This is a genomic window from Muricomes intestini (assembly GCF_004346165.1).
Taxonomy (GTDB): domain Bacteria; phylum Bacillota; class Clostridia; order Lachnospirales; family Lachnospiraceae; genus Muricomes; species Muricomes intestini.
The window spans coordinates 1-186,518 of record NZ_SLZZ01000004.1 but is presented as its reverse complement, the minus strand read 5'-3'; the positions used below and the strand labels follow the sequence as shown (position 1 = coordinate 186,518).

Sequence of the window (186,518 nt, the reverse complement as noted above, 5' to 3'; positions counted from 1 at the left end):
TCGCCATCTCACACCCCTTACTCTGCCAGCAGAGCAGCAGCAAAATCCTTCATTGTCTTCGCAATCAGTGTCTTCACTTCCTCTTCGGATACACCGGCTGCAGCCTTTTCTTCCTCCGCCGTATTCCCGTGGAGCACAAAGGAGACACCGTCAAACAGGTTCGTCATACGTCCCAGGAATAAGCTTCCCTTTCCGATAATCATGGCCCTTTTAATCCTGCCGGCCTTGATATCCTCGCAGGCAAATCCGATGTAAGGCACACCCGACGGGATATGGCCCTGGGTGGGCGCCCAGCCTGTCAGGCCATGCTCTTTCGTAAAGTTTGCCAGCTCTTTCCGGTCCAGCTCTCCGTTTTTCACCGCCAGCGCCCCAATCATCTTATAGTTTGCCATGGGCACATCCCCTGCACCTGCCGGCTTTGTGATATCCGGGTTCTGCATCTCCGGGGAATATTTATCAATGTCCGGAATCTTAAGTCCCGCTTTCTTGAGGGGCTCCGCTACCAGGCTGCCGATGACCGCCTGGGGGGCAGAACCTGTCCCTACGGTGTGGCGTCCCAGCATCTGCAGGTTGATCTCCGGGCTCGCCCCGTCATTTTCCGAAATGACAACAGCAAAGCCGCCCAGGCAGTCCTCCAGGATCGGAAGGCCTTTTTTGATGTGGTCTTTTCCATTCATGCCCAATTTTGCGGTGCATCCGCCGGAAGTCACCACCACCGTCTTATAAGCACCGGATTTTACCAGGGCAGCCGCTTCAATCATAGCATGGGTGGGCGCCGCACAAAAGCCTCTGGCATCAGAGCCGGAAGCACCGGTAAGCCCTGCAATCTCAGCCGCTGCCTTGGCAAAGTTGCCGCCGCCCCGCTGGTTCATATCCCCGCAGGCTTCCTCAGCGCAGTCAATCACATACTCTACCTCGGATTTCTCAATCCCCGCGTTTTTCACTGCATAGAGAAGGGCCAGGACACTGGAGGCTTTACTCATCAGGTTCTCATGCATCACATGGGCCGAAAGGTTCACGTCAATATCGTGGGCACGCTTCACACAGCCTACCAGTTTCCCTGCAAAGTACAGGCCTTCCGCATGTTCCTCATTCACCAGGTGCTCGATCTCGCTGCTCTGGGCGCCCTCTTCAATCCTCTCCACAATATCCGCTGTGATGATGGGGTTCTCTGCAAACTTAAGTCTATATTCTGCTACAAACTCTTTGTCAAGCTTCACCACCTCGAACATGTCGCTTGCCTGTACGAGGAATAAGAACTCTTCCTCCGGCATGATCTCGCCGTATTTCCCATACCGCTTTGCATCTTCCTTTTTCTTGTCATACCAGGGGAATTCCACTTCTGCCAGCTCATCCGGGTGTACATTTCCAATATAAGTCTGGTTGGGCCAATAGGAAACCGCCTCTTCATAGGACCGCAGGTGCTGCGGCACTTCCTTTAGATATTCAGACTCCGGATTTACGATTCTTTCCGTCGTCTGTGTTGTTCCATTATATAAAACCATATCGGGGGTGTGCACTAATACATAGCCAGCCCCTTTGATTACACTGTTCATTGGTTATCCGCCTTTCTGCGACTCTTTCCACTAGTGTGCTGTCCCATTGACATTTCGCTATTTAGCTGAAAGTCAACGGAACAGTACACTAGAGTAAAAAGGGCCAGCCCCCGGCGGGTGCACAGGACCTGACTCTTTTACATTTTCCTAAAACTTACAGTATTCGTCTCGGATGGAGGTCATTTCCTGGATGATGTCATCCACGTCAAGGACCATCTCCATCATGCTGATCTGTTCGTCATACACTGCTTCATCGAATTCTTCCTTCATTTCTGGTTCACATACGTGATATACACGGAGTCCAAGCTGGACTCCTGTCAATGGACCTGCAAAAGTCGGGTCGCCTGCGGTCACGGTCTCAGCTGCAAGCCCTGCAGCTTCTCCCTCTGCGGCACCCAGGACAACAACGAGGTTCTCCGGGCCGTATTCCTCCGCAAACTCTTTCACTCTCTTCTGGTTCTCCAAATCCATTGCGCCTGCGCTTGTTCAAACGAAGCACTCCGTGGATGAGAATACGATCTCCCCGCCGGCAGTCTTTACACACTCTGCAATGGCAGGTCCCGGTATTCCATCTCGGTCTCCGATAATAATGACCTTTTTGTCTTTCAAAATAGCCATGATTCGTTTCTCCTTTCTGTAAAATACTGTTTATGATAAAGAAATACATTGATGTAGGGGTCAAAAGGTATTTTACCCCCTGATACCTACGGATTGCTCCGCACTTTGTGCTCCCGAAATCCTAAAAGCATTCGAAATCTGCCCTACTCGGGCTTCTTTCTCATGTTTTACGGGTCCCAAAGTCATGCTTTTTCATGCAAGCATGAAACGCATGACCTTTTGACCCTGGTATCATACATTAGATATACTTCTGTATCATTGCTTCAATGCTCTCTGGGGTAGCCTCGTCTTTTACTACCTCGTCAATCTTCTCCCCGCCTTTATAGACCGCCATGACCGGAAGGCCCAGCACCTTCTGCCCAATGGCAAGGCGGCGTGCCTTGGTGGTGTTCAGGGAAGTAAACTTCATCTTGTCACCGTAGCTATCTGCGAACTCATGTACCTTCGGCATCAATGCCTGGCAGGGCACACATCCGTCACCGTAAAAATCTACGAATACATAGCCTTGTGCCTTGAGCACTTCCTCTTCAAAGTTTGTCTTGTCAAGATCTTTCATCTGTTATCTCCTCCTTCTTTTTTGCGATTGAATATTTTGTAATTGTTCAGAGCCAGGTAGATATATTGAGAAACACCCCGTGAAAGCTTGCTTTCTAAGGTGCATTTCTCAATATATCTATTTGGCGGGAGCCAAACAGCGGGAAAACCGTAGGTTTTCAGGCTTGGCCCATTAAGCTCAGGCGAGTTTAGAAATAGTCGGACAGGCTTCTCTCCACCTGCACTGCCGCAATAGCGCCGTCTGCCGATGCAGTGACAACCTGCCGGAGGCTCTTCACCCGCACATCTCCCGCCGCATAAACTCCGGGGATATTGGTGTGCATATCCTCGTCTGTCTTGATATATCCTCTTTCATCCATATGGAGGATCCCTTCAAACACCTTGGTGTTGGGAATCATACCGATAAATCCAAACACCCCGAACATTCCGTCCTCCGGATCCGCGTCTATCTTTCTCGTCTCCCCGGTCTTTACATTCTTCACGGCCATCCCCTGCAGGATGTCATCCCCGTAAAGCTCTTCCACAACGCTGTCCCACATAAAATGCAGCTTTGGATTGGCGAAGGCCTTCTCCTGTATGGACTTTGCGGCGCGCAGCTCATTCCTTCTGTGAATAACCGTCACCTTCCTGGCAAATTTGGTCAGATACATGGCTTCCTCGACGGCAGAATCACCGCCGCCCACTACAAATACTTCCAAGTCTTCAAAAAAGTTCGCGTCACAGGTGGCACAGTAGGAGACTCCTTTTCCAAGATATTCTCTTTCCCCCTTGCACCCGATTGGTCTTGGGTGGGCACCTGTGGCAATAATCACATTTTTGCCCTTGTACTCTTCCTTTTCGCCCTTTAAAACTTTCACTTCGCCTTCCAGGGAAACTTCCTTGATTGTGTCGGAGACACGCTCTGCACCGAATTTTACCGACTGTGCTGTCATCCTCGCAATCAGCTCCGGTCCCGATTCTCCATCTACCATCTGTCCTGGATAGTTCTCAATCTCATCTGTGATAGCAATCTGCCCGCCGTCCTGGCCCTTCTCGATGATCAGCGTGGAGAGGCGGCTCCTGCCTGCGTACAACCCGGCAGATAATCCTGCCGGGCCCCCTCCTAAGATAATTACATCATAAATCTCGCTCATTTTTATGCCCCTTATGCTTTTTCCGCTACTTTTTCTGCGCTTTCTATTGTGTCCATCTTATCCACTTTTATTATTTTTTCTGACTTTAATGCTTTCACCAGTGCAACGCAGGCAAATATCATAATAAATATAAATGGGAAGGCTGCAACAATAGATATTGTCTGAAGCGGTGTCAGTCCCCCGGCAATCAAAAGTCCTACTGCCATTATAGACTGAATAACACCCCATAATATCTTCTTGCCATTTCCCGGGTTCAAATCACCCCCTGATGTCAGTGAAGACAAAACAAAGGTCCCCGAATTGGCTGATGTAATAAAGAATGTGCTCAGCAGCACCAGAGCAACCAATGACAGTACCATACCAAACGGATACTTTTGCATTACAACAAACAATCCTGTCTCCGGAACCGCAGCGACTTCTTTTAACACATCCATAGACAGCCCGCCGGTCTCACCAAGGTGAAGCCCCAGAGTACCCATGATTGCAAACCACGCAATTGAGCCAAGACTTGGCGCTATCACAACACCCATAACAAACTCTCTGATGGTTCTTCCTTTAGAGATTCTTGCTATGAACGTTCCAACAAATGGAGCCCATGCAATCCACCATGCCCAGTAAAATATTCTCCAGCTCTCCACCCATGAATTATCTCCATAGGCACTAATCCCAAAACTGTCCTGGAAGAAATTCCCAATATACTGTCCCAGCCCGTTCATAAGGTTGTTTACCATTTCCAGCCTTGGTCCTACAAGAACCACCGCAATCATCAATGCAAAGGCAATATAGAGATTGGCATCTGATATCATCTTAATACCTTTATCTATACCGGATACTGCCGACCATATATAAATAATTGAAATCACAGCAATAATAATAATCTGAATAAGCAGTGTTGTTGGAACACCAAATAAATAGTTAAGACCACTATTAATCTGAAGTACACCCAATCCCAGAGATGTTACAATACCGGCCACCGTAGCAAATACCGCAAGCACATCTATAATCTTTCCTATTGGCCCTTTCACTCCTTTTTCCCCAATCAATGGTTCAAAAATAACGCTGATGAGGCCTGGTTTTTTCTTGCGGAATTGAAAATATCCCAGTGCCAGCCCGATAATTGCGTATCCGGCCCATGGGTGAACTCCCCAGTGCATGAAGGAAGAGCGCATGGCAAAATCTGCAGCCTCCGGCGTGCCGGGTTCAATGCCCGCTATCGGACTGACATAATGGGAAATAGGTTCCGCAACTCCCCAGAACACAAGACCAACCCCCATGCCGGCTCCAAAGAGCATAGCAAACCAGGATGCTGTCTTGTATTCCGGTCTTGAATCATCCGGCCCCAGCCGGACTTTTCCAAATTTACTAAATGCAATGGCAATAGCAAAAAATACAAAGAAAGTCATTGCAATAAGGTACAGCCAGCCAAAATCCTTGGTCAAAAATCCAAAGACAGCATCGGATACCTTAGAAAAGCTCTGATTTCCAACCACTGCCCAAACGGCAATGGCCCCTGTAATCACCAATGATACATAAAAAACAAAATTATCTGGCTTCTTTTTTTCCATCCTTATGCCCCTTTCTCATCCCTTATGGGATTAAACACGGAATACAGTCTGCTCCTTGATATCGACAGTTAAACTCTCCAAAGCCACTTTTGTTCTGTGATAACGCAATTTCCACTGTTCTTCTTTGGTAGTTGCAGGATCACCAAGGGGATATGGAATAGAAATAGTCGGAACGATTCTATTGGAACCGACCGTTTTTGCTACAGGAATCAGGTTGCACATCTGTACAATCGGGAAACCAGCTCTCTCAATTTCTTTCACCATCGTTGCACCGCAACGAGTACAGGTGCCTCACGTGGAGACCATAATACACGCATCTACATGATCATCTCTCAGATACGGAACCATCTCTTTGGCCATTCTCTCTGCCTCAGCCTGTGTTGTACCTGTTCCGACTGTGGAATAAAAATACGGATGCAGGCTTCCATAGAAGCCTTCTTTTTCTAATACCTTCAGAGCATCTATCGGAGTAATGACATTTGGATTGGCATCAGCGGCGGCCGGGTCAAATCCTGCATGTATGGTCTTATATTCTCCTGCCTTCAGAGCATCTGTATGGGAAATATCGTATCTTCCCCAACGTGTTGCAGATGCTGACTGGATGTGATCCGGATTATCTACCGGTACAATACCTCCCGTGGTCAAAAGAGCAATCCTTGCGGTCTTCAAATCTTTCACCGGAGGTGCTATGGGAACTCTGTCCATCTTAGGAATCGGAAGCTCCGTATCAAAAGGTTCCCCGTTTATCTTCTTGACAAGCATATCAATCATACGCTCAGAGGCCGGCTTTAAGTCCTCGCGCCATACCTGACGGCGGATTCCTCTTGGGAAATATCCTTCTTCCTCAGCACTTCCCACAGGCTCACCATTTAATAGCTTATTTGCAACCTTCACCATTGCAGCTACATCTTTTCTCATCTTGGAAGCGATATTTCCGCCTCGCAATATATACATATCTTTCTTAAACATTTCTGCTCCGGGATTCTCTTCGTTGATAGAAGTTACAACCGAAACGCCGAACTTCTCCTTTACAGCCTTACAGATTGTGCCGCAGGCAACTCCGTAACGCCCTGCCTGGAAAGCTGGTCCTGCAAGGAAAATATCGAATTCTTTGTCTTCCAGCATGCCCAAAATTGTTGCAATAGCCTCGTCTGTATTAGAGCCCATGTAGTTGTCACCACAGATAATCGTATGGGTAACCTCCGCATCCAACAGTTTGTCAAACTGCATTGCCGGTCCAATCAGGCCTTCGTGAATCTGTGGCTCAATTCCGGCCTGATCTTCCCCACCGATCTGTCCAAAAAACTGATTTAAATAAACAATTGCTTTTTTCATTTTCCCACCTCCTAGAATTCCTTCATTGTTTTTGGGGACCATCCACAAACCTGGTCGCCGCAGAACATTGCATTATTTTCCATAACGATGGAGCCGTCTTTTCTGACAGATGGTCCTAAAATCTCGTCATCTGCCCAACCGCCGGAGAGCCCATCCCTTCCCAGAGCTTCCAGTTCGCCAAGAACAGTTTCCATAGGAGGCAATTTAACCATTTCTGAAACATTACCGCAGGACACGATTGCGTCACACTTCTCATCTAAGGTTACAAGCGGCTGTGACTGTCCGTCACGCCCAGTACACTCATTTGTTACCCCCACGGTCTTAACTCCTGCATCCTCCAGAGCCACGATGCATCCTACAAAATCTGCATCAGGATTTCCATAGCCTTCCTCTGCCACTACGGCGGCATCGGCTCCAAGAGTGTTTGCAATCTGTGCAACATAAAGTGCCGATCTTTCCTTTTCTTCCAAAGCAACATTCAAATTTGACATAATGACACCCAAGAAGTTAATAGTCTTCCCGTGTTCTCTGTAAAGTGCCTTGATATTCGGGCAGTTCTGGAAGTCATAGGTTGACCATTTGGAAGAAACAGGCATAAAGCTTCCGGATACAATTGCCCCATCTAAAATCTCGTTGGGATTCATAACAGTAGGTACCATATGATTGGTATCCCAGCCATAAACCAAATCATTGTAGCCCATTGCCTCCATTTGAGACTGAGGCTGCATCACATATACAACGGACGGCAGCTTTTCAATCTCTTCTTTCCGCCTAATCATAGGCTCAGACTCGTAAACTTCAGTGTCCTCCGGTGTCAAATCTTTTATACACGCTCCGATAAACTCTGCAAGCTTATGTCCTGCCCTTCTAAGCGCATCATTCTTTTTCTGCTGTTCATGTTTCTCAAAATCTTCATTAGTATCAGCCACTAACACGATGTTATTTAACTGCCCAAAGTATGTGTACTTCTGGCCCTCACCGCTCATATCTATTAAACCATCCTGGAATCCGCCCCAGTGCTTTCCAACTACCAGTACACTGCAGTTCTTTAAGGCATACGTAACACCCTCCCCGGCCCTGGCCAAATCGCCAATATACCCCGGAAACAAACTTCTTCCATCCAGACGAGTTCTTGGCTCTATTGCTTCCTTTACCGGACACATACGAATCTTGTCCCCCGGTTTTGCAATATAAAGCTCCGCCTCAGTAATCCGCTCGTCTTCACATATAAACTTTAAAGCCTCTTCTTTGTCAATGGTAAGTACACCATCATGAAATGACAGTGCATCTCCAAACACAATATCCTTTACATAGAAATTACCAATTTCCAGTTTCATGTTAACCTCCTTCTTAATTGGCTTGCATTAATGTGTTTTTTCTCCTTTATTCAGTTATTTTATATAGATAAGCGCGCTTATGTTAAATATTATACGATAATTCTATCACAAACATTCCTATTGTCAAGGTTTGTCATATATGTTTTCTATAATATTATAAAATTAGTGAATAATTAACAAAACCTTATTTTTAAATATTATCTTGATTTTTGTCCGGTCGGTGATAAAATGAAATAATGGCATTTGAAATTATTCAATATCGAAAAAATAATAGATGATATAAAGAGGAAAAAGAGTGATTATGAGATTAAAAGAGGCTGAAAATGAAATGTTGAAAAAAGAAAACCGCAGGCGTTTTATCAATGCGGCAAAAGAATTAATGGAATATGAAAACCTTCAGGACATTTCTGTTAGAAAAATTGCACAAAAAGCAGGCTTCCATAATTCTACCACTTACCTGTATTTTAAAAATTTGGATCAGTTAATCATGCTGGCCTCTATGAAATACTTTTGTGACTACAGCCATGCACTGAACATAATAAGTCAGCGAAGCCTCCCGCCTATTGACAACTTTATGCTCATCTGGGCCTGTTTTCTTGATACGGCATTGAAAGAACCTTTCATATTTTACAACTTTTTCTTTGGAAAAAACAGTGATAATCTGTATGATATTATAAAGATGTATTATGATCTTTTTCCCGAGGAACGCGAACAGTTTTCAAAAGACATCGAAGCAATGTACTTTGGTAAAGATTTCACAGAGCGCTGCCTGTTTATACTGCGTCCCCTCATTTCGGAAGGCACCTCGGTAACAGAAGAAAACTTATACATGTTGAATGAAATAAGTGTAGGCTACTGCAAATATAAATTAGAACTTAAATGCCAAGATCCCAGTCTGGACTCTGAGAAGATAAAAGAAGAAACTCTCTCTGCGTTCTCGTATCTGTTTGGATTATAAGAATTGTAAATTCAATTTATGTGACTTTCTAAGGGGCAGTTCAATATCTTTGAACTGCCCCAATCATTTCTAATTGATTATATTTCCCGGGCGCGGACTTATCCCTCTACGTATTCTCTCATCCCCTGGAATATCAGCCACACCGAGGCCGCACCGGCATCTTGATACCCGATTGCCCTTTCCATTAGGGATTTGGCGCGTCCGAATTTCGCCACATATTTCTTTGTGTCTTCTACTCCCTGCCCGGCGGCTTCTTCCGCTGCCCTCAGCATTTCCAGAAGTCCTTTATCACAGTTTGCTTCCAGCGCCTCTACTGCAGGAGTCAGTGCATCCACCATTGTTTTATCTCCGACTTCCGCCTTTCCCCGTTCCTGGATGGCTGCAAGGCTCTTGCGCTCCATCTTTGCCAAATCTTCCGGTGTGAGCACTCCCTTTTCTTCCATGTCTTTCGCCCCTGCAAGATAAAGGCTTCCAAAAATCACCCCTGATGCGCCGCCCATAGACATCAGCATGGCTTTGCCGGCTGCCTCGAACACTGCATAGACATTCTGTTCCCCTTTCATCTGCTGCAGCCTTTCTTTGGCTTTTTTCATTCCGCCCGCCATTCCTATGCCATGATCACCGTCGCCTATAGCGCTGTCTATCTCTGTCAGATATGACTTCTTTGCTCTTACTTTGTCAGCTATATATATAAGCATCTCACGGGCATCTTCTGCAGTCAGTTCTGTCAGAGGCCCTTTCTTTTCCCTGGATACACATGGTTCTTCCGTATCTTGAGACACTGAATCTGCAGAACATGTTTCCTCCTGATATTTCTCCTCACATTCCTCTTTTATCTCCCGAGAACTTTCTGTTAATTCTCCTTTTGCATAATAAGGACTGTAGCAGGGCATGTCATAATATTGCTTCAGTTCTTCATCCAATTGAAATAATGTGATGGAAAACCCACCCATCTCCTGGCTTGTGCAATAATTATTCAAATCCGCATCGTATACTCTTATTTTGTCTTTGTCCAGCAGCTCCTTCACTTTACGGTAAACAATTGCAAGCTCCGTAATGGTGGTAGCTCCCAATCCATTTACTAATACACACACTTCATCTCCAGCTTTGAGAGCCGTATCCTCCTTAATCTGTCCATACATTTTCTCTGCCAGAACATCAGCCGGCTGCCACTTTGTACGGAGTACCCCTCTTTCTCCATGCAGGCCCATTCCATACTCTATCTCATTTTCTCCCAGCTCAAAAATAGGCTTCTCCACTCCCGGAAGCTGGGCAGGAGCCGTGGCTACCCCTATACTCTTCGTGTTGTCCCGTGCCTTCTTTGTTATCCTTGTAGCTTCCTCAAGGCTTAAGCCTGCATCACATGCCGCTCCGGCAGTCTTCACAACAAAAACGTCACCCGCAATGCCCCGCCGGTCCTCGACTCTATCCGGAGGGGCACTGGCGACATCATCACGCACACGTACATGAGCAGTTTCGATACCCTCATCCCGGAGCATTTCCTCCCCCATATCAAAATTCAAGTTATCCCCCGCGTAGCAGCCATATACAAATAGAACTCCCTGTCCATCCTCCACAGCCTTAGCTGTCTCATATATGGTATTCGGGTCGGGGGATGCAAACACATTTCCGCAGGCCGCAGCATCTGCCAGGCCTTTCCCCACAAAACCGGAGAACATAGGCTCATGCCCGCTGCCCCCGCCAATGACAAGGGCTACCTTTCCCCGCCTTTTCTGTCTCAAAAGCACACCGTTCACATCCGGATGCTTCCGGTAATACCTGCTGTAGGCGCTGATATAGCCCTCCAGCATCTCTTTTACCACATTGTCTGCATGATTGATTATTTTTTTCATAGTCTGCTCTCCTATTCGACATTCCTATGCCTGTGGGACATTTTTTCAAAACTCAACTCAGGTGTCTCACTAACAATCATCATAACAATCATATCAAATATAATCAACAGACATTGCTCAAATAAATTCCCCATAGGCTGAAAAGAGGGCACAACATCATCAGTCCCTCTGTACACTGCTGCCGGAACAAAAAACACCTTATCTGCAACATTCTTTGCAGTATTTCCGCTTGGTGACCCTGTCACAGTATAGATCATGGCACCTGCCTCTTTTGCGCGTTCACATATATAATTAATATGTCCTATTCTGCCATCTCCCAAAGTTGCAATTAATAAATCACCTTCACCGATAGAAGGAGTCGTATCATCCCATATCCAATGGATTTCTTTGCCCATATGCATCAGTCTCATCGCAAATGCTCTTGTCGCCATACCTTCACGGCCTACGCCAATAAGAAAGATGCGGTTATGGTTTTTTACTTCATTAATAAACTCACGCATTCCATCCTGGTCTATTTTTTCGAATACTTGCCTATGTTCCTCCAGAATCCTTTTATACATTTCCTGATATTTCACTTTCCAAGCCTCCCCCTAAAATAATTCTTTATGAAGATAATCCATGGTTTTCTTCATTCCTTCATATACCGTATCATCGTCTTCTTCAAATATCGTGACTACTTCCAGATATTGTGGAACCTGCTCCAAGCCTGCACGCTCCGTTGCACTTTTGATTAATTCTGGAGTTACAATGCCTTCTTTTGTAAAATCCCAGTGTCTGTCCCATTGTCCATCTGTCTGCTGAAGATGTATAGAGCCAATGTATGGTGCGCATTTTCTAAACCACAAATCAATATCTGCCTCTTCTTTCAGCAGAGGCTTATATAGTGCATGTCCCCAGTCAATCAAAAGTTTCACTGGAATATCTGTTCCTTTCAAATCCTCCATCATCTTTACCGATACATCCGGACTGTGAGGAAACTCCGTAATTAAGGGAGTTGCCTCAATATGGATCTCGTCTAAGCCTTTTGTTTTTCCATATTCAGCAAGCTTTTTCAGATAATCCAACATTTCATTATAAAGTTCCCTCCGCCGCACCGGATTTTTTGCGTCATCATAAGACATTCCGCCCACAGGAGTTCCCATTATTTTAGCTCCCATCTCCATGGTAAGGTCAATTGCTCTTTTAAAAAATATGAATGCCACATCTCTCTGCGTTTTAGAAGGTGCAAGAAGATGTGCATAAGAATAAGAAGCAATCCCCCCAAATGTCGCATCTATCTGTACGCCTGCCGCCTCAAAGGCATCCCGATACTGCTTCACCATAACATCTCTCTGCTCTTTCGGCCACCACGGATCAATCAGGTCCCATGTAAACTGTACATGTTCAACCCCAAATTCATTTTTACATATACTTGCTAATTTCTCAGGCTTCAGCCAGCGCTTTACCGCAAATGATAAATTCAATCCTAACTTCATAAGACACTTTTCCTTTCTACTAATTAATAATTAACCGAGTTTAATCTTTCTCTGTTTTCTTTCCTGCATAATTTCGGAAATGGAGCTAAATGAAATTGCAATAACTACAACAATACCACTTACGGCAGACTGCCAGTATACATTTACACCAAACAATACAATCATATTTTGAATGATGCTGATAATTGCTGCGCCAATTAAAGCTCCTGCCGGATTTCCAATCCCACCTGTCAGAGAGACCCCGCCAATAACCGAAGCTGCAATGGAGTTCATCGGCCAGTTCTCACCTATTGCTGACTGAGAAGAACCAAGCCTCGCAACATAGAGGATGCCTGCTAAAGAGGAGATAAAGCCGACAATCGAATAAATCATAACTCTAATCTTGTCCACCTTGATTCCAAGAATTTTTGCAGCTTCCCTGCTATTTCCAATTGCATAAATATAGCGTCCGGTTTTTGTTTTCTTAATCATAAACAAAATAAAGATTAATACTATTATACAAAATATGAATGGAAAGGGAATGGGACCGAGGTTCCCTTTTCCTAAGATATAGATGTCTTCCGGAATACCTGTTATAGCCTTCCCTTTCGTAAGTACAAGATTAATACCTCCGTAGACACCCTGCATGCCAATGGTTGCAACCATAGAATTTAGCCTTAACTTTGTAATAATCATGCCATTAATAAATCCAAATAAAATTCCCAGACACAGTGCAATTGCAAGTGAAAGCCACGGATTAATGCTATAATTGACCATCATCATACCTGCAAGAATGCCGCACAAAGACGCAATTTTTCCAACAGACAAGTCCAATTCTCCGATTAGCAACAGCAGAGACTGCGCAATACCAATCATGCCGATAAAGGCTAAGTCCCTGATTAACGACTGAAGATTGTATATATCCAAAAAGTATGGTGAAGCTATACTTGCAATAACAATCATTAATAGCAGTACAACCCCTATAGCAGTCATATTACTTTTTTTCAACGCACTAACAAAGGCGTTGTTTGTATTCGTTTTTTCTTTACCCATAGTAAACGTCTCCTCTTTATTTAAGAATTCACGCCAATAATAGCACTCAAGATTACTTCCTTATCCTCTTGGGAATCATACTCTCCCACTTTTTTACCTTCGTATAACGCAATAATTCGATTGGAACACTTTTTAATCTCTTCCATTTCCGACGAAATTAGAATAATACCAATGCCCTTTTCCTCAGCCAGTTCTTTCATAAGACGGTAAATCTCAGCCTTTGTTCCAACATCAATCCCTTTTGTGGGTTCATCAAACACAAGGACCTTGGGGTCACAGCACATGGAACGGCCGATTATAACCTTCTGCTGATTTCCGCCGCTCAAAAACTGTATCGCTTTATCTGCATCAGGAGTTTTTATATCATAAGTATTAATGACTTTCCTTGCAATATCACTTTCCTTTTTTTTGGAAATGCTTATTCCATTCTTTAATTCATCCAGCACAGATACAGATATATTTTCCTTGATGGAAAGAACCGGAAGAATTCCCTGTTTCTTTCTTTCCTCAGGCAAATAAATCAATCCATGTTTTACAGAAAAATTTGTATCTCCAAGTTTCCATTGTTCGCCGTCCAGCTTCACCTCACCTGAATATATAGGCAAATACCCAAAAATTGCCTGCATAAGTTCACTTCTCCCAGCACCGACCAAACCTGAGAACCCAAGAATTTCACCTTTCTTCAGAGTAAAACTCACATTTGTAAACCTTTCGCCAGTCAGGTTATTTACTTCAAGCAGTACTTCATCCGACACCTTTGAAGAACGAAATATCTGTTTCTGGTTCAGCTCCCGCCCGGTCATCTTCTTAATTACCCAGGGAATATCTATTTCTTCAAGTTTTGCATATGCAACTTTTTTCCCGTTTCTAAATACAGTCAAAACATCACCCAACGCAAAGATTTCTTCCAATTTATGGGAAATAAAAATAACTGCTTTATTTTCCTCTTTAACTCTTTTAATAATTTCAAATAAAACCTGTGTATCACTGGTTGTTAAACTGGTTGTAGGCTCATCTAACATTAAAATTTCATATTCTTTATGTACCGTTGCTCTAGCAATTTGAAGCAGTTGCTGAGAAGATACAGATATGTCTTTCACCAGTTCATCCGGTTTTACCGGAATTCTAAACTTTTTTAATAAAGGAACCGCTTTTTTTTCTAGTTCTTTTTGATTTACTATTCCTTTGATCCCTGATTTTTTATACGGCAAAAACAAATTTTCTGCTACAGACATATCGCCAAATAAGTCTATTTCCTGCGGCACATAAGCCACTTTGTCAAACAGAGCTTTGTTTTTTGTTGCATCGTCACCATTTATAAGGACTTCACCTTCTTCCGGCTCATATACACCTGTCAGACATTTAATCAATGTGCTTTTACCGGCTCCGTTTTCCCCTATAATACAATGAATTTCGCTCGGTTCAAAGGATACATCTACCGAATCCAGGGCCACGACACCTGGAAATAATTTTGTAATATTATGCGCCTCTAACATCTTCATAGACATGCTCCTTTTTGATAAAAAGAAGGCCTGTGACTTGGATGCATCCAGTCACAAGCCCCCCGTTTTTCATCTTATTAATTGTCATTCACTTACCATTTCAATCCACTTGTCGATATTTTCCTGGTCAATATATGCGATACCTGTATCAATCGTCTGTGGAATATCGATCCCAATAGAAGACTGCCACAGCATTAATACCGACATAGACCCCTGCATCTGAGGAATTGTAGAAGACGTAGCTGCTATAGTTCCACTCTTAACATAATCAAGGATTTCCAGGAGATTATCCTGTGCTACAAATTTAACTTGATCTTTTTTTCCAGCTTCTTCAATTGCCGCTGCCACACCAGAACCACAGGCATCACAATTTAAGTAACCTTTTAGGTCAGGATTTGCTGCTAACACAGATGCCGCTTGAGACTGTGCCTCTTCCACGTTATCATTGTCAATGCCGCCTTCAATAACCTCAATACCCGGATATTTTGCCAATGCATCCAAATGTGCCTGATATCTTTCCGCATGGTTCGGAGCTGACGGAGCCCCCTGCATAACTGCAACTTTTCCCTTTTCTCCGATTAATTCAGCCAATTTGTCTGCCGCAACCGTTGCCTGTTCTGCAAAATCATTGCCAACACTTGTAAGACCACTGCCTTCTGGCGATGGCGCGTCAAAGAGGATTATCGGTATTCCTTGCTCCTGAATTTCTTCAATTACTGCTTTGCTTCCCTCATAGTCCACCGGATCTAATGCTATACCATCCGGCTTTGTCGCTGCTGCCTGCTCAAGAGTTGAATTCTGTTCTGCCACATCTGCCTTCTGTGGTGCCCGGTAATCAATCTTAACTTTTACACCCAACTGACCAGACAAAGTATCTGCCTGTTTCTGTGCGCCCTTATTTACTTCATCAAACCATGCATGTACAGTTTTCGGGACAATAACAAACGTCAGATCTTCTCCCTTTTTAGCCACTGTAGTTTCAGACTTTGCAGAAGAATTGCCTGAACCTTTGGAAGCCTCACCTGAATTACATCCTACTGTTAACGCAGTCACCATTCCCACAGCCAACAGCAATGCCAAAATTTTCTTTTTCATAACGCTGTTCCTCCTTTTTTATCTGTTTGTTTTTTGATATCTTTATTATACATGGAGAAACTTTTGATTCCAATGCGATGAAATTTAGAATAGGTATGAAAACTTTAAGACTTCATTCAATGCTAATAATCTGATCTGATATATCTTCAATATATTCCCCTCTTGACTTAATAATAATAATTACAGCCCCCCTACTTGCAAACTTTTTGATATATGATTTAACAATAGACACACCATAAACATCACATTGTTGAAATGGCTCAAAAAGTACAAGAACTTTAGGGTTATAAATATACCACCTCTCTAATGTTATACTTATCAAATCATTAACCTCCAAGTTTCTCACCACTGCTCCCGGCCTTACCAGTATATTTTTCATATTCTGCTTAATCATTTTTCTCATCTTGCCAGAAGCTATAATATATTCAAAGGAAGAGATTTTTCTAATTGAAGGAAGCAACAGATTTTCTCCCGGAGACATACCTGCAAGCACTTCTTCTTTGCTCCCCATATGCATTACTGACACCACCTTTCGGCGAACAAATTCTCCAGAATCTGCTCTCTCATACCTCTTTGAATCTAAAAGGCAGTATGTATTCCCCCCAAGTTCTCTTCCCGAAAAAATTCTGAAAAGCCGCTCTCTCTCTTTTCCGTCCACTGTCAGAAAAGTGACCACTTCTCCCCTACTGAATGTAAAATCAATTTTTCTTCCTCCCTTCAATTCCAGACTTCTAATTTCATATATCGGATTTTTATTTTCAATCTGCCCAGGGGTGTAACTGTCCAGACTTTTCTTTTTGAAGTTAATCCCAGATTCAAGAAGAAACTTTTCCAGGTGTGAGCTGCTTTCTATATATTCCTTTTTGCACTTTTTTACAATACGCTCTTTTTTGAAAATAATATATTTTTCTGACAAAATTGATAAAACAGTCTCCGAATAGCTATTTACAATGACTGCCATTTTCCCCGTAACCACCTTTTTCATTATCTTTCCAAATTCTCTGATAGACCCTGGGCTCATTCCTTCAAATTCATCTTCAATAATTATTACTTTTGCGTTATGCCTGCAAGCCTTTATAAGGTCAACGATTCTTTTTTCTATTTCTGTAAGTTCCCGTATCCGCCGGGATACATCAAATGGGATTCCAGATTTTTCAAAAAACTCAGCTGCCTCTTCCTGCAAAATTCGCTTATTCCACATCATTTGTATCCAGTGGCTGCCCACCAGTCCTATATACTCTGCCACAGTCCAGTTATCAATAACATAGTTGGAAGCTTTGATGTGATACACCTTCTTTTTCAATATCGTATTATCAGTGACTCTTCTTCCATGTAAATAAACATGGTATTTTCCTATATTCTCCTGAATATCTCCACTCAATAGTCTGACCAGCAAGTCTTTTCCAGAATACGTTAGCCCACAAAAGCCAACTATTTCGCCTTCCATAATGCAAAAAGAAACATTTTCCAGCTTTTTGGCTGGGGCGCTGAAATTTAAATTATTAACTCTTAACATTTCCTTTTTCATCTTGCCAATTCACACTCCTCTCGTAAGCAGTCGGAATAGTAATCTCCACATCTGTCCCCATCCCTGCCGTACTATATACATTTACTCCATATTCCTCCCCAAACAGAAGTTGAATTCTCTTGTGAATATTCGGAAGTGCAATCCCTGTATTTCTCTGTTTATTGGAGTTTCCCTCCTCAAGCTGCATATCCGGTGACTGAATCCTTTCATTCAGCATTTTTAATTCATGGCCACTGATTCCTTTTCCGTTATCTGAAATTGTAATAATTAGATTACTGTCTGTAACAATCACTTCAATCGTTACCTTTCCACCCTCCAGCTTTTCCTCCAGCCCATGAAAAATTGCATTTTCTATTACTGGCTGTATAATAAGTCTTGGAATCAGAAAATCGTACGCAGCCTCATCTTCTTCATCAATAATGACTTCCAGTGAAAATCGATTATTGAATCTATATCTCTGGATCAACATATAATTATTAATATTCGCCAGTTCATCTCTTAAGGTAACAAGATTTCCCTTTTGACTTATGCTATAACGAAAAAAAGCTCCCAGTGCTTCCACCATCTTTGCTATTTCATAATTATCATCCATCAACGCCTGCCCACGTATGGTTTCCAGCGTATTGTAAAGAAAATGCGGGTTAATTTGACTCTGCAGTGCTGTAAGTTCTGTCTGTTTATCAAAAACTTTAGCCGAGTTTTGTCTTGTTCTTTGAGATGCAAATTTGTCCACAAGATATTTCACTTGTTTCATATATGGTATATTCTCTATAATTTTATTTAGTTCTTCTTCTGTATTTTCCTCTTTGGTCAGGAATTCCAAACTTTCCGCAAACTTTTGAATAGGTACTGCAACAGCAAGAATTAGATATATTACAACACTCAGTTGGATCAATCCCAGCAAAAGTAAAAATGGCCGAAAACCTATATTTTTTTCTGCTGCTCCAAACAATAATACTGCAAATACAATTTCACATATAATTACAGTTCTCAATTTTTTAATCAGATTCATATTCCCTCCTAAGAATGCAGTTTGCGGTATAAAACCGGCTTTACCCCCACTGTCTTAGTAAAAATCTGGCTGAAATACCGAGAATCCCTATATCCTACGCTCTCACCTACAGCAGCAATAGTCTCATTTGTACTGCAAAGCATTTCTTTTGCTTTTTCCAGACGCACATTTACAAGATATGCGCTAAAATTAATCCCTGTCTCCTTTTTAAAAAGTACACTAAAATATACGGGATTAAGTCCCACAATGTCCGCAATATCCTCCAGCACAATCTTCTCGCCATAATGTTGATTTATGTACTGCCTGGCCTGTCGGACAGGTTTTGCCGATTCCGCCTCAATGGCCTCACGGCTCATATCTAAATAGTTTCCTAGTTCTATTTTTAAAAGATTTTTGAGTTGGGGAATAGAATAACAATGTTGGCAGTTTCCCTGAAGCCTCCTTCTGACCTGCCGTAATTCTTCCTGATGCATATCGATGCGTTCAAAAAACATCTCTATCAATTCATCTGCTACCCTATAGCACATAGAAAAGTCCATATCATCGCACAGCATAAAATTACTGTATATTTGATTAATACACTGTTCAAGGTTTTCTCGTGAGTAAGACTCTATACTTGACCAAAAGTTCTCACGGTACTTTTCCACACAATCCTTCCCCTGTTCACCATTATCTCCCGTTTTCAATCCTGTATATATCAGCCTTCCAGTTCCTGCTTTTATGCGGTTTTCCACTGCACGCCAGGACTCCTTCATAGAAAAACGGATTTCTCCAAATTCTGTTTTTTCTCTTCCAACGCCTATGGTCACTTCATATAGTTCAAACCCGATCAGATATTCTTTAATCTCGGACAATATATCATTAATGCTATTCTTTACCAGTTTTCTCTGACTATAGTTATAGTTAAAAAGGCAATAAAGGTGAAGATTCTCCTTTTCACAAATCAGCACCTCTTCTGTCACACCTTTCAGGATTTTCTCTACAATTGCAATCACTCTTTCTACTGTCAATCTATCCTGTTTTTTATCACTTTTATTATAATCTACATAATCCAACTTAATATCAATTCCTCTGTAAATGTCTCCGGTCAAAGGAATCCCTGCATTTTCTAACTCCAAGTCCTCATCTTGCTCAATAATATTTTTCAGAAAATCACGTTTTATAATTTGTTTACTTTCGGACACCTTTTTCTGCATTTCTCTTTTTTCTATTGATTTGTTTTCCAACATATCCAACTCATCATAAATTTTCTTCAGTACTGTATTAAGTTCATTTTCATTAATTGGTTTCAGTAGGTAATCATCTACACCATACTGAAGTGCACGATGCGCGTATTCAAATTCCTTATAGCCACTGACCACAATAAACTTAACCTTCTCGCTAATATCTCTTGTCATACAGATTAGATCAAGTCCGTTGATCTTGGGCATACGGATATCTGTGATGACAATATCGGGTATCTCTTCTTTTATAACATGCAATGCTGTTTCACCGTTATCCATCACATCTATACATTCCATATCTAATTCATTCCATTTGATTAACTTTTTGATTAGCATACCTATTCTAAGCTCATCATCAACAATCAAAACGCGCCATCTTTTCTCCTTCATTCTTCTGCACCCTCTATTCGACAATATCTGTTCGTAAAAAACCTGTTCCACTTTAATCTTTATATATGATGTAGGGGTCAAAAGGTATTTTGCCCCCTGATACCTACGGATTGCTCCGCACTTTGTGCTCCCGCAATCCTAAAAACATTCGAAATCCGCCCTACTCGGGCTTCTTTCTCATGTTTTGCGGGTCCCAAAGTCATGCTTTTTCATGCAAGCATGAAACGCATGACCTTTTGACCCTGGTATCTATATATTATAATAGTTATTGATTTCATACGCAATACAAGGTGTACTTGAGTTTCCACGCGGAAACTCGCTTATGCTCAATCAGCTAAAGTTCTATAGAAAAGAAGCTGAGCGCCAGTTAATTTTAATCAACTAGTGCAACAGCTCCTTCACTTTACAGTAAACAGTTGGGCACCCGCAATGCCACGCTGCTCCTCACTCTATCCCGATTTTCTATATTCTACCGCTTATCAGCTAATTATTTCAAGTATTCATCGACATTATCCTTTGTAATCAAAACGAAAGGTATCATAACCTCTTTTTCTGTCTCTTCACCTTTAAGCGCTTTCTTGATTAAGTCGATAGCACCTTCAACCTGAGCAGGGCCATCCTGGAGAACTGTTGCACCCATCTCCCCGTCCTTAACCATTTGCAATGGATTCTCGTTTCCATCCACCCCGACGCAGACAATATCAGACCTTCCTGCATCGTTACAAGCTTTCTGAGCCGCAGAGGACATATCATCATTGTCACAAATAATCGCCTTCAAATCGTCTCCATACTGATTCATCATATCCGTTGCTACATTAGCCGCTTTATCCGCTTGCCATTCACACGGGAAATCTCCAACAGATTCAAACTTATCATTATCCTTCATCAGATTTTCGATACCTTCTCCACGCTGGATTTGAGCTGAATTTCCAATAACACCCTGACAATGTGCATATTTGCCTCCATCCGACACATTATCAATAACCCATTGAGCCAGCATTTCACCTGCTTTCACGTCATCAGGTCCGACATAGGCCATCGCTACATCGTCTGTACTGTCTGTCTTTGAATTGACAACAATAACCTTGATACCGGCATCAGTCAGCTTTGTAACAGCAGCATCCGAAGAACTTGCCTCTGCCGGTAAAATAATTACATAATCACAGTTTTTTGCAATGCATTCGTCGGCACGGTCAATCTGCTTGTTTGCATCGGTCTCCCCGTCCAGGATCCCTGTCCAGTCATCAATTGTCCCGTCTTTTTTCAAGGCATCAAATGTTTTTTTTGCATAATCATTAATCGGTGCATGGAATGGGTCAACAATGTTTTTAGAGATGTATCCGCACATAATTTTCCCATCTCCATTCACATCCCCCACAACTTCTGAAGTCTCACCTTTGCTGCTTTTTCCGCCTTCTTCCTTCTTGTCACTTCCGCCACACCCTGTAGCCATTACAACTACTAGCGCCGCACAAAGTAACACACTCAACATTTTTCTTTTCATATACTTCTCCTCCATTTGGAATTAATTTATAATCCGAGGGTTTCACTCTTACCCTCAAAATTATCCGTAGTCTGGACAACCCCTTAATTTGTCTTTTTATTCATGACCATGTCAAGGAGTACCGCTCCTATAATAACAGCGCCCTTCGTCATGGATTGATAGTATGAATCAATGCCTATCAGGTTCATACCATTATAAATAAATCCAATAATAAAAATACCCATCAGTACGCCAGGGATAGTGGCAACTCCCCCCGCAAATGAGGTTCCGCCAAGTACACAGGCGGCAACTGCGTCTGTTTCATAACCTATGCCGATATTAGATTGAGCAGAAGCAGTCTTTGCTGTAAAGATAACCCCTGCAATGCCGGCCAGGAAACCAGAAATAGCATAAACTGCAGTTTTTGTCTTTATAACACTGACACCTGAAGCAATGGCTGCATTCATATTGTCACCCACTGCAAATATGTATCTTCCCAATTTTGTCCAGTGAAGCAGCAGATACATCAAAACAGTCACCAGTATCAACACCAGAATTGGAAAAGGAACCGCTGCTATTTTTGTAGAATAAATCCTTTTAAAGGCGGCATCCGTAATTGGAATTGCCTGTCCGCCGCTGATAAGCTGTGCAAGCCCCCGGATAATCAACTGCGTTGACAAGGTTACAACAAAAGGAAACATATTAAATTTCGAAATTAAAAGCCCATTTATGACTCCCCATAGAGTAGAAACCAGTACTGCAGCCAGAATTGCCAGTGGAATGCTCCAGCCTTTATTAGAAATCAACTGGCCCAGAATGCAGCTTACAAGTGCAAGCTGGGCACCTACAGAAAGATCTATACCTTCTGTTGTAATCGCAAGACACATACCATATGCAATCATCGCATTGATAGATACCTGTGTCGCAACATTAATCATATTACTTGCACTTCTAAACGACGGCTCCATAAAAGAAATAAATACCATCATCAGCACTAAGATTACTCCAATTCCGTATTTGCCCATAAACATGCGGAACTTATCGCCATCCATTCCCAAAATCTTTTCCTTCTCCTTTGCCATGACACATCCTCCTACATCCCGCCAAATGCTTTTGCTAGAATTTTCTCTTGATCTGTTTCTCCGCTTAGAATCTCTTCTCTAAGAACCTCTCCCCTGATCTTGCCTTCATGATAAACAAGTATCCTGTCACTCATTCCCATAATTTCCGGCAATTCAGAGGAGATCATGATAACCGCCAATCCTTTTGCAGCAAATTGACACATCAAATTATGGATCTCAGATTTGGCTCCTACATCCACACCTCGTGTGGGCTCATCCAAAATCAAAACCTTTGGATTTGCAAGGAGCCATTTTGCCAAAACAGTTTTCTGCTGATTGCCGCCGCTGAGGGAGAAGGCATCATGTTCAATACTGGCTGCCTTTAGTTTAAGTAAATTACCCATATTTAGACAATTTTTCTCCTCTTTCTTCTTATTCAGCAACATACCTTTCTGCATGATGGGCAATGTTGGGAGTGCTATATTTTCTCTGATTGAACGGTGAAGGGCAAGACCAAAGTTTTTTCTGTCCTCATTTACCATGCATATTCCCTGCTTAATTGCCTGGCCTGGCTTTTTTATCTTAATTTCTCTGCCTTCCAGGTACAGCTTTCCTTCAGTAATAGGATCCATACCAAAAATCGCTCTCATTGTCTCGCTTCGCCCGGAGCCAACCAGGCCTGAAATTCCGAGGATCTCTCCTTTTCTCACCTCAAAGCTGATATCATCAAAGCCCTTTCCACTAAGCCCTTCTACTTTAAATACAACTTCTCCAATTTCACATTCTACCTTCGGAAACACATTTTCTACTTTTCGGCCAACCATCATTGAAATTAATCCATCTCTGTCCGCAGCTTCCATGGATCGTGCCCCTACATAGGTACCATCACGAAATACAGATACATAATCACAAATTTCAAAAATTTCTTCCATACGGTGCGAGATATAGATAATCGCCACACCCTTTTCTTTCAGTTCCCTGATAATACTGAACAAATGTGCTGTCTCTTCACTATCCAGCGAAGATGTTGGTTCATCCATAATAATCAGTCTTGAGTTATAGGACACGGCCTTAATAATCTCTACCATCTGCATCTGTGCCAGGGTCAATTCCTTCATTAAGGTCTTTGAATTATATGGAAAATTAAATTTTTTTAAAATTTCATCCGCGCGTTTATTCTGCGCCCTTTTATCGAGAAGAATTCCCTTTGTATTTTCCCGTTTCAGAAAAATACTCTCCGCAATCGTCAAATGCGGCTCTGGGTTGAGTTCCTGATGAATCATGGAAATGCCTGCATTCAGTGCTTCTGTAGGCCCTTTCGCCGAATAGGGTTTCCCTTCAAATAGAATCTCTCCTTTATCCTGCTGATGCAGCCCAATAATACATTTCATTAATGTAGACTTTCCAGCCCCATTCTCTCCAAGAAGGGCATGCACCTCGCCCTGTCTGACAAGAAGTTCCACATTACACAGCGCCTGAGTACCGCCAAATGCTTTAGAAATCCCATGACATTCCAACACATATTTCTCTTGTTCGTCCGCTTTATATGTCAAATGTCTCACCTCACTTTTCTGTTTTTTCATACAATGACATAAAAAGTTATTTAACAAAGCACATCTGCATCCCTGCCACAAATGTATCTCCCAATCCTATGGTATACTTCGGTTTTTCCATATAGCGGGAGGGAACCAGTATTGCGGTGTGTTTAGGCTTCATCTTACTAATCTCCTCTGCAAACTCCAGTCCTGCCGGGCTTAAGTTTACCCCCAATGTTTCCCTGCACTCTGCCTGTGTACCATAGTGCCCGATTCTCGCTCTTGTCGCAGACATCAAGTTCCCCATAGTAAGTCCCATTTCCAAATCAATTTCCTCCATCTGTGCCCCATAATACAGGGCATAGTCCTTACTGTGCATTACAATTCCCTTTACCGGATAAAGTTCCAGAAGGTAGTCAAGAGCAGATAGTACCGATTCGATGTCGTTTTTATCCAGCTCATATTCCTTTTTCTTTGCCAGGTCAACAAGTTCCTCCTCGTTCATTCCCATGACATCTATATAACCAGATAGTACGGAATATAGATAATCTCTAATTCTGGCACTAATATAATGTGCGCTTTCAAAATATATCTTTAAGTCAGGGTTCCTGGCTTTCAATATCCGGTAATGTCTCTCAAGCTGTTCCAGCCTTTCCTTTAAGACATCCACATTCACAATAGCATTGAATCCTGAAATGTTATAAGAAAACATGCTTTCTGCGTTCTTCTCCAAATATTTCAAGAACTCTTCACGTACAGGCATCACTTTGTGCACCTGGTCATAATCCATAATCAGCCGGTTAGACAGTACAACTTCATATTCTTTTCCTCTCACCTTAAGAATATCGCCTTTCGGGTACTGCATAACTAAATGAATCAGTGACTCCTCATTTGATACACAGTTTCTGAGAGGTACTCTTTTTTCATTCTTTGTCGATTCCAGTCCCTCATATGTCATCCATTTTATTACTTCTTCTGACTGATCTGTAATATGTATCAGAGCCGGTACACCCATGGCTCCAAGTGCTGCCGCCCCCTGAGCACACGTGCCGCCCAGCCCATATTGGATTTCAAAATAATCTTTTAACTTTTCAATCACTTCTCCATTTGTAATTTCCACTTCTCCGCCATACCCATGAATTGCATAGTAACAGACGATTCTCGCGAAATCCTCCATATTATCTATGGTTTCTTCTTCCACAAAGGAGGGTTCCTCTTCCAAATGCTGTTCCAACAATTTGTTAAAGCCGCCTGCCTCCCATTTTATAATGGCATCGAGATTGCTGGTATAAGCGAATACTAACCTGCTGTCCGTTTCACGGCACCTGTCAATTATTCCAGGCACCTCGAGAAGATACTCTAAATATTTATCCCGATAAGCCATCTCTCTCCTCCGGTCTTATAATTTATATTCACTCAGTAGTAATTCAACATCATCATATGGTTCATCTTTCTTTTCATTCTCCGTATTTTCCTCAAAGGTGTCATAATGTTGAAGGATATATAAAAGCGCATCACTGATTGCAATTTCCAGAAGATGTGAATCCGGCTGGAGAACAGATGCTTTTGGTTTTTTTTCTACAACCTGAATGATGCAGTCTGCATATTCAGATAATTGAGTGTGTCTCTCCGCCGAAATCACAACGGTATGCATATTTTTCTTTTTCGCAAGCTCAATTGCCTGCAGAACCTGCTTTGAAGCGCCGGATCTGGAAATCGCAATAATCGTATCGTCACAGGTTCCGAGACTCACATGATTCAAAAAATGTTCCGGTATCATGGAGTAAGAGCATGGAATCCCGAATCTTTCCAGGCGGAATCCAAGATCCAGTGCAATGGGAGTTGTATTTCCTGTTGCTACAACGAATACCATCCTGCTCTTTTTGACAATTCCTATTACTTTTATCAGTAATCTAATGTCTATGGACTCTTTCAGTTCTGCAACTCTGGCAGCACTATACTCAAATAACCGCTGAGATGAATCTAACATTTCATTTTCATCATAGGAAACACTGCTTTTGCCTAAGTCGTTAGACATCAGAAGACGCATTTGATAATACCCCTGATAGCCTACGTGCTTGCACATTCTCACCACCGTGGCTTCACTGCTCCCACTTTTTTGAGCAAGCTCGGAAATATTTAACATAATCGCTTCTTCCGGATTATTTAGTATATATTCCGCCGCTTTTTTCTCAGCCGAAAACAAACTTTTAAAATTACTCTTTATGCTTTCAAGTACTGTGTCACTTCGTTCAGTCATCAAATTGTCTTCCTTTCTCATCCAGCAGCGATTTTTTCTATAGTATTATAACAATGATGTAGGGGTCAAAAGGTATTTTGCCCCCTGATACCTACGGATTGCTCCGCACTTTGCGCTCTCGCAATCCTAAAAACATTCGAAATTCGCCCTATTCGGGCTACTTTCTCATGTTTTTCGGGTCCCAAAGTCATGCTTTTTCATGCAAGCATGAAACGCACGACCTTTTGACCCTGGTATCATAACATTTCATTTAGTGAGTAATGTTTCACTTTGTCATCATCATTAAATAGCTTTACTTTATGCTCTACAACTTCCCCCATCGCTTTTACACTAGCTGGGTACAGATCAAAAGGTTCTCTGATTCTTGGATCCTGCAGTGTTTTTCTCAATTCCTGATAAAACGCATCTTTAATGTCAGAGGAAATGTTAATCTTGTTAATACCACGTTTTACCGCCTCTGCAATTTCCGAATCTTTATTTCCGGAACCTCCATGAAGTACCAGCGGAACAGATACTTTGCTTTTGATTTCAGATAACAGTTCCTGTTTCAATTCCGGTTTCATGCCCGCCGGATAAATTCCATGTGCGGTTCCTATTGCAACAGCAAGTGTATCACATCCCGTTTCTTCAACAAAGCGTACCGCATCCTCTGGTTTTGTATAAATAATATCATCGGTTCCCCCTTCTGTGTCCCCGTCCGTAGTCCCGATTGTCCCAAGCTCCCCCTCAACAGAAACTCCTAATGGATGAGCCAGCTCGCACACCCTTTTCGTAATTGCAATATTTTCTTCAAAAGGCAGGGAGGATGCATCAATCATAACGGAAGTGAACCCGGCTCTGATTGCTCTTACAATGGGTCCCCATTCACTGTGGTCCAGATGAATGCAAACAGGAAGCAATGACCTTGCAGCCCTGTCTATGCACATCTTAAGAAAGCTGTCCCCCTGGAACTCAAGTTCTGATGGATGGATTGCAAGAATTACCGGTGCCTTTAGTTTTTCACATTTATCCATGACACCATTTAATATCTGACCGGTACCAATATTAAATGCGGGCACCGCAAAGTTATGCTGGTTGGCTATTGCTAATAAATCCTTCATATTAAGTAACATATGTCTTTCCTCCTGGTTTCTCACAATTGATAAGTTTCTGTTTCTTTTCTATATCCGTATATTATCCCACAGGAAAGTTATTGTCAATATTTTATGAAAAAATTTTTTATATAATTATCTAATTTTTATAAATTTAAGTATTTATTTTTTTATTATATTGTGATATTATATATAAAAATCAAATCTATCAATATTTATATGAAATATTTTTTCATAATGTCATAATACCAGGGTCCCAAAGTCATGCTTTTTCATGCAAGCATGAAACGCATGACCTTTTGACCCTGGTATCATATCATTCATTAAAGGAGGTTTTCAATTATGAGTAATGTACGAAAAGTATTTGAGCGAGGCAAAGGTGTCCTTCATTTGATGCCAACATGGGTTCCGCGTGGCTTCAATGAGCCCGGAAAGCGTCTCCGTCTTCATCCAGATGACTATTTTGCATTAGGGATGGAGCGGGGCGGCATTTGCGAAAGATGGCTTGGTTCCCTGGCAAAGGCTCTCAATGGGCCCAAAACCGGGAAGACGGAAGGCATGAGTTATGTTCTCGAAGACGCTGCCGTTAAAAGCACACGTCTATTTAAAGACTATGTAGATGAGCTTGGGTCTGATTTAATTGGCGAACAGCTGATGGAAAATTACGGAACATGGCCGACATTTGCCAAATTATACGATTATGATAAGCCTCTCTTTCACCATCTACATCTGACAGAAGAAATGGCAAATAAAATTGGTATGCACGGGAAACCGGAAGCCTACTATTTTCCTATCCAATATAACAGCGCATATCTTGGAAGATTTCCGCTTACATATTTTGGATTTGATCCTTCCACAACAAAAGAGCAGGTTATGGACTGTCTAAAGAATTATGATTTAAAAGACACACGGATTACGGAACTGTCCCGTGCCTATCGTATTCAGCTTGGAACCGGCTGGTATACACCTGCCGGGGTCATCCATGCACCCGCTTCTCTGGTTACCTTTGAGCCGCAATGGAATAGTGATGTCAACACCATTATGGAAAATGTTACAATGGGTGAAGTAAACCCCCACCATATGTTAACAGATTGCGCTCCTGAGGATGAGAGAGACAATCTAGAGGCAATCTTCAACCAGATAGACTGGGAAGAAAGCACGAGACCCGACTACAAAGAAACTTATTTCCGTGTCCCGAAAGTAAAATCCGAGACAACAGAAGCCATTGAAAAGTGGGTTGCCTATGCAAATGAATGGGTTGCCGCAAAAGAAGTGACCATTATGCCAGGACAGACATACACGCTGACCGATCAGGCCTGCTACTGTGCAATTGTTGTTCAGGGCCATGGAACTTTCGGTGGCTTCGAATGCGAAGCTCCTGAACTTGTCCACTATGGTGATATTACCGGTGATGAATACTTCGTTTCTGAAACATCGGCAAAAAAAGGAATTAAAATTAAAAATACCAGCAGCTATCAGCCGCTGGTCCTTTTGCAGAACTTCGCGAACAATAACCCCGAAGTGCCTGCTTCTATATAGTCAATTTTATTGTTTTGCAAAACTCATAGAAAAAAGAGTCGGGCTTGTCAGACTCTCATGCCGGAGCGCGGTCGCTTTAGCGTCCTATTTCCTCTTGCGCACAGTGCCCAGCCCCCGGAGGATTTTTATATAATAGGAAACTTCGTTTCCTATTATATAAAAATCAGGTATATTCCCAGTTCCAAAGCCAGAGAATACCCGCTTTTTATAATTCAGCTTTTATACTACCTCTTATTATCATATTCTATAAATGCATCTACCTTAGGCTGTGAAGCACATCCCTCTTCAAATTCATTGGTCAAAAATGCATCTATCAGTTCTTCTCTCAGCTTATTGCCTGTAGTAAATGCTCCAAAACATGCAATATTTGCATCATTGCTGAGCCTTGCTCTTTTTGCTGAATATATATCAGAAATCAGTGCCGCATATGCCCCTTTTACCTTATTTGCCGATATAGACACCCCAATACCTGTACCGCAGATCAAAACCCCACGGTCATATTTCTTAGCTGCCACTGCCTCTGCAACGTCAACTGCCACATTCGCATAAATTGGATCGTCACTTCCAAAATCTGTGATCTCACCATATCCTTTGCTTTCCATAAATTTTATCAGTTCTTCTTTTGCTTTCTGTGCATTTGGGTCACAGCCAATCGCAATTTTCATCTTAAACTCCTCCTATTATTTTTTATTTCCGCGAGCAACGAGCCAAGCAGAAATGCTTGCATTTCCATTTGGCGACTGCCGCGAGGGTCAAATATCCCGTCAGCTTGCTGCAGGATTTTTGACTTTATATACCCTTCATTCTATTTATATTTTAACATTTTACTGCCATTTTGTCCACTTTCTTGCTTCTATTGATTGTGTTTCTCTTATACGTCCTTTATAATAAAATGATACCAGAGTCAAAAGGTCATGCGTTTCATGCTTGCATGAAAAAGCATGACTTTGGGACCCGCAAAACATGAGAAAGCAGCCCGAGCAGGGCGGATTTCGAATGTTTTTAGGATTGCGGGAGCACAAAGTGCGGAGCAATCCGTAGATATCAGGGGGCAAAAGGTGTTAAAGATTAGTAGTAAAGGAGATTAGTCATGCAGAAAAAATTATATTTTGGAAGTAACCTGAAAATGTATAAGAACATTCAGGACACTGTTACATATCTACAGGATTTAGTATCGTACACAAAGGATATTAGCCGCGAAGAAATAGAGCTATTTATTATTCCTTCCTATACTTCATTAGAAAGCGCCACAAAAAATATAGAGCAGAGTTATATTAAAATTGGTGCCCAAAATATGTGTTGGGAGGACGAAGGACAGTTTACCGGTGAAATTTCTCCCCTCATGCTAAAAGAATTAGGTATTAGCCTTGTTATGATTGGTCATTCCGAGAGAAGACATGTGTTCGGAGAAACAGACTCCGAAGAAAATAAAAAGGTTAAGGCTGCCCTGAATCATGGCTTTACAACACTTCTATGTATTGGTGAGACTGCCGGTGAAAAGGATTTTGGCATAAGCACAGAAGTTCTCCGTACACAGTTAAAGATAGGCTTTCATGACGTGCCTGCCTCACAGACCAAAAATATATGGGTTGCCTATGAGCCAGTATGGTCTATCGGCGTAAATGGGACACCGGCTTCTGCAGATTATGCGGAAAGTATGCATAAAGAAATTAAAAAAGCACTGTTGGAAATTTTCGGCGATGCCGGAAAGGATATCCCTGTGTTATATGGCGGGAGCGTAAATCCCGGAAACGCAGACGAATTAATTATTCAGCCATCTATTGACGGATTGTTCACAGGAAGGGCTGCATGGCAGGCAGATAAATTTAATACCCTGATCCGAAATGCAAAAGCTACATATGAAGAGAACAGCCGTCTCTGATTCCTGTGATTTGTTTTGCAATCATTCAATACAACAACAGGCAGGCGAATTGGCCGCCTGCCTGCTGCTGCATCTTTTTATACAAATCCTTTATTGCTGCGGGGTCTTTGACTTCTCTTCTGTATCCACCGCCCAGCGATCCAGACGCTTCATGAATTTTGCATCTTCTGAAACCACCTTTACCGGCTTCTTATAATCAATAGACATAAGCCCCAGCACAGATTTTCCGTCTGCAATCTGGTTGTCTTCAGTGTGCACACCTATGTCCCTAGGCGATGAGCATGCCAAGTGCATGAAATCTCTTAAATCATTGGACGTATATAACATAATATCCCGGGTCATCTTACCGCCTCCTTCTGAATTCGACATAAGTATATCACCTCCTCCCTTAAATTACAATTATCATTTCCCTATATGTCAATCCTTTACGTAACTCCAGCACTTTAAAGCTTCACTCAGTTCTTCTTTTTCTCTGGCTGCCTCTGCAAAATCCTGCCCTTCCATTACAATCTCTATGGCCTGCCGCATTGCTCTGGCTCCGGCTTTTGCCCCCCGGGGATGTCCTTGGACCGCTCCGCCGGCTGCCAGCACAATATCTTTTCCTGCTTCTCTTACATACTTTTCCACCATGCCCGGATGAACACCGCCTCCGATTGATGGCATAGACGGCTTCAGTTCATACCAAGGCAACGTCAGTTGTGAAATAGTCTGTATATATTTTTGATACTGGAGCGGATAACCGCCATAAGGTGTATTTATCATTACAATATCGGCGCCTGCCAATCTTGCCAGTTTTCCGGCTGCAAGTGGAGAAGACATTCCACTGGCGGTTCCTTCATAATACATCCCTGTACCTGCCCCATGTCCCAGGACAGGCACCCGCGACACCTCCGCCACTTGCTTTAAAACACTATATCCCACAGCAGCAAAATTTAGCATTATTCCGTCTGCTCCGGCATCTTCTGCACGTTTTACATTATCCAGGATTTCTCCTGCCCCACTTGTAACATTCACAAAATACAATGCTTTTTTCCCTGTTTTCTCATAAGCGGCTTGTGCCGCTTGTTTATATCTTTTTACTCTGTTCCAGGGCTTGCTGTAGGCAGGATTGCCAAACAGTTCATCATCTTTGATGAAGTCTACCCCTCCCAGAGCAGTTTCATAGAATATCTTCGCCCCTTCTTCCGGTGTTAGCCCGGTGCAAGGTTTAATCATGTTTAACAGAAGAGGCCGTTCGCTAACCCCGGTAAGTTTCCGTATCCCCCCACTCCCATACTGCGGGCCCGAAAAATTCTCAACATAATCCGCCGGAAATTCAATATCCAGAAGTTTAACCTGTGCGGAGGTTGATGCATCATTACCCAAAAGCGATGTAAGAAGAAGAGGAAAATCACCCCCAAAATTTACTGAGGGATAGGCAATTTGAATGATATACTCGCGGTCCTCAGTATCAACTTGCGTGGACAGATCAAGCGCAGGTACGTCAAACACGCTCACCACCTTTCCCATATATTTCTCCCGGATTTCCTCCGTAATTCCCGGAATCGGTATCCATGTTCCAATAGTCTGCCCTACAGCAAGGGCAGATGCCTTTTTTAATATATCAGCCCCTTTATTCAATTTGATATAATATGATGCAATCACAAAAGCCTTATTCCGGATATTTTCCGGAAGCGCATACATTACTGAATCCATAACTTCTCCTTCCTCTATAAATAGAGCCTGAATACCGCTTGTATCCAGGCTCCTTACCTATTCTTTACCATCAGACCTCTTCATGGAAATATGCGTCTGAATTGTAGGGGATATTCTCTGCCCTCTTCTCCAGGTTCTCTCTCAGCAGACCATAAATCAAATCACTGTTTCGCTTCTCCAAAGCATCCAAATAACCCTGATGCTCCATGATCATGCGTTCCCTTGACTCTCTGTTATTTAAAAGTGCCTGTCCGTATATCAGTTTGAAGAATGATAAATTATCCCACAAGGACTCAATCATAGTGCATACCCTGCCAAGTTCACTGGCTTTATAAATAGCGAAATGATACAGTCTGTTCTGCTGATAGACATCAATCGCATCCGGCTTATCCTGTGAAGCAATTTCCTTGTATTCCTCATGGATTTTGCGAAGATTCTCAATTTTTTTGTCTGTAATCTTCTCACAGGCATATTTTGCTGCCACGGGTTCAAGAGCTGTCCTGGCAATATAAATCTGCCGTACGTCTTCTTTTGTCAATGTCACCAGCCTTGTTCCCGCATAGGGGACAGATTCTGCCAGTCCCATCTTCTCCAGATTACTGAGTGCCTCTCTTATAGGCATTCTGCTGACTCCAAGCTGATTGGCAAGCTCTTCTGTGTTCAGCTTATCGCCCATAAGAAGCTTTCCGCTCATGATCCACTCCATCAATTTATCCAGAACAAGAGCCGGCAGCTTATTGTGCTGCAGCGTCTCGTTATTCAAGTCATTCATTGTAATTCGTGCACTTGTTCTCATATGGTCCCCACCTAAGGTAATATTTTACAAGCCAAGCTTTGAAACGGTTGTCTTCAAAATTGCCACTTGTGCGGTTTCCTCAATTAATTCCGCTGCATGTTCTGCATGAATTGCGTCCTTCCCAACTGCCACAATTCCATGATCTACCAGTAAAAAACCTGGCAACTCCGGATACTCGCTATATATTTTTTCAATAAAAGGAAAATATTCTTTTCCAACTACTGCTGCCGGAATATCCAATGTAGGGTAATCTGTGCATACCTTCAATTTTGCATGCCATGTCGTTCTGACCAGCGCTTTTCCTGTAGAGGCCCATGCAATTGAATATGGCGAATGAACATGCACAACCGAGTTCACCTTTGGGCAAATTCTGTATAGCAAACCGTGCAGTAAAGCTTCTCTTGTAGGTTTTCCTTTCCCTTCTATTAAATTCCCATCAAAATCAGTAATGACAAAACCTTCCGGTGTGCTGTCGGCAAAGGAGCTGCCGCTCGCCTTCACAAGCATCTGGTCTTTCCCCGGAATCCGGGCACTTACGTTCCCGCCACTACCTGTTTGTATGCCTCTAGTATAAGCTCTTTTACAAGCTATGACAAGTTCCTCTGCTATCTTTTTAACATCCTCTGTCATACCTTCTACACCTTTCTGTAACTATTCTACTATAACACCTCGTTCGTGCAATTCATCCATCATATATTGTGCTGCCTGGATTCCCCACTCCTTTGTATCTAGATTTCCCGGTATTGTAATAATCTGAATCTTGTCATTTTTTATCTCTTTTATCCTCTGGATAATAATATGATCTACTTCTGGATTATACAATTCTTCGCCTGCCCGGGTATTATGCCGCATACCATCTGTGGGAAGAAGAAGTTTCACCGGGTAGTCAACTTTTTCCAGTCTTTTGGCAAAGTCTTCTGCTATGCTTTCGGCTTCTTCATAAAGCAGCTTAATGTGAGCCGTTGTCGCATTGTGATACATATAGACCCTCTCTTCCATATGGGGCGGGAATTCTTCTACAGCAAAATCACAAAAATCCAGGCCGCCTACACTGACGACAAGAGGAATCCTCTTCTGAACCCCTTTTACCAATCTATATCTTGCACCCTCCCCAAAGGAAAAGCCGCCTTTAAAATATCCCTGGGCAATTTCATGTGTAGTCAAATCCAAAATACCGTCAATAAGGCCATCCTCTGCCATCTGTTCCATGACCGCCCCACCGGTGCCTGTAGCGTGAAATCCAATGACTTCCACTCCCTGACGCTCCAACTCCTGCACAGCCCCACAAGCTCCAGTATTGGTAATTCCCATCAGAGTTACGCCTATCACCGGCCTGGTCTTTTTTTGCAGCACCTGTCCTGCATATTTTACCATCCCTACACAACAGGCACAGGCATTATCGAGAATTTTCCTGGTAACGATATTTATCCCGGTAAAATCACAAATGGAGGGAATCACTACAATATCCCTATCACCCACTACATCCTGAAACATTCTTCGCCCGGATGCCACTGTAGTTGCCATTACTTTGGGAAAACCAATGGGCAGTCTTTTCATGGCATTGGTTGCCATCAAGGTATTCTGAAGCCCTCCCGCTGAAAGAACCCCCTGGATTTTTCCCTCCCAGAAAAGATGTTCTATAAATGCGGCACAGGCATCCATCATAAAGCTGATTTTCTCCCCTTTGGTTTTCCGTTCAAGTTCTGCCCAGTTCGTACCAAAAGACTCTGTTACTTTCTCCCGGGATATGTCATACCCGAAAGAAGGAGCTGAACCTGTAGCCACATCAACCACAATTGCGTCTACACCTTGTGCTGTAATGCGCTCCCGCATATATGTGATTTCCCTGTATTTTGTGTCACAACTGCCAATTATAGCTATTGTCTTCATAAGTTTCTCATTCTTTCAGTCCGAGGACGGGGAGACGCCCTTCATTCCACTGTGCGTAAGACTCACAATAATCCAGCAGACCTTTGTCATGAGCAAGGAGCAGATGCGCATGGGGATCCACACCCGCTTCTTCACAGCGCCTTACGGTATCCCTGATTGTGTTCCATGATGCAACAATGTCCACAAAGCGTCCCGGAGGGCAAATATCATAATGCAGTGCATCTGCCATCTCCTGAGGCACATCAATGTTGCCCATCACAAACACAGAATCTCCCACACAATAGTAAGGGCCGTTTTCTGTTTCTACCACCACTGTCATATGCCCCGGACAATGCCCAAAGCTCTCAAATACACTGATGCCTGGGAGAATTTTACACTCTCCTTCCACAGTCTCAAATCGTTCTTTTACATCCGGCTGGTCAAATGGTGCAACAATCTTGTCACCATCTTTTGCAATAATAGAACGCTCATAACTCTTATAGTGAAGCGGTACAGGATTGTGTGCATACTCCCATTCTGTTTTGTTGCAAATGAAGCGCGCTTTTGTAAATTTTTCTATGTAAAATACATGGTCCCAGTGAAGATGTGTAAAGATTACCATGTCTACATCAGAAGGTTTGTACCCCACCTGGGCAAGCTTGGATTCAATATCATCCACCCCCTGGGTCTGCCAGGAGCCTTTGTGGTGATACTTATTTGCGCGCTCCGTCCACGCCATACCTGTGTCAACCAGAATCAGCTGTTCCCCGCCTTCAATCAGAAATGTAAAATCCGGGAGCGGAACTGCTTCCTCCGGCAAGCCTTTCAAAAATGGCTTACATGAAAAGTGGAAATGGTATTCCAGTGGTTTTGTCGGAATAAATCCTGTGTTAAGCGGTCTTATTATAAATCCCATAATAAAAATCCTCTCTTTCTTTTAATATGTACTTTCTATATCTTAAAATTGCCGTTATCCGGCAATTTTAATGCATATTCTAAATAGCGCTTCTCTCCTGTCTCCTCTTTGAATAAGTATCAAACAGCACCATGGCAATGATGACAATACCCACCACCAGCCCCTGCGCAAAGGAGGAGATTCCTTTCAAATTCATTACATTTACGATGATCGTCAGAATAAGTGAACCTATGACCGTCCCCACAACGCCACCTTCGCCGCCAAGCATAGATGTACCTCCGATTACTACTGCAGCTACCGTCTGAAGCCCATAGCTGTCTCCCATTGCCGCATCTGCCGCATTCAGCCTGGCTGTAATCAACATTCCCGCAAGGCCTGCACACATACTGCACATCGTAAAACTAGAAATCACGATTTTCTTCACCGGTACCGCCGAATATTTCGCCGCAAGCGGATTAGAGCCATATGCATATACCTGGCGTCCAAAGGTCGTTCTCTGGAGCAGCACATAAATAATAACTACAACAATCAGCGCTATAATCACCAGGTTTGGAACTGTTCCTGTATATCCAACTCCGATTCTTGTAAAATTTTTGGGCAAGTCATAGATGACTGCTCCCTGCATAACAATGATCGCCAGACCTCCAAGCACCCAATTGGTGCCGTAAGTTGCGATAAAACTAGGAAGGATCCCTGCCAGAAGCCCGTTTATAATCCCTACAATCATACTGATCAAAATCCCAATCCCAAATGCTGCCAAGATAGGGACATCTGCTTTTAAAAGCTGTGCGCAGATGCACCCGACAAATCCTGCCGTAGCTCCCACTGATAAATCCATACCGCCTGTGAGCAGCACCGCAGTGAGTCCTGCACTGAGAACAAGAAGTACGCTGGCCTGCCTGAAAATAGTTATCAAATTGTCCACTGTGCGGAAGTTCGGAGCTATAATCGCTGAAAGGATAATCAGTACAATTAGTCCCACCAAGCTGTAAAATACTTTTGAACTCTTTATATCTTCAAATAACCTTTTTGCTTTCATGTCCATGTCCCTCCTATTCCTTTGCACGGATACGGACAACCGCATCAATGATAATCGCCGCCAGAACAATAGAGCCAATAATCGCATTTTGAAATATGGACTGCACTCCTATCACATTCAGGCCATTCTTGATAATTTGAATCAACAGTACACCAAAAATTGTTCCTGTCACACCGCCCTTCCCTTCTCTTAACGATGTTCCTCCGAGAAGTGTCGCGGCCACTGCCTGGAATTCCCATCCGTTTGCTACAATAGGCTGGCCCGACTCTACCCGGCAAAGTGTAATAATTCCTGCTATACCGGCAATCATACCGGCAAATGCGTATGTTTTTATTAAATTGGCCGCAGGGTTAATTCCTGCCAGCGCAAGTGCCTCCCTGTTTCCGCCCAATCCATAAATATTTGTACCGAACTTTGTTTTACGGAGTACAATCCATACAACCGCAAATACAATGACTGCCACCCATACCATAAGAGGGATGAACAAAATTGTTGTCTCCGTCACGATCCGGTATGTAAAGCTGGAAAAATAGATAGAGGACCCTGCGGTCAAAAGCAGTGAAATACTGTTAACTATATTCTGTGTCCCGTAAGTAGCAATAAATGGAGGAATATTGCCCTTTGCTACGATCAAGCCATTCACCGCGCCAATCAATACCGTGCAACAGACAGAAATCAACATTGCCACTTCTAACATAATTCCCCGCTGTGCTAAAAATACGGTGAGCACTGTTACAAAGCTGACCTGTGCCCCCAAAGAAAGATCTGTTCCCTGAGTCAAAACAATACAAGTTTGCCCAAATGCCACAATCATCAAAGGAGTCGATTGAATCAGCACATTCCTGAAATTGGAAAATGACAAGTAATGCGGCTCCATAAAACTAAATATTGCGATGATGATAATCAGCATATAGGCTACAGGAGGCACCTTCTTTATCCTCTGCTTAAAATTACTCGTCTGCATCCACGGTACCTCCTGCTCCCAACATCATTCTTGCGCCGATAGTTTCAGAGTTAAAATCTCCTGTGCCGCGCTCTATTTCATCCACTATCCTGCCTTCATGCATAATGTAAATCCTGTCACTCATTCCTATGACCTCTGGAAGTTCCGAAGAGATCATGATAATAGCTTTTCCTTCTGCTGCCAGACGATCCATCAGCCCGTAGATCTCCATTTTGGCTGCGACATCAATTCCTCTTGTCGGCTCATCGAAAATCAAAATGTCCGGATTAAAACTCAGCCACTTAGCAAGAACCACTTTTTGTTGATTGCCGCCGGAAAGATATTTACAGGCTTTATTCACACTTGTCGTAGCTATCCTTAACTGTTTTTTGTAGTCAAGAGCCGTCTCTTTTATTCTTTTGTTTGAAAGAAAAAACCTGGGGAACATCTTTTTCAGGCTCACCGCCACAATATTAAGTGCAATGGATTCATCCAGGGCAAGTCCCTGGCGTTTTCTATCCTCACTCACCAGTCCGATTCCAAGCTTTGTCGCGTTCCGAGGAGTCCTGGGCAAGACATTCTTTCCTTTTACAAAAACTTTTCCCGACTTAATCGATTCAATTCCATAAAGCAGCTCTGCCGTCTCTGTGCGCCCTGCACCTACCAGCCCTGCAATCCCCACAATCTCGCCTCTTCTTACGCAAATACTTACGTCTTTTACCTTTCCCTTATAATCACACAGTCCCTCAGTGGAAAGTGCCGTCTCACTATGCTCGTTGGGTGTGCGTACATAGACCCGGGATACATCCCGCCCGACCATCATGTTTACCAGTTCTGCATTGGAACACTCATCAATACCTACTGTTTTAATTTTCACGCCGTCCCTCAGGATGGTGATTCTATCTCCGATCAGAGGAAACTCCTGCATGCGGTGTGACACATAAATAATTCCAATTCCTTCTTTTTTCAACCGATGTATCTGGTCAAATAAGGAGTCCACCTCACGTTCAGATAAAGTTGCCGTCGGTTCATCAAATACCATAATCCTGGGCTTAAAAGAAAGTGCCTTTGCAATCTCAACCATCTGCTGTTCCGCCACACTTAAGTCCTTCACATGACACTTCACATCGATATATTCACAGTTCAGTGATTTCATCAATTCCTGAGCTTCCTTCTCCATTTCCTTATGGTCGAGCAGCCCCATCTTAGTCCGATATTCTCTGTTCAAAAAGATGTTCTGCGCCACACTAATATGAGGTACCAATGTAAATTCCTGATATACAGCGACAATTCCTCTCTCCAGCGCCTCCTTGGTCCCATTAAACTTCACGGCCTTTCCGTCAAAAGTAATCTCACCTTCTTCTGCTTTATAGGCCCCAAGAATCACTTTTGCCAGAGTACTTTTTCCCGCACCATTTTCTCCTACCAGAATATGCACTTCACCTTCCCGCAGATCAAAGTCTACATCATCCAGAGCTTTCATGCCGGGGAACAGCTTTGTGATATGCTTTGCTGTCAATATTGTTCTACCCATCTTTTCACCACACCCACTTCTTTCAACGCATTTATGAGCTGTTTCTTACTGAATTACTTTCCACCATGCAATATTCTCTTTATAATTTTCTACGGTATCAGCCATAATCAAAGGATCATTTGCTGCCGATGGAAAAGGAATAAACTTGCCTTCCGGCTCGGTTTTGTCATTCAGATTACGGACTGCATATGCGCATGCTATATACCCTGACCCGTAAGGGTCCGTGTTATATGTAGCAAACATATCTCCTGATTCCACTGCACTTGTGGCATCTGTGCTGCCATCAAAACCAGCCACCAGTACGTCTGTTTTTCCTGCTGCTTTCAAAGCCTGGACAGCACCCAGGGCACTCTCATCATTCATACCTATAATTCCCTGGACATCCGTATATTTCTGGAGCAGGTTCTCTGTGACAGACATACCTTCGGTTCTCTTAAAATTAGCTGTCTGGGAAGCAACCACTTCAATGTCCGGGTATTCGGCAAAAGCTTCCTTGATACCATCCAGCCGCTCAATTGCGTTTGCTGCTCCCGGAGGCCCCTCGAGAATAATAATATTTCCTTTGCCATTCAGCGCCTCCGCCATCTTTGTGGCAATCGTCCCGCCGGTTTCTTTGTAGTCTACTCCTGTTCTTAAGAAGGTATCTTCAGATGCAGGCGTTCCAATTGTAATCACTATAATTCCTGCTTCCTCCGCCTTCCTGACACCGGGCATAATTCCGTTAGAATCTGCACAGTGTACAATAATGACATCCATTTCCTTTTGGATCATATCTTCCATAATCTTTACTTGTTCCTCCACACTGTCTGCGGTGGACGGCGCCTGTGTAACTGCTTCAAATCCCATATCTTTCCCAGCTTTCTTTATCCCTTCCGCCTGGGCCACCATGTATGGGTTGGTTGTATTCTTTGCGATATAACCAATCTTATATTCTTCATTTGCCTTTACATCCGAGGTGATCTGTGCTCCGATGCCTGCTGCAGGAAGTTTATCCGTCTCCACAGAAGTGGCAGACTCTCTCGTCTTCGTATCCGTGGAAGACTTCTCTGTCTTATCTTTAGTTTCTGTACCGGTATTTGCTGTCTCCTGGGTAGGAGTGCTGCATCCTGCAAGAGTCGTACAGACCATCGCTGCGGTCAACAAAAGGGTTACTAGCATCTTCTTTTTCATTTTCATTTTCTTCCTCCTTCAATTTTCCCGATATATTTTGGATATCGGATATTGGATACAATATTGTTTTCTCAAATATAGCACTAACCGTTTTTAATGTCAATAATAAATAATATTTTTTTATTATGTTAAGTGTTTTTGTCTACTTTGTATATTATCGCCTTATATTTCTGTCACTTATCACAATTGTCTACTTTTTGTCAAACCGTAATTTTCACCAATATATTCATTAAAACCATAACTGCCTCGTATTCACTGCACGATTTCAGCCAAAAATTCTCGTATACAAATGAAAAAACCGCAGCCCTTGATTTCTCAAGAGCTGCGGAATGCATTTTACTTTATTAAATTTATCAGTCAATGATTAATCAAGAATCTTAGCAACCTTTCCTGAGCCAACTGTACGTCCACCCTCACGGATAGCGAATCCAAGACCCTCTTCCATGGCTACCGGGTGAATTAGTTCAACTGTCATCTCTACGTTATCTCCAGGCATGCACATTTCAACGCCTTCCGGCAGATCACAAACACCTGTTACGTCTGTTGTTCTGAAGTAAAACTGCGGTCTGTAGTTATTAAAGAACGGTGTATGACGTCCGCCTTCATCTTTTGTCAGTACATAAACCTGAGCTGTGAATTTCTTATGGCATTTTACTGTGCCTGGTTTAATCAGAACCTGGCCTCTTTCGATTTCAGTTCTCTGAACACCACGAAGCAGTGCACCGATGTTATCACCAGCCTGAGCTTCATCAAGAAGTTTGCGGAACATCTCGATACCTGTTACGACAGTCTTCTTACTTTCTTCATGGATACCGATGATTTCAACTTCATCAGATACATGCAGTGTACCACGCTCTACTCTACCTGTGGCAACTGTACCACGTCCTGTGATAGAGAACACATCCTCTACAGGCATCAGGAACGGCTTATCTGTGTCACGCTGTGGATCTGGAATCCATGTGTCAACAGCGTCCATAAGTTCCATGATCTTGTCTCCCCATTCTCCTGAAGGATCTTCAAGAGCTTTCAGAGCTGAACCCTGGATAATCGGAGTGTCATCTCCTGGGAACTCATATTCGTTCAGAAGTTCACGAATTTCCATCTCTACTAATTCAAGGAGTTCTTCATCGTCTACCATATCACATTTATTCATAAATACAACGATGTAGGGTACACCTACCTGACGGGACAGAAGAATATGCTCCTTTGTCTGAGCCATAACACCGTCAGTAGCAGCTACAACAAGGATAGCTCCATCCATCTGTGCAGCACCTGTGATCATGTTCTTTACATAGTCAGCGTGTCCCGGGCAGTCAACATGTGCATAGTGGCGCTTCTCTGTCTCATACTCAACGTGAGAAGTAGAAATTGTGATACCACGTTCCCTCTCCTCCGGAGCTTTGTCAATGTGATCAAAATCAACTGCTGCATTTCCTGCTACTCTCTGAGAAAGTGTCTTAGTAATAGCAGCTGTTAATGTTGTTTTACCATGGTCAACATGGCCAATGGTACCAATATTAGCATGTGGTTTTGTTCTTTCAAATTTAGCTTTTGCCATTTCGAATAATCCTCCTTAATATATCGCCTATTTCCAGGCATTTTTATTGGTTTTCTCTTTTACTCGGCTATCTCTGATTATATTTCATAATCCCAGGTTTTTCAAGCCTTTTTCATACATTTAAGCATTTTTATTGGACAATACTTTTTCCTGTACAGACTTTGGCACCGGCTCATAGCTCTCGAAGAACATAGAGTAGTTTCCACGCCCCTGAGTTCTGGAGCGCAAGTCCGTAGCATACCCGAACATTTCAGACAACGGTACAAACGCACGGACAATTTTACCGCCGCCGAGATCATCCATTCCTTCAATACGTCCGCGGCGTGAGTTAATATCGCCGATAACATCTCCCATATATTCCTCAGGCATAGTTACCTCTACCTTCATGATAGGCTCAAGAAGTACGGGAGAGGATTTCTTCATTGCATCCTTAAATGCAAGAGATCCTGCAATATGGAATGCCATCTCACTGGAATCGACTTCATGGTAAGAACCATCATATACGGTAGCATGGACACCGACAACAGGGAATCCGCCGAGAATACCGGCTTTCATAGCTTCTTCGATACCCTGTCCTACAGCAGGAATGTATTCCTTTGGAATAGAACCGCCTACTACCGCAGAATCGAATTTGTATGTTTCTTCTCCATTGACGTCCATTGGCTCAAACTTAACCTTACAGTGTCCGTACTGTCCACGTCCGCCTGACTGTTTTGCATACTTGCTGTCAACATCTACAGGCTTTGTAAAAGACTCTTTATAGGCAACCTGAGGTGCACCTACGTTGGCCTCTACCTTAAACTCACGCAACAGTCTGTCGACAATAATCTCCAAATGAAGCTCACCCATACCGGCAATGATTGTCTGTCCTGTCTCCTGATCTGTGTGTGCGCGGAATGTTGGATCTTCTTCTGCAAGCTTTGCAAGGGACTCTCCTAACTTACCCTGAGATGCTTTTGTCTTAGGCTCAATAGCAAGCTCAATAACAGGTTCCGGGAATTCCATGGACTCCAGTATAACCGGGTGCTGCTCATCACAGATTGTATCACCTGTTGTTGTAAATTTAAATCCGATAGCTGCCGCAATGTCTCCTGAATATACCTTATCCAGTTCCTGTCTCTTATTTGCATGCATCTGAAGGATACGCCCAACACGCTCTTTCTTGCCTTTTGTTGCATTTAGTACATAAGAACCTGCGTTCATAGTGCCTGAATATACTCTAAAGAAAGCAAGCTTACCTACGAATGGGTCTGTCATGATTTTAAATGCCAGAGCTGAAAATGGTTCTTCATCAGAAGAATGTCTAACCACTTCATTTCCATCCATATCTGTACCATCAATCGGTGGAATATCAGTCGGAGCCGGCATATATTCAATAACTGCATCCAACAATTTCTGGACACCTTTGTTTCTATATGCAGTACCACAGCATACAGGAATAGCTTTGCATTCACATGTGGCTTTTCTCAAAACTTTCTTGAGGTCTTCCACAGCCGGTTCATTGCCTTCAAGATACTCCAGCATTAAATCATCATCCAGCTCACAAATTTTCTCAATCAACTCTGTGCGGTAAAGTTCTGCATCATCTTTCATATCTTCTGGAATCTCTGTAACGGAAATATCATCTCCCTTTTCATCATTGTAAATGTAAGCCTGCATTTCCATCAAATCGATGATTCCTTTAAAATTGTCTTCCTTACCGATTGGCAGCTGAAGACAAATAGTATTCTTTCCAAGCCTGGTTCTAATCTGGTCTACTGCATTGTAAAAATCAGCGCCCAAGATATCCATCTTGTTGATAAATGCCATTCTTGGTACATTGTATGTGTCAGCCTGACGCCAAACATTTTCTGACTGAGGCTCAACACCACTCTTTGCACAGAACACGCCGATGGCGCCGTCCAATACACGGAGTGAACGTTCAACTTCTACAGTAAAGTCAACGTGCCCTGGTGTGTCGATAATATTGATACGGTGTTCCAGAGCACCCGGCTTTGGCTTCGTATTCTCTTCCAAAGTCCAGTGACATGTCGTAGCTGCTGAGGTAATTGTAATACCCCTTTCCTGCTCCTGCTCCATCCAGTCCATGGTAGCAGTGCCTTCATGGGTATCACCAATCTTATAGTTAATACCAGTATAATACAGGATGCGCTCTGTCAATGTCGTTTTGCCGGCATCGATATGAGCCATAATACCAATATTTCTGGTTCTCTCTAGTGGATATTCTCTTCCAGCCAAGATTTTTTCCTCCTAATTAAAAGCGGTAGTGAGCAAATGCTTTATTTGCCTCTGCCATCTTGTGCATATCTTCTTTCTTCTTCACTGATGCACCTGTATTGTTCGCTGCATCAAGAATTTCATTAGCAAGCCTTTCCTCCATTGTCTTTTCCCCTCTGTTGCGGGAATACAATGTAAGCCAGCGAAGTGCAAGAGCCTGTCTTCTCTCTGCTCTTACTTCAATCGGCACCTGGTAAGTAGCTCCGCCAATACGTCTTGCCTTAACTTCCAATACCGGCATAATGTTGTTCATAGCTTCCTCAAATACTTCCACTGCCGGCTTCTCTGCCTTTGCTTCAACTCTTTCAAATGCTTTGTATACAATCCTCTGTGCTACACCTTTCTTACCATCCAACATAATATTATTGATAAGCTTGGTGACAACTTTATTGTTGTATATTGGGTCCGCTAATACATCTCTTTTTTGAGTATGTCCTTTACGTGGCACGGTCCTTCCCTCCTTAATCATTACTTCCGGTCTCTGCCGGGATTAATTCATCGGTACTCACATGTGTCTCTCTATGGAAATCGCGCTTCATGTGCTCGCGGCCGCAGGACTATTCTATAGAAACCCCGGATAAACAGGGTTCACTTAATCCGCAACCTATACTTATTGAACTACTAATGTTCAATAAGATGTACTTATTGAACTGCTAATACTCAATAAGATGTACTTATTGAACTGCTAATGTTCAATAAGGTACGATATCATAGTTCTGTTTGTGATACGATTTAACTATTTAGTTACTGTTTGCTAAGGTGGATTTATTTAGCATCCTTTGGTCTCTTAGCGCCGTATTTGGAACGAGCCTGCCTTCTCTTGGCAACACCTGCTGTGTCAAGTGTACCTCTGACGATATGGTATCTTGTACCTGGCAGATCCTTAACTCTTCCTCCACGAATCAGAACAACGCTATGTTCCTGAAGATTGTGTCCTTCGCCTGGAATGTAGCTTGTCACTTCGATTCCGTTGGAAAGACGAACTCTGGCGATCTTTCTCAGAGCTGAGTTAGGCTTCTTAGGGGTAGCGGTCTTAACTGCTGTACACACGCCTCTTTTCTGTGGTGCTGATACGTCTGTAGCACGCTTCTGAAGAGAATTGTATCCTTTCTGAAGTGCCGGTGAGCCCGATTTCCTTTCAGAAGTCTCACGTCCCTTTCTAACTAATTGGTTAAATGTTGGCATTCTTTTCACCTCCTATGATTCTTTCGTCTTCTCCCGTCTGTACGGGAAATGGTTGCAGATAATAATTATTATCTTGATTTGTGCACTAAAAACAGCGTATCTTTTGTGCACGCTAAATTAGTTTATTACGTTTTTATAGGAAAGTCAAGGGTTTTTACTGAAAAACTGCATCTGTGTGCCCTGACGTTAAAGTCCCAGCTCATCTGATATTGCGCGCATCTCTTCCAGCGCAATGTCTATAAACTCATCAAGGCTCATACCTGTAAACTCAATCGCTTCCATGTAATCTCTGTTCGCACCTGACGCAAACCGCAGTTCATTAAATCTTTTATTTACTGATTTATGCTTTACACTTGCAATCTTTTTGTCTGGATATATCTGGGCAATTGCTTTTAAGAATCCGCTCATAGGATCTGCGGCAAGAACAGCATACTGCAAAGTTGTCGATGCTTTAACGCCGGAAGCCGGATTGTGGGCACAAATCGCATGAAACAGCTCCTGATCATCAATCCCTTCCTTTTTTAATATTTCCACAGATGTCGGTCCATGAACCTCCGGATGTTCCTGCCATTCACAGTGTTCCTCATCCAGATCATGGAGAAGTCCCACAATTCCCCAGCGCTCCACCTGATCCGGTGCCAGCTTCTTCGCAAGGCCCCGCATGATTGCCTCGACTGCCATAGAATGCTGTAAATACCTTTCACCCTTCATATATTTATGAAGGATACTATATGCCTCATCTCTTGTCATTTCACTGTCTCCTTTCATCTTCAAAGGGGTCTGACCCTTTTGAAAAAAGAAGCAGACCCCTTGACCCTTTGCATCGCTTTTAGTATGATTTGCCCCAGTAAACCATGTGTTTTGCAGGCTTCCCGCAGTATATGCAGACATCGGAAAGATGTTCTTCCTCCGCAGGAATACACCTGGAGGATGCGCCTCCTGTATTATACTTAATTTCACCTTCGCACTCTTCATCTCCGCACCACATCGCCTTGATAAATCCTCTTTTTTTCTTGAACTTCTCAACCATCTCTTCCATGGTCACAGCGGTATCAATATGCGAATCCAGAAATGCCTTTGCCTTGTCAAACATATCGTTTTGGATTGTCTCCAATATGTCAGCCAGCTTTGCTGCAATCTCATCCATGGAAACCACCAGTTTTTCTCTGGTATCCCGGCGTACAACTACTACCTGATTCTTCTCAATATCCTTGGGCCCAATCTCAATTCTGGCAGGGATACCCAGTTTCTCCTGCTCACTGAATTTCCAGCCGGGGCTCTTTTCTGAATCGTCAATATTTACCCTATACCCCGCTGCTTTCAACGCACTTAAAAGTTCATCTGCTTTGTCCAACACACCTTCCTTATGCTGTGCAACAGGAATAATCCTTGTCTGTATAGGTGCAATTCTTGGGGGGAGAACTAGCCCGCTGTCATCGCCATGCACCATAATAATCGCGCCGATTGTTCTCGTAGAAAACCCCCAAGATGTCTCATAAACACTGTGCAGTTCGTTGTTTTTATCGGCATATTTAATGTCGAATGCATCTGGGAATCCACTTCCGAAGTAATGGCTGGTTCCCGATTGCAAAGCCTTTCCGTCATACATCATAGCTTCTACTGTATAGGTTTCCTCTGCACCTGCAAACTTTTCGCTTTCTGTCTTGCGTCCGACAACCAGAGGCACTGCCAGATCTTCTTCAAGGCAGTCTTTATACACGTTTAGCATCATTAATGTCCGCTCCCGGGCCTCTTCTTCAGTAGCATGGATTGTGTGTCCCTCCTGCCATAAGAATTCACGGGAACGCAGAAATGGTCTTGTTGTCTTCTCCCAGCGCAGTACAGAATTCCACTGGTTCCAGATTTTGGGCAGATCCCTGTAAGACTGTACGGTCTTGCTCCATAAATCACAGAACAAAGTTTCAGAAGTAGGGCGGATGCAGAGTCTTTCCTGCAGTCTTTCCATGCCTCCGCGGGTTACCCACGCAACTTCCGGTGCAAACCCATCAATATGCTCTGACTCTTTCTGAAGCAGCGACTCTGGTATTAAAAGAGGAAGATATACATTCTGCACTCCCGTGTCTTTAAAACGCTTGTCAAGACTGGCCTGAATGTTCTCCCATATTGCATAGCCGTTCGGCAGATAATTCATGCAGCCTTTTACACTTGAATAATCACACAACTCCGCTTCCCGTACCACATCAGTGTACCACTGTGCAAAATCTTCGTCTCTTGATGTGATTGACTCAACTAATTTCTTTTCCTTTGCCATAAATATGTCTCCTTTTCTCCAGGGCCCTTGCCCCGTCTTCTACTATGGAGTAACAGTTCAGCCACGCGAATTTTCAACAGTGTAGGCAGGAGAAAGCTTGCTTTCGTATGCATATCCTGTCGAAAATTCATATGGCTAAACTGTTACAATATTGGGAAAGAATTTCTGTATAACAAAAAACACCGAAACCTTCTTTCCCTCCAAAAGGGACCGAAAACTTCGGCGGTACCACCCTAATTAACTGTACCCTACAGTTCACTCTTTCACCGTTAACGCCGGTTCTACGCTGTGCTTTCACACAGAAGCTCCCGGGCCGGTTCTATACACTCCGCGCAGAAACCTCCCACCTGATGGTTTCCTCTCTGTGCCGCTTCCTATATATACTAATTCCGATCACTGCTTGCGATAACTGTGATTCTACCCGAAAAGCAGCCATTTGTCAAGGAATTATATTTGCTATTCAAGACTATTTCATTCTAATTAGTTACATTTTTCCACTTTTAAAAGTTAATATCCTTTAGCATTTATAAATTATACTTCAGGCTCCCTGAGACTTCTGTAAAGATAACTCCTAATGCATACGCCCCCGCATCGGGATGTCCAAGACTTCTTTTCCCTACCACCCCAGCTCTCCCCATCCGAGCCGCGAACCCTGCTGTTTTTTCAGCTCCTTCCACTGCAGCGGCAGCCCCTTTTTCCAACATCTCCTTAACAGAACTCCCACTGTCAGAACTTGCGTTCAAACTGTCGACACATGGCACAAGTGCATCAATCAATGTTTTATCGCCCACAACAGCACCTCTGCCAAAGGAACGCTCGCCCGTTTTCTGGATGCCCACAACAGCAGCCTGCATCATGGCAGCAAATTCAGATGTATCTAAACTCACCCTATCACCTGCCTGAAATCCGGCAGCACGGAATGCGGAACCCCAGATTGGCCCGGATGCCCCTCCACAATATTCCATAATTACAAGAGAGCATGCCTTTAAGAATTCTCCAATTGTTTCCGCTTCTTCGGTAAGTATCATGTCCCACTCGCGTTTTAACTGAAGAAATCCTTTTGCGACGCTCATTCCAAAATCTCCATCTCCGGCAAAAGAATCCAGTTCACAAAAAGCAACTTCATTTTTCAAGATATACTCCGCCATCTCTGCAACCATGTACTTAATATTATTCAAGCTAATTCGGTTTTCTTTCACCTCTCCCCAGGATGATTCTCTTGTAAATTCTTCCGGGACATTTTCATTCTCTCCAGTGCTGACAGAGCGGTACATAATCGGCGGCACTGGCCCGTCTACGCGAAAAGCTAAGGCTTCCGAAGGCATGTCTAAATACTTTTTTAGTGTGCCGTCAAGTTTCATAACCGATACTGAGGCCCCCAGCATATCAATACTAGTCATAAAGTTTCCAGCAAAACTTCTGTATACATTCACTTTTCTTTGATCTAAGCATTTCAGCAAAGCATCAGAAAATATATAAAGCTCCTGCAGCGGTGTGCTTCCAAAACCATTTACTAATAATACAACTTCATTCTCTTTTTCTACATCCAAATCTTTCAGTATTGCATTCAGCATGCGTTCAGCCATTTTATCGGCAGAAACAATGTTCTCCCGCCTAATACCTGGCTCCCCATGGATGCCTACCCCATATTCCATTTCATCTTCCCCGATATTAAATGTCGGGCTTCCCTTTGCCGGGACAGTACAGGAACTATAGGCGAATCCAAGACTTCTGACTGCATCTGCCGCAGACTGTGCCGCCTGTTTTACCTCTTCCAGACTGCAGCCATTTTCTGCCGCTGCACCTGCAATTTTATGTACCAGTACAGTTCCTGCAACTCCGCGCCTGCCCACTGTATATAGGCTGTCTGAAACAGCAATATCGTCAGAGACCTTTACATAATCGACATCAATTCCCTCTTCCGCTGCCAGTGCCGCCCCATTTTTAAAATTCATAACATCCCCACTGTAATTTTTAATAATTAAGAGTGTACCTTTTTTGCTTTTCGTTTCCTTAATCGCCTGATATACCTGTATCTGTGAGGGAGATGCAAATACATCACCGCAAACTGCCGCATCCAGCATCCCCCGGCCTACGTAACCTGCGTGAGCCGGTTCATGGCCACTGCCGCCTCCACTGATCAGGCTTACCTTGTCAGGATTCAAATCTTTTCTTTGTATCATTTTATATTTAGGATAAAAAACAACATCCGGATTTGTCATTGCAATCCCGTTGCACATTTCACTTACAACAGTTTCCGGTCGGTTTATTAGTTTCTTCATTACATGCCCCCCCTTCTCGAATTGCTTCAAACATAATATCTACTTTTCTAAATTTTTACCATACTCTAGAGCTAAAATCATATCCATTTCCAAAAATTTTGATGGATTCCTCCACAGCTTTTTTCATTGCTTTTTTTGCTATATCAAGAAGTTCATGGAAAAACAGTGGTTCTTCACTCTTATTCATTTCCGCGAGCATAGCTGGCTGAGCAGCGGTAGAAAGCTTTGTATAAGCATTAATCTTACGTATCCCATAGGGAATTGCCTGCTTAATCTGCCCGACCTCAACACCGGATGAGCCGTGCATAACCAGCGAGCAATCTGTTGCATCATTTAACTCTTTTAGTAATTCAAAATCCAGCATCGGCTGCATAATTTTCATATTATGCACCGTACCAAAAGAAACAGTCATAGCATCAGCTCCTGTAGCCTCCACAAATTCCTTTAGCTCATCCGGTTTGGAAAAATACTCTCTAATATCAAGATCCGGGTGATCCGCCAATTCATATACCGATGGCATTTTCCCGCACATTGCTTCTACGGAAATATCCACACTGTGACAGAAATCCACACATTTTTTTACCATCTCCACATTTTCTTCGAACGGGAGCATGGAAAAGTCCGCCATAACCGATGTATATCCGGCACGTATTGCTCTCATAATATATTCCAGGCTTTGCCCATGATCCAGATGCAGACACACAGGAACCTTTGCACATTTCGCCATATCTGCCATAATAGGTCCGTATTTTTCAATATCTCCATATTGTCTCCAGGACTCTACCTGACCAACCATCACCGGAGCATTCATCTCTTCTGCGGCTTCTATAACCGCTTCCGCGAAGGGCATAGTTGGCGCAGTGAACATCCCCACTGCATAATTATTCTTTTTTGCATCCTCCATTAAAGTGTTCATATTTACTAGCATCTATAATACCTCCTGTTTTTAATTTTTAATCCTCTTTTGATTTTCTGATGACATCAATAATGACCGCCAAAAGAATAATTATACCTTTGCACACATACTGCCAAAACGAATTTACTCCCATAAGATTCAATCCATTTTGAAGCACTCCAATAATCAGAATACCGAGTATAGTACCTCCCACAGTCCCCACTCCGCCTGACATGCTGGTCCCGCCGATGACAACTGCGGAAATAGCGTCCAATTCAAAGCCGTTCCCCAACATGGCTGCCGCCGAGCCAAGTCGTGCCGTCCAGAGTACACCGCAAAAAGCGCACGCCACTCCACTGAACACATAAGGAAGCGCATTAAAAAGCTTCACATTAATTCCTGAATACTGTGCTGCCTGTCTGTTGCCGCCAATAGCATAAATATAATAGCCGAATTTCGTCTTATTCAGTAAAACCCAAGTAATTAGAAGAAATGCCGCCGCATAAATAATAATAACCGAAACGCCGCCCAGATTTGCCATTGCTATCTGGGAAAACCCATCATTTCTAACCCGTATAGAAATCCCTCCGGAAATAACTTGAGTCAATCCCCGGCCGATACATTGTGTTGCAAGTGTTGCTATAAAAGCAGGAACTCTAAAGTAAGCAATACTTATGCCGTTGATGGCTCCAATAGCAACCCCAACGAGAAGACTTACTATTACTGCTGCACCCACCGGCATTTCAAAATTTGTAATCAATGCCGCCGATACAACTCCTGCCAGACCGACGGTAGAACCCACAGAAATATCAATCTCCCCAAGTAAAATTGCAAGCAGCATGGCACAGCTTATAATTACATTTACTGAATTAGATTTTAAAAGATTTAGCAGGTTTGTACCCGAAAACAGCCTTGGTGTAATCATCCCGATAATAATTACCAATGCAGCCAAGCCAATCAGGGAACCCAGATTTCTTCTGAAATAATTCACAAAACAATTTGATGTAGATACATTCTTTTCCTTCTGCATCTATCTTTCCTCCTTTTAAACTGTACCTTTGGCAGCTTTTGTCGTAGTCGAAAAAGTCATGATTTTTTCCTGGGAAAACTCTTCTGCCGAAAGTTCACCGGTAACATGCCCTTCACTCATCACATAAGTTCTGTCGCACATATTGATAATCTCTGGTAAGTCGGAAGACACAATAATAATGGCTGCACCTTCTGCTGCCAAGTCATTAATAATGGAATAAATCTCTGCTTTTGAACCCACATCAATTCCTCTGGTCGGCTCGTCAAGAATAATTACCTTCGGATTGATTGCCAGCCATTTTCCAAGTACTACCTTCTGTTGGTTACCGCCACTTAAACGCCCTGCTTTCTGCTGCGGCGATGTTATTTTTATAGAAAATTTTGATACATATTCCTGCACCAGTTCTTTCCATGCAGATTTTTTTACATGTATCCCTTTTACCAGATTTCTAACATTAGCAAGGCCTATATTAAATTCTACATCGTTTAATAGGACAAGACCCTCACCACGCCTGTCCTCCGGTACATAAGCAATTCCCGCCTCCATCGCATCTCTGGGACTATTAATGTGGATTTCCTTTCCTTCCATCAATATCTGTCCGCTATCATGTCCAAGACCTCCGAAAACAGCCTTCATAACCTCTGTCCTCCCGGCCCCTACAAGTCCCGAAAAGCCTATAATCTCCCCATAACTCACCCTAAAATTAATGTCATGAAACAGTTTCTTATTTTCCAGGTGCCTGACCTCAAGAGCTACCTCCCGGATTTCATTTTTTGTCCTCACATAATATTTATCCAGAATCCTTCCGACCATCATATTAATAAGCTCTTCCCTTTTCGCCTCTGCTATAGGCACTGTGTTGATTACTTTTCCATCACGGAGCACCATTATCCTATCCGAGATCTTGAACAGTTCATCCAGCCGATGGGATATGTATATAATACCCACTCCTCTGGCCCTCAACTTTTCAATGATATGGAATAATATCTCTGTTTCACTCTCTGACAGTGAAGAGGTCGGCTCATCCATTACCACAATTTTAGCATTGGCGGAAACAGCCTTTACAATTTCTACCTGTTGCTGAAGCCCAAGGGAAAGCTCACATACTAGAGAGTTCGGATCCAGGTCAATCCCGAATTCTTTCATAATTTTCTCGGATTCTGCCGCCATTTTCTTGTAGTCTAAAGTTCCAACTGATGTTCTTGGTTCTCTTCCAAGAAATATATTTGCCGCAATCGTCCTGTGGGGAACCAATACAATTTCCTGATGTATAATACGGACACCGTTTTCCTGAGCAGCAGCTGCAGTATTAATACGCTTTTTTTCGCCATTGATATAGATTTCTCCCGAGTCAGATGAATAGATGCCTCCTAATATCTTTATCAAAGTAGATTTACCGGCGCCGTTTTCTCCCAATAATGAAAGGATTTCCCCTTCGTAAAGATTAAGATTAATATCCACAAGTACTTTGTTAGTACCAAAAGCTTTTGATATTCCTTTCATCTCTAAAAGACAATTCTTTTTCATTTTTACCTCCCGGTCCATCATAAAATATCTCCTAAGTTACCCCGGTGCATATTTATGTATAAAGCGACCAGTCTTAAACACACATTGCGTCCAAAACTGGTCTGTTACTATCTGTCAGCTCTGCACTTATGCTGGATCTTCATCATCTACTGCCAACTGTCGATATCATAATCATCGATATTATCCTTCGTAACGCTGAACGCCTTAATCTTAGTGAAGAAATCAAAATCTTTATCTGCCTCTTTGCCATTAATTAATTCATAGCAACGTTCCGCGCTGGTAGAACCTACTGATAAAGGTGATTGCCCAGAGGATTGAACCTGTTTACCGTCTTTAATTGCCTGTTTTCCAATCGGAGCAGCATCTTTTCCAAGAATGGCAATCTCTCCGCTCTTTCCGGCTTCTTCCACAGCCTGGATAGCCCCTTGTGCAGATGTATCGTTAATGCAATAGATTACATCAATGTCATCGTGTGCCTGAAGTGCGTCTGTTACAGCATCAAATGTCACGTCCGATGCACCTCCGCCTTCGACCACCTGAACTTCCTTATACTTGTCCGGATCAGCTGCTTTTTCCTTAATTCCCTCCCAGAAGCCTTCTACGTTCAATACACATGCTTCTGCCGTCTGTAGATGTGCTATCAGGATATTTGCTCCATCTGGATAGTTTTCTGCCACCCATTCTCCGGATAGCTGCCCAAGTCCTTCGTTATCAGATGCCACAATTGCATCGACCACATCATAGTCATCTTCAGAGACGACTGCATCTGCATTTACCACATATACACCGGCATCCTGCAGGGTCTGACATACATTTCTTGCACCTGAAAAGTCATATGGGATATATACCAGTGCCTGGATTCCCATACTAATCATGTCATCAATCTGTTTGCTCTGTGTTGTCGGGTCATTCTGTGGATCATAATAGATTAACTCCATGCCCAATTCGTCACATTTACTTTGCAGACCGTCCAAAATCGCAGAAAAATATTCATTTGTCATTGTATATGGAGAATATCCAATTTTAATTTTCCCGCTGTCTTTCGTGTTAGTTTTTTCCGCTGCACTTTTCTCTGTTGAATCCTCCTTTTTGTCATTCCCGGAGCTCCCGCAACCAGCCATCGATAACACCATTGCGGCTGCCAGCAATACGCTTAACATTTTTTTCTTCATGCTTGTTCCTCCCTTTTAATATTGTTTTATTTTGTTTTTTTATGTTTTTATTGTAGAACATTTTAGAACCTTTTTCAATATGGCATATATCACAAAGTGCCGGATTGTTTTTAGTGCAAATCTCCTAATTCGTTTTATATATCATTGCTTTTCTGCATATTTTATATGGTTTATTGTTTTTTTAAGTTTACAATAATTGCTTTATAATATATAATGTAAGTACATAAATTAACATTTTCAAACATTCTATAATATGAAAGGTGGTATCTCAATGGCATATGCAGGAATTGATATAGGAACAAGCGGATGCAAAATGACTATTTACAATCGAAAAGGTGAAATTTTATCTTCCTCTGGCAGAACCTATCAGGAAACAGGGGATGACGGATATAGAGAACTGGATGCAAATATGGTATGGGCTTACACAAAAGAAGTTATTCGGGAAGCGTCCGGTAATTCTCCCGAGCCTGTACAGTGTATAGCTGTTGCCTCCTTGGGGGAATCAATCATTTGTTTGGATGAAAACAACACTGTGCTTGCAAATTCTATGCTCACAGGGGACAAGCGCGGGATAGATGAGTGCAGCATCATTGAAAAAAAGTTCTCCAAAGAAGAAGTTATGGATATTACAGGTCTTCCTTTAAGCGAAATGTATGCCCTCCCCAAATTTATATGGCTGCAGAACAATTCCGCTGTTTTTAAAAATACCAGACATATCTTTTTCTATGAAGATTACATAGGATATTTGCTCACTGGCAAACGTATGGTCAGCTTCTCCTTGGCAGCACGAAGCATGGCATTCGATATCCGCACAAAGCAATGGTCCCAAAGGCTCCTTACATTGGCAGGCCTTGATAGAGCTTTGTTTTCTGCTCCGGTTCTCTCCGGAACTATCCTCGGTCCCGTACTCCCTGACATAGCGGAGGAACTGGGACTGCCGCCCGGAACACTCATCGCCGCAGGAGGACACGATCAAGGATGTGCCGGTCTTGGAAGCGGCATGACGACTTTCGCAGAGGGGGAAGATGGGCAGGGAACCTGTGAAGTCATGCAATTTATTCTTCCAAAACTAACGTCGTCTCCCTACATGATAGAAAAAGGAATCCCGTGCGCTCCATATGTACTGCCTGATATTTTTCTCGCCCAAATTGAATTGACAACCTGCGGTATCCTTATGAACTGGTTCAAGGATAACATATTTGCAAATATCCGCGACTTCTGCGGTACCTCTGGCATAGATTTCTTTTCTTACATGGATACTCTGGCTGCTGAGAGACACCCGGGCAGTATAATGCTTCTGCCTTCTTTTGGCTCCTGCGGCAATCCAGATATATGTTATGATGCCGTTGGTACTATTTGTGGTCTTACTATCCATACACAACCCATAGAACTCTATCAGGCCGTCAAAGAAGGAATGGCTTATCAAATGTTTATGGCTTATGAAACCCTGTCTGAATTGAATATAAATCCGGACGTAATACGGGTCACCGGAGGGGGTGCTGCCTCAGATTACACCCTTCAACTACGGGCTGACATATTTAACATTCCCATGGAAGTAATTAACAGTACACAGGCAGGAACACTGGGAGCTGCCATCCTCGCTGCTTCTGCTGTTCAGCTAAATATGAAGATTACAGATATAGTCAAAGATATGGTACAGGTCAAAAAATGTTTCAAGCCAAGAAGCCAATACCACCGGCTTTATATGGAACGCTATGACTCATACAAGCAACTATATAATGATGTAGGGGTCAAAAGGTATTTTGCCCCCTGATACCTACGGATTGCTCCGCACTTTGTACTCCCGCAATCCTAAAAACATTCGAAATCCGCCCTGCTCGGGCTACTTTCTCATGTTTTGCGGGTCCCAAAGTCATGCTTTTTCATGCAAGCATGAAACGCATGACCCTTTGACCCTGGTATCATATAATATATTGACAAACTTTACCAATAAATCTATCATTAAAAGATAAGTAACTATAAAACAAAGAAAATTGAGGTATGCCATGCTCAAAGAAAAAAGGCTTCAAAAAATTCAGAATCTCCTGATTGCCAATGGCTCTATCGAAACCAGCCAGCTAAGCCGGACTTTCGCTGTAACAGAGATGACCATACGCAGGGATCTTGAAACACTAATTAAGGAAAATCCTAAAATAGTCCGTACGCATGGGGGTGCCATGCTGTCCAATTCAGGAGAGCAGGTAGAACTTCCATATGAACAGAGAATGTCAGCTAACAGTGAGCTTAAATATGATATAGCGCAGACAGCCCTTTCATTCATCAGACATGGTCAAGTGCTTTTTATTGACTCAGGAACCACAACTCTCCATCTGGCAAGGCAGATTACCAATGAATTCAATAATACTGTCATAACAAACGGAATCAATATCGCTACAGAACTCCTTACCCGCGACTGGGTTAACGTAATTCTAATTGGTGGTGACCTTCGTAAGAATACTCGCTCTACGAGAGGGCCTCTGGCCGAGGAACAGATGCGCAATTTTAAGGTGGATGTTGCCTTTCTCGGAGCGAATGCCATTGGAAGCAATGGCAATATTTATCTTGCAAACACTTCTGAGATTGGTTTCAAGAAAAGTGTACTTGCTGCTGCTAAAGAGGTATACGTACTTGCCGATTCAAATAAATTCAATAAGTTTAATTTAATTTCTTGTGCCAATGGACGGGATGTAACAGGAATTATAACGGATTGTAATCTTCCTCATGAAACTATAGAAACGCTGGAAGAACTTGATGTACACTTAATTACTGCAACAAAATAGTGATTTGGCAATAGCAATTTGATGCAAGATGAGAGAGGCGGTCCCCAAGGGGAGATTACCTCTCTCGTCTTATTTATTCAATATTTCATTTCCACTAAAGGTTATTTACCCCTGAACCTGAAGAAGTTTCTGCTTTAGGTCACTTTCCAGACGAATCATTTCTTTTTCTGCCTCCTGCCGCTTCTGACGTCCCTCCTGCTGGATATGCAGCACTTCATCCAACGTAGATATAAGAGATTCATTGGTTGACTTAAGAGTTTCAATGTCCACAATGCCTCTTTCAGATTCTTTGGCAGTCTCAATTGTTGCCACCTTCAGTTTCTCTGCATTTTTCTTCAGCAGCTCATTGGTCATGTCCGTCACCTCTCGCTGCGCGGCCGCTGCCTGTGCAGAGTGCTCCACACCGAGGGCAAGAACCATCTGGCTCTTCCAAAGCGGTATTGTATTTACAACTGTAGACTGTATCTTCTCTACCATTAATGTATCATTTCCCTGGACCAGCCGGATTTGCGGTGCTGTTTGTATGGAAATGGTTCTGGTCAGCTCTAGATCATGTATCTTCTTCTCAAATCTTCCGCACATAGAGTCCAGGTCTCTGGCTGCCTGTGCATCCTCCGGCAAACTGCTCTGCTGTGCCTTTGCAAGAAGCTCGGGCAGCTTTGTACTTCTGATTTCCTGCAGCTTTTTCTTTCCTGCTAATATATACATGGACAGTTCTTTAAAATAAGTGAGATTCATCTCATACATCTTGTCCAATATGGCAATATCCTTCAATAGCTGTACCTGGTGATTTTCAAGCACCTTACATATCTGATTAATATTTGTCTCTGCCTTGGCATACTTGGCCTTCATTGCGGAAATCTTATTTGAGGTCCTCTTAAATATACCCAAAAATCCTTTTTCGTCTTCTTCGTCAAAACTTTTAAGTTCCTGGACAACACCTGACAGGAGGGCTCCGGCCTCTCCGAGATCTTTTGTTCTCACATTTTCAAGAGCCTTCTCGGAAAAATCCGCCATCTTCTTCTGCGTCCCCGCTCCATACTGCAAAATCACTGCGGAATTAGTTAAATCAATCTGACTGGCAAAGGTATCCACAGCCTGTTTCTCTGCTTCTGATAGAATACTGTCGTCAAAGGAAACCTCCTCCCGGGCGGCAGGCGTAACAACCTGCTTTTCTTCCTGAAAAGGTTCCAGGGTCAATGTGGGGACCGCTTCAAATCCCTCAAATTCACTGCTCATATTTCTACCCTCCATATTCATTACATTATCGTCCGGAGAGCAAGCTTGTACGTGCAATTTGTGAACATTTCTGCCCTCCTGGATAGTATCTAAAAGTCTTCTTTTGTAAGCCCTTCCTGTGCCAGCATTGTGTTGAGCACAGATATATCAGCCGATACATTCCATGCAGTGTCCCTGAATAAGCTGTCCAGAAGCTTTTCAAACGCCACATTCAATGTATCCAGTGTTTTTTCAATTTCTTTTTTTGATGAAATAATATTGTCCCCCTGCACCGGCTGTGCATCCAGCTCCTCGTATGCTTCCAGAAGTTTTACCGTAGTCGGCAGGTAATACTCCATCAGCCTTCTGATATCGGAAATACTTTCAGGGCTCTGTTCTACCCGGTCAAAAATTTTATCCACCAGTGTCTCTATGCGATATATTTTAGCAGAAATTTCTTCCCCGGGAATAGCATCATTACATTCACGGATCTTCTTTATATACTCATCTCCGGCACAAATAATTTCCCGTACCTGCGGATCCATATCCTTTTGCTCCTGAGTCTGATGCTCTTTTGCAAGCCTTTCCTCGCTCTGTTGTTTTTCTAGGTTTTGCATCAGTTCGGTATACTGATCATACGCTCTATTACTTACGATAAGGCAGGTCTTCTGTCGATCCATATGTCCCTGAAGAAACCAGCCCTTTCGTATCATTTTCTCAATATCTTGTACAACATATTTTTGAGACTTTTGTAATCTCCCGGCCAAATTCTTTATCTCACAGTATTCTTTTCCTTCAAGCTCCTGAATATAACTCCTAAATCTTTTTATTCTTCCCAAAAGAGCTGTGCCGGCACCTCCCAAAATCATGCTTCCGGCAAAAAAGACTGCCAATATCCCTGCCAGCACTTTAAAGCCTGTTCCAAAATACACGTTAGTGAGCGCCGTGGCAATTAAGGTAAACAATAACATCAAGAACGTTCCGATTCCCACAGTATATCCTACTACAGACATAGCAATCCCGCCGGCTTTTGCCCCCGCTGTTCCGACAAACAGGCTGAGATTTTTCTGCACAGCGGCCGATTGCTGCACAGCACTGTATTGCCGCCTCCCAGCTTCTCTTCTATCCTCCTGCGCTCCATACCTATGAGAATTTTGGGACTGTTCCCAGCTATATCTATCTCGCTTGCGCGGTCCCCGATATCTATATCTGCCTCTGCCGGCCCATTTCCCAGCGCCTGACAATCCTTTTCCCAAGCCGTCCACAGCACTGTTCATAGCGCTGTTAATGGTATTTGTAATTGTCTGATTGAGCCTGTTAAAGTCCTGCGAGTCTATTGCATCCTGCACTGTTCTGCGGATATCTTCTCCAAATCTTTCCCAATCCTGATTCATCTTCTTTCCACCTGCCTTGCCAAAAAGCTTGACCTCTCGTTTCTTTTATATGATAATGATACCAGGGTCAAAAGGTCATGCGTTTCATGCTTGCATGAAAAAGCATGACTTTGGGACCCCTACATCATGATAATCAGTGTAGTTAGATTTTCCTGAAAAGTCAAGAAAATACCTCTAAAGGAGTAAAGAAAATGACCCCCGATATTTTATTCGAAGACCAGGACATTATTGTGTGCCATAAACCGGCCGGTATTCCTACGCAGAGCAGACGTATGGGAACCCCTGATATGATAAGTATCCTGATGAACCATATCAATAAAAACAGTCCTAAAAAGGGACAGCCTTATCTGGCTGTTATCCATCGTCTCGACCAGCCGGTAGGAGGTCTTCTTGTATTTGCCAAGACTCCTGCCGCAGCGCGAAAACTAAATAAACAGCTGACAGAATATGGTTTCGGCAAGCATTACCGTGCCCTCCTTCAAGGAATTCCTGCTTCCCCGGAAGGCGATTTGGAGGATTACCTGATAAAGGATGGAAGAGCCAATGTCTCCCACATATGTTCGAGCAATACCCCCGGTGCCCAAAAAGCCCGCCTTCACTACTTGATTATAGAAACCATGCCGCCCTATGCACTGGCAGATATCATCTTAGAAACGGGACGGCACCACCAAATCCGAGTACAGATGGCGAATCTGGGGACTCCCATTGCCGGTGATAAGAAATACGGCAGCACTCAAGCTTTATCCCCTTCAGACTCTGCTAGTATACCTTTAACCTTCAGATCTCTCCAGTTGTTTGCCTGCCGTTTGACATTTCATCATCCGAGGACAGATGAACTAATGGATTTTCGCCTTGATACACCTATAAACTCTCTGGAAAATTCACTTTAACTGCACAAGCAAGAAGCTGCTGCAGCTTCATGTGAGCTGCAGCAGCTTTATAGCCCAGTGTACTGACTTAATTACGTTTGTTCAGACATTGATTCTGGTCCTTCCTCAACTGATTCCGAATACTTCTCTAAAATTGTCGACTGAATACGCTCTCTGGTTCCCGAATTAATCGGATGCGCAATATCTCTGTATTCACCGTCAAGTGCTTTCTTGCTTGGCATTGCGATAAACAGTCCTTTCTCTCCCTCAATTACCTTAATGTCATGAACTACGAACTCATCATCAATTGTGATAGAAACAACTGCCTTTAATTTGCCTTCCTTTGCTACTCTGCGCACGCGCACGTCTGTAATCTGCATAATGTTCAAGTCTCCCTTCCCTTGTAAGGTTATAATGCATACCGCTCATTTTTCTCAACTACCACTTTCACACCATCTTCGCCCATATATCTTGTGTTCGCTCTTATTGTGTCACGGCTCTCGATGATACAGTTCTCAATATAAGTGTTATCCCCGAGGTAAACATCATTCAATATAATAGAATTCCTGATGGCACAATTATTGCCCACAAACACCTTTTTAAACAATATGGAATTCTCCACCGTTCCGTTAATAATACTTCCGCTTCCGATAAGGCTGTTCTTCACGGCTGCCCCCGGATTATATTTAGCCGGCGGAAGGTCGCTCACCTTGGACTTCACCATGGGCAGCTCCTTAAAGAAATAGCTGCGCACTTCCGGTTTCAAAAAATCCATATTTGTCTGATAATATGAATCTACAGTTGTGATATTGTTCCAGTAGCTGTTTATCTTATAACCGTATATCTTCTTCAAATTCTTATAGCGAATCAGAATATCGGTTACAAAATCATGTCTTTCCTCTTCCGCACAGTGCTCAATAAGATCTATTAACTGTCTTCTTCTAATAACATAAATACCTGCAGAAATCGTCTGGGAATGAGCCACCATAGGTTTTTCCTCAAAGGCTTCAATCCTTGCAGACTCATTCATCCGTACCGTTCCAAATCTTGTTGCATCTTCTCCCAGTGCCAGATCCTTGCACACTACAGTTATATCTGCTTTTTTAGCAATATGATATTCCAGAACCTTATTGTAATCAAGCTTGTACACCGCATCTCCGGATGTAATAATCACATAAGGTTCATGACACCTTTTCAGGAAGTCAAGGTTCTGGTAAATAGCATCTGCCGTTCCTCTGTACCAGTAGCCATTCTCTGCGGTGATTGTGGGAGTAAATATGTAAAGCCCGCCCTGTTTTCTGCCAAAGTCCCACCATTTGGAAGAATTCAGATGTTCATTGACAGATCTTGCATTGTACTGTGTCAGCACAGCAACTTTCTGTATGTGTGAATTTGACATGTTGCTCAGCGTAAAATCAATAGCCCTGTAGCTAGACGCTATGGGCATTGCCGCCGTTGCACGCCTGGATGTTAACTCCTGCATCTTCTTACTGTTTCCGCCAGCCAGAATGATCCCTACTGCTCTCATATCCGTTCACCTGCCTTTATTAATGTCTCACCGCCTCCAAGCATTCCATTATTATAGTCCTCCGCCGATGTAACCCCACTGATAGCAGTATTCTTACCAATCTGCACACCGGACGGTATAACAGAATTCTCTCCAATGGTCACAAGCCCGCCGCCATATACGCCAGGTTTCTCCTTATTCAGAACTTCACCTCCGGCACCAATTATCACATTGTCCCCAATCTCTGTGTCTTCAGCAATAATTGCCTTATCAATGACACAGTTCTTCCCAATTGTGACATCTCTCATAAGTATAGAATCCCTGATAATGCTTCCCTCACCGATAATCACACCTCCGCCCAGCACTGAATTATGAACCTCTCCGTAAATTTCAGAGCCGTTGCTTATAATACACCTGTCAATGACCGCTTGCTCTGAAATGTATTGGGGAGGAATGTTGGCACTGTTGGTGTAAATCTTCCAGAACTCTTCATACAAGTTGAATTCCGGAATAATATCAATCAGTTCCATGTTTGCTTCCCAATATGAGTTTAATGTCCCCACATCTTTCCAATACCCGTTATATTCGTATGCGAACAATCTCTTGCCATTTTCATGACAAAATGGGATGATATGCTTTCCAAAATCACAGTTTGGCTGCTCTGAAAGCTTCACCAGAGCCTCCTTAAGCACAGACCAGTTAAATATGTATATTCCCATAGACGCCAAGTTGCTGCTTGGATTCTCCGGTTTCTCCTCAAACTCTTTAATTCTGCTTTCCTCATCTGTAACGACAATACCAAAACGACCCGCCTCTTCCATCGGCACCGGCATGGCTGCAATCGTGACATCCGCCTTATTTGCCTTATGGAAATCCAACATTACCTCGTAGTCCATCTTGTAAATATGATCCCCTGAAAGAATCAGCACATAATCAGGATTATAAGTTTCCATGTAATTCAGATTCTGGTAAACGGCATTTGCCGTACCTGTATACCATTCGCTGCTTGCACTTTTCTCGTACGGCGGCAAAATTGTTACACCTCCTACATTCCTGTCCAAATCCCACGGAATGCCGATTCCGATATGAGTATTTAACCGTAACGGCTGGTATTGCGTCAGTACACCTACAGTGTCCACTCCCGAATTAATACAATTGCTAAGTGGAAAATCAATGATGCGGTACTTTCCGCCAAAGGCGACCGCGGGCTTGGCCACTTTTGCGGTAAGGACTCCTAATCTGCTGCCTTGTCCACCTGCCAGCAGCATAGCAATCATCTCTTTTTTAATCATGTCGTCACCTCATTTCTAGTTGGTTAGATTTATTATAACATACCTTTTCTCTTTTGTGCACGTTTTTTACAATTTATAGGCGTAATATTTTCTCTTTTTATTTGTTTTGCACAAAAAGAACTCCTTTAAAAATTCCCCATATATAGTATAATATAAATAGCGGTTAAAATTTATGACAAAAGCTTTGAATTTAGGAAGGAACAATTCTATGTATAAAATTAATTTTGAAAAACCAATCCATATTCATTTTATAGGCATTGGGGGCATCAGTATGAGCGGACTTGCAGAAATCCTGCTTGAAGAAGGCTTCACGGTCTCCGGCTCTGACTCTAGAAAATCTCCGCTCACCTGTCAGCTTGAGCGTAAGGGGGCGCAGATTTTCTACGGACAGAAGGCTTCCAATATTATAGATGGTATTCGTTGTGTAGTATATACAGCGGCAATCAGCAGGGATAATCCTGAACTGATTGAAGCCGTTGCCCGAAAGATTCCTATGCTCACACGGGCTGAGCTTCTTGGACAGCTCATGAAGAATTACGATACTCCCATTGCAGTGTCAGGCACACACGGCAAGACAACTACCACCTCCATGATTTCTCACATTCTTCTGGAGGGAGACCTTGATCCCACCATATCTGTCGGCGGCATCCTGCAGGCTATTGGGGGCAATATACATGTGGGAAATTCTGGAACCTTTATTACAGAAGCCTGCGAATATACAAACAGTTTTCTAAGTTTTAACCCGAAAATCAGTATCATACTCAATATAGAGGAAGACCATCTAGATTTCTTTAAGGATTTAGAAGACATCCGCCAGTCTTTCCACCAGTTTGCATCGCTGCTCCCCTCCGACGGCACTCTTGTCATAAACGCAGATATTCAGAACTATCGAGAAATCTGCCAGGGACTTAAGTGCGGTGTCATTACCTATGGGAAATCTTCCTTGGCCGATTACAGAGCACAAAATATCAGTTATGATGATAAAGGCAGAGTTTCCTTCGATTTGATCCGGAGAGGTAAAGAGGGCGAACATGTGGTTCTCTCTGTTACCGGCGATCACAATGTATCAAACGCTCTTGCTTCAATCGCTGTAGCAGAGCTTTTAAGTATTCCTATGGATACAATTTTGAAAGGGCTGGTTTCTTTCTCGGGGACAGACCGCCGTTTCGAATATAAAGGTACATTAAACGGCACCGCTATTGTAGATGATTATGCACATCACCCGACGGAGATTGCAGCCACACTAAAGGCGGCACAGCATTATCCGCACAACAAGCTGTGGTGTGTTTTCCAGCCTCATACCTATACCAGGACAAAGGCATTCTTCCATGAATTTGCTGAATCGCTCTCCCATGCAGACCATGTTGTCCTTGCTGATATTTATGCAGCAAGGGAGACAGATACACTGGGGATTTCTTCAAAAGATTTGGCAGAAGAAATTCAGAAAGTAGGGACAGACTCACATTATTTTTCCAGCTTTGAGAAAATTGAGAATTTCCTCAAAAAAAACTGCAAGCCAGGTGATTTGTTGATAACTATGGGGGCCGGAAATGTTGTAAACATTGGGGAAGAGCTTTTAAAATAGAACTTATCCACATTTTCCACACACAGTTATCTACAAAAAACCTTGTTTTACCTGCCAAAAAGGCCTTTTTACCTGGGCAATAAGATGCTATAATACCTTTACATATGGGAAGGGTGGAAAAGCATGATTATGAAAACACTAACATTAAAAAATAAGTTTCAGACAAATGCCACATTAGTCGCCAATGACTTCATTGACAATTATATGATACAGGCAAATGGTGAGTTTGTAAAAGTATACCTGTTCCTTCTGAGGCATTTGGATGATCCTTGTTCATCCCTGACGATTCCGATGATCGCCGACTGCCTGAACAACACGGAAAAGGATATCTCAAGAGCCTTCAGATACTGGGAATCTGAGGGACTTTTAACTCTGGATAAAGACGAGGAAGGAAGGATTACCGGGATTGAGCTGGAAAGGGCAGCTTCCATCGCCACAACGAAAGGGACAATTCCAAAGGCCACACCGCCTCCCGGATCTGCGGCAGATGTTCCTCAAAAAGATTTGGCATCCCCGGTTATGCCGGCTGTGGATCATCGCACTACTATACCGTTGACTTCTTACAAAGCTCAGAAGGAGCTCAAATCTCTTCTGTTTATCGCGGAGCAGTATCTGGGGAAGACATTGTCCCGGACAGATGTGGACATTATTACATATTTTTATCAGGGCCTCAAAATGTCAGCAGATTTAATAGAATATCTGATAGAATCCTGTGTGGAGAACGGACACAAAAGTATCCATTATATCCAGAAGGTTGCTCTGTCCTGGTCCGACAGCAACATTACCTCTGTAGAACAGGCCCGTCAGTCCTCTTTGGCATATAATAAAAACTGCTACACAGTTCTGAATGCCTTCGGTATCAAGAACAGAGGACCCGCAGCCGCCGAGCTTGACTTTATTAAAAAGTGGACAGAAGAACTTGGGTTTTCTCTGGATATCATACAGGAAGCATGCAGGCGCACTATTACAGCCACACATCAGCCCAGTTTTGAATATGCAGACACTATCCTTACAAAGTGGAGTGTGAGCCAGGTGCACCATTTGCAGGATATTGCCGCCCTAGATGCGGCTTTCCAAAAGGAAAAGTCATCCCAGAAAGCTGCCGGCGGCAAACAGAAGCCCGCCACAAAGAATCTCAATAATTTTGAGAGACGAGCCTACGATATGGAGTCTCTGGAAGAGCAACTATTAAACAGTAATTAAAAGGAGCACAGCTGTGGGACTTAAAACATCACAATATCAGACTATTATGCGCGGTTACGAGCAAAAACAGCTCCATAGCCGTGATATCTTGCAAAGCCGCTATGAAGAAGTCTGCAGGAAGCTGCCAGAATTTAAAGCTTTAGACAATTCTATATCTGTTCTCTCCGTTCAGTATGGGAAAAAACTGCTGGGCGGAGATGAGAGAGCCATAGATTCTCTGAAAGAGGAACTGGCAACTTTAAGAAACAGCAAACAGGAGCTGCTTGATTTAGGTGGATTCCCTGGAGATTATCTTGAACCCGTCTACGAATGTAAAGACTGCCATGATACCGGCTATATCGGTAATCAAAAGTGCCATTGTTTTAAGAAGTCAGTCATTGGCCTTCTTTACGAGCAGTCTAATCTAAAGGGTGTTCTCAGGCAGGAGAACTTTGACACTTTTTCTCTTGACTATTATTCCGCCAATTATGTTGACAGCAGGACGGGGCGCTCCTCCTTGCAGGTAATACAAGATGCCCTCCTGGTCTGCCACAATTTCGTTGATGCCTTTAAAGCCGACTTTCAGAATCTGTTTTTGTACGGAGATGTGGGTGTCGGGAAAACTTTTCTGTCTAATTGCATCGCAAAGGAACTGATGGACATGGAATTTTCTGTCCTTTATTTCTCGGCTTCAAAATTTTTTTCTATTTTGGCAAAAAGTACCTTTGACAAAAATGATGTTGATGCGCAGAATATGTATGAATATATTTTCGACTGTGATTTGCTGATTATAGACGATCTGGGAACGGAATTTACCAATTCATTCATTGCATCACAGTTTTTTACCTGCATTAATGAGAGGCTTCTCAGCCGCAAATCTACCATTATATCGACCAATCTTTCACTGGATACTCTTGCAGACTTATATACAGAACGTACATTTTCCAGAATAACAAGTAATTACACCATGCTGAGGCTGATTGGCGATGATATAAGAATTAAAAAGAAATTAAAAAACAGGGAGGAACAATCATGTTACACCGCACAGAAAGAACTCTAGAAAATATTCCGGTAGGCGCTTTAGGCCTCATCCCAGTTGTTGGCTGTGAGGAGCTTGGCAGCAAGGTCAATGACTACCTGGTAAAGTGGAGAAAAGAAAGTGCACATGAACACAAAGATGATGTAGCATTCTCCGGTTATGAGAGAGATACTTATATTATAGATGCCAAAGTTCCAAGATTTGGCTCGGGGGAAGCAAAAGGTATTATCAATGAGTCTGTACGGGGGAAAGATATCTACCTTATGGTTGATGTATGCAACTATAAGGTCTCCTATTCCCTGACCGGCAATGTAAACCATATGTCCCCGGATGACCACTTTCAGAATCTAAAACGCGTGATTGCCGCTATAGGTGGAAAGTGCCGCCGAATCAACGTCATCATGCCTTTCCTGTATGAAAGCCGCCAGCACAAGAGAAACGGCAGAGAATCTCTGGACTGTGCCCTTGCCCTTCAGGAGCTGGTACGCATGGGTGCGGATAACATTATTACCTTTGACGCACATGATCCTAGGGTGCAGAACGCAATTCCTCTCAACGGCTTTGAGACGGTTCCGTCCACATACCAGTTTATTAAAGGATTGCTCCGCCACGTAAAGGACTTGCAGCTGGACTGTGAGCACATGATGGTCATCAGCCCCGATGAGGGCGGTACGAACAGGGCAATTTACCTTGCCAATGTTCTTGGTCTTGATATGGGCATGTTCTACAAACGCCGGGATTACACCAGAATTGTAAACGGACGCAACCCCATTGTTGCCCATGAATTTCTCGGAAGCCCTGTAGAGGGTAAGGATGTCATTATTATTGACGATATGATTTCCTCAGGAGACAGTATAATCGAGGTGGCCACCGAACTAAAGCGCCGTAAGGCAAAGAGGATTTTTGCCGCTGCGACTTTTGGATTATTTACAAACGGATTGGACAAGTTTGATAAGGCTTATGAAGATGGAATTATTACAGGGGTACTTGCGACAAATTTAATCTATCAGTCACCGTCACTCCTCTCCAGACCATACTATATCAGTTGTGATATGAGCAAATACATCGCTCTTCTAATTGACACGCTGAACCATGATGGTTCAATCAGCACACTGCTTAGTCCAAGTGAACGTATCCAAAATGTACTGCATAAATATAAAAACGGAGCCAAAATATAAAAGGGGACTAATCCTTTTGACAAAATCAGGGCAGGAGTTGATCATACCGTAAACTCCTGCCCTTTTTATGTGTACAAATAATTAAGCCTCTTCCGGCACAATAATCAAATCTTTGGTAAAGTGGTTTAGAACTTCGCATCCATCTTCTGTTATAAGTACAAGATCTTCAATACGAACACCGATTCCCTCGTCAGCAAGGTAAATTCCCGGCTCTACGGAGAAACACTGTCCCGGTTTAATGATATCCGTGTTTACAGAAGATACATCTCCAAACTCATGATCCTCCAGTCCGATTGAGTGCCCTGTCCTGTGGGTAAAGTACTCCCCAAATCCCTTTTCTGTGATGTAGTCACGTGCCGCAGCATCAACGTCACACATCCTGTTGCCAGGCTTTGCGGCGGCTATGCCCCTTCTGTTTGCCTCTACAACAATGTCATAGATTTCCCTTGCCCTGTCAGATACTTCCCCGATAAATACGGTTCTGGTCAAATCTGATGCATAGTGATCTTTAAATCCTCCGATATCAAGGATTACACAGTCTCCACGTTTACCTTTGGAATCATCTGTTACATGGTGAGGATCTGCTGCACCCTTAGCATAAGCTGTAATTGGATCGAAAGATACATCCTCACACCCGAGCTCTTTATAAATCTCACGGATCTTTGCATTCAACTCTTTTTCGGTGAGGCCCTTTCCTACCCAAGGAATCAGTCTTTCTACTGCGATATCATTCAGCCTGGAAGATTCTCTCATCAGCGCCTGTTCTTTCTCATCCTTAATCATTCTGATGTAGTCAATAATCATAGAGCCATTTAAGAATTTGCTTCCGGCGCCCAATTCCTGCAGTCTAAGCAAAAATCTAGCCGGCCATATTTTGTCGATACCGATAGGTTTATCTTTTTCCACAAATTTTGAAAGAATCTCAACGCCATCCTGTATATCATTATAATATACCAGTTCCACTCCAAGATCCTTCTCCTGTGGGAATAACTCATTAATCATCAGCTTATGGCTCCCATTCACATTCAAATAGAGCGCCAGCAGTCTCTCTCCCGGAATAATCATCTTTCCTGTCAGCCAAAAAATAGTCAAAGGATCCGCAATAATCATCTGCGGCATGTCCTGCTCCTTCATCGCTTCCAGTATTCTGTTCAATTTACCTGTGTCCATCAATAATCCTCCTTTTTTGCACTTTATGTGCAACTTTTATAAACATACCACAGTAATTGTAAGACTATTCATACAAACTGTCAATCCATTTCTCCAAAAAGGCCTCATAGTTACTGTTTGCAGGCTGGCCTGTGAACAGTAACGCCCCATAAGGACCCGCCGTCCGGGCAGTTCCTTACAGGGTGTGTTTTTGTTTTTATTTCGCTACAGGAATAGGGTCTTCTGTTGTTTCTGCGGTTTGTTCCTCCTCCTGGACCATTTCGTCCGGATCCAATTCTTCATCAAAGTCAATTTCATCATCTTCGTCAAGCTCAGTGCTTAATTTTACATCTCTGTACCGTTTCATACCTGTACCGGCAGGAATGTGTTTACCAATGATAACATTTTCCTTAAGCCCTACCAGATGATCCACTTTTCCTTTGATTGCAGCCTCCGTGAGTACTTTAGTCGTTTCCTGGAAGGAAGCTGCCGACAAGAATGAATCTGTTGCAAGTGATGCTTTCGTGATACCCAACATAATCTGCTCGCCTACTGCAGGCTCTTTATCCTCTGCCTCAAGCTGTTCATTGATCTCGGAAAATTCCAGTACATCCACCATAGTTCCCGGCAGGAATTCGGAATCTCCCTTTTCCTCAACCCGGACTTTCTTAAGCATCTGACGGACAATAACCTCAATATGCTTATCGTTGATCTCAACACCCTGCAGACGGTATACACGCTGTACTTCCTGGATCATATAATCCTGAACAGCACGGAGCCCCTTAATCTTCAAGATGTCATGGGGATTTACACTTCCTTCTGTCAGCTCATCTCCGGCCTCTAGTTGTGCTCCGTCCTGTACCTTGATGCGGGAGCCATAAGGAATCAGGTAAGCTTTAGATTCTCCTGTCTCATCGTTTGACACAATAATTTCACGTTTCTTCTTTGTATCGCTGATTGTTGCAGTACCTGCAAATTCGGTAATAATAGCAAGACCTTTCGGTTTTCTTGCCTCAAAAAGTTCCTCCACACGGGGAAGGCCCTGTGTAATATCATCACCGGCAACACCGCCCGTGTGGAAAGTACGCATAGTCAACTGTGTACCTGGTTCACCGATAGATTGTGCCGCAATAATACCGACAGCTTCACCTACCTGAACAGCTTCACCGGTTGCCATGTTTGCACCATAGCACTTGGAGCATACACCATTCTTACATTTACATGTGAGCATAGTACGGATTTTTATCTTTGTCGGTGTATTACCCTTTTCATCCACACCTTTTTTCATAACCAGCTCAGCACGCCTGGGAGTGATCATATGGTTGGCTTTCACAAGCACCTGACCGTCTTTATCTTTGATATCCTCAGCCGAGAAACGTCCTGTGATTCGTTCCTGAAGACTTTCAATTTCTTCATTGCCGTCCATAAATGCCTTAACATACATTCCCGGAATTTCTTTTTCCTCTTCCTGGCAGTCACTGTCATGGATAATCAACTCCTGTGACACGTCAACCAGACGTCTGGTGAGATATCCTGAATCAGCCGTACGAAGAGCCGTATCGGAAAGTCCCTTGCGGGCTCCGTGGGCTGACATAAAATATTCCAGTACATCCAGACCTTCACGGAAGTTAGACTTAATGGGCAGCTCAATCGTACGTCCCGTAGTGTCGGCCATCAGACCCCGCATGCCTGCAAGCTGTTTAATCTGCTTATCGGAACCACGGGCACCTGAGTCAGCCATCATGAAGATATTATTGTATTCATCCAGGCCTGAAAGCAGCGCCTCTGTAAGCTTATCGTCAGTTGCTTTCCAGGTTTCAACAACCTCTTTATACCGCTCTTCTTCCGTAATCAGGCCACGCTTGTAATTCTTTGTAATCTTATCTACTGTATCCTGAGCGTCCTCAATCATCTGAGGTTTCTCGGGTGGCACGGTCATGTCAGAAATAGACACTGTCATGGCTGCCTTCGTTGAAAATTTGTAACCGATAGCTTTTACATTATCCAGCACTTCTGCCGTCTGTGTCGCTCCGTGGGTATTAATAACCTTCTCCAAAATCTGTTTTAGCTGCTTTTTGCCCACATGGAAATCTATTTCCAGCAAAAGAGCATTCTCTTCCAACTCCCGGTCTACAAATCCAAGATCCTGAGGAATAATCTCATTAAACAAAAGTCTTCCCAGCGTAGCATCAATAACTCCTGCTTTTTCACTTCCATCCGGCATTGTCTTTGACACGCGGACCTTAATCATGGAGTGAAGAGTAATATATCCGTTCTCATAGGCGAGAATTGCCTCATTAATATTCTTAAAAGACATTCCCTCGCCCTTTGAGCCCGGCCTTAGCTGTGTCAAATAGTAGATACCGAGTACCATATCCTGTGAAGGAACGGCAACCGGGCCACCATCAGAAGGCTTCAACAGATTATTTGGTGAAAGCAGCAGAAATCTGCACTCTGCCTGCGCCTCTACAGACAGCGGCACATGGACAGCCATCTGGTCTCCGTCAAAGTCAGCATTGTATGCGGTACACACCAGGGGATGCAGCTTGATAGCCTTTCCCTCGACAAGAATGGGCTCAAAGGCCTGAATGCCCAGCCTGTGCAGTGTAGGGGCACGGTTTAACATAACCGGATGTTCCTTGATTACTTCTTCAAGTACATCCCATACCTCTGGCTGAAGTCTCTCTACCATTTTCTTTGCATTTTTAATATTGTGGGCTGTTCCGTTTGCTACCAGTTCTTTCATAACAAAAGGTTTAAACAGCTCAATTGCCATCTCTTTTGGCAGACCGCACTGATAAATTTTCAGCTCCGGTCCGACCACAATAACAGAACGCCCCGAATAATCGACACGTTTTCCAAGCAGATTCTGGCGGAAACGTCCGGACTTTCCTTTCAGCATGTCGGAAAGAGACTTCAAAGCTCTGTTACCCGGGCCTGTTACCGGACGGCCCCGGCGCCCGTTGTCAATCAGGGCATCTACAGCCTCCTGCAGCATGCGCTTTTCATTGCGGACGATAATATCCGGCGCACCCAGCTCCAGCAGTCTCTTAAGGCGATTGTTTCTATTAATAATTCTTCTATATAAATCATTTAAGTCAGATGTGGCAAAGCGCCCGCCATCCAGCTGTACCATGGGCCGAAGGTCCGGTGGGATGACCGGAATAGCCGTCAGAATCATCCATTCCGGCTTGTTCCCGGACTCACGGAAAGCTTCCACAACCTCCAGACGTTTCACAATTCTTGCACGTTTCTGTCCTGTAGCATTGGCAAGTCCCGCCTGCAGCTCTGCATATTCCTTCTCCAGATCAATTGCCTGCAAAAGCTCCTGGATGGCTTCCGCACCCATCCCTACACGGAAAGCGCCATAGCCCCATTTTTCCTTTTCTTCCTGATATTCAGCTTCAGATAAAACCTGCTTATACTGCAGACTGGTTTCACCTTTGTCAAGTACAATATAGGAAGCAAAATACAGTACTCTCTCCAGTGTTCTCGGCGAAATGTCCAGAATCAATCCCATACGGCTTGGAATCCCTTTAAAATACCAGATATGAGATACCGGGGCAGCCAGGGCAATATGACCCATTCGCTCACGGCGCACAGATGCTTTAGTCACTTCAACACCACATCTGTCGCAGATTACACCTTTATATCGAATCTTCTTATACTTTCCGCAATGGCATTCCCAGTCCTTGCTTGGTCCAAAAATCTTTTCGCAAAAAAGTCCATCTTTTTCAGGTTTCAGTGTTCTATAGTTAATGGTCTCAGGCTTTGTAACCTCTCCTCTCGACCACTCCAGGATTTTTTCCGGTGAAGCCAGACCGATTTTGATTGCATCAAAAGTTAGCGGCTGAAATTGTTGTTCATTATTACTTGCTGGCATATATGGCTCCTCCTATTCTTCTTCATCCATAAAATCATCAAAGTCGGCTTCGTCATTCTCCTCCTCGGAATCCTCCTCTTCAGGTTCCACATTTTCAAGTTCTTCTCCAACAAACTCCTGTTCCGTAAATCCGTGGTGTCCATAGGACTCATTCTCATTACGATATCTTCTGTCTCCTTCAATAATAGAATGAAGATCTGTCTCACCGTAATCTGCCGTTTCCATAATCTCGACTTCTGTATTGTCATCACGCAGCACCCGCACATCCAGTGCCAGTGACTGAAGTTCTTTCAAAAGGACCTTAAACGATTCTGGAATACCCGGTTCAGGAATATTCTCCCCTTTGATAATTGCTTCATAAGTTTTCACACGTCCTACAACATCGTCGGACTTCACAGTCAGAATCTCCTGCAGAGTATAGGATGCGCCGTAGGCCTCCAGGGCCCAAACCTCCATCTCTCCGAAACGCTGTCCGCCGAACTGGGCTTTACCGCCCAGAGGCTGCTGTGTAACAAGTGAGTAGGGACCGGTAGAACGTGCATGGATCTTATCATCTACCAGATGATGGAGTTTCAGGTAGTGCATGTGTCCAATGGTAACCGGACTGTCGAAAAACTCTCCCGTACGGCCGTCACGCAGACGCACCTTTCCATCACGTGAAAGCGGAACACCTTTCCAAAGCTTCCGGTTCTCTCTGTTGTCAGACAAATATTGTAAAACCTCCGGAAGCAGCTCATCACCATGCTTCTTCTCAAATTCTTCCCATTCCAGGTTGACATAATCATTTGCCAGCTCCAGAGTATCCATAATATCAATTTCATTTGCCCCATCGAAGACCGGGGTGGAGATGTTAAAGCCAAGTGCCTTTGCTGCAAGGCTCAGGTGAATTTCCAATACCTGTCCTATATTCATACGGGAAGGTACACCCAATGGGTTCAGCACGATATCCAGAGGGCGTCCGTTCGGAAGATAAGGCATATCCTCGACCGGAAGCACGCGGGAAACAACACCCTTATTGCCGTGACGCCCGGCCATCTTATCACCCACTGAAATCTTTCTCTTCTGGGCAATATAAATGCGGACTGCCTGATTTACTCCGGGGGAAAGTTCATCGCCGTTCTCCCTTGTAAATACCTTTGCATCAACAATAATACCATATTCGCCATGGGGTACTTTCAGGGAAGTATCCCTTACTTCACGTGCTTTCTCGCCAAAAATTGCCCGCAGCAGTCTTTCTTCCGCCGTCAGCTCTGTCTCTCCCTTAGGAGTTACTTTTCCAACCAGGATATCTCCTGCACGGACTTCCGCACCAATGCGGATAATCCCTCTTTCATCAAGGTCTTTGAGCGCGTCATCCCCGACTCCCGGAATATCTCTTGTGATTTCTTCCGGTCCAAGCTTTGTATCACGGGCTTCGGCCTCATATTCTTCAATGTGGACAGAAGTATAGACATCATCCTGCACCAGTCTTTCACTTAACAGAACGGCATCCTCGTAATTATAACCTTCCCATGTCATGAAGCCAATCAACGGGTTCTTTCCAAGTGCCATCTCGCCGTTGGAAGTAGACGGACCGTCTGCGATTACTTGTCCCTCCTCCACACGCTCTCCCTTATCCACGATCGGCCTCTGATTATAGCAGTTACTCTGATTACTCCTCAGGAACTTTGTTAACTTATAAGTTTTCTTCGTTCCATCATCGTGACGGATTGTAATATCTGTAGATGTAGAACGCTCAACCACACCTGCCTTTTCCGATACAATGCACACGCCGGAGTCGACAGCTGATTTTACTTCCATACCTGTTCCTACAACCGGTGCTTCTGTAGTGAGCAGCGGCACTGCCTGGCGCTGCATATTAGAGCCCATCAGGGCCCGGTTGGCATCGTCATTTTCCAGGAAAGGAATCAGGGCGGTTGCTACAGAGAACACCATCTTAGGAGAAACGTCCATGAAATCAAACTTGCTTCTCTCATATTCCTGTGTCTCTTCACGGTAGCGGCCGGAAACATTTTTTCGGCGGAAATGTCCTTCATCGTCCAGAGGCTCATTCGCCTGCGCAACGTGATAGTTATCCTCTTCGTCCGCAGTCATGTAGACAACTTCTTCTGTGACAATTGGATTTTCCGGCTCAGTCTTATCTACCTTACGGTATGGTGCTTCTATGAAACCATACTCATTAATTCTTGCATAGCAGGCAAGCGAATTGATCAGACCGATATTGGGACCTTCGGGGGTCTCAATAGGACACATTCTTCCGTAATGGGAGTAGTGAACGTCACGTACCTCAAAGCCGGCACGGTCTCTGGAAAGACCCCCCGGCCCCAATGCGGAAAGACGTCTTTTGTGAGTCAGTTCACCCAATGGGTTATTCTGATCCATAAACTGAGACAGCTGGGAAGAACCGAAAAATTCTTTCACTGCTGCTGTCACAGGCTTAATGTTAATCAGTGACTGAGGAGAAATACCCTCCTGATCCTGTGTTGTCATTCTTTCACGGACAACTCTTTCCAGTCTGGACAAACCGATTCTGTACTGATTCTGGAGAAGTTCTCCCACTGCACGGATACGTCTGTTGCCCAGATGGTCAATGTCATCATCATTGCCGATTCCATACTCAAGATGGATGTTATAATTGATGGAACCAAGGATATCTTCCTTTGTAATATGCTTTGGAATCAAATCATGGATATCTCTGTGGATCAAGTGCTTCAGTTCTTCAATATCCCCGGCACTCTCCTCCAAAAGTCCTTCCAGTACCGGATAGTATACCTGTTCCGTCACTCCGACTTCTTTCGGGTCAATATCAACAATTGCCTGCAAATCTACCATCATATTAGAGAGAATCTTAATATTGCGGGACTCTTCTTCACCCTCCACCCAGACATACGGTGCCGCAGAATTTTGGATATCATCTGCCAATTCCCTGGTGATAACTGTGCCTTTTTCTGCAATCACTTCACCTGTCAGAGGGCTGACAACGGTTTCTGCCACTCTCTGTCCCCGGATACGGTTTCGAAACGCCAGTTTCTTGTTGAACTTATAGCGTCCAACCTTTGCCAGATCATAGCGCCTTGGGTCAAAAAACATGCTTGTAATCAGGCTCTCCGCACTGTCCACTGCAAGCGGCTCGCCCGGCCTTATCTTCTTGTATAACTCTAGCAAGCCTTCATGATAGCTTTCGGCTGTATCTTTACTAAAGCTTGCAAGGATCTTAGGTTCCTCACCAAATAAATCAATAATTTCTGCATTGGTTCCGATTCCCAGTGCACGGATTAACACGGTAATCGGCACCTTCCTCGTTCTATCTACACGTACATAAAAAACGTCATTGGAGTCTGTTTCGTATTCCAGCCATGCACCGCGGTTTGGGATGACTGTTGCTGAATAAAGTTCTTTTCCGAGCTTATCGTGGGTAATTCCATAATAGATTCCCGGCGAGCGGACCAGTTGGCTTACAATAACACGTTCGGCACCGTTGATCACGAAGGTACCGGTTTTCGTCATAAGCGGAAGGTCTCCCATAAATATTTCATGTTCGTTTATCTCATCATTGTCCTTGTTGTAAAGTCTGACCCTTACCTTCAAAGGCGCTGCGTATGTTGCATCACGCTCTTTGCACTCTTCGATTGTGTATTTCATATCACTCTCGCAGAGTGTAAAATCGACAAATTCCAGACTTAAATGACCGCTGAAGTCGGAGATCGGGGAAATATCGTCAAACACCTCTTTCAGTCCTTCATCCAGAAACCACTGGTATGAGTCTTTCTGGACTTCGATAAGATTCGGCATCTCTAATACTTCTTTTTGTCTGGAATAGCTCATGCGTAAGCTTTTTCCGTTTGTGATGGGACGAATTCTGTTTTTCTCCATTGACGTTTCACTCCTCATATATTTTTTTGCGGGCTTACGAGTCGCCCTACAATAGTTCCAGTAAATAAGGAAAGAGCCCTGTGACAGTAAACTGTTACTACAATGGCACACCTTTCCATAATAGCGCATTTTCTACTATATCACATAGCTCTTTCCTCTGTCAACATATTTTTCACTAATATGAAAAAAACCTCTTGACATCTCACAATTTCTGTGGTAGGAACAAATTCATTTGGCTTATGGGCCTGTTTTAAACTCCCCGGTCCACAGGATATACACTCTTTGTTCTTCAACCTTCCAGCAATCACCGCCGTGTCAGTATAGCCGGGGAAAGCACTGACTTTTGGCACTTTCCCTACAGCTTCCTCAAAGGCCTTTTTCAATTCCCCCAGAAGTACCGACTCCGGGTGAGTTTCCACCCACGGCCGGTCACCGGTAATTCTGTAACTGCCCTTTACTCCCGGCACCTGCTGCCGCCCTTCCTCTATTGCCGCCTTCAGAATCTCTTCAGCCTGTTTCGTATCCATGGGCGGTACCAGCCTCATGTCAATTGTCACTTGGCAGCTATCCGGTACTACATAGGGGCTGTACCCTCCCTGGATCTGCCCAAAAGTGACCGTTGAACGCCCCAGCTCGGGATGTACCGGGCAATGGGCAAATTTTCTTCTTATATATGTGAGCATTTCCGCCATTCCTGCTATGGCATCGGCACCTTTTTCCGGCATACTGGCATGGGCGGTAACACCCTGCGCACTTAGCTCAAACCAAGTACGTCCTTTGTGAGACATCTGAATCTGCCCATCCGTGGGCTCTGTATCCATAATCCAGTCCCTTTCCGTCACCCAGCCATCGGCAATGACCTTCTCCACGCCCCTCATATCACCTTCCTCATCCACAGTTCCTATAAACATAAGGGAATGTCTCAGCTTAATGTCACCCCTTTTTATCTGTTCCGCAGTTTCTGCAAATACACTGAGGGCACTTGCAAGTCCTGATTTCATATCGCAGGCTCCCCGGCCCACAAGTCTGCCGTCCGTTACGTTCCCTTCAAAGGCTTTTACGTCCCAGCCGTTTCCTTTTACAACAGTATCCATATGGCAGATGAATATAAGAGCCGGATGCTTCACTTCACCTTCCAGAATTGCCCGTACATTAAACCGTCCCGGAACCACTAAAGATTTCTCCGGTTTTACGCCGGCTTCCTCAAGATACTGACAGATAAACTCTCCGACGCACCCCTCATAAGTTCCCGGATTTGTACTTTCTATCCTGACCAGCCGGGCAGCCAAGTCGACTGCATCCCGCATGCTGCACCCCCTTTTCCCGCAAAGGGGTCTGACCCTTTTGCAGTCCATTTTCAGAATATTCTCATTTTATAACTGTTCAGGACCAAATATTTTCATTGTCCGTAGTAGGCGTTTGCTCCATGTTTCCTGTAATAATGCTTGTCCTGCAGCTCCTGCGGGGCCGGCTGAACCTGTGGGTTTATCCACTCGCATCTTGCCGCCATTTTTGCCACTTCTTCCAGAACTACTGCGTTGTGCACCGCATTGTGTGCATCTGTCCCCCAGGTAAACGGCCCATGATTCTTACAAAGCACTGCCGGCATAGAAATGTAATCTTTATCTTTGAAATAATCCACGATTAATACACCTGTATTTTTCTCGTATGCTTCATCAATCTCTGCTTTGGTCAGATTCCTGACACATGGAATTTCTCCATACATATAATCGGCATGGGTTGTGCCGTAACATGGAATTCCTCTGCCCGCCTGAGCCCAGCTTGTTGCCCACTCGGAATGAGTGTGTACAATTCCCCCTATATCAGAAAATGCCTTATATAGCTCCAAGTGCGTGGGAGTATCAGAAGATGGGTTATAATTTCCTTCCAGCTTGTTTCCTTCCAAATCCATAACTACCATATCTCCCGGAGTAAGCTTATCATACTCCACACCACTCGGCTTGATTACAAAAAGTCCTGTTTCTCTGTCAATGCCGCTGACATTCCCCCATGTAAATGTAACCAACCCGTGTTTTGGCAGCAACATATTTGCCTCATATACTTCTTTTTTCAGCTGTTCCAGCATGTTTTCTTCTCCTTCCAAAAGAGGCTGACCCCTTTGCAATCCTTTTAATGTAGGTTTTCCACTGCACACCTCTCGATCGCCATGCCCTTTTTAAACCGATCAATGAATGTCTCGAAACCTTCCACATCTTTTGCATCGGGTTCTATGCAGCTGCCCTCATCACCGCCAAATACTTTTTCAGACAGGTAATGTGCCAATGTCTCGCCTTCTTCCTTTTGAGCCATATAGGCTGCAAGCAAGGCGATGCCCCATGCGCCGCCTTCTCCGGCAGTTTCCATGACAGACACGGGTGCGTTCATTGCTGCTGCCATAAGCCGCTGGCCGACACCTTTTGTCTTAAACAGGCCTCCGTGCCCAAGTATTTTATCGATCTGAATATGTTCATCCTTTGTCAATATATCCATCCCAACCTTTAATGCCCCCAGCGCACCCAGAAGATGGGCCCTCATAAAGTTGGCAAGGTTAAGTTTGCTATCAGGTGTACGTACAAATAGTGGACGTCCCTCATCCAGGTCCAGCATATTTTCGCCTGAATAATATCCATAAGACAAAAGCCCTCCGCACTCGGCATCACCCTCCAATGCCTTATTATACAGCACCGAGAACAGTTGATTCATGTCCACCTTCATGCCAAATGTCTCGGCAAATTCTTTGAACAGCCCCACCCAGGCATTTAAGTCCGATGTGCAGTTGTTAGCATGAGCCATGGCAACCAACTCTCCCGAGGGCGTTGTCACCATATCAATCTCCGTATAAACCTTTGAAAGTTCCTTTTCTAACACAATCATGGCAAATATTGAGGTTCCTGCGGATACATTTCCCGTCCTGACTGCAACGCTATTGGTAGCTGCCATTCCGGTTCCTGCATCTCCCTCCGGAGGGCAAACGGGAATTCCTGCTTCCAGCTCTCCTGACGGATCGAGCAGTTTTGCACCCTCTTCTGTCAGGCAGCCGGCATCTTGGCCTGCCGTAAGCACTGTAGGAAGTAAGTCTTTAATCTTCCAGGAATATCCTTTTTCCGAGACAAGCTCATCAAACTGCTCCAACATCCTGCCATTGAAATCCTTTTTTTCAGTATCAATAGGAAACATTCCTGCTGCATCACCGATTCCCAGCACCTTCCGGTCTGTCAGCTGCCAGTGGATATAGCCTGACAATGTAGTAAAAAAGTCCACGTCCCCTACGTGTTCTTCCCCGTTCAAAATTGCCTGGTATAGATGAGCTATACTCCATCTCTGGGGCACATTATACTGGAATAATTCTGTCAGTATCCCTGCTGCTTCCCCTGTAATCGTATTTCTCCATGTGCGGAAAGGTACAAGCAGTTTTCCTTCCTTGTCAAATGCCAGATATCCATGCATCATTGCACTGAATCCAAGAGCCTTCGTCCGTTTCAGGGAAACACCATATTTTTCTTTTACTTCATCTGCCATATTGCGGTAACTATTCTGAAGTCCCACACTGACATCCTCCAGATTATAAGTCCAAATTCCATTATCATAGCTGTTCTCCCACTCATGGCTGCCCGATGCTATAGGAGTAAAGTCTGTACCTATCAAAACAGACTTAATCCGTGTTGATCCTAATTCAATACCAAGTGTTGTTCGTCCTTCTACAATATCATTCTTTATGCTGTTTAGATTACTCATCTCATTTTCCTCCGCTTTAAATGTTTAGTATTCGAACTGCTTGCACTAATAAGTTCCCACTACTGTGGATTTTAACAGATTTGTATTGCCCGACTTGCCAAGAGGCACCCCGGCGGTCAAGACTACCACCTCCCCATTTTTCACATAACCCTTTTTCTCTGCTGCTTCTGTAGCATGTAAAAATAAAACTTCCATACTGTACTCTTCCCGAATCATCACAGGCTGTACTCCCCACGACATATTCATCTGGCGGTAAGTATGCACATCCGGTGTGCAGCCCACAATCATGCAGGCCGGGCGGTACCTTGAGACCATGCGGGCCGTGCGCCCGGATTTGCTCACTGTAATGATAGCCTGTGCCCCCAAATCCCGGGCAGTCATACAGGTCGCATGGGATATGGCCGTTGTCATATCCGTGCGGTTCTCTCCACAGCGCTGGCTGAAAATCTCATCATAGTCAATGTCACTCTCTGTCCGCACCGCAATTCTCACCATAGTCTTCAAAGCTTCCACCGGATATTTTCCAGCTGCGGTCTCCCCTGACAACATAATTCCGCTGGTCCCCTGGTAAATAGCGTTTGACACATCGGTAGTCTCAGCTCGCGTAGGCCGCGGATTCTTAATCATGGAATCCAGCATCTGTGTAGCGGTAATAACCTGTTTGCCTGCTTCATAAACCTTGCGGATAATGTCCTTCTGGATGATGGGTACTTCTTCCAGTGGTATCTCCACCCCCATGTCCCCTCTGGCTATCATAATTCCATCAGCGGCCTCAATAATGCTGTCAATATTGTCCACGCCCTGCTGGTTTTCAATCTTGGCAATAATATTGATGCATGAGCCGCCGTTCTCGTCCAGAATCTTTCTGATTGCGTTCACATCATCTGCGCACCGTGTAAATGAAGCTGCAATAAAGTCAAAATCCTCCTGTATTCCAAACAGAATATCATCCTCGTCCTTCTGACTGATAAATGGAATATTCACTTCAATCCCCGGGAGATTTATCCCTTTGTGGTCAGATATCTCTCCTCCGTTTGTAACCCGGCAGTGCACATTTCCATTCTCTATTTCCTCCACCTGCAATCCGACAAGTCCGTCATCAATTAAAATGGTATCCCCGGGCTTTACATCCTTGTATAGTTCCTTATAAGTAACGGATACCATATCTTTTGTTCCCTCCACATCCTCGGATGTCAAAAGAAATGCCTGCCCCTCCTCAAGCTGTACAGGTCCCGCTTTAAAGGCAGCAACCCGTATCTCCGGCCCCTTCGTATCGAGCAGGGCCCCTATAGGCTTGTCCAGCCGATGCCGTATTTCTTTCAGGTTGTCCAAACGCTTTTTTTGTTCCTCATATGTTCCGTGCGAAAAGTTGAATCTGGCTATATTCATGCCTTCCATAACCAGTTGTTCTAACACACCGTCCTTGTCCGTAGACGGGCCAAGAGTACAAATAATTTTTGTTTTTCGCATATAATGCCATCCTTCCATTCAGATATGTAAATTATAGGGCCCAAAGCCCAGGTTGTCAATCCTCCCCGGCCATACAGAGTCAAATGGAAATTCAAGCATTTCCGCTTGGCTCGTTGCTCGCGGGAATCAAGCTGATGGCTGAACTGTTGTTATCTCAAGAAGAAAGGGACCGCCGCTTCATAACTACTTCAGTTATCACGCAACAGTCCCAATGTGTTTTCTTGTGCACAAACTTCAGATTATTTCAGGTTAACTTCTGCTCCTTCTCCTTCAAGTTTAGCTTTGATTTCTTCAGCTTCTGCCTTGGATGCACCCTCTTTAACTACCTTCGGAGCTCCGTCAACTAAGTCTTTAGCTTCTTTCAATCCAAGTCCTGTGATCTCACGAACAGCTTTGATTACTTTAACCTTAGAAGATCCTGCAGCTACTAACTCTACGTCAAACTCATCTTTCTCTTCTGCTGCCGCTGCGCCTTCTCCTGCTGCTGCAACTACAACGCCTGCCGCTGCAGATACACCAAATTCTTCTTCACAAGCTTTTACTAATTCATTTAACTCTAATACTGATAACTCTTTGATTGCTTCAATCATTTCAGCTGTTGTCAATTTAGCCATTTTTATGTCCTCCATTTTAAATTATTTTGTAACTGTTGAGAACCAAGCAGATATATTTAAGAGTACTCCGTGAAAGCTCGCTTTCTAAGATTCTAGATATACCTATTTGGTGAGAGCCAAACAGCAAGGAAACCGCAGGTTTTCGAGCTTGGTTCTGAATAGTAGTTACATGATTTTATTTAGTTTCTTTCTTGAATCTACCGGACACTGCCGGAATTCTTTTCCCGGATTATTCAGCCGGTACCTCTGCTGTTTCAGAAGGAACTTCTACTGCCGCTTCTTCTGCAGGAGCTGTCTGAGCATCTGCTGCGCCGTCCTGTTCTGCAATCTGCTTGATAACACGAGCAAAATTGGTAATTGGTGACTGAATACTTCCAAGAAATTTGGAAAGTAGTTCTTCTCTTGAAGGAATCTTAGACAGCTCCGTCAGACCTGAGATGTCATAAACATTTCCCTCAACCACGCCGCCCTTTAACTCAAGTGCTGCTGCATCTTTTGCAAATTTACAGAGAATCCGTGCGGGTGCTGTTGCGTCGTCTTTGGAAACGGCCATAGCACTTGGTCCCTCCAGGTACTCCTGAAGTCCCTCGAACTCAGTTCCTTCAAAAGCTCTCTTCATCATAGTGTTTTTATATACTTTATAAGTCACACCTGCTTCTCTGAGCTGTTTACGAAGTTCTGTGTCCTGAGCCACCGTCAATCCCCGATGGTCAACGAGAACGACTGCCTGGGCATCTTTAATCTCTTCTGAAATTGCATTTACAACTGGTTGTTTTAATTCAACTTTTGCCACGTTCTGGTACACCTCCTTATAAGTTTTGCGTGTACTGCCAAAACAAAAAGCCCCTGTGTCCAAAGACACAGAGGCATAAAATTCTCATTAGGAATTTAATCTTCCTCGGCAGGCGTCTTCAACTTATGCCTTTCGGCACCTGCTGTCTTCGGCAGTTAATTGCTTGATTAGAATAACACTTGTTTGGCTTTCTGTCAACCACTTCTTGCTGAAAATTTGCATGGCTGACCGTAATCAAAACAGCAGCATATCTATTTTCAGAAATGCTGCCGTAGTTTAAATTTATCTTAGTATTTCATCAATCCCGGATTTTTAAGCAAGTTTCAATGGGTTAAGCTTTACACCAGGCCCCATTGTAGATGTCAGTGTAACAGTTCTTAAATACTGACCTTTTACAGCTGCCGGTTTTGCTTTGATGATTGCATCAATAAGCGTCTGGAAGTTGTCCGCTAACTGTTCCTCGGTAAAAGATGCTTTACCTACCGGTACATGGATAATATTTGTTTTGTCTAATCTGTACTCAATCTTACCAGCCTTGATGTCATTGATTGCTTTTGTTACATCCATAGTAACTGTTCCAGCTTTCGGGTTCGGCATCAGACCTTTTGGTCCAAGTACACGTCCGAGACGTCCGACAACACCCATCATATCTGGTGTAGCAACTACAACGTCAAAATCAAACCATCCTTCATTCTGAATCTTGGGAATCAGTTCCTCGCCTCCTACATAATCTGCTCCGGCTGCCTGGGCTTCTTCTGCTTTAGCATCCTTTGCAAATACAAGAATACGAACTTTCTTTCCTGTTCCATGGGGCAGCACAACTGCACCACGAACTTGCTGGTCTGCATGACGGCCGTCACATCCTGTCCTGATGTGAACTTCGATCGTCTCGTCAAATTTAGCTGCCGCTGTCTTCTTTACAAGGGCAATTGCTTCCTCTTTCTCATAAAGGCTGCCTTTTTCAATCAGTTTTGCAGCTTCGATATATTTTTTTCCTCGTTTCATTCTAATAACCTCCTTGTGGTATTGGCGGGGTCTAAGCCCCTCCCACTTATTTCAAATTCACTCAATGTATCATCGCATAAGGTATCATTGTATCATCGCGGTCCACCAGGTTCGAAAGTACCCCGCCAAGTGGCCGGATGAGGTTCGCACTAAGCCCCAAAAACCTTGCTAAGTGCTCTACTCCTCGACAGTAACGCCCATGGAACGGCATGTTCCAGCCACCATGCTCATGGCTGACTCTACAGTTGCCGCATTTAAGTCAGGCATCTTTGTCTTTGCGATTTCCTCTAACTGAGCCTTTGTGATTGTGGCAACCTTGTTCTTATTCGGAACACCTGAACCAGATTTGATGTTGCAGGCCTTCTTAATCAGAACTGCTGCCGGCGGTGTCTTTGTCACAAAACTGAAGCTTCTGTCACTGTAAACTGTGATAACAACAGGAATAATCAGATCTCCCTGATCTGCTGTTCTTGCGTTGAACTGCTTTGTGAATTCAACGATATTTACACCGTGCTGTCCAAGTGCAGGACCTACCGGTGGCGCAGGTGTTGCCTTGCCAGCCGGAATCTGTAATTTGATATAACCTTGTACTTTTTTTGCCATTTTTAATTACCTCCTTGTGGTACTTGCGGGATAAAGAATCCCTCCCACGGTTTTTTAATCCATCTTTCTTACTTCTGCGAAACTAAGTTCAACCGGTGTCTCACGGCCAAACAGCTCTACATTGATAGACAAACTCTGTTTCTGCTCGTTCATTGACTGGATGACACCTACAGTGCCTTCCCATGCGCCGCTTAATACGGTCACGGTATCGCCCACTGCAAAGTCAATTATGATGTTCTCCTTCTTGATTCCCAGTCCTTCCATCTCTTCGTCCTCGAGAGGAACCGGCTTAGAACCAGGACCGACAAACCCTGTCACCCCTCTGGTATTACGAACTACATACCATGTGTCATCATTCATGAGCATATGAATCATGACATATCCCGGGAACATCTTTTTCTGACTTGCTTTCTGAACACCATTCTTCAGTTCAATAACTTCCTGCATAGGAACCCTGACTTCCAGAATCTGATCTTCCAGATGACGGTTTTCAATTGCCTTATCAATATTAGCTTTCACTTTGTTCTCATACCCGGAATAGGTATGAACCACATACCATTTTGCCTCTGACATAAAATCACCTTTCTGCTACAGTTGATTATCTCACCAATAGATCAATTCCATACTTCAGTATTGCATCAATTATAGAAATCAATACTCCCAATAATACGGAAACCGAAACGACTGCCGTGGTCTGCTTTGCCAGTGTCTTTTTGTCCGGCCATACGACTTTCTTAAACTCTGCCTTAAGCCCTTTGAACCAGCTCTTCTTCTGAGTCTTTGCTGTTTTCTCACCCATGACATCCACTTCCTTCCAATGGCTACTTCGTTTCCTTGTGCAGTGTGTGTGATTTACAGAATCTACAATACTTCTTAGTCTCCATGCGGTCCGGATGAGCTTTCTTATCCTTGGTCATGTTGTAATTACGATGTTTGCATTCTGTACATTCCAATGTAATCCTTGTGCGCACAACTTCCACCTCGCTTTTTTCTTATTCACTACATGTTACTTGATGGTTGCGAAGCCATCCAAATTTAGGCATAAAAAAAAGACCTACTTCCATTCGCTAGTGAATTGTACCATAACCAAATGGTATTAGTCAAGACAAATGACAGGCAAAAAATATTTTTCAGCAGTTTTTTATCAATTTATTATCAATCTCAGGCAAATGGACGATATAGTAAGTATAATTAAGAGGAGGTAATTGAACGTGGAAATTTCACTATTTATAGGAATTGTTTTGGGCCTTGGCGCTTTGATTGCAGGATTTCTCATGGAAGGGGGAAAACTGGTCAGCCTGATGCTGCTGAGTCCTTTTATTATTGTAGTGGGCGGTACAATAGGCGCAACTATAGCATCTTATCCGCTTAAAGATATCCTGCGGGCATTCAAAACTGCAGGCCAGACCCTTAAGCAGCCAAACTCCAGCAGTACAAAGCAGCTTATCGACAGGATATTAGAAATTTCCAAGACTTTAAGAACAAACGGCATCGTTTCCCTTGACTCTATTGTAAAGGAAGCCGATCTGCAAAAGGAAGAGCTTCTGCTATTAAAGGAAGGGCTGGTCTTGCTCCAGGACGGAAGGGAGACAGAAGATATCCAGTATGTTATGGAATCCGAACTTAACTCTTTTACCAGGCAAAAAGCAGTGGAAGCAGGCGTATTTGAATCAGCCGCAGGTTATTCCCCGACTATGGGAGTCATCGGAACGGTTATGAGTCTTGTAGTAGTCCTTGCTGCAGGATTTGGTGACTCTGCTGAACTGGCACGCAAAATCAGCACCGCATTTATCGCCACATTATATGGAGTATCCTTTGCAAATCTTATCTATCTCCCAATCGCAAATAAGATAAAACTTTATGCAAAAAAGAGCCAGATACAAAGAGAAATTATTATTGACGGTGTGTCCATGATGTCCAAAGGCACGAATGTCAGGAGTATGGAGAATGAACTTGCCATGTATTATCAGGCATTTCCTGATGGTATCAGGCATTATAAAGCAGGCATCGAAAACTAGGAGGAAATGAACTTTGAGAAAAAGAAGAGCAGATGAAGAAGAGAAATCAGGAAATGGTGAGCGGTGGCTTCTTACATATTCAGATTTGATTACTCTTCTGCTGGCCTTATTTATTATTATGTATGGCATGAGTACAGAAAATGCCTCTAAAGTCCAGGCTGTATCCACCGCGCTTTCAGAGGCCTTTAACAGCACAGGGGCCGGTACCGGGGACAGTACAGGCACCGGCAAAGGGGGCGGAGGCGGGACATCTCTTGAAAATGCCGATCCACTGGGAACCATTTATAAACAGCTAAATGGTTATATCGAACAAAATGATTTGGAAGACAACGTAGATTTGGTAAAATCAGACCATGCCATTTCTATTCGTTTAAAGGATAAATTATTGTTTCTGGGTGATTCTACCGTATTGAAACCAGGCAGCGAAGACACCCTGAAAAAGGTGTGTCAGGTTGTAGATCAGGTTTATGGAAATGTACAGCATCTTACGATTACAGGGAATACGGCGGATCTTGGAAACCATGATCCGGAAAATGAGGCAGATTCCTGGCAGCTTTCCGTGGACAGGGCTGTAACAATCCTTGACTTTCTGACAGCCAATGGTCTTGGGCCCGAAAAAATGTCTGTAGAAGGAAATTCACATTATAACCCCGTCGCCGGCAATGATACTGAGGAGGGGCGGGCAGCTAACCGAAGAGTAGAAATCACCATAACAGATGGTGCAAACTAGAATAACGTATCTGTATTCTGTGACTAAATCACTGAATTTTCTTTTCTTCTCCTGTAATGTAAATTATATGAACTTAAACCTGTAATTTCATAAAACGGAGGGTATGATAATGCCAAAAACAGTAATTATCGGCGGTGTGGCCGGAGGCGCAACTGCCGCTGCGAGATTGAGAAGAAAAGATGAGTCTATGGAAATTGTCATGTTTGAAAGAGGAGATTATATTTCTTACGCTAACTGTGGTCTCCCTTATTATATTGGAAATGTGATTCAGAATCGGAATTCACTGCTTTTGCAGACACCTGCTGCCATGAAGGCAAAGTTTAACATCGATGTGCGTACTTCCTGTGAAGTACAAAAAATCAGCAAAGATACGCAGACCTTATGGATTCGGAATCTAAAAACCGGAGATGAATATGAAGAATCTTATGATACTCTGATTATAGCCACCGGCTCTTCACCGTTAAAACCGCCTATACCGGGAATTGATGGCAGGCATATTTATACTCTTTGGACAATTCCTGACACAGATGCTATTAAAGAAGTAGTATCAAAGGAATCGCTCAAAAGAGCCGCGGTTATCGGCGGTGGTTTTATAGGACTGGAGATGGCAGAGAACCTCCGAAAAGCAGGTATCGAAGTGACCATTATAGAAATGCTGGATCAGGTCATGGCTCCCGTAGATTACGAGATGGCACAGCTTCTCCATGAAAATATTAGAGCAAATCAAGTGGAACTGATTTTGAAAGACGGTGTAGACTCTTTCCAGGAAGTTGACAATCATACCGTAATACACCTCAAGAGCGGTAAAATGATCACTGTTGACATGGTGCTTCTCTCCATTGGGGTACGTCCCAACAGTTCCCTTGCCAGGAAAGCTGGTTTAGAGTTAAATGCCAGAGGCGGGATTGTGGTAGATGACTTTTTAAGAACCTCAGACGAACACATTTACGCTGTCGGTGATGTGATTGAGGTAACTCATTATATTTCAGATGACAAAACAATGATTCCCCTTGCAGGACCGGCCAATAAACAGGGACGCATCTGTGCTGACAATATAACTGGAAATCATGTTCCTTATAAGGGTACGATGGGAACCTCTGTAGCGCAAGTATTCGATTTAACCGCCGCCGCTGTAGGATTGAATGAAAAGGCACTTAAGGCTGCCGGAAAGCAAAAAGGCCATGATTACGAGACCGTGCTTATCAGCCAAAAATCCCACGCCGGCTACTATCCCGGAGCCACTCCCATTACCTTAAAGCTAATTTTCGGCCGTGACGGCAGCATATATGGCGCACAGATTATCGGTCAGGATGGAGTGGATAAGCGGATAGACACCATAGCCGTCACAATGCGGCTGAAAGGCACCGTCAATGATTTGGCAGAATTAGAGCTGGCCTATGCACCACCCTATTCCTCTGCAAAAGATCCAGTAAACATGCTGGGTTTCACTGCACAGAACGTACTGGAAGGATTAGTGTCATTTATAGAATATAACGAAATGGATTTCCTGATGGCGGATCAGAGTAAAAAAGATACTTACACGATCCTGGATGTCACCGAGGAAGTGGAACGAATGGTATTCTCCATCCCCGGATCTGTTCATATTCCTCTCGGCAAACTGCGCAGCCGTCTGGGGGAGCTTGACAAAAAACGTCTCATCATCCCCTACTGTTCTATAGGTGTCCGTTCCTATAATGCAGCCCGCATACTTATGCAAAATGGATTCACTCAGGTGAAAGTGCTTTCAGCCGGAACATCATTTTATAAGTCTATGCACAATGACAGCACTTCCCAGACCAAAAAGGAATCGCCAGACCAAGGCGATCCGGTGGAAGGGTCCCTATGCGAGCGTAAAGAAATAAAGATCATAGACTGCTGTGGCTTGCAGTGCCCCGGTCCGATTATGAAAGTACATGAGGAGCTCTCTTCATTAAAACAGGACCAGATATTGCAAGTGTCGGCAACAGATATGGGATTTACAAAGGATATAGATGCCTGGTGCAGACGAACCGGAAATATTCTCCTTAAAACGGAGCGAAAAGGCTGCGAGAACATTGTTTACATTAAAAAAGGACCGGATCACTGCGAATGTGATATATCCCAGACAGAGTCCACTCTTACCCCCGCATCTTCTCAGGGGAAAACATTAATCGTATTCAGTGGAGATTTGGACAAAGTTCTTGCTTCCTTTATTATTGCCAACGGGGCTGCCGCTATGGGGCGGCCGGTCACAATGTTTTTTACCTTCTGGGGGCTGAATGCGCTCCGGAAGGAAACAAAGCAGCATGTTTCCAAAACATTTGTTGAAAAAATGTTTGGGTTTATGATGCCAAGGGGAATAGGTAAACTGAAGCTATCCCAAATGAATATGGGTGGTATGGGTACAAAAATGATGAAAAAGGTCATGAGGGATAAAAACGTAAGTTCTCTGGAAGAATTAATGAAAAAAGCCATGGCGAGCGGCATAAAACTAGTTGCATGTACAATGTCCATGGACGTTATGGGTATTAAAAAAGAAGAACTCATCGACGGCGTAGAATTCGCCGGGGTGACTTCCTATCTCGGAAATGCAGAGGAGGCAAACGTAAATCTTTTTGTATAAGTATACTATTTTGTGAATCAGTTTCAAGTCCTCTTTCAACCAAGTGATAACCGCTCCTGTATATGCCAAAGTTGCTTTTTATTAATGTTCTTTAAATTTGGGGTTGTCGGGAAATAGATAATCTCAAACAGGGAGGGTGTGACCGATGCCGGTCACATCCTCCCTCTCAACTTTATCCCGAAAAAAAAGATGGCTCCACGTTTGCTATTCCTACGACATACTCTGGAAAAGATATGAGCCCCAACTTTGCAGTGTCATTTTCTAAAAAGCTGCAGCTAAATTGACTCTCCATAGAACGGCGGCACAGACGGACTGCCATATGGTTTATTCCTTTTTTCACTCGTACCTGATTTAGATGGCAATTTTCTCCTGTCCACCATGTCACATCTTCTCTTTCTGCTAATTTTTCTCCGTTAAGCCATAGGCAGAATGCATCACTATATCCAATATTCAGGCGGTAAGTCCTTTCCTCCTGCAAATAAAAGCTGCGAACCATATAGACACAGCATGGACCTTGATAATCTACCAGGTTTCCCATAGTGATTAGATCCTCATATGTGTAGACAGCCTCCCCTCCTGGCGGTAACTCTCCTTTTGACAGACTGCCCAGATTCATATAATTCTTTTTTATATCCACAAAAGCATTCAAGTGATAATCCCGAATATGGTCAAGCCGCTCTTCTTCCGTAGCTCCTGTAAACTGTTCCATATAGCTTTGCCCTGGAATGAGCGTCTGGATATCAAGATTATTCTCCCAGAATGGCCCATAGAGCATCCACGGGACAGCTCCGGCAAATCCAATACTGTAATGCAGGGTTTCTTCTCCCCAAAAATCAATATCTACAATATTTGAGTCTTCAATTATCCCACTGCCTTCAGACAGGTGAAAATCAACCGGGAGCTCTAAGGTCTTTTTAGGCTCTAAAGAGAGTGCCTCAGATGCAATACTCGAAACCAATGTATCGCTCTGTATAGTCAAGGTCCCTTTCTTGATACTGCAAGTATCATTGCGGAGAAGGAGGGATACCCTGCCATCACACTTTGGTCCTATTACCGGATTCCCTTCATAATGAACATCTATTGATATACCAGAATCCTTCTCTTCTTTTGGGGCAAGGGGTATAATCGGACAGTTTTCTATTTTTATATTGTTCTGCCCACGGGTGGTATAATGCACGCCAACCCGGCAAATATCCTCCGCTAAATCAGAAATCTTGCTGCTGCGTCTCTTTGCTGAAACACCTAAGCTATATGTCTGATCAGAAAAATCATACCGTTTTCCAAGCTCCCCGGCACCTAGTATCAGTCCCATTACCGCTCCCACTGTAGCTCCGGTACAATCTGTATCATAGCCGCCATTGACAGCCAGCTCAGTTGTCTTAAGTAAGTCTCCCTCCCCCTTCAAAAGAGCCAGAAGTGTGATTCCAATATTCTGGAACACATTTGTACAATCAGGATGCCCATAATACCTCAATATCTTTCTATAGATATCATCATAATCTTCCTTTTCCTCATGCCAGGCCAATACATCCGACACCAATGCATATATACGAAGCTCTTTTGGAATATAAGACAGGCTTTTTCTAATCAGCCGTTCTATATTATTATCAAAAAAGGCTTCTGATTCCAATGCAGCAAGAAAGCATTCCGCCCATACTGAGTTACTTCCGTGATCAAGTACTCCATCCATTCCCGCCAGTTTGACTGCAAGCTCGGGGGTTCCCGGTGCTATGCAGCCCCAAATCTCACTGCGGATGGGGCATCCCATTCCCTCCAGATAATAGGGATTGTTGTATTTCCCTGAAAATGGAGGATGGATATGTCTCCTGTAGTTTCTTTTAAAGACAGCGTATTCACCAGGTGAATATGGACAGTTGGCCAGAAAACTATCTGCCAGACTGTCAGATGTCACCGAGATGCCTTTATTCTCGAGTACATCCAGCCAAAGCACCTGTAAATCCAGATCATCATTTGGAAGTGTCGTATCAGCATCTTCTGCGGTAAAATGAAGATTCAGCCTCTGCTTCATACCTTCATAAGGTGCTCCCGCTGTACCCGATACACATTTTCCAATCATACAGCCATAAACTTTATCAAAATAATTCTCATAGGTAATGGTTCTTTTCATTTAATCTATATGCCTTTCTGCTTATTTTTAAATACACCTATCCTTTGACTGCTCCAGCAGTTAATCCTTCTCTGAAAGTATTCTGGAACATAAGATAAAGAATCAAAACAGGCAATTGCACAATTACCAGTCCGGCAAATAACGCCGGAATATTGGTATACATATCTGCCTGAAATTTAATAGGAATCGTCGATACCATCTGCATAGCTTCTTTTTGCATAAATAATTTGGCATATACAAATTCATTCCAGCAGTTGAGAAAAGTAAACACGCTAATAATGGATGACACCGGCACAGCAAGGGGCAGGTAGATATGCAGAAAGCTAGTCCAAGTAGTACATCCGTCTATCTTTGCTGCCTCCATCAATTCAGCCGAAAGACCATCCATAAAATTTTTTCCTAAAATTAGTGCAATAGGGCTATTAATTGCAACATAAGGAAGAATCAGCGAAAAATAATTATTAACCAGGTTCAAAGAACGAATGATTTTTACCATGGGTACTGCAATAGAAATACCTGGAATCATCATTGCCATAAGAACAATTAAAAAAAGAATATTCTGACCGGGAAATTTCATTTTAGAAAATGCAAATGAAGCCGGCAGGGTTATAGCCAATACAATAAGTACCGTAATGACTGCAACAATTAAACTATTCATGATATTTCTTTCAACCCGTATCTCCGTTAATACAAACAAATAATTTGCAAACCCTTTCTTTTCCAGCGAAGTGACAAACAAGAAACAAAGAGGAAATGCAAAACAAAGCGTAGGTATTGCCATAAGAACAGAGCGCAGTTTTTTTGATTTTCCCATTTTACCTTACCTTTCCTTTCTTTATCTTTTTTCCGCTGACAGTTTTGTCTGAATAAAAGTGACGAGCAGTGCAAAAATAATAATAATTGTAGATACAGCAGAAGCAAATCCCTGTTCATATAAAGTAAACGCCTTGTCATACATATACGTGGAAGGCATCTCAGTCGCATGAAACGGTCCTCCGCCAGTGAGCAGAAACACTAAATCAAAAATTTTAAGTGCACTGATAGCGCTAATAATGGAAAGACTAAAGTGCGTTCCTTTTAACAGCGGCCATACTACCCGTGTTACAGTTTGGATTCTGTTAGCACCATCCACCTTTGCAGCATCAATCAGTTCACTGGGAAATGATGTCAACGATGAAGAGTAGACTGTCATAGCAAATCCTGTACCGCTCCACACTGTAATCCCAATCAGCGTATAAAGTGCCACATTCGGGTCAGCAAACCAGTCAAGCGCAAGCTTATCAAGATGGAGCGCGCGCAAGGTCTCATTAACAATCCCATAATTATAAGCCAGAATATCTGTAAATACGTAGGAAATAACTACCGGCAATAATATAACCGGTATAAAAATAATAGCTCTGTATATGTTAAACATGATATTTTTCCGGCGCATTAAATAAGCCAGAGAAAACCCTATTAACATCTCTAAAACAATTACAAGTACCGCATAAATTGCAAAATTCGCAAAAGCTTTATAAAAAATTTCATCATGAAACATGTCAATATAATCCTGAAACCCAACGAAGTGCATCTCAGGATCAATACCGTTCCACTCAAAAAAGCTAATCCGAATCGTATTGAACAGCGGGTATACCAAAAAAAACGCAAAAAAAAGAAACATAGGCAGTATATAAAAGTAAGCGCTTAAGCTTTTTTTCTTCTTCACACCAGTCACCTCATCAAACTTCAATAATCATATTTATCAGCTTTTTCTTCCATAGAAGAAACTTTACATGGTGCGGGCAATAACAGCCCGCCCCTGTTCTTAATATTTCCTGTTTATTCATTTATCACAGCATCAATCTCTTCTGCCGCATCCTCCGGTGTTATTTTCTCATATGCCAGCTTAGTCAATACTTCATACATCTTCTCAGAGACATTTGGGTCGTTAATGCCTCGGAACTGTAAGGGCTGGTCTGCCATCAATTTATTAACAGTATCCAGGTTCTTTAAGCCATTTTCCGGCAAATCATAGGATGGCTGCGGTGTATTCAAATATCCTGAGGGTGCCATTGTACGCTGACACTCAATAACTGCGCCTTCGTCACATGCCATAAATTTAATCAATTCCCATGCAGCCTCTTTCTCTTTGCTGTTCTTGTTTATTGCGAAACCACCAGATGTAAGAAGCAGATTCGGCTGTTTTCCATCACCATTGAGGTCCGGGAAATAGCTTATTCCCCATTCATTTTTTGCAACACTGTCTTCAATTTCCGGATTGGTGTACATATCCATGTTCCATGCTCCATTTACCCACATCCCTGCAATGCCCTCATCATTGAACTGGTTATAGGTATCCATATATTCTGTCATTGAGAAAGCCGAATCCTGGAAAATTTTTTCCTTGAATAATTTCTGCCACATTTCAAACGCATCCACAAATTCAGAATCCGTAAAAGGAATTTCCTTGTTGTAGGCCTTATACTGCTTGTCCCCTGCGAAATCATTTAGAATTGTCTGAAACGTGTCAATAACAACCCATGAATCTTTTGCACCTATTAGCAAAGGCTGTTTTCCAGCTTCTCGCAGAGTGTCTGAAACTTTTTTCAATTCTTCATAATTTGTCGGAGCTTCCAGGTCTAACGAATCCAGTAGAGTCTTGTTGTACCACATTGTTCCGGCCGGTGCAGTAGGCATAGGCAGTCCATAGGGTACGCCATCAATCGAATTGTCTCCAATTGCGCTGGCAACAAAATCATCTGCCCAGCTTTCTCCCCATTCATCCGTACAATATTGATCCAGTGGTTCAATCTGGCTCTTAAGTTGATTCAGAGCAGTAGGATCGGCAAACATGAATACATCCGGTCCTTCTCCTGAAGCAAACGCTGTCTGCACTGCCGTCATATACTCGCTGGCATTTGCGTGCAAGGTCACCTCAACATTAATCTCCGGGTGCTCCTTATGAAATGCTGTCAAAATACGGTCCATATATTCTTTGGTGGGCGTCCAGGATTCATATGTGATTGTAATCTGATCCTTATCCCCCGACTTTTTGGACTGGCTGTCCGATTCATCTTTACCTTGTTTTCCTCCACACGCAGTCAGGGCCATAACAACTCCCATCGCCATTGCTAAGATACGAAACCTTTTCATTTTATTTTCTCTCCCTTCTCGGTTAAATTACAAGGATTATATCACTTGTTTTTTCCGAAAAATTGCACTCTATCATGAAAACATTACACTGTGTTATCAGGATAGCCAGGCTCATGCAAAGACCGGCTTTACCTATAACGCTTCCTGTATTCCTTTGGCGTCATTCCATACCGTTCTTTAAAAATATTATTGAAGTAATTATGGCTTTGGAAACCCACATCGTAAGCAATATTGTATATTTTTTTATTTCCCTGCCGCAGTAGCACACATGCTTTTTCCAGGCGGAAATCAAGTAAATATAAGCTAAATTTCTGCCCAGCTTCCTTTTTAAACATACTACTGAAATAGGTCTTACTGACACAGACATATTTGGCCACATCATCCAGGCTTATTTCTTTCATATAGTTTTCTCTGATATACTCGATTGCCTTTGCAACTTCTTTTCTCACCCCTCCCTGTGCTGCTTTCTGAGCCGCATCAAAAATGGAATTTATTGCATCCAAAAACCATTTATGATAATCCTCAAATGTTTCCAGGGTCTCCAGTGCCTCATTTACAAAATCTACGTTCTTAAATATGTCTTCAATTTCCAGGTTCATGCGAGAAATCATCTGCATCAAAATATTCAGGAAGATATAAAAAAACTTCTGAAATCGATTGAGCGGCATTGGGGCTGTTCTAATATTTTCTAACAATTCTTCAACTGCAAGCACAGCCTCCTGACGGTTCATCGCCTGGCTGCGCAGCCCATCCAGCAAAAGATTCATCGCCTCTTCATTCTCTTTAAGTACTCCTACTTCCTCATAAAAAATCAAATGAGCACATCCAATATAGAATTTCCTTTCCAGTGCCTCTCTCGCATGAAACCACTGATACTTGACTCTCTTGCCTCCTAATATTTGTTCACTTATCCCTGCAGTAATAGTAACCTGACATTCTCTTGTCAGCCCTGCGACATAATTACTTATAATATTATAAAGTTTTTGTCTTGTTTCCAGCCGTGAACCGGAAGTTCCCCAAAGACCAGCAAAAAAGCATAATATCCAGGCTCAGCACGATAATAATAGGATTTACATTCCTGAATCGGAGTGGTTCTGATTTTTTTCCACACCTTCTTTTCAAGCTCTGCTCCCTGCTCCTTTCCATTCTTCCATATGAAGGCTTTCAAATAATCAATTTCAGCCACACAAACTACAGTAATTTGATTATCAGACGCAAACTGCCGAAAGGCACTCTCCTGTTCTTCACCTGACATTTTGCCTGTAAGAAGTTCTCCAAACTGTTTTGATTTTTCTTCCGAATTATTTATCCCTGAATCAGGCGCATACATCGTAATCGACTTTTCCCGGAGAGTACGGAGTGCTTCCAACAATGTTTTATCATCTATTTTATGTTTTAGCAGATAATCAGCCGCACCAAGCTTCATTGCCTGCCGTACATATTCAAACTCATCATGGCAGCTCAAAATCAATGTCTTTATTTTGAGTCCGCGCCTCTCCATCTCAGCCAGCAGCTCAATGCCATTCATCGAAGGCATCTCGATATCTAAAATCAACATGTCCGGCTTAAGTTCTTCAATAAGTGCTAGTCCGTTTCTCCCTCCGGAAGCCTCGCCCGCCAGCTGAAATTCTCCTTCCGTCTTTTCCAATGTTGCACGTATATACTGACGTACAATGCGGTCATCATCCAGCACAACAATCCGTGTCACCTTTATAGTTCACTCCTTCCTCCCCGCTTAGGGCAAAAGCGGTTTATTCCTAATTTCTTTTTGAGATTTTCTCTCCACGAAACAGTTTAGGGTCTTCAACACAAGGCATTCTGACTATCACTGCAGTTCCTTTCCCCGGCGAACTGATAATAGAAATTCCATAACTTTTGCCAAAGTATAGTTTTATACGCTGGTCAACATTATAAAGACCAACACGATTCATTTTCTGCTTTCCGTCCTCTTTTCTTCCAGAAAATATTTCATCAATACGCTCTTTACTCATGCCAACTCCATTGTCAGTCACCTCAATATGAAGCATCCCTTCCTGCAGCGAAGAATGAACTTCTATGACAGATGAATCATTTTGCTCCTCTATCCCATGTAGAATTGCGTTCTCCACAAGTGTCTGAAGTATCATCTTGGGAACCAGGCATTTTCCCAAACTTTCGGGTTCTATCTTAGTTGAAAATGTAAATATTTTATCAGAACGCATCTGCTGTAATCCTACATAACTGTGCAGCATGTCAATTTCTTCATATAATGTAAGGTATTCATTATGGTTATTAATTGACAGCTCCAACAAATTTGTCAGCCATTGGGTCATCTTTGCTACATCCCGGTTTCCGTCCAGCAGGGCACGGCATTTAATTGAATTTAAAGTGTTATATAGAAAATGTGGTGTAATCTGTGCCCTTAGTGTATCTAGCTCAGACTCGCGGATACGCCGCATCATCATGTTATAGTTATCAAAAAGTGCAGTAATCTCATATTCATTCTTTGAAGATTCAATACTATCTTCCATATTGCTCATAACGTCAATTGCCTCGTTAAGCGGACGTACTAACTGACGGGTGATAGGATGAGACAAAATAATCATAAGAAAGAGAACCAGCACCCCAGACAACAGAATGATAATACCAACCATGCCGGAAGTACGGGTCAGGTTGTCCATCGGTTGATAATGAACAAGAATCCACCCGTTCTTCAGTCCTATGCAATTCAACAAATATTCCGTATCTTTTACCGTCAACTGTATACTTTGTTTCTCCTGCCGGATCTGCTGCTTCGCGGCTTCAGAAACACACTTTTTCTCTTCAAGCTCATCCGGCTGCTTTACAACTGACCTTCCTTTACTGTCAAGAAGTAAAATCCCTGTTCCTTCGATATTCCCAGACGCCCGAAAGCTGGAAGCCATTTTTTCCGTAAGAATTTGCACTTCCAAAAGACCAACAGGTTTTGTAAAATCTTTGGAAAATATTGGTCTTGTATAACTAATAATATCTGTCTTTCCATATGCCTCATCTACTTGCCGGGATGCAAGCCAATATGCCTTTTTTGCTTTCATCCCTTCTTTATAGACTTCCCATTGCTGATAATCTCTGGTTGTCATATATTTTTGCTCTCCAAATGACAGATAATCTCCTTTTTCAGGGTATATCAGCATACTTGAAATGAGTAAATTCGAGCCTAAAGTATTAGCAATCAATCCTTTTTGAAGATTAACTTCACTGATAACTTGCTCATACTCACCCAATTTCCCGGCATTTTCGCAATAATCTACTACCTGCTTACTCAAAAGCAACCTGTTTGCTGGAATTTTCTATAGAATTAATAATTTGGTTGATATTCTCAGAGACAAGAAAGAGTACCTGTTCTGAATGCTTGATAGCTGTTTCCTTCGCATACCGCTGAATAAGGATATATGAAAGCGCACTGAGCACCGTAAAGCTCACTGCCAATATAATACTAAAGGATAAAAGAATTTTCCTTTGTATACTATGAGTCCTAAAACTTATGCCGACACGTTTCATTATTCCCATCATCTGTTTCCTCTAAATATATATTCTGCCCATAATGTCTCTTAAAATCATACGCTAAAAATATCCTTATTACAATAAAGGAAGTCTTATCATCGTAACTAAGTGCAACAACTCCATAGTAGAGTGCACTTTTTCAATTCAGAAAGGCGGCGGATTGAGAGTTGTGGTAACCCGAAGAACTGGGAAAAATGATAAAGGGATGTACAATTTCGGAAACCTCTCTGCGGGAAGCTTTAAAAGATACTGACATTAGTTTGCATTTTGACAGGCTGGAGGAAGATGCATTTATAAAACTGATGTTAGAGCAGCGTCTATTTTGTTAACACCGTCTTCACCGCAGCCTTCCAGCCCTCATATTTTTCTTTCCTCAGGGCTTTCTTCATTTGTGGCTCATATTTCACCCGGTTCATATTTTCGAATATAGTTTCATCCCATATCCCAAGTGCCAGGCCGGCTGCATAAGCCGGCCCGATGCCGGAAAATTCTTCAGAATCCGGCACCTGTACAATGGTGTCTGCGATGTTGCTCTGAAACTGCATCAGATATTTATTCTTGGTAGGGCCTCCGTCCACGCGGAGTTCTCCTACTTTCACTCCCGCATCTTGACTCATAGCTTTGACAATATCAGTAATCTGGTAAGCGATGCACTCCACACCTGCTCTCACTATCTCCGCTCTTTTGGTGGTTCGGTTCATTCCCACAATGGAGGCTGTGGCACGACTGTCCCAGTAAGGAGCCCCCAGACCTGAAAATGCCGGAACCAGATAGAGAAAATCATCCTGAACAGCTTTCTCTGCCAAAGCTTCTGTCTCAACGGGAGACTGAATCAGTTTCAAGTCCTCTTTCAACCATGTGATAACCGCTCCTGTATAGTTCAGGTTTCCCTCCAGCACATAGTTGACCTTTCCTTCCATTCCCCAGGCCAGTGAGGTCACTACTCCATGAGTACTCAAAACCGGTGTCTCACCAACGTTCATCATAATGGAGGAACCAGTACCATAGGTGGCCTTTGTCATGCCGGGTTCAAGGCAGCCCTGACCAAACAGTGAACCGTGAGAATCTCCAAGGACCCCATGAATGGGAACCGTATGTGGCAGCACCCCCTCAAAGTCCGTCTCTCCAAAATCAGAATCTGAATCACAGACCTCCGCCATATTCTTCGGGTCTATTCCAAACAGTCCGCATATTTCCTTATCCCATTTTAAATCAAAAATATTAAATAGCTGTGTTCTGGAGGCGTTAGAATAATCAGTCTTATAAAACTTTCCTCCGGTCAGCTTAAACACCAGCCAGCTATCTATAGTTCCATGGCAGATTTCTCCCCTGTCGGCCTTTTCCTTTGCCCCATCCACGTTCTCCAGAATCCATGCAATTTTGGATGCAGGGAAATAAGGAGACAGATTCATGCCTGTCCTACGGCGGATATTCTCAGCTTCACCCAGCCTTTCCACCCGTTCACAAATATCCGCCGCTCTGGCGCACTGCCACACAATGGCATTTCCCAAAGGTTCTCCTGTCACCCGGTCCCAGGCCAGGGATGTCTCACGCTGATTGCTAATTCCCACTCCTATAATCTTCGTCTTATCAACTTCTTCCGTGAGCCTGGTCACCACATCGATAACATTAGCATAGATTTCACTGGGATTGTGGGATACCCACCCCTGAGTATTCACAATCTGCTCATGGGATCTGTCCATACGCTTAATCAGATGCCCTTTCTCATCAAAAAGCAACGCCTTTGTACCCTGAGTACTCTGGTCAATGCTGATGATATACTGTTCTGCCATATTCTTACTCCTTTATAACTTCTTCTCTCGACGGTATAGAGGCCGCCGCCCCCTGACGGGACACTGCAATTGCAGCTGCTTTTGCCGCCAGCGCCAGTCCTTCCGGCACAGGCACCCCGTCGATAACCGAAGAAATAAAGTATCCGGTAAATGTATCTCCCGCCGCCGTGGTATCCACCGCCTTTACCTTGTAAATCCCCTGACGGTACCGCTCTTCCTTATACTGATAGACAGAGCCTTCTCCGCCCAAAGTCAGCACAACACGGGCCTTGGGATACATGGCTTGCAATTTCTCCAGCATGTTCTCTGCATCATTCTCTCCCGTTATCTGCTCTCCTTCAACTTCGTTGAGCAGGAACATAGATATCTTACTAAAGTCGCAGCTATCCAGTGCGCTGTCATAGGGTGATGGATTCAGAATAATCATCATACCCCGTTCATAAGCCTGGTCTATGATGTAATCCAGCAGATTCACTTCATTTTGAAGCAGGAGGATATCTCTCTTTTCAAAGTTCCCCAGCACCTCATCCACATATTCTCTGGTAATACTCCGATTAGCACCGCCATACAACAGAATGCAGTTCTGCCCCTCTTTGTCCACCTGAATGATGGTGTGGCCGGATTGACCCGGGATTGTACGGATATAATCAGTCTTTATACCGCTTTCTTTACAGGCCTTCAGAAGTAGTTTTCCTTCTCCCCCCACCATCCCGGCATGAAATACAGGTACCCCTGCCCTGGCAAGTGCAATAGACTGGTTCAGCCCCTTTCCCCCACAAAATGTATTCATGCCAAAGGAAGCCAGGGTCTCCCCGGGCTTAACCATATGATCGACAGAGTATACATAGTCCAGATTCAATGATCCAAAATTTAAAACTTTCATGACATTATCCCCCAATATTATTTGTTTTCATTGCGGGCCTGAAGTGCTATTTTAGCCTGCAGATTTCTCTGTACCTGGTCAATAATAACGGCAAGTATAATCACAAGACCTCTGATAATTTTCTGCCAAAACTCTGTTACACCACACATTGTCATCCCATCATTGATGACACCGATAACAAATGCGCCGACAATTGTACCTCCAATTGTACCCACGCCGCCTGCCATGGAGGTTCCGCCAAGTACTGATGCTGCTATAGCATTCATTTCCCATGACTCCCCAGTTTTTGGTGTGGCCGATACCAGCTGGGATGTAGCAATAATACCCACAACAGCTGAGCAAAAACCCGAAAATGCATACACCCATATTTTTACCCTGTCCACCTTGATCCCAGAAAGCTTAGATGCCCTCTCATTTCCCCCGATGGACAATACATGCCATCCAAATGGTGTTTTTTTCAAAATCAGGCCAGCTACAATGGCAATCAAGACAAGAATGACTACGCCTGCAGGAATCGAGGTTCCTGTTATATTTCGCCCAAACACTTCAAAACCAGTATTTCCGAGCCCCTTGTTCCCCGCTAGCTTTGAAAACGTTTTACCGTCAGAACGAATATTTGCAAAGCCTCTCCAGATATACATCGTACCCAAGGTTGCAATAAATGGAGCTACGTTAAATTTCGTAATAATAATTCCGTTCACCATACCCATAAGCGCCCCAATTAAGACTGTGATTAACACAATCATCGGTATACTGAAGTATAATGTCACGCCAAAGACTTTGAGAGTAAGACCTTCCTCAATAAGACCTCCAGCAAGCATTCCGGCAAGCCCCGCTATTGAGCCCACAGATAAGTCAATGCCTCCGGTAATGATAACATATGTCATACCAATTGCCAAAATTCCATATAGAGCCACATGTTTTGCTACAGTCAGGAGTGCCCCTGCACTCAAAAAATTATTTGCTGTAATACTAAAAAATATAAGTAAAATAACTAATACAATAAATGTACGCCCCTTCAAAAGAGTCATTGCCAATCTATTATTTCCTGATCTTTGTTTCGATACCATAATATTTAACTCTCCTTTTCCTCTTTATGATGGCCCTTGTAGGAAGCCAGCACTAATGTATCCTGCTGTATCTCATCACCGTAAAATTCTCCCGTTTTCAAACCATTGGACAATACGATGACCCGATCCGCAATCGACACAATCTCCTGCAGTTCTGAAGAAATAACTATAATAGACAGGCCCTGACTTGCATATTTGTTAATAATATCAAACACCTCTGTCTTTGCACCTATATCTATTCCACGGCTGGGTTCATCCATTAACAGAATTTTAGGATCAGTGAGAATGCCCTTTCCGATAACAACTTTCTGCTGATTCCCACCCGACAAGGAAAGGATAGGCAGCTTTTTATCCGCCACTTTTATATGTATATCTTTAATCTGACTTTCTACTTTTTGTTCTTCCAGCCTATTGTTAAGAAAAGGCCCTTTCTTATAATGCTTCAAGGCTGATAGAGCGCAGTTTTTCTCAATATCAAGCGTCTGTACCAATCCCTGGCTTTGTCTATCCTCGGGAATTAAAGCAAAACCATTATCAATTTGCTGTGATATGGATTTTATATTCAATTTTTCCCCATTCATCAACACTTCTCCGGTGTGTTCCGGATGGAGTCCCATGAGGCATTCAAACACTTCACTTCTTCCGGCTCCCATCAAGCCATAGATTCCCAGTACTTCACCCTTTTTTAGATCAAAATTGAGATGGTCTACAAGATAACCACCCCCTGCTTTAGGCAGGCACAAATCCTTTACCACCAACACATCTTCAATCTTACTCCAATCCACTTCACGGTTTCTTTTAGGGTATGCCTTGGAGCCACCAGTCATCCGATTTACAATCCAAGGGACATCTATATCCTCTACATCCGCATCAGCCACGTATTTTCCATCTCGGAGTATGGTTACATGATCACCGATTTCCATAATCTCCTCCAGCCTGTGTGATATATATACAATAGAAATTCCTTGTGCAGTAAGTTCCCGCATAATTTTAAATAATACCTTTACTTCCTGCTGACTCAAGGAGGAGGTTGGTTCATCCATAATCAGTACTTTCAAGTCATCTTCCACCAGATTTCTGGCAATTTCAATCATCTGCTGTTGCCCGACACGCAGTTCTTCCACTTTTGCCTCTAGATTTAGAGGATGTTCTAATCGCTCCAGAACCTTTCTTGCTCCCTCCATGTGTGCCTTATTGTCCAGGGCAACCCCGCCCTTGGTCTTTTCCTTATTCATATAAATATTCTGATATACATTTAAATTGGGGAACAGACTCAACTCCTGGTGTATAATACCTATCCCGCATTTTCTGGCCTCTGTTGTGTTTTTAAAGTATACCTCATGTTCCTCGATGTACATTGTTCCTTCACTGGGTTGTTCGATTCCTGCAATCATCTTCATCAGGGTAGATTTTCCTGCCCCATTCTCTCCAATAAGCACATTCACTTTTCCCTTGAGCAGGTCAAAGAACACCTCATCAAGCGCCTTTGTGCCGGGGTAAATCTTACTAATCTTTTCTGCATGGAGAAATACATCATCTCTGCATTTGTAGTTTTCACCCATCGTTCATTCTCTCCTTCTTTATTCCCGCGAGCAACGAGCCAAGCGGAAATGCTTGCATTTCCATTTGGCGACTGCCGCGAGGGTCAAATACCCCGCAGCTTGCTGCGCTGCAAGTCTGATGCCCCGTCAGCTTGCTGCGGGGTCTTTGACTTGGCAGCAAATTACTTCACTTCCAGAGTGGCAGGGGTAATCAGCACATCTGTGTTTCCTGCTGATACCGTAAACGCTCCTATAAAAGAAACATTCTTATCCATAAGGGAATCAGGTTTTGCCGGTTCTACGACATCTTTTGCCACCACTTGATTAATACTTTGTGATACTGCCGCCCATTCCTCCTGGTTCTTATAATCGCCAAACTTAATAAAACTTAAGGTGTCACGAATAGAAGACCCCTTGTATACAGGTCCTATCTGGATCTTTATGGTTTCCGGACCTGTATACCCATCCAGCTCCACTGCCATGTAACCTGCCTGAGACTCAGTATTTACTTCTTCAACCTTGCCGGTTCCTTTTACTACATAGCTTAGTTCACCTGAATTACCCATAGAATACTTTCCATATTTATCAGCTAGTGTTGCTAAGTTTCCTTTTGACTCTGTCAAAAGGTCTTTCAAATCCACCGCTGTTTCATTCAATTCCGGAAGAGCCGACGACTCCCATATAGCCGCCACATCATCTCCGGCATTAAAAGCTGTTTCTCCGGTATATTTCCCCTCTTCTCCTATTTTAACGACTTTTACAATTCCACACCCCGTCAGCATAACAGCTGCAGTAAGCGCAACCGCAAGTCCGAGAGTTATCATACGCTTTTTCATAGCGTCCTCCTTCAAGTCCTTTGAGGCAAAGACCGTGTTTTAACAGGGAAGCGTGTTTGACATGCTTCCCTGCCCTTTGTTACAGTTCAATACTCCAATTTTCTGTCAATGTTGGGGTCGAAAGTCATGCTTTTTCATGCAAGCATGAAACGCATGACCTTTTGACCCTGGTATCAAGTTATTCTGTATAGACAAATGCTGATAAATTATCTACATTGTCTGCTGTAATTGCAATACAATCTACCAGCTGTTTTTCATCCAGACCCGTTTTTCCATTTTTCAAGTAATCATCTGCCTGAGTCACTGCCATCTCAGCAATAACTGCAAACTGCTGAAGAGCTGTTCCTGTAGCCTGACCTGACTTAATTAAAGCTGCCGCTTCGTCAGAACCATCCACTCCGATGACCGGAAGGTTCATATTATGAGCTGCAAGCGCTGCACAGACACCCTCCAACATGGTATCATTGCCGCAGACAACACCATTCAAATCTGGATTAGCCTGAATGATTGCTTCCATTTTGTCATACGCTTCTGTCTTTTCCCAGTTAGCTGTCTGCTGAGCAACCATTTCCATATCCGGGTATTGATCGATTACCTCATGGAATGCGGAAGAGCGAACACCTGCATTTGTATCGGATTCTTTTCCTAATAACTCAGCATATTTTCCTTTTTCACCCATTGCCTCTACAAACTTTTCAGCGATTGCTTTTGCACCCTGATAGTTGTTAGCAACGATTTGAGAGATTGCAACGCCTTCTTCATTGATTTCACGGTCAATCAAAAATGTGGGTATTCCGGCATCTCTTGCTTTTTGAACTGCCTCTACTGTTGCATCTGCACCTGCATTATCGCAAATGATTGCCGCTGCTTTATCAGAGATTGCACTGTCAAAAAGCTCTGTCTGCTTGGTCGGGTCATCATCATGAGATACTGTCTTTACATCATATCCAAGTTCCTTGGCCTTTGCAGTTGCTGTATCAGCTTCCGCTTTGAAAGCAGGATTAGATACAGATGGTGTAATAATGTAAATAATATTAGAGCCGCCTCCCTTTAATACCTCCGCGGTATCCTCCGCTTTACTGTCGGCCGCAGCAGAGGTCTCTTTAGCTTTTTTCTCCGATGTGTCTTTTGTTTCCTTGTCGGAGCCACATCCTATTGCCGTAACCGTTACCATGGCAGCCACAAGTGATGTTGCTAAAACCTTTTTGAATCCTTTCATTTTTCGTTCCTCCTCTTATGAGTTATACTATAACAAATTATTTATATTAACAGGCATCTCCTGCTAATATCCTCCTTAACTAATTGCCTCTGCCGCTTTTTTGGCAATTCCTTCTGCATTCAGTCCGTAATAATCAAATACCTCTTTAGAGTTTCCTGTGATTACAGGCTCATCGGGCAGGGACATGTTGAGTACTTTCCTCGGACACTCGCCAGACACCACCTGGCTGACCATAGCTCCGAGTCCCCCAAAGGGTGAGTGTTCCTCCACAGTTATTACCGCTTTCACATTAAGAGCTACTTTAACAATGGTTTCTCTGTCCAATGGTTTTAGGCAATACATATCCACCACCGTAGTACTGATTCCTTGTTTTTTCAAGAGTTCTGCCGCCTCTACAGAAGGTTTTACCATCTCTCCGCAGGCAATAATTGCAACGTCCAGTCCTTCTGTTATCACACTTGCCTTATCCATCTCAAATGGCATGCTGCCTTCTTCGTACACATCCTCCACTGCATTTCTTCCCACACGTATATAAGCCGGCTTTTTATCCTTAAGTAGTTCCCTCGTCAGACATTCGGTCTGCAGCCTGTCGCTGGGAAGATAAACTCTCATGTTCGGAATCGCTGACATAGCCGCAATGTCCTGTGCAGAATGATGACTCATGCCCAGAGCTCCATAGCTGATGCCTCCGCTAATGCCTATCAGTTTCACATTGGTGTCGGAATATGCCACGTCCACCTTGGTTTGCTCATAGCTTCTCGTTGAAAGAAAGCATGCGGGTGACACCGCATAAGGCTTCTTGCCGCACTTTGCCAGGCCTGCCGAAATACTCACCAAGTTCTGCTCTGCGATTCCCGTCTCCACAAATTGCTCAGGGGATTTGTCTGCAAAAGGGGTGAACGAGCCGCTTCCTCTTGAATCGCTGCAAAGTGCCACCACATCTTTATCTGTCCTTGCCGCTTCCATTAATACTTCACATATAACCTGTTTATTTGCTATTTTAGCCACGAATCGCCGCCTCCTTTCCTTTTGCAAGATCTTCCTTAATCTGTACCAATTCTTCGCCGGTTGGAACCTTATGGTGCCAGGCAGCTTTATTTTCCATAACCGGGGAACCTTTTCCCTTGACAGTATTGGCAATCAACACTGTTGGCTTTTCCTTCACTGTCTTTGCTTCTTCAAAAGCCTCCTTTAACTGATCAATATCGTTGCCATCCTTTACATCAATGACATGCCATCCAAAAGAAGCAAATCTCTCATGCAGATCATCCTGTCCCATGACATCTTCTGTGTTTCCGGAAATCTGGAGCCGGTTCCTGTCCACCACCGCACACAGGTTATCCAGTTTATACTGATGAGCAGACATAACACCTTCCCATACGGAGCCTTCTGCCAGTTCCCCGTCACCCATCACCGTGTAAACTCTATAATCACGTTCATCCATCTTGCCTGCCAGGGCCATCCCCACACTGATTGGGAGTCCGTGCCCAAGAGAACCGGAGTTCATTTCAACACCCGGCAGTTTGTTGTTTGGATGCCCAATAAACTTTGAGCCAAATTTACTAAACTGAGCGATAACATCCTTAATATCAAAAAATCCCTTGGCAGCCAAGACCGCGTAGTACGCCTCCACAGAGTGACCCTTACTCATGATAAATTTGTCCCGGTTCGGGTCATCCTTTGTTTCGGGAGCTATATTCATCTGATCAAAATAAATTTCTGTCAATATTTCCATCACGCTCATATCGCCGCCAGTGTGCCCGCCTTTGCCTTCCACAATCATATCGATTACATTTTCTCTTAACTCGTAAGCCAATGCTTTCAGATTTTCCATTATCATTCTCCTCTTAGATACGCTTTTACATCTTCTTCAATGGGGTCGTAAAAATCCGGTTTTACACCAATATATTTACATGCCTCATACAAGACCGGAACTACATCCTTGTGAATGCCCACGCAGTGATGGATATATGGGCCTTCCACAATCTTTGCCTCCAGACGCTTAATATTGTCCACCTCTATCCAAAGGTAAGTGCCCATCCCCTTAGGCCCGTCTACACCCTTCGCGTTGCCCAGAAGAAGAGAGTACTCACCATTGTCTCCGTCGAAACGGCACAGAGTAATATTTCCATGTTTTGCCTCGGCAGTCAGGCTGCCAGGATGGTCAAACGCCAGAGGGTAGGTAAGTCTCGGTTTTTCTTTTGCCACAGAAATAGGCCAAGGGCCACAATGCTGCAGCAGTTCACCATTTTCAATATCCGGATGGCGTATAGTCCAGTCGGCAAAGAACCCTCTTGTCTCATCCATTCCCGCTGCCTCGACCAGCAGCGCCGTGACAGCCCCGTGGATATCCGTCTCGCACACCATCGGGATTCCTTTTTCATTTAAAATGGAGTTGGCAGCACAGGGCATAATCCCCAGTTCCGTCTGCAGTGCATTCCAGCACTGGATAGCGCCTGCATTACATCCGTACCGCTCAAGCAGCTGTTCCATAGCCGTTTCGAGTGCCGCTACATTTTCCACCTGGTTCTCCTGAATCTTCACTTCCATATTTTCATTGATATATGTAATCATTTCCGCCATTTTCCTGCCTTCAGCCTTGACAGCTTTGATTTCTTCCGTCAGCTCAGTCATGGGTATGGGCGCCAGCTGGATATTAAACTTCTCCAAAAGCTCGCCTTCATTGCACATGGTAGTCCAAAAATCAAAGGGCCTGGTCGAAATCTGAAGAATACGGATGTTGCGGAATGTCTTTACTACGTTGCACACTGCAAGGAAATCCTTAATTCCCCTTTTAAATACCGGGTCATTTAGTCTGCAGTTTGTCATATATGTAAATGGAACCTGAAATCTTCGAAGCACCTTCCCGGTTGCAAAAAGACCACACTGTGTATCTCTGAGCCTCACCCCATTCTCATCCGGCCTCTCATCCAACGGCCCCCAGAGCAGTACAGGGACATTCAATTCCTTGGCAAGTCTGGCACATACATACTCTGTGCCAAAATTGCAATGGGGGAGAAATAATCCGTCAACCCCCTCCGCTTTAAATTTAGCTGCTATTTTCTTTACATCATGGTCATCGTAAAGAAGTCCTTCTTTATTGATATCATCGATGTCCACAAAATCAATACCCAACTCTTTCAGCCTGTCGGCCGTCAGCCCCCTGTACTTAATTGCATCCGGCGCACTGAAAATGCTTCTTCTTGTGGGCGCATAACCTAATTTGATAGTTGCCATTTTTCGTCCTCCATTCTTTCTTCGCCTCTTGTTCCGTCTACTTGATATCCCTGACACTTCCTCTTTCAAGAAACTCTGTGCCAACCTGGATTTTTGTCTTTACCATCCTGCCCGGATATTTGATATGATCCATTGCTCTCCTGACTGCCACTTCTCCCATTTCCTGCTTAAACACATGTATTGTCGTCAAGCCCCGACCGGATACTGCCCCAAAATGAATATCATCGAACCCAACAATGGAAACCTGTTCCGGGATTCTAATGCCTTTTTCCTCCAAAGCTCTTATTGCCCCCAGAGCAATGATGTCATTGTCCGCGAAAAATGCCGTGGGGAGCTCCGGTTCTCCTTCCAGATAATACTTCATATCCACATAAGCGGTTTCAATCCGAGTTCCCAGTGTTACTATGTATTCCGGGTTTTTAGGATAATTATGAGCTGCCAGAGTGCGGTAGTAACCATATTCCCGGTACTGGAATGACTTAATTCTGTATCCTCCTCTAAGATAACCAATTTCCTTGTGGCCTTTTTTTATCAGATACTCTATAGCATTGGCGGCAGCATCCGTGTTGTTGATCAGCACTGCGTCGAATGCCATATCCTCGCACCAGCCATCTAGTATAATGAGGTACCCCCTGTAATCCATGAAGAATTTATAATCTTCATCCAGCATCTCGGTGCCAAGGAGAATCACAAGAGAGCTCGTGTCATCTGTCACTTCTCTCAAACGGTCTTCAAAGTCGGAAGCACAGTAATTTAGATGGCTGAATGTAGTTTCATATCCCATGGCCTTTGCCTGCCGTTCAACGCCTTCTATCATAGCGGGAAATATCTGACTGTCATCAATAATCTGTCCATTCTTCCTGTACGTCACAAACCGCAGCTTTGAGATCGTTCTATCCGCCCGATACCCTAGTCTTTCTGCTGCCTGGAATATTTTCTCGGCAGTTTCCCCATTCACACCCCTTTTATGATTCAGAGCATTTGAGACTGTAGCGGGAGAAAAACCCGTAATCTGACTTATTTGTTTTATGCTGATCTTCAATTTTTCACCGCCTCTTAATTCTTCATTTTTATTATAAACATTTATATAAATATTTCAATACTTTTCATTGATATTTTTCCTTAAAAATTGCATTTTATTTACTACTCACAAAATTTCGCCGCTATTTTTGTGCTATTTTTATATTTTATTTGATTTTACATTGATTTTTCATCTTTATTTCTTCTGTTGTTTTTTACTTACTATATAAATATTTATATAAATATTCTATAAGATATTTGGTCCTACTACATCACTTTCACATCACTTGATTATTAAAGGGTTAGTTCAAAAAGATTCTTTCACCACCCCAAAAAACAAAAAATAAGACAGGGGACTGACCAAATCAACCAGTCCCCTGTCCTTATACCTCGCGTACACTGCCTCTCTCTACAAAGTCGGTACAAACCTGTATTTTCATTTTTACCTTTTCCGGCTCCTCCATCGCCAGTGCCAGCTGCCGCACTGCCAGCTCTCCCATCTCCTGCTTATATACATTAATCGTTGTCAGCGGAGGATCAGAAATTGCCCCAAAGCTTATGTTATCAAATCCTATAATAGATACATCCTCCGGAATATTATACCCATACTCTTCCAACGCCCTCATTGCTCCTATGGCAATGGTATCATTATCAGCAAAAAATGCTGTAGGAAGCTCCGGGCTCTTGTCCAGATATCGTTTCATTCCTTCATACGCCGTCTCAATCCTGGTTCCCACGGTAGCGACATATTCCGGTTTTAGGGACATCCCCTCCCGGGATAACACCCTCTGAAGTCCAATTTCCCGGTATTTAAAGGCCTGAATCCGAAAATCTCCCTGAATATAACCTATATCCCGATGCCCTTTATGCAGCAGGTACTCTGCCGCCTTCACCGCAGAATCCGTATTACTTATTAAAACACTGTTAAAAAAATGTCTGTCACTCCAGCCATCCAACAAAATCACTTTATTTTGAGCACAGAGAAACGGTTCAAAATCCTCCTCCATCATCTCTGTTCCTAAGAGAACCACTGCGCTTTCTGTATCCGCCAGAATTTCTTCTATCCGATCCTGATACCCCAGATCGTTGATGTCCACGTGACAGAACACAGTTTCAAATCCCATCTCCTTAGCCTGATGCTCCACTCCTTCTATCACTGCCGGATGAAAAGGGCTGTCATCTATAATCAAGCCATTTCTCCTGAAAATAACAAAACATATCTTCTTAATCTTCTCTTCTGTACGATACCCCAATTCCACAGCTGTTTTCAGAATTTTTTTCGAGGTTTCCCGGTTCACTCCTTTTTTGTGATTCAGTGCATTGGACACTGTGGCAGGGGAAAAACCTGTGAGTTCACTGATTTTCTTGATACTTACCTTCATAAAAATTACTCATCCTTTAGCATGAAATCCCCGCTTCCTATCTGCGGGTTAGATTTTAACTCAATTTATGATACCAGGGTCAAAAGGTCATGCGTTTCATGCTTGCATGAAAAAGCATGACTTTGGGACCCGCAAAACATGAGAAAGTAGCCCGAGCAGGGCGGATTTCGAATGTTTTTAGGATTGCGGGAGCACAAAGTGCGGAGCAATCCGTAGGTATCAGGGGGCACAATACCTTTTGACCCCTACATCAATTTATGATACGAGGGTCAAAAGGTTATGCGTCATGCTTGCATGAAAAAGCATGACTTTGGGACCCCGGTATCATTATATTATATCTCAATCACCTTCAAAAGAAAAGGAAGAAATTATGCATGGAATCTTCATTTCCCGCTTTATTTTCTGATATTTTCAATTCAGAATTGGCGGTTGACATGATTTTTCATATATGTTACCCTTTTACCAGAGCATAAAAAACTCAGTGAATTAATTTTTGCTGAATTTCCAAAAGGAAAACGGGGGAACCATTTCCTGGGGTGAATTGGCTTGTGTCACAGCAGGCTATAGGGCAGTTTCTGACCGAACCCGTCAGCTAACCTCGTAAGCGTGTGAAACAAAATTATATTGAATATTCGTAATTATCTAGATACAAAACAAAATACGTTTTTTTCTTTTGGGCCTTACAGCCCTGTTTGTGTTATCAAAATCCAACATAATTAAATTAAATACGTGCTGTAAACATTTTAAAAATGCTCTCAATTTTAAGCCCGGCACAGGCAGTGAACTTTCTGTGTCAGGATATCAGAAGGGAGATATGTTATGAGTTCTTTCTACTCTAAGAAAAAAAACATAAGAAAAATCAGTCTTATGCTGTTAGCAGCATTACTTGTCCTGTCCATTGCGGGATGTGGCGGCTCAGGAGGCAGCGGAGCATCCGGTAAAACCACACTCGAAAAGGCACAGGAAAAAGGTTCCGTCACTATAGGATTTGCCAACGAAAAGCCTTATGCCTACCAGACGGCCGACGGGAAACTGACCGGTGAAGCGGTTGAGGTCGCCCGCACAGTTCTTAAGAATCTAGGTATCAATGAAATGGAGGGGGTATTAACTGAATTTGGCTCTTTAATTCCCGGACTTCAGGCAAAGCGTTTTGATATGGTTACCGCAGGTATGTTTATTACGCCGGAGCGGGCAAAAGATGTGAGTTTTGCCGACCCTGAATACAGCATAGGTGAAGCAATTGCCGTAAATAAGGGGAATCCTCTGAATCTGCACAGTTATGAAGATGTCGCCGCCCATGAATCTGCGACAGTAGCCGTACCGGGCGGGGCAATTGAATACGATTATCTGATTTCAGTCGGTGTTCCAAAGGACCGGATTGTCACTGTTCCAGACATGCCTGCCGCACTGGCTGCTCTGGAAGCAGGACGGGTGGATGTCATCACGGCTACGGGCCCTTCTTTGCAAAATACGCTGGATGCAGCAAATAACTCCGGTTTTGAAAGAGTAACTGATTTCAAACAGCCCATTGTAGACGGTGAAAGCGCGAAAGGTTATGGCGCTACAGCATTTCGAAATGAAGATACAGATTTTGTTGAGGCCTTTAATAAAGAACTCAAAGAATTACAGGATTCAGGCGAATTACTTGAGATCATCCAGGAATTTGGCTTTACGGAAGAGGAGCTTCCGGGAGATGTAACACTGGAAGAGGTGATTAAGTGATGTATACTCGAAAGGAAAGGGAGTGGAACGCTTGACCACATATGAAATATTTATCTCATTGATCAAAGCCGGCCTGAAGGTTACCATACAGGTTACATTTTTTGCAGCCATACTGGCCTTGGTGCTGGGCTTTATATCCGGTCTGGCGCGAATGTCCAGACACAGAACAATCCGTTTCATTTCAGGTGTATATATAGAAGTATTCCGGGGGACCTCACTGCTGGTTCAGCTCTTTTGGATCTATTTTGCTCTTCCCATGATGGGAATAAGACTTTCGGCACTTACTGCTGGTGTCTTAGCTATAGGGCTAAATTACGGAGCATACTGTTCTGAGGTTGTACGAAGTGCCATACAAAATGTGCCCGTAGGTCAGACAGAAGCCTGCATTGCACTGAATATGACGAAAACTCAGCGCATGGTAAAAGTCATCATACCCCAGGCATTTGTAATGATGCTCCCCAATTTAGGAAATCAGCTAATAGAGCTGCTGAAAAGTACATCCCTTGTTTCAATGATCACATTAACAGACTTAACTTACCAGGCCAACATTTTGAATGCCACTACATTTGAAACCACGAAGGTCTACACAATGCTTCTCGTTATATATTTTATAATTGGACTGCCATTGTCCAAAGGGGTGAAATTATTGGAAGCGAAAGTTTCGGAAGGGAGAGTGTAATATGTGGAACTGGGATTACGCTTTTTCTATACTCCCCCAAATATTGTCGGCTTTAAAAATCACAATAAGTGCAACCTTCGTCGGTTTCATACTTGCTTTGTTTTTAGGACTCATTTTTTCAGTTCTGGTTCGTTCAGACATAAAGATTGTATCTTTGGCAGTGAAAGGAATCATACAGTTTATAAGAAATACGCCGCTTCTGGTACAGCTGTACTTTATTTTCTACGTGTTTCCCAAAATCGGGATATCTCTGAAACCTTTTACCGCGGGCGTTCTGGGGTTGGGAATACACTATAGTACCTATTTATCAGAAGTATTCAGGAGTGGAATTGAGGCTGTCCCTGCGGGACAGTGGGAAGTCGCAAAAGCTTTGAATTTCTCGCATATTCAGGCATGGATAAAAATAATTTTGCCTCAGGTTATTCCTCCCATCATTCCCGTTATAGGCAACTACCTGATTACCATGTTTAAGGAAACGCCCTTATTATCTGCTATAACTCTCGTCGAAATATTGCAGACAGCTAAAATACTTGGGGCCGGCTCTTTCAGGTATCTGGAAGGCTTTACTATTGTAGGAATTATATTTTTCCTATTAAGCTATCCTTCTTCACAACTGATCAAAAAGCTGGAAGTCCGCCTGGGAGCCAAAAACTGATTCACACGGAAAGGAGCGTATTATGACACCAATTGTCAGTTATCAGAATGTCACTAAAACTTATGGAGATCTGGAAGTTTTAAAAGACATAGATTTTAACATTTATCCCGGAGAAAAGGTAGCCCTGATTGGCCCCAGTGGTTCAGGGAAAACCACTTTAGCGCGATTGTTAATGACATTAGAAGAACCTGATTCCGGAATTATAGAAGTCGAAAACAAGAATTTATGGCAGGAAGAAGTGGGCGGAGAGCTTGTGAAGGCAAAAGAAAAGCATCTCCGCGAAATGCGGAAAAGTATAGGTATGGTCTTCCAGCATTTTTATCTATTTCCTCATATGACGGTTCTAAAAAATGTCATGGAAGCTCCCATGACTGTTCTGGGCCTTTCGAAGAAGAAAGCGAGACAGCAGGCAGAGGAAATGCTGGAAAAGGTCGGACTGTCGGATAAGCTGGACGTTTATCCTGCTCAGCTGTCAGGTGGACAAAAACAAAGAGTTGCCATAGCCAGAGCACTGGTTATGAAGCCCAATATTATGCTATTTGATGAACCTACCTCTGCATTGGATCCTGAATTGGTAGGTGAAGTTCTGGATGTAATCAAAGAAATTGCCTTTGAAAGCGACATGACCATGCTGCTGATTACTCACGAAATGGACTTTGCAAAAGAAATTGCAGACAGAGTAGCTTTTTTTAATGAGGGCATTATCGCAGAGCAAGGCGACCCGGAGGAATTGTTTAATAATCCAAAGACACCAAGACTTCAGTCATTTTTATCAAGATTTAATTCATAGAAGTCTTGCACGGACAAAAAGGTAAAGGGGCAGAAATTTCCTTCCTGACTCCTTTACCTGACACAAACAGTATAACGTCAAGTGCATTTTTTGAAAGTTTTGTTTTTTCGGAGATATTTAAGAGTTAGCTGAATACCGGAAAAGAGCTGCCACATAGTCTAGCAATATTTAATCCTTTTATTTATGACGTAATGTAATAACAAAGTTACATTATTATTGACTTACATATTGATTTGTGGTATTTTTATCTTAAAAGAATAAAAAATTATTGTCAGGAGGAAGAGAAGTTATGTCTATGATTGAACACACAACCAGAGCTTTTGGTTCACCCAGCAGGTACATACAAGGAAGGTATGAGCTGAATCACTTGAAAGAGTACACTGACGCTTACGGAAAAAGGGTACTCATCCTGGTAGATTACTTTTTTTATGAAGAATATAAGGTGAAGTTTGAGGACATGTACCGTGAAGGTGAAAGCGGTGTTACGGTCTTAGAGTTTAGCGGTGAAATTACAGCTGATAAAATTGAGCAGATTGCTGAGAGTGTAAAGGAGTTTCAACCGAATGTAGTTGCAGGAATGGGTGGAGGAAAAACCATGGATACCGCAAAAGCTGTAGCCGATATCTTTAAGGCAGCTACAGTCATTATTCCAACAACGGCCTCTACAGATGCACCGGTTATCGGGCTTTCGGTAATTTATACAGATTCTGGAGAACATGTGGGCGCCAGGCATTATGTTAAAAATCCTGATTTAGTTTTGCTGGATACTGACATTATCTGCAAGGCGCCTATTCGCTTTCTTGTAGCCGGTATGGGCGATGCCTTGGCCACTTTCATAGAGACGAGAGCAAATCTGGAATCCCACTCTCCTAACTATGTATGGAAAGGGTACTGCAGTACCATTGCCGTAAAAGCTATTGCAGAGGCATGCCATAAAACAATCTTGACAAAAGGAATCAGCGCCAAATTGGCTGCCGAAAATGGACTTTGTACTATCGACGTGGAAGATGTAATTGAAGCCAACGCCCTGCTAAGCGGCCTGGGTGTGCAGAACTCTAGCTGTGCCGGAGCCCATTCTATTGCAGAAGGAATTACCATACTGCCGCCCTGCACCAAGCTGCTCCACGGAGAAGTTGTAGCATTTGGCATTCTGGTTCAGCTAATAATTGAAGGAAGAGCGGAAGAAGAAATAGAGGAAATTTATGATTTCTATAAAGCAGTTAAACTTCCTGCCACATTCGAAGATCTGGGGATCAAAGACGTTACTAAGGAAGAGATTATGAGTGTGGCAGAAGAATCTCTGAAGTCCTATTGGGATGTTGAGCCCTTCCCGGTATCAGCTCAGATGATTTACGACGGCATAGTTATGGCAGATCGTTTAGGTACATATTATAAAGCAATATAATGATGTAGGGGTCAAAAGGTATTTTGCCCCCTGATACCTACGGATTGCTCCGCACTTTGTGCTCCCGCAATCCTAAAAACATTCGAAATCCGCCCTACTCGGGCTTCTTTCTCATGTTTTACGGGTCCCAAAGTCATGCTTTTTCATGCAAGCATGAAACGCATGACCTTTTGACCCTGGTATCATATAATTTCAGTTTCTCTTAAATATAAGGCCTGGTTTGGCATAGGATTTACATACATCCATTCCAAACCAGGCTTAAAATTATTTGACAATAAAGCTTCTGGATGATCGGTCAGTGTTAATTGCTATAGCTATCAATACGACCACTCCAAATACAACCTTTTGCCAGTATACATTAATACTTACTATATTCATCCCATTCTTAATTATCGAAACAATAAAGACCCCCAATATGGTATTCAAAATATTTCCCGAACCGCCGATCAGAGCCGTACCGCCCAGAACTACCGCTGAAATTACCATCAGCGTAAACGAGTCACCAACTGTAGGGGCACAGCTCTTAGCCTTTGCCATCAAAAAGATTGCTCCCAAAGCAGCACAAAAGCCGTTAACCGCAAAGGCAGTGATTTTAATTCGATCTACAGCTATGCCAGACATGCGGGCTGCACGTTCGTTTGCGCCTATAGCATATATGCCTCTCCCCAGGGACGTCCTGGTAAGAATCACATAATAACCGATTATAATAAGAAATGCAATAACCAGCGGATACCCCAGCGGACCTATAGATATTTTATACCAGTCAATGGTACCCCACAGCTTTTTAGGTATTGATATCGGAGAATTGCTAATTAACAATGCTGCCGAATTCCATATAGACATAAATGCCAGTGAAGCTATAAACGACGGAACCTTCAGCTTAACATGAATGAGTCCGAGTATAATGCCTGCAATCACTGCAAACACAAGTGTGGTTACAAACGTCACCAACATAATAAACCAGTCTGCATAGATTGTATCTTTAAATTTCATAATAAAGCTGACTACCAGTACATTTGAAACAGAACACATAGCGCCAACCGATAAGTCGATGGAACCAATTAAAATGACAGGAGTCATTCCGGCAGCCATAATCATTAGGGGCGCTGTATCACTCAACAAATTGTTGATGTTTGAAGAATTAATAAAACTTTTTTCCATAATAGTAAAAATCAGCACAAGACATATGATAACAGCCATACTGAAATATGTAGCAAAATATGCCTTATTTGTTTTTAGTTTATTCATGCCCTCATCTCCTTCTTATACCATCATGCTGATGATACTCACCTGTGACGGTTTGGCATCCACAGCCGCATCCAATTCACCTGTAACCAATCCATCCCGCATGATCAGTACACGATTAGACATTCCTATGCACTCATCCAAGGTATCGCCCAGAAGAATGACTGATTTCCCTTCGGCGACCATGTCCCGGATCAATCCGTAAATCTCCTCTTTTGCCCCCACATCCACACCGCGGGTGGGATGATTCAATATAACAACATCCGATTCCGAGGCCAGTACGCGCGCAAAAACCACTTTTTGCTGATTCCCTCCTGAAAGCTGTATCACCAGCTCTTCTTTGCCGCTGGTTTTAATTCTGAGCCTGCGGATCCATTCCACGGCTTGCTCCGATACCCGTTTTCTGGATATCATGCCTCTCTTACTTAACCTCCCTGCATTGGAAAGCGCGATATTATCCTCAACAGAAAGCCCCCGTATAACTCCTTCAACCATACGTTCCATAGGAATCATTAAAATCCCATCATTTAACGCCTGATAAGGTGCACTATACTTTGTTTTCCTCCCCTTTACTATCAATTCTCCAAAATCAGGACTCTCATCACCGCAGAAGACAGAGCAGATTTCCTCTTTTCCGGAACCCACAACACCGCAGAAACCAAGGATTTCCCCTTTATGCAGCTGAAAGTTTACGTGTTTAAATTTCCCCCTGCACCCAAGATCCTTTGCTTCCAGTACCACCTCTTCCTTGGGTATAACCTGCTTATCCAAATGATAGTACTCCGAATTGGTTTCATGGCCTACCATCCGCTCGTATAATATGGCCTCCGTAGCGTCAGCCACATTCATGTTTCCTGCATTCTCTCCATCTTTATAGACATATATGCGGTCAGAAATCTCAAGAACTTCGTCCAGGCGATGCGACACAAAAATTACTGAATGCCCTTTTGCAGTCAGCTTCCTTATCTCTTGAAAAAGCCGCTTTACTTCAGTCTCATTTAATACGGAAGTGGGTTCATCCAACAAAATTAAACATTTTCCATCTGTAGAAGCCTCTTTTGTAACATTGACAACTTTTGCAATTTCTACCATCTGTCTGGTGGCAAAATTTAAATCAATTACCTTTTTCCTGGGGTTAATATCTTCACAGCCCACCTCTGACAATACGGCGGCAGCCTCTGCGTACATTTTTTTCCAATTAACAATTCCCATCTGCATAAATTCCTTTTCATGCCCAAAAAAGAGATTCTGCCCTACGGAAAGTGTTGTAATCAGAGATTGCTCCTGATATACCATCCCAATCCCCTCCGCATTAGCTTCCAAAGGATCATGAGGCTGAAATGGCTTTCCCCTCAGATACATTTCTCCTGAGCCCTGAGGCTGTACACCAATAATAATTTTCATTAGTGTTGATTTTCCCGCACCGTTCTCACCGACCAGGCCGACCACTTCTCCCTCATAAACGTCCAGATCTACCTCTTTTAGTGCCTGTGTTCCATGAAAGGACTTCACAATATTTTTAGCACTGAATAATATATTTTTTGACATTTCTATCCCTCCATGCTTTTATTTACTGATTACCGCAGAACCATGTTTAATTGTAAGAATAACCGCCGCAAGAATAATAACCCCCTGAATTCCTGTCTTAATGTTGGGATCAACCCCCATCATTGTCAGCCCATTAATCAATACAGTCATAATCAAGGTTCCCACAACGGTATTCATCACGCCGCCCTTTCCGCCAGTCAATGCAGTTCCGCCGATTACAACAGCAGCCTGGGCGGGAAACATCTGGTCTGTACCAATTGCAATCTGTCCCTGTCCCAGCCTGAGTGCACCAATCACACCTGCCACTCCATAACAAAAGCCTGCCAGAGTAAACACCTTAATCTTAACTTTATTCACATTAATGCCTACGGCTTTAGGTATCGTCTCATCAGTTCCCACCGCATACACATGGCGCCCGAAAGGGGTATATTCTTGTATGTAATAGCACAATACCAGAACAGCTATTGCAATCCAGGTGATCACCGGCACTCCCAAAAATGATGCCTTAGGAATTGCCATCATCAGGGGATCACGGATTGTTGCCGGCTTGCCGCTATAAGACAGCATACCAATTCCAATACAGATATTCATAAAAGCGAAACTAACCATAAAGGAAGGAATTTTAAATTTAACATGGATCACACCTATTAAAAAGCCTACAACAACCGAGCATAAAATTGCCAACAGGAAGCCTAGCACACCTAGATTTACTGTATTCTTTGAATTTGCCACAAAGATGGCGGTCAGTGACCCCACCATTCCCACCGTGCCATCTATAGACAAATCAATGCTCCCTATCATAATTACAAAAGTCAGACCCAGTGCCACAAGAAGGGGTAAAGACCATTGATTTAATATAGACACCAGATTACTCAAGCTTAAGAATGACCTTCCCTTCAATATGCAAAAGACCAGAATCAGTGCCGCCAGTACTCCTACAGGCGCCCACTTCATAAGCTTTTCTTTCCGGTTGTCCGCCTTTACCTTTGCGGCAAACTCTTCCCTTATATCCAGCGCCGCTTGATTCTTTTCTTCCATAACATTTCTCCAATCAATATTTTATGTACCGATGAACCACAAGGGACCGACATTTTGGCCGGTCCCTTCTCCCTGTCATCAGTATATGACTGTTCCGGCATTATTTATCTGCCTTGCAGAACCAGATGTCCGAGAAATCATATTCCGGTACAGAATCAACATATTCTGCCACATAGTCATCAACCGTGTCTTTTGTAACAAGAATCGCAGGTGTTAAAAATGTGCGGTAATCATCCGGCAGTTCATCTGTTGTAATAAGCCCTGTCCACACTGCGTAACAAACAGCCAGGGTATATCCTCCCTGCAGATATCCATTGGATGAAACTGTAGCAATCACGCTGCCATCTTTTACACCTTCCACAATATCAGTATTTGCATCAATGCCTGTCACGCCTACCTTGCCTTTCAATCCTTTTGCATCAAGAGCCTGCAGGGCACCTGTTGCCATATTGTCATTGGCGCACCATACACCTCCTACATCCGGTGTATCATTCAACCATGTTTCAACCAAGGTTAATGCTTCATTGGTTGCCCAGTTTCCAGTGTCCTGATGTGCAACTTCAATATCCGGATATTCCTTCAGTGCATCCTTCAGACCTTCTATACGGCTGTTAGATGCCGTATTTCCCAGCATACCTTCTACTACAAATACCTTGCCTTTCCCGCCCATAGATTCAAATAAGGCCTCAGCAGTAGCTTTCCCATTAGCCACATTATCAGCAGAAGTATGTATTACCCAGTTCGGATCATAGTCCTGAGGATTCACATCATCCGGCTTATTCCATGCCGTACCAAGATAACCGCCTGCATCAGCCATAGCCTCTGCTAATGACGGTGCTATAGCAGATTCATTTGGATCAGCATAGGCAATTGCATCGCCTCCCGCTTTTGCCGCAAACTGCTTCATATTATCAATCTCTACATCATTGGAGCCTCCTGAATCTAAAACCTGCTTTTCATACTTTTGCCCAATGCTGTCCAGATACTCGCAGAACATATCCATCCCGTCAGCAATTGTTGCTATATAAGGATTTTCAAGCCCGCGGATAGAACATGCCACATATAAGGTGGTATCCAGTTTCTCCTGAGGAATCTGAGATGCATCAATCTTGAAATCCGCAATCTCTGCGGCTTTATCGGTATCTCCTGCATTGCCATTATCTGGTGTACCCTCCTTGGTTGCTGCAGCTTCCTTGGCCGGATCTGTAGCACATGCCGTTAATAAACTTACAGCCATAGCCCCTGCCACCAAAACTGCCGTGATTTTTCTTCTCATACTTAAAACCCTCCTTTTTCATGTTTATAATGCTCATCCACAACAATACTTTTTAGTCCATTATGATATTATGTAATTACATTACTAAGTATTTATGTGCTTACTATATTATAATTCAACCGATTCATAAAGTCAACTCGCATCTGGACTGGTTTTGTATGTTTTCACTGTTTTTCCACTTATTTTAATTTATTTTAATAAATTTTGCCCAATTTCTTTTATGTTTTATAGAAATTTGCTGTTCATTTTTGTTAAAGGGCGTATATTTTCATATAAAAAAAGAAGTCTGAAACTCTCTTGTGAGACTTTCCAGACCTCTTTTTTCTTTCCTAAGAGAAAATCACAGTTCTGCTCCCGGAACCTCTAACACACTCATAGTTGCCGGAAGCTCATGTTCGGTATTCCATTTATCACCGCCCACCACACAGTCAAAACACGACACCACTATTTTACCTTCCCAAACGCAGGGTTCTCCTGGTTGATCTAGCTCACCTTGCAGCCCATCACTGTCCGGGCTTTGTGCAATTCTAGTGACATTTCCTTTCTTATCTATTTTTGCAATTGCATTCACAACAAAATCGGCCACATATATATTACCGTTCTGGTCAACAGTCATGCCATCTGTGGAACGCAGCTTTTCCGGATCCTTTGCAAATAGTACATTGCTCTGTATATTTCCATTCTCATCAAACTGGATTTTAAACACTTCCCCATCGCCAAAATTTCCCACATATAAATTCCCTTCCTGATCAAAAACAATTCCATCCACTCCATATTGATCTGCAGGGTTTTTAGTCTCAAAAGAAATAAAAAGATTAGGGTCTTCCAATGTATTATTGATATGAATATTTTCATCATCCAAATGGAACCTATAAACTCCACTCACTAGGTTTCCGCTTTTTGTCTTCGCACTGGCCATAGTGCTCTGTGTCACATACACGTAGCTGCCTTTTATCCGAATCCCATTGGGATGCTCCATTCCCTCCGCGACCACTGTGACCTTTTCTATTATATCACCGTCCATTCGAACCCGCAGAATTCTTCCCTGACAGGACAAAGCCGGCTCTTTGCTCCACCCTTGATTATCCACAATGTACAAGTCCCAGTCAGGCCCAAAGGCTAATCCCATCGCCCTTGCCTCATGGGTCCTTTCGCTCAAGGGCACATCAAACCACTTTCTCACATTCAGGTTTTTGTCAATCATACATATACAGCTGGGCTTTGACATATCTGCAAAATTCGGGCAAGCCAAAATAAGATTTCCATAACGGTCAATTTCCATACCATCGGGCGTAACCGCATATTCTTCTGGCAGTAATGTTAACAATTTTGGTATTTGCATTCAATTACCTCCAAATTACTTGTACACAACAATTCCTTTTTTAAGCACTTTCTTATTCAGTGCTTTATCATAAGCTTCAATTACATCATCAAAAATAAAATAATCGGATATGTAATCTTTCAGGTCAATTTTTCCTTCACGTATCCACTGTATCACCTCGTCATGGGCAATAGCTTCCTCACCTTTGAGCGGGAATTGCTGGAAATTGATTACCCAATTATAGTCTGCCTTGCTGAAATCAATATGCATTTCTTCCTTTCTCGGCACGCCATAGCAGCAGATTTCTCCCCGGTCACAGATAAGCCCCATTGCATCATTTACAACTTCTTCGGAGCCAACCGCATCGACTACATAAGGAACCCCCTTAGGGAACAAGGTGCGAATTTCTTTTGTAATGTCACATTCAGTGCTATTCAGCACTATATCTGCGCCGCCCTCCAGTGCATTTCTTCTTTTAGCTTCGTTTCTTACAACCGCAATTACAGGGCTGGCTCCTACCATTTTACACATTTTGATAAACGTAAGCCCTACGGGACCACAGCCATATATCACAACTGGCTTATCCTTTTGAATCCCGAAGTATTTCACACTGCTCAGCACTTCTCCAAAAGTAATCAGCATAACTGCATCAACAGGGTCAATGTCATCAGGAATAACACACTGTGCTTTTGCAAGATCAGGAACTTCACCCTCTGCAAATGCAGCTGCATCATTGACAACACAGTATTCACTCAAAGCCCCCCATGCCGATTCATAAGGACCCAGATATTCCGGATCAGCATCCAAAAATGGGAGTAACACTTTGTCGCCTGCCTTCAGCCCTTTTACTTCTGAGCCCACTTCGACAACCTCTCCTACATTTTCATGACCAAGCATAACCGGATACATATCTTCTGTGATTCCTTTGAATGCTTTTTTCATCAAATGAACATCTGTTCCACAGATACCGTTTGCGATTGTTTTCGTCAAAGCCTGCTTCGGCCCATATTTCGGCTTTGGAATCTCCTTGACAGACAGCGTCCCCTCCTTGTTTACAATTACTGTTTTCATGTATAGCACCTCCTATTTATTTGCTTTGCTATGCTATGTCAATTTGTTTATACTGCACTCTCCGTCCTGTCTGTAGCAATTTGAAGTAATACAGCCGCTATAATAATACATCCCTTTACAATTTCCTGAGGGTATGCCGGAACACCTTTAAGATTCATGATATTGCTGATCAGTGCAATTGTCAATGCGCCGATCACTGTTTTTATCACACTGCCTTTTCCGCCCGCAAGGCTGGCTCCACCGATAACGCACGCTGCAATCGCATCCAGTTCGCCTCCTTTTCCGAGGGTCGATGCCGCCGTCTGGGTTCTGGATGCAATAAACATACCTGCAATCGAAGCAAGAAGCCCGGAGACCATGTAACAGGAGCATACATATCTTTTTACATTAATACCGGCCAGCTGTACTGCAGTGCTGTTAGAACCACAGGCAATGACAATGCGTCCATAGGATGTATATTGCTGAATAAGTGCCATAATCACAATGATAATTACACATCCTATTACAATTGGATACCCGTAATCCTTACTGGCCATTGCACCGACAGACGGAATATTCGAACACCGCACCGGGGCTCCTTGGGAGACAATCAAAGCTGCACCATTACCAATAGATAAAGTGGCCAGCGTAGTTACGAAACCCTGCATTTTTCCATAGGCCACAAGAATTCCGTTCAGAAGTCCCATGGCAAGCCCTATCAGGACAGCTACAACAAATGCAGCCCCCAACCCCTGCCCGTAATCTCTCATTAATACGTAAGCACAGCAGGAAGACAACGCAGTAACAGCACCCACAGAAAGATCGATCCCTCCGGTTAAGACAACAAACAGCATGCCCAACGCAACAAGAATGGGACCTGACTGCTGAAGACAGATATTCACTAGGTTCACCGGCTCCAAAAATGTACTAGACAGCAGCGCGCAGACAATAAACAGTACCAGAAAAATGACATATGTATTATTGCCTATCAAAAAATCTTTTACATTGAATTTTTTCTTCTTCATAGCTAAACCCCCATTGCCATTTTAATCATTATGTTTTCTGATAACTCGTTCTTTTCCACTTCGCCTGATACCTTTCCATTCCGCATAATTACAACCCGGTCACACATACCGATAATTTCGGGCATTTCTGAAGATATCATAATTACCGCTATCCCTTTTTCCGCAAGAGTATTAATCACTTTATAGATTTCTGTCTTTGCACCCACATCAACGCCACGGGTAGGCTCATCAAAAACAACGCACTTACAGTCCGCAGCAATCCACTTTGCCAATGAAAGCTTTTGCTGATTGCCGCCGGAAAGGCTGTTTGCATTGTCCTCTGTACTTCCGTACTTAGTCTGGATACTTCCAAGAACCTCTTTGACAAATTTCTTTTCTTTCTTGTGTTGAATCCAGCCGTGTCTTGTAACCTTACTCAGACAGGCAAGAGTCGTGTTCATACGAACACTCTGTTCTAACAATAGTCCTTGTTTCTTCCTGTCCTCAGGAAGCAGTCCAAACTTTTCCCTAATTGCAGACTGGGGACTTTTCCAATTGACTTCCTTACCAAAATAATATACCTTCCCTGACTCTTTTTTATCAGCGCCAAAAACCGCTCTCATAGTTTCAGTTCTCCCGGCTCCAACCAGACCATTGAAACCAAGAACCTCCCCCGCTCTCACTTCAAAGCTTACACCCTGTACCATTTTCCCTGCATATAGGTCCTCTACCTTCAGCACAGTCTCACCAATTTTCGCATGGCGCTCCGGAAACATATCCGTCATCTCCCGGCCCACCATCATATTTACCAGCCGCTGCTTATCAAAGCCCCCTGTTTCAACCGTATCTACATACGCACCATCCTTAAGAACTGTAATATGCTGACTTAATCTAAATATCTCTTCCAGACGATGGGATATGTATATAACGCTGACATTCCGTTTCTTAAGCTTATTTATAACTTCAAATAATTTCTCAATTTCCGAAAATGTAAGAACTGCTGTGGGCTCATCGAATACCAGTATCTTTGCATCTCTTGTAAGACATTTGCAGATTTCAACCACCTGCTGGTAAGCGACACTAAGGCTCCCACATTTTGCATTTGGATTAATATCATCAAACCCCAGCTTTTCAAGCTGCGCCCCCGCATCCGCCCGAAGCTTTTTCCAGTTAATAATACCTTTTCCCCCAGAAAGCTTATCAATAAAAATATTCTCTGCAACCGTCAAATCAGGTGCAAGCATAAATTCCTGGTATATAACAGCAATGCCCAAATCTTTAGATTCTTTGGGATTTGTAATTTTAACTTCACCGCCGTCAATAAATATCTGCCCACTATCCCTTTGATATGCACCCGACAATATTTTCATAAGAGTAGATTTGCCCGCGCCGTTTTCGCCAATCAGTGCGTGAATCTCACCCGGTTCAACTTTCAGAGAAACATCCGTGAGAGCTTTTACACCGCCAAAATGCTTTGTAATATTTTTCATTTCAAGTCTGTACTGCCCTTCCATGCACTCACCTCCAAGTTTTCAAGCAAAAAGTCCTCCTCGTGAAAGGAGGACCTCATAGCAGCTTCTAGAAACCATAGTCATAACGCTCATCTACATTATCTTTTGTTATACAGACAGCCTCTGTCATCGTCACTTCCTCATAGCTGTCCGGATCGGAGCCGTCCACCAGGATTTTTTTTGCAATGTCGGTTGCCGTAATGGCCACCTGTACCGGAGAGTTTTCACCTGTACAATAGTATTCACCCGACTTACACGGTGTCGTTCCATTAATATAGTCATAAGCTTCTTTTGCGCCGTCTGCTGCTGCCACATAATGAATACCTGTCAGTCCCGCATCATCGGCCGCCTGCATCCCTCCGAACAACATCTGATCGTTTTCGCCAAACATTGTATTTAATTTGTCTTTTGTCTTAACAACAAGGTCATTGGCATCATTCAGGATATCATTGACGGTCCAGTTTCCCCAGCCTTGTCCGGCAATTGTAAACTTTGCGTCTTCATTGGTATATGAGCCTTTGTTCAGCAGCTGTTCATCAGCTTCCTTGGTCAGTTTCCACGCCTCGTCCTCTGTGATTCCCAATCGTTTCTCCAAAATGCCGCAGATAAGCCCCTGGCGCCTCTGATTTCCTGCAACATTTCCTTTCTCTCCAGATAACATAATTCCATAAATCTCTTCGTCACCCATTGATTCTGCAAAGGACTGCCCGCACAAACGCCCGTTCTGCTCATTATCTGAGTATACCGTTGTTACACAATAGCTTCCGTCATTTACTCCCGAGTCAATATTAATTACCGGGATTCCTGCATCATATGCTGCCTTTTCATCAGCAATTACGTTATCCGGATCAATACAGTCACAGAAAATCAGGTCATAATTCTGAGAAATAAACGTTTCAAAGTTTTCAGACTGCTTTGCCACATCCATATCAGCATTCAATACTACTACGTCACTTGCCTTATCCACCAGCCCTATTTCTGCACACTTTTCCTGAACAGACTTGGCTAGTGTAACAAAGTAAGGACCATCCTGGGTCTTCATGGCTATACCGACTTTCAGCTTATCGCCTGAGCCTTTGTCCTCGCCGGAGGCAGCTGTACTGTCTTCGCTCTTGCTGTCCTTGTCACTTCCGCCACAGCCGACTGCCAGTGTTGCCACCATTGCTGTACACAATAGAATACTCAATAACTTTTTCTTCATAAAACACTTCCTCCTCTTTTTCTTGACTTGCTTCTTTGATGTTATGTTCATATGTTATAACATTACTTTGTTTTTGTCAATATATTTTTATCTCTTTTCTTTCGGTTTTTGTACAAAATAACGTTAATAAAATAACAATATTTTATCTTCATTGTGTATTTTAACCAAAGATGTCGAAATATCAGTTTTTCATATATAAAGAAAAGCGTCCATGTATCACAGTACACAGACACTTTTTTATATGTATTTCTCATATAATAATGATGATACCAGAGTCAAAAGGTCATGTGTTTCATGCTTGCATAAAAAAGCATGACCTTGGGACCCATAAAACATGAGAAAGTGGCCCGAATAGGGCGGATTTCGAATGTTTTTAGGATTGCGGGAGCACAAAGTGCGGAGCAATCCGTAAGTATCAGGAGGCAAAATACCTACGGATTACACTGCTGTGAAACATCCATCCACAACAATGTCCGTTCCCGATGTAAAGGATGCCGAATCCGACAGGAGATAAATAACTGCTCCGCACAGCTCCTCTGGCTTCCCGTATCTCCCATATGGTGTAAGGTCCATCCATCTCTCCTGCCAGTCCGGATTCACATGGCAGGTAAGTTCTGTATACATATAGCCCGGACTGATGCAATTTACACGTATTCCATCCTTGCAGTACTCTACTGCAAGGGATTTCGTCATTTGGATGACAGCTGCCTTAGACGCATTATAAGAAGCCTGCTCCTGGGGCCAGTTAACAATATGACCGGACATAGATGCCGTGTTGCAGATTGCCCCCTTCTTTCCCTTTCCTTTCAAATACCTGGCAAATTCTGATGCCATATAGTATTCACCGTTTAAATTCACATTTATTACTTTAGCCCATTCTTCAGGAGTCACATCATATGCTGATTTATGCAGTACAATGCCTGCATTATTAAACAATAAGTCAAGTCCCTGCATTTCTTCGTCTGCCCTGGTAATCATTTTCTTTACCTGTGCCGAGTCTGTTACATCAATGCTATATGCCGCCGTTTTCTTTCCCGTAGTTTTGTGAATCTCTTCTGCAGTCTCCCGGGCCTTGTCCTCCTGCAAATCGAAAATCGCGATGTCTGCTCCGACTTCTGCCATTCTCGTTGCAACAACTTTCCCGATTCCCTGGGCTCCACCCGTAACAATAACTGTTTTTCCTTCCAGTGAAAATAATTCTTCCAATGTACTCATTTTCTTATCTCCTTTTCTGAAAAATTAATTTCTTTCACGTTTATTTGTTCCTATGTTATAACATAATATCTTTTTTGTCAATGCAGTATTTATATATTGACAGCACTCCAATGTTTCATTATAATGTTGCTATGTAATAACATTATAATTGTGTTTGTATTACTATAACAAATTATGATACCAGGTCAAAAGGCCATGCGTTTCATGCTTGCATAGAAAAGCATGACCTTTTGACCCCAACATCAAATTATGAAAGGAAGGTTTACCAATGTCCAATGTTTATGAGCCGGCCACTACACCGACTATGTATTTCATAGGAGTGACAACAGGGCAGTCCTCCATCATGAAAATTTTTCCAGGGTGGGCAGAAAAGCTCAAATTAAGGAATGCAGTTATTAGAGGGATTGACTTTACTCCCCATTCCTCTGCCAAGGAGTACCGGGAAGCAGTCATGTTTATAAAAAACGATCCTTTTTCTATGGGTGCTCTCGTCACTACACACAAAATTGATTTATTCAACACCTGTAAGGACTTATTTGAATATATAGACCCTTATGCAGAGAAGCTCGGAGAAGTGTCCTCTATATCAAAGAGCGGCGGCAAATTATGCGCCCATGCCAAAGACCCTATTTCCAGCGGACTTGCCCTTGAACATTTCGTACCTCAGAATTACTGGACAAATTATGACGGGGATGTGCTGCTTCTGGGGGCCGGGGGAAGTTCCCTTGCAATGTGTGTATATTTTGCTCAGAAAAAATTTGGTGACAATGTTCCGAAAAAGATTATCATTGCCAACAGAAGTGTTCCCCGGCTGGAATCCGCAAAAGCGATTCTGGATGGGATCCACCCGAATATTCATTTCGAATATATTCATAATCCCACACCGGGAGATAATGACAGGACGTTAGCTTCTTTAAAGCCCCATTCACTGATTGTCAATGCTACCGGACTGGGAAAGGATGGTCCCGGATCCCCTCTTACTGATAACTGTGTTTTTCCAGAAGACAGCCTTGTGTGGGAAATAAATTACCGTGGGGATTTGTTATTCAAGCGTCAGGCAGAGGCTCAGGCCAAAGAAAAACGCCTTTACATCGAAGACGGATGGATTTACTTCATCCACGGATGGACACAAGTGATTGCCGAAGTCTTTCATATTGATATCGGAAGAGACTTACTGGATGCATTGAGTGACATAGCAAAATTATAGGGAGGACAAATTCATGAATAGTTTCAACTGGGATACCAGCTTTTTAGTAGACTTTAACTTACATACCGGTTTTTCAGAAACGGCTCAGGTTACCAAACGACAGCTTTCTCAAATGAAAGACATGTTCAGCGATAAACCCGCTGTTCATAGTATTCTGGAAAAGGATGATCCTGTTATTTACGAGTTTTATGAACTTGGAGCCCCTGAAGAGGCCGGGCATCTTTCTTTCGGAACCACTATTCTTCATCCTGGAATCATTGGAGAGGAATACTATATGACCAAGGGCCATTTCCATACCATTCTGGATACCGCTGAGGTCTATTACACACTGAAAGGGGAAGGGTACATGGTCATGGAAAATCCCGAGGGTGACACTTTAGAGATGCCTCTAAGACCGGGTGAGGCTATTTATGTACCGAAACGCTATGCCCACAGGTCTGTAAATACAGGCAGAGAGCCCCTGATTATGTTCTTTACTTTTGGCGCTGATTCCGGGCATGACTATGGGACAATTGAAACAAAGGGTTATCACAAATTAATTCTTGAAAAGGACGGCAGACCCGCAATTGTAGATAATCCCCATTGGAGATAGGGGGTATGACATATGAAAGAAATTGTGACAGTGACCGGCCCTATTGCACCGGAAGAATTAGGTTTTTGTCAATGCCATGAGCATATTGCAATGAGTAAGGGAAAGTCCTGGTACTTAAACCCTGCTCTTCGTATCGACGATATGGCAAAAAGTCTGGAAGAAGTAAGACGTTACAAATCCTGCGGGGGAGATTCTTTCATCGATGCCCAGCCATGCGGATGTAACCGTATGGCTGAAGAGCTCCGAAAGCTCTCAGTAAAATCTGGCGTACATATTATTGCTTCCACCGGATTTCACAAATTATGTTTCTACCCTGACAGCCACTGGATACATTCCATCTCCGAAGCTGAGCTGGAAAAAGTTTTTGTCCGGGAGCTTACCACAGGAATGTATACAGATGCTGACTGTACATATCCTTCGGTACAGTCCAGCGTAAAGGCCGGGATTATTAAAACCGCCTATGATACAGAGGAATTGAGCCCCCGGTATAAGAAACTATTTCGGGCTGCCGCTTCTGCTTCCCTTAGAACCGAACGAATTATTATGATTCATGTGGAGCAGGACACCAACCCCATTTTACTCCAGGACTTTCTTCTAAATCTTGGAATGCAGCCGGAAAATCTGATGTTCTGTCATATGGACAGGGCCTGCAGAGATATCAGAACCCATAAGGATATCTTAAAAAAAGGCTCCTATCTGGAATTTGACACCATCGGCCGCTTCAAGTACCACAGCGATGAACACGAAATACAGATTATACAATCCCTTGTGGACATAGGATATGCGACACAGCTCTTATATTCTCTGGATACCACCAGTGACAGGCTTATGTCCTACAATCCTGACGCAATCGGACTGAACTACATATTAACCAAATTTAATGCTTCCCTGAAATCTTCCGGAATTTCCGAAGATATTATCCATATGCTATCCGTAGAAAATCCGGCACGTATATTGACACAATAACGACATTTATAGCCTTCATAAGGAGTGAACAAATTATGAGTGAGACAAATTTATTAGCACAAATTGCAGAAAAAAAGATTGTACCTGTCGTCAAATTAGATTACGCAGACCAAGCTCAGCCACTTGGAGAAGCTTTATGTTCAGGTGGGCTTCCTGTAGCTGAAATTACCTTTCGAACAGATGCGGCAGAAGAATCTATCAAAACTATGAAAAAAGAATTCCCTGAAATGACGGTAGGCGCGGGTACAGTAGTGAATGCAGAACAGGCCAAACGTGCAGTGGATGCAGGCGCTGCCTTTCTGGTGTCCCCGGGCATCAGCCGTCCGGTAATAGAATTCGCTCTGGATAATCACCTGCCGGTCTTCCCAGGCATCTGTACTCCTTCTGAGGTAATGATTGCGATGGAGTATGGACTTCCTGTTGTAAAATTTTTCCCGGCCGGACAATACGGCGGGCTAAGCACAATCAAAGCTCTCGCCGCCCCTTTTCCAACTATAAAATTCATGCCTACAGGCGGCATCAACGCCTCCAACATCCTGGACTTTCTTGCTTTTGATAAGGTCATTGCCTGCGGCGGGAGCTGGATGGTAAAAGACAGTTTTATCCGAGAAGGAAATTTTGATGAAATCACCCGTCTGACTGCCGAGGCGGTTGCTTTGGCTCACTAAAACACTGCATATTGAGATATCAGGAGGTATTTATTCTTATGAAAATATTAGTAACGCCAACCTCCCTGCAGCCGGACAAGGGCGGGGAGGTGCTGAAAACCCTGCAGGAATTTTCAGACAATCTTATATTCAATAAATTGGGACGCCCTCTGTCAGAGGACGAATTAATTCCATTGTTGAAAGACTGTGACGGCTATGTAGCCGGCCTGGATTATGTCACAGAAAAAGTCATCCGCTCCTGCCCAAACCTTAAAGTCATATCCCGCTATGGTGCAGGCTATGACCGGGTAGACATTGCCGCTGCCAGGACAAACGGCATTCCGGTAACCAACACCCCCGGTGTAAATGCAGAAGCCGTGGGAGAACTGGCCCTCTCCCTTATGCTCGCTCTGGCCAGGAACATTACATATCTGGATAGAGAAACACGTAGTGGAAAATGGATCCGTTCCACAGGTATAGAATTAAAAGGAAAGACTCTGGGGATTATGGGGCTGGGAGCTATAGGAAAGGTAGTTGCCAGGTGCGCCGCGGGACTGGGAATGACCATTATAGCGTATGACCCCTACATAGATGAGGGCTATTGTTCCAACCATAATATTGGGATCCGTATTTTTGATGAAGTCATAGAAGCGGCCGATGTCATCAGTCTTCACCTCCCCCTTACAGATTCCACCAGGCACCTTATAGACAAAGATGTCATTACCCGGATGAAACCAACTGCCATACTTATCAACACATCCAGGGGAGGAATCATTGACGAAGATGCCGCATGGCATGCATTGAAGGAGGCCCGGCTGGGAGGTTTGGGGCTGGATGCCTTTGAAATAGAGCCACCCACCGATTCTAAATTATTTGAGCTAGACAATGTGGTTGTAACTCCCCATACGGGCGCTCATACGAAAGAAGCCACCGATAATATGGCTCACGCTGCCATTAAAAATCTCATTGATGTCCTAAGCGGAAAAGAATGCCGGTTTATTGTAAATAAATAAGTGCCGTTAAAATGCATGCATTGATGTTGAAAGTCAAATTATACTTGGATTTTATTACAAATTTGATGTATTGAGTATTGACGAATGAAACGATGTCTATTAAAATAGTTTCAAACTTAACACGCTCCTGATTAAGGGAGCAAAATAAAAACCAGGGAAACGGCTCCTATGACGCTGCAGGGAAGTTTGCGTATAGGGCTGGATTCCCTGTATCTGTGAAAGGACAAATTATGTTAAGATTGCGACAAGACACGCTTCTATTCCCCAAGGGGAGAAAAAAAGCCCTGACTTTAAGTTATGATGACGGTATTACACAGGATGAACGCCTGATTACACTTATGAAGCGATATCAGATAAAGGGAACTTTTAACCTGAACCCAGGGCTTATGGGGGACAGGGATCATCTGGTTCAGCCCGGAATTGATGTAAGTCACTACAAGTTTAAAAAAGAGGAAATTTGCAGGATTTATGCTTCACAGGAAATTGCTGTACACTCCATGACTCATCCTGATCTTGCCAGAGTCCCTCAAAATATGGCTGCTTATGAGATTGCAGAGTGCAGAAAAGAATTAGAGGAGCTTATATACACTCCGGTTACAGGCATGGCCTATCCATTTGGCACCTACAATCAGAATGTAAAAGATGCTGCCAAAAGCTGCGGAATCACTTATTCCCGAACGACCTGCAGTACCCATCGCTTTAATTTGCCTTCGGATTTTCTGGAATGGCACCCCACCTGTCATCACACAGAAGGCTGTCTCTTTGATTTATTAGAGGAATTTATTAAACCAGCGGATGACACTTTCCCCCATTCACCCTTACTATTCTATGTTTGGGGGCATTCTTATGAATTTGATGCATATCAACAGTGGAATGATATCGAAAAATTTCTGAAAACCGCCTCTGAAAAAAAAGACGTCTGGTATGCTACAAATGGGGAAATCTGTGAATATATAAATTCTGTGAAGCATCTTGTGTACTCTGCCTCCGGAGATTATATTTATAACCCATCCTGTCTGGATGTCTGGATGCTAATTGACCGCAAAGTATATTGCATAAGGTCCGGACAAACTGTTATAATAGAAACATCTTAGAGAAGGCAGGTACATATATGGCAACGATGTTTGACGTAGCAAAAGCGGCCAACAGAACACACTGACAGGATCTGTGCGTGGGTTCAGACACATCTTGCCACTTTTTTGTAAATACTTTCCAATGCAAAATAATATGCATCAAACGCTTTTTTGACTGGTTCATATGCCTTTACTGTTTCTGGTTTTGGAGTATGTACAGATTCAATATTAATGAACCTGTCGATTGCCGTAAAATCCTTAAAAATGCCGGCTCCAACTCCGCCTATAACAGCTGCACCCATGGAGCTTCCCTCCTCCAGAAGAGAAGGCACCTGTATTTTTGCATTATATACATCTGCCATGATTTGACGCCATATCTCGCCTTTTGCCCCTCCGCCTACAACTGTGATCTCATCAATTCTTAACTGCGTACGTAGAATATCAAGGCAGATAGATAGGTTCATGGTCACACCCTCCAGTACACTTCGCAGCATATCTCCCCGGGTTGTTTCCGGTTTCATTCCAATCCATGCACCTTTTGCATCAGGGTTCCAGCGAGGTGCACGCTCTCCCAAAAGATAAGGAAGAAAAATAGTTCCATTTGCACCTGCCGGGCTTTTTTCAATCAACTCATTCATATATATATAAGGCGATATTCCGGACTCTTTTGCCCTATAAGATTCCATAGTACAGATTGTGTTTTTCAGCCAATTATAGGAACCTCCTGCATACTGCATGGTTCCGTTGGGTGCGTACAATCCCGGAATCACATGGGCCCAGGTCACCGTCCGCATCTGCTCATCAAAAATCGGCTTTTCGGCAGTTGTCGTAATCCATGCCGAAGTTCCCATACAACAGTAAGTCTTCCCTGGGGCAATGGAGCCGCATCCAATGTTTGCAACAACACCGTCGCCGCCTCCCATTACAACCGGAGTGCCTTCTGCGAGTCCGGTTTCTGCTGCAGCCTCAGCCGTAACACCGCCGGCAATAAATGTGGAGGGCTTTATCTCCGGCAATTTATCCGGATTGATATCTGCATATTTCAGTATCTTTTCAGACCATTGAAAGGTGTTTAAATCGAAACATGCCATACTGTTCGCATCCGATGGCTCCGTATAAAATTTCCCCGTCAGTTTCAGTACGATATAGTCTTTTGCATTCAGTACCTTATAAGTCTGTTCATAAATATCAGGTTCATTATCACGTATCCACATTAGCTTTTGAATACCATAGGAGGCGGTATTGCGATGCCCTACAATGTGGTAAAACTCCTGCTGGCTCATATGGGCTTCAATCTGAGCACTCTGCTTCTGCGCTCTCTGATCCGCCCATATGATGGATGGCCTGAGTGGCTTTCTATCTCTATCTACACACAGACACCCCATCATCTGACCGCTGAAACTGACTGCACCGATTTCCTTTGTGTTAATACCTGTCGATGTAATCAGATTCATACTTGTCCTGCAAACGGCATTCCACCAGTCATCCCCATTCTGTTCTACCCATGTATCGTTAAAATAATGAGTATCATAGGGAAATACTTCACTTTTTATTAAGCGGCCATCCTCTGAAAATAATGTAGCTTTATTGCCCGAAGTGCCAAGATCATGTGCCAAGATATATTTCGCCATCCTGCTCTGCTCCTCCTCTATTCCCGCGGGCAACGAGCCAAAGTCAAGCTCACTTGACCTTGGCGACTGCCGCGAGGGTCAAAGACCTCGCAGCTCGCTGCGCCGCAAATTTGATGCCTCGTAGCTTGCTGCGAGGTCTTTGACTTAACTTTTATTCTCCGGGAACACAGTTACTTCAAATTTGTTCCTGTCCCCGCGGTATCTGGATAAGGTATATTCAATAGGCTTGCCGTACGCATTATAGCCGGTGGAAATAAAATACTGTATTGGTTTTCCCCTCTTCATCTGCAAAAGCTTTACATCCTCTGCTTTTGCCTCAATCGCCTCCACTGTTCTCTCAATCCTGAATATCCTCGTTTCCTCTTTCTGAGAAAGGATACTGTATAGCTGCTCTGTATTCAGGTCGTGGGTCAGCAAAAATTCGCATTCCGAAAAAGGGAGGTAGGTTTTGGTCGTTACAATAGGCTCTCCATCCGCCATTCTCTTCCTGTATAGGAAAATGACAGAGTCATTTTCTGCAATCTCCAGCGCCTTGACCACCAAATCTCCTGCTTCCATTCCTTTCATAGTCTTAAGCTCCAGCACTTCTGTGCTAGGTTCCACTCCCATACGATACATCTGATCATTAAAGCTTTCAATCTTGCGGATATACTCTTGAGTAATCTTAGGCTGAGATACAAAAGTCCCCTTGCTTTTTACCCGATACAACCATCCTTCCTGCACCAATTCAGTAATGGCCTGCCTCACTGTAGTCCGGCTAATCTGAAATGTATCACTGATATCCTTTTCCGTCGGAATCATGTCTCCGCTTTTGTAATTGCCCTCTTTAATTTCTGCTAAAATAAGTTCTTTCAGTTGAAAATACAAGGGAATAGGAACCGATTTATTAATTTTTTCTACTTTATCTAACATTACAATGTCCTCCTGCTATTTTTATTATAGTTATTTATGAACATTGTAACATAGAGGCTTTTTCGCCGCAAGAACTTAATGCGTGCTTTGTATAAATATCCTTATGTAATTATATAATAACATAATATCGTAAAAAATCAATAGCTTTTATATTATGATACCAGGGTCAAAAGGTCATGCGTTTCACGCCTGCATGAAAAAGCATGACCTTGGGACCCATAAAACATGAGAAAGTAGCCCGAATAGAGCGGATTTCGAATGTTTTTAGGATTGCGGGAGCACAAAGTGCGTAGCAATCCGTAGGTATCAAGGGTCAAAAGGTTATGCGTTTCATGCTTGCATGAAAAAGCATGACTTTGCGCTTGTAAATCCTTTGCCTCCGTGGTAATATAATGATATTACATTACTATATAGTATCAAATTCTAAAAGGAGAGATGAACAATGAACAAGATGATACAAGCAATTATGACCGCACCGGGAAATATTGTATATCAGGACGTTGATATACCTGAAGTTCAGCCGGAGCAAATCAAGGTTAAAATGAAGCGTATCGGCATCTGTGGTTCTGACATACATGTCAATCATGGAAAGCATCCCTATACCAATTATCCGGTTGTCCAGGGACATGAAGTGTCCGCTGAAGTAGCGGAGGTTGGAAATAAAGTTACAAACTGCAGAGTCGGAGATAAAGTAACCATACAGCCCCAGGTTGTATGTGGAAAATGTTATCCCTGTACTCACGGTATGTATAACGATTGTGAAACCTTAAAAGTCATGGGATTCCAGACAATTGGTATGGCCAGTGAATATTTTGTTGTAGATGCCAAAAAGGCACTTGTTCTCCCAAAAGATATGTCCTGGGATCACGGTGCAATGATCGAGCCTTTAGCTGTAGCCGTACACGCAGTGCGGCGTTATTCAGGAGATATGCACGGTAAAAAGGCTGTTGTTCTTGGAGGCGGACCCATCGGTAATCTGGTAGCCCAGACAGCAAAAGCATTGGGAGCAGAGGTTGTCCTGTTGTCCGAATTAAGTGCTTACCGCCTTGCAACAGCGCAGAAATGTGGTATTACTACAGTGAATCCTAATGAGAGAAATTTACTGGATGCAATTGTTGAGGCTTGTGGAAAGGATCGGGCTGATGTAATTTTTGAATGTATTGGTATCAATCCTACTATGAAGCAGGCTATCGAGTATGCTAGAAAAGGAAGCCATATTATTGTTGTAGGCGTATTTGGCGATCTCGCCACTGTCGATATGGCAGCTGTACAAGATCATGAGCTTTCACTTCTCGGAAGCGCTATGTATCGTGAAGAAGATTACATAAAAGCCATTGACCTTGTAGCTGCCGGCAAAATTGAATTTGAAACCCTGATTACCCACCGGTTCGGATTCAGGGAATTCAAAAAGGGATATGACACAATTGACCAGGAAAAAGATAAGGCGATGAAGGTTATGATTAATATGGAAAAATAGTGTTTCAAACCTCCTTTTTTCTACTGTATACCTGCAGTGTGAGAAAAGGAGGTTTTTAAATTCATATATTTCAGAAGTCCGCGTCGTGGAGCCACAAGTAAGCCTCGTCTTCATTGCGGTCGCTCTGATGCCATGGATTGCCTTCCAGGTGGCGGATCATCCAGCAGGTGTACATCTGATAGCCGGGTGCTGCTGCCTGGGGATGCAGCTTTCCACCGGGAATAGCGGAAAAGCTTTTATCTACACTCTTAAAAACTTCATCGCCGATAAAACTGGCGCCAAAACCTTCCGGCCGGTCAAACATGAAGTAATAGAGTTCCGGCTGAGGATGGCGGTGAGGCAGATAACCGGACCAGTTGCCCCTGTCGTTAAGAACCTCGCCCAGAACCATATTGGAGTAGGGAGCAATATCAATATCAAAAATTGTGTTGACACGGCGTTTGGCTACATTGCCGAACTTACCGACAGCGGAATATTTCCAGGGCGCATCCCCCGGTACGTAAAACTTTGACTCAAAGCTCCTGTCATTTTTCGTACACTGAACAAGGAGCTCTGTCTCGGCCAGTGCCTCTACCTCTACCTCAGTATTTTTGCTGACATGGACACAATAGGGGCCGTCGGTAAAGACATCTTTTCTTTCTCCCGCCTCTTCTTTACCGTCAAAGCGGTAAAGAAGCTTACCCTTTAGCAAAAGAAGGGCCATCTCTTCATCGTTCTTTTTAAACACCCGCTTTTCTCCGGCCTTTAATCGATAGACGCGGACATCCATCAACATTGCTTTATATTCATTATTATAAGTTGATAAAATCATTTCTCCCTGGTCATCAAACTGGGGATAACCAAATAATTTTTCTTCCATCAGACAATTCCTCCTTTTCTAATAGGCTCTTGCTTCTTCTCTGGCCTTCTTAACTTCTTCCCAGGCCTCCACAACACTTTTCTTCCCGGAAACCTGCGCCTGTCCCACATTCCACCAGGATTCATAGCCATCGGTCATAGTTTTTGGAATAACCTTCAAATCAAACAGACATGCAATCTCTTGCTTTTTGGCATCCTCTAAAGCTGCTTTAAGTTCTGCAATAGTCTTGCAAGTATAAGTCTTAAGCCCATAACCTTCGCCAATCTTGGCATAATCAACCGGGATTAAGTCTCCGCACGGCTTTTTGCCGTCAGTATAACGAAATTCGGTTGCCAGACTGCCGATGCCATGAGTCATTTCCAGATTGTTGATACAGCCAAAACCGCAGTTGTCAAAGATTAAAATATTAACCTTTTGCCGCTCCTGCATAATGGTCATAATTTCACTGTGAAGCATCTGGAAGCTGGAGTCGCCAACTACAGCATACACTTCATCATTGGGCTGGGCAAACTTAACCCCCAGGGCAGCCGCCACCTCATATCCCATACAAGAATAGCCATATTCTGCATGATAGCCGCCTCGCTTATCGGTAGTCCACATTCTCTGCAGGCAGCTTGGCAAAGAACCACCCGCCGTAATCAGGGTGGCATTTTCATCAATCACTTCTCTGATGGTATAGAGAGCTGCAGTCTGCGTAATCTTACCATCCGTAAGCTCAACAAACTCCGGAACCGTCCGGGGGTCTCTTGCCTTAATCATCGGCTCAAAATCATCACCCGTATACTCGATGTTGCCAAGATGCTGCATTTCCGCATCCCATTTTGCTTTTGCATCCACAATTTCATTCGTATAGGACGACTGATAATCAAGCTTTCTTAACCTTTCGCTTAAAGCTTTCACCGTCGCCTTTGCGTCACCGACAGCTTTGACAGCGTCCAGCTTATAAGCGTGATAGCGGCAATTGTTAATTGTTACGAACTGTACCTGCGGATTCCGAAACAAGTGTTTGGAGCTGGTAGTAAAGTCAGACAATCTGCTGCCAATGGCAATAACTACATCCGTATCTTTTGCAATTATATTTGAGGCGTAGGTCCCCGTCACGCCAATTCCTCCCAGACAATAGGGATCACTCGATTTACATGCACTTTTCCCCCCCTGACTTTCGCCAAAAGGAATCTTAAACTCTGCGCAAAATTTCTCCACTGTTTCACCAGCTTCAGAATAGCGTACTCCGCCGCCTACAATTACAAGGGGTTTCTTAGCATCTTTAATAATTTCAGCCAGATCGTCCAGCTCTTCGGGTGCGGCTACAGGTCTGGTAATACGATGCACCCGTTTTTTGAAGAAATAATCTGGGAAATCAAAAGCCTCGCCTTCCACATCCTGAGGCAGAGCGATACAGCAGGCACCCGTCTCAGCCGGGTCCGTCAGGACACGCATGGCATTAATCAAAGCACTCATCAACATCTCAGGGCGGGAAACCCGGTCCCAATACTTACACACTGGTTTGAAAGCATCATTTGTAGTTGTTGCCAGACTATTACTCTGCTCCAGCTGCTGCAGCACCGGATCCGGCTGCCGGGAGGCGAAGGTATCAGCCGGAAATACCAGCAGGGGAATATTATTAACCGTTGCCGTCGCACAGGCAGTCACCATATTGGCTGCCCCCGGCCCTATCGAAGAAGCACAGGGGATAATTTTACGCCGGTTATTCTGTTTGGAGTAAGCAGTTGCAACATGGCACATTCCCTGTTCATTGCGTCCCTGCAAAACTTTCAGGCTTCCCGGGTCACTGTCCAGGGCCTCACCTAACCCTACGGCGATCCCATGCCCAAAGATGGTGAAAAAGCTTTCTACAAATTTGGTTTCTACACCATCCATCAGAACATATTGATTATCCAAAAACCTCACGATCGCTTGTGCGGTTGTCATTCTTGTGGTCTTATTCATCTTCCTTTCCCTCCTCACCTACGCGGGCAACCATATCACCATACAGTTCTTTTTCTTCCTTGATAAAGACATGTACCTCTTCCGGATTAGGAAGAGTATCGGAAGAACTGTTACTTCTGACCATCATAGAGGCCTCGGCAGAGCCAAACTCCAGGCAGTCGATAATCTCCCACCCTTGATACAGACCATACAAAAACCCGGAGCCATAGCCGTCACCGCCGCCAAAGCCTTTGCGGGCTTTCACTGGAAAAGGTTTAATGGAGAACCGTCCGCCGTCGTTCGTATAAGCAGTTGAACCTTTCATACCATGCTTGATGACTACAATCTTAGCATGATAGCTCTGCCAGTAAGCGGCGCTTTCTTCGTCGGTCATACCAGTTTGAATTAGTTTTTCCATCAGGTCGAATTCCTCTCTTGACCCCATAATAATATCTGCCTCTCTGGCCACCGAAGAATAGTAAACAGATATCTCATCATCATTCTTCCAGCTATAGGGCCGGTAATCAATATCAAAGATAACCCGGGTATTATATTTCCTAGCCAGCATCACAGCTTTAAGAGCCGCTTCTCTTGAAGGGCTGGCCGACAGCGCCGTTCCGGAAATCAGGAGGGCTTTGGTGTTCTTTATATATTCCTCGTCAATATCCGCCGGACATAGCTGCAGATCAGCCGGGATATTGCGATACATCAGGATACTGCTTTCCTTTGGCGACAGCATCTCTGTAAAGGTCAGACACAGCTTCTCACCATTTTTACATTTGGTAATGCGGCTGGTGTCAATCCCTTCATTATTAAAATAATCTACCACATATTCCCCAAACTGATCATCGGAAACTTTTCCAAAAAAGCCCGCCTTCATCCCGTGTCTAGTCACGCCAACCGCAATATTGGCAGGAGAACCTCCAACAAATTTTTCAAAAACATGAACCTCCTTAAGAGGTTTAAAATCCTCTTTAACGTCCTCATTGTAAGCCGGGTTGAAGTCAATCGCCACGCGGCCAAGCAGGACTAGATCAAGCTCCCTGCTGTTATCCACTTCTAAATACTTCATCTCTTCACCTCATTCATTGTGTGTTTAGTAAGTTCTTATCCATATGTTATCACACGCCGTGTAAGCGTGCAATATAATAATTGCACATTTAAAATTTTCTATTATATTGCACAATATTCATGCTTATTAACTAGCACTTTTTCCTTTTGTATTATTTTAAAATAAAACAGCACGCATGTTAGCGTGCTATTCGTCTCTTCTGCGGCTCCTACTGCTGTAATTTTCTCTCAGATGTTGTATTTTGTTTTTATAACGATATCAGTATAATAGTACTCTTTTCTCGGAAAAGCACCGAAAAGGATTAAGTCTTCCAGGATACACAAGGCCTGGTGACCCTGCATATAACCATTCTGATCCAGAATAAAATCAAAACCATCACTCTTTAAACCGGCGATGTTTTCCGGGGTCAGGTCATAGACAATGATAAAGGGGCGCTGTTTTGATGGAATCCTTTGTTTATCCAGCGCTTTTAAAACCCCTTCCTGGCCTGCAGAAAAAACTACGACACCATTTAAGTCCGGAAAAGCATGCAGACTGTTCGCCACCAGCCGTTCCACTTCCCCGGGTTCATCAAAGCTGCTCTGAACCCCCGTCAGATGCAGGTTAGGAAAACTTTCTTTTAACTCAGTGGTAAAGCCCTCCACCCGCATATTATTAACACTATTTCCAAAATGGCCTGTAATAGCCAGAACCTTGCCTTCCTTTTTAGTAAGAAGCCCCATCAGCCCAGCGGCAGCACGGCCGCTGCGGATATTGTCCATCCCCACAAAGCAGCTGCGCTTAGTACCGATAATATCAGTATTGAAGGTAATAATTTTAATTCCCCGCTCGATCAGCTCATTGATTTTATTGCGGATTAAGTTGCCGTCAACCGGCATAATCGCTATCCCCGCCGCACCCAGCTTCTCTAACCGCAGCAGCGCCTCCAGCTGGGAATCTTCACTTACATCTTCACATTCTTCAATGAACAATTCAAAACCTTTGGAAGCTGTTTCTTTTGCTGCATCCTGGATGCCTTTCCTGATTCTGCTCATAAAAGAGGCGCTTGACAGCTGGGTCACAACCCCGATCTTAACTTTCTTTTTGTTTTCACTCTTTCTTTTCCGGGGGACATACCCCATTTCATCGGCAATCTCCAATATTCGCTTTTCCACACTGGGATTAATGCGCCCCCGTTTATTAAGAGCACGGTCTACGGTTCCGCGGGATACTCCTGCCCGCTCTGCGATATCCTGAATTGTTCCGGCCATCCTTAAAGTCTCCTCTTATTATGTGTTTTCTAAAGGATGATTATATCACACACGCAAAACGCACGCAACCTGATTATTTTCCGACTGTCAAAGCGCACTTGACGATATTGCGATTTTGCTTATCCCTTTTCTCTCCCCAGTACTGACTGCCGATCATTACAACCGCCTCAGCAAGCGCCGTAAGCACTTGCTGATAAACGAATTGTATTTGGTTGACAACTGATGCGCCGGCCATAGCCTGTTCGCTAAATCGGGCCAGCATCACATTATCCAGTAAATTTACACTGAGGACAATCATATTTTGCGGCACGATAAAAACGCTTAGTTTAGCAAAGGTCTTTAAGAATTTCATCCTACGTCTGTAAAAGCATGATTAAAAACTTTAATGTGACGTTTTACATTTTCATAGGTTCCCTTAATCATCGCTTTGTCCAAATCAAAGTAATTGTAAGTGTCATTGTCGGCAAAATACCGGCGGACATATTCTGTCAAGCTATTAAAGCTGGCCGTGGCGATATTCACTTTCTTGATTCCCAGTGAAATTGCTTTTTGAAAATCTTCATCCGTTATACCGCTTCCCCCATGCAGCACCAGGGGGATATTAACTGCTTCCTTTATTGCTTTTAATACCCCAAACTGCAGCCGGGGTGCCACCGGATAGTTACCATGGGCATTGCCTATGGCGATGGCCAGGGCATCAATGCCGGTTTGCTCCACAAACACCTTTGCATCACTGGGATTCGTGCAGTTGATTCCGTGATCGCTGCTCCCATCTTCGCTGCCGCCTACCAGACCCAGCTCAGCTTCAACCGTTGCCCCAAAAGTTTTGGCAAGCTGAACTACTTCCTGGGTTTTAGAAATATTTTCCTCAAAGGGGCTGGTTGAGGCATCCAGCATCACTGAGGTAAAACCCATATTTAAAGCTGCTTTTACCGTTTCCATGGTCAATCCATGATCCAGGTGGACAGCAATATCAACCTTGGCCTTTTGGGCAGCACTCACCATCATCGGCCCAACAAATTCGAGGGGGGAATTCTTAAGCCTCACCTCGGCTATCTGTAAAATAATCGGAGTCTGAAGCTCTTCAGCTGCCTGCACCGCCCCCATAATCATCTCCATGTTACCTACACTAAAGGCACCTATGCCAAATCCTTCAGTCTCAGCCTGTTCCAGCAGTTTCTTCATTTTTACCAGTGCCATATTCTACCTCCTCCACCGGTCATTTTTCACTTATGTAGTTCTAATCAACGATCCACACTGCCTTCCCAGGTTCCAACCTGTCTGTGCTTAGATTCCTCATCATACCAATGTTTGGTAACAGTTTTCGCCCTGGTAAAGAAACGAACACCATCCAAACCAAGTACATGCTGGTCTCCAAAGAAAGAATCCTTATTCCCGGAAAATGGGAAGTATGCGGATGGAACAGGAATTCCAACATTGATTCCAACCATGCCTCCATCCGTTCTCATCTCAAACTCGCGTGCATAATATCCACTCTGGGTAAAGATTACAGATCCATTCGCAAATGGGTTGGCATTCATAATAGCTAATCCTTCTTCAAAGTCCTTCACTCTTTTTATTACAGTTACGGGTCCAAAGATTTCCTCATCACCCACTGTCATTTCAGCAGTTACATGGTCCAGAATGGTTGGCCCAACAAAAAATCCGTTTTCATACCCTGGAACTACGCAGTCTCTTCCATCCAGTACAAGCTCTGCACCTTCATCTATACCTTTTTGTATCCAGTCACAAACGCTCTTTTTGTGCTTTTCAGAAACCACCGGACCGAGATTGGTATTTGGATCGTATGCACACCCCACTACCATTTTCTCTGCCTTTTCTTTCAACAAAGTAACAAACTTATCTGCAATGCTCTCCTGCACAACGATAACAGGCAGGGCCATGCAGCGCATTCCGGCGCATCCGTAGGTAGAATTGATAATCGCATTTGCAGCACTTTCCAGGTCTGCATCTTCAAGAAGCAAAGCATGATTCTTAGCTTCACACTGGGACTGCACTTTTTTCCCGTGTGCAGCTGCAACAGAATAGATATGCTTGCCGACACCTGTCGTACCAACAAAGGATACCGCTTTAATCCGCTCATCTGTCATGAAGATTTCGGCCTCATGTCTGCTGCAGGTTACAAGGTTTACAACACCTTTTGGGAACCCGGCCTCATCATAGAACAACTCCAGCATACGCATAGAAGTCAATGGTGTTTGACTATTTGCTTTAAGAACAACTGTATTCCCGCATGCAATTGCAAGTGGAACCATCCAGCCCCAGGGAATCATAGCTGGAAAGTTCATTGGAACTATACCGGCCACAACACCAAGAGGAACCCGATATGTCGTACAGTCAAATCCTGTAGTAACCTGCAGTGCACTGCTTCCCTGTATTGTATATGGAATAGAGGTTGCGAATTCTGTAGGCTCAATAGCCTTCAGAACATCCCCCTTTGCCTCGTCCAGAGTTTTTCCAAGTTCTTTTGCACAGATTAATGTCAGTTCATCCAGATGATCAATCATGACATTCCTCCATTTAAACAAATACTGGGTCCTTTTAGTAAGAGACATCTGAGACCATGACGGAAAAGCAGCATGGGCAGCGGCAATTGCACTATGTACCTCATCCTCTGTACAACAGGGAATCTCTGCAATTGCTTCACCTGTACTGGAATCCGTAACTGTCATCCATTTATCTGTGGCGGACTCTTTCCATTCACCATTAACACAATATTTCATTTTTGTAACTTCTGCCATTTCTATTTCCTCACTTTCTTATCTTATTTTTGATGATATTATGGAGTATTTATCCGTTTTATTATCATCTTTTGGTTATATTATGGCTTTATTCTATAACCTTTTTTCAAAAAATGCAACCCATATTTACAAAAATTGTTCACAAAATGCTATTTTTATATTAATATGATACCAGGGTCAAAAGGTCATGCGTTTCATGCTTGCATGAAAAAGCGTGACTTTGGGACCCGCAAAACATGAGAAAGGAGCCCGAGTAGGGCGGATTTCGAATGTTTTTAGGATTGCGGGAGCACAAAGTGCGGAGCAATCCGTAGGTATCAGGGTCAAAAGGTCATGCGTTTCATGCTTGCATGAAAAAGCATGACCTTGGGACCCGCAAAACATGAGAAAGTAGCCCGAGTAGGGCGGATTTCGAATGTTTTTAGGATTGCGGGAGCACAAAGTGCGGAGCAATCCGTAGGTATCAGGGTCAAAAGGTCATGCGTTTCATGCTTGCATGAAAAAGCGTGACTTTGGGACCCGCAAAACATGAGAAAGGAGCCCGAGTAGGGCGGATTTCGAATGTTTTTAGGATTGCGGGAGCACAAAGTGCGGAGCAATCCGTAGGTATCAGGGTCAAAAGGCCATGCGTTTTATGCTTGCATGGAAAAGCATGACCTTGGGACCCGCAAAACATGAGAAAGGAGCCCGAGTAGGGCGGATTTCGAATGTTTTTAGGATTGCACATTATTAATATTAATTAAGGAGGCAAATATGCGAACTGAAAGAATCGACCAGGTCGAGGAATATATTCTTACGAACAAAACTGTAACTATTGATCAACTATGTGAAGCTTTTAAGGTTTCTAAAAATACTATCCGCCGGGATATCGGGCAGCTTTTAGACCGGGGGAGAATTAAGAAAGTCTACGGCGGTGTCACTGCACTGCCTGATTCGTCCCTTATGACCTTAACCCCTTATAGTCTGCGGAATACCAGCTTTGAGCACGAAAAGGACTTAATTTGCAGACAGGCCGCCAGTTTCATCGAAGACAATGACCTTATCTATATAGATACCGGCACTACCAGTCAAAACCTGATCGACTATCTAGGAAATAAAAAATGTACCATCATCACCAATTCACTCCAGGTTGCCTTAAAAGCGGTTAATTATCCCAACATTACACTCATCTCTTTATCCGGGAAATTGAAACGCGAGACGCTTTCCTTTGTCGGCAGCACTGTGGAGGAAGCACTAAAAACTTATAACATCGGCAAGGCCTTTTTATGCTGCACCGGCGTAACCATTGAAAATGGCTTGACTAACGCTTCCATGGATGAGTATCAGATAAAAAAGATTGTAGTAGAAAACAGCCAATGCCGTTACCTGTTGGCGGATCATACTAAATTCGGCAAATTCTCACTGATGACCTATAGTCCGATGTCAGCTGTTGAACATGTAATCACTGATCAGAACCCGCCGAATGATTACCTGAATTTTTTCAATACTCATGACATTAACTTACACATTACAACAGAAGAGTTCTTCAAGTCAAATACCCCGCAGCAAGCTGACGGGACATCAAACTTGCAGCGCAGCAAGCTGCGGGGTATTTGACCCTCGCGGCAGCCGCCAAATGGAAATGCAAGCATTTCAGCTTGGCTCGTTGCTCGCGGGAATAAAGGTACAAGAAGATAGCGATGTTTTATAAAAAATGTGATATCTGTCCAGAAAAAGAACAGGGATATGAAAACACAGGAACTCAGATTTTATTCTGCTACAAACTGATTGAATTCCCCAATTGGGTATGATAAGCATCCGCCTTTGGAGCGGATGCTTTCCTTTTGTAGATTCATTGTATCGAAACTTTTTAGAGATTTCAAAAGTTTTCTTTGGTTTTTAACACTGATTCCAGCACTTTGGCCGCTCGTCTATCTGCAGCCTGATTGGTTCAGGGAATTCCCGTCTATATAATTCCAGCTCCACTTTCACAATCTTCTGCGGAGTCACTGGCCTATTTACTTTTACTCCCGGATACGGAAAGTTAGTTACAGGTTCTAAGTCCAGCTTCTTGAGTCTTTCCAGCTCCTCGTGTCCCTCCAGCACCCGTCCGAACACAGGATAAATTCCTTTGTGCTCCGGGCATTTCCGCAGGGGGAAGAAGAATTCGCAGCCCGACTGTCCCAGCTTTCCATAACCGCCCATGCATACGCACCCAAATTGTGAGTCCAATGGCTGTATTTCCGGATACAGGTTGTGCTCATAGGGAATCAGGTACTGAAATTCTTCCTTTCCAAAACCCGAATAGCTTACATCAATCCAGTCTTCAGGTACGATCCGCTCTATCATATGCTGATCAAAAGCACCCTTTTGTGCGGCGTAGATGAAACTATTTACAGTATTGGGGGCTGCGTCAGGGAGGAGCTCTATCACGATTTTATTTCCGCTGTCCATGTAAATGGCTGCCTTTGGATTCATGATACTTTCTCCGAAAACTTCTTTCTTTCATCGGTAACTCCCAATATGGCAAATGTCTCCGGCTCCAGGAGAACACCATATATTTTTTCAGCTGCATTTATGGAAACATACTCATTTTTTACGTCCATTGCCACCTTTTCAGCAGGGCGGGCAAGGGGATTTCCATAACCGCCGCCGGTTCCCGTCACCATGCGGGCTACATCTCCTTTATGCATTTGTATTTTTGATCCCGTTCCCTGCAATGGCACATGGGTTCCATCCTTCAGGAGAAAATCAAATCCACTGGGAGCCCCTTCTTTTCCTCCTTCAAAGCCCCAGGCGGGATATTCAAATCTGCCATAGGTCCCGGAGAAGGTCATATCATCGTTCAAAGCTTCATGTCCTAGAATAATTCCATATCCGCCCCGATGCTCTCCTGCGCCGGCATCTGTTGTATTCAAAGAGTATTCAGTCACACGGTATCCGAATTTCGCCTCCAGGACTTCCGCCGGAATGTTGTATGTCTCGCCGTCTCCTGTACAGAACTGGGCACTGTCTCCGTCTCTGTCAAAACCGGCTCCCCAGCCCCCAAGGGTCGGTCCTACATCTACAAAGGTTTCCCCTGTCACAGAATGAGTACCAGAAATCGAATATGCCCCTACCGTAATAAAATGTCCTGCCGTCAGTTTTCCCTTTTCCACAACAGGCAGCATAGCCTGCCATATCAGATCCTGGGCATACTGCATGGATTCATAGTAGCAGGAGACCGCCGCCGGCCGGATGGCATTGAAAATGCTTCCCTTTTCTGCTTTAATGTGCAAGTTTTCAAATACTCCGTCATTCACATTCTGGGAAGAGTCTGTGCAGGCCAGGAACACACTTCTGATTGCAGATACCAGTCCGTCATAGGCTACATTAATCGGGCTTTTTGTCTGCGGCGCACTTCCTGTAAAGTCCACGTACATCTGATCACCTTCAATAGTCACTTTTACCTGAATCGGGAAAGGACCGTTCCCCATGATATCTTTATCCATCATGCCGCTGGCCGTATAAATCCCATCAGGAATCTGACCCACCTGGCTGCGCGAAAACTCGGCACTGTTTTGAATCAGACGCTCGATTGCCTGATCCACTGTCCGGGTACCATATTTCCCGCATATTTCAATCAAACGTTTCTGTCCTGTCCTGAGCCCGGAAATCTGAGCCCACATATCCCCGATAGACATATCAGGGAGCCGTACATTGCTGCGGATAATCTCTACAATTGTTTCATTGATTTTACCTTCCTCAAACAATTTCAGGCAGGGGAACTGAAGTCCTTCCTGATAGATTTCGGTGGAATCCACTGCATAGCCAGGATCCTTTCCCCCCAGTTCAGACCAGTGGCACTTATTGACACAGTATCCAAAAAGCTCGCCGTCAATAAAGACCGGAAGTACCAGCCCTACATCCTGCAGATGGGACCCCCCGCCGCCGTAAGGATCATTACAGATAATCAGATCGCCTTCCTTAAGATTTCCCTTTTCCGTATATTTTTCAATTACGGAGTGAACCAATGATGTCAGCATTCCAAGAAATCCGCATGCACCGTTCCCCTGAGTCAGAAGCCTGCCTTTTTTGTCAGTAATTCCCGATGCAAAGTCCAACGTTTCATAGATAATCGGACTCTTGGAGGTTCTTGCCACGGCAATAAACATTTCTTCTCCAATAGCCAGCAACGAATCACGAATGATATCCAGTGTAATTAAATCTACCTTTTTACTGCTCATTTTTAAACCCCCGTTTCAATCAGAATATCGCCAAATTTGTCAACAGATGCCTTCATGCCCGGATAGATGACCGCCGAAGAGCTGACTTCTTCAATAATCGCCGGACCTTCCAGCTTCATTCCGGGAGACATTTTCTCTCTGTCATAAACTTTAGTGTCGAGAGTACCGTCTCCTTCAAAAATCACAGGACGTATTTCCTTTATAGCTTCCTCCAGACTATAGGGAAGGATTTCCGCTTCTTTGATTGGTGTCTTCTCAATTCTTCCAAAAGATGCAAGGTGAATATTTACAATCTCCACACCGCTTTCATCCAGACGGAAGGAATAATTCTGCTCATGCTCTCTGTGAAAAGCTTCGATAAATTCACTGATATTTTCCGCGGACATAGGGTCATTTGGCACCTTTACCTTCACGGTGTGGTCCTGCCCGATATAGCGCATATCCAGGTAATGCTGGAAATATACATCCTCCCTGGAGATCCCTTTCCGGGCGTTGTCCTGACAGGCCTTTTCTTCCAGACCTTCCCATTCTGCATTGATTGCATCAAAGTCCGGGTTGTCCAGCTTTACACGGTAAGTCTGGATATCATCAGAGCGCAGGTCTGTCATCAGCATCCCCCATGCAGAAAACACAGATGCAGCCAGTGGGATAATAACCTTTTTAATATTTAATTCCTTCGCCAGAGCCGCCGCATGCATAGGGCCTCCGCCTCCGAAAGCAACCAGGGCAAATTCCCGGGGGTCATAGCCCTTACTGATGGATACCAGCTTCAGGGCATTGAGCATATTAGAATTGGCCACACGGATGATTCCCATGGCAGCCTCCTCCGTATTGATTCCATATACATCCCCCACCTTTTCCTGAATTGCCCCGCGGACCTTTTCCATATCTACATCCATGTCAAAATTTTTAGGTGACAGTCTCCCCGCAATCAGGTTCGCATCTGTCGTCGTGGGTTCTGTGCCTCCTTTCTGATAGGCAACCGGTCCCGGCAGCGCGCCCGCCGACTTCGGTCCGACACGAAGAGAATTGGTATTGTCAATCCATGCAATTGACCCGCCTCCGTTTCCGATCTCCACAATGTCTACCACCGGCACCCGTATGGGATATCCTGGAAAACGGGCATTCTTTTCAATTTTGTACTCCGTTGTCGTTTTTACTTCACCGCCGTCAACCAGAGAACACTTTGCTGTAGTTCCCCCAATATCAAAGGCAATAACTTTATTCTCACCCAGCATTTCTCCCAGCATTGCAGATCCGTAAATACCCGCAACCGGCCCGGATTCCACCATATTAATCGGCACTTCCTTAGCATTTTCAAATGTGGTGGTTCCTCCATTGCTCTGCATAATATATTTAGGGCATTTGATATCCATCTCTTCCAGCTTGTTGTAAAGATTATCTATGTAGGTTTTGGCCGACGGTTTTACATAGGAATTCAGAACCGCTGTGGTCGTCCTCTCATATTCCCTCCACTCTTTGGAAACCTCATGGGAGGCTGTGACAGCAATCCCCGGCATAAGCTTCTCAACCAGAGCTTTTGCCTGTTTCTCATGCTCTGCATTTATATAAGAATGAAGAAATACAATTGCGATTGCTTCTACCCCTTCCTTTTTAAAGGTGTCAACACAGGTTTTTATATCCTCTTCCTTCAGGGCAATCAGTTCATTTCCCTGATAATCCATTCGCTCTTCCACTTCAAGACGTAAATATCTGGGGACAAACGGTTTTGGTTTCTTAAAATTGAAATTAAACAGATCCGGTCGGTTTCCGCGGCCGATTTCCAGAATATCACGAAATCCTTTTGTGGTAATTAATCCTGTTTTTGCACCTGTACGCTCTGTCAATGCATTGATGACCACTGTTGTACCGTGGCTGAGATCCTTAACCTCTTCTGGTGAAATATCGCACTTCTGTATGACATTTAATACACCCTGCTCAAAATCAGGCGGTGTCGTATGGCTTTTGTTTACACATACTTTCCCCTGTTCATCAATATATACGATATCTGTAAACGTACCTCCTATATCTGTTGCAACTCTCATATTCTGCCTCCTTTTATCACTTTTTAAATCAGAATAGTGTGGGGGTAATCACACCAATCATTTCCAGCTCTTCATCTTCCCTGTTGACAATCTTATGGGGATGGGCAGACGGAAAATGTACGGATTCTCCTTCACGCGCGGTATGCTCAGCTCCATCTATAAGCACAGTGGCTGTCCCCCTTAAAACATAATAAAATTCTTCTCCAGGATGATCCAACTCTTCAAACTCTTCAAAATGCGGCTCCATAGTCATACGAAAGGCATCCTGAATGCGGTTGTCAAACCTGCCGCTTAAGATACTGATACTTTTGTATGCCCTCTGCATCCCATCCAGCGCATGTCCTGAACTGTTTCTTACATACTCTTCTTTCTCTGCGCTCTCTTCAAATAAATCTTTCATGGGAACACAGAGGGCATTTGCGATCTTATTCAGAGTCACCACCGTCAACGCGGATTTTCCATTTTCAATTTGCGAAAGAAAGCTTACAGAAATTCCAGCCATCCCGCTCAATTCAGCCAGCGTAAGCTTTTTTGCCTTTCTCAGTTCTTTTATTCTGATTCCAATATTTTTTTCCATAGACTTTCTTTCCTTACTCCTCTCAGCTCATCTGTCTTATTCATATAAATGGCAGCGAACACTGTGACTGTCATCTATCTTTTGTATTACCGGATCATCTGTTTTGCAGGACTCCATAATATAGGGACATCTCAGATGAAAGCTGCATCCGGGAGGAGTATTTACAGGGGATGGGATCTCACCCGTGGACTCTACTTTTTGGGGTTTCAATGCTTCTTCCTCTTCCGAGACAACGGGGATGGAAGAAATCAACATCTGAGTGTACGGATGTTCAGGTTTGTAGAAAAATTCTTCTGCCGGCGCTATCTCCGCAATTTTTCCCAAATACAGAATTGCCACTCTTGTAGCAATATTGCGCATCAAACTTAAATCATGAGTGATGAATAAGTAAGTAAGGTTTCTTTCCTTTTGAATTTTTAGCAGCATGTTAATAATTTTAGCCTGGATGGAAACATCCAGGGCAGAGGTCGGCTCATCCAGAATCAAAAACTTCGGTTCACAGGCCAGTGCTCTTGCAATTGCCACCATCTGCTTTTCACCGCCGCCGATAGCGCCGGGGGTTTTATACATGTAGCTTACCGGAAGCTCCACCATCTCCAGCAGCTCTTTTATCTTCTCTTCTCTTTCAGCCTTAGTTTCACACATTTTATGTATTTTCAGGGGCAGCTCCAGAATTTCCCCGATTGTCTGGTGCGGATTCATGGACGAACCCGGATCCTGAAATACAATCTGGATATTCTTCTTCATCTCCAGAGCCCTTTTCTTTGTAGAATTTAAATCTTTTCCTTCAAATAGAATTCTTCCTTCTGTGGGACGATACATTCCTACTACAGAATAGGCAATGGTACTCTTTCCTGAGCCGCTTTCTCCCACCAGTCCGATCACTTCACCTTGTTTGATATCCAGAGAAACATCGTCCACGGCCTTTACAAAAAGTGGTTTTCCATCCTCACCCTTTTTATTTACCGGAAAATATTGTTTCAGGTTTTGAATCTGCATAATTATATCCGACATTTCACAACCTCCCTCTACAGATTAAAGCAGGCAACTTTATGTCCACTACCTACGTCCTTCAATTCTGGTTTACAGTTCCTGCATTGCTCTGTAACCCTGGAGCAGCGGGGGGCGAACCTGCAGCCCTTCGGCGGATACTGATAGTCAGGAATCGCCCCGTAGATTCCCGACTGAATACCTCCGCCGCCCAGCCTGGGCACGGCCTCCATCAATCCGACGGTGTAAGGATGAAGTGTACGGTTGAACACCTCTGATGTCTTTGCAGATTCCACCACCGTTCCTGCATACATCACATGAATACTGTCTGTCAGTTCTCTTGCCACACCAAGAGAATGGGTTATCATAACCAGAGACATATTCCGCTCCTCCACAAGCCTGTTCAATGTTTTATGTACCTGATCCTGAATCGTTACATCCAGTGCCGTGCCCGGTTCATCTGCAATCATCATATCCCGCTGTGTCATAATTGCCATGGCGATGCAGATTCTCTGCTTCATCCCGCCTGAAAGCTGATTGGGATAGTAGTCAAAAATCCGCTCCGGGTCTGGTATAAATACGTCCCGGATGGCCTGCAGTACCATCTCCTTTTGCTCCCCCTTATTTTTCCCTTTTCCCTGTTTTGAATAATTCACCACATCCAGCATTTGCTGCCCGATTGTGAACACCGGATTCAGGGCATTGGCCGGCTCCTGATAAATCATGGAAATTTCTCCGCTTCGGACCTGATCCATTTCTTTCGTATTCATCTTAAGAATATCTTTTCCCTTGTAAAAGATTTCACCGCCGGGTATGATATACTGATGCTCAGGAATTACATTCAAAATTGATTTCACCGTTGTCGTCTTCCCACAGCCGGCCTCACCTACGATTCCGGCCTTTTCTCCCTTATGTACATCTATATTCACGCCGTCAAGCACCTTTGAATACCCTTTGTACACTTTATACCAAAGCTTCAGATCCTTAATCTCAAGTATTCTTTCATCAGCCATTTTTTCCATCCCCTTTCGACAACATGTCTCCGATGCCATCTCCCATAAAATTAAATCCGAGGATAATGATGACAATCGCAAGTGACGGAAATACCGTCATCCACCATGCATCGGGCATATATCTAGAGCCATCTGATACCATCTGGCCCAGCGACGGGGTCGGCGGCTGTTCTCCCAGGCCCACAAAACTTAAGGTTGCACCGATCAAAATAACCCAGCCTACATCAAGCGCCATTTTTGTAAAAATAGAGGACAAACAATTGGGCAGGATTTCCTTGAATATAATATGCATTTTTCCTGCGCCCATCAAATCCGCACCAATCACGAAATTTTCCTGGCGGCAGGACGTTGCGGAACCGTAAACCAGACGGCAGTACCAGGGCCACCACATAACTGTGACCGCAATCATGGAGTTGGTCAGGTTTGGCTCCAGCACTGATGCCACCGCCAGGGCCAGAAGCATAGCCGGTACAGACAGAAATACGTCTGTGATACGCATAATGATCGTGTCTACAACCGTCCCTTTCATATACCCTGCCAGCATGCCAAGTATGGCTCCTATGGGCACCGAAATGGCAAGAACCAGAATAGACATATATAGCGCACCTCTAAAGGAGTATATAATGCGTGTGAGAATATCCCGGCCCATGTTGTCTGTGCCCAGAAAATATTTTTTCCCCGGTGCCTTACAGACATTTGCAAAATCTGTAAATGCCCCTGCATGTTTTGGATAAGGTGTAATATAGGGAGCCAGGATTGCCGCCAATATCACTGCCGCTACTATAACAAGTCCTGCCACAGATAATTTGTTTCTGGAAAACTTGTACCAAGCTTTTTTCAGATTTTCCACCCGGTTGTCCCTTGCATTTAAAACAGGCCTCTCCTCCACCCGCTGTGCTTCAAATGCCAGGGCTCTCTGAATTTCCTTTGCTCTGTTTGCGGCCATTAGTTTCCACCCCCTAAACGAATTCTGGGATCCAGGTATGCCACCACAATATCCACAATAATATTTACAATCACAAATACAATGCCAAATACCATAATTACCCCTGAAATTGCATTCAAATCCTTTGCCAACATGGCGCTCAGCCCATATTTAGAAATGCCCGGCCAACTAAAAATTGTTTCAATCAAAAACGCATTTCCCATCAGTGATGCAATATCCATTCCCATGCAGGATACCGCCGGAATTAGAGAAGGCTTCAGCAAATATTTATTATTGATAACTTTTTCTGGAATTCCGTAACCCTTCATTGCTACCAGATAGTCCTTGGACGAGTTCTCAACCATTGCGTTTCTGACCAGTCTGGCGTCCTGAAACATACCGCCCAACGCCAGTGAGACAGCCGGTATAAGGATATGGAGAAATGCATTCCATGCCACTGCAGGCTTTCCCGTCAGCAGGGCATCAAGTACATACAGTCCGGTGATATGAGACGGAGGTGTCATATTGGGGCTCAACCGCCCCAGGACCGGGATGACCTGCCATACATATCCAAATAAAAGCAGCAGCAGGATTGCCACGACAAACCCCGGCATAGCCACGCCTGCATAGGAAAATACGCGGAGGATCCCATCCAGTACTGTATCCTTATGTTTTGCGGCCAGTTTTCCGATCAGGATAGAGCCGAAGATCAGCAAAAGTGTTGAGAAAAACACTACCTCGACCGTAGCCGGCAGAAACTGAATAATATCCTTTGCCACTGCCCGGTCTGTTGTCGTTGACTTTCCAAAATCTCCATGCAGTACACCGGCAATCCAGTAAATGTATTGTACGGGCAGGGGCTCATTCAAGTGGTTTTCAATTTTAAAATTTTCCAGAGCCTCCTTCGTCGCCGTAGCGCCCAGAGCCATTCGGGCCGGATCTCCCGGCACAATCCGTGCAATGCTGAAGATCACAATAGACAGCCCGAAAATCACTACAATTGACAACAGAATCCGGTGTATAATAAATTTTTTCAGATTCATTTACAATCCTCTTTTCTTTCGGCCCGGGTTGCGGCAGCTTATATGCCGCAGCCCGGTGACTATTTCATTAATTCATACGGAAATCCCGGAACAGATAATTATATCCAAGGGAAAGCGCCACGGGTTTTCCCTCCGCTGCACGTTCAATAACCGGAATCTCAATGTTGTCATAGTATGCGTGCTTTTCTACCTGCTCTGCCACCGCAATGCCCCAGCACTCCTCTGCCGCCTTCTTCTGGATTTCCGCATACGACGCTTCCCTGTTTTCATCGTCCAATGTTGTCAGGGCTTTGGTAATCATATCGTCCACTGCCTGATCCTGGAGCCATTCTGTCTGCTGCCAAGTCCCTGCCGTATCCGAATGGAACCTCTGATACAGTAAGGCTCCCGCCTCCGGATAGTCACTGGATATGAAACAGGTAGCTGCATTTGGTGTCGTATCTACGCTTCCGCACTTATCCACATGTGTGGCCCAGGGCACCTTAGTAACCTTTATCTTCAATCCAATCTGAGAAGCCGTAGACTGTATAAGAAGCGCCAGCTTTTCTTCATCCGGAACATCTGAAATCCACTCTACTTCAACCTCGAGATTCCCCGCTGTCAGCTCTTTATAGTATTTTGACTCTTTCAGCTCACTTTCTGCTTTCTTCAGATCATACTTATACTCAAAGCCCTCATCGGTGTAGCCCAATACACCCTGCGGCACTACAGAGCTTGCCTTCCTGTATCCAGGGAACAGTGTTTCACAAACCTGGTCATAATCAATCAGATATGCCAGTGCGCGTCTGACATGCACATCATCTGTGGGTTGCTTCTTTGTATTCAACATGAGATAGAGCATCTGCCCATTTGTGAAACTTCCAATATTTACCCCATCGATTTTATCCAGAGCTTCATACGCCTCATTAGTCTGCCACTGGTCAGATATCTGCAGCTCTTTACTGTTCATCATAGTTCTGACAGTAGCCGTCTCTGTATTCATAACAATTTCCACATTCTTTGGTGCCTTCTCATCCCACTTCTGAAAATAATCGTCAAATTTTGACATGCAGATTCTGTCCTGGGTCTTCATTTCCGTCAGATGATAAGCACCGCTTCCGGCATCATTCTCAGCAAGAAAGGCTTTTCCATAATCCCCCAATTCACCATAAGAGCCATCCTCCAAGTTATCCATAATTAAATCTTCATTCAGTATGTACAGCCTTGGCAGAATAGATAAAAATGGTGCAAAGGATTGTTTCAGATGAAATACAACTGTGCCATCTGCCGGAGCCTCACAGGAATCCACATAGCCGGAGAACAGGTACGCAAACCCTTCCCCCATTGTAAGAAGACGGTTCATAGAAAATACCACGTCACTTGCCTTCAAATCTGATCCATCATGAAACTTCACCCCCTGCTTTAATTTGAAGGTCCATGTAAGTCCGTCTTCCGAAGCTTCCCAGCTATCAGCAAGGGAAGGGGTAGGGTTGTTGTCCATATCAGGATAGACCAGCGAATCATACATGTTGACATAGGCAATACAGGACGCACTGTCAACCCCCGTTCCAGGGTCAATCACTCCTCCGGAAGACTGTGATATACGCAGTGTATCACTGCTGTCCGACTGTGAACTTCCACTTTTCTCTGTGCTTGTGCCTGCTGCATCATCACTGCCTCCTGAACATCCGGTAACAAGCGCGCCGGCCATGGTCAGTGCCAGTATTAAAGAAATAAATTTTTTCCTCATAACTTTTTCTCCTTTTGGGTCCATGGGTTTCAGATAATTTTTTATATAAAAAAACAAGGATGTAGATTGAAAACATCCTTGTTTTTTTTTAAGTGACTGCCCGTCGGCATATAAAATTATGTAGTTACAATTCCTGTGCTTTCGCTGAGGATTTTGTTTTATTTTTATCAAATATAGCACAACCTTTTTTCATTGTCAATAAAAATTTTCACTGTGAGTGAAATCTATCTGAATTGTGACATTGACTCATAGAGCTTTTCCACCGTATAAGCCAACCGTTCCCCCGGCAACACGCTTTCAAGATCTATGACTGCAAAATGGTCATTCTTTACACAGTCAAGCTGTGAAAGTGTATCATTAGCTTTGATTTCAGCAATCTTTTCCTCAGCAGAAGGACTGTCATAATCATGGACCACAATGACATCCGGCTCCCGGGAAAGGACCTCTTCATAACTTACGGTAACCCAGTCCTTTTCTGTGATATCGTTGAATATATTCTCACCTCCGGCCAGATTTATCAGCAGGGATTCAAAGTTGCTTCCGCTGCAGGTAAATACACCGTCATTTCCACTGTCATACACAAGAACTTTAAGGGCTTCCCGGTTTCCTGTTTTATCTTGTACAGCCTTGATGCGCTCTTTCTGTTCTTCAACATATCCGGCAGCTCTGTCTTCAATGCCAAATATTTTTCCTATATCCAAAATTTCCTGATATTGATCATCTAAGCTTTTGGCAGAATTAAGATAAGTAGTTATTCCATAATCCTCCAGCTCATTTACATCCAGCCCGTCACCGCCAAACTCCCAGTCAATCCCATAAATAAAATCTGCTCCGCTTGCAATAACGGCTTCTCTTGTGGCCGGGCCGTGGGTGATCTCCGGTATGGCATCAATTTCCTCTTTATATTCAGGTAAAGGCCCGCGGCTGTGATTGCGGAGACTTGTTCCCACTATAGAATCCCCGAGTCCTAGTGCAACAAGCAGCTCCGCACAGTTAGGACCAAGAGCAAGCACTTTTTGCGGCGCAGCTTTAATTGCTATTTCGCGTCCGTAATTGTTTAGAGTCATTGGGTAGCTTTCATCAGATGTTTGACTAGGATTCTTACTATCTGCTGCCTCTGTCCTGTCCTGGCCGGCCTTGCTCCTGTCACTGCTCCCACTCCTGCAGCCTGTCAGCAGCGCGAGCACCATCGCCGCGCACAATAATACCGTTAATACTCTTTTTTTCATTTCTCTTATCTCCTGGCTATCTTTTTGTTTGGGCGTAAATCCCCTCTGGCAGGAAGGTAATTGACACCTTCCCGGTAATGGGATGAACGATGGTATCACAATGGACCCCATATATATCAAGTATGTTTTCCGGGGTAAGAACCTCTTCCGGAGTTCCATGCAGCACGATTTTCCCGGCTTTGAGTACATAAATGCGGTCACAGTACAAAGCTGCCATATTGAGGTCATGAATAGCGGATAGAACCGTTATCTGCAAGCGTTTAACAAAATCAAAGACCTGCATCTGGTAACTGATATCCAAGTGATTTGTAGGTTCATCCAGAATGAGAAATTCACTTTCCTGAGCAATAACCCGTGCGATAACGACTCTCTGCTTCTCTCCGCCGGAAAGGCTCCGGTAACTACGCTTTGCCATATGAGCCATACCCACATGTTCAAGTGCGTGATTCGTCATATATTTGTCATATTCATTGTCAATCTCAAAAAGCTTCTTGTGAGGGGTCCGCCCCATGGCTACAATTTCTTCTACAGTAAAATCAAAAGGGACTTCGTTTTCCTGGCCGACAGCACCTATTTTCAGCGCCAGTCTTTTATGATTCATAGAAAGAATATTTTCTCCGTCTAGTACAGCCATCCCCGCATCAGGAGTAAGAGCACGGCAGATATTTTTTAGTAGAGTCGATTTTCCGCTGCCGTTAGGCCCTATCAATCCAACAAACTCTCCTTCATTTACATGAAGGGATATATCTTTAATTGTTTCTTTCTCCCCATAAGAAAAGGTCATGTTATCTATTTTCAGCTGCATAAGTTTACTCCTGTTTCTATGTTGCTGCTACTAATTTTATCTGCTTTTTTGCTTTAAGAGAAATATAAACACAGGACCCCCTATTATAGCGGTCAAAATTCCTACAGGCAACTCCTCTGGCGCAATCAGTAATCTTGCCGCTACATCCACCCACACTACCAGTATGCCTCCCAGCAGTGCCGATACCGGCAGTACCTTTCTGTGGTCTCCTCCCACAAGCAGACGGGTAAAATGTGGAACCATCAAACCGACAAAGCCGATTGTCCCGCTTACCGCAACTGTGACCCCGGACATGAGTGAAGCCACAAGCACCAAAAGCTTTTGTAGCCGTCTGACGTTTATCCCCAGTGTGCCTGCACTTTCTTCCCCTAAAAGCAGAAGGTTTAATCCCCGATAGTTTACCATAAGGACTGCCATACAGACCAGCAGTACTACAAGGGGCAGCGTCAAATATCCCCATTTTGCCCCTGCGAGGCTTCCCGACATCCAGAATGTAGCATTGTGAAGCCCCAGCGCGTTGGGAGCACTTAAGGTTATAACCCTCGTCGCTCCATCCATAATCATGGAAATTGCAACCCCGGACAAAAGTAGATATGTTATATTAATTCGGCCATTTACCCTTGATAGCGAATATACGATAACTATAGTAAAGGCTGAACCAATGAACGCACTGATTGACAAAGAATACCTTCCCAGAAAGGAAAATACACCAAATAGCATTCCAAGCGTAGCCGCTGCCGTTGCACCTGAGGATACACCAAGGATAAACGGATCGGCAAGGTGGTTCCGTACCAGTGCCTGCATAGTTACACCAATTACGGATAAAGATGCGCCTACAAGCAGACCCATACAGACCCGGGGCAATCTGAGGCCGATGATAATATTTTCATCTACCTGTGTCCATGTCCGGGATATGTTATCCCCAATTACAGGAATTCTGCTCAACAGAATTTTTGCGACATTCTCCGGGGTTACAAAAACAGATCCAAGTCCAAGACATAGTATAAATGAAATAATTGAAATTATTATTAACAATAGCAGGAGGCCCTTCATGCCCGGTTTTTTATGGTTAAAAAACTTTTTTGCAGCTTTCATATTCACGCTCTTTCTCCAATTCATATTGCGTAAAAAGACTGCAATTATACAATCGCGCTTCCCCCGTCAACAATAACAAACTGTCCCTGCACATAGCTGGAAGCATCACTGGAGAAATAAAGAATTGTTCCGTTTAATTCCCCCTGCCTGCCAGGACGTCCTGCTGGGTTTGTATAATTGTAAGACTTCAGAAATTCATCGGATTTAAACAGGGTGCCGCTTGTCATCTCGCTTTCAAAAAGTCCGGGGCCAACAGCATTTACAGTAATTCCATACCTTGCATAAGATGCCGCCATGCCTTTTGTCAGGCCCAGAACTGCAGACTTGGATGCATTATAAGAATGCCTGATAAACACATCCGCCTTGTCCGCAATAACCGCGTTGATGGACGCAACGTTGACAATCTTTCCATAGCCTTTTTCCTTCATGTGCGGAACCACATACTTGCTCACAAGGAAAATCCCCTTGACATTTGTGTCAAAAGATTTATCCCAGTCTTCTACCGTCATACTGTCTACACCGCCTCTTACCGCTATTCCGGCATTATTCAGCAGGATGTCAATGTGGCCAAAAGTTTCCATAACCTGTGCAATAGCCGCTTTCACGCTTTCCTCGTCGGTGACATCGCAGGCTGCCGCTATTGCTTTTCTGCCTGTCTTTTCAATCTCAGCCTTTACAGCTTCCAGCTTCTCCACTCTTCTTGCAAGTAATGCTACATCTGCCCCGGCTTCCGCATAAGCAAGTGCCGCATCTGCTCCAAGACCCGAGCTTGCTCCTGTCACCACTGCCACTTTTCCCGCTAAATTAAATAAATCAGCCATATCCTTCATATCCTCCTTCAGATTGTTATTTTAATATCATTCTACACTTCTTCTCATAAAACGTCTACAGAGGATGTCCGCTTGTACTAGATTTTATACAATATTTCTTCCACAGCACTTCTTATATTTTTTACCACTGCCGCAGGGGCATGGATCATTTCTCCCTATCTTTGCCTCTTCTCTTCGGTACGTTCCATTTTCATATGCATCATAATCATCTTCACCGGCCGAACTAAGCATTAGTCTTGCTCCGGAAGGATACCCCATGAGCTTTTTGTATTTCTTCTCATACTTGTTAAAGAGATATTGCTGACTACTGCAATTTAACATCTCTTCCAAGAATTCTCCCATCGCCTGTCTAAGCACTGGGTATTCCTTCTTCACACGCTGCAGCCCCGGCAGAATATTTTTAAGATCATTTACCATATAGAGAAGTGTATCATAAACAGCTCCATCACCAATGCCTGTCCCAAGCAGCTCCTTTATCAGGGATATTTCCGGATCTGCGGTGTTTCGGACGGCCGCTTTTTCGGTCAGCAGCCCATACCACAGATTTGAGGCCTCCTTAATTATTTCGTGAATCAGAGGATCTTTCTCTATTTTTATTTTTTCCATATTTGCTTTTATAATAGTCAGCGGCAGCTCTCCACGCTCTGAAATATTATTTTCATTCGATACAACATATTCTCCATACTTAAAAAATACCGGACCTGCCGCCTCATCCACTTCAAGAATCTCAGACAGGGCAGTGCACATTCCCATTATTGTATCCTCATATATACTGAATTCCAGCGGTGTTTCCGTCATAATGTCAAATATCTCATCCGAATGACCAAGCAGCCACTCATAGTCCCTGGCCTGCACGTATTCTGAAATTGTCCACAGAATACTGCTCATGGATTCCGCATCTTCACGGGCATGGTTTTCCAGACTCCTATAATATTCAAATACATCTAAACTTATCCGGCAGACCAGCTCTGTACTTTCCTGGAAAGCGGCAATGTCCATAAAGTTATCATAAAAAGAAAGATTCTTTACCCCTTTCTCATATAATGTACAGTATATCTGAAAGGCCTTATTATTCCAGCCTCTTGCCCAGTATGCCTTTCCCAGCTGTTCCATATATTCTATGTTTTCACTGTCTTTTTGGCAGAGTCCCTCCCACAACTTCACTGCTTTGCCGGAATTATCGTTTAAAATATACGCCTTTCCCAGTAAAATACGGAACTCCATAATTTCTACAATATCCAGTACCCTTTCACAGAGGGCAATGGCCTTATCATACTCTTCCTTCTTTATCCATTCCAAAACCTGATTATATGGATGCCTGAATTCTGTGGGAATCTGTGTAATTTTTTGAGCGGTGACCAGATTGGAGTCCTCTTGCAGGTATTCGTATGCTTCTCTGATTTCCTTGAACTTTTCCGGCTCTTCTTCTGGGCGGTACTGCCTTATAAGTCTAAAATACGCTCTCTTCACCGCCTGTTTATCTGCACCGGCTTCAAGGTGCAGTACTTTAAATGGATCCATAAAATGCCTCCTCTAAACGGTATTTTCCGCAAAATACAAATTTATCTATCCAGCAGCCCAAGTAATTCTGCTTCAATGTCCTCCGCTTCATCCACATCGCGGCCGAGAACAATGGCCTCTTTTAATGCCGTCAGAATCTCTTCCAACTCAATACTATCCGGTGTATATTCCTGCTCAGCCAGCCATTTTTCCGCCTTTCGGACAGTAGCCCGGAATTTCCGGGCCATAGGCGCCCGGCTCCATTCGCTTATATCAATGTACTCCGGCTCTTTTGCCTCCTTCATATCGATGGAAACATGAGCCTTTTCTCCGGTTGAAACTACCACTGCCGTAACCACAAGGATTCCGTTGAGGTCATAGGAGAACTCCACATCTATTTTTTCTTTTCCGGCTCTCGCCCGGGGAAACTCTCCAATGCAAAACTCACCCAGAGACACATTCTCTGTGGCAAATTCCTTTTCACCCTGATATACCTCCACAATAGCTTCTCTCTGATTATCTGCTGCTGTACTGTATCGCTTTGTTTTTGTGACCGGTATTGTTGTGTTGCGTGGAATTAGTATGTCCATGTAATTATCAAACGGAATACCGTACATATCCGTCATTACCCTGATTCCAAGTGCATAAGGTGCCACATCTGTAATCATAATGTCTTTCTGGGGATCCAATTCACCGCTTAACGCAGCCGCCTGCACCGCCGCCCCCATAGCAACAGCCAGATCAGGATCTATCAGTTTCTCCGGTTTTCTGCCCAGGAGTTCCTCTACATATCTGCCGATATATGGAATTCTGGTTGTACCGCCGGTCAGCAGTATAAGATCAATATCAGACTCTGTATAGCCACTGTCGGACAATGCAGTTTCTATCGGCTTTCTTGTCAGTTCGACCAAATCCGCAGTCATCTCCTCAAACATACCGGCCGTGATGGTTTCCTCCAGAGTCACTGGTGTTTCGCCGGATACAGCGATCATCGGGAGGGTAATCTTATATTCCTTCTGACTGCTTAAAGCTATTTTACACTTAATTGCCGCTTCACGCAATTTCACCATTGCATAAATATCCTTGCTTAAATCCACCTGGTATTTTTCTCTCGCTTCATAGAGCAGATAATCAATCAGACGCTGGTCAAACTCCTTTCCTCCCAGCTCATTATTCCCGCTGCTGGCTTTCACTTCCAAAACCCCATCGAACATTTCCAGCACGGTCACATCGAACGTGCCGCCGCCAAAATCGTATACCAGTATTCTGCTTTCCTCGGCTATATGTTCGATTCCATAGCACAGGGCGGCTGCGGTCGGCTCATTGATAATCCGCTCTACAGAAAGTCCTGCCTGTCTTCCCGCTTCAATAGTAGCCTTTCTCTGCTCATTATTAAAATATGCCGGAACAGTGATAACCGCGCTGTCAACCGGTTCTTTTAAATAAGTTTCAGCATAGGCCTTTATGTGAACAAGCAGTTTAGCGGAAAGTTCTTCCGGGGTATAAAACTTGTTTGACAGCCTAATCCGTTCTCCGCTCCCCATCAGGCGCTTAACCTCCACCGACGTGTCCTGTGGATACAGGAGCTTGCGCTCATCTGCCTCTTCGCCGGCAATAAAACGCCCTTCTTTCCTGCCAATAACTGAAGGTGTGATTGCATTTTGCCTCTCATTTGGAATAATAAAAGGCACCCCGTCGAGCATAACAGCTGCTTCTGAAGTTGAAGTTCCCAAATCAATGCCAATTACTCTTTTCATCCTGCGTTCTCCTCTCCTTTGTACTGGTAGGCTGTAACCTTAGCTTTGTTTACCACATTCCCCTCAAAAATTATGCCGGGAATAATAACCTCACAAACCTGACCATCTTTTTCTTTTTGTTCTGTATCACAGATACCGACCACCTCATGTAGATTAAAGTCGACCGTTATATCCTGCTCTTTGATGATCTTCAATTCCGATTTTTCCATGTTGTCACGCAACTGTTTTTTTATTCCCTCAAGCTGCTTCACCCATTCACCCTCTTTGCCCTCTATGTTTCGAAACATACGTTCCAGCTGGTGCAGGCTCCCATCATATGCAGATATATAGCCCACCAATACTTTTTCCTTGCTTCTTGCAGAATTCTGTTCTTCCAGAATCGTCTTGTACTCGTCCAGAACCTCCAGAATATTTTCTATAACGACCTCACTTTTCCGTTGTCGTGTCAACAATGTCTGATAATTCTCCTGCTGAAGCTTCCACTGCTCCTCCTGAAGCCCCTCTTCCGACCAAAGTTTATCAAGAATCAAAGGAATTTTACTAATACTTTCGTTTTTTTCTTTTCGCCTTGCACTAAAAAACAACATACTGCATCTCCTATTCGTCTAGCAAAAATCTGTTCATCATTCGCTGCGCAATGCCTCCACCGGATCTTTCCGGGCCGCCGCGGAAGATGGAAATAATCCAGAAATAAAAGCTAAAAACATACTTATACCAGTCAAAATGAGGGCTGCGGTTACCGGCAGCTGTGCAATCCTCTCAATCCCAAGCTTGTTATAGACAATTATATTTGCCGGGATGCTGATGAGATATGTGGCAGCAACGCCCAGGACTCCGGCCACAAGACCGATAATCAAAGTTTCCGCATTAAATACCCGTCTGACATCCCGCTTACTTGCTCCGAGCGCACGGAGGATTCCGATCTCCTTTTTTCGTTCCAGCACAGATATATAGGTAATTACACCAATCATGATAGAGGAAACAACCAGAGATATGGCAACAAAGGCAATAAGCGCATAGCTGATTGTATCAACGATATCCGTCACCGAAGTCATCAGGGTGCCCACAAGATCTGTGTACCGCACGACCTTATCTTTTTCTCCTTCCTTCTCCATCTGGTCATTATAATTCTCAAGGAAGTTCTTCACATCATCTTTTGAATTGAAGTCCAGCGGATAGATGTTTATCTGTGTTGGATTCCCCGGATCGGCATATCCCAGAACAGACAGATTGCTTTCATATGTGCTCTCTTCAGGATTCATAAGGGCTTTTAGAAACTCAAGTATTTCATCCTCTGACATCTTGAGTTTAAAAGCCTGGGCAAAAGCATTTTGATCTATGCTGATGGCATTTTGCATCTGTGCCGGCAGCTGACTCAGGGCATTTTGTATCTGATCCTGGAGCTGAACCTGAAGCTGAGCCTGAACCGAATCCATCATTTGGGCTATATAGCTCTGCATTGTTGTTTCCATATAGGTTCTGAGGATCTCCGCCAGCTTAGTGTCAATCTGGGTGGCCGCGAGCAGGTCATTTAACTGGGCGGTCATTGTTCCCTGTACATCAGGACGTGCCAAATAAGCTGCCAAATCTTCTGCCATCTGATTCGGATCCACAGCGCCTGCTTCTGCTTCCTCCGCCAGAAAACCTTGCATTACACCGGTCATAATAGCTGTAAGTTCATCAGAGGGGATATTAACTTCTCCTGCAATCGATTCTGTCACCTCGTTAATATCAAAAGAAGGCGGCTCCATCTCATCTGTATTAATGGAAATATCACCCAGCCCTGACAAATCAAGGTTAATCTGGGAAGGATCCATGTTAAAGGCATTTCTAATGGCATTTTCATCGATGGAAAACAAATCTGCGAAATCAAACTTTGAAGTTGCCTTTCCTTTTTTCTCTTCTGCAAAGCTTTTTCCTGTCAAAACATTTACCGCCGGATTTGCAATCTGTTTCTTAATAATCTCCTTATCAGCTGCCTCTTTCATGAGATAGCCAGTAAGCTCAGGCGTGTAATTGACACCCGGAGAAAGTGACGTAGCTTTTGCATCCGGGTCAGCCTGTACAACACCGACAATCTTCAAATCCAGGCCCTTATTGACAAGCTCACTCATATATTGGCTATTATCGGATTTATCCACCCAGATACTATGCTCCTTATCATATGCATATTTGTCGGCCGCAGAGATAACTTTCAGCTTTGCTGACATTAAATCCTCATAATTAAAGGATCTTTTCTCTTTCTTTAATTTAACCTCTGCATCAGGATTATTAACAAATTTATCCATTACCTCTTCCAGCTCAGTTCGATTCCTGAGTCCAAGAGTGTAAAGCACATAGTCAGACACACTTCCATCAGGCATTAAAACAATAACGGCCTCGTCATAACTTTCAGGCCAGCGGCCGGCATCGACCACATATTGTTCCTCAAACATCTTGATGTCACCCGGCATCTCATTAAAAACATTCATGCCCATAGAACTGCCCGAGCCCATAAATGCACTTAAAGCATTGTTTGCACCCAGACCATAAGAGCCCAGAATCGAATCCGGATTGATCTGGTCCACATTCTCTGACGTATCGGCAAGATAAATCTGTGGAGTCACATTGTAGGAATATTGAATATTTTTCACATAAGGATTTATCTTGCGTCCGTTCGTTTCAATATAAGACTTCAGTGATTTCAGGTCATTCTTATTTTGATGGTTAAACAAAGTTTCCGTAATCTTTTGCTCTTTGATGCCGCCGGATTCAGACTTGCCATCTGCAGACCTAGCGCCCATCGCATTTTCACCGGAATCGGCAAAAAAACCAGAGAAATCAATTCCTGAGCCCTGAATTGTCAGCGGATATATACTCATGGTCTCTTGCTCCACCCCTGCAATATATGAATCGATTCCACTTGCCAGGGCGAGGATAGCGGCAATTCCGATAATGCCTATGGAGCCTGCCAGGGCTGTCACAAAGGTACGTCCCTTTTTTGTCATGAGATTGCTCAGTGACAACGAAATTGCTGTAAGAAAGGACATGCTCACTTTGCGGGGTGCACGGCCGGCACGCTGCTTTTCCTCAGACGCATCCAGGGGATTCGTGTCTGATATGATTTGTCCATCTTTCAGTTGAATAATTCTTGTCGCATAATCATCCGCAAGCTCGCTATTATGAGTAACCATAATAACAAGTCTGTCTTTGGCAATTCTCTTCAGAAGATTCATCACCTGCTCACTGGTACTTGTATCCAGCGCACCGGTAGGCTCATCTGCCAGCAGAATCTCCGGATCATTGATCAGCGCTCTGGCAATTGCCACCCGCTGCATCTGGCCGCCGCTGAGCTGATTTGGCAGCTTTCTTATATGATCTCCCAGTCCGACCTCTTCCAGTGCCTCTTTTGCACGTTCTTTTCGCTCCGACGGAGATACTCCGCTTAAAGTTAGAGCCAACTCAACATTTGAAAGGATTGACTGATGGGGAATCAGATTATAGCTCTGAAATACAAAGCCAATACGATTGTTTCTGTAGGTATCCCAGTCAGAGGATTTGTATTCCTTTGTGGATATACCATCGATTTCCAGATCCCCCGAATCATAGTGATCCAACCCTCCTATGATATTGAGCATGGTGGTCTTTCCAGATCCGGAGGGTCCTAAAACGGCCGCAAATTCATTATCACGAAACGTCACCGATATCCCGTCCAGTGCAGTCTGTGTATAGTCAAATGTCTTATATGATTTCCGTATTTCTGCCAATTTCAGCATAATTTATGTTATTTCCTTTCTTTGCCAGATGTGTTTGGGAATTTCCTATTTATAAATAATAGCATAATATTCTATTGTAGGCTACACAAAATCTGCGTATAACATTAAAGCAACATACATTTGAAATGTCTACAAAAAATGGATAGTACCCTCACAAATGTGGGCAACTATCCATTCTTTACTCCAAATGTCAGGAGCTACGCTCCTTGACTAAAAATTAATTGATTTGCAATAACCTCGAAAAACTTATAATTTTTCATTCAGCTGCTCTTTCATAGCTGTCACCATGATCTAAATGGATGGCAACCGGAATTTCACTTTTTTGTGCAGCTGCCGCTGCCATGCTGTAATACAATTCTGGTGTTGCATACTTTAAAGTACCTGATGTTGTTTGAATTATTACTGGAGCCTTCAATTCCTCAGCCGCTTCAACAATCGCCTGAACCATTTCCATATTTTCAGCATTAAATGCAGCGACGGCATATTTCCCGGCTTTTGCTTTTTCCAGCATCGCTTTTGTTGAACGAATCAACATAGTTCTCCTCCTTTACAACTTATGTATTTTAATCTGCGGTAAAAAGTATTCCATATCTTTTTTTCTGCATAGCTTTGTTCCACTATGGATAAGAGAACCTGTGGCACAAGCCACACCATGCCTAATAATCTCTATTTCCGGCAGCCCGTTAACGATTGCATAGCAAAATCCGGCTACCATTGAGTCTCCGGCACCTTGGACACCTTTAACATCAACTTTTACAGGATCTACGATATAACTTGCTTTGTCTGAAACAAAGACTGCTCCTTTGCTCCCCCTGGAAACACAAACATATTTTATCCCGCTGCTTACAATGTCTTTCGCAGTTTTTAGAATTTCTTCTTCATTTTCTATCTTGCGGTTAAAGGTATACTCTAATTCGTCTACATTTGGCTTGATAAGAAATGGTTTTGCATCTATGCCAAACTTTAGGAGATCACCTGATGCATCCAGAATAGTTTTTACAGCTTTTTGATTTGCCATAGATATAATTTCCTTGTATATATCTGCCGATATTCCCGGCGGTACTGAGCCGTCAACTACCAAAACGTCGATTTTATCCATCTCCTCCTCCAGTAGTCTTAGAAAGCCGTCAACATGCTCCTTTGGAACGGCATGTCCCTTTTCATTAAATTCACTCATAACAGATTTTTCAGTATCGAAAATTTTGATGTTTGTTCTTAGTTCTCCATTTACCTCTACATGCTTAAAGGAACATCCCAACTTTTTTAAAAAATCAGTGAGTTTTGCTGCGTCTTCTTTATAATTAAACCCTGTTGATAAATTTTCTATGCCAAGATGCTGCAGTACACTATTGACATTTATTCCTTTACCTGAAATATCGTCCCTGGTATTTAGGACATTATTTGTTCCGCCATAAAGGAACTTCTCTATTTCTACAGTTCGGTCAATACATGGGTTCAGCGTTATTGTTGCAATCATAAAGCAGCCTCTTCTTTCTCTTTGCTTATCCATTCACTCATTGAACGAAAAATAATCCAAATAGATGTTGCTCCGGCATCCTGCAAGCCTATGGCTTTCCCGCCAAAGTACTTTGCCCTGCCAAATCTGGCCTTTACTGTCTTTGTATATTGAACACCATCTTGCGCCGCCTTTGCGGCTTCGCTAAAACCATGTACTAATGTCTTGCCTTCTTGGACAGCCTTTTCCAGAGCAATAACTGCTGGTTCATAGGCATCTACCATGGTCTTATCCCCGACGGAAGCCTTCCCCCGCTGCTTTAATGAAGTAAGCGAAGTCCTGAAAATCTCTGCAAAATCATTGAGATTCAAAGTACCTTTACTTCTTCTCTTTGTGATGCCGCTAATAAAAACTGTTCCAAACAGCACCCCAGATGCTCCCCCCATGGAATCAAGCAAGATTGTTCCTGTCTCCTTCAAAACATCTTCCGGGTCTTTAGGCATATATGCCGGCAGCTCCTTCTTTACGGCACTAAACCCTCTTTTCATCCCCGTCCCATGATCTCCATCGCCTATCTTTGAGTCGATTTCTGTCAGGTAAGGCTCGCTTTCAATAATTTTATCAGCTATATAGAGTATCATTTCTTTACACTGACCGCTGTTAATACTATTAATCATTTCCGTTCCCCCTGTTCCCAGTACCGAAACGATGGTGAATTTACTGGTTTGTTATAATACTCTTTTATTTTTTCATTTACTTTTAAAATTGTCACCGAAAATCCACCGGCCCCTTGTGTGGCAAACATTGTGTCAACATGGCTTGCATACACTTTAATTCCTCTGTCAGCAAATATTTTTAAGCATTTTCCGGCAATAATATAGGATTCTATAAAGGTGGTTGCCATGAAAGGGTTTAAAAAATATATAACCTCATCATCCTTTTTCAAATTTGCGTCTTCAATAATCATGTTTATTATTTTTTCTGCAATCTTATCGGCTGAACTGATATCTGTTCTCTCAATCCCCATCTCTCCATTAAATCCCATGCCATACTCAGTTTTCCCTTCCGGTAGGTCATAAGCTGGTTTGCCTGTTTCCAAAACATAGGCCGGCGATGTAGTAACACTACAGGTATATGTATTATCGCTGACCTTTTGTGCTACTTCAGCCACTTCGTCGAGGGTCAGCCCGGTCTTTGCTGCCGCTGCCGCAATCTTCAGAACCAAAGATACCCCCGCAATACCCCGGCGTTCTCTCTTTTCAGTCAAATCTGCCGAAGTAATGTCATCCGCCACATAAACACGTCTTGTTTTAATTCCTTCCATTTCTGCTAATTCCGCTACTAATTCAAAATTTAAAACATCACCGGCATGGTTTGTGGCAACACACAGCACTCCATCTTTATTAGGTACACTTCTAAGAGTATTTAAAATAGCTCTCGCTGCAGGTGCAGTAAACACATCCCCACATGCACAAGCATCAGCCATCCCCTCCCCTACATATCCAATTGGCCAGGGTTCGTTCCCGCCGCCTGCCCCGATAATAACTGAGACTTTATCCTCAAGATTTTTTCTCAAGATCACCTTATAACCATCCAATCTTTCATATTTATCTGGATAACATTGAATATAGCCATCTATCATCTCATTCATAGACTCTTCTGGCCGGTTAAGTAATCTATTCATAGTATGCCCCCTTTATTTTACATGCTCTTTTACTATTTCCTTTGAGAACCGCTTATATCTATTTAGATTCTCCTTTTCATGCTTTGTTGCAACCAGCATGTATAGACAGTCAACCAAAACTAATTGTGCTACGTTTTCGCTTGAGGGCTCAAACAACTTTCCCATTTTGTCTGAGGCATAATCATATGCACTAAGCAGAAGATAATCCGCTGAATTTGCCAGCGGAGAATCAACAACGCTCGTAATTCCAACAACTGTGACTCCATTTTCTTTTGCTCGCCTTGCACCTTCAACAACAGATTTACTTTTTCCAAAATTACTGCATGCGATTAATAAATCCCCAGGCTGCATAATAGATGTTATATTGACAATCTCATGTGAATCACTGTATTCCACAATATTGTAACCAATCCTATAAAGCCTTGAAACTAAAGCTTGTGTAGTGATTTTCGAACGGCCGACGCCTATTGCTACAATACGCTTTGCCTTATCTATATAATTCGCAATAGATTCCATAGTCTCAGTATCAAGTATTCCTAATGTCTCATTTAATACTCTTTCACTTCTGCTAAAAATCACTTGACATATTTCCTGAGTTGTCTCTCCCACTTTCATACCATTATAAGCCAGACTATCCTCATCGTTTATTTCCGCCCTGCTTTGTGCAGCTACAAAGCTTAACTGAAAATCATTAAAACTTTTATAGCCTACCAATTTTACAAATCTACTTACAGACGCTGGACTAACATTACTTTTTTCAGCGAAGGTACTTGCTTTTTCAAAAACAACGTCATTTGGATTATTTAATACATAATCTGCAATGCGTTTCATTGCATCATTCATTTGAGGATATTTGCTTTTTATTTTGATTAATATTGAAGACATCTTTTTTTCCTCTTATTTCTTTTACTTCATAAAATTTCGGCATTAAAAAAAGACTGAATTTCCGGAATATACCGAAAAACCAGTCTTTCTTTTAATTAATCTTGAACGTAAGGCATTAAAGCGATATGACGTGATCTCTTAATTGCTACTGTAAGAGCTCTCTGATGCTTTGCACAGTTTCCTGTGATTCTTCTGGGAAGAATCTTGCCTCTCTCAGAGACATACTTTCTCAGCTTCGCCACATCTTTATAATCAATCTCATTGTTCTCTTTGCCGCAGAATACACATACTTTTTTTCTTCTGCGTGATGGGCCTCTTCTCTTGAAGCCGCCTTCTGGTCTGCTTCCTTTTTCGTAAGCCATTTTTTTACCTCCTATATGATTTATAGAAAGATTTCACAATCTAGTTAAACGGTAACTCTTCGTCAATCCCGTCCGGAATGTTCATGAAGCCGTCACCTGCATCAACACTGGGTGAAGGGCTGGGTGCTGCCTGATGGAAAGAGCCTCTGTTAGCTTCGCTTTCGGCTTTGCTCTCAGCAAATTCCTGTTCCTCAACAATTACTTCTGTTGTATATACCTTTACACCATCTTTATTCGTGTAGCTTCCGGTTTGAATACGTCCTGAAATAGAAACACGCATTCCCTGACGGAAATATTTCTCTGCAAATTCTCCTGAACGGCCGAATACAACACACGGAATGAAATCCGCTGTAGGCTCATTATCTCTCTTAAACCTGCGGTCAACAGCTAGTGTATATCTTGCAACGGCAGTTGCATTCTCACCTTGTGAATATCTAACTTCTGGGTCTCTTGTTAAACGTCCTACCAAAACCACTTTATTCATATATACCTCTTTCTCTATGCTTCCTGTCTAACGCATAAATATCTGAGTACATTGTCCATAATACGGATACGCTGTTCAACTTCTCCGGGAACATTGCTTTCAGATTCGAAGTGGATGAAGTAGTAATATCCTTCTTTCATCTTCTGAATTTCGTAAGCGAATCTTCTCTTACCCCATTCATCGACATCAGTTACATTGCCGCCGAAACGTGTGATTAACGCTTTCACCTTCTCGACAACTTCTGCTCTGGCATCGTCTTCGATTTTTGCACTGACAACAACAGCTAACTCATACTTGTTCATGTCTTTTGCACCTCCTTATGGTCTCTGGCCCCCGCTTTTTCACGGGAACAAGGAAAATTAAATATCCGGGGAACCTTAGAATTCCGCGGGTACGTCACGAGTAATTATAATACCATAAGAAGCTGTCCGTATCAAGACCTTTTTCGAATTTCTTTCGTGTTCTTCTCCACTAACTTGCGCGGAACCATAATCTGATGTCCGCACCCTATACACTTCAGACGGAAATCTGCACCGACTCTTAATACTTCCCATTCGTGACTGCCGCATGGATGCGGCTTTTTCATACGAATAACATCCCCAACATCAAACCTATCTGCCATAGACACCTCCTTTTTCTCAAAGGGGACTGACCCTTTTGCGGTCCGTTTTCAGAATATTCAGTCTTCTACAAGTACACCCTGCAGCAAGAACCTGTCTTCCTCATTTACATTAGTGCAGGTGGACAGACTTACTATCCTAGAACCGGAATCCACTTTTGCATCCGTCTGATAATTGGATGAACCTTTGCACATCTCCAGGTAATCAGCGAATTCCTGCTCTGTGGGGTACTCAATCCTATAATTCTCCGACTGGTCATTGACAACCGCCGCCGCAAAAACCTGATATGTAAGTTTTCCCTTATTTGGCGTATATATGTAAAAATATGGATGCTCTTTGCAAAAGTCCTCACTTGCATATTCGTTCAACTGGGAAAACATCTCCCCGCCCACCTGCAGGTTGTGCCCGTAGATAAATGTATTTTGATCTGAAAAGTCTGAACTGCTGCGCATATCCATAAAAATTGCTCCCAATTTATTGTCATTGGCAGAAAATGTTTTTGTAAGGTATTCCTCATTGTCCGCACTTTTCACAACGGGATAGCTGATGGCGGAGGGTGCATCAAATCTGAGCCAAGCTACGGTGTCCGGGTTCATTTTCAACAGTTCATCAAAGTCAATCTGAAACCCATCATTATCGCCGTCACCCGTAATTGCCAACTCCTTCACCTTATTGTATTCCTTTCCCCCGGAATAATACGGAGCCAGCATCATAACCAGTTGGTATACCGAAACAACAAGCACACAAACCGACACAATTAACACAATTGTAGATAAAACCTCTCCAAAAGAACCGCTTTTCTTGGGTTTCTTCTTTTTGCCCATTATTTTCTCCCATCTGTATTCTGAATATTCTGAAAATGGTCCGCAAAAGGGTCTGACCCTTATTTTCACTTCTTCATTATAAGGGTGCTGCATTTATTTTTCAACTGTCGGAGAATATTTTTGCCAATGATGCCGGAGCGAGAATAAAAATGGAGAATAAAAGTATCTGGAAATTTCGCCGAATATGATTGACGGTCGGCTATATTTTTGGTATACTTTAAGAGCTGTTTGAGTGAGATGCACCATTAATTTTCTCAAACACGGCGCAGTAGCCAAGTGGTAAGGCGTGGGTCTGCAACACCCTGATCACCGGTTCAAATCCGGTCTGTGCCTTTTAAAACAGAGTTCACAAAGGATGTGGAATGTTGATTTAATCGATATTCCACATCCTTTTTATTATCCCTCTTTTAATTTTTAATGTCTATCTCAAAAAATTATTCTGCCAGTTCCCTGAACAATCCTTTTACAGCAGGGTAGATCTTTCTGAACTTCTGGTATCTTTCTTCATACTTATCCACCAGTTCTTTCTCCGGCTCAACAGTTTCCACAATCTTCACGAGCTTCTCTGCCGCTTCTTCCACCGAAGTGTATTCTCCGCACCCAACTGCAGCAAGTATGGCGCCACCGTATCCCGGGCCTTCCTCACTTTCAATAACATCTACTTTCAAATTCATCACGTTTGCAATAATCTTCTTCCAGAGTGAACTTTTTGCTCCGCCGCCGCATATTTTTGTGCGCTCGATCTGAATACCAAGGCTTCTGGCAACTTCCAGTGAATCCCTCAGGCCAAATGCCACGCCTTCCAAGACTGCCTGCGTCATTTCTTCCCTTGTCGTGTCCATAGTCATGCCTATGAAGGTAGCACGTGCCTTGGGATCATTGTGGGGAGAGCGTTCACCCATCAGATAGGGAAGATAAAACACCTGGTTTTGGCCCAAATTTACAATACGTTCCTGCTCTGCAGCATATTCCTTTGTCTGCAAAATTGTGTCCATCCACCACTTATTACAGGACGCTGCACTCAACATACATCCCATCAAATGGTAATTTCCATCTGCATGTGCAAAAGAATGGAGGGCATTGTTTGCGTCCACACCAAAAGATTTGCTTGAGATGAAAATAGTTCCGGATGTTCCAAGTGAAATGTTGCACATGCCGTCCCCGACAGTCCCTGTTCCGACTGCTGCCGCCGCATTATCCCCGGCTCCCGCAATGACCTTTACCTCTTTTCCAAATCCAAAGGCTTCTGCCACGTCCGCCTTCATATTTCCCACAACTTCATAACTTTCATATAACTTAGGAAGCTGTGTCTGTGCCACACCGCATATCTCCATCATTTCCTTTGACCAGCATTTATGCTCCACATCCAGCAGAAGCATCCCCGATGCATCAGAATAATCCGTGCAGAATACACCACTTAGTTTATATGCAAGATAATCCTTCGGCAGCATGATTTTCCTGATTTTTTCAAAGTTTTCCGGCTCATTTTCCCTCATCCAGAGAAGCTTCGGAGCCGTAAACCCGGCAAATGCAATATTTGCCGTATAGGCAGACAGTTTCTCTTTTCCAATCACATCATTCAGATATTCTGTCTCCTTGCCGGTACGCCCGTCATTCCACAAAATAGCCGGACGAATCACCTCGTCATTTTCATCCAGCACCACAAGTCCATGCATCTGGCCGCCAAAGCTAATACCTGCAATCCGGAACTTGTCGCAGTCTGCCGTCAGCTCTTTCATCCCTTCCATTGTCTGCTTGTACCAGTCCCGGGGATCTTGTTCTGACCAGCCCGGGTGAGGGAAATACAGCGGGTATTCCTTCGAAACAGTATTGCAGATCTTTCCATTCTCATCCATTAACAAAAGCTTCACTGCTGATGTGCCTAAATCAATTCCTATATATAACATAATCCACCTCCGTTAAAAGGGGTCTGACCCTTTTGCGCTTCGTTTTCAGAATATTCTGTCTACTTCCACGGGTTCTCTGTCGGATATTTTACCCCTGCCGGCTGGTTATATCCTATTTCTTCTACCGGAACTCCAATATACTTAAATACTTCAAATAATGCTTTTCCGTGATTTCCGAAGGCTACCGCTCCATGATGGGGGTAATTTCTCTCTATTAATACATGGCGGTAAAATCTTCCCATCTCGGGTATGGCAAATACGCCGATAGAGCCGAAAGATTTTGTGGCCACCGGGAGTACTTTGCCCTGGGCTATGTATCCGCGCAGCTTACAGTCTGCCGTGCTCTGCAGCCGGAAAAATGTGATGTCTCCGGGTATAATATCTCCTTCAAGAGTTCCCTGTGTTACTTCTTCCGGCAGCGTTCTCGCCATAATCATCTGGTTCTTCATCTCACAGAAGGAAAGTTTTCCTGAAGCTGTATTCCCACAGTGGAAGCCCATAAAAGTGTCTTTCTGTGTATAGTTGAACTTTCCTTCTATGTCTTCTTTATACATGTCTGCAGGTACAGTATTATTGATATCCAACAGTGTTACAGTATCCTCACTTACAACCGTTCCGATAAACTCGCTCAAGGCTCCGTAAATATCCACCTCGCAGGATACTGGAATTCCTTCTGCGGTCAGACGGCTGTTGACATAGCATGGTACAAATCCGAACTGGGTCTGAAATGCCGGCCAGCATTTTCCTGCAATCGCAACGTATTTTCTGTATCCTTTATGCTCCTTGACCCAATCTTTCAGAGTAATTTCATACTGGGCCAGCTTTGTGAGAATCTCCGGCTTTTTGTTGCCTGCTCCCAGTTCCGCCTCCATTTCCTTTACAACACAAGGAATTCTTTCGTCTCCGGCATGCTTGTTGTACGCCTCGAATAAATCCAACTCGGAGTTTTCTTCGATTTCTACTCCCAGGTTGTAAAGCTGCTGAATCGGTGCATTACATGCAAGAAAATTTAAAGGACGGGGGCCGAAACTGATAATTTTCAAGCTGCTCAAGCCTATGACTGCCCTTGCAATCGGTTTGAATTCCTGAATCATATCCGCACATTCCTCTGCCGTTCCCACGGGATATTCCGGGATATATGCTTTAATATTGCGCAGCTTTAGATTATAGCTGGCATTGAGCATTCCACAGTATGCATCCCCCCGGCCCTGCACCAGATTATTCCCTGTCTCTTCTGCGGCCGCAATAAACATCTTCGGTCCGTCAAAATGTTTTGCAAGCAGTGTCTCTGCTATCTCCGGTCCGAAATTACCAAGATAAACGACAAGGGAGTTGCAGCCAGCATTTTTTATGTCCTCCAGAGCCTGCACCATATGGATTTCACTTTCTACAATGCAGATTGGACATTCGTAAACTTCTTCATCACCATATTTTTCTCTGTAAGCTTTCATAAGCGCTTCCCTGCGTGTCACAGAAAGACTTTCTGGAAAGCAGTCTCTGCTGACCGCCACAACTCCGATTTTTAATTCTGGCATATTGTTCATTTTCTATTCCTCACTTTCTTTTTATTCCCGCGGGCAACAAACCAAGCGGAAATGCTTGCATTTCCATTTGGCGACTGCCGCGAGGGTCAAATACCCCGCAGCCTGCCACACTGTAAGTTTGATGCCCCATCAGCTTGCTGCGGAGTCTTTGACTTCAACTTAAGCTTATGTTTTCACCCCTCAGCCCGCAGAAAGCCCCTTCAATGCCTGCTTCACGATGTGCAATCAGCCATTTATTCTTTGCTGCAATTAACCTGTCCTCTCCATTTTCCCCGGGTACAAATGTCAGCTCTGTGTTTGTATCGGCAGGCAAAATCACAACACATCTAAATCCTCCCGGCTGTGCCGTGCACGGAGCATAGTGCAACGTTGTCGCATACATTTCCACAACCGTTCCCGCAGGAACTAGAAACGCCTCCACCAGAGAGGTATCATAAGTATAGTCCGGCTGAACATCCTGCTGTGCCCCTAACAACAAAATCATATTCGTCACCGCAATATTAATCTCAGACGAGCGGTGGTACTCCAACGCATTCAGCTTGTGATTATCCCCATTGCAATATCCAATCTGAATTGGCAGTCCACCGAACGCCCGTTTTTTGAAAGCCTCTGCCTCCGGCAGGGCCTCCAACTCCTCCACCGCCGGCATATAAATAACCTTTTCCGGCAAAGGGGTATGCTCCATTTCTCTGAGAATTCTGCTGACAGAATATTCTTCCAGAACCTTACCGTATTTGCCAAACGAAGAGTCTGTTACCTTCTGAATTTCCATTGCCTTCCCTCCTAAACAATTACGAATTTTTATTGCTTTTATTCTTATAAGGATATTCTACCAATTTATTGTATATCCTTCGACCAAATATTCAACTAAACAATGTCACTTTCTTGTCTTTTTCCTAAATTCACTGGGCAGCATACCGTACTTTTTCCGAAAGGCCTTGCCCATCGCCTTACTGTTTGGAAAACCATTGTTCAGAGCAATCTCACTTATTGTGTATTCTGTGTTTAGCAGTTCCTTCAAAGCGTACTCCGCCCGTATGCTCTGAAGGTAAGATTTATAGTTAATTCCCGCATATTTCTGAAACATTCTGGACAGATAAGCGGGAGAATACCCGAATATCTCACCCAGCCGTTCCAGGGAAAGCTCGTCCATGTAATGTTCCTTCACATAAGAGGTAATCACAGAAAGACGGTTTAATCTTTGATTTTTCCTAAGCATGTCCGAGCTTACTTCTGTCTCCCGGTACTTTGTCACCATCTGATATAAAAGCTCATAGAACAGACCTAGAACTTTGAAATCATATCCGCATTTTTTCCCTGTGTATATGTGATAAATGTCGGAAATTAATGACATCACTTTTTTGTCCTGGGTTTGTGCATCATGCGTAAAGCTAATAAACTGTTCCCCTGTATAGTAGTTCTCAAAGGTCTTTAAGGGTATCTGAACCACCACAGTCAGATTCGGCACAGGTGAATCTATAGAATGAATTTCATTAGGGTTCACTAGTATAAACTCCCCTGCATGCAGAGGGTATTTTTCCCGGTTAATATAAAAAGTCAAAGCCCCCTCGAACACAGCAAATATCTCTACAGACCTGTGCCAGTGTGCATCCCGGAAATAGCCGCCTTCTCTGCCTTCAAAAACAAATATCTTAAACGGTAAATTCTCACTTGGTACAATTAACTCATGTTTAAATTCCATACCTTTTTCGAAAAGGGGTCAGACCCCTTTGGCCTCCATTTTCAGAATATTCTCAACTTGATGGTATCATTTTATGTAATCTCCGTCAATAATTCATTATCGGCAAATCTAACAGAAAACCTTTCCAGCCTGTGACACTGTTTATCTGCCATCTTGTGTTTTCTGCAGATAGGAATTATACTGTATACTAACACATGAAAAAGGAGGTCTGTACATGGATAATTTTACATTTTTTGCCCCCACGTATTTTGCATTTGGGATGGGCACTGAGAATGAAACCGGAAAATATGTGAAACGGTTTGGTGGCAGCAAGGTTTTAATACACTACGGCGGAGGCTCTGTCATCCGTTCCGGATTACTTGACCGGGTAAAACAATCACTGGAAAAAGAGCATCTGACATATATTGAACTCGGAGGGGTAAAACCAAATCCAAGAAGCGGTCTGGTTTATGAAGGAATTGAACTTTGCAGGAATGAAAAGATCGATTTTATCTTAGCTGTGGGCGGCGGCAGTACAATCGATTCCGCAAAGGCTATCGCAGCAGGTGTCCCATACGACGGCGATTTTTGGGATTACTACGAAGGGAAGCCCGTAGAAAATGCGCTGTCTTTGGGCACGGTTGTCACTATTTCTGCCGCCGGAAGTGAAGGCTCTCCTGATTCCGTCATCACAAAAGAGGAGGGAATGTTTAAACGTGGGGCTTCCGGTGAGGGATTGAGACCCAAATTTACAATCATGAACCCAGCCCTGGCACAGACTCTCCCAGCTTATCAGACTGCCTGCGGCATTACGGATATTATGGCTCATCTGTATGAGAGATATCTGACAAATACAACAGAAGTCGAAGTTACTGACAGAATGATTGAAGCCTTACTGCTGACCATGATTCATGAAGGCCCAAGAGCGATAAAGGATCCGGACAACTATGATGCCCGTGCAAATATTATGTGGGCAGGTATGATGGCACACAATAATTCCTGCGGTGTCGGAAGAACGCAGGACTGGACCAGCCATGAGATAGAACATGAACTGTCTGCTCTATACGATTGTGCCCACGGAGCCGGCCTGGCTGTTGTAATGCCGGCCGTATTTAAGTATAACCTGAAGCACAACGTAATGCGCTTCGCGCAGGCTGCTGTCCGGGTATGGGGATGCCAGATGAACTTCGAAAACCCGGAAGAAACTGCTCTGGCAGGAATTGAAGCACTACGCCAGTTTTTAATTTCTATCGGCATGCCAAAGAACTTTGCCGAACTGGGAGCGAAAGAAGAGGATATTGAGAAATTAGCACATACCGCCTGCTACGGAAATGTAAATACCGGGACATTGGGCGGATTTGTGGAGCTGACACAAAAGGATGTGGAAAACATCTATCACCTTATGGTATAAATCCGCGAAGGGGACAGTCTCCTTTTCAACAAGGACTGTCCCCCTTTGATTTATGCTTTTTTCTCCTTAAAGATAAACTTCATAATTGGAAAAAATACCCAAAGGATCCGCCGCCTCCCCTGTTTGCAATAGAACCATTAGTGCTCATCAGTGCAGTGAAGCTGAATATAAAACAGGTATAGATTTCTTGCCTGGAATTGATTATAATAAGAAATAGCTTATACATCCGGAGGAGATAAAATGTTAAAAACTATTGTACTTATTGCAGCGTTGATTTGTTCCTGTATCTACATGGTATTGTTTTGGGTCTCCAACCCAAAGGCAAATCAAATTGCAAATAAAATTCAGAAGCCCTTTGTAGTTGTCAGTGCCCTTTTGTTGGTGCTGTATTTGATTTTATAAGGTGCTTATATTCCCTATGTAATTCCATGTCTGCTGATTCCTGTCACTGCACCTACATATTGCACAGACAAAGCCGCGCATTGTGTACCGTAATCACAGCATTGTGTTAAATCCCAATCACTCAGAATTCCGTGGATAAAGCCTGCCACAAAATTATCCCCAGCACCTGTGGAATCTACTGCCTTTACTTTCCTGGCCGGCACATGAAAGCTTCCACTCTCATTGACAGCAATACAGCCTTTCTCACCAGTCTTAATGATAACATTCTGTACACCGTGTTGGCAAAACTTTTTACCCATCTCCAAGAACAGTGTTTGTTCCTCCTGTTCTTGACCTTCTCTGGAAATATCTGCTTTCCTAACAAACTCATTCTTCCCTAAAACGGAGGCCCCTGATGCCTCCTCTGTCAATATATGGCTATAATAATAGGCTTCATTTTCATTTGGAAACATATAATCAATGTAAGGTAAAATTTCCCGAATGTCTTCTCCAGAAATATTCCTGTATATAGGCATTTTTGTATCGGCACAGACAATTGCGCCCTCTTTTTTTGCAGCTTTCATTAACCGAAGAACATTCTCCTTTCTGTCAAGCGGTGCCCTGAACAAGCTGGCAAAGGATACCACCTTGGCACCGCCAAAAGCACGTTCTTCCGGAACATATCCTGTCGCCATAGCCGCAAGACTGTTGACCGACTGACGATTGCCGTCCTTTTGTACCATAAGATTGGCAATGGGTGTCGATAGTTCTTCCGATACTGTGGTACAGGATACATCGACACCATTTTCTTTAGCTGTGTGAAGTATCATCTGTCCTGGAATATCCTTTCCCAATCCACACATCAGACTAACCCGATGGCCCAGATGAGATAAGACAATTGATTCATTTAAAGCGTCTCCGCCCGTGTTCAACGTGATGGATTCTGCCCTGTACACATTTTTCTTATAAGGCTTTTCTTCCATTCCCCTGGTGATACAATCTACGAGCGCCTGGCCTACGCATACTACGTGCCCCTGTTTTTCCACTCCCATATATTCACCCCTCGTATAATAAGTTTGTAAGCAAGAAAAATACAGCTTACAGACTTATTCTTTTTTGGTATAGAGGTAAGGATATCTCTGAGGATTCCCCTCATTCCTATTCCCATCTATACAGTCAATAGTTACTTTTTTATATGGTTAATCCTGTGGTATGATATCAGCAGAGTCTGATGTCCGAAGGCACTGCTGTCACCCCTTTCAGCCGGCTTT

Annotated in this window: 161 protein-coding genes, 1 tRNA gene, 1 riboswitch and 2 other annotated features; of the genes, 30 read left to right on the top strand and 132 right to left on the bottom strand. The window is 43.5% G+C overall.

All coding sequences use genetic code 11. The features are described 5' to 3' along the window. Positions 1-17 precede the first annotated feature (17 nt). The 7 genes from grdC to EDD59_RS04765 form a co-directional block, all read right to left on the bottom strand. Complete coding sequence (gene grdC / locus EDD59_RS04795; RefSeq protein ID WP_132379446.1) at positions 18-1,556, bottom strand: glycine/sarcosine/betaine reductase complex component C subunit beta; 1,539 nt, start codon at positions 1,554-1,556, stop codon at positions 18-20. 147 nt (positions 1,557-1,703) lie between these two features. Then, on the bottom strand, positions 1,704-2,174 hold the full coding sequence (gene grdA, locus EDD59_RS04790; protein WP_132379444.1) for a glycine/sarcosine/betaine reductase complex selenoprotein A: 471 nt from the start codon (positions 2,172-2,174) through the stop codon (positions 1,704-1,706). Positions 2,175-2,412: 238 nt separating this feature from the next. Next, a complete protein-coding gene (trxA, locus tag EDD59_RS04785) occupies positions 2,413-2,730 on the bottom strand; it encodes a thioredoxin TrxA (RefSeq protein WP_132379441.1) in 318 nt (105 codons plus the stop codon). Positions 2,731-2,917: 187 nt separating this feature from the next. Beyond that, positions 2,918-3,862: a thioredoxin-disulfide reductase gene (trxB, locus tag EDD59_RS04780; RefSeq protein ID WP_132379439.1), complete on the bottom strand. Its 945-nt coding sequence runs from the start codon at positions 3,860-3,862 to the stop codon at positions 2,918-2,920. Between the two features lie 11 nt (positions 3,863-3,873). After that, complete coding sequence (locus tag EDD59_RS04775) at positions 3,874-5,427, bottom strand: glycine betaine uptake BCCT transporter (RefSeq protein WP_132379437.1); 1,554 nt, start codon at positions 5,425-5,427, stop codon at positions 3,874-3,876. Positions 5,428-5,457: 30 nt separating this feature from the next. Next, positions 5,458-6,762 carry a betaine reductase selenoprotein B gene (gene grdH, locus EDD59_RS04770; RefSeq protein WP_132379435.1) on the bottom strand — a complete coding sequence of 435 codons (1,305 nt, stop codon included), beginning with the start codon at positions 6,760-6,762 and terminating at the stop codon, positions 5,458-5,460. 11 nt (positions 6,763-6,773) lie between these two features. Beyond that, positions 6,774-8,099: a glycine/sarcosine/betaine reductase component B subunit gene (locus EDD59_RS04765; protein ID WP_132379433.1), complete on the bottom strand. Its 1,326-nt coding sequence runs from the start codon at positions 8,097-8,099 to the stop codon at positions 6,774-6,776. Positions 8,100-8,400: 301 nt separating this feature from the next. Here EDD59_RS04765 and EDD59_RS04760 point away from each other — a divergent pair, with 301 nt between their 5' ends. Continuing rightward, on the top strand, positions 8,401-9,057 hold the full coding sequence (locus EDD59_RS04760; RefSeq protein ID WP_243117346.1) for a TetR/AcrR family transcriptional regulator: 657 nt from the start codon (positions 8,401-8,403) through the stop codon (positions 9,055-9,057). 98 nt (positions 9,058-9,155) lie between these two features. Here EDD59_RS04760 and dhaL (EDD59_RS04755) read toward each other — a convergent pair whose 3' ends face one another. The 15 genes from dhaL (EDD59_RS04755) to EDD59_RS04685 form a co-directional block, all read right to left on the bottom strand. Further along, positions 9,156-10,910 (bottom strand): dihydroxyacetone kinase subunit DhaL, encoded by a 1,755-nt coding sequence (gene dhaL / locus EDD59_RS04755; protein ID WP_132379431.1) that lies wholly within the window; start codon positions 10,908-10,910, stop codon positions 9,156-9,158. 11 nt (positions 10,911-10,921) lie between these two features. After that, positions 10,922-11,485, bottom strand: coding sequence for an SIS domain-containing protein (locus EDD59_RS04750; protein WP_132379429.1), 564 nt, complete (start codon positions 11,483-11,485; stop codon positions 10,922-10,924). A gap of 15 nt (positions 11,486-11,500) precedes the next feature. Continuing rightward, positions 11,501-12,385, bottom strand: a complete 885-nt coding sequence (locus EDD59_RS04745; RefSeq protein WP_132379426.1) for a sugar phosphate isomerase/epimerase family protein — start codon at positions 12,383-12,385, stop codon at positions 11,501-11,503. 30 nt (positions 12,386-12,415) lie between these two features. Next, positions 12,416-13,417, bottom strand: a complete 1,002-nt coding sequence (locus EDD59_RS04740; RefSeq protein ID WP_132379424.1) for an ABC transporter permease — start codon at positions 13,415-13,417, stop codon at positions 12,416-12,418. Between the two features lie 20 nt (positions 13,418-13,437). Further along, positions 13,438-14,919 (bottom strand): sugar ABC transporter ATP-binding protein, encoded by a 1,482-nt coding sequence (locus EDD59_RS04735; RefSeq protein ID WP_132379422.1) that lies wholly within the window; start codon positions 14,917-14,919, stop codon positions 13,438-13,440. 84 nt (positions 14,920-15,003) lie between these two features. After that, positions 15,004-16,014, bottom strand: coding sequence for a substrate-binding domain-containing protein (locus EDD59_RS04730; RefSeq protein WP_132379420.1), 1,011 nt, complete (start codon positions 16,012-16,014; stop codon positions 15,004-15,006). 112 nt (positions 16,015-16,126) lie between these two features. Then, positions 16,127-17,530, bottom strand: coding sequence for an ATP-binding cassette domain-containing protein (locus EDD59_RS04725; RefSeq protein WP_279233329.1), 1,404 nt, complete (start codon positions 17,528-17,530; stop codon positions 16,127-16,129). After that, complete coding sequence (locus EDD59_RS04720; RefSeq protein WP_132379416.1) at positions 17,517-18,554, bottom strand: sensor histidine kinase; 1,038 nt, start codon at positions 18,552-18,554, stop codon at positions 17,517-17,519. The genes EDD59_RS04725 and EDD59_RS04720 overlap by 14 nt, the downstream gene beginning before the upstream one ends. 8 nt (positions 18,555-18,562) lie before the next feature. Continuing rightward, positions 18,563-20,167 (bottom strand): response regulator transcription factor, encoded by a 1,605-nt coding sequence (locus EDD59_RS04715; RefSeq protein WP_132379414.1) that lies wholly within the window; start codon positions 20,165-20,167, stop codon positions 18,563-18,565. Positions 20,168-20,654: 487 nt separating this feature from the next. Continuing rightward, a complete protein-coding gene (locus tag EDD59_RS04710) occupies positions 20,655-21,671 on the bottom strand; it encodes a substrate-binding domain-containing protein (RefSeq protein ID WP_165920861.1) in 1,017 nt (338 codons plus the stop codon). A gap of 83 nt (positions 21,672-21,754) precedes the next feature. Then, on the bottom strand, positions 21,755-22,732 hold the full coding sequence (locus tag EDD59_RS04705; protein WP_132379410.1) for an ABC transporter permease: 978 nt from the start codon (positions 22,730-22,732) through the stop codon (positions 21,755-21,757). Positions 22,733-22,743: 11 nt separating this feature from the next. Beyond that, positions 22,744-24,294 (bottom strand): sugar ABC transporter ATP-binding protein, encoded by a 1,551-nt coding sequence (locus tag EDD59_RS04700; protein WP_132379408.1) that lies wholly within the window; start codon positions 24,292-24,294, stop codon positions 22,744-22,746. A gap of 16 nt (positions 24,295-24,310) precedes the next feature. Then, entirely contained in the window at positions 24,311-25,630 is a 1,320-nt protein-coding gene (locus EDD59_RS04695; RefSeq protein WP_132379406.1) for an ADP-dependent glucokinase/phosphofructokinase, read from the bottom strand. Between the two features lie 15 nt (positions 25,631-25,645). Then, positions 25,646-26,506: a MurR/RpiR family transcriptional regulator gene (locus EDD59_RS04690; protein ID WP_165920860.1), complete on the bottom strand. Its 861-nt coding sequence runs from the start codon at positions 26,504-26,506 to the stop codon at positions 25,646-25,648. 236 nt (positions 26,507-26,742) lie between these two features. Then, complete coding sequence (locus EDD59_RS04685) at positions 26,743-27,618, bottom strand: ketose-bisphosphate aldolase (RefSeq protein ID WP_132379402.1); 876 nt, start codon at positions 27,616-27,618, stop codon at positions 26,743-26,745. 321 nt (positions 27,619-27,939) lie between these two features. Here EDD59_RS04685 and EDD59_RS04680 point away from each other — a divergent pair, with 321 nt between their 5' ends. After that, complete coding sequence (locus EDD59_RS04680) at positions 27,940-29,136, top strand: cupin domain-containing protein (protein ID WP_132379400.1); 1,197 nt, start codon at positions 27,940-27,942, stop codon at positions 29,134-29,136. A gap of 224 nt (positions 29,137-29,360) precedes the next feature. Here the strand turns inward: EDD59_RS04680 and EDD59_RS04675 are convergent, their stop codons facing one another. Beyond that, positions 29,361-29,801 (bottom strand): RpiB/LacA/LacB family sugar-phosphate isomerase, encoded by a 441-nt coding sequence (locus EDD59_RS04675; RefSeq protein WP_132379398.1) that lies wholly within the window; start codon positions 29,799-29,801, stop codon positions 29,361-29,363. A gap of 425 nt (positions 29,802-30,226) precedes the next feature. Between EDD59_RS04675 and EDD59_RS04670 the strand changes: the two genes are divergently transcribed. After that, a complete protein-coding gene (locus EDD59_RS04670; protein WP_132379396.1) occupies positions 30,227-31,018 on the top strand; it encodes a triose-phosphate isomerase in 792 nt (263 codons plus the stop codon). 90 nt (positions 31,019-31,108) lie between these two features. Here EDD59_RS04670 and EDD59_RS04665 read toward each other — a convergent pair whose 3' ends face one another. The 21 genes from EDD59_RS04665 to EDD59_RS04565 form a co-directional block, all read right to left on the bottom strand. After that, on the bottom strand, positions 31,109-31,387 hold the full coding sequence (locus EDD59_RS04665; RefSeq protein WP_243117343.1) for an HPr family phosphocarrier protein: 279 nt from the start codon (positions 31,385-31,387) through the stop codon (positions 31,109-31,111). A 48-nt stretch (positions 31,388-31,435) separates the two neighbouring features. Further along, positions 31,436-32,713 carry a RuBisCO large subunit C-terminal-like domain-containing protein gene (locus EDD59_RS04660; protein WP_132379394.1) on the bottom strand — a complete coding sequence of 426 codons (1,278 nt, stop codon included), beginning with the start codon at positions 32,711-32,713 and terminating at the stop codon, positions 31,436-31,438. Between the two features lie 70 nt (positions 32,714-32,783). After that, on the bottom strand, positions 32,784-33,509 hold the full coding sequence (locus tag EDD59_RS04655; RefSeq protein WP_132379392.1) for a GntR family transcriptional regulator: 726 nt from the start codon (positions 33,507-33,509) through the stop codon (positions 32,784-32,786). 24 nt (positions 33,510-33,533) lie between these two features. After that, entirely contained in the window at positions 33,534-34,139 is a 606-nt protein-coding gene (locus tag EDD59_RS04650) for a class II aldolase/adducin family protein (RefSeq protein WP_132379390.1), read from the bottom strand. Between the two features lie 21 nt (positions 34,140-34,160). Then, positions 34,161-35,399 (bottom strand): Tm-1-like ATP-binding domain-containing protein, encoded by a 1,239-nt coding sequence (locus EDD59_RS04645; RefSeq protein ID WP_132379388.1) that lies wholly within the window; start codon positions 35,397-35,399, stop codon positions 34,161-34,163. 7 nt (positions 35,400-35,406) lie between these two features. Continuing rightward, positions 35,407-36,294 carry an N-acyl homoserine lactonase family protein gene (locus EDD59_RS04640; protein WP_132379386.1) on the bottom strand — a complete coding sequence of 296 codons (888 nt, stop codon included), beginning with the start codon at positions 36,292-36,294 and terminating at the stop codon, positions 35,407-35,409. Between the two features lie 79 nt (positions 36,295-36,373). Next, on the bottom strand, positions 36,374-37,333 hold the full coding sequence (locus EDD59_RS04635; protein WP_132379384.1) for an ABC transporter permease: 960 nt from the start codon (positions 37,331-37,333) through the stop codon (positions 36,374-36,376). 13 nt (positions 37,334-37,346) lie between these two features. Then, on the bottom strand, positions 37,347-38,297 hold the full coding sequence (locus EDD59_RS04630) for an ABC transporter permease (RefSeq protein ID WP_132379382.1): 951 nt from the start codon (positions 38,295-38,297) through the stop codon (positions 37,347-37,349). Then, complete coding sequence (locus EDD59_RS04625) at positions 38,284-39,810, bottom strand: sugar ABC transporter ATP-binding protein (RefSeq protein WP_132379380.1); 1,527 nt, start codon at positions 39,808-39,810, stop codon at positions 38,284-38,286. Before EDD59_RS04625 ends, EDD59_RS04630 begins: the two co-directional genes overlap by 14 nt. Positions 39,811-39,855: 45 nt before the next feature. Next, positions 39,856-40,986, bottom strand: coding sequence for a substrate-binding domain-containing protein (locus tag EDD59_RS04620; protein ID WP_243117342.1), 1,131 nt, complete (start codon positions 40,984-40,986; stop codon positions 39,856-39,858). A 358-nt stretch (positions 40,987-41,344) separates the two neighbouring features. Further along, on the bottom strand, positions 41,345-42,538 hold the full coding sequence (gene tuf, locus EDD59_RS04615) for an elongation factor Tu (RefSeq protein ID WP_132379377.1): 1,194 nt from the start codon (positions 42,536-42,538) through the stop codon (positions 41,345-41,347). 120 nt (positions 42,539-42,658) lie between these two features. Next, entirely contained in the window at positions 42,659-44,776 is a 2,118-nt protein-coding gene (gene fusA, locus EDD59_RS04610; RefSeq protein ID WP_132379375.1) for an elongation factor G, read from the bottom strand. 16 nt (positions 44,777-44,792) lie between these two features. Next, the gene (gene rpsG / locus EDD59_RS04605; RefSeq protein WP_207670373.1) at positions 44,793-45,263 is read right to left on the bottom strand and encodes a 30S ribosomal protein S7; all 471 of its coding nucleotides are present in this window, start codon (positions 45,261-45,263) and stop codon (positions 44,793-44,795) included. 317 nt (positions 45,264-45,580) lie between these two features. After that, positions 45,581-46,000 carry a 30S ribosomal protein S12 gene (gene rpsL, locus EDD59_RS04600; protein ID WP_132379371.1) on the bottom strand — a complete coding sequence of 140 codons (420 nt, stop codon included), beginning with the start codon at positions 45,998-46,000 and terminating at the stop codon, positions 45,581-45,583. A 186-nt stretch (positions 46,001-46,186) separates the two neighbouring features. Next, positions 46,187-46,750, bottom strand: a complete 564-nt coding sequence (locus tag EDD59_RS04595; protein WP_132379369.1) for an HD domain-containing protein — start codon at positions 46,748-46,750, stop codon at positions 46,187-46,189. Positions 46,751-46,829: 79 nt separating this feature from the next. Further along, positions 46,830-48,272 (bottom strand): proline--tRNA ligase, encoded by a 1,443-nt coding sequence (gene proS, locus EDD59_RS04590; RefSeq protein WP_132379367.1) that lies wholly within the window; start codon positions 48,270-48,272, stop codon positions 46,830-46,832. Between the two features lie 202 nt (positions 48,273-48,474). Then, positions 48,475-48,678 (bottom strand) — a binding site (T-box leader). Positions 48,679-48,796: 118 nt separating this feature from the next. After that, complete coding sequence (dhaK, locus tag EDD59_RS04585) at positions 48,797-50,554, bottom strand: dihydroxyacetone kinase subunit DhaK (RefSeq protein ID WP_132379365.1); 1,758 nt, start codon at positions 50,552-50,554, stop codon at positions 48,797-48,799. A gap of 55 nt (positions 50,555-50,609) precedes the next feature. Next, complete coding sequence (locus EDD59_RS04580) at positions 50,610-51,482, bottom strand: class II fructose-bisphosphate aldolase (RefSeq protein ID WP_132379363.1); 873 nt, start codon at positions 51,480-51,482, stop codon at positions 50,610-50,612. Positions 51,483-51,507: 25 nt separating this feature from the next. Then, on the bottom strand, positions 51,508-52,479 hold the full coding sequence (locus tag EDD59_RS04575) for an ABC transporter permease (RefSeq protein WP_132379361.1): 972 nt from the start codon (positions 52,477-52,479) through the stop codon (positions 51,508-51,510). A gap of 15 nt (positions 52,480-52,494) precedes the next feature. Continuing rightward, positions 52,495-54,006 carry a sugar ABC transporter ATP-binding protein gene (locus EDD59_RS04570; protein WP_132379359.1) on the bottom strand — a complete coding sequence of 504 codons (1,512 nt, stop codon included), beginning with the start codon at positions 54,004-54,006 and terminating at the stop codon, positions 52,495-52,497. Between the two features lie 146 nt (positions 54,007-54,152). Beyond that, positions 54,153-55,178, bottom strand: coding sequence for a substrate-binding domain-containing protein (locus EDD59_RS04565; protein ID WP_132379357.1), 1,026 nt, complete (start codon positions 55,176-55,178; stop codon positions 54,153-54,155). Positions 55,179-55,449: 271 nt separating this feature from the next. Here EDD59_RS04565 and EDD59_RS04560 point away from each other — a divergent pair, with 271 nt between their 5' ends. Next, positions 55,450-56,952, top strand: a complete 1,503-nt coding sequence (locus EDD59_RS04560; RefSeq protein ID WP_165920859.1) for an FGGY-family carbohydrate kinase — start codon at positions 55,450-55,452, stop codon at positions 56,950-56,952. 232 nt (positions 56,953-57,184) lie between these two features. Further along, positions 57,185-57,958 (top strand): DeoR/GlpR family DNA-binding transcription regulator, encoded by a 774-nt coding sequence (locus EDD59_RS04555; RefSeq protein WP_132379353.1) that lies wholly within the window; start codon positions 57,185-57,187, stop codon positions 57,956-57,958. A 105-nt stretch (positions 57,959-58,063) separates the two neighbouring features. Here EDD59_RS04555 and EDD59_RS04550 read toward each other — a convergent pair whose 3' ends face one another. Both EDD59_RS04550 and EDD59_RS04545 read right to left on the bottom strand, forming a co-directional pair. Then, the gene (locus EDD59_RS04550) at positions 58,064-59,197 is read right to left on the bottom strand and encodes a toxic anion resistance protein (RefSeq protein WP_132379351.1); all 1,134 of its coding nucleotides are present in this window, start codon (positions 59,195-59,197) and stop codon (positions 58,064-58,066) included. Positions 59,198-59,286: 89 nt separating this feature from the next. Then, on the bottom strand, positions 59,287-60,570 hold the full coding sequence (locus tag EDD59_RS04545; RefSeq protein WP_132379349.1) for a 5-bromo-4-chloroindolyl phosphate hydrolysis family protein: 1,284 nt from the start codon (positions 60,568-60,570) through the stop codon (positions 59,287-59,289). A 191-nt stretch (positions 60,571-60,761) separates the two neighbouring features. Between EDD59_RS04545 and EDD59_RS04540 the strand changes: the two genes are divergently transcribed. Beyond that, entirely contained in the window at positions 60,762-61,460 is a 699-nt protein-coding gene (locus EDD59_RS04540; RefSeq protein WP_132379347.1) for an RluA family pseudouridine synthase, read from the top strand. 71 nt (positions 61,461-61,531) lie between these two features. Here the strand turns inward: EDD59_RS04540 and spoVG are convergent, their stop codons facing one another. Genes spoVG through EDD59_RS04525 form a run of 3 tightly spaced genes read right to left on the bottom strand, consistent with a single transcriptional unit; the run spans position 61,532 to position 64,238 of the window. Further along, positions 61,532-61,819: a septation regulator SpoVG gene (spoVG, locus tag EDD59_RS04535; protein ID WP_132379345.1), complete on the bottom strand. Its 288-nt coding sequence runs from the start codon at positions 61,817-61,819 to the stop codon at positions 61,532-61,534. A 29-nt stretch (positions 61,820-61,848) separates the two neighbouring features. Continuing rightward, on the bottom strand, positions 61,849-62,967 hold the full coding sequence (gene glgD / locus EDD59_RS04530; RefSeq protein WP_132379343.1) for a glucose-1-phosphate adenylyltransferase subunit GlgD: 1,119 nt from the start codon (positions 62,965-62,967) through the stop codon (positions 61,849-61,851). After that, positions 62,964-64,238 carry a glucose-1-phosphate adenylyltransferase gene (locus EDD59_RS04525; protein WP_132379341.1) on the bottom strand — a complete coding sequence of 425 codons (1,275 nt, stop codon included), beginning with the start codon at positions 64,236-64,238 and terminating at the stop codon, positions 62,964-62,966. The genes glgD and EDD59_RS04525 overlap by 4 nt, the downstream gene beginning before the upstream one ends. Positions 64,239-64,446: 208 nt before the next feature. On the opposite strand from EDD59_RS04525, the gene murC reads away from it, so the two are divergent. The 4 genes from murC (at position 64,447) to EDD59_RS04505 (ending at position 69,222) form a co-directional block, all read left to right on the top strand. Continuing rightward, positions 64,447-65,823, top strand: a complete 1,377-nt coding sequence (murC, locus tag EDD59_RS04520) for a UDP-N-acetylmuramate--L-alanine ligase (protein WP_132379339.1) — start codon at positions 64,447-64,449, stop codon at positions 65,821-65,823. Between the two features lie 129 nt (positions 65,824-65,952). Beyond that, entirely contained in the window at positions 65,953-67,026 is a 1,074-nt protein-coding gene (locus EDD59_RS04515) for a DnaD domain protein (RefSeq protein ID WP_132379337.1), read from the top strand. Between the two features lie 13 nt (positions 67,027-67,039). Further along, positions 67,040-68,065 (top strand): ATP-binding protein, encoded by a 1,026-nt coding sequence (locus EDD59_RS04510; protein ID WP_132379335.1) that lies wholly within the window; start codon positions 67,040-67,042, stop codon positions 68,063-68,065. Further along, a complete protein-coding gene (locus tag EDD59_RS04505; RefSeq protein WP_132379333.1) occupies positions 68,038-69,222 on the top strand; it encodes a ribose-phosphate pyrophosphokinase in 1,185 nt (394 codons plus the stop codon). Before EDD59_RS04510 ends, EDD59_RS04505 begins: the two co-directional genes overlap by 28 nt. A gap of 81 nt (positions 69,223-69,303) precedes the next feature. Here the strand turns inward: EDD59_RS04505 and EDD59_RS04500 are convergent, their stop codons facing one another. The 14 genes from EDD59_RS04500 to rpmG all read right to left on the bottom strand — a co-directional run bounded on the left by EDD59_RS04500 (position 69,304) and on the right by rpmG (position 87,318). Further along, on the bottom strand, positions 69,304-70,392 hold the full coding sequence (locus EDD59_RS04500; RefSeq protein ID WP_132379331.1) for a M24 family metallopeptidase: 1,089 nt from the start codon (positions 70,390-70,392) through the stop codon (positions 69,304-69,306). A gap of 196 nt (positions 70,393-70,588) precedes the next feature. After that, on the bottom strand, positions 70,589-74,254 hold the full coding sequence (rpoC, locus tag EDD59_RS04495) for a DNA-directed RNA polymerase subunit beta' (protein ID WP_132379329.1): 3,666 nt from the start codon (positions 74,252-74,254) through the stop codon (positions 70,589-70,591). A 12-nt stretch (positions 74,255-74,266) separates the two neighbouring features. Next, positions 74,267-78,127, bottom strand: coding sequence for a DNA-directed RNA polymerase subunit beta (gene rpoB / locus EDD59_RS04490; protein WP_132379327.1), 3,861 nt, complete (start codon positions 78,125-78,127; stop codon positions 74,267-74,269). A gap of 140 nt (positions 78,128-78,267) precedes the next feature. Beyond that, positions 78,268-79,434 (bottom strand): M20 family metallopeptidase, encoded by a 1,167-nt coding sequence (locus EDD59_RS04485; RefSeq protein ID WP_132379325.1) that lies wholly within the window; start codon positions 79,432-79,434, stop codon positions 78,268-78,270. A gap of 92 nt (positions 79,435-79,526) precedes the next feature. After that, a complete protein-coding gene (locus EDD59_RS04480; protein WP_132379452.1) occupies positions 79,527-80,213 on the bottom strand; it encodes an L-ribulose-5-phosphate 4-epimerase in 687 nt (228 codons plus the stop codon). A gap of 44 nt (positions 80,214-80,257) precedes the next feature. Further along, on the bottom strand, positions 80,258-81,862 hold the full coding sequence (locus EDD59_RS04475) for a xylulokinase (RefSeq protein WP_132379323.1): 1,605 nt from the start codon (positions 81,860-81,862) through the stop codon (positions 80,258-80,260). A gap of 45 nt (positions 81,863-81,907) precedes the next feature. Beyond that, entirely contained in the window at positions 81,908-83,332 is a 1,425-nt protein-coding gene (gene pyk / locus EDD59_RS04470) for a pyruvate kinase (protein ID WP_132379321.1), read from the bottom strand. A 239-nt stretch (positions 83,333-83,571) separates the two neighbouring features. Continuing rightward, a complete protein-coding gene (gene rplL, locus EDD59_RS04465; protein ID WP_132379319.1) occupies positions 83,572-83,946 on the bottom strand; it encodes a 50S ribosomal protein L7/L12 in 375 nt (124 codons plus the stop codon). Positions 83,947-84,175: 229 nt separating this feature from the next. Then, a complete protein-coding gene (rplJ, locus tag EDD59_RS04460; RefSeq protein WP_132379317.1) occupies positions 84,176-84,739 on the bottom strand; it encodes a 50S ribosomal protein L10 in 564 nt (187 codons plus the stop codon). A 34-nt stretch (positions 84,740-84,773) separates the two neighbouring features. Further along, positions 84,774-84,909: a sequence feature (ribosomal protein L10 leader region), on the bottom strand. A 142-nt stretch (positions 84,910-85,051) separates the two neighbouring features. Next, a complete protein-coding gene (gene rplA, locus EDD59_RS04455) occupies positions 85,052-85,744 on the bottom strand; it encodes a 50S ribosomal protein L1 (RefSeq protein ID WP_132379315.1) in 693 nt (230 codons plus the stop codon). Between the two features lie 177 nt (positions 85,745-85,921). Continuing rightward, the gene (rplK, locus tag EDD59_RS04450; RefSeq protein WP_132379313.1) at positions 85,922-86,347 is read right to left on the bottom strand and encodes a 50S ribosomal protein L11; all 426 of its coding nucleotides are present in this window, start codon (positions 86,345-86,347) and stop codon (positions 85,922-85,924) included. Positions 86,348-86,401: 54 nt separating this feature from the next. Then, entirely contained in the window at positions 86,402-86,920 is a 519-nt protein-coding gene (nusG, locus tag EDD59_RS04445) for a transcription termination/antitermination protein NusG (RefSeq protein WP_132379311.1), read from the bottom strand. Between the two features lie 25 nt (positions 86,921-86,945). Then, positions 86,946-87,146, bottom strand: coding sequence for a preprotein translocase subunit SecE (gene secE / locus EDD59_RS04440; RefSeq protein ID WP_132379309.1), 201 nt, complete (start codon positions 87,144-87,146; stop codon positions 86,946-86,948). 22 nt (positions 87,147-87,168) lie between these two features. After that, positions 87,169-87,318: a 50S ribosomal protein L33 gene (gene rpmG / locus EDD59_RS04435; protein WP_089983693.1), complete on the bottom strand. Its 150-nt coding sequence runs from the start codon at positions 87,316-87,318 to the stop codon at positions 87,169-87,171. A gap of 240 nt (positions 87,319-87,558) precedes the next feature. On the opposite strand from rpmG, the gene EDD59_RS04430 reads away from it, so the two are divergent. The 3 genes from EDD59_RS04430 to EDD59_RS04420 all read left to right on the top strand — a co-directional run bounded on the left by EDD59_RS04430 (position 87,559) and on the right by EDD59_RS04420 (position 91,697). Then, a complete protein-coding gene (locus EDD59_RS04430) occupies positions 87,559-88,365 on the top strand; it encodes a motility protein A (RefSeq protein ID WP_132379307.1) in 807 nt (268 codons plus the stop codon). A gap of 13 nt (positions 88,366-88,378) precedes the next feature. Further along, positions 88,379-89,095: an OmpA/MotB family protein gene (locus EDD59_RS04425; protein WP_132379305.1), complete on the top strand. Its 717-nt coding sequence runs from the start codon at positions 88,379-88,381 to the stop codon at positions 89,093-89,095. 109 nt (positions 89,096-89,204) lie between these two features. Continuing rightward, the gene (locus tag EDD59_RS04420; protein WP_132379303.1) at positions 89,205-91,697 is read left to right on the top strand and encodes an FAD-dependent oxidoreductase; all 2,493 of its coding nucleotides are present in this window, start codon (positions 89,205-89,207) and stop codon (positions 91,695-91,697) included. A 172-nt stretch (positions 91,698-91,869) separates the two neighbouring features. On the opposite strand, the gene EDD59_RS04415 is transcribed toward EDD59_RS04420, so the two are convergent. The 7 genes from EDD59_RS04415 to EDD59_RS04385 form a co-directional block, all read right to left on the bottom strand. Next, on the bottom strand, positions 91,870-93,825 hold the full coding sequence (locus EDD59_RS04415) for an ADP-ribosylglycohydrolase family protein (protein WP_132379301.1): 1,956 nt from the start codon (positions 93,823-93,825) through the stop codon (positions 91,870-91,872). A gap of 37 nt (positions 93,826-93,862) precedes the next feature. Beyond that, positions 93,863-94,639 carry a carbohydrate ABC transporter permease gene (locus EDD59_RS04410; RefSeq protein WP_132379299.1) on the bottom strand — a complete coding sequence of 259 codons (777 nt, stop codon included), beginning with the start codon at positions 94,637-94,639 and terminating at the stop codon, positions 93,863-93,865. Between the two features lie 21 nt (positions 94,640-94,660). After that, on the bottom strand, positions 94,661-95,530 hold the full coding sequence (locus tag EDD59_RS04405) for a carbohydrate ABC transporter permease (protein ID WP_132379297.1): 870 nt from the start codon (positions 95,528-95,530) through the stop codon (positions 94,661-94,663). A 113-nt stretch (positions 95,531-95,643) separates the two neighbouring features. Next, positions 95,644-96,957, bottom strand: coding sequence for an ABC transporter substrate-binding protein (locus tag EDD59_RS04400; RefSeq protein ID WP_132379295.1), 1,314 nt, complete (start codon positions 96,955-96,957; stop codon positions 95,644-95,646). 128 nt (positions 96,958-97,085) lie between these two features. Continuing rightward, positions 97,086-97,772: a helix-turn-helix transcriptional regulator gene (locus EDD59_RS04395; protein ID WP_132379293.1), complete on the bottom strand. Its 687-nt coding sequence runs from the start codon at positions 97,770-97,772 to the stop codon at positions 97,086-97,088. A gap of 149 nt (positions 97,773-97,921) precedes the next feature. Then, the gene (locus tag EDD59_RS04390) at positions 97,922-98,665 is read right to left on the bottom strand and encodes a response regulator (protein ID WP_165920858.1); all 744 of its coding nucleotides are present in this window, start codon (positions 98,663-98,665) and stop codon (positions 97,922-97,924) included. Positions 98,666-98,714: 49 nt separating this feature from the next. Then, positions 98,715-100,241, bottom strand: coding sequence for a cache domain-containing sensor histidine kinase (locus EDD59_RS04385; protein WP_132379289.1), 1,527 nt, complete (start codon positions 100,239-100,241; stop codon positions 98,715-98,717). A 432-nt stretch (positions 100,242-100,673) separates the two neighbouring features. Between EDD59_RS04385 and EDD59_RS18280 the strand changes: the two genes are divergently transcribed. Next, complete coding sequence (locus EDD59_RS18280) at positions 100,674-100,808, top strand: hypothetical protein (RefSeq protein WP_279233327.1); 135 nt, start codon at positions 100,674-100,676, stop codon at positions 100,806-100,808. Here the strand turns inward: EDD59_RS18280 and EDD59_RS04380 are convergent. The 11 genes from EDD59_RS04380 to EDD59_RS04330 form a co-directional block, all read right to left on the bottom strand. After that, positions 100,797-102,272 carry an FGGY-family carbohydrate kinase gene (locus EDD59_RS04380; protein WP_132379287.1) on the bottom strand — a complete coding sequence of 492 codons (1,476 nt, stop codon included), beginning with the start codon at positions 102,270-102,272 and terminating at the stop codon, positions 100,797-100,799. The genes EDD59_RS18280 and EDD59_RS04380 overlap by 12 nt on opposite strands. A gap of 4 nt (positions 102,273-102,276) precedes the next feature. After that, positions 102,277-103,155 carry a ribokinase gene (locus EDD59_RS04375; RefSeq protein ID WP_132379285.1) on the bottom strand — a complete coding sequence of 293 codons (879 nt, stop codon included), beginning with the start codon at positions 103,153-103,155 and terminating at the stop codon, positions 102,277-102,279. 17 nt (positions 103,156-103,172) lie between these two features. Further along, a complete protein-coding gene (locus EDD59_RS04370; protein WP_132379283.1) occupies positions 103,173-104,225 on the bottom strand; it encodes an ABC transporter permease in 1,053 nt (350 codons plus the stop codon). 5 nt (positions 104,226-104,230) lie between these two features. Continuing rightward, on the bottom strand, positions 104,231-105,787 hold the full coding sequence (locus EDD59_RS04365; RefSeq protein WP_132379281.1) for a sugar ABC transporter ATP-binding protein: 1,557 nt from the start codon (positions 105,785-105,787) through the stop codon (positions 104,231-104,233). 161 nt (positions 105,788-105,948) lie between these two features. After that, complete coding sequence (locus EDD59_RS04360; protein ID WP_132379278.1) at positions 105,949-106,602, bottom strand: DUF2291 domain-containing protein; 654 nt, start codon at positions 106,600-106,602, stop codon at positions 105,949-105,951. Positions 106,603-106,780: 178 nt separating this feature from the next. Then, positions 106,781-107,821, bottom strand: coding sequence for a D-ribose ABC transporter substrate-binding protein (locus EDD59_RS04355; RefSeq protein WP_132379276.1), 1,041 nt, complete (start codon positions 107,819-107,821; stop codon positions 106,781-106,783). Positions 107,822-107,896: 75 nt separating this feature from the next. Next, positions 107,897-108,829, bottom strand: coding sequence for a transketolase family protein (locus tag EDD59_RS04350; protein WP_132379274.1), 933 nt, complete (start codon positions 108,827-108,829; stop codon positions 107,897-107,899). Continuing rightward, on the bottom strand, positions 108,822-109,655 hold the full coding sequence (locus EDD59_RS04345; protein WP_132379272.1) for a transketolase: 834 nt from the start codon (positions 109,653-109,655) through the stop codon (positions 108,822-108,824). Before EDD59_RS04345 ends, EDD59_RS04350 begins: the two co-directional genes overlap by 8 nt. 2 nt (positions 109,656-109,657) lie before the next feature. Continuing rightward, a complete protein-coding gene (locus EDD59_RS04340) occupies positions 109,658-111,058 on the bottom strand; it encodes an L-fucose/L-arabinose isomerase family protein (protein WP_132379270.1) in 1,401 nt (466 codons plus the stop codon). A 37-nt stretch (positions 111,059-111,095) separates the two neighbouring features. Next, positions 111,096-112,100 carry a LacI family DNA-binding transcriptional regulator gene (locus EDD59_RS04335; protein WP_132379268.1) on the bottom strand — a complete coding sequence of 335 codons (1,005 nt, stop codon included), beginning with the start codon at positions 112,098-112,100 and terminating at the stop codon, positions 111,096-111,098. Positions 112,101-112,461: 361 nt separating this feature from the next. Then, positions 112,462-113,460 carry a LacI family DNA-binding transcriptional regulator gene (locus EDD59_RS04330; RefSeq protein WP_132379266.1) on the bottom strand — a complete coding sequence of 333 codons (999 nt, stop codon included), beginning with the start codon at positions 113,458-113,460 and terminating at the stop codon, positions 112,462-112,464. A 484-nt stretch (positions 113,461-113,944) separates the two neighbouring features. Beyond that, positions 113,945-114,082, top strand: a riboswitch (cyclic di-AMP (ydaO/yuaA leader). Positions 114,083-114,279: 197 nt separating this feature from the next. On the opposite strand from EDD59_RS04330, the gene ehuB reads away from it, so the two are divergent. The 5 genes from ehuB to EDD59_RS04305 all read left to right on the top strand — a co-directional run bounded on the left by ehuB (position 114,280) and on the right by EDD59_RS04305 (position 118,711). Continuing rightward, positions 114,280-115,182, top strand: a complete 903-nt coding sequence (gene ehuB / locus EDD59_RS04325; RefSeq protein ID WP_132379264.1) for an ectoine/hydroxyectoine ABC transporter substrate-binding protein EhuB — start codon at positions 114,280-114,282, stop codon at positions 115,180-115,182. 31 nt (positions 115,183-115,213) lie between these two features. Next, positions 115,214-115,861: an ectoine/hydroxyectoine ABC transporter permease subunit EhuC gene (gene ehuC, locus EDD59_RS04320; RefSeq protein WP_132379262.1), complete on the top strand. Its 648-nt coding sequence runs from the start codon at positions 115,214-115,216 to the stop codon at positions 115,859-115,861. 1 nt (position 115,862) lies between these two features. After that, positions 115,863-116,516 (top strand): ectoine/hydroxyectoine ABC transporter permease subunit EhuD, encoded by a 654-nt coding sequence (gene ehuD / locus EDD59_RS04315; RefSeq protein ID WP_132379260.1) that lies wholly within the window; start codon positions 115,863-115,865, stop codon positions 116,514-116,516. Positions 116,517-116,538: 22 nt separating this feature from the next. Continuing rightward, positions 116,539-117,306, top strand: a complete 768-nt coding sequence (gene ehuA, locus EDD59_RS04310; RefSeq protein ID WP_132379258.1) for an ectoine/hydroxyectoine ABC transporter ATP-binding protein EhuA — start codon at positions 116,539-116,541, stop codon at positions 117,304-117,306. 289 nt (positions 117,307-117,595) lie between these two features. Then, the gene (locus EDD59_RS04305) at positions 117,596-118,711 is read left to right on the top strand and encodes a glycerol dehydrogenase (protein WP_132379256.1); all 1,116 of its coding nucleotides are present in this window, start codon (positions 117,596-117,598) and stop codon (positions 118,709-118,711) included. Positions 118,712-118,975: 264 nt separating this feature from the next. Here the strand turns inward: EDD59_RS04305 and EDD59_RS04300 are convergent, their stop codons facing one another. The 10 genes from EDD59_RS04300 to EDD59_RS04255 form a co-directional block, all read right to left on the bottom strand. After that, positions 118,976-119,959 carry an ABC transporter permease gene (locus EDD59_RS04300; protein ID WP_132379254.1) on the bottom strand — a complete coding sequence of 328 codons (984 nt, stop codon included), beginning with the start codon at positions 119,957-119,959 and terminating at the stop codon, positions 118,976-118,978. Between the two features lie 15 nt (positions 119,960-119,974). Further along, positions 119,975-121,504 carry a sugar ABC transporter ATP-binding protein gene (locus tag EDD59_RS04295; protein WP_132379252.1) on the bottom strand — a complete coding sequence of 510 codons (1,530 nt, stop codon included), beginning with the start codon at positions 121,502-121,504 and terminating at the stop codon, positions 119,975-119,977. Between the two features lie 18 nt (positions 121,505-121,522). Further along, the gene (locus tag EDD59_RS04290; RefSeq protein ID WP_132379250.1) at positions 121,523-122,542 is read right to left on the bottom strand and encodes an ABC transporter permease; all 1,020 of its coding nucleotides are present in this window, start codon (positions 122,540-122,542) and stop codon (positions 121,523-121,525) included. A 100-nt stretch (positions 122,543-122,642) separates the two neighbouring features. Further along, positions 122,643-123,818, bottom strand: a complete 1,176-nt coding sequence (locus EDD59_RS04285; RefSeq protein ID WP_132379248.1) for a sugar ABC transporter substrate-binding protein — start codon at positions 123,816-123,818, stop codon at positions 122,643-122,645. 340 nt (positions 123,819-124,158) lie between these two features. Then, positions 124,159-125,160 carry an SMP-30/gluconolactonase/LRE family protein gene (locus EDD59_RS04280; protein ID WP_132379246.1) on the bottom strand — a complete coding sequence of 334 codons (1,002 nt, stop codon included), beginning with the start codon at positions 125,158-125,160 and terminating at the stop codon, positions 124,159-124,161. Positions 125,161-125,175: 15 nt separating this feature from the next. Further along, positions 125,176-126,210 (bottom strand): zinc-dependent alcohol dehydrogenase, encoded by a 1,035-nt coding sequence (locus EDD59_RS04275; RefSeq protein ID WP_132379244.1) that lies wholly within the window; start codon positions 126,208-126,210, stop codon positions 125,176-125,178. Between the two features lie 47 nt (positions 126,211-126,257). Further along, complete coding sequence (locus EDD59_RS04270) at positions 126,258-127,214, bottom strand: ABC transporter permease (RefSeq protein WP_132379242.1); 957 nt, start codon at positions 127,212-127,214, stop codon at positions 126,258-126,260. A 2-nt stretch (positions 127,215-127,216) separates the two neighbouring features. Next, positions 127,217-128,707 carry a sugar ABC transporter ATP-binding protein gene (locus EDD59_RS04265; protein ID WP_132379240.1) on the bottom strand — a complete coding sequence of 497 codons (1,491 nt, stop codon included), beginning with the start codon at positions 128,705-128,707 and terminating at the stop codon, positions 127,217-127,219. A gap of 64 nt (positions 128,708-128,771) precedes the next feature. Continuing rightward, the gene (locus EDD59_RS04260) at positions 128,772-129,905 is read right to left on the bottom strand and encodes a substrate-binding domain-containing protein (protein ID WP_132379238.1); all 1,134 of its coding nucleotides are present in this window, start codon (positions 129,903-129,905) and stop codon (positions 128,772-128,774) included. Positions 129,906-130,343: 438 nt separating this feature from the next. Next, the gene (locus tag EDD59_RS04255; RefSeq protein WP_132379236.1) at positions 130,344-131,120 is read right to left on the bottom strand and encodes a glucose 1-dehydrogenase; all 777 of its coding nucleotides are present in this window, start codon (positions 131,118-131,120) and stop codon (positions 130,344-130,346) included. Between the two features lie 268 nt (positions 131,121-131,388). Between EDD59_RS04255 and EDD59_RS04250 the strand changes: the two genes are divergently transcribed. The 6 genes from EDD59_RS04250 (at position 131,389) to EDD59_RS04225 (ending at position 136,639) form a co-directional block, all read left to right on the top strand. Then, complete coding sequence (locus EDD59_RS04250) at positions 131,389-132,327, top strand: shikimate dehydrogenase family protein (protein WP_132379234.1); 939 nt, start codon at positions 131,389-131,391, stop codon at positions 132,325-132,327. A 13-nt stretch (positions 132,328-132,340) separates the two neighbouring features. Further along, positions 132,341-132,919, top strand: a complete 579-nt coding sequence (locus EDD59_RS04245; RefSeq protein WP_132379232.1) for a glucose-6-phosphate isomerase family protein — start codon at positions 132,341-132,343, stop codon at positions 132,917-132,919. Positions 132,920-132,931: 12 nt separating this feature from the next. Next, on the top strand, positions 132,932-133,885 hold the full coding sequence (locus tag EDD59_RS04240) for a phosphotriesterase family protein (RefSeq protein ID WP_132379230.1): 954 nt from the start codon (positions 132,932-132,934) through the stop codon (positions 133,883-133,885). 35 nt (positions 133,886-133,920) lie between these two features. Further along, positions 133,921-134,553, top strand: coding sequence for a bifunctional 4-hydroxy-2-oxoglutarate aldolase/2-dehydro-3-deoxy-phosphogluconate aldolase (gene eda / locus EDD59_RS04235; RefSeq protein ID WP_132379228.1), 633 nt, complete (start codon positions 133,921-133,923; stop codon positions 134,551-134,553). Between the two features lie 38 nt (positions 134,554-134,591). After that, positions 134,592-135,545, top strand: a complete 954-nt coding sequence (locus EDD59_RS04230; RefSeq protein ID WP_132379226.1) for a phosphoglycerate dehydrogenase — start codon at positions 134,592-134,594, stop codon at positions 135,543-135,545. Between the two features lie 230 nt (positions 135,546-135,775). Beyond that, entirely contained in the window at positions 135,776-136,639 is an 864-nt protein-coding gene (locus tag EDD59_RS04225) for a polysaccharide deacetylase family protein (protein WP_132379224.1), read from the top strand. An 83-nt stretch (positions 136,640-136,722) separates the two neighbouring features. Here EDD59_RS04225 and xylB (EDD59_RS04220) read toward each other — a convergent pair whose 3' ends face one another. Beyond that, positions 136,723-138,249, bottom strand: a complete 1,527-nt coding sequence (gene xylB, locus EDD59_RS04220; protein WP_132379222.1) for a xylulokinase — start codon at positions 138,247-138,249, stop codon at positions 136,723-136,725. A 144-nt stretch (positions 138,250-138,393) separates the two neighbouring features. Beyond that, positions 138,394-139,161, bottom strand: a complete 768-nt coding sequence (locus EDD59_RS04215) for a GntR family transcriptional regulator (RefSeq protein ID WP_132379220.1) — start codon at positions 139,159-139,161, stop codon at positions 138,394-138,396. Between the two features lie 451 nt (positions 139,162-139,612). Here EDD59_RS04215 and EDD59_RS04210 point away from each other — a divergent pair, with 451 nt between their 5' ends. Beyond that, complete coding sequence (locus tag EDD59_RS04210; RefSeq protein WP_132379450.1) at positions 139,613-140,638, top strand: zinc-dependent alcohol dehydrogenase; 1,026 nt, start codon at positions 139,613-139,615, stop codon at positions 140,636-140,638. 70 nt (positions 140,639-140,708) lie between these two features. Here EDD59_RS04210 and EDD59_RS04205 read toward each other — a convergent pair whose 3' ends face one another. The 7 genes from EDD59_RS04205 to EDD59_RS04175 all read right to left on the bottom strand — a co-directional run bounded on the left by EDD59_RS04205 (position 140,709) and on the right by EDD59_RS04175 (position 148,510). Continuing rightward, positions 140,709-141,497 carry a 5-deoxy-glucuronate isomerase gene (locus EDD59_RS04205; protein WP_132379218.1) on the bottom strand — a complete coding sequence of 263 codons (789 nt, stop codon included), beginning with the start codon at positions 141,495-141,497 and terminating at the stop codon, positions 140,709-140,711. An 18-nt stretch (positions 141,498-141,515) separates the two neighbouring features. Further along, positions 141,516-143,447 (bottom strand): 3D-(3,5/4)-trihydroxycyclohexane-1,2-dione acylhydrolase (decyclizing), encoded by a 1,932-nt coding sequence (gene iolD, locus EDD59_RS04200; protein WP_132379216.1) that lies wholly within the window; start codon positions 143,445-143,447, stop codon positions 141,516-141,518. Next, positions 143,440-144,498, bottom strand: coding sequence for a 5-dehydro-2-deoxygluconokinase (gene iolC, locus EDD59_RS04195; protein WP_132379215.1), 1,059 nt, complete (start codon positions 144,496-144,498; stop codon positions 143,440-143,442). The genes iolD and iolC overlap by 8 nt, the downstream gene beginning before the upstream one ends. Before the next feature lie 227 nt (positions 144,499-144,725). After that, entirely contained in the window at positions 144,726-145,748 is a 1,023-nt protein-coding gene (locus EDD59_RS04190) for a LacI family DNA-binding transcriptional regulator (protein ID WP_132379214.1), read from the bottom strand. 73 nt (positions 145,749-145,821) lie between these two features. After that, complete coding sequence (locus tag EDD59_RS04185; RefSeq protein ID WP_132379213.1) at positions 145,822-146,100, bottom strand: MATE family efflux transporter; 279 nt, start codon at positions 146,098-146,100, stop codon at positions 145,822-145,824. Further along, a complete protein-coding gene (locus EDD59_RS04180) occupies positions 146,097-146,948 on the bottom strand; it encodes a class II fructose-bisphosphate aldolase (RefSeq protein WP_132379212.1) in 852 nt (283 codons plus the stop codon). The genes EDD59_RS04185 and EDD59_RS04180 overlap by 4 nt, the downstream gene beginning before the upstream one ends. Before the next feature lie 44 nt (positions 146,949-146,992). Continuing rightward, positions 146,993-148,510 carry a CoA-acylating methylmalonate-semialdehyde dehydrogenase gene (locus tag EDD59_RS04175; protein WP_132379211.1) on the bottom strand — a complete coding sequence of 506 codons (1,518 nt, stop codon included), beginning with the start codon at positions 148,508-148,510 and terminating at the stop codon, positions 146,993-146,995. A 753-nt stretch (positions 148,511-149,263) separates the two neighbouring features. On the opposite strand from EDD59_RS04175, the gene EDD59_RS04170 reads away from it, so the two are divergent. Beyond that, complete coding sequence (locus tag EDD59_RS04170; RefSeq protein WP_132379209.1) at positions 149,264-150,106, top strand: DeoR/GlpR family DNA-binding transcription regulator; 843 nt, start codon at positions 149,264-149,266, stop codon at positions 150,104-150,106. A 282-nt stretch (positions 150,107-150,388) separates the two neighbouring features. Here EDD59_RS04170 and EDD59_RS04165 read toward each other — a convergent pair whose 3' ends face one another. From EDD59_RS04165 to srtB, 27 genes are all read right to left on the bottom strand, one after another. After that, on the bottom strand, positions 150,389-150,967 hold the full coding sequence (locus EDD59_RS04165) for a peptidylprolyl isomerase (RefSeq protein ID WP_132379206.1): 579 nt from the start codon (positions 150,965-150,967) through the stop codon (positions 150,389-150,391). After that, positions 150,964-152,715, bottom strand: coding sequence for a hydantoinase B/oxoprolinase family protein (locus EDD59_RS04160; protein ID WP_132379204.1), 1,752 nt, complete (start codon positions 152,713-152,715; stop codon positions 150,964-150,966). Before EDD59_RS04160 ends, EDD59_RS04165 begins: the two co-directional genes overlap by 4 nt. A 2-nt stretch (positions 152,716-152,717) precedes the next feature. Then, on the bottom strand, positions 152,718-154,760 hold the full coding sequence (locus tag EDD59_RS04155) for a hydantoinase/oxoprolinase family protein (RefSeq protein ID WP_132379201.1): 2,043 nt from the start codon (positions 154,758-154,760) through the stop codon (positions 152,718-152,720). A gap of 28 nt (positions 154,761-154,788) precedes the next feature. After that, the gene (locus tag EDD59_RS04150) at positions 154,789-155,337 is read right to left on the bottom strand and encodes a helix-turn-helix domain-containing protein (RefSeq protein ID WP_132379199.1); all 549 of its coding nucleotides are present in this window, start codon (positions 155,335-155,337) and stop codon (positions 154,789-154,791) included. A 36-nt stretch (positions 155,338-155,373) separates the two neighbouring features. Beyond that, the gene (locus EDD59_RS04145) at positions 155,374-156,351 is read right to left on the bottom strand and encodes an ABC transporter ATP-binding protein (protein WP_132379197.1); all 978 of its coding nucleotides are present in this window, start codon (positions 156,349-156,351) and stop codon (positions 155,374-155,376) included. Between the two features lie 14 nt (positions 156,352-156,365). Next, on the bottom strand, positions 156,366-157,340 hold the full coding sequence (locus tag EDD59_RS04140; protein ID WP_132379195.1) for an ABC transporter ATP-binding protein: 975 nt from the start codon (positions 157,338-157,340) through the stop codon (positions 156,366-156,368). Further along, positions 157,333-158,286 (bottom strand): ABC transporter permease, encoded by a 954-nt coding sequence (locus tag EDD59_RS04135; RefSeq protein ID WP_132379193.1) that lies wholly within the window; start codon positions 158,284-158,286, stop codon positions 157,333-157,335. Before EDD59_RS04135 ends, EDD59_RS04140 begins: the two co-directional genes overlap by 8 nt. Then, a complete protein-coding gene (locus EDD59_RS04130; protein ID WP_132379191.1) occupies positions 158,286-159,308 on the bottom strand; it encodes an ABC transporter permease in 1,023 nt (340 codons plus the stop codon). Before EDD59_RS04130 ends, EDD59_RS04135 begins: the two co-directional genes overlap by 1 nt. Positions 159,309-159,375: 67 nt before the next feature. Continuing rightward, positions 159,376-161,037 carry an ABC transporter substrate-binding protein gene (locus tag EDD59_RS04125; protein ID WP_165920857.1) on the bottom strand — a complete coding sequence of 554 codons (1,662 nt, stop codon included), beginning with the start codon at positions 161,035-161,037 and terminating at the stop codon, positions 159,376-159,378. Positions 161,038-161,261: 224 nt separating this feature from the next. Continuing rightward, positions 161,262-162,266 (bottom strand): ABC transporter substrate-binding protein, encoded by a 1,005-nt coding sequence (locus EDD59_RS04120; protein ID WP_132379187.1) that lies wholly within the window; start codon positions 162,264-162,266, stop codon positions 161,262-161,264. A 16-nt stretch (positions 162,267-162,282) separates the two neighbouring features. Beyond that, entirely contained in the window at positions 162,283-163,071 is a 789-nt protein-coding gene (locus EDD59_RS04115; RefSeq protein ID WP_132379185.1) for an ABC transporter ATP-binding protein, read from the bottom strand. A 36-nt stretch (positions 163,072-163,107) separates the two neighbouring features. Next, positions 163,108-164,166: a FecCD family ABC transporter permease gene (locus EDD59_RS04110; RefSeq protein ID WP_207670372.1), complete on the bottom strand. Its 1,059-nt coding sequence runs from the start codon at positions 164,164-164,166 to the stop codon at positions 163,108-163,110. A gap of 44 nt (positions 164,167-164,210) precedes the next feature. Beyond that, complete coding sequence (locus tag EDD59_RS04105; protein ID WP_132379183.1) at positions 164,211-164,987, bottom strand: SDR family NAD(P)-dependent oxidoreductase; 777 nt, start codon at positions 164,985-164,987, stop codon at positions 164,211-164,213. A gap of 93 nt (positions 164,988-165,080) precedes the next feature. Continuing rightward, positions 165,081-166,517 (bottom strand): J domain-containing protein, encoded by a 1,437-nt coding sequence (locus EDD59_RS18275; protein ID WP_279233325.1) that lies wholly within the window; start codon positions 166,515-166,517, stop codon positions 165,081-165,083. Positions 166,518-166,558: 41 nt separating this feature from the next. After that, positions 166,559-168,253, bottom strand: coding sequence for an Hsp70 family protein (locus EDD59_RS04095; RefSeq protein WP_132379181.1), 1,695 nt, complete (start codon positions 168,251-168,253; stop codon positions 166,559-166,561). Then, a complete protein-coding gene (gene grpE, locus EDD59_RS04090) occupies positions 168,250-168,840 on the bottom strand; it encodes a nucleotide exchange factor GrpE (RefSeq protein ID WP_132379179.1) in 591 nt (196 codons plus the stop codon). Before grpE ends, EDD59_RS04095 begins: the two co-directional genes overlap by 4 nt. Before the next feature lie 36 nt (positions 168,841-168,876). Further along, positions 168,877-172,008 carry an ABC transporter ATP-binding protein/permease gene (locus EDD59_RS04085; protein WP_132379177.1) on the bottom strand — a complete coding sequence of 1,044 codons (3,132 nt, stop codon included), beginning with the start codon at positions 172,006-172,008 and terminating at the stop codon, positions 168,877-168,879. A gap of 256 nt (positions 172,009-172,264) precedes the next feature. Continuing rightward, positions 172,265-172,543, bottom strand: coding sequence for a class II fructose-bisphosphate aldolase (locus tag EDD59_RS04080; RefSeq protein ID WP_132379175.1), 279 nt, complete (start codon positions 172,541-172,543; stop codon positions 172,265-172,267). Positions 172,544-172,555: 12 nt separating this feature from the next. Then, entirely contained in the window at positions 172,556-173,485 is a 930-nt protein-coding gene (pfkB, locus tag EDD59_RS04075) for a 1-phosphofructokinase (protein ID WP_132379173.1), read from the bottom strand. Further along, a complete protein-coding gene (dhaL, locus tag EDD59_RS17710; protein WP_243117341.1) occupies positions 173,482-174,141 on the bottom strand; it encodes a dihydroxyacetone kinase subunit DhaL in 660 nt (219 codons plus the stop codon). The genes pfkB and dhaL (EDD59_RS17710) overlap by 4 nt, the downstream gene beginning before the upstream one ends. Next, positions 174,138-175,148, bottom strand: a complete 1,011-nt coding sequence (locus EDD59_RS17705) for a dihydroxyacetone kinase subunit DhaK (protein WP_165920856.1) — start codon at positions 175,146-175,148, stop codon at positions 174,138-174,140. Before EDD59_RS17705 ends, dhaL (EDD59_RS17710) begins: the two co-directional genes overlap by 4 nt. A gap of 12 nt (positions 175,149-175,160) precedes the next feature. Beyond that, the gene (locus EDD59_RS04065; protein ID WP_132379171.1) at positions 175,161-176,033 is read right to left on the bottom strand and encodes a MurR/RpiR family transcriptional regulator; all 873 of its coding nucleotides are present in this window, start codon (positions 176,031-176,033) and stop codon (positions 175,161-175,163) included. A 95-nt stretch (positions 176,034-176,128) separates the two neighbouring features. Next, the gene (gene rpsR, locus EDD59_RS04060; protein ID WP_132379169.1) at positions 176,129-176,395 is read right to left on the bottom strand and encodes a 30S ribosomal protein S18; all 267 of its coding nucleotides are present in this window, start codon (positions 176,393-176,395) and stop codon (positions 176,129-176,131) included. Positions 176,396-176,435: 40 nt separating this feature from the next. Then, complete coding sequence (locus tag EDD59_RS04055; RefSeq protein ID WP_132379167.1) at positions 176,436-176,879, bottom strand: single-stranded DNA-binding protein; 444 nt, start codon at positions 176,877-176,879, stop codon at positions 176,436-176,438. A 14-nt stretch (positions 176,880-176,893) separates the two neighbouring features. After that, complete coding sequence (gene rpsF / locus EDD59_RS04050) at positions 176,894-177,181, bottom strand: 30S ribosomal protein S6 (protein WP_132379165.1); 288 nt, start codon at positions 177,179-177,181, stop codon at positions 176,894-176,896. 131 nt (positions 177,182-177,312) lie between these two features. Further along, the gene (locus tag EDD59_RS04045) at positions 177,313-177,501 is read right to left on the bottom strand and encodes a DUF951 domain-containing protein (RefSeq protein ID WP_132379163.1); all 189 of its coding nucleotides are present in this window, start codon (positions 177,499-177,501) and stop codon (positions 177,313-177,315) included. Positions 177,502-177,558: 57 nt separating this feature from the next. Beyond that, positions 177,559-178,323 carry a class B sortase gene (srtB, locus tag EDD59_RS04040; RefSeq protein ID WP_132379161.1) on the bottom strand — a complete coding sequence of 255 codons (765 nt, stop codon included), beginning with the start codon at positions 178,321-178,323 and terminating at the stop codon, positions 177,559-177,561. Positions 178,324-178,585: 262 nt separating this feature from the next. On the opposite strand from srtB, the gene EDD59_RS04035 reads away from it, so the two are divergent. Then, positions 178,586-178,656 (top strand) — tRNA-Cys (locus EDD59_RS04035). Between the two features lie 101 nt (positions 178,657-178,757). Here the strand turns inward: EDD59_RS04035 and xylB (EDD59_RS04030) are convergent. The 4 genes from xylB (EDD59_RS04030) to EDD59_RS04015 form a co-directional block, all read right to left on the bottom strand. Further along, positions 178,758-180,230, bottom strand: a complete 1,473-nt coding sequence (gene xylB / locus EDD59_RS04030) for a xylulokinase (RefSeq protein ID WP_132379159.1) — start codon at positions 180,228-180,230, stop codon at positions 178,758-178,760. A gap of 59 nt (positions 180,231-180,289) precedes the next feature. Then, positions 180,290-181,774: an L-fucose/L-arabinose isomerase family protein gene (locus EDD59_RS04025; protein ID WP_132379157.1), complete on the bottom strand. Its 1,485-nt coding sequence runs from the start codon at positions 181,772-181,774 to the stop codon at positions 180,290-180,292. Between the two features lie 154 nt (positions 181,775-181,928). Further along, a complete protein-coding gene (locus tag EDD59_RS04020) occupies positions 181,929-182,546 on the bottom strand; it encodes a DUF4867 family protein (protein WP_132379155.1) in 618 nt (205 codons plus the stop codon). Positions 182,547-182,651: 105 nt separating this feature from the next. Beyond that, the gene (locus EDD59_RS04015; RefSeq protein ID WP_132379153.1) at positions 182,652-183,476 is read right to left on the bottom strand and encodes an AraC family transcriptional regulator; all 825 of its coding nucleotides are present in this window, start codon (positions 183,474-183,476) and stop codon (positions 182,652-182,654) included. A 214-nt stretch (positions 183,477-183,690) separates the two neighbouring features. Between EDD59_RS04015 and EDD59_RS04010 the strand changes: the two genes are divergently transcribed. Both EDD59_RS04010 and EDD59_RS17700 read left to right on the top strand, forming a co-directional pair. Then, positions 183,691-184,866 carry an iron-containing alcohol dehydrogenase gene (locus EDD59_RS04010; RefSeq protein WP_132379151.1) on the top strand — a complete coding sequence of 392 codons (1,176 nt, stop codon included), beginning with the start codon at positions 183,691-183,693 and terminating at the stop codon, positions 184,864-184,866. Between the two features lie 240 nt (positions 184,867-185,106). Further along, complete coding sequence (locus tag EDD59_RS17700) at positions 185,107-185,268, top strand: hypothetical protein (protein WP_165920855.1); 162 nt, start codon at positions 185,107-185,109, stop codon at positions 185,266-185,268. A gap of 14 nt (positions 185,269-185,282) precedes the next feature. On the opposite strand, the gene EDD59_RS04005 is transcribed toward EDD59_RS17700, so the two are convergent. Continuing rightward, positions 185,283-186,299, bottom strand: coding sequence for a carbohydrate kinase family protein (locus EDD59_RS04005; RefSeq protein ID WP_132379149.1), 1,017 nt, complete (start codon positions 186,297-186,299; stop codon positions 185,283-185,285). Positions 186,300-186,518: the final 219 nt, after the last annotated feature.

Excerpts from the sequence above, each read along its gene's own strand:
- grdC (WP_132379446.1), bottom strand. The coding sequence starts at position 1,556 with ATGAACAGTGTAATCAAAGGGGCTGGCTATGTATTAGTGCACACCCCC.
- trxA (WP_132379441.1), bottom strand. The coding sequence starts at position 2,730 with ATGAAAGATCTTGACAAGACAAACTTTGAAGAGGAAGTGCTCAAGGCA.
- trxB (WP_132379439.1), bottom strand. The coding sequence starts at position 3,862 with ATGAGCGAGATTTATGATGTAATTATCTTAGGAGGGGGCCCGGCAGGA.
- EDD59_RS04775 (WP_132379437.1), bottom strand. The coding sequence starts at position 5,427 with ATGGAAAAAAAGAAGCCAGATAATTTTGTTTTTTATGTATCATTGGTG.
- EDD59_RS04765 (WP_132379433.1), bottom strand. The coding sequence starts at position 8,099 with ATGAAACTGGAAATTGGTAATTTCTATGTAAAGGATATTGTGTTTGGA.
- EDD59_RS04760 (WP_243117346.1), top strand. The coding sequence starts at position 8,401 with ATGAGATTAAAAGAGGCTGAAAATGAAATGTTGAAAAAAGAAAACCGC.
- dhaL (WP_132379431.1), bottom strand. The coding sequence starts at position 10,910 with ATGAAAAAAATAATCAATCATGCAGACAATGTGGTAAAAGAGATGCTG.
- EDD59_RS04745 (WP_132379426.1), bottom strand. The coding sequence starts at position 12,385 with ATGAAGTTAGGATTGAATTTATCATTTGCGGTAAAGCGCTGGCTGAAG.
- EDD59_RS04740 (WP_132379424.1), bottom strand. The coding sequence starts at position 13,417 with ATGGGTAAAGAAAAAACGAATACAAACAACGCCTTTGTTAGTGCGTTG.
- EDD59_RS04735 (WP_132379422.1), bottom strand. The coding sequence starts at position 14,919 with ATGAAGATGTTAGAGGCGCATAATATTACAAAATTATTTCCAGGTGTC.
- EDD59_RS04730 (WP_132379420.1), bottom strand. The coding sequence starts at position 16,014 with ATGAAAAAGAAAATTTTGGCATTGCTGTTGGCTGTGGGAATGGTGACT.
- EDD59_RS04725 (WP_279233329.1), bottom strand. The coding sequence starts at position 17,530 with ATGTTAAGAGTTAATAATTTAAATTTCAGCGCCCCAGCCAAAAAGCTG.
- EDD59_RS04720 (WP_132379416.1), bottom strand. The coding sequence starts at position 18,554 with ATGAATCTGATTAAAAAATTGAGAACTGTAATTATATGTGAAATTGTA.
- EDD59_RS04715 (WP_132379414.1), bottom strand. The coding sequence starts at position 20,167 with ATGAAGGAGAAAAGATGGCGCGTTTTGATTGTTGATGATGAGCTTAGA.
- EDD59_RS04710 (WP_165920861.1), bottom strand. The coding sequence starts at position 21,671 with ATGAAAAGAAAAATGTTGAGTGTGTTACTTTGTGCGGCGCTAGTAGTT.
- EDD59_RS04705 (WP_132379410.1), bottom strand. The coding sequence starts at position 22,732 with ATGGCAAAGGAGAAGGAAAAGATTTTGGGAATGGATGGCGATAAGTTC.
- EDD59_RS04700 (WP_132379408.1), bottom strand. The coding sequence starts at position 24,294 with ATGAAAAAACAGAAAAGTGAGGTGAGACATTTGACATATAAAGCGGAC.
- EDD59_RS04695 (WP_132379406.1), bottom strand. The coding sequence starts at position 25,630 with ATGGCTTATCGGGATAAATATTTAGAGTATCTTCTCGAGGTGCCTGGA.
- EDD59_RS04690 (WP_165920860.1), bottom strand. The coding sequence starts at position 26,506 with ATGACTGAACGAAGTGACACAGTACTTGAAAGCATAAAGAGTAATTTT.
- EDD59_RS04685 (WP_132379402.1), bottom strand. The coding sequence starts at position 27,618 with ATGTTACTTAATATGAAGGATTTATTAGCAATAGCCAACCAGCATAAC.
- EDD59_RS04680 (WP_132379400.1), top strand. The coding sequence starts at position 27,940 with ATGAGTAATGTACGAAAAGTATTTGAGCGAGGCAAAGGTGTCCTTCAT.
- EDD59_RS04675 (WP_132379398.1), bottom strand. The coding sequence starts at position 29,801 with ATGAAAATTGCGATTGGCTGTGACCCAAATGCACAGAAAGCAAAAGAA.
- EDD59_RS04670 (WP_132379396.1), top strand. The coding sequence starts at position 30,227 with ATGCAGAAAAAATTATATTTTGGAAGTAACCTGAAAATGTATAAGAAC.
- EDD59_RS04665 (WP_243117343.1), bottom strand. The coding sequence starts at position 31,387 with ATGTCGAATTCAGAAGGAGGCGGTAAGATGACCCGGGATATTATGTTA.
- EDD59_RS04660 (WP_132379394.1), bottom strand. The coding sequence starts at position 32,713 with ATGGATTCAGTAATGTATGCGCTTCCGGAAAATATCCGGAATAAGGCT.
- EDD59_RS04655 (WP_132379392.1), bottom strand. The coding sequence starts at position 33,509 with ATGAGAACAAGTGCACGAATTACAATGAATGACTTGAATAACGAGACG.
- EDD59_RS04650 (WP_132379390.1), bottom strand. The coding sequence starts at position 34,139 with ATGACAGAGGATGTTAAAAAGATAGCAGAGGAACTTGTCATAGCTTGT.
- EDD59_RS04645 (WP_132379388.1), bottom strand. The coding sequence starts at position 35,399 with ATGAAGACAATAGCTATAATTGGCAGTTGTGACACAAAATACAGGGAA.
- EDD59_RS04640 (WP_132379386.1), bottom strand. The coding sequence starts at position 36,294 with ATGGGATTTATAATAAGACCGCTTAACACAGGATTTATTCCGACAAAA.
- EDD59_RS04635 (WP_132379384.1), bottom strand. The coding sequence starts at position 37,333 with ATGAAAGCAAAAAGGTTATTTGAAGATATAAAGAGTTCAAAAGTATTT.
- EDD59_RS04630 (WP_132379382.1), bottom strand. The coding sequence starts at position 38,297 with ATGCAGACGAGTAATTTTAAGCAGAGGATAAAGAAGGTGCCTCCTGTA.
- EDD59_RS04625 (WP_132379380.1), bottom strand. The coding sequence starts at position 39,810 with ATGGGTAGAACAATATTGACAGCAAAGCATATCACAAAGCTGTTCCCC.
- EDD59_RS04620 (WP_243117342.1), bottom strand. The coding sequence starts at position 40,986 with ATGAAAATGAAAAAGAAGATGCTAGTAACCCTTTTGTTGACCGCAGCG.
- tuf (WP_132379377.1), bottom strand. The coding sequence starts at position 42,538 with ATGGCAAAAGCTAAATTTGAAAGAACAAAACCACATGCTAATATTGGT.
- rpsL (WP_132379371.1), bottom strand. The coding sequence starts at position 46,000 with ATGCCAACATTTAACCAATTAGTTAGAAAGGGACGTGAGACTTCTGAA.
- EDD59_RS04595 (WP_132379369.1), bottom strand. The coding sequence starts at position 46,750 with ATGACAAGAGATGAGGCATATAGTATCCTTCATAAATATATGAAGGGT.
- proS (WP_132379367.1), bottom strand. The coding sequence starts at position 48,272 with ATGGCAAAGGAAAAGAAATTAGTTGAGTCAATCACATCAAGAGACGAA.
- dhaK (WP_132379365.1), bottom strand. The coding sequence starts at position 50,554 with ATGAAGAAACTAATAAACCGACCGGAAACTGTTGTAAGTGAAATGTGC.
- EDD59_RS04580 (WP_132379363.1), bottom strand. The coding sequence starts at position 51,482 with ATGCTAGTAAATATGAACACTTTAATGGAGGATGCAAAAAAGAATAAT.
- EDD59_RS04575 (WP_132379361.1), bottom strand. The coding sequence starts at position 52,479 with ATGCAGAAGGAAAAGAATGTATCTACATCAAATTGTTTTGTGAATTAT.
- EDD59_RS04570 (WP_132379359.1), bottom strand. The coding sequence starts at position 54,006 with ATGAAAAAGAATTGTCTTTTAGAGATGAAAGGAATATCAAAAGCTTTT.
- EDD59_RS04565 (WP_132379357.1), bottom strand. The coding sequence starts at position 55,178 with ATGAAGAAAAAAATGTTAAGCGTATTGCTGGCAGCCGCAATGGTGTTA.
- EDD59_RS04560 (WP_165920859.1), top strand. The coding sequence starts at position 55,450 with ATGGCATATGCAGGAATTGATATAGGAACAAGCGGATGCAAAATGACT.
- EDD59_RS04555 (WP_132379353.1), top strand. The coding sequence starts at position 57,185 with ATGCTCAAAGAAAAAAGGCTTCAAAAAATTCAGAATCTCCTGATTGCC.
- EDD59_RS04550 (WP_132379351.1), bottom strand. The coding sequence starts at position 59,197 with ATGAGCAGTGAATTTGAGGGATTTGAAGCGGTCCCCACATTGACCCTG.
- EDD59_RS04545 (WP_132379349.1), bottom strand. The coding sequence starts at position 60,570 with ATGAATCAGGATTGGGAAAGATTTGGAGAAGATATCCGCAGAACAGTG.
- EDD59_RS04540 (WP_132379347.1), top strand. The coding sequence starts at position 60,762 with ATGACCCCCGATATTTTATTCGAAGACCAGGACATTATTGTGTGCCAT.
- spoVG (WP_132379345.1), bottom strand. The coding sequence starts at position 61,819 with ATGCAGATTACAGACGTGCGCGTGCGCAGAGTAGCAAAGGAAGGCAAA.
- glgD (WP_132379343.1), bottom strand. The coding sequence starts at position 62,967 with ATGAGAGCAGTAGGGATCATTCTGGCTGGCGGAAACAGTAAGAAGATG.
- EDD59_RS04525 (WP_132379341.1), bottom strand. The coding sequence starts at position 64,238 with ATGATTAAAAAAGAGATGATTGCTATGCTGCTGGCAGGTGGACAAGGC.
- murC (WP_132379339.1), top strand. The coding sequence starts at position 64,447 with ATGTATAAAATTAATTTTGAAAAACCAATCCATATTCATTTTATAGGC.
- EDD59_RS04515 (WP_132379337.1), top strand. The coding sequence starts at position 65,953 with ATGAAAACACTAACATTAAAAAATAAGTTTCAGACAAATGCCACATTA.
- EDD59_RS04505 (WP_132379333.1), top strand. The coding sequence starts at position 68,038 with ATGTTACACCGCACAGAAAGAACTCTAGAAAATATTCCGGTAGGCGCT.
- EDD59_RS04500 (WP_132379331.1), bottom strand. The coding sequence starts at position 70,392 with ATGGACACAGGTAAATTGAACAGAATACTGGAAGCGATGAAGGAGCAG.
- rpoC (WP_132379329.1), bottom strand. The coding sequence starts at position 74,254 with ATGCCAGCAAGTAATAATGAACAACAATTTCAGCCGCTAACTTTTGAT.
- rpoB (WP_132379327.1), bottom strand. The coding sequence starts at position 78,127 with ATGGAGAAAAACAGAATTCGTCCCATCACAAACGGAAAAAGCTTACGC.
- EDD59_RS04485 (WP_132379325.1), bottom strand. The coding sequence starts at position 79,434 with ATGCGGGATGCAGTCGACTTGGCTGCCCGGCTGGTCAGGATAGAAAGT.
- EDD59_RS04480 (WP_132379452.1), bottom strand. The coding sequence starts at position 80,213 with ATGCTGGAACAGCTGAAAAAAGAAGTATATGAGGCAAATATGTTGCTG.
- EDD59_RS04475 (WP_132379323.1), bottom strand. The coding sequence starts at position 81,862 with ATGAGTAATCTAAACAGCATAAAGAATGATATTGTAGAAGGACGAACA.
- pyk (WP_132379321.1), bottom strand. The coding sequence starts at position 83,332 with ATGCGAAAAACAAAAATTATTTGTACTCTTGGCCCGTCTACGGACAAG.
- rplL (WP_132379319.1), bottom strand. The coding sequence starts at position 83,946 with ATGGCTAAATTGACAACAGCTGAAATGATTGAAGCAATCAAAGAGTTA.
- rplA (WP_132379315.1), bottom strand. The coding sequence starts at position 85,744 with ATGAAACGAGGAAAAAAATATATCGAAGCTGCAAAACTGATTGAAAAA.
- rplK (WP_132379313.1), bottom strand. The coding sequence starts at position 86,347 with ATGGCAAAAAAAGTACAAGGTTATATCAAATTACAGATTCCGGCTGGC.
- nusG (WP_132379311.1), bottom strand. The coding sequence starts at position 86,920 with ATGTCAGAGGCAAAATGGTATGTGGTTCATACCTATTCCGGGTATGAG.
- secE (WP_132379309.1), bottom strand. The coding sequence starts at position 87,146 with ATGGGTGAGAAAACAGCAAAGACTCAGAAGAAGAGCTGGTTCAAAGGG.
- EDD59_RS04420 (WP_132379303.1), top strand. The coding sequence starts at position 89,205 with ATGCCAAAAACAGTAATTATCGGCGGTGTGGCCGGAGGCGCAACTGCC.
- EDD59_RS04415 (WP_132379301.1), bottom strand. The coding sequence starts at position 93,825 with ATGAAAAGAACCATTACCTATGAGAATTATTTTGATAAAGTTTATGGC.
- EDD59_RS04410 (WP_132379299.1), bottom strand. The coding sequence starts at position 94,639 with ATGGGAAAATCAAAAAAACTGCGCTCTGTTCTTATGGCAATACCTACG.
- EDD59_RS04400 (WP_132379295.1), bottom strand. The coding sequence starts at position 96,957 with ATGAAAAGGTTTCGTATCTTAGCAATGGCGATGGGAGTTGTTATGGCC.
- EDD59_RS18280 (WP_279233327.1), top strand. The coding sequence starts at position 100,674 with ATGATAAAGGGATGTACAATTTCGGAAACCTCTCTGCGGGAAGCTTTA.
- EDD59_RS04380 (WP_132379287.1), bottom strand. The coding sequence starts at position 102,272 with ATGGCAGAACAGTATATCATCAGCATTGACCAGAGTACTCAGGGTACA.
- EDD59_RS04375 (WP_132379285.1), bottom strand. The coding sequence starts at position 103,155 with ATGAAAGTTTTAAATTTTGGATCATTGAATCTGGACTATGTATACTCT.
- EDD59_RS04370 (WP_132379283.1), bottom strand. The coding sequence starts at position 104,225 with ATGGTATCGAAACAAAGATCAGGAAATAATAGATTGGCAATGACTCTT.
- EDD59_RS04365 (WP_132379281.1), bottom strand. The coding sequence starts at position 105,787 with ATGGGTGAAAACTACAAATGCAGAGATGATGTATTTCTCCATGCAGAA.
- EDD59_RS04360 (WP_132379278.1), bottom strand. The coding sequence starts at position 106,602 with ATGAAAAAGCGTATGATAACTCTCGGACTTGCGGTTGCGCTTACTGCA.
- EDD59_RS04355 (WP_132379276.1), bottom strand. The coding sequence starts at position 107,821 with ATGAAAGGATTCAAAAAGGTTTTAGCAACATCACTTGTGGCTGCCATG.
- EDD59_RS04345 (WP_132379272.1), bottom strand. The coding sequence starts at position 109,655 with ATGGAAAATCTGAAAGCATTGGCTTACGAGTTAAGAGAAAATGTAATC.
- EDD59_RS04340 (WP_132379270.1), bottom strand. The coding sequence starts at position 111,058 with ATGGCAACTATCAAATTAGGTTATGCGCCCACAAGAAGAAGCATTTTC.
- EDD59_RS04330 (WP_132379266.1), bottom strand. The coding sequence starts at position 113,460 with ATGAAGGTAAGTATCAAGAAAATCAGTGAACTCACAGGTTTTTCCCCT.
- ehuB (WP_132379264.1), top strand. The coding sequence starts at position 114,280 with ATGAGTTCTTTCTACTCTAAGAAAAAAAACATAAGAAAAATCAGTCTT.
- ehuD (WP_132379260.1), top strand. The coding sequence starts at position 115,863 with ATGTGGAACTGGGATTACGCTTTTTCTATACTCCCCCAAATATTGTCG.
- ehuA (WP_132379258.1), top strand. The coding sequence starts at position 116,539 with ATGACACCAATTGTCAGTTATCAGAATGTCACTAAAACTTATGGAGAT.
- EDD59_RS04305 (WP_132379256.1), top strand. The coding sequence starts at position 117,596 with ATGTCTATGATTGAACACACAACCAGAGCTTTTGGTTCACCCAGCAGG.
- EDD59_RS04300 (WP_132379254.1), bottom strand. The coding sequence starts at position 119,959 with ATGAATAAACTAAAAACAAATAAGGCATATTTTGCTACATATTTCAGT.
- EDD59_RS04295 (WP_132379252.1), bottom strand. The coding sequence starts at position 121,504 with ATGTCAAAAAATATATTATTCAGTGCTAAAAATATTGTGAAGTCCTTT.
- EDD59_RS04290 (WP_132379250.1), bottom strand. The coding sequence starts at position 122,542 with ATGGAAGAAAAGAATCAAGCGGCGCTGGATATAAGGGAAGAGTTTGCC.
- EDD59_RS04285 (WP_132379248.1), bottom strand. The coding sequence starts at position 123,818 with ATGAGAAGAAAAATCACGGCAGTTTTGGTGGCAGGGGCTATGGCTGTA.
- EDD59_RS04280 (WP_132379246.1), bottom strand. The coding sequence starts at position 125,160 with ATGCAAATACCAAAATTGTTAACATTACTGCCAGAAGAATATGCGGTT.
- EDD59_RS04275 (WP_132379244.1), bottom strand. The coding sequence starts at position 126,210 with ATGAAAACAGTAATTGTAAACAAGGAGGGGACGCTGTCTGTCAAGGAG.
- EDD59_RS04270 (WP_132379242.1), bottom strand. The coding sequence starts at position 127,214 with ATGAAGAAGAAAAAATTCAATGTAAAAGATTTTTTGATAGGCAATAAT.
- EDD59_RS04265 (WP_132379240.1), bottom strand. The coding sequence starts at position 128,707 with ATGGAAGGGCAGTACAGACTTGAAATGAAAAATATTACAAAGCATTTT.
- EDD59_RS04260 (WP_132379238.1), bottom strand. The coding sequence starts at position 129,905 with ATGAAGAAAAAGTTATTGAGTATTCTATTGTGTACAGCAATGGTGGCA.
- EDD59_RS04255 (WP_132379236.1), bottom strand. The coding sequence starts at position 131,120 with ATGAGTACATTGGAAGAATTATTTTCACTGGAAGGAAAAACAGTTATT.
- EDD59_RS04250 (WP_132379234.1), top strand. The coding sequence starts at position 131,389 with ATGTCCAATGTTTATGAGCCGGCCACTACACCGACTATGTATTTCATA.
- EDD59_RS04245 (WP_132379232.1), top strand. The coding sequence starts at position 132,341 with ATGAATAGTTTCAACTGGGATACCAGCTTTTTAGTAGACTTTAACTTA.
- EDD59_RS04240 (WP_132379230.1), top strand. The coding sequence starts at position 132,932 with ATGAAAGAAATTGTGACAGTGACCGGCCCTATTGCACCGGAAGAATTA.
- eda (WP_132379228.1), top strand. The coding sequence starts at position 133,921 with ATGAGTGAGACAAATTTATTAGCACAAATTGCAGAAAAAAAGATTGTA.
- EDD59_RS04230 (WP_132379226.1), top strand. The coding sequence starts at position 134,592 with ATGAAAATATTAGTAACGCCAACCTCCCTGCAGCCGGACAAGGGCGGG.
- EDD59_RS04225 (WP_132379224.1), top strand. The coding sequence starts at position 135,776 with ATGTTAAGATTGCGACAAGACACGCTTCTATTCCCCAAGGGGAGAAAA.
- xylB (WP_132379222.1), bottom strand. The coding sequence starts at position 138,249 with ATGGCGAAATATATCTTGGCACATGATCTTGGCACTTCGGGCAATAAA.
- EDD59_RS04215 (WP_132379220.1), bottom strand. The coding sequence starts at position 139,161 with ATGTTAGATAAAGTAGAAAAAATTAATAAATCGGTTCCTATTCCCTTG.
- EDD59_RS04210 (WP_132379450.1), top strand. The coding sequence starts at position 139,613 with ATGATACAAGCAATTATGACCGCACCGGGAAATATTGTATATCAGGAC.
- EDD59_RS04205 (WP_132379218.1), bottom strand. The coding sequence starts at position 141,497 with ATGGAAGAAAAATTATTTGGTTATCCCCAGTTTGATGACCAGGGAGAA.
- iolD (WP_132379216.1), bottom strand. The coding sequence starts at position 143,447 with ATGAATAAGACCACAAGAATGACAACCGCACAAGCGATCGTGAGGTTT.
- iolC (WP_132379215.1), bottom strand. The coding sequence starts at position 144,498 with ATGAAGTATTTAGAAGTGGATAACAGCAGGGAGCTTGATCTAGTCCTG.
- EDD59_RS04190 (WP_132379214.1), bottom strand. The coding sequence starts at position 145,748 with ATGGCCGGAACAATTCAGGATATCGCAGAGCGGGCAGGAGTATCCCGC.
- EDD59_RS04185 (WP_132379213.1), bottom strand. The coding sequence starts at position 146,100 with ATGAAATTCTTAAAGACCTTTGCTAAACTAAGCGTTTTTATCGTGCCG.
- EDD59_RS04180 (WP_132379212.1), bottom strand. The coding sequence starts at position 146,948 with ATGGCACTGGTAAAAATGAAGAAACTGCTGGAACAGGCTGAGACTGAA.
- EDD59_RS04175 (WP_132379211.1), bottom strand. The coding sequence starts at position 148,510 with ATGGCAGAAGTTACAAAAATGAAATATTGTGTTAATGGTGAATGGAAA.
- EDD59_RS04170 (WP_132379209.1), top strand. The coding sequence starts at position 149,264 with ATGCGAACTGAAAGAATCGACCAGGTCGAGGAATATATTCTTACGAAC.
- EDD59_RS04165 (WP_132379206.1), bottom strand. The coding sequence starts at position 150,967 with ATGAATCCAAAGGCAGCCATTTACATGGACAGCGGAAATAAAATCGTG.
- EDD59_RS04160 (WP_132379204.1), bottom strand. The coding sequence starts at position 152,715 with ATGAGCAGTAAAAAGGTAGATTTAATTACACTGGATATCATTCGTGAT.
- EDD59_RS04155 (WP_132379201.1), bottom strand. The coding sequence starts at position 154,760 with ATGAGAGTTGCAACAGATATAGGAGGTACGTTTACAGATATCGTATAT.
- EDD59_RS04150 (WP_132379199.1), bottom strand. The coding sequence starts at position 155,337 with ATGGAAAAAAATATTGGAATCAGAATAAAAGAACTGAGAAAGGCAAAA.
- EDD59_RS04145 (WP_132379197.1), bottom strand. The coding sequence starts at position 156,351 with ATGTCGGATATAATTATGCAGATTCAAAACCTGAAACAATATTTTCCG.
- EDD59_RS04140 (WP_132379195.1), bottom strand. The coding sequence starts at position 157,340 with ATGGCTGATGAAAGAATACTTGAGATTAAGGATCTGAAGCTTTGGTAT.
- EDD59_RS04135 (WP_132379193.1), bottom strand. The coding sequence starts at position 158,286 with ATGGCCGCAAACAGAGCAAAGGAAATTCAGAGAGCCCTGGCATTTGAA.
- EDD59_RS04130 (WP_132379191.1), bottom strand. The coding sequence starts at position 159,308 with ATGAATCTGAAAAAATTTATTATACACCGGATTCTGTTGTCAATTGTA.
- EDD59_RS04125 (WP_165920857.1), bottom strand. The coding sequence starts at position 161,037 with ATGAGGAAAAAATTTATTTCTTTAATACTGGCACTGACCATGGCCGGC.
- EDD59_RS04120 (WP_132379187.1), bottom strand. The coding sequence starts at position 162,266 with ATGAAAAAAAGAGTATTAACGGTATTATTGTGCGCGGCGATGGTGCTC.
- EDD59_RS04115 (WP_132379185.1), bottom strand. The coding sequence starts at position 163,071 with ATGCAGCTGAAAATAGATAACATGACCTTTTCTTATGGGGAGAAAGAA.
- EDD59_RS04110 (WP_207670372.1), bottom strand. The coding sequence starts at position 164,166 with ATGAAAGCTGCAAAAAAGTTTTTTAACCATAAAAAACCGGGCATGAAG.
- EDD59_RS04105 (WP_132379183.1), bottom strand. The coding sequence starts at position 164,987 with ATGGCTGATTTATTTAATTTAGCGGGAAAAGTGGCAGTGGTGACAGGA.
- EDD59_RS18275 (WP_279233325.1), bottom strand. The coding sequence starts at position 166,517 with ATGGATCCATTTAAAGTACTGCACCTTGAAGCCGGTGCAGATAAACAG.
- EDD59_RS04095 (WP_132379181.1), bottom strand. The coding sequence starts at position 168,253 with ATGAAAAGAGTAATTGGCATTGATTTGGGAACTTCAACTTCAGAAGCA.
- grpE (WP_132379179.1), bottom strand. The coding sequence starts at position 168,840 with ATGTTGTTTTTTAGTGCAAGGCGAAAAGAAAAAAACGAAAGTATTAGT.
- EDD59_RS04085 (WP_132379177.1), bottom strand. The coding sequence starts at position 172,008 with ATGCTGAAATTGGCAGAAATACGGAAATCATATAAGACATTTGACTAT.
- EDD59_RS04080 (WP_132379175.1), bottom strand. The coding sequence starts at position 172,543 with ATGTTGATTCGTTCAACAAAAGCGATGCTGGAAAAAGCAAAAGCCGGG.
- pfkB (WP_132379173.1), bottom strand. The coding sequence starts at position 173,485 with ATGATTGCAACAATAACGCTGAACCCATGTATTGACCGAACTGTAGAA.
- dhaL (WP_243117341.1), bottom strand. The coding sequence starts at position 174,141 with ATGATTAATAGTATTAACAGCGGTCAGTGTAAAGAAATGATACTCTAT.
- EDD59_RS17705 (WP_165920856.1), bottom strand. The coding sequence starts at position 175,148 with ATGAATAGATTACTTAACCGGCCAGAAGAGTCTATGAATGAGATGATA.
- EDD59_RS04065 (WP_132379171.1), bottom strand. The coding sequence starts at position 176,033 with ATGTCTTCAATATTAATCAAAATAAAAAGCAAATATCCTCAAATGAAT.
- rpsR (WP_132379169.1), bottom strand. The coding sequence starts at position 176,395 with ATGGCTTACGAAAAAGGAAGCAGACCAGAAGGCGGCTTCAAGAGAAGA.
- EDD59_RS04055 (WP_132379167.1), bottom strand. The coding sequence starts at position 176,879 with ATGAATAAAGTGGTTTTGGTAGGACGTTTAACAAGAGACCCAGAAGTT.
- rpsF (WP_132379165.1), bottom strand. The coding sequence starts at position 177,181 with ATGAACAAGTATGAGTTAGCTGTTGTTGTCAGTGCAAAAATCGAAGAC.
- EDD59_RS04045 (WP_132379163.1), bottom strand. The coding sequence starts at position 177,501 with ATGGCAGATAGGTTTGATGTTGGGGATGTTATTCGTATGAAAAAGCCG.
- srtB (WP_132379161.1), bottom strand. The coding sequence starts at position 178,323 with ATGGGCAAAAAGAAGAAACCCAAGAAAAGCGGTTCTTTTGGAGAGGTT.
- xylB (WP_132379159.1), bottom strand. The coding sequence starts at position 180,230 with ATGTTATATATAGGAATTGATTTAGGCACATCAGCAGTGAAGCTTTTG.
- EDD59_RS04025 (WP_132379157.1), bottom strand. The coding sequence starts at position 181,774 with ATGAACAATATGCCAGAATTAAAAATCGGAGTTGTGGCGGTCAGCAGA.
- EDD59_RS04020 (WP_132379155.1), bottom strand. The coding sequence starts at position 182,546 with ATGGAAATTCAGAAGGTAACAGACTCTTCGTTTGGCAAATACGGTAAG.
- EDD59_RS04015 (WP_132379153.1), bottom strand. The coding sequence starts at position 183,476 with ATGGAATTTAAACATGAGTTAATTGTACCAAGTGAGAATTTACCGTTT.
- EDD59_RS04010 (WP_132379151.1), top strand. The coding sequence starts at position 183,691 with ATGGATAATTTTACATTTTTTGCCCCCACGTATTTTGCATTTGGGATG.
- EDD59_RS17700 (WP_165920855.1), top strand. The coding sequence starts at position 185,107 with ATGTTAAAAACTATTGTACTTATTGCAGCGTTGATTTGTTCCTGTATC.
- EDD59_RS04005 (WP_132379149.1), bottom strand. The coding sequence starts at position 186,299 with ATGGGAGTGGAAAAACAGGGGCACGTAGTATGCGTAGGCCAGGCGCTC.